Here is a 227,377-nt window from a genome sequence, read left to right as displayed (position 1 = left end):
GCGTGAGGTGCGCGGCGAGCTCGTCGCGCTTCCCCGGCTCGGCGCCGAGGGTGCCCGCGTTGACGAACGTCATCCCTGATCGGCCTTCCGGGCGCCCGCTTCGAGCACGTCTCCGGCGGGGAGCTCCTGGTGTCCGCCGAACTGCAGGCGCATCGCCGAGAGGATCTGGTTCGCGTAGTGGTCCTCGCCGCGCGAGGCGAAACGCTCGAACAGCGACGCGGCGAGCACGGGGGCAGGAACCCCCGTGTCGACGGCGGCCTTCACCGTCCACCGGCCCTCGCCCGAGTCGGACACGCGGCCGGCGAGACCGTCGAGGGTGGGGTTCTGCTCGAGCGCGGCGGCGGTGAGGTCGAGCAGCCACGACGAGATGACCGACCCGCGACGCCACAGCTCGGCGACCTTCGGGGTGTCGATCGTGAACTGGTAGAACTCGGGTTCTTCGAGCGGAGCGATCTCGGCCGAGTGCTCTGCCTCGCGCTTGCCCGCGTCGGCGTTGTGCAGGATGTTGAGTCCTTCGGCGAGCGCGGCCATGATGCCGTACTCGATGCCGTTGTGCACCATCTTCACGAAGTGCCCGGCGCCCGACGGCCCGCAGTGCAGCCACCCCTGTTCCTCGGGCGCGACATCTCCGGTGCGCCCGGGCGTGCGTTCGATCTCGCCGACGCCCGGAGCGATGGTGCGCAGGATCGGCTCGATCGTGGCGACGGCCTCGTCGGGCCCGCCCACCATGAGGCAGTAGCCGCGCTCGAGACCGAAGACGCCGCCGCTCGTTCCCACGTCGACGTACTGGATGCCCCTGTCGGCGAGGGCGGCTGCGCGCCGCACGTCGTCTTTGTAGTTCGAGTTGCCGCCGTCGATGATGATGTCGCCGGGCTCGAGGACCTCGGCGATCTGGTCGACCACCTGACCGGTGAGACCGGCGGGGATCATGAGCCACACGACGCGCGGAGCCTGCAGCTTCGATGCCAGGTCGGCGTACGACGACGCGCCGGTCGCGCCCTCGGCGGCGAGCGCGGTCACCGTGTCGGGGTTCACGTCGTAGACGACGGCGTCGTGACCGTCGTTCATCAGCCGCCGGACGATGTTGCCGCCCATGCGCCCGAGACCCACCATGGCCATCTGCATATCGAACTCCCTCTGCCCGCGGCCGAGACCACGGCGGTCTCGCCCCTACATCGCGAGTCTAGGGACGCACGACGCCGGTGGGGCGGAGCTTGACCGTCAGAGCCGCAGCACCTCGGTGATGCGCAGCACCGCGGTGCCGGCCTCCTCCGACGCCGCGAGGTCGATCTCACCGCGGATGCGCCAATCGTGGTCGCCGGCGGGGTCGTCGATGGTCTGCTCGACCTTCCAGACACCGGATGCTGCAGCATCCGTCTCGTCGATGGTCACCAGCGCCGACGATCTCGCCGCGCCGCCGGTGAGGATCTCGTCGTGCTCTTCGAAGTACCGATCGAGCACGCCGGGCCAGTCGACCTCCGGATCGAGCGTCTCGAGCTCGTCGTCGCGCTGCAGCGCCGCGAGCTGCACGCGACGGAAGAGCTCGTTGCGCACGAGCACGGTGAACGCGCGCCGGTTCGTCAGCACCGACGGCGGAGCGGGCGGGACGACGGGAGCGGCAGGATCGAGATCCTGCGGGTTCGTCATCGCCTCCCACTCGTCGACGAGACTCGAGTCCACCTGCCGCACGAGCTCGCCGAGCCAGGCGATGAGATCGAGGAGATCGGGCGTCTGCGCCTCCGACGGCACCGTCTGCCGGATCGCGCGATACGCGTCGCTGAGGTAGCGCAGCACGAGGCCCTCGCTGCGGGCGAGCTGGTACACCGAGATGAGTTCGCCGAACGACAGCGCTCGTTCGAACATGTCGCGCACCACCGATTTCGGCGAGAGCTCGAAATCGCGGATCCAGGGTTGTCCGGTCGCGAACACCTCGAACGACTGCGCCAGCAGCTCTTCGAGCGGCTTCGGCCACGTCACCTGCTCGAGGGCCTCCATGCGCTCGTCGTACTCGATGCCGTCGCGCTTCATCTGGGCGACGGCCTCGCCGCGGGCGAGGAACTGCTGCTGGGAGAGCACCGGGCGCGGATCGTCGAGGGTCGCCTCGATGATGCTCACCACGTCGAGGGCGTAGTGCCCGGTGCCGACGCCCGGGCCCGAATCCGCGGACGGATCGCCACCGATCTCGGTCGCCGGGTCGAGCAGCTCGATCGCGGCGAGCGCGAACGGCGACAGCGGCTGGTTGAGCGCGAAGTTGGGCTGCAGCTCGACCGTGAGACGAATACTTCCGTCGACCACCTCGACGACGCCCGCGGTACGGAGCGTGCGGAAGATGTCGAGGGCCCGTCGGGCGAGCTCGTAGGTGCGCGCCCTCGGTTCGTGATTGTCGAACACGAGCGAGCGCACGTTCGCGAAGACGTCGCCGCCGCGCGCGATGACGTTGATCAGCATCGCGGCGGTGAGCTGCATCTGGGCGACGAGAGGCTCGGGCTCGGCGGCGACCAGGCGGTCGTAGCTCTGCTCGGTCCAATTGACGAACCCCTGCGGCGCCTTCTTGCGCACGATCTTCTTCTGCTTCTTGAGGTCGTCGCCCGCTTTGATGATCTGCGCGGCGTTCTCGATCTCGTGGTCGGGCGCCATCACCACCACGGTCCCGGCCGTGTCGTAGCCCGCGCGTCCGGCGCGACCGGCGATCTGATGGAACTCGCGGGCGCTCAGCTGACGCATCTTCTGGCCGTCGTACTTCGTCAGCGCGGTGATGAGCACCGTGCGGATCGGCACGTTGATCCCGACCCCGAGCGTGTCGGTGCCGCAGATGACCCGCAGGAGCCCCCGCTGGGCGAGGGTCTCGACGAGCCGGCGGTAGCGCGGCAGCATCCCGGCGTGGTGCACGCCGATCCCCGCGCGCACGAACCGCGACAGCATGCGCCCGAAGGCGGTGTTGAAGCGGAAGCCGCCAATCGCCTCGGCGATCTCGTCGCGCTGCTCGCGCGTGATGATCTTGATGCTCGACAGGGCCTGCGCCCGCTCCATCGCGGCGGCCTGCGAGAAGTGCACGATGTAGACCGGCGCCTGGCGCGTGTCGAGCAGCTCCTGCACCGTCTCGTGCACGGGCGTGCGAGCGTACGAGAAGTGCAGCGGCACGGGGCGCTCGACCCCCGTGACGAGCGCGGTCGGGCGACCGGTGCGCCGAGTGAGGTCGGCGGCGAGGTCGGTCACGTCGCCGAGGGTGGCCGACATCAGCAGAAACTGCGCGCGCGGCAGGAGCAGCAGCGGCACCTGCCACGCCCACCCGCGGTCGGGGTCGCCGTAGTAGTGGAACTCGTCCATCACGACCTGGTCGACGATGGCGTCGGGCCCCTGCCGCAGAGCGAGATTCGCGAGGATCTCGGCGGTGCAGCAGATGATCGGGGCGTCGGGGTTGACCGAGGAGTCACCCGTGACCATGCCGACGTTCTCGGCGCCGAAGATGTCGACGAGGGCGAAGAACTTCTCGCTGACCAGCGCTTTGATCGGCGCCGTGTAGTAGGTGCGACCGCCGGCGGCGAGACACGCGGCGTGGGCGGCGATCGCGACGAGCGACTTGCCGGTGCCTGTCGGCGTCGACAGCACCACGTTCGCGCCCGAGACCAGCTCGATGACCGCCTCGTCCTGCGCGGGGTACAGCGAGAGGCCGCGATCGGTCGCCCACTCGACGAAGCCGGCGTAGGCGGCATCCGAGTCGGCACCGCGCGGCACGCGTTCGAGCAGGGATTCAGGCACGCTCTACCCTTTCACGCGACGCGCTCGGCCGGCATCGGGGCGCCCCGTACGCTCGGAGCATGGTGAGCAGCGGAGGCGCGACGCAGGCCGACGAACTGCGGATGCTGCGCGCGAGGGCTTATGGGCCGCAGGCCGACATCCACGACGATGCCGCCGCGCTGGAGCGGCTGCGCGAGTTGGAGGAGCGGGCGTTCCCCGCCGCTGAGCCCGACGCGGAGGAGGCCGAAACGCCCGAGCCCGAGACTCCCGAGCCGGGAGCGCCGGAATCGGACGGCGCCGAGCTCGCGAGCGTCGAACGGGCGTCGGGGTGGCACCGGTTCGTGCCGACCACGCGACGCGGGTGGGTCGCCGTCGCCGCGGTGTGCGCGGCGGTCGCGGTCGTCGTGACGGCCGCCGTCACCACCGCCGTCGTGCGGACGGTGCAGGCCGATCCACGCACGATCGCCACTCTCCCTGTCGATCCGACGAACGATCTCGCTGACGCGTTCGGCGGGTTCAGCACCTCGACACAGCCCAGCGTGGCGCACACCGACTTCTACGGCCTCACCCCGATCGTGATCCCCGGGTGGGGCGAGACACCCGGGCGCTGCCTGGTGCTCACGCCGACCGCGGGACTCGATGCGGCCGCCAACGGATGGTCGAGCGTGGGAGGGATGAACTGCGAGGCGGGTTCGTTCTCCTCGAGCGTGCAGTTCATCGTGTCGGCTGACTACGGGATACCGGCCGAGTTCAGGGATCGCTTCCCCGACAGGACCGCCTTGCGCTTCGTGCTCGAGGGCTCGTCAGTCGTGGTGATGGACGGCACCCCCGAGTAGACCGCGTCGACTCGAGGGGGCCCGCCGCACACGCCCGTCAGCTCGCGCCGCGGCCGGTCTTCTCCTGCAGACGGTCGATGTGCTCCGACGCCTCGGCCTTGGTGAGGTCGGCCGAGAGCTCCTCGCCGGCCTCCCGCGCGAGGGTATCGAGGTACGACCGCTGCGGGCCGGTCATCGGTTCGTCACCGGTGACCCATTCCTCGGGGTTCTTCTCGGCACTGTCGCCCGTGGGCTCCGACGATCCGAGCGTGTTCGATGTATCAGACATATGTACGACGGTAGGCGGGCCTACCGCCGCTGCCCCGGGGCTTGACAGGGCCGACCCCACGGAGGTCGGCCCGCGGTGTTAGCGTGATCGTGTCGCCGAGAAACCGGAAGGAGGCGCCCGTGTTCGCATCCATCGTCGCCGCCTTCCACCTGCTCGCGACCGTGCTGGGCCTCGTCGCCACCCCCGACCCCGCCGGCATCGGCGTCGCCGTCGCGATCGCCGCGGTCGGTCTGCTCGTGCTCGCGGCCGTCGCCGTCGGCCTGCCCGGGTCCTGCGACGTCACCGCACCGCATCCGCGACGCGCGATAGACATCTCCACCCCGCTCGCACAGAGCGATCCGGATGCTCCGGGCCATCCGCGCCCGAGAGCACCGCAGACCGCGGCCTCGGCCGCGTAGACCGCCGCGCCCGCACGTCCGTCGACGTCGTGGCGCCCCGGCGTCCCTTCGCGGCCGATCGACCCCGCCATCGATCGCTCTCGAAGAACGGACCTCTCCGTGGACCTTTTCGCTTTCCCTCCCCTCGCCGCCCTCCTCGACCTGGCCTACTCCGGGCTCATGGCGCTCGGCGCGGCGCTCGCACCTCTCACCGCCGCATCCGCCGCTCTCGCCGTCGTGCTCGTGACCCTGCTCGTGCGCGCCGCTCTCATCCCCACCGGCATCGCCCAGGCCAAGGCCGAACAGACGCGCGCACGTCTCGCGCCACGCCTGCGCGAGCTGCAGAAGAAGCACAAGAGCGACCGCGAGCGCCTGCAGCGCGAGACCATGCAGCTCTACCGCGACGAGAACACCTCGCCGCTCGCCGGCTGTCTGCCCGTGCTCATCCAGGCGCCCGTCGTCGGCGTGCTGTACACCCTCTTCCTGCACACCACCATCGCCGGCCACCCGAACGCCCTCCTCGACGAGACCCTGCTCGGAGTGCCGCTGGGCTCCACCCTCCTGGGCTCGCTGTCGGGCGGCGACACCGCGGGGGTTGTCGTCTGCGCGGCCGTCGTCGTGGTCATCGCCCTGGTCGGGGAGATCACCCGACGCGCGTTCCGGACCACCCCCGTCGCGGGCGACCTCGCGATGCCCGCCGTGGCCGGCGGCCTGATCGGAGCCCTGCAGTTCGTCACGGCCGTCGTGGCCGCATTCGTGCCGCTGGCGGCGGGGCTCTACCTCGTGGTCACGGTGACGTGGACCCTCGGACAGCGTCTGGTGCTGCGCCGCATCTACCCGGCGCCGCGCCGGTGAGGGCTCTCAGAGAACGCCGTTGCCGATCTCGGAGATCGCCCCGAGCGCCGTGACGATGATCAGACCGTTGAAGAAGAAGCTCAGCACCGAGTGCACGAGCACGCGCCACCTCATGCGTCGATCGAGCACGTCCACGTCGGAGACGGCGAGGCTCACGGCGAGGGTGTACGCGAAATAGGCGAACTCGAGGATGCCGGGCGCCGCCACCGAGGGGAAGCGCAGCGGCGGATCGGTCTCGCGGTAGTACAGCTGCAGGTAGAGCTGCGCGAATCCCCAGTGGAAGAGCACCCACGCCAGGATCATCGCCCAGATGCCGATGGCGTCGAGCGCGACGTCGACCTCGTCGTGGGGCTCGAGGAGGATGTGCTGCACGGTGGCGGTCACGCCGACGAAGCTGACGAGGATCGTCGCGACGAGGGAGATGGCGCGGGGCACGAGGCCGAGTTCGAGCAGCATGGGAGGCTCGTCCGACTCCGCGGACCGGCTCGCGGTGCGCAGCACCAGCAGGATGCCGATCGCGTACGCCGTGCCGACGCCGCACCACGTCAGCAGCAGCGCCAGCGACGTGGTGCGCCCGTCGATGAGGATGTAGGCGAGACCGAGCACGACCAGCACGGCCTGCAGGACCGTGCTGATGACGAAGCCCGCGACCGCGATGCGGCGTCCTCGGCTCGGACGGTGGGCGTTCACGCCGCCGATTCTATGGCTCGCTCACCAGCCGAAGACGTTGAACCACTCCCGACGTCGCGCCTCTTCGCCGCGCGTCGCGGAACCGCGCCAGCTGCGATGGCGGGGCAGCGTGCCGTCGCGCCGCAGCACGACGAACCTCGTGCACACCGGACAGAGTGCGCGACCGCCGGGAAAGCCGTTCGCGAGCTCGGGCGCCACGGCCGCGGCGAGACCTCCGCCCGGGCACATCGGCGGGTCGGCCTCGGGCTCGGTCCACATGAGCCCGGTGCCGCGCCGGTGGTGCAGACCGCGGTGTCCGCGCTCGCGCGTGCAGACCTCGCCGGCGCGGCGGCTGAGACAGAGGTCGCGCGGCGACCCCGCCGTTGCGGACACGGGGCCCTACCGGGCGCGCAGGGCGTCGAGGATGCGGAGGGTCTCGGTCGTGCGGTCCTGATCGGCGGCGGCGGACGCTTCGGTGCTCACCAGCTCGACGAACCGCGACACCTCGCCGTCGAGCGCATGCTGCTCACCCTCGACCGTCACGGTGCGGGTGCCGTCGGCACCGGTGATCGTGAGGCGACGAGGGCTGGCGACGTGGTCGATCTCGACCGACGCGTGCTCGCCCTGGATCTCGCTCGGAAGCGACGAGCGGGTGATCTTCGAGTACGACACATCGACGACCAGGCCGGGATACGCCGCGATGACCGCCCCGGCCCCCTCGACTCCCGTGGCGATCGCGACCGCCTCGCCCACCACCCGATCCGGCGCGCCGAACAGGGTCACCATCGTGTGCAGCCCGTAGACGCCGAGGTCGAGCAGCGCGCCCCCGCCCATGGCGGGATCGAAGATGTTCACGTGCTCACCGGCGAGCACTTTCGCGTAGCGCGACGACAGGGCCTCGAAGCGCAGCGACGCCCGGCGGAGCGTCCCGAGTTCCGGGAGCAGCTCGACCAGGGCGACGAAGCCCGGGTCGTAGTCTGTGCGGAAGGCCTCGATGAGCACGACTCCCGCAGCATCCGCCTCGGCGACGAGCTCCACCCATTCGTCGGCGCTGAGAACGGCCGGCTTCTCCACGAGCACGTGATGCCCGGCCCGCAGGGCCGCCCGCACCTGCGCGGCGTGCACGCTGTTCGGACTGGCGATGTAGACCGCGTCGACGTCGGGCGAGGCGAGCATCTCGTCGAGGTCGGAGTGTGCCGCCGCCGCGCCCCAGCCGTCCGCGATGTCGCGGGCCTTCGCGATATCGCGCGAGAACACCGCCTCGATGCGGATGCCGGGCGTGCGTGCGACGGCCTCGGCGAACAGGGTCGTGATGGGCCCGGAGCCTATCGTCGCGATCCGGATCATTCGGTCTCCTCGCGGGCGGCCGGCCCGAGCCGGTTCACGTGTCGGTGTCGAGCATCTGCCGCAGGATGCGGGCGAGGTGGGCCTGATCGGCCAGGCTCACCTCGCGCAGCTCGATCGCTTCACGACGCACGAGCTCGCCCATCGCCGCGTCGACGCGCGCGGCGCCCTCGTCGGTCAACTGGACGATCACGCTGCGACGGTCGATGTCATTGGGACGGCGCTGGATCAGACCGCGGCCGGACAGCTTGTCGAGACGGTTCGACATGGCGGCGGAGCCGATCATCGTCGCCCCGATCAGCTGCGCGGGACTCAGTTCGTGGGGCGGCTCGGTGCGGCGGAGGGCCGCCAGCACGTCGAACTCCCAGCTCGCCAATCCGGCGCCGTTGAAGGCGCTCGCCCGCAGTCGCGTGAGCCGGTGCGAGACGCGCCGGAGTCTCGACATGACATCGAGGGGGGTGAGGTCGACGTCGGGGAGCCGACGCGACCAGGCGTCGATGAGGAGATCCACCTCGTCGTCGCGGTCCGCGGAAGCCATACGACGACCGTAACGCCTCTCAGCTCTCGAAGACGGCCGTCCGCGCGGGGGTTGCGCAGACCCGGATAACGCTCCCCACCTGTGTCGTCAACCCGGGGGCGCCGCCCCGTGGCGGACGGCACCGTGGAAGGACACGACAGACAGGACCTTCCATGAGCATCCCCTTCGACGAATCCGACTCCCTCGACACGACGACGGGCGACGACGCGGCCCTCGCGGCGACGCAGGACGACACGACCCTCGACGACCCGACCATGAACGACGACGCCGTGCTCGCTGCGGCCTTCGACGGCGACGACGTCGACGACGAGTCGGCGCCCGAGCGGCGCGAGGACATCCCGGCGTCCGACCTCCACCTCACCGACGCCGACCAGCCCGTCACGCAGGGCGACTCGCCCGTGGAGGCAGCTCTCGGCGAGGACGGGCAGGGAGATCTGGCCGCGGAGGACGAGGTCGGAGCGGGCCTCGACGACGACGGACCGACCGACCTGCGAACGTCGGTCTGACATCCCCGGTGATACCTCCCGGGGGTATCATCGATCTGTGCACGGATACGAGGACAATAAGGACGACCTGCTGAAGCGTCTGCGCCGGGCAGAGGGCCAGGTGCGCGGGATCGCGCGTATGGTCGAAGACGATAAGTACTGCATCGACATCCTCACCCAGGTCTCGGCGGCCACCAAGGCGCTCGAGACCGTGGCACTGTCGCTGCTGAGCGATCACCTCGGTCACTGCGTGGCGGAGGCGACGGCTCAGGGCGGTCCGGTCGCACAAGAGAAGATCCGCGAAGCAAACGAGGCGATCGCTCGTCTCGTCCGTTCTTGACACCCTCGTCCCGTTCCGACAGGAGATTCCCGTGACGATCCAGCCGATTTCCCTCACCTCGATCGGCGATGCGGCAACCGTCGCACCGTCCGGCTCGTGCTGCGGCGGGGGGAGCTGCGGCGTCGCGTCGACCCCCGCGTCCGAGGGCGCGGCGACCGACCGGCGCGAGCTGCTCGTCGAGGGGATGACGTGCGATCACTGCGTGCGCGCGGTGTCGGACGAGCTGTCGGCGCTCGACGGCGTCGACGGTGTGGACATCGACCTGGTTGCGGGCGGGTCGTCTCGCGTGCGCATCCGAACCTCGGCGCCCGTCGCCGACGACGCCGTGCGTGCGGCGATTGACGAAGCCGGCTACCGGCTCGTCTGACCTATTCTGCGGCTCGGACCGTCAGCGCCAGCGCTGGACGGCCGCATGGAACGTGAGCTCCTGGCTCACCTCGACCGCGCGATCGTAGCGGGGACCACCGAGGGCGACGAACACGGGCCCGACCACTTCGATGAAACCGACGACGACGCCGTCGCGGGCGATCTCGTACAGCTCGAGGTCGATGCGGTTCCACGGAACCTCAGACGGGGCGTACGCCTCTCCCTGGTCGATATGCCGCGCTTCCATGACCATGGCAGCTCCTTCCGTCCGCTCCCTCCACTGTGGCGCGCGAGGTCGGGCGGCAGGTCGGGCTTGACGAAATCGACTCCGTGTCCTACCCGCCCACAGCACCTACGCGACGGTGCGCGGACGCCCCCGTCGGGGTCGGTCCGCAGACAGCGGAAAGGTGCGATCGACCGGGCTCTGCGCGAGCGCCGCGGCCGCAGCATCCAGCCACTCGATCTCGCCACGCGCATGAGCGCACTCCGCGGCCCGCAGGATGACCGACGAGACGCCCCCGCTCCCCGTGGCTCCCCCGTCATCCGGCGACGACTCGGCCTCGGCGAGGCGCAGCACCGCGGCGGCGCGTTGAGCCGCGATCGCCTTCTCGGCGTCGACGCCGGGCAATGTCGCGACGAGGGCGATCTTGCGCGCGAGCTCGCCGCGCGCGGCCGGCTCGTCCGGCTCCGCCACCCACCGCGCGGCGAGCGCACGCCCGGCGTCGGTGATGCCCCAGTAGACATGCCCGCGCTCATCGGCGCCGCGGTTGCCGACGAAGCCGTCGCGCTCGAGACGCTCGAGCGTCGTGTAGATCTGACCGACGTTCACCGCAGCCCCGGCGCGGCGCGAGTACTCGGCTCTCAGCTGGTAGCCGTAGCACGGCCCCTGATCGAGGATCGCGAGCAGCGCGTGGCGCACCGACATGCGGCCTCCGAACGGGATATCGGGTATGTACGTACCGAGTATACGAAAGCCGGCTCAGCCGCCGATGGCATTCATCCCGCGCGGCGGCTGCAGGAACGACGGGTCGTTGATCGCGTGACCGGGGAGCTTGCCGCGCACGCTGGCGCGCAGGACCGCGTCGATGGCAGCCCCGCGGTCGGGCGCTCCCCCGCGCAGCACGGGAACGAGGTCGTACTCGGCGATGGAGAACAGGCAGTTGCGCACCTGGCCGTCGGCGGTGAGGCGCAGTCGATCGCAGTCGCCGCAGAAGGGCGCGGTCACCGATGCGATCACCCCGACCTCGTGAGGACCGCCGCCGTTGTCGACCCCGCCGAGCACCCACTTCTCGGCCGGTGCTCCGCCGCGCCCCGGAACGGGCGTGAGGTCCCAGCGCGACGAGAGGGTCGCGACGATCTCTTCGCGCGTGACCATCTGCTCGCGGTCCCACGTGTGACCCGCGTCGAGCGGCATCTGCTCGATGAACCGCATCTGCGCGCCGGAGTCCACCGCGAACTGCACGAGGTCGATGATCTCGTCGTCGTTGACCCCGCGCATCGCCACCGCGTTGAGCTTGAGGGGGCGCAGCGGAGATGCCGCAGCCGCCGCGATCCCCTCGAGAACCTCCGGGAGACGGTCGCGTCGTGTGAGTGACGCGAACTTCTCCCGCTGGATGGTGTCGATGCTGATGTTCAGTCGCGCGAGCCCGGCATCGACGAGGTCGTCGAGCACCTCGGGGAGCCGGATGCCGTTCGTCGTCATGGCGATCTCGACCGGCCCTCCCGGACCTTCGATCACGGCGAGGCGTCGCACGATGTCGACGATGTCGCGGCGCAACAGCGGCTCGCCGCCCGTCAGCCGGAAGGTATGCACGCCGGCGGCGGCGGCGACCTCCGCGATCTCGACGATCTCGTCGAGGGTGAGGATGCTGTTGCGGGCCAGCCACTCGTTGCCCTGCTCGGGCATGCAGTACGTGCAGCGCAGCGAGCAGCGGTCGGTGAGCGAGATCCGCAGGTCGCGGTGGACGCGCCCGTGCGTGTCGACGAGGGGCCCGGATGCCGCGTCCGCCGCCTCGACGTCGGAGCGACGCCGCAGCGCCACCGGTACGGCGGTCACGAGCGCGGCTCCTGCGGGGTCATCTTCCGAGGCTACCCGTGGAATCGACACGGGGCTCCGTGCGAACGCCGGGACCAAAGTCCTCCAGCGACCGCCCGACCGCCCGCCACCATCGACGGGGAGGGGTGATCGCTCGACAGCGAGAGACCTCCGCAATCCCCGGAATCACGCGCGATATCCTGTGGTCAGACCACATATGAGTGCTCACTAGGAGGCAACCGTGGAGTGGCTCGACCCCCTGCTTCTCGCTCGCTGGCAGTTCGGCCTGACGACGCTCTACCACTACCTCTTCGTGCCCCTCACGCTCGGCATGGGCCTCGTGGTCGCGATCTTCCAGACGGTCTGGTACCGCACCGGGTCGGTGAAGTGGCTTCACCTGACGCGGTTCTTCGGCAAGATCTTCCTCATCAACTTCGCCATGGGCGTGGTGACCGGCATCGTGCAGGAGTTCCAGTTCGGCATGAACTGGTCGGCGTACTCGCGCTTCGTCGGTGACGTCTTCGGCGCCCCCCTCGCCTTCGAAGGCCTGCTCGCCTTCTTCCTGGAGGCCACCTTCATCGGGTTGTGGATCTTCGGGTGGGACAAGCTTCCGCGTCTCGCGCACCTCGCGAGCATCTGGATGGCGGTACTGGGCGCCACCCTGTCGGCCTACTTCATCCTCGCCGCGAACGCCTTCATGCAGAACCCCGTCGGCTACGAGATGGCGGCAGACGGATCGCGCGCCGAACTCGTGGACTTCGGGGCCTTGCTGACGAACCCCGTCGCCCTGGCCGCATTCCCGCACACGATCACCTCGGCCTGGATGTTCGCCGGCGCCGTCGTCATCGCCGTCTCCGCCTGGCATCTCGCCCGCGGTCGCAACACGGAGATGATGCGTCCCTCGCTGCGATTCGGCATGTGGTTCCTGGTGATCTCGTTCGCCGGGGTCGCCCTCTCCGGCGACCAGCTGAGCCTCGTCATGGTGCAGACCCAGCCGATGAAGATGGCCGCCGCCGAGGCGATGTACAACACCGCCTGCGGGGCCGATGCATCGTTCTCGATCTTCTCGCTCGGCACCCCCGACGGCTCGGCGGAGGTGTGGTCGCTGCGCGTGCCGTGGCTGCTGTCCCTCCTGTCGACGCACTCGTTCGACGGTTGTGTCGAGGGCATCAACGACCTGCAGGCGCAGTACACCGCCCAGTTCGGCCCCGGCGACTACACGCCCGTCATCTGGGTGACCTACTGGGCCTTCCGCTGGATGATGGGCCTGGGCGGCGCGGCCGCGCTCCTCTCCGTCGCCGGCCTGTGGCTGACGCGCTCGACGTCGCGCTTCACGATGAAGCCCTGGATGTGGCGCGTGCTGGTGTGGAGCGCTCCGCTCCCCCTGATCGGCAGCCTCGTCGGATGGATCTTCACCGAGATGGGCCGCCAGCCCTGGATCGTGTTCGGCCTCATGCTGACCGAGGACGGCGTCTCGCCGAGCGTTCCCGGGTGGAACGTGCTCATCTCTCTGGTGGCCTTCACGACCATCTACGCCGTGCTCGCCGTGGTCGAGGTCGGGCTGATCATCAGATACGCCCAGAAGGGACCCGACCCCCTCCCCGACCCGACCGCCCCCCGTAAACCCGACTCCGTCGAGAACACCCCGACGACGGTCTACTAGGAGCTGACATGGACCTCGCATTCCTCTGGTTCTGGATCATCGGATTCTTCTTCATCGGGTACTTCGTGCTCGACGGCTTCGACTTCGGTGTGGGCATGTCGCTTCCTTTCCTGGCGAAGGACGACGTCGGCCGCCGGCAGATCATCAACACCATCGGCCCGGTGTGGGACCTCAACGAGACCTGGCTCATCGTCGCCGGGGCGTGCTTGTTCGCCGCGTTCCCGGAGTGGTACGCGACGCTGTTCAGCGGGTTCTACCTCCCGCTGCTGCTGATCCTGCTGGCCCTCATCGCCCGCGGCGTCTCGTTCGAGTTCCGCCACCAACGCGACGGGCTGCGGTGGAAGCGCAGCTTCGACACGATGATCGTCGTCGGCTCGGCCGTGCCGGCGTTCCTCTGGGGCGTCGCCTTCGCGAACATCGTGCAGGGCGTGCCGATCGACGCCGACAAGGAGTTCACGGGGTCGCTGCTGACGCTCCTCAATCCCTACGGCCTCCTGGGGGGTGCGACGACTCTGCTCCTGTTCTTCGTGCACGGCGTCACGTTCGTGGCATTGAAGACCGACGGGCCGGTGCACGAGAAGGCACGCCGTCTTGCAACTCGGGCCGGGGTGTTGGCCGTCGCGGTGGCAGCCGTCTTCGTGCTCTGGACCGTGACCGCGCACTTCTCGCTGCCGGTGCTCGCCCTCGGCGCGATTGCCGCGATCTGCCTCATCGCGTCGGTGGTGGCGAACGCCCGCGACCGCGAGGGTCGCGCCTTCGCCCTCGGCGCGGTCACGATCATCGCGGCGGTCGCGATGCTCTTCTTCGCGCTGTTCCCGAACGTGATGCCCTCGTCGACCGATCCCGCGTTCACCCTCACGATCGAGAACGCCTCGAGCACCGACTACACGCTCACGATCATGAGCTGGGCCGCACTCATCTTCGTCCCGCTGGTGCTCGCCTACCAGGGGTGGACCTACTGGATCTTCCGCAAGCGGGTGACGCGGGCGCGGATCGAGACGGCCGCAGCATCCGTGCACTGACCCGCGGCCCCGGTCGCTCGGGTGGAAGGATGGACCGGGTGAGCGAGAAGCGGGCGGATCGGGTGCGCGGCCCCGTCGACCCTCGGCTCGTGCGGTACGCGACGGCATCGAAGTCGTTCCTCGGCGTGACGGCGGCGATCGTGCTCGCCCAGACCGGGGTGATCGTCGGTTTCGCGTGGACGCTGACCTCGGCCCTCGTCGGAGCCATCGCCGGTCGACCTCTCGACGAGCTCTGGCCGCTGGTGGGGGCGGCCGCCGCATTCGTCGTGGTGCGCTCCCTGCTGATCGTCGCGTCGGAGCGGGTGTCGGCGATGGGCGCGGCCCGCGCCTCGCTGCAGCTGCGCGACGCCCTCGTCACGGCCGTCGGCGGGCTGGGGCCGAGATGGCTCGGCACGCGCAACGCCGCTTCTCTCGCCGTCGTGGCCGGCCACGGGCTCGAATCGCTCGACGCCTACTTCGGGCGCTACCTGCCGCAGCTGGTCGCCACCGCCATCACGATGCCGATCGTCATCGGCGCGATCCTGCTCGCCGACCCCCTCTCGGCCCTCATCGTCGTGCTGACGATCCCGCTCATCCCCCTCTTCATGGTGCTCATCGGGCTCGCCACCCGCGCCGTCCAGCGGCGTCAGTTCGACACGCTCCAGCGCCTCGCCGCCCGCTTCGCCGACACCGTCAACGGGCTCGGCACGCTCAAGGCCTTCGGACGCCAGCACCGGGCCGCCGACACCATCGAGACGGTCACGCGCCGCTACAAGCGCGAGACGATGTCGGTGCTGCGCGTCTCGTTCGTCTCGGGGTTCGCCCTCGAGTTCCTCGCCTCGATCTCGGTCGCGATCGTCGCGGTGACGATCGGCTTCCGCTTGCTCGCCGGTGAGATGGACCTGCTCGTCGGGCTGTTCGTGCTGCTTCTCGCCCCCGAGGCGTATCTGCCGCTGCGTCAGGTCGGCGTGCAGTTCCACGCGGCCGCCGAGGGCGTGGCCGCGACCGACGAGATCTTCGACGTGCTCGACAGCGCGCAGAAGGAGCGCGCACGGGAAGACGACGCCCGCCCCGGTGCCGGCGGGCGGAGCGTCGCGGTGCGCGGGCTGCGGGTCAGCCGAGGAGAACGGATGCTGCCGCCGGTCGATCTCGTCGCCGCCCCGGGGCGCGTCGTGCTGATCGACGGACCGAGCGGGGCGGGGAAGTCGAGCCTCGTCGCCGCCCTCCTGGGGTTCGCCGACTACGAGGGCACGATCGACATCGACGGGACCGCGGCATCGGACGCGCGGGCGGCGATCGCGTGGGCAGGGCAGCGGCCCGGCCTCGTCGCGGGCTCCGTGGCGCAGAACATCGCCCTCGGCGATCCGGCGCCCGACGCGGCGGTCGTGCGCGCGAGCCTCGCCGATGCCCAGGCGCACGACATCGACCCGGCGCTCGAGCTGGGTTCGCAGGGAGCAGGCCTCTCGGGCGGTCAGGCGCAGCGCATCGCCGTCGCCCGTGCCCTCTACCGGCTGCGTCGCACCGAGGGCGTCGGCGTCCTTGTGCTCGACGAGCCCTCCAGCGCCCTCGACTCCGACACCGAAGCCGCCCTGTGGAGGCGGCTGCGTTCCCTCGCCGACGACGGCACGGCCATCGTGCTGGTCTCGCACCGCACCTCCGCGCGCCGCATCGCCGACGACGTGGTCACCCTCGCCGCTCCCCTTCCCGTAGCATCCGCCTCTCACTTGCCGCGACCCGGGTCATCCACGGCCGCGGAAGGCCCCGAACGTGGCAACTCACCGACGGAGGCGCGCTCGTGAACGGGCGTGTGAGAGCGGTGCTGCGGGCGGCGCAGCCGTCGGCCCGCCGCTTCGCCCCGGGTGTGCTCGCCGGTGTCGGCACCGCCGTCAGCGCCATCGCGCTGCTCGCGGCGAGCGCGTGGCTGATCGCCCGGGCCGCCGAGCAGCCCGCGCTCCTCTACCTCTCGGCCGCCGTCGTCGCGGTGCGGGCGTTCGCCGTGGGGCGCGGTGTCTTCCGCTACCTGGAGCGGCTCGCCGGCCACGACGCCGCGCTCGATCAGCTCGCCACCGTGCGGGCGGGACTGGTGCGCGAGATCGTGCCGCTCGCCCCCGACGGTCTCGGCCGCGCGCGCCGCGGGGTGCTGCTGTCGAACCTGGTCGACGACGTCGACGAGCTGCAGAACCTTCCGCTGCGCGTGGTGCAGCCGCTCGCCGTCGCGGGGCTCGCGGCCCTCGGGAGCGTCGTCTTCCTCGCCTTCGTCTCGTGGAGCGCCGCCCTCGTGGTCGCGCTGAGCCTCGCCACGGCGTTCGCTCTCGCCGTGTGGGTCGGGTGGGCCGCCGGCGGACGCGCCGAGCGCGCGATCTCGCCGCTGCGGTCGGAGGTCTCCGACGCCCTGCTCGACCTGCTGACCTCGATCGACGTGCTCACCGCTTTCGGAGCGGTGGATGCGGCGCACGACCGCGTGCGGCGGGCCGACGAGCGCCTGCGCCGCGCCGTGGTGCGCCGCGGTGTCGCGCAGGGCCTCACCGCCGGCGCGGTGTCGCTGCTGGCCGGCGCCGCCTCGCTGCTCGCGCTCGCGGTCGCCGCCCCCGGTGTGGTCGATGGCACGCTGACCGGCCCGGCGCTGGCGATCGTCGTGCTGCTGCCGATGGCCGTCTTCGAGGTGTTCGGCCCCGTGCCCCTCGCCCTCGCCTCGTGGCGACAGGTGCGCGCGGCAGCCACCCGGATCGCCGAGACCGTGCCCGCCGAGGTTCCCGCCGGGCTCCCCCGCGACGAACCCGTCGCCACCGGCCGGGCTGCGCCTCTCGTCGGCCCCGACGGGAGCGGGCTCGACCTGCGCGGCGTCGGAGCATCGTGGCCGCGTCGCGGCGCCGGCGTCGACGACCCCGGCCGCCTCGACGACGTGACGCTGCGGGTCGGAGCGGGCGAGCGCGTGATGGTGACCGGACCGAGCGGGGCGGGCAAGACCACCCTCGCGCACGTGCTGGTGCGCTTCCTCGACTACACGGGCTCGTACCGGATCGGGGGCGTCGAGGCGCGCGATCTCTCGGGCGACGACCTGCGCCTGACCGTCGGGCTCGTCGAGCAGCAGCCGTTCCTCTTCGACGAGTCGCTGCGGCAGAACCTGCTCTTCGCCCGCGATACCGCGACCGACGCCGAGCTCGAGGCCGTCCTCGAGCGCGTCGGCCTCGCCGACTGGGCGGCCGGCCGCGGGGGGCTCGATGTCGCGGTCGGCGAGCGCGGCTCCCTCGTCTCCGGCGGGCAGGCGCAGCGCATCGCTCTCGCGCGCGCGCTTCTGCACGACTTCCCCGTGCTGGTGCTCGACGAGCCGACCGCGGGGGTCGACCCCGCAGCATCCGACGCCCTGCTCGCCGACCTCCTCACCGCGGTGCCCGACGACCGCGCGGTCGTGCTCGTCTCGCACGTCGATGTGCCCGCCGCGCTCGTGGACCGCACCCTTCGCATCGAGAACGGGCGCATCGTCTCGCACCCCGCGTAGCCTGAGGGCATGCAACCGCTGGTCGAGCCGATCGACGCCCTCGCACCCACTGAACTCATCCGCACGGCCCGTCACGCGGTGCTCGCCGGCATCGGCAACGAGGGCCAGCGCCGCCTCGCCGCCGCCCGGGTGGCGGTGATCGGCGCCGGCGGGCTCGGGTCACCCGTGATCCTCGCTCTGGCCGCGGCGGGCGTCGGCGAGATCGTCGTGATCGACGACGACGTGGTCGACGGCTCGAACCTGCAGCGGCAGGTGCTGCACCGGCTGGGCGATCTCGACCGCCCGAAGGTCGACTCGGCCGTCCGCGCCGCGGCCGACCTCTCGCCGACCACCCGGGTGATCGCCCGCGCCGAGCGACTCGACGCCGACAACGCCGTGCGCCTGCTCGAGGGCGCGCACCTCGTCGTCGACGGGAGCGACACCTTCGGCACGCGCGAGGCGGTCGCCGCCGGAGCCGACGCCCTCGGCATCCCCGTCGTCTGGGGCGCGGTGCAGGAGTTCGCCGGCCAAGCCACCGTGTTCTGGTCGCGGCCGCCGGCCGGCGTCGCGCCGATCTCGCTCCACGACCTCTACCCGGCCGACAGCACGGGCGAGCCGCCCACGTGCGAGCAGGTCGGGGTGCTCGGCTCGCTCTGCCTGCAGATCGGCGGCATCCTCGCCACCGAGGCCGTGAAACTGATCACCGGGGCCGGCGACCCCCTCCTCGGTCGCGTCGTGGTGATCGACGCGCTCCGAGGCCGCCAGAGCGAAGTGCCCCTCCTCGCGCGCGCATCGGCGGTGCCCGCGTGAGCGGCGCACGCCCGGGGCTGCGCAGCGTCGAGGAGCAGCTCGGGCGCATCCTCGCCGCCGTCCGCCCCCTGCCGGTCGAGGTGCTCCCCGTCACCGCGGCGCTCGGACGCACGCTCGCCGACCCCGTGATCGCCGCGGGCGACATCCCCCTGTTCGACAACTCCGCCATGGACGGGTTCGCCGTGCGCTTCGACGACGTCGCGGATGCGGCGCCCGACGCGCCGGTGACGCTGCGGGTGGTCGCCGACCTCCCCGCCGGCACCTCCCTCGACCCCGCCCTCGGGCCCGGCGAGGCGGCGCGGATCATGACGGGATCCCCGGTTCCGGGCGACGCCGACGTCATCGTGCCGTTCGAGGACACCGCGGGAGGCCTCGCCGCGGGACTCGACGACGTGGTGATCGAGCGCGCTCCTCGCGAGACCGGTCTCTTCGTGCGACGCCGCGGCGGCGACCTGCACGCGGGCGACGAGGTCATGGCACCGGGCGTGCGGCTCGGGGCCTTCCAGATCGCGGCCGCCGTCGCCGCCGGCGTCGGTGAGGTGCGGGTCTCTCGCGCTCCTCGCGTGGTCGTCGTGTCGACGGGCAGCGAACTGACCGCACCCGGCGCCGACGGACGACGCGGCAGCATCCCCGACTCGAACGGTCCGCTGCTGGCGGCCCTGCTCGTCGGAGCCGACGCCGAGCTCATCGGGCTCCACCGGGTGGGCGACGACCCGGCCGAGGTGGCGCGCGTGACCCGGGACGCGGAGGCCGAGGGCGCCGACGTCATCGTGTTCACCGGCGGAGTGAGCGCGGGAGCGTACGAGCCCGTGCGCGGAGCCTTCTCGGCGGAGGGTGCGGGCCGGAGCGGGATCGAGTTCGCCGCGGTCGCGATGCAGCCGGGCAAGCCGCAGGCCTTCGGCACCCTCCCGAGCGGCACCCTCGTCTTCGGCCTCCCCGGCAACCCCGTCAGCGTCGCGGTGTCGTTCGAGGTCTTCGTTCGTCCCGCGCTCCTGCACCTGCAGGGACGCGCCGACATCGCCCGCCCCGCGGTGCGGCTGCGGGCGGCGGAGAGCTGGCGCACACCGCCGGCGCGGCGGCAGTATCTCCCCGCCGTCGTCGACCTGGCCGCGGGCACCGTGCGCCCCGCCACCGCGGGGGGCTCGGGGTCGCACCTGGCGGGAGGTCTCGCCCAGGCCCAGGCCTTCGCGATCGTGCCCGCCGAGGTCGCGGAGGTCGCCGAGGGCGATCCGCTCGACGTCATACTGGTGGGATGAGCTTCACCCACCTCGACGCTGCCGGCCACGCCCGCATGGTCGACGTCACCGCGAAGCAGCCGACCGTCCGGTCGGCCACCGCGCGGGGCTTCGTCCGCTGCTCCCCCGAGGTGATCGCCGCGCTCCGCGACGGCACCGCCCCGAAGGGCGACGTCCTCGCCGTGGCCCGCATCGCCGGCGTCCAGGCCGCCAAGGCCACCCCCGCCCTCCTGCCCCTGGCCCACGTCATCGGGGTGCACGCAGCATCCGTCGACCTCGTCGTGACCGACGGGGGCGTCGAGATCGAGGCCACCGTCGGCACCGCCGACCGCACCGGCATCGAGATGGAGGCGCTGACCGCGGTCTCGGTCGCCGCCCTCGCGATCGTCGACATGATCAAGGGCATGGACCGCGCCACCGTGATCGAGAACGTGCGCATCACGGCGAAGGCCGGGGGCCGCTCCGGAGACTGGACGCGCCCCGAATGAGCGTGCGCGTGAGGTATTTCGCCGCGGCCGCCGAGCGTGCCGGCGTCGACGAGGAGAACCGCTCCGAAGCATCCCTCGCCGCCCTGCGCGCGGCGATCGTCGGAGAGCACCCCGACCTCGGCGAGATCCTGCCGCGGTGCGCGGTGCTCGTCGACGGCGTGCGCACCGACACCGACGCGACGCTCGTCGGCGCGACGCTCGTCGACGTGCTGCCGCCGTTCGCCGGCGGCTGAGCCGCCCCCGCCCGCGCCCCCGCACGCGGGCAATCGGCCCACACGCGGGCGATCCCCGCGCCACAGCCCGCACCTCGCGCGATCCCCCGCGTCTCGAGCGGCCGAGCCCGGCGGGCGAGCTAGCCCCCGAGGCCCTTCCACGCCGTGGTGCCGTCGGCCTCCACCTGGCGTTTCCAGACCGGCAGCTCGAGCTTGATGGCCTCGATGACCGCGCGGCACACCTCGAACGCCTCGGCGCGGTGGCCCGAGGCCACCGCGATGACGACGGCCGCGTCTCCCACACCGAGCCGCCCGGTGCGGTGGCTGACCGCGACGATCGCGTCGGTGCCGGCCGCAGCGCGCTCGGCGATGCCGTGCAGGGTCGCCTCGGCGTCGGGGTGCGCGGAGTACTCCAGCGCGACGACCTCGGCCGAGGCGTCGGGGTCGTGATCGCGCACGCGACCGATGAAGGTCGTCACCGCCCCGGCGGTCGCATCGTCGACGGCCGCGAGGTGCGCGTCGAGATCGAGGGGTCGGTCGGAGAGCGCGGCCAGGCGCACGGCGCTCACGAGTGGTCCGATCCGCCGAGCTGGTCGATCACGTGCCCGGCGATCGACGCGATCACCGGGATGCCCGACGCCACGGCGCGGGGCGAGCCCGGAAGGTTCACCACGAGCGCCCCCGATCCGTCGACGACACCGGCGACGCCGCGCGAGAGCATCCCCGCGGGCTTCTCGGTCGTGCTGCGACGACGCAGTTCCTCGGCGATCCCGGGGAGCTCCCGGGTCACGACCCGGCGCGTGCCCTCGGGCGTGAGGTCGCGCGGACCGACACCGGTGCCGCCGGTGGTGACGATCAGCCGCGCTCCCGCGTCGATGGCGGCCCGCAGGCCCGCCTCGACGCTGTCGACGCCGTCGGCGACCACGGTCGCCTCCTCGCACGTGAAGCCCGCCTCACGGAGCGCTTCGACGGCGACCGGTCCGCTCGCATCGGGGCGTTCGCCGGTCGCCGATCTGTCGGACACCGTGATCACGGCGGCAGTGCGTTGCATGCTGCTCACCCTACGACGCGGCGCCCTCGGACCGCTGGCCCGACGCGACGGCGGCCGCGGTGATCCGGGCGGCCATGCCGGGGAAGATCAGCCCGTGGAAGGGCAGCACCCCGAGCCAGTACAGGCGTCCGGCGAGGCCCTTCGGGAAGAACACCGCGCGCTGCTCGTAGCGGGCGCCGGCTCCGTCGGGGCTCACCCGCATCTCGAGCCAGGCCAGGCCCGGCACCTTCATCTCGGCGCGCAGGCGCAGCAGATGCCCCGGCTCGATCGCCTCGACGCGCCAGAAGTCCAGCGCGTCCCCTGCCGTGAGCACCGCCCTGCTGCGGCGGCCGCGCGCGAGCCCGACGCCGCCGACGACCCGATCCATCAGGCCGCGGATCGACCACAGCAGTCTCGAGGAGTACCACCCGTTCGACCCGCCGATTCCCGCGATCACCGACCACACCTGCTCGGGCGATGCCGTCGTCGTCACCGACCGCGCGTCGACGAAGACCATCCGCCCCGCCCACTCGGGATCACTGGGCAGCGGGTCGCTCGGCACGCCCGAGACCTCGGCGTCCTGCCAGCTGGTCTCGATCGTGTCGTCCTGCACACGCCCGAGCGCGAGAGCGACCGCTCGACGGTACGGCGTGAGACCGCCGTCGGGGCGCGGGATCAGCGCGTCGACATCGTGGTCCTTCATCACGCACTCGTTCTGCAGCGACTCCACGAGGGGCCGCGCGGTCGCCCGCGGGATCGGCGTCACGAGGTTCACCCAGTGCGAGGCCAGCCGCGGCGTGAGCACGGGGAGCGCGGCGATCGCGCGTTGATGCAGCCCCGCCTCCACCGCGTAGCCGTTCATCATCTGCCCGTAGCGCAAGACGTCGGGCCCGCCGATGTCGACGGCGCGGTTGACGGCCGCGTCGACGCGCGCGGCGCCCAGGAGGTAATGCAGCACATCGCGTACCGCGATCGGCTGGATGTGGTTGCGCACCCATTTGGGCGCCGGCATGTAGGGCAGCACGTCGGTGAGGTGGCGCACCATCTCGAACGACGCCGACCCCGAGCCGATGACGACACCGGCCTGCAGCACGAGCGTCGGCACGCCGCTGGCGAGGAGGATCTCCCCCACCTCGACGCGCGAGCGCAGGTGCGCCGACAGCGGCGCGTCGTCGGGGTGGAGTCCGCCGAGGTACACGATGCGCGCGACGGATGCTGCGGCCGCCGCATCGGCGACGGTCTGCGCGGCGACGCGGTCGGTGTCTTCGAAGTCCTTCCCGGCCGCCATCGAATGCACGAGGTAGTAGAGGACGTCGACGTCGGCGACTGCTCGCTCCACCGCACCGGCGTCGCCCGCATCGCCCTCGACGACCTCGACCCTCGACCCCCACTCGAACGCGGCCACCCGGGGCGCATGCCGGGCGAGCACGCGCACGGTGTAGCCCGCTTCGAGCAGACGGGGCACGAGGCGCCCGCCCAGGTATCCGGTGGCGCCGATGACGAGCGCGCGCGGCGGCGTCCCGTCGTCGCGCGGTTCGGCTCGCAGTTCGGGTTCGCGCCCGGTGGGCGCGGTCAGCTCGCTCATACCTGGACGCTACGCCGCAGCATCCTCTCCCCCGCAGGGCTTGACCGCACCCCCACCTCCATACCGCATGCCCTCCGACATCGCACATCGCGCTCTCGATTGGAACCGGCGGGGCTATCGCGAAAGGCTGGACCGATGAGCGAGTCAACACCGCCCACACCGTCCACCCCCCGCCTGGAGGTCGACGACGTCATCGTCGTCGACCGCAAGAAGGTACGCACCGCCATCGGCGGCACCGTCGTCGGCAACTTCATGGAATGGTTCGACTTCGGCATCTACGGGTACCTCGCGGTCACCCTGGCCGTCGTCTTCACCTCCGACCTGCCCGAGCCCTGGGGCCTGCTGGTGACCCTCCTCGGGTTCGCCATCTCGTTCCTCGTCCGCCCGTTCGGCGGATTCGTGCTCGGCCCCCTCGGCGACAGGATCGGCCGCCAGAAGGTGCTCTTCCTCACGATGGCGATGATGGCCCTCGCCACGGCCCTGATCGGGATGCTGCCCACGTCGACCCAGATCGGGCTGTGGGCCATCGTGCCGCTGTACCTGCTGAAGATGATCCAGGGCTTCTCGACCGGTGGCGAGTACGCCGGCGCGACGACCTACGTGTCGGAGTTCTCGCCCGACCGCTCCCGCGGCTTCTGGTCGTCGTGGCTCGACGTCGGCTCCTACATCGGCTTCGCCGCCGGCGCGAGCGTGGTGGCGATCACGACCGCGATCGTCTCCTCCGTCAGCGGGCCGGACGGCATGGTCGAATACGGATGGCGAATCCCGTTCCTCCTCGCCATCCCGCTCGGCGCGGTCGCCATCTGGTTCCGCCTGCGGATCCCCGAGACCCCCTCGTTCGAGCTGGCGCAGGAGAAGGGGGCCGACCCCACGATCGCTGAGGACGGGCCCTTCGCCCGCCAGGGCCTCGTCGGTATCGTGCGCCACCACGGGAAGTCGCTGCTGATCGCGATCGCGCTGGTGGCGGCGACGAACTCCGCCGGCTACGCGCTGACGAGCTATATGCCCACGTATCTCGAACGCGAGGTCGGCGTCTCGAACCTGTTCGCGGCGGTCGCCACCGTGCCCGTGCTGATCGTTATGTCGGTGGCGCTGCCCTTCATCGGACGCCTCAGCGACCGGATCGGACGCAAACCCGTCTACGTGCTGGCTGCCGGGTCGGCCCTCGTGCTGATGGTGCCCGCGTTCCTCATCATGCAGATCGGCGAGCTGTGGGCCGTGATGATCGCCCTCGCCCTCGCCGCGATCCCCGTGGCGTTCTTCGTCGCGATCTCGGCCTCGGCGCTTCCCGCGCTGTTCCCGACCGCCTCACGGTTCGGGGCCATGGCCGTGGCCTACAACGTGTCGGTCTCGCTGTTCGGCGGCACGACCCCGCTGTTCAGCCAGGGGCTCATCGAGCTGACGGGCAACACCCTGATGCCGGCGTTCTACATCATGTTCTTCGCCGCACTCGGGCTCGTCGCCCTCCTGTCGATGCGGGAGACCGCCCGCCGGCCGCTCCTCGGATCGGTGCCGACGGTCGAGACCACCGCCGAGGCCCGCGATCTCGTCGCGCACCAGGACGACAACCCGTTGCTCGACACCTCGACGATGCCGCTCGAGGTGCAGCGGCGCTGACGGTGCGGCACCGGTCGGTGTCGCCGACCGGTGCCTACCGCCGGCCGGTGCCGAACAGTCCGCGGATGACGCCCGTGAGCAGGGTGTCGGCCGATCTCGAGCCGAGGATCTGCTCCATCGGGGTCTTCGGGGCGCGGCGCGAAGTGGTGCGGGTCGACCCCGCCGTCCGCCGCAGCAACCGCTCGTACTCCTGCTGCGCCTTCTTGTCGGCGGCCGCGCGGGCCTTGTCGATCGCCGCCTGCTGCTTCGCGTACTCCGCGTCGAGCTTCGCCTTCTCCTTCGCCGCCTCCTCGGCGGCGAAGGCCTCGTGCGCGGCGTTCATGCGCGCGGTGAGGATCTCGCGGGCCGACTCCCGGTCGATCGAGGTGCCGTAGGCCGGGAGAAGCGCGGATGCGGCGACCGCCGCCTCGACGGCGGCTGCCGGTGTCGGCGACATCAGTCCGCGCGGGGCGCGCAGCCGCGTCCACGCGACGGGCGTCGGAGCACCCTTCTCGCCCATCACCGTGACGATCGCCTCGCCGGTCCCGAGCTCCTGCAGCACGCGTTCGAGGTCGTACCCCGACGTCGGGTAGGTGCGGACCGATGACCGCAGCGCTCGGGCATCATCGGGGGTGAAGGCGCGCAACGCGTGCTGCACGCGCGATCCGAGCTGAGCGAGCACGTCGCCCGGCACGTCCTTCGGCGTCTGGGTGACGAAGAACACCCCGACGCCCTTGGAGCGGATGAGCCGCACGGTCTGCGTGATCGCGGCGACGAAGTCCTTGGAGGCGTCGCGGAAGAGCAGGTGCGCCTCGTCGAAGAAGAACACGAGCTTGGGCTTGTCGAGGTCGCCGACCTCGGGCAGCACCTCGAACAGTTCGGCGAGGAGGTACATGAGGAACGTCGAGAACAGCGTCGGCTGATCGGCGACCCCGGGCACCTCGAGCAGGCTGATCACCCCGCGGCCGTCCGGCGCGGTGCGCAGCAGATCGGACACGTCGAACTCGGGCTCACCGAAGAAGACATCGGCGCCGGCGTCGGCGAAGGTGATCAGCTCTCGCAGGATCACGCCCGCCGTCGCTGACGACAGTCCGCCCAGCTCCTTGAGCTCGGCCTTCCCCTCATCGCTCGTGAGGAAGGTCAGCACCGCGCGGAGGTCGGACAGATCGACCAGCGCGAGCCCCTCGCGGTCGGCGTAGTGGAACACCAGGCCGAGGCTCGACTCCTGCGTGGCGTTGAGTCCGAGCACCTTGGCCAGGAGCAGCGGGCCGAAGCCCGAGACGGTCGCGCGGATGGGCACGCCCCGGCTCGCCCCCGATCCGGCCGCCGACCCGCCGAGGGCGAAGTACTCCGTCGGCGAGGCCCCGGCGGTCCAGTCCTGCCCGATCCCGGCGGTGCGGGCGAGCAGCTTCTCGCTCGGCTCACCCGGGGTCGCCACCCCCGACAGGTCGCCCTTGATGTCGGCGGCGAACACCGCGACCCCGTGCGCCGAGAGCTGCTCGGCGAGCAGCTGCAACGTGCGGGTCTTGCCGGTGCCGGTCGCCCCGGCGACGAGACCGTGACGGTTCGTCATGGCCAGCGGGATGCGCACCTGCGCCGACGCGACAGCCTCGCCGTTGACGAGCGCGCCGAGGTCGAGCGCGGGGCCGTCGAACGCGTACGCCTCGGTGAGCGCGGCGACCTCGTCGGTGCTCAGCGGGCCGGATGCGGCGGGACCCGGGGTCGAATCACGGGGGACCGCAGCATCCGGTGCCGCAGCATCCGGTGCCGTCGCCTCCGGTGCCGTCGCCTCGGGTGCGGGTGCCGCCCCCGCGTGCGACGCCTCCGCCGCGGCGAGCGCGGCGCGCGCCTGGGCGGCCTGCAGCCGCGCCTCCGCGAGCTCCGCCTCCGCGCGCAGTCGCGCCAGTTCCGCCTCCGCCGTGGGGTCACTCATGCGGTCAGCGTAGCGCCGTGACCGCCGCCCCCGGGTGGTGCACGCGGACCGGCGCCGACGACCGACCGCTCGGCGGAAGGCTCAGGGGGTCAGCTGCGCGACGCTCCTGGGTCGCACGATGAACCACAGCGACGCGGCGCCGATGAGGGCGCAGCCGAACATCACGACCGCCATCGACGTCGCCGTGATCCCCGCCGAACCCGAGAGCCATCCCACGAGCGGCGAGACGAGGCCGGCGACGCCGAAATTGACGGCTCCGAGCACGGATGCGGCGGTGCCGGCGGCCTTCCCGTGCCGGTCGAGAGCGAGCACCTGCACGCAGGGGAACGTGAACCCGCACGCGCTCATGAAGACGAACAGCGGGATGACCGTGCCCCACAGCCCCAGGCCCAGTTGATCGGCGACGATGATCGCCCCCGAGGCCAGGATGAGCACCGACGTCGAGAAGGCGAGCACCCACTGCGGCCCGAAGCGCGCGGCGAGGCGGGCGGCGATCTGGTTGCCGATGACGAGGCCGACGGAGTTGACCGCGAAGAGCACGCCGTACATCTGCGCGTTGAACCCGTACGTGCCCTGGAAGAGGAACGACGACGCCGACAGGTACGAGAACAGTCCGCTGAAGCTCATGCCGCCGATCACCAGCACGCCGACGAAGACACGGTCGCTGAAGACGCTGCGGTAGCGCTGCATCACGGTGGTCGCGCCGCGGTCCTGACGGCGGGCGGGCGGAAGCGTCTCGAAGATGAGGAACAGGGCGCACGCGAGCATGAGCGCGCCGTACGCGGCGAGCACGATGAACAGACCGCGCCAGGGCATGATCTCGAGAAGGGCCGAGCCGACCAACGGCGCGATCACGGGCGCGACGCCCGTGATGAGCGCGAGGCGCGACAGCACGACCACGAGCCGCTTGCCCCCGAAGAGGTCGCGCACGATGGCCATCGCGACGACGCCGCCGGCGGCTGCCCCCATGCCCATGAGCACGCGGGCGGCTCCGAGAAGCTCGAGGCTGGGGGCGAGCGCGGCCAGCACACTCGCGACGACGTGCAGGCCGGTCACGATGAGCAGCGGGATGCGGCGCCCCACCTTGTCGCTGAGCGGACCGACGATCAACTGGCCCAGCGCGAAGCCGATCATGGTGCCGGCCAGCGTCAGCTGGATGGCGGCCTCCGTCGTCTGGAAGTCCTCCCGCAGGATCGGGAAGGCCGGCAGATACATGTCGATCGTGAAGGGGCCGAGGGCCGTCAGCGCACCCAGAAGCACGATGAAGACGATGCGGCGTCGCGCCGGGATCGCGTCGCCCGGGTGCAGCATGATCGGCGCGGTCGCCGGATTCGACCCGAGGGTGCGGATGGCACCGGTCGTGGCGGGCGAACCCGCCGGTGCGCGGTCGGGAACGACGGGAGTGGAAGCGGTGTCGAGCAAGAAGTCTTCGTTTCAGGACGTCGGCGAATACCCGGGCGCGCCGGGCGAAGGAGGGGGGACGGTTCGACCACCGTGTTCGACCTCGAGGGATCGAATCGATTCGGTCGTGTGATATCGATGATATCGAACCGATCCGGTCTGCGCACCGTGTCATTCATGACCGTTCGAGAGCATTCTCAGTCTCGAACGCATTCTCCCGCATAGGGTGAAACCGTCGGACTTCCTCCGACGGTCCTCGCCCCCGAGCAGAAGCGCCCACACCACGCACATGTCTTCCGAGAATCGCCGCACCAGCGGCAACCCCGCCACGCAGTCTCAGATCAACCAGACGGTCAAGCAGCAGCGCGAGCAGAAGCGCCAGGAGAAGCTGGCCGAGTACCAGCGTCAGCTCGCCAAGCGCCGCCGCAGCAAGCTGCTGTGGTGGGTCGTCGGCGGTACCGCCGGGCTCGCGATCGTGGCCCTCGTCGCCGCGTCGTTCATCTTCGCCCCGCAGCCGGCCCCGACCTACCCGGGCGCCAACGCCTCGGGCACCGAGATCGAGGGCGTCGAGACCTTCGACCTCCCCAACAACCACGTCGAGGGTGCCGTCACCTACGAGCAGACCCCGCCCGCCGGAGGCCCGCACAACGCCGTCTGGCTCAACTGCGGCGTCTACACCGAGCCCCAGGCGAACGAGAACGCCGTCCACGCGATGGAGCACGGCGCCGTCTGGGTGACCTACGACGCCGACGCGGTCAGCGATGAAGAGCTCGCGACCCTGAAGTCGAAGCTCCCGGCGACCTACATGCTCCTCTCTCCCTACGAGGGTCTGGACTCCCCCATCGTGCTGAGCGCCTGGAACCACCAGCTCAAGCTCGACTCGGCCGACGACCCGCGCATCGAGCAGTTCTTCACCGAGTACTGGCGCAGCCAGAACGCCCCCGAGCCCAACGCCGTGTGCTCGGGCGCGATCGACGGCCCCGGCAAGCTCTGACGTGACCGACGAGGCGAGGACTCCCCGCCCCGCGACGCGGTGGGTCCTCGTCGCGGTCGCGGTGCTGGCGATCGTGGCAGTCGCCTTCGCTCTCGGCCGGTTCACCGCGTTCGGGGCGACCGCCGCGCCCGCGCGCCCCTCGACGGTGTCGGCCGAGGCGGGCTTCGCCCGCGACATGCAGGTGCATCACGAGCAGGCGGTGCGCATGGCGATGGAGATCTACCGCAAGACCTCCGACGACGAGTTGCGCATCCTGTCGCACGACATCGCGACCGCGCAGGCGGGTCAGCGCGGCGAGATGTTCGGCTGGCTCGTGGAATGGGGCCTCTCGCAGACGGGCGGCCCCCTGATGTCGTGGATGTCCGACTCGTCGGCCCATCAGCACGACCCCGCCACCGCGACGGAGCAGGAACTCCGCGACGAGATGGGCATGGCCACCGACGCGCAGCTCGCCGAGCTCGAAGCGGCCACCGGCTCCGAGGCGGACTGCCTCTTCCTCGAGTTGATGATCCGCCACCACCAGGGAGCGATCCCGATGGCCCAGGCGGTGGTCGAGCTGGGTCAGGAGCCGCGGGTGCTGACCGTCGCGCAGTCGATCATCACCGGGCAGTCCGCCGAGATCGACGCGATGCGATCGATGCAGACGCGGCTGGGCTGCACCGCCTGACCGCGCCGACGCGATCGACCGGCCCCGGCGCTACAGTGATCGCATGACGACGGATGCGGCGACCCCCGCGCGCACGCGGCGTCCCGTCCTGGTCACGATCGTGCTCGTGCTGGTCTATCTCAGCGGGCTGTCCAACACCGCCCTCGGCCTCCTCGTGCTTCTCGGCCGCTACCAGGTGCCCGACGACGAGGTGCTCGCCGTCTCCCTCCTCGGATCCGGGATCATCCTCTTCGGCCTGCTGACGCTGGCCGTCGCGTCGGCCGTGGGCCGCGGGCGCCGCCTCGCGCGCCTCGCGGTGACCGTCTACCTCGCGGTGCAGTTCGTGCTGCACGTCGTCGCGGTCGCGACGACATCGTGGGATCCAGTGACGCTCGTCCAGATCGTGATCGACGTGTTCATCGTCGCGACGCTGTGGGCGCCGCCGGGAAGTCGTTGGTTCCGCCGCTGAGCTCGGCGAAGGGGTTCTCCCCCAGCGCCCGCACGACGAAGCGGCGGTGGACGGCCCGCACGATCTCGATCCCGCCGATCGTCAGCACGGTGATGCCGGCGACCAGGTACGCCGCATCCTCACCGGGATCGATCAGCTGGAAGAAGCCGGTCGACAGCGGAATCGTGAAGATGCCGAGGAGCGCGACGAACATCGCCCCGATGACGAGCCCCTTCCAACGATCGATGGGGCGCGCGAGCACCGCGAGCACCCAGATGCCGATCACCGCGAGGATGATCGTCGCACCGGTGCGCAGTTGGGGCTGCGCCACCCCCATCCCGGCCGCGATCCGGGCGTAGACGGTCAACGCCACCGCGATGAGCACACCGGAGGGGATCGCGAACGTCAACGAGCGTCGGAGGAAGCCGGGCACGTAGCGCTGCGCGTTCGGCATGAGGGCGAGGAAGAAGGCGGGGATGCCGATCGTCAGACCGTCGGTGATCGACAGCTGACGAGGCAGGAACGGGAACTCCATCACGAGCGCCCCGCAGAGGATCGCCAGCGTCGTGGCGTAGGCGGTCTTCGTCAGGAACAGCATCGATACGCGCTCGATGTTCGCGATCACCTGCCGCCCCTCGGCGACGACGTCGGGGAGGTGGGAGAACTGGCTGTCCAGCAGAACGAGGCGCGCGACCGCCTTCGTCGCTGCGGCTCCCGAGTTCATCGCGATACCGATGTCGGCGGTCTTGATCGCGAGGGCGTCGTTCACACCGTCCCCGGTCATGGCCACCGTGTGCCCGCGGGCCTGGAGGGCCAGAACGATCCGCTTCTTCTGATCGGGGGTCACTCGGCCGAAGACGATGTTCTTCTCCAGCACCTCGCCGAGCGCCGCTTCGTCGTCGGGCAGAGTGCGCGCGTCGACGCCCTCCCCCGCATCGACGCCCAGCTCGCGGGCGATCGCGGCGACCGTGCGCGGGTTGTCACCCGAGATGATCCGGATGCTGACCCCCTGCCGCCGGAAATAGGCCAGCGTCTGGGCGGCATCGGGCCGCACCTCCTCGCGGAAGGTGAGCACCGCGACGGGCTGGACCGCGCCCGGAAGGCGTTCGGCCTCCATGTCGTCGTCCGAGAGTGCAACCGGCGAGTGCGCGAGCACCAGCGTTCTCATCCCCGACGACGACAGCGTCACCGAGAGGGAGCCCAGCGGCGTCGTGGTGTCGGTCGCCGCATCCGGGAACACCATCTCGGGAGCCCCCAGCACCCACGTTCCGCCCCCGGCATCGGCGGCGCCGTCGAGCGTGACCGCGCTCCACTTGCGCGCCGACGAGAACGGGACGGTGCCCCGCACCTCGCGGGGTCGGGGCTCGGGAAAAGGGTCGCGCAGGCATCTCGCCGTCGCGTTCGCGTCGGGTGCGGCGCCGTACCAGGCGAGCGCATCACGCCACCCGACGACCTCGGTCACGGGGTGCGCACCGTCGAAGCGGATCTCGCCCGCCGTGAGGGTGCCCGTCTTGTCGAGGCAGATGATGTCGACGCGCGCGAGGCCCTCCACGGCGGGCAGCTCGTTCACCAGCACCTGACGCGCCGCGAGCTTGGCCGCGCCGACCGCGAAGGCGATCGAGGTCATGAGCACCAGGCCCAGCGGGATCATCGCGGTGAGGGCCGCGATCACGTTGACCACGGCCTGCGTCCACGCGCCGCTCTCCCAGGCCTGCACCCACCCGCCGGCGGCGACCATCTGGGCGTTGAGCACGAGCAGGCCGATCGGTCCGATCCCCCAACCGACCCAGGTCAGCACCCGGTTGATCGAGGTGCGAAGCTCGCTCGAGACCATCGAGAAGCGCTTGGCCTCGGCAGCGAACGAGTTCGCGTACGAGTCCGCTCCGACGCGCACCACTCGTGCCGCGCCCTCCCCCGCCACGACGATCGACCCCGACAGCGCCTCGTCGCCGGCACGCTTGTCGACCGCGTCGGACTCGCCGGTGAGCATCGACTCGTCGATCTGCAGAGCGCGCTCCGACAGCACCACGGCGTCGGCGGGCACCTGGTCGCCGGCACGGAGCACGAGCACGTCGTCGAGCACGATCCCGTCGGGGGCGATCTCGGCGTCCTCGCCGTCGCGACGCACACGGGCCAGCGGGGCGTTCAGCAGGGCGAGGCGATCGAGCGCGGCCTTCGCGCGGAACTCCTGCACGCAGCCGATCACGGCGTTCGCCAGTGCGCTGAGTCCGAACAGGGCGTCCTGCCAGCGGCCCAGCAGCAGCAGCACGAGGAAGCAGCCGCCCACGATCGCGTTGAAGAGTGTCAGCACGTTGGCGCGGACTATGCTGCCCACGCTCCGGCTCGAGTCCGCGCGATACGCGTTGGTCCTGCCCGCCGCCACCCTCTCGGCGACCTGCGCCGTCGTCAGACCGGTCTCGACGTCGACCTCGACCAGCGAGGAGGGGGAGGCGGAAGCATCCATGGGCACACTGTATCCAGGAGTGCTTCCGCCTCGCGCCCCGTGTCAGCCCTTCGTCGCGCCGGCGAGCAGACCCCGGACGAAGAAGCGCTGCAGCGAGAAGAACACGATCAGCGGAACGATGATCGAGATGAACGCACCGGCGGACTGCAGGTACCAGCGATCACCCCACGACCCGGAGAGGGAGTTCAACGTCTGCGTCAGCGGCAGAGACGATGTCGGCGCGAAGATCGTCGCGACGAGCAGGTCGTTCCATACCCAGAGGAACTGGAAGATCGCGAACGAGGCGATGGCCGGCATGGCCAGCGGCAGGATCATCCGGAAGAAGATCTGGCCGTGGCCGGCACCGTCGACACGCGCCGCTTCGATCACTTCGGTCGGGATCTCCGAGATGAAGTTGTGCAGCAGGAAGATCGCGAGCGGGAGGGCGAAGATCGCGTGCGCGATCCAGACCGTCGCGAAGCTGTGGTCGACATCCCGCAGCTCGAAACCCGGGAAGACGGCCGTGCCGCCGATCTCGAGGCCGCGCGAGAAGAGCGACAGCAGCGGCACCAGCGCCATCTGGATGGGCACGATCTGCAGGGCGAAGACGAAGACGAAGAGCAGGTTCTTGCCCTTGAAGTCGATCCACGCGAACGCGTACGCGGCGAGCGCGGCGATCGAGATCGGGATGATCGTGGCGGGGATCGAGATCGCGAGCGAATTGAGGAACGAGTCGCCCAGCGTCAGCGCGGTGCCCCCCGACGTCAGCGCCTCGGAGTAGTTGTCGAGCGTGAACCCGGGGTTCACGAAGACGGTCCACCACCCCGACGTCTGCGAGTCGGCACCGGGTCGGAACGAGGTGACGAACAGACCGAACGTCGGGATCGTCCAGAAGATCGCGATGACGATCGCGATGATCGTCGCGGTCCGCGAGGTGAGCCGCTTGTGCGCCTCCGCCTCGTTGCGACGGGTCTCGCGGGCCGTCTTCCGTGCGGCGCGCGCGCTGTAGGCGGGGGCCTCCTGCACCGTGGCCATTATCGGATCTCCTTCTGCTTGCGCATCTGACGCGCGTTGTAGACGATCAGCGGCAGCACGAACAGGAACAGCACGACGGCGAGCGCCGACGAGTGCCCGAAGCTCTGGAACCGCTGCTGCTGGTTGACCATCTCGAAGCCGAGCACGCTGGAGTTCGCACGCCCACCGGTCATGACCGCGACGATGTCGTACACCTTGAGCGAGGCGATGGTGATGGTGGTCAGCACCACGATGAGCGAGGCGCGGATGCCGGGCACGGTCACGTTGATGAATCGTTGCCACGGGGTCGTGCCGTCGAGCTGCGCGGCCTCGAGCTGCTCGGTCGGCACCGCCTTGATCGCGACCGACAGGATCACCATGGCGAAACCGGTCTGGGTCCAGATGAACACCGCCAGCAGCGCGAAGGTGTTCACCAGCGGCGTCTGATCGAGCCACCCGATGGGCTGACCGCCGAACAGCGTGACGATCGCGTTCAGGATGCCGATCTGCTCGCCCTGCCGGTAGTCGTAGACGAACTTCCAGATGATGCCGGCGCCGACGAACGAGATGGCGAACGGCATGAAGACGAAGAGCTTCAGGATCTTCTCGCCGCGTGCCCGGTCGATGAACGCCGCGTAGGCCAATCCGATCGCCGTCGACAGAGTGGGGGCGAAGATCGCCCAGATGATCGTGTTGATGACCGACCAGAACCCCTCGGGGTTCGTGAAGGTCCAGATGTAGTTCTCCAGCCCCACGAACGTCTCGCCGCTCTTGTCGAAGAACGACTGGTAGATCGTCGAGATGGCGGGGTAGATGAGGCCGAGGAGGAGCAGGATGGCCGCCGGCAGCAGGAAGACCACCAGCTGGAAGAAGTACCCGGCTCCGGCTCGCGAGCGGTAGTCGAAGAAGAACAGCAGCGCGCCGAGCGCGAGCGCGATGCCCACGACGTAGAGAACGGCGTTCTGATAGGGCCGCAGAAGCATGAAGGCGACCACCGGAACGGCGAAGCAGATCACCAGCCGCATCCAGAAGTAGCCGCGACCGGCACGGGGGGCGAACTCGATGATGAGGAGGATCAGCGCGACCACGGCGCCGAAGGCGACGACCGCGATCGGGATCTGGACGAGCGGGTTCAGGTTGCCGATCCAGACGAAGAAGCTGTTCAGCGAGAACCCGATGGTCGTCTTGGGGGCGTCGTCGACCGCCGGGGCGGCGAACAGCGCCACCAGCGCGACGACGAGGACCACGGCGGCGGCGATCACGCCGATGGTGGCGGCGCGGCGGCCCGGCTGCGACGCGACAGCACGCGGCTGTTCCGGCGGAGCCTCCGGTGGCGCGGTGAGCGTATGCGACATTGTCATACCTTTCGCGTAGTGCAGAGAAGAGTACGCGCCACGGGGATCATCGGATCCCCGCGGCGCGCACTCGTTACGAGATCAGTTGTCGTACCCGGCCTGGATGTCGCTCAGGACCTGGTCGGTCGGGCGGCCGTCGATCCAGTTGACCATGCCCTTCCAGAACGATCCGTTGCCGACGGTGGCCGGCATCAGGTCCGACGCGTCGAAGCGGACGACGGTGTCGGGGTCCTGCAGCAGCTCCATGGCTTCGGTGAGGAACTGGCTGGACGCCAGCGACGGGTCGGCGTTCTTGTTGGCCGAGATGACGCCGCCCAGCTTCACACGGGCGTCGGCGAACTCGGGAGTCGACATGAACTCGAGCACCTGCTGCGTGGCCGCGGAGTCGGAGAACGCCGTGACGAACTCACCGCCGGCCTCGACGAAGGTCTCGCCGTCGGCCTCGACACCGGGGAGCAGGAACGCGTAGACGTCACCCTCGGGGCCGATCTCCGGCGTCGCGCCCGCGGCGGTCTTCGCCTCGAGGAAGTTCGCCGAGAGGAACGATGCCTGGTGGGTCATCGCGCAGCGACCGTCGGAGACGGCGGCGGCCACGTCGGCGAACGCCGTGGAGTTGATGCTCTTCACGTCTCCGTAGCCGGCGTTGACGTAGTCGGGGTTCAGCAGGATCTCACCGACCGCGTCGAAGGCGTCCTTGATCTTCGGGTCGGTGAAGGGCACCTCGTTGGCGACCCACTGGTCGTAGACGTCGGCGCCGGACTGACGCAGAACGAGGTCTTCGATCCAGTCGGTGCCGGGCCAGCCGGATGCGGCGTCGGAGGCGAAGCCCGCGCACCAGGGCGCGGCGCCCGTCTTGTCGCGGATGGTCTGGGTGAGGGTGAGGAGCTCGTCGTAGGTCGTGGGGATCTCGACGCCCCACTCGGCGAACTGCTTCGGCGAGTACCAGACGTAGCCCTTGACGTTTCCGAGCATGGGAGCGGCGTAGAACACGTCGTCGACGGTGCCGTAGGTCTTCCAGTCGGGCGACCAGTTCGCGTCGACGTTCGACTCGACGGCTTCGGGGGCCGGCTGGACCTCGCCGGTGTCGACGAGCGCCTTGACGAGACCGGGCTGGGGAACGATCGCGATGTCGGGGGCGGAGCCACCGGTGACCTTCGTGACGATGTTGCCCTCGAAGCTCTTGTCGCCGGTGTAGACGACCTTGATCCCGGTGTCCGCGGTGAACTGCTCGAACGACGCGTTGAGGTCGTCCGCCTCGACACCGGTGATGCCACCGGCGATCTGCACGGTCTGGCCCTCGACGGAGCCCGAGTCGTCCGAGGTGCCACCCTCTGCGCAGCCTGCAAGAGCAAGCCCCGCGATGCCGATGAACGCGATCGGTGCGATCACGCGGCTTCGCTGCGAACTGATCATGTGATTCCTCCTCTTCGAGGGCGCGGGCGCGACTTGCACCTGCGCTCGGGTTCCGTTCGGGAACCGATTCCACACAAACGTAAGCGAGATACTCACCGGACACAACGCCGATTCATTACGAAACGATAACCTCGCGTGAAACCCGCGCCCGCTGCATCCAGCCCCGTGTGGAACCGGTTCTCTTTTTTCCCTCTCTGCACTATGGTTTCTGTGATCCGGACCGGCGACGCCGCCGTCCGTGCGCAGAGATGCCGCGATGCAGGAAGGGCTACCAGTGAGCGGAATCGCCGACGTCGCACGCCTCGCGGGCGTCTCGAAGTCGACGGCGAGCCGCGCCCTCACGGGGGGCGGGTACGTCTCGGACGCGACTCGTCGACGGGTGCAGGATGCCGCGGGATCGCTCGGCTACGTGCCCACCACGAGTGCCGTCAGCCTCGCGACGGGTCGCACGAACACGGTCGCCCTCATCGTGCCGCGCGTCAACCGCTGGTACTTCGGCTCGATCATCGAGGGTGTCGAGCGCACGCTCATCCCGCGCGGCTACGACCTGACGCTGTACGTCGCCGAGCCCGATTCACGCGATCGGGCGAGCCTGTACACGCACTTCCTCGCGCGCAAGAGGTTCGACGGCGTCATCGCCGTCGCCCTCGAGCCCGACGACGCCGACATCGCCCGGCTGCTCTCGTTCGGCAAGCCCACCGTGTGCATCGGCAACGAACTGGCCGAGATCGCCACGCTCGGCATCGACAACACCGCCATCGGCCGCATGATCACCCAGCACCTGCTGGCGCTCGGTCACCGTGCCATCGCGTTCCTCGGCGCGACACCGGAGGACGAGCCCACCGCGCACGACGTGATCGACCGCATCGCCGGATATCGCCAGGCCATGTCGGGCGCGGGGCTGTCGGATCGCACCCGCATCCACGAATCGACGCTCACGATCACCGACGGCTACGCTGCCGCCGCCGCCCTTCTCGCCGATGTCGAGAGCCGGCCCACTGCGATCGTCGCGGCCTGCGACGAGATCGCCATCGGTGCGATCGTCGCCGCCCGCAGGTTGGGGATCGCCGTCCCCTCCCAGCTCAGCGTGGTCGGGGTCGACGGCCATGACTACGCGGAGATGTTCGCGTTGACGACGGTGGAGCAGCGCCCCGCCGCGCAGGGCGAGCAGGCCGTCGACATCCTCCTCGGGATGGTCGACAACGCCGACGCCCCCGCACGATCGACGATCCCGGTGCAGCTCGTCGTGCGGGCCTCGACGGCCGCTCCCCGCTGACGGGGCCCGATCCGGGCACGAACGACGAAGGGCCCCGGATGCTTCGCAGCATCCGGGGCCCTTCGTGGACAGGGTTACTTGAGGGTAACGCTGGCGCCGGCCTCTTCGAGAGCGGCCTTCGCCTTGTCAGCGGCGTCCTTGGTCGCGCCCTCGAGCACGGCCTTGGGGGCACCGTCGACGACGGCCTTGGCCTCGCCGAGGCCGAGCGAGGTGAGCTCGCGGACGACCTTGATGACCTGGATCTTCTTGTCGCCGACCGAGTCGAGGATGACGTCGAAGGAGTCCTTGACCTCTTCCTCTTCGGCGGGGGCGCCACCGGCGGGGGCACCGGCAGCGGCGACGGCGACCGGAGCCGCAGCGGTGACCTCGAAGGTCTCCTCGAACTTCTTGACGAACTCGCTGAGCTCGATGAGCGTGAGCTCCTTGAAGGCGTCGAGCAGCTCGTCAGTGGTGAGCTTTGCCATGATGATTCTCCTTGATCGGGGTTATTCGTACCGCGCCTGACCGTGTCAGGCTGCGGACTCCTGCTTGTCGCGCAGCGCATCGACCGTGCGAACGGCCTTCGACAGCGGTGCGTTGAACAGATATGCGGCGCCGAACAGCGAGGCCTTCATCGCACCGGCGAGCTTCGCCAGCAGGACTTCACGGCTCTCGAGGTCGGCGAGCTTGTTGACCTCATCCGCGGTCAGGGCGGCACCGTCGAAGTACCCGCCCTTGATCACGAGAAGAGGATTAGCCTTGGCGAAGGCGCGCAGCCCCTTCGCGACGGCGACCGGGTCACCGTGCACGAAGGCGATGGCCGACGGACCCTTGAGTTCGTCGTCCAGACCCGTCACGCCCGCGTTGGACGCGGCGATCTTGGTCAGCGTGTTCTTCACCACGGCGTACTCCGCGTCCTGACGGATGTTGTTGCGCAGCTCCTTGAGCTGGGCAACCGTCAGACCGCGGTACTCGGTCAGCAGAACGGCGGTCGAGTCCTCGAAGTGCTTCGTGAGCTCGGCAACCGATGCGTCCTTCTGCGCCATGGCCACTCCTTGTGTGTACGAGACGCGCCGCGGGAGCGGGCGTCGGGCCGCAGCATCCGGTCTTTCCCCAGCAATGAAAAAACGCTCCGGCGCAAGGCACGGAGCGTGGTTCCCGATCGGGAATTCGTTCGTACACCTGCGCAGGTCTGCGTTCACGATCCCTTGCGGGATTCGCGTCAGCTGCTTCGATCGTGCTGCGCTTTCGCGCACCCCGATGACCGGCGGTCTTTGGCTTGTCCCCCACTCTAAGCCCCCGCCCCGCCCCCGCCAAATCCATCAACGCACGACGTGTGCCCGAGAGAGCACGTAAGTGCCGCGCCCACGCCGTGCGCTCGAGCAGAACCCGTGCGCGCGCGCCGCAGCGTCAGCGGGGTGGACGTACGCCGAAGGCCGCGAGACGCTCGCCGAGCGCGCGCGGGCTTCCGATGTGGCGGTCACCCCACCTCACCAGGGGGCGCCGGGTCGTTCCGCGTATCCAGTCCTCGCGCTGCTTCTCGTCGAGCATCACCTGCTCGATGGAGCGACCCGATCGCATGACGCGATCGGTGTACTTCGTGGCGCCGTCGAACTCGCCCCACGTCGCCGCATCCTCGATGCCGATATCGACCCAGTAGAAGCTGCCCCCGGGCGAGGGCACCGGAACCTGCAGTCTGAGCCTGCGGAATCCCAACCTCAGCAACTGCAGCCGACTGACACTCTCCCCCGGCAGCTGCGCGAGCCCGTCGGCGGTCTCGGCCGTCCAGCGCGCCCGTCGGACCCCACGGACCCCTGTCGCATCGTGGAGTCGACGTCTCATCCCCTCCCGCCACTGCCCCGCGGCAGCCTCGTCCACGGTGAAGCCATCGACGCTGACGAGCCGCATTCCCGCGTCGGCTGCAGCGAGTGCCGCTTCCATCGATAGCGTGCGCGAGAGGTCGAAAACCGTTCGCTCGAGAGTCGTGCACGGCACCCCCTCGATGATCGTCACGTCGGATTCGGGCAGCTCGAGCCGGTGACGCATGACGTCGCTTCCGCTCGAGATCGCCGCATCCGTGCGGGATGTCAGGTGGACGCGGGGCGTGGCAGTTCGCCACAGCGGCAGGCCCCACATCACCGCGGCTGCCGTGTGCGACGCCACGACGGCGGCGCTGCGAGCACCCTCCATGACGGCCCAGACGTGGAGGAGATGGCGAGACTCGGACCACAGCCCCCGCCACTCCTCCTCGCGGACGAACCATCCGCGGCGGACGCGCCGCAGCTCTCCTCGCTGCAGTTCCGCCTCGATGGAGCGTCGAGTCGCTCCTTCGAGGAACAGATCCTCACGCGTTCGCAGGAGGCGCCGCGCCTCACCCGGCCCGAGATGTCGCATGCGACCACTTCAGTCCCTCTGCGCGCCCGGGCAGGCCCCGCATCGTCATATGCCGAATCCCCTCCGCACTGACGCCCCTGTGCAGGAGAGGGCGACGAGGCGCGAACGCACGGGTTGTTGCCGAGCGTACGGCCGCGGCGCGGCCGTACCCCGCACTCTCGGCGAGAAGCCGTGATCTCGACGCGCGTCGAGCAGCGCACGGCGAGGAGGCGGGGTTAGGGTCGAACGCATGTCCCCCGAACTGACCGCGCGCAGCCCCGAGCTGGCCGCGCGGATCGTGGCCGACTCGCGCGACCGGGTCGCGTGGGTGCGCGCACGCTCGCGAGGGATCACCGCCACCGACGTCGCCGCGCTGACGAGCGACCGGGTCATCCCCCGGGCAGCCGACGCGAAGCTGCTCGGATCGGGGTTCTCCGGCAACGCCTACACGGCGCACGGCAAGGCGCGCGAGCCCGAGATCGCCGCGTGGGTCGCCGCCACGCACGGGATCCAGCCGTCCTCCGCACTGTTCCACGCGGTCGTCGAGAGGCGACACCTCGCGACGCCCGACGGTGTGACGGTGGATGCTGCGGGGCGGGTCATCCTCGCCGAGATCAAGACGACGAACAAGAAGTGGCGCAGCATCCCGCGCACCTATCTACGACAGGTCTGGTGGCAGCAGCACGTCCTCGGCGCCGAGCGCACGCTCGTCACGTGGGAGGAGCACGACGGGTTCGTGCCCGTCGGAGACGAACCCCAGTGCCAGTGGGTCGATCGCGACGAACGCGAGATCGACAACCTGGTGCGGCTGGCCACGGCTCTGATCGACGAGCTGCACCGCCGCACCATGGCGGCGCGAGCGCCCGTCGCGCGCGCCGAACCCCCGAGGGAGAGATTCCGCGCGCTCGCGTTGGCCGACGGCTGAGCAGTGCACCGCCCGCCACGGGGATAGTTGACGAAAGTCAATCAATCGGAGTAAGGTTGATGAAAGTCAACTATCGCGTCGACGGTGTCGCGACTCTTCTTCCTCGTTCGCAAAGGTTCTCATGGCCACCACTGCTTCCGAGCCCGAGACCGCGCCACGGCGTGTGCTTCCCGCGCTCATCGGACTCCTCCTCGGGATGTTCGTGTCGATGCTCGCATCGACCGTCGTCTCCACGTCGCTGCCCGTCATCGTTCACGACCTCAACGGCGACCAGGCTGCCTTCACCTGGGTCATCACCTCAACCCTGCTGACGACCGCGATCTCGACGCCGATCTGGGGCAAGCTCGCCGACCTGTTCAACCGCAAGCTGCTGATCCAGATCGCCATCGCGATCTTCGTGCTCGCCACCGCGGCGGCCGGCTTCTCGCAGAACACCGAGATGCTCATCGCGTTCCGCGCGGTGCAGGGACTCGGCGCCGGCGGCCTCGCCGCGCTGAGCCAGGTCATCATGGCCGACATCATCAGCCCCCGCGAGCGCGGCCGTTACATGGGCCTGTTCGGTGCCGTCATGGCCGTCGCCACCGTCGGCGGCCCGCTCCTGGGCGGAGTGATCACCGACTCGTTCGGCTGGCGCTTCAACTTCTTCGTCGCCCTCCCCTTCGCGGTCGCGGCGCTGTTCATCCAGCAGCGCACCCTGCACCTCCCGGCCCGACCGAAGCGCGCGGTGAAGATCGACTACTTCGGCATCGTGCTGCTCGCGACGGCCGTCTCGCTGATCCTCATCTGGGTCACCAACGCCGGCAAGAACTACGAGTGGTGGAGCACCGAGACCGTGCTGATGGTCGGCGGAGCGATCGTCTCGGCCGTCCTGTTCGTCATCGTCGAACTGCGCGTGTCGGAGCCCCTCGTGCCCCTCACGCTCTTCCGCAACCGCACGTTCACCCTCGCCACGATCGCCTCGATCGCGACCGGGCTGGCGATGTTCGGCACCGCGGTGTTCCTCAGCCAGTACATGCAGATGGCGCGCGGGGCGACCCCGACCGAGGCCGGCGTCATGACGATCCCGATGATCGCGGGGCTCCTCCTCGCATCCGTGATCGTCGGTTCCCTCATCTCGCGCTACGGCCACTGGAAGCCCTACCTGATCGCCGGAGGCGTGCTGCTGATCGCCGGGTCGTCCCTCCTGTCGACGATCCACTACGACACGAACTTCGTTCTGGTCTCCCTCTACATGGCGCTCCTGGGCGCCGGCGTGGGCATGACGATGCAGAATCTCGTGCTGATTGTGCAGAACACCGCGCGCCCGGAGGTCATGGGTGCCGCCAGCTCCGGCGTCACCTTCTTCCGCAGCCTCGGCGGCACCGTCGGCGTCTCGGTCATGGGAGCGACTCTGGCGACGACCGCCGCCGGCCTCTTCGCCGACCGCGGTGCCGACATCGCGACGGCGATCGCGGGTCTGGGCGCCGACGGCGCCGCGGTGGCCGCGCAGCTGCAGTCCGGAACGATCCCGCAGGTCTCGGCGCTCCCGGAGTCCGTGCGGGTGATCGTGGAGGACATCTACGCGCAGTCGATCGCGAGCTCGTTCCTGATCGCGGTTCCGATCGCCGTGATCAGCCTGATCGCGATCATCTTCCTGCCGAACCACCCGCTGAACCGCATGACCACGAGCGAGCGGATCCACGCCGGAGAAGCCGACCTCGCGACGGTCTCGACCCCCGAGGGCATGTCGGTGCTCGCCGGAACCGGTACGGTCACGACCGTCCCTGAGAGCGACGCCCGCACGACACGCTCCTCCGTCGGCGAGAATGACTGACATGACGATCGCCGATTCCCCCGCCGACGCGACGATCCCGGTCGACGCGCCGACGGGGGACGACCGGTCGGTCGCGGTCGAGGCGCTCGAAGGGTCGTTCGCCGAGCTGATGATGGCCTACCGCCGCCACCTCGCCGCGGCGGCCGACCGGGTGCACCCCGGCATGCTCCCCGGCACCTACAAGGTGTTGTCGTTGATCGGTCGCTCCGAGTCGACCACTCTGTCGGCCCTCACCGAGCACCTCGCCTCCGACAAGGGACTCGTCAGCCGCAGCGTCTCGGAGCTCGAGGGGCTCGGCCTCGTCGCGCGCACGCTCGACCCGGACGATCGACGGTCTCGGCTGATCACGGTCACCCCCGAGGGGGCGGAGCGTCTGGCTGTCGCCCGCGCTCCGCAGCAGGGGCGCCTGTTCACCGTGCTGGAGGACTGGTCGATCGACGACATCCGCCATCTCACCCGCCTCCTGCATTCCCTCGCCTCCGGCGAGACGCCGGAGGCCTGAGCGCCGAGCTTCTTTCTGCGGTGACACCCGCGTAACACCGCGGAGACACTTCCGCGGTTGACTGGTGTCCGTCGCCGGCACCGTCGCCGTCGTCGCCCATCGCACGGAAGGAGCGCCGATGAGATTCCGGCCCCAGCGCCCCGAGTCCCCCTCCGACGTCGCACTCGCCGAGCCGCTCGCGCTGCCGTCGACGATGAGCGCCGCGGTCATCGATCGGACGGGGGATGCTGCGCAGCTGCACCTCGCGACGATCGACACCCCCGCGCCGATCCTGAGCGAGGTGCTCGTGCGGGTCGTCGCCGCCGGCGTCAATCCGATCGACGCCAAGACCCGATCGGGCTCGGGGGTGTCCGGCGCGATCGGCTCGTTCCCGACGGCGCTCGGGTTCGACTTCAGCGGCGTCGTCGTGACATCGCCGTACGAGTCGCACGCGTTCCCGGTAGGCACGGAGGTGTTCGGCATGGCGGGCTTCCCCCGCACCGGAGGCACCTACGCCGAGTACGTGACGGTGCCCTCGCTCTCGCTCGCGCGCAAGCCCGCGTCGCTCTCGCACGTCGAGGCGGCGGGCGTACCGCTGGCGGCACTGACCGCGTGGGGCCTCGTGGTGGAGACCGCTCTCGCGCACGAGGGCCAGCGCATCCTCATCCACGCGGGCAGCGGCGGGGTGGGCCATTTCGCGGTGCAGTTCGCGTCGTACTTCGGAGCGCAGGTGATCGCCACGGGCTCCGCCCGCAATGCCGACTGGCTGCGCGAACTCGGCGCCCGCACCGTCATCGACCACGCCGCCCAGCGGTTCGAGGATCACGTCTCCGACGCCGACGTGGTGATCGATCTCGTCGGCAACGTGATGGACGACACCGGCACCCGCTCGCTCCGGGCACTGCGTCCGGGCGGACTGCTGATCGAGGTGCCGACCGGCGCCTGGCCGGGGTTCCACGAGGCGGCGACCGCCGAAGGCTTCCGCGCCACGAGCTTCAAGGTCGTGCCCGACGGCGGAACTCTCGCGACGATCGCACGCCTGCTCGAGTCGGGAGCCGTGCAGGTGTACGTGGATCGGGTCTTCGGGCTCGACGAGGCGGCCGACGCGCACCGCGAGCTCGAGCGCGGGCACACGCGGGGCAAGCTCGTCCTGCGCGTCAGCGACGACTGAGACGCACCGCCCGGTGCCCGGAGGGGGTCGCGCAACGGGTGCCTCGGTGGAAGGGTGGGTGGCATCGGCGCGCGACGATGCGCGCCCCCTCACGAAGGAGCGACGAAGATGTCGACGAACCGAGCGGTTGCGTACAAGGGTCCTGGTGTCGTGGAAGTCATCGATACCCCCTATCCGGAGTTCGTGCTGAAGGACGGGCCGGGGGTGAATCCCGCGAACGTCGGACGGAAGGTTCCTCACGGGGCGATCCTCCGCACCGTCGCCACCAACATCTGCGGATCCGACCAGCACATGGTGCGCGGTCGCACGACCGCCCCCGAGGGACTCGTGCTCGGCCATGAGATCACCGGCGAGGTCATCGAGGTCGGCCCCGACGTGGAGTTCGTCAAGGTCGGCGACATCGTCTCCGTCCCGTTCAACATCGCCTGCGGGCGATGCCGCAACTGCAAGGAGGGGAAGACGGGCATCTGCCTCAACGTGAACCCCGACCGCCCGGGCAGCGCCTACGGGTACGTCGACATGGGCGGATGGGTCGGCGGCCAGGCCGAGTACGTGCTCGTCCCCTACGCCGACTGGAACCTCCTGGTCTTCCCCGATCGCGATCAGGCGCTCGAGAAGATCCTCGACCTCACCATGCTCTCCGACATCTTCCCGACGGGATTCCACGGCGCCTACACCGCGGGGGTGCGTCCGGGATCCACCGTGTACATCGCCGGCGCCGGGCCCGTCGGCCTCGCCGCCGCCGTCTCCGCCCAACTGCTGGGCGCAGCATCCGTGATCGTCGCCGACCTGAACGAGGAGCGCCTCGCGCAGGCCCGGTCGTTCGGCTGCGAGACGGTCGACGTCTCGAAGGGCGATCCGAAGGATCAGATCGCGCAGATCCTCGGGGTTCCGGAAGTCGACTGCGCGGTCGACGCGGTGGGGTTCGAGGCTCGCGGTCACGGTTCCGACTCGGCGCAGGAGGCACCCGCGACGGTGCTGAACTCGCTGATGGATCTCACGGCGGCGGGCGGCGCGCTCGGCATTCCGGGGCTCTACGTCACGGGCGACCCCGGCGGGGTGGACGAAGCGGCGAAGGTCGGCTCGCTCTCGCTGCGCCTGGGGCTCGGGTGGGCGAAATCGCTGTCGTTCACCACCGGTCAGTGCCCGGTCATGCGCTACAACCGGCAGCTGATGATGGCGATCCTGCACGACAAGGTGCAGATCGCCAAGGCCGTCCACGCCACCCCGATCACTCTCGACGAAGCCCCGCAGGGCTACGCCGACTTCGACAGTGGCACGGCGCGCAAGTACGTGCTCAACCCGAACGGCTACATCACGGCAGCCTGACCGGGTCGCCCAACGGGCGGCGGGCGCTCAGTGAGCGAGTACCCGCCGCCCCTCGGCGACCACCTCGTCGGCGATGGCATCGAGCAGGTCGGACGTGAGGTTCCACTGCTGCCAGTAGAGCGCGACATCGATCGGCGGCCCGCCCAGGGCGACGAGGCCTCCCGTCCGCAGGTGCGCCTCCGACTGGAAGCGCGGCAACAGCCCCCACCCCAGTCCGCGCACGACCGCCTCGGCGAAGTCGCTCGACGCCGGCACCAGGTGTCGTGGGGGCGACGACGGGTCGACGCCGTTCGCCGTCAGCCATCGCGACTGCAGGTCGTCGCGCCGGTCGAAGTCGACCACCGGTGCGGCGGCGAGCGACGCCGCATCCACGCCCCCGGCGAACCACCGGGCCGCGAACGACGCGCCGGCGACCGCTTCGTAGCGGAGCACGCCGAGTGCGCTGACGCGGCAACCGCCGACGGGTGCCGCACGAGAGGTCACGGCCCCCATCACCGTGCCCGATTCGAGAAGACCCGCGGTGAAGTCCTGATCGTCGCGGTGCAGCTCGAACACGATGCGCCGGCGTTCGGCGAGACGGGCGAGCGGCGCCAGGAACCAGGTCGCGAGGGAGTCGGCGTTGACGGCGAGAGGCACGACGGCTGTTGCCCCCTCGCCTCCGTCGCCGATCTCGGCGAGGGCGTCGTGTTCGATGAGCGCGAGCTGACGGGCGAGACGCACCACCGCCTCCCCCGCGTCGGTCGCCCGCACGGGCTTGGAGCGCACCAGCACCACGCGACCGAGGCGGTTCTCGAGCGCACGGATGCGCTGGCTCACGGCCGACGCCGTGATGTGGAGGCGGCGCGCGGCCGCGTCGAGGGTGCCCTCGTCGACGACAACGGCGAGAGTGCGCGCGAGGTCGAGCGGAATCTGCATGAAGCCACGCTAATGGCACGCAAGAATAATGAGCTGTACTTGATACGGAGACGCGCCTACCGTCGGAGCGTGCTCACCTCGCTCTTCGCCGGCATCGGACTCGGCCTCTCTCTCATCGTCGCGATCGGGGCGCAGAACCTCTTCGTGCTGCGTCAGGGGCTCCGGCGCGAGTTCGCCCTCACGGTGGCTCTCGTGTGCGCGGCCTCGGACGCCCTGCTCATCGCCGTCGGCGTATCGGGCATCGGGCTCGTGCTGGCGGCCGTTCCCTGGGTCGTCGACGTCGTGCGCTGGGCGGGCGCCGCGTTCCTCCTCGGCTACGGACTTCTCGCCGCGCGCCGCGCCTGGCGTCCGGGCGGTGCGACGCTGCGGGTCGATGTCGCACCCACGCGAGGGATGTCGGATGCTGCGCCCGCCGCCACGGCGCTGGCGACACGACCGCGGCTCGCCCCCGTGGTGCTGACGTGCCTGGCGCTGACATGGCTGAACCCCCACGTCTACCTCGACACGGTGTTCCTCCTCGGCTCGGTCGCCACCACGCACGGCGATGCCCGCTGGGTCTTCGCCGCGGGCGCCATGATGGCGAGCGTGGCCTGGTTCTTCACGCTGGCGTTCGGCTCGCGCTACCTGAGCCGATGGCTCGCAACCCCTCGCGCATGGCGGATCCTCGACGGGGTGATCGCCGTGGTGATGATCGTGCTGGCCGTCGGTCTGGTGCTTCCGCACTGACAGCGCCCGGGACGTGCGGCACGATGGGCAGATGCGCCGCATCCATGTCGTCGTCCGAGGTCTGGTCCAGGGGGTCGGATACCGCTATTCGACGGGCCGTTTCGCGCGGCGCGCCGAAGTGTCGGGCTGGGTGCGCAACAGAGCCGACGGATCGGTCGAGGCCGAGGTGGAGGGCTCGGACGAGCAGGTCGATGCGGTGCTCGCCTGGATGGCGCACGGGCCGCCCGGCGCCCGCGTCGACGACCTCCAGGTCACCGACATCCCCGCCACCGGCGCGGGCGATTTCGAGATCCGCGACACCGTCTGACGGCACACGCGAAGAGGGCCCCACCGGAGACCGGTGAGACCCTCTTGTACGCGGTGCGTCAGACGATGGCGTTGACGTCCAGCGGGATGCCGGGGCCGAACGTGGTCGACACCGCACCCTTCTGGATGTAGCGGCCCTTCGAGCTCGACGGCTTCAGACGAACGACCTCTTCGAGAGCTGCGGCGATGTTCTCGTCGAGCTGCTCGGCCGAGAACGACGCCTTGCCGACGACGAAGTGCACGTTGGCGTGCTTGTCGACGCGGAACTCGATCTTTCCGCCCTTGATCTCCTCGACGGCCTTGGCCGGGTTGGGGGTCACGGTGCCGGTCTTCGGGTTCGGCATGAGGCCGCGGGGTCCGAGGACCTTTCCGAGGCGACCGACCTGGCCCATGAGCTCGGGGGTCGAGACGGCGGCGTCGAACGACGTGTAGCCGCCGGCGACCTTCTCGATGAGCTCGGCTCCGCCGACCTCGTCGGCGCCGGCTGCGATGGCAGCCTCGGCCGCGGGGCCGGTGGCGAAGACGATGACGCGGGCGGTCTTACCCGTGCCGTGGGGCAGGATGACGGTTCCGCGAACCATCTGGTCGGCCTTGCGGGGGTCGACCGCGAGCTTCAGCGCGACCTCGACGGTCGAGTCGAACTTCGCCGAGCCGGTCTCCTTCGCGAGGGCGACAGCCTCGGTGGGGGTGTAGAACTTGTCCGCCTCGATCTTGGCGGCAGCGGCCTGGAAGGCCTTGGACTTGGTAGCCATATTCGTATTCCCCTCAGCCCTCGACCGTGATGCCCATGGAACGGGCGGTGCCGGCGATGATCTTCGACGCGGCCTCGATGTCGTTCGCATTGAGGTCGGGCTGCTTGGTGGTCGCGATCTCGCGCACCTGCTCCTTGGTGAGCTTGCCCACCTTGGTGGTGTGCGGGGTCGGCGAGCCCTTGGACAGTCCGGCGGCCTTCTTGATGAGCTCGGCGGCCGGGGGCGTCTTCAGGATGAACGTGAAGCTGCGGTCCTCGTAGACGGTGATCTCGACGGGGATGACGTTGCCGCGCTGGGCCTCGGTCGCCGCGTTGTACGCCTTGCAGAACTCCATGATGTTGACGCCGTGCTGACCGAGCGCCGGACCGATCGGCGGCGCGGGGTTGGCGGCGCCGGCCTTGATCTGGAGCTTGATCAGGCCGGTAACCCTCTTCTTGGGTGCCATTTCCTTTTCCTTTCATCGAACGGATGCGGCGAAGCATCCGTTCTCCCGCACGCCCGGCATCTCCGGACAGCGGTTCCCCCGGGACCGTGCGACCAGCGCACCCCTCGGGAAGTCTGTGCTTACTGCTTGGTGACCTGGTCGAACGACAGCTCGACCGGGGTCTCGCGCTCGAAGAGCGACACGAGCACCGTGAGCTTGCCGCTCTCGGGCTTGATCTCGCTGATCGAACCGGGAAGACCCGCGAACGAGCCCTCCTTGATCGTGATCGTCTCGCCGATCTCGAAGTCGACCTCGGTGACGACGCTGCGCGCGAGCGGCTGGCCGCCCTTGGTGGCGCCGGCCTTGGCGGGAGCGACCTCCTTGACCTCGACGAGGCTCTTCAGCATGTTGAAGGCCTCTTCGAAGCGGAGCGGAGTCGGGTTGTGCGCGTTGCCCACGAAGCCCGTGACGCCGGGCGTGTGACGCACGACCGACCAGGTGTCTTCGTTGAGCTCCATGCGCACGAGCACGTAGCCGGGGATCCGGACGCGCGTGACCATCTTGCGCTGACCGTTCTTGATCTCGACGACGTCCTCCATCGGGACCTCGACCTGGTAGATGTCGTCCTCGACCTCGAGCGTCGACTTGCGCTGCTCGATGTTGGCCTTCACCTTGCGCTCGAACCCGGCGTAGGAGTGGATGACGTACCACTTGCCCGGAAGCATCCGCAGATCCATGCGGAACTCTTCGTACGGGTCGGCGTCCTCGTCGCTCTCGGCCGGGGCCTCGGCGGCATCGGCGGGCGAGACGGATGCTTCGACATCGTCGACGACGGACGCCGCAGCATCCACGTCCTGGACGAAGTCCTCGTCGAGCACCGGCGCGTCGGGCTCTCCGTTGACGTCGGGACCGTCGTAGGGGGTGACGTCGTCGGCGGCCTCGGCGGCGCGCTCGGCGACCTCGTCTTCGAGCGACTCGGTGAGCACCTCGGCGGCGGCCTGGGCCTCGGCGGCCTGGTCGATCTCGAGCGCGTCGTTCACGACCGCGTCGGCCTCGGGGTCGTCGACCTCGATCTCGTCGAGGCCGTCGCTCTCGTCGGAGCCGTTCTCGTCCTCGATGTGCAGGGCGACCTGCTCGGCGGGTGCGACGGAGCGCTCCTCGGCGGCGAGCTGGTTGCCCTCCTGGGCTTCGTCGTCCTCGCTGGACTGCTCGGCCGCGGTCGCCCAGTCGGCGTCGTCGGTGAATCGTTCTGACACTTGTGTTCTCTTCCGTTCGTGGTGCGAGCGCTCGACGCGCTCCGCGGGCGCAGAGGCGCCGCTCAGGGGACGGTGCCGCCCGGTACGCCGAACACGACGCTCGTGACCCAGACGAAAAGCACGTCGAGCCCGTAGACCAGCGCCATCATCACGACGACGAATCCGAGCACGACTGCCGTGAACTTCAGCAGCTCCTGACGGGTCGGCGTGACGACCTTGCGGAGCTCTGCGAAGACCTGGCGGATGAAGATGACGATGCGCAGGAAGAAGTTGGGCTTCTTCTCGCGCGGCGCGTCACGCTTGGCGACGACGTCGCCGCCCGCCGGCTCATCCTGGACCATCGAACTCACCTGAGTACCTTCCGTGTGTCAGCGTGCGCTGACGCGCAGGGCGGACAGGAATCGAACCTGCAACCTGCGGTTTTGGAGACCGCTGCTCTGCCAATTGAGCTACCGCCCTAAGGCCTTGCGGCCCGGGATGCCCACAGTCTTCCACCCTGACCTGACCGGGGATTGTCGTCCCGACCCGCGGGCACGGCGAAAGAATGCAGACTTCAACTGCTTCATCCAGTCTATGCCATGCCCCCGGCGGTGGCGAACCGGGCCCGAGATCGTCGAGTTGCCACGATGCGGGGCGACCCCCACGCAGAGGCCCCGGAGTGCGGCAACTCAGTGCTCAGACGCACAGACACGCACGAACGCTTCGGCCCGAGCGCGCAGTGCCGCCCGGTCGCCGCCGCGGAGCGCATCACCCAGGAGCGGGCCTCCGACGCTGACCGCCACGGCCCCGGCGCGAAGCCAGGTCTCCGCCCCGGCGAGGTCGACGCCACCGGAGGGCACCACGTCGATCCCGGGGAAGGGGCCGCGCAGATCCTTGACGTAGTCGGGCGAGACCTGACCCGCGGGGAACACTTTGACCGCCGATGCGCCGGCCGACCACGACGAGAACAGCTCCGTCGGGGTGAGCCCGCCCGGAATGATCGGCACCCCCGCGGCCGTCGCCTGGGCGACCAACGCGGCAGACGTCACGGGCGTGACGAGGTAGCGAGCCCCCGCATCGACGGCGCGGGCGAGTTGATCGGCGGTCACGACGGTGCCGACGCCGAGATCGATCTCGTCGCCGTACCTCGCGACGAGATCGGCGAGCCGCTCGATGGTGCCCGGAGTGGTGAGGGTGAGCTCGACGCTGCGCACCCCCGCCTCGCGGAGGGTCTCGAGGACGCCGTCGTAGTCGTCGGCCGCGGGGGCGCGCACCACGACGACCAGTCGGGTGCTCGTGGTGAGGTCGGGGAGGGCGAGACGCGCCACGGCGTCACTCGTCATGAGGGATCCCATCGATGAGGCGGTGTCCGCGCGATGCGGGGTGTCGAGGGTCACGTCGTTTCGCGCCGCGTCTGTCCACGAAAGACGCTAGCAGGACGCGGTGCGGCGTCACTCCCGTCGGCTCGGGTGCGCCAGGTGCGACGAGTTGCCGCGATCCGTGCTCTTCGCGGGGCGGGAAGCACCGGATCGAGGCAACTCAGGATGCGGCGGCAGCCGGCAGATCGACGGTGAACGCCGTGCGGGACGACGTCGACGCGACGGTCAGGGTGCCACCGGCGCGAGAGACGATCTCGCGCGCGATCGAGAGCCCGAGGCCCGTGCCGCCGGTCTCCCTCGCACGCGAGTCGTCGAGTCGCACGAACGGTTCGAAGATCCGCGCGAGGTCGACGCCGGGGATGGGCTCGCCATCGTTGGCGATCTCGATCCGCACCCCGACGGCGTCGACGTCCACACGGGTCTCGACGAGGGTGCGGGCGTGCCGGACGGCGTTGTCGAGGAGGTTGCCGAAGACGCGGCTCAGCTCGCGCGACCCGATCCGCACCTCTGCGGCGTCGTGCCCGACCAACTCCCCGGTTCGGATCTCGACGCGCGGGGAACGGGCCGGCGCGTGCGCCACCGCATCGCGCAGAACCTCGTGGACGCCGGAGCGCCTGTCGTCGGGGTGCGTCGCGCGACCGGCCGCCGAGAGCTCGAGCAGGTCGCCGGCGAGCTGCTCGAGGCGTCGGGCCTCGAGGTGCACGTGCGCGAGCGTCCGTTCCGCCGGAACGACGCCCGGATGAGCGCGAGCGACCTCGACGGCGGTGATGAGCGAGGTGATCGGGCTGCGGAGCTCGTGCGCGGCATCGGCGACGAAGCGCTCCTGCCGGATCGCGGCGTCGTCGATCCGCTCGAGCATCGCGTTGAGGGTCGTGGCGAGAGCCCGCAGCTCGTCGTCGGTGTCGGGGACCGCGAGTCTCGCCCCGCCCGGCGCCCCCGAGATGGCCTCTGCCGCGCGACGCATCCGATCGACCGGACGAAGGGATCGTTTGGCGGTGAGCGCGGCGGTCGTCGCCATGAGCGCGACGATGACGACGACCCCCGCCCACAGGTAGGGATCGATCGTGGCGACCGCCCGATCCGCGGCCGTCGTGCTCACCAGCACGTAGGCGCGATACGTCGTCGACTCCACGTCGGCGACCGGGCTTCCCGGAATCTCCCCCTGCGCGAATCCGGGGATGCTCGTCGCGCGGAGCGTGCTGCTCACCGCCGTCAGCGTCCGACCCGACAGGGGTCCTCCGGTGATGGTGGCCGACCATACCTCGCCGGCCGCCTGGGTCGCATCCGACGCGGGAGTCGGGAAGACCGGGCCGTCGGTCTCGGCGAGGTCGGGGGAGGCGGCGACGACGACGCCATCGCTGCGGACGAGCTCGTACGGCAACGACCCGAACGCACCCGACAGCAGGACGTTCTGCCGCGTCGCGTCGATGATCTGCGACGCCTGCGCCTCGGCCAGCTGCTGCGTCGCGGCCATCTGGGACGAGTGCAGCGCCGCGCGCACCAGAAGCGCCCCACCGGTCAGCAGCACGGCCGCCAGAACGGCCGCGGCCACGGTGATGCGCACGGCGATGCCGGCGCGGGCGGTGCGCCGCGGCCCGGTCATCCGTGCCACCCGGGGTGTCGTTCGGCCTCCGCCCGGTCATCGATGAGGCGGTACCCGGCTCCGCGGACGGTGACGAGCGAGTGCCGATCGAAGGGAGCGTCGATCTTGCGGCGCAAGACGCTGACGCGGGCCTCGACGAGGTTCACGTCGTCCGCCGCATCCGGCCACGCCTCCCCGAGGAGCGCCTCCTTGGACACGACGGTGCCGGCGGCTCGCGCGAGCACCTCGAGGATGGACCACTCGCGGGCGCCGAGTTCGACCGGCGTGCCCCCTCGACGCACGCGTCGGCGGCTGGCGTCGATGACGAGATCGCCGACGGTGAGCACGCTCTCGGCGAGCGCGGCCGGGCGACGCAGGAGCGAGTGGATGCGGGCGACCAGCACCGGATAGCTGAAGGGCTTGCGCAGGTAGTCGTCCGCGCCGCTCTGCAGCGCCTCCACCTCGTCGTACTCGCCGTTCTTCGCCGTGAGCACGATGACGGGCGTCGTGACCCCCTCCGCGCGCAGCCGGGCGCAGACGGCGTATCCGCTCAGCTGGGGCAGCATCAGGTCGAGCACGATCGCGGAGTAGGCCCCGGTGGCCGCCATCAGGTAGCCCGTGCGACCGTCGTGCACGCTGTCGACGGCGAAGCCCTCCGCGGTGAGCCCGATCGCCAGCACGTCGGCGAAGGCTCGCTCGTCGTCGACGATGAGGATGCGCATGGCCCCAGTGTCACACTCGCGTCGAGCCGGATGCTGACGCCGACGTCAGGGGACGTCAGGTGCGGATCAGCGACCCGCCCCGACGATGGCGCCATGGCTCATCGACTCGTGCTCGATCCTCCGGCCGCCCCTGCGCGCTCCCCCCGCCCGACGAGGCGGGTGGCGGGGCTCGACCGCGCCGCCGCACTGGGGTGGGGCGGCGCGATCGTGCTCGCCGCGGTCTTCGCCACCCTCTCGCTGCAGCGGCACGCGCAGATGAGGACGACCGGATACGACCTCGGCATCTTCGATCAGGGTGTGCGCGCCTACGCCGAGGGGCGCCTCCCCACGTCTCTGTTGAAGGGGATCGACTACCCGCTGCTCGGCGATCACTTCTCCCCCGTCCTCGCTGTGCTCGCGCCCCTCCGCCTCGTGTTCGCAGGCCCGGAGACGCTCCTGGTCGCCCAGGCCGTCCTGCTCGCCGTCGGGGTCGTGCCGCTCGCCACCTGGGCCGCTCGCACGCTCGGCCCGCGGACGGCGGTCGTCGTGGCGTTCTGCTACGGGGCGGCCGGGGGTCTGGCGCACGCGGTCGCGTTCGATTTCCACGAGATCGCGTTCGCCGTTCCGCTCCTGGCCTTCTCCCTCACCGCCCTCGGACGACGGCGCCTGGTGCCCGCGGCGCTCTGGGCGCTTCCCCTCGTGCTGGTGAAGGAAGACCTGGGACTCACCGTGGCGGGGATCGGCGTCCTCGTCGCGCTCTTCGCCGGACGATCCGATCGACGCGGGCGACGCTCGGGTATCGCCACCGCGGTCTTCGGAATCGCCGCCACGGCGATCGAGAGCTTCGCACTGATTCCCCTGTTCAACCCCGGCGGCACCAACGTCTACACCGGCCAGGTCGGACTCGGCACCGCGATGACCCAGCTCACGACGCTGGCGTCGATGGACGAGAAGCTCGCCACAGTGGCGGCGCTGCTGCTCCCGACGGCCTTCCTCGCGCTCCGCTCCCCGATCGTGCTCCTGGTCGTCCCCACCCTCGCCTGGCGGTTCCTGTCCGACAATCCCCAGTACTGGGGCACCTCGTTCCACTACGACGCGGTTCTCGTACCCGTCGTCACGGCCGCCTTCGTCGACGCGCTCCTCCGCCTGCGTCATCGCGGCGGGTGGGGCTGCATCCGCCACCGCGTCGCGCTCGTCGTGAGCGTCGCAGCCACCGCGGCGCTCCTCACGGCCTCCCCGCTCGCGCAGCTGCTGACGCCCGCGCTCTGGCAGCCCGATCCGCACGTGGCCGCCGCGCGCAGCATCCTGCGTCAGATCCCCGACCACGCGACCGTCGCGGCCACCAACTCGCTCGTGCCCCAGCTCACCGGACGAGCGGAGGTCGGCCTTCTCGGAATCGTTCCGATCGAGGCGAGCCTGCCCCGGTTCATCATCGCCGACACGTCGATACCCCGGCAGTTCCCCCTCGACGCCGACGACCTCGTCGACCTCTCCGCCCAGGCTCAGCGCTCCGGCTACCGCCTCGTCGACGCCGCCGACGGAGTGATCCTCCTGCAGCGCGTCGGCTGAGTTGCCGCGATCCGGGCTCTCTCCGGGGCGGGAGGCACCGGAACGCGGCAACTCAGGATGCTGCGGGGCTCAGCCGATGCGGATCAGCTTCTTGTTCACGAACTCGTCCGCGGCCAGCAGGCCCAGCTCACGGGACGTGCCGCTGCGCTTGACGCCGCCGAACGGCAGCTCGGGCGAATCGGCGAGCACGAGGTTGACGTAGACCATGCCGGCGTCGAGACGGTCGGCCACCCGCTCGGCCTGCTCGGCGTCGGTGGTGAACACGTACGACCCGAGCCCGAACGGGGTGTCGTTCGCGAGCTCCACCGCGGCGTCCTCATCGGCGACGCGGTAGACCGCGCCGACGGGGCCGAAGAACTCCTCCCGGTAGGCGTCCATGTCTCGGGTGACCCCGGTGAGCACGGTCGGCGCGAAGAACGCTCCGTCGCGCGTGCCGCCGGTCACCAGCGTGGCCCCCTGCGCGACGGCGCGGTCGACCTGCTCCGCGAGCCGCTCGGCGGCCACCAGCGACGACAGCGGACCGAGCACGGTGTCGTCGGCGTCGGGGTCTCCGACCTTCGCGCCGCTCATCTCGGCGGTGAACTTCTCCAGGAACGCGTCGTAGAGGTCGTCGACGACGATGAAGCGCTTCGCGCCGTTGCACGACTGCCCGGTGTTGTCCAGGCGCGCGCCGACGGCGGCCTCCACCGCGGCGTCGAGGTCGTCGGTGGACAGCAGGATGAAGGGGTCGGATCCGCCGAGCTCGAGCGCGACCTTCTTGAGGTTGCGCCCGGCGACCTCGGCGACGGCGGCTCCGGCGCGCTCCGACCCCGTGACCGAGACGCCGTGCACGCGGGGATCGGCGATGATGTCGGCGGCCTGCTCGTTCGTGATGCGGAGGTCGACGTAGGCGCCGTCGGGGAAGCCCGCGTCGCGGTAGATCGCCTCGATCGCGAGGGCCGACTCGGGGCACTGGGGCGCGTGCTTGAGCAGGATCGTGTTGCCGATCGCCAGGTTCGGCGCCGCGAAACGGGCCACCTGGTAGTACGGGAAGTTCCACGGCATGATGCCCAGCAGGGCCCCCAGCGGGGAACGGCGGATCACCGCGGTGCCCTCGCCGAGGATGTCGATCGGCTGGTCGGCGGTGATCCGATCCATCTGGTCGGCGTAGTACTCGGTGATGTCGGCGGCGAAGCCGACCTCCTCGAGCGCGGCCGCGTGCACCTTGCCCATCTCTCGCACGATGATCGCGGCGAGATCGTCGGCGCGATCGCGGTGCAGCTGAGCGGCGCGGCGCAGCAGCTCCGCCCGCTCGCCGGGTGCGGTGGCGGCCCAGGTCCGGGCCGCAGCATCCGCCCGACGCACCGCGTCGTCGACGGCCGCGTCGTCGAAGGTGTCGTAGGTGGCGAGGGTCTCGCCGGTGGCGGGGTTCACGACGGCGTAGTCGGTCATGGCTTCTCCGATCGGTTGGCTGCGGTCTGGCGCCGGCGACGAGCGCTCGGCGGGGCGTCGAGCGACAGGGTCTCGCCCCGGAAGAAGGCGGGACGACGGATCGCCTGCCACACCATGATGACGATCCCGAGCACGATGATGGTCACGCCGAGCACGAACACCAGCCCGACGCCGAAGACCGACGAGCCGCTGCCGTACTCGGGGTCCATGCTGTCGACCAGCGTCGTCACGAACAGCACCGCCAGGATCACCCCGCCCACGAGCGGGAAGAGGAACGTGAAGAAGACGTTGCGCGCCGAGTCGAACCACTGCTTGCGGAAGTACCAGACGCACGCGAACGCGGTCAGGCCGTAGTAGAAGCAGATCATCATGCCGAGGGTCAGGATCGTGTCGGTCAAGACGCTGACCGAGACGAACCGCATGACGGCATAGAAGACGGATGCGACGATGGCCGCCGCGATCGTGGCGTACCCCGGGGTGAAGAACCGCGGGCTGACCGTGGCGAACTTCGGCGGGAGCGCCCCGTAGTGCCCCATTGCCAGGAGCGTCCGGGCGGGAGAGACGAAGGTCGATTGGAGGGACGCCGCCGAACTCGTCAGCACCGCGAGCGAGACGAGGAAGGCCAGCGGCCCCATGATCGGTCCCGACAGGTGGAAGAACACGTTGTCGCTGATGTCGGAGTTGCCGAGGCCGAGCTCACCCGTGCCGACCCCCGCGAACATGATGAGCGAGATCGCCAGGAGCAGGTAGAGCACCACGATCGTGATGACCGTGATGGTCGCCGCGCGCCCCGGGGTCTTGTCGGGGTCTTTCGTCTCCTCGTTCATGGTGAGGGTGACGTCCCACCCCCAGAAGATGAAGATCGACAGCGAGAGCCCCGCGGCGAACGCGCTGAACGACGACACCGCGAACGGGTTGAACCAGCTCCAGTCGATGGGGGTGGCATCGAACGCGTTTCCCGAGGCCACGTGCACGATCGCGGCGATGGCGAAGACGACGAGCACGAGCACCTGGAAGCCGACGAGCACGTACTGCAGCTTCTGGGTCGTCTGCATGTCTCGGTAGGAGACGTAGGTGGCGCCCAGCACGAACAGCAGACAGACGATGACGTTGACGAGCGGGTCGGCCGCGATCTCGGCGATGCCCGGGTTGTTCGTGATCTGCGCGATGAGGAGGAAGAGGAAGTCGACCGCGATGCCGGCGAGGTTCGACAGCACGATCACGGTCGCCGCGATCAGGCCCCACCCCGCCATCCAGCCGATCCACGGGCCGAAGGCGCGCGAGGCCCAGGTGAACGACGTTCCGGAGTCGGGCATGCGGTTGTTCAGCTCGCGGTAGCCGAAGGCGACGAGCAGCATCGGGATGAAGCCCACGAGGATGATCGCGGGCACCTGCACACCGACCTCCGAGGCCGTCGGACCGAGTGCGGCGGTCAGCGTGTAGGCCGGCGCGATGCACGAGATGCCGATGACGATGGCGCCGATGAGGCCCACCGTCCCGGCCGAGAGCCCCTTGCCGGAGAGGCCGCCGGCCTCCGCGCCGGCGGTGGGGGCGAGCGGGGTGCCTTCTGGAGCGGTCATCGTCGATCTCCTTCGGTGGCGCGGGTACGGGGCACGACCAGGAGCGGCACAGGGAGCTCGTGCAGCATCTTCGCCGCGGTGGATCCGAGGAACAGCCGTCGCGGCTGCGCGAGGCGCGACGAACCCACGACCGCGATCTCGCCCGGGTCCCAGGCCGCGGCGCCGACGGCGTCTTCGATGCTCTCTCCGCGGGCGACGACGGCGTCGGCGGCAAGCCCCTCGGGCAGTGCTTCTCGCGCCCGGCCGAGTACGCCCTCGGCATGCTCGGAACCGGCGACGCGGATGGCGGCGGTGTCGAGGCCGGCGGGCAGATCGATCGTCTCGATCGAGATGAGCCGCAGCGGAACGGATGCCGCCGTCGCGAGCGAGACGCTCTCCTCCAGCAGCACGTCGGCGCCCGGGCGGGTGCCGACGAACGTGGTGACGCGAGTGAGCGCGGTCGCCGGATCGAGCAGCCGCGACCCCTCCGGGGCCAGCGCGACCGGCACGTCGGAGGAGTGCAACAGCTCGCTCGCGACGCTTCCGAGCCGGTGCCGGCCCCGGATCCCCCCGTTGGCCGCCCCCACGACGATGCAACGGGCACCGAGCTCGTCGGCCGCGGCGATGAGGCCCTCGGCGAACGACTCGGCGTACCTCAGGTGCGTGCGGTGGCGCGCCGCATCCGCGATCTTCTCGACCGCCCGCGCCAGCCACTCCTCCGCCTGCTCGCGGAGGTGCCGGACGTACCCCGCGTCGGGCGGCACGATGGCGTTGCGCGACTCGTCGGGGAGCACGAGCACGACCTCCAGCGGCGCGCCCGAGGCGCGGGCGAGGCGGGTGCCGAGGGCGAGGGCGTCTTCCCCGGCGTCGGTGGCGGTGTAGCCGACGACGATCGGCGCGCTCATGCGCCCGGCTCGCTCTCGGCGGCTTCGGAGCGCGAGGCCAGGATCTCGGATGCCGCGTGCCGCCCCATGCGGATCGCCCCGTCGACGTGCTGGTAGCCGGGGCCGGCGATGTCGCTGCACGCGAAATGGATCGCACCGACCGGCTCGCGCAGGTATCGGCCGTAGCGGGCGAGTCCGCCGATGTCGAAGCTCGCGGCGTAGGCCCCGCGGGTCCACTCCTCGGTGCCCCAGTCGCTCTCGTAGTACACGACCGGGCTCTTCGCCTCCTCGCCGTAGTAGTGCGAGAGGGAATCGAGGATGCGCTCCTTGCGCTCCTCGGCCGAGAGGCGGAACAGGTCATCGGCGGTGCGATCCGAGACGAAGCCGACCAGCGTGCCGCGCTCGTCGCCGTGGTTGCTGTTGTCGTACGCCTCGTGCGAGAGCTCGTAGGGGCTGAACGCGGTGCCCGACAGCCCCTTGTCGCGCCAGAACGGTGTCTCGTACACCGCGTGCACCTTGATGACGAACCCCATCGAGATGTGCTGGTGCATCTGGTGCTGCAGCCGGGGAAGCGGCGGCACGAACGAGATGCGCGGGTAGAGCACCGGCGCGAGCGCGAGGATCGCGTGGCGGGCACGTACGGTCATGCCGTCGGCGACGGCGACGACGCCTCCCCCGTTCGGCGAGGCGTCCCACTCGAGGGAGCGGACCGGCTGCCCGAGGAAGACGTCGTCGCCCAGGCGCTCCGCGAGGAGGAGCGGCACCTGCTGCAGCCCGCCCACGACCCGCTTGTCGAGGATGAAGTCGGCGTCGACGAGGTGGGAGTACGACCCGGCCGACGCCGCCATGAGCAGCGACGCCAGCAGCGAGAAGGAGTGCGTCGGCTTGGTCAGCATGGCCGATCCGGTCGCGAACGCGAGGTTGCGCACCGCCTCGTCGTCGTCGGTCTGCGCACGCAGCCAGGCGTCCCACGACACGGTGTCCCACTCCGCCGCCTTCTCGTGCGCCCACGGCCGATCGGGATCGATCTCCGCGACCATCGCGTCGAGGCGCTCGGTGATCTCGGCGATGGTGCGCTCGGTCTCGGCGCTGACCGGGAACATCTCTCCGGTGAAGCGGTGCGCCACACCGTCGGGGCCGACGTAGACGCTCTCGCCCTCGCGGTACCGGCTGAAGGTCTCGAGCCCGAGATCGGCGACGGTCTCGATGAGGGCGTCCTGATCGGGCGAGACCCACTGACCGCCGAGCTCGAGCATCGCGCCGTCGATGACGTCGGTCCACAGCCGCCCGCCGACGCGGTCGCGCGCCTCGAGCACCGCCACCGACAGCCCGGCCTTGCGCAGCTCGTTCGCGGCGGTGAGGCCCGCGGCCCCCGCGCCGACGATGACGACGTCTCTGGTGATCTCGGTCATGGACTGTGCCTTTCTTCGCTGAACGGTGTCGGTCGGGGCGCTGCCCCGGGCATGTCCCGATCCCTGCAAGGATTCGCCGTCTTCCTCACGCAGAGCGGGACATTGGTCCTGCTATGCGGCGGCGAGGGCGGCCGCGACGACGTCGAGGCCCTCGTCGAGCAGATGGTCGGGGATCGACAGGGGCGGGAGGAAGCGGATCACGTTGCCGTACGTGCCGCAGGTGAGCACGATCACGCCCTCGGCGATGCACGCCTTCGCCACCGCGCCGGCGAGCGCCGCATCGGGCCGGCCGGTGGTCGGGTCGACGAACTCCGCGGCGATCATGGCGCCGCGTCCGCGCACGTCGCCGACACGGGGATCGGATGACTGGATGCTGCGCAGGCGCCCGACGAGCACCTCGCCCAGCTCGCGCGCCCGGGCCGAGAGGTCTTCGTCCTCGAACGCCTGGATGGCGGCGAGCGCGGCGGCGCAGGCGATCGGGTTGCCGCCGTAGGTGCCGCCGAGGCCGCCGGCGTGGGCGGCGTCCATCAGCTCGGCACGCCCGGTGACCGCGGCGAGCGGGAGGCCGCCGGCGATGCCCTTCGCGGTGGTGACGAGGTCGGGCACGATGCCGAAGAGGTCGCTGGCGAACATCGCGCCGGTGCGGGCGAAGCCCGACTGCACCTCGTCGGCGATGAAGACGACGCCGTTCGCGCGGCACCAGTCGACCAGTGCGGGGAGGAACCCGTCGGCGGGCACGATGAAGCCGCCCTCGCCCTGGATGGGCTCGATGAGCACGGCGGCGAGGTTGTCGGCGCCGATCTGCTTCTCGATCAGCGAGATGGCCTTGGCCGCCGCATCCGCCCCGCTCAGTCCGTCGCGGAACGGGTACGACATCGGGGCGCGGTACACCTCGGAGGCGAAGGGGCCGAAGCCGCTCTTGTACGGCATGCTCTTCGCCGTCAGCGCCATCGTGAGGTTCGTGCGCCCGTGGTAGGCGTGATCGAAGGCGACGACGGCCTGTCGCCCGGTGGCCTTGCGGGCGATCTTCACCGCGTTCTCGACCGCCTCCGCGCCGGAGTTGAACAGGGCGCTCTTCTTCTCGTGGTCGCCGGGGGTGAGGCGGTTCAGCGCCTCGGCGACGGCGACGTACGACTCGTAGGGCGAGATCATGAAACAGGTGTGGGTGAACTGCGCGACCTGCGCCTGCACGGCAGCGACGACCGCGGGGTGCGCGTTGCCGACCGTGGTGACCGCGATGCCCGACCCCAGATCGATGAGCGAGTTGCCGTCGGCGTCGACGACCACGCCGCCGCCCGCTGCCACGGCGTGGATCGGCACCGTGTGCCCGACCCCGGATGCCACGGCCGCGGCCTTGCGGGCCAGCAGCTCTTGCGAGGCGGGTCCGGGGATGGGGGTGACGAGCCGGCGCTCCTGCGGAAGCGACGGGCCGCCGACGAGGGGGGCGTGATCGGTGAGGCTCATGGTCGGATGCTACGGACCGGGCCGCGCACCGCTGAATCGCCTCCGTGTACATTCGTCAGCGTCGATGTGTACGCACTGTCGAACATGCGCGTCGAGGAGGATCCCGTGGACCGAACGATCGATCGGCCGACGCTGCGCGCCCTGCTGGCGCGGGCCGACCTGCGGCTGACCCTCGCGACGGCACCGGACGACCTCGGGCCGGATGCCCTCGACCGCCCCGTGCAGTGGGTGCACAGCACCGACCTGCTCGATCCGACGCCGTTCCTCTCGGAGGGGCTCGTGCTGTTGACCACGGGCACCCAGTTCGTCGCCGCCCCCGATGACGCCGCTCTGTACGACGGGTACGTCCGGCGCCTGCGCGACCGGGGCGTGGCCGCGCTCGGGTTCGGCACCGAGGTCGTGCGCGACGGCATCCCCCCGCTCCTCCTCGCCGCCTGTCGCCGCGAGGGGATGCCGCTGTTCGAGGTGCCCTACCGCACCCCGTTCATCGCCGTGGCGCGCGCGAACGCCGAGACCATCGCCGCCGGCGACTTCGCCCGGCGCAGCTGGGCGCTCGCGGCTCAGCGCGCGGTGTCGTTGGCCGCCCTCCGTCCCGACGGCCTCTCGGCGACGCTGGCCGAGCTCGCCCGCCAGCTCGACGCCTGGGTCGGGCTCTTCGACCCGGCGGGGGCGCTGCGCCGCGAGCACCCGGCCGACGCCCTCGACGCCGAGACGCGCCGGGCGCTCGCGTCGGAGGTCGGGGCGGTGCTGCGGCGCGGAGCGCGCGCGGGCTCGTCGCTGCAGATCGGCGGCACACCCTTCTCGCTGCAGACCCTCGGCCGCGGAGGGCACCTCCGCGGCGTCATCGCCATCGCCGGCGGAGCGCTCGACGCCGAGGGGCGTGCCGTCGTGACCTCCGTCATCGCCCTCGCCGGTCTCGCGCTCGAGCAGAACGACGGGGTCGCCCGAGCGCGGGCGCTGCTGCGCGGCGGGGTCGTGCACGCGCTGCTCGCCGGCGACGTCGTGCTCGCGCGGCGCTTCGGACGGGAGCTGTGGGGCGGGCTCCCCTCGGCCCCTGTCGTCGTCGGGATCGCCGACGCGTCACCGGCGGCAGCCGACGCCGCCGCCGAGTGGCTCGAAGGACGCGCTGCCGAAGGGCCGGGAACGGTGCTGTTCGGCCGCGGGCCGCACGGGCTCGTCTTCGCCCTGGCCGAGCCGGCCGGGAGCCTCGCCGACGGGCTCGCCGACCGCTTCGGCGCGCGCGTCGGCCTGTCGAGCGCCGTGTCGTATGCGGCCTTCGCGCAGGGGCACGACGAGGCCTGGTCGGCGCTGCGGCGAGGCGGGGCCGGTGTATCGACGTTCGGCGATGTCGCCGCATCCGGCATCCTCGGTGCGCTCGACACCGACGTCGCCCGCCTGGTCGCCGCATCCGCTCTCGCACCCCTGGTCGACCACGACCGCGCGCACGGCACGGAGCTGGTCGCCACCGCCCGCGCGTGGCTCGAGAACGACGCGAGACTGGACGCGACCGCGACCGCCCTGGGCGTGCACCGCCACACGGTGCGTGCGCGCATCGGGCTGGTCGAGCGCACCCTCGGCACCGACCTGACCGCGTTCCCCGCCCGCGCCGAGCTGTGGGCGGCGCTGCAGGTCGCGCAGCGCTGACGCCGGTACCCGTCGAGAGTCCACAACACCCGGATGCTGCGCTCGCGCGCTCCGGGTGTTGTGGGCTTTCAGCGGCCGAACGGGGCGCCGCGGCCGAACGCGCGCTCGACGAAGCGCCGCGCGATGAGGGCGTGCGCCTCGGCGTCGGGATGCAGCGCATCGGGGAGAGGCAGCACCTCCGCGTCGGCCGCGCCGTAGAGATCGAGCCCGTCGAGGTAGTGCAGGTGCGGGTCGTCGGAGCGCGTCTCGACGACCGCGCGCAGCGCATCGCGGATCACCTCGAGCGTCAGACTCCCCCGCGCGACGTCGGCGGGCGAGCCGGTGGCGACGAACCGCACCCGGCCCGTGGTGAAGCTCGTCGGGTCGAACGCACCGGGGCCGGGCGTGGACTCGTGGATGCCGCAGAAGATCGGCGAGACCACGAGAAGGGGCGTGTCGGGGTGTCCGTCGCGGATCGTGTCGAGGAATCCGTGCACGGCCGGCACGAACGTGCGCAGGCGGAATCCATCGAGGTTCACGACGTTGATGCCGAGCTTCACGCTGATCAGATCCGCCGGAGCGTCGCGGATCACCCGCGCGAGGAACGGATCCACCTGAGCGCTGCCGCCCAGCCCGAGGTTGCGCAGCTCGATGCCTCCCGCCGCCCGCGCCGCGGCCACGGGCCAGATCTCGGTCGGCGCGACGGCGTTCGAGCCCTGGCTGATCGAGCTGCCGTGGTGCACCCACCGTCGCCGACGGTCGGTGCGCGGCGTGATCGGCGCGTCGGTGCGCAGTTCGACGAGATCGAGCGCCTCGTTGTGGGGCAGCCAGATCTCGACGACCTTCGATCCCGTTCCGAGTTCGACGACCCGCGTCGTGTGCATCCCGCCCGCGAGCGCGGTCGAGCCGCCGGTCTGCAGGTCGACCTCGACGCTGTCGCCCCCGGCCAGTTCGTCACGCCGCCGCAGCACACCGTCGACGACGACATCGATGCGCCCCCGTGGCCGATCGAAGCCCCGGTAGGCGACCCGCGACGGATGGGTGACGAGCTCGATCACCGTCGCCGCGGTCTCGAAGGTCAGGCACACCCCGGAGGGCTGAGCCTGCATCGAGAGCAGCTGCGGGTCGGGGAACTGCCGCCCCACCCACGCCGGCAGACGGTGCGGGGTGACGCCCCGCGCGACGGTCTCGAGTTCGGCCACCCCGCGGACGAGGTCGGGGGTGAACGGTGTGGAGATCATGAGTCGCTTCTTTCCGGCCACGAATCGAGGGCGCGGTCGAGGGCATCGATGGCCGCCGCCCACGAGGCGTCCTCGGGGTCGGGGCGGTGCACGAACGCTTCCGCACGGGTGAGGGCGAGGAAACCGCTGACGGTCGCCCCGACCAGCCGCGCGGCGTGGACGAGGTCGTCGTCGGGAACGCTGTAACCCCGCACGACGGCGAGGAGGAGACCGGCGACACGCGCCGCCTCGGGCGACCCGGCGACGGCCGGCGAGGCGGGTCGCTGCAACGCCGCCCATGCCCCGGGCCGCGCGATCGCGTAGTCGCGGTGGGCGTCGGCGAGGCCGCGGAGAGCGTCGCGTCCCGAGCGCCCGGCCACCGCCGCTGCCGTGCGCTCTCCCACCTCGCCGAGCGCGAGAACCTGCACTCCGTCGAAAAGCGGGCCGAGCCCCGCGACGTGTTCGTAGAGGCTGGCGGGCTTCACCCCGAGGCGCCGCGCGACCGCCGAGACCGTGACGGCGGCAAGACCGTCGGCGTCGGCGAGTGCGGCGGCATCGGCGATCACCGATGCGGTCGTCAGGTGGGCTCGGGGCATGCACCCGAACCTACACCCTGAAGGCTTTTACCTACAACCTGTAGGTAACGGTCATGAGGGTGTCACGAGCGAGATGAGCATCTCGGATGCTGCGAGGGTGCGGAACGCGGGATCGATCACCCGGCGGCAGCCGTCCAGCTCGACGGTGAACCCCTCGGCCCCGCTGCGCGCTCCGAGCGGCTGCGCGACGACGAACCGCGACGCGACCTCCGGGCAGTGGGCGCTCGCCTCGGCGGCGCCCGAGACCTCGGCGAGCGCGGCCGCCGCATCCGCCGCATCCAGAAGGAGAACGCCCGCGAAGACCCCCTCGTCACCGATCATGCGCACGCCGCCCTCCGTCGTGTCGGAGGCGTAGACGCACACGCGCAGTCCGTCCACGTCCACGTCCGCGGCGACGGGGAGCGCCGGAGGGTCGTGCGGGATCGTCGCGATGCTCTCGCCGGCCGGCGCGGCGCGCGGGGTCTCGAGGTCGGAGGTCAGCACATTCAGCACGGTGACGCTCGCACGCGTCTCGCACCCCGCGGCGACGGCCTCGGGCATCGAGAAGATCGACAGGGGCGTGAAGACCTCGTCGGCGACGACGAGCCGCGCGAGCTGCCCGTCGACGGCGTCGACCTTCGGCTGGCTGCACCCGGTCGACGGGTACGACAGGCGCACGAACCGGCCGGCGGCGTCCTCGGCCCACAGGTCGGGCGCGATGACCATGCTCGCCGCGCAGGCCCCGAACCAGCGCGGGTCGCTCGGCGCACCGAGCTCCGAGAGGAGCGGTGCGAGATCTCCCTCGAAGCGCTCGACGAGGGTGCCCGACCAGACGACGCCGCCGTCCAGCTCGCGCGTCGCGAACGGGCCGCAGCGGTACACCGCGACGAGAGCGAATCCGGCGGGGACGATGCCCGGCGTCGCAGACCCCTCGGCCTCACCCAGGGCGTCGGCGCAGACCATCTCGTCGACGATGCTCGCCTCGTCCCGCGGCTCGGGCGCGATGCCCGGCGCGCCCCCGCATCCGCTCAGCAGCAGCATTCCCGCGACAGCGCACACCGTCGCGATGACCGACCCTCGACGCATCGGCGCACCCCCCTCGTTCCACGCTAAACGTGCCGCGAAGGCCTCCGCGCAACAGAGCGATAACGATGCTCGGGACGATCAGCCGCCGGCCGGAACCCCGAAGACGTGCAGCCCCAGGTCGGCCGACAGGCGTTCGCTGACGACGCGGCCGCGCACGCTGGTGCCCTGCTCGTCGAGCGGCGGGCTCACGACCGCGGCCCCCAGAAGCCCGGGCACCGACAGCACGATGGCCCCCGACACGCTCGATTTCGCGGGCACGCCGACGGCGCGCATCCACCGCCCCGAGCCGTCGTAGACCCCGCACGTGGCCATCACCGACACCACGTCGCGGGCGACGCGCGTCGGCACGACCCTCTCACCCGTGACGGGGTTGACCCCGCCGAGCGCGAGGGTTGCGCCCATGACGGCGAGCGTCTGCGCGTCGACCAGCACCGCGCAGGCCCGGGCGTAGACGGCGACCGCATCGTCGGCTCCCACCTTCAGGGTGCCTTCCGCCCGCATGAGGTGCGCCAGGGCATGATTGCGGTCGCCCAGCAGGTGCTCGGAGCGCGCGACCTCGTCGTCGATCTCGAGATCGCGACCGGCGAAGGCCGACAGGCCCCGAACGATCCGTTCGGTGCGCGCGTCGGGATCGTCGCCGTCGACGAGGGCCGCCGTCAGGAGCGCACCGGCGTTGACCATCGGGTTCGGCGGACGCCCGGTATGACTCTCGAGCTTGATGGCATCGAACGCCTCGCCGGTCGGCTCGATGCCGATGCGGTCGAGCGCCTCGCCGTCGGTGTCGAGCAGCGCGAGCGCGAAGAGGAACGGCTTCACCGCCGACTGCACGCCGAACGCGACATCGGCCTGCGCGCTCGCGCGCACCGTTCCGTCGTCGAGCACGACGGCGATGCCGCACAGGTCGGGGCCGGCGTCGGCGAGCTGCGGGATGCTCTCGTCGACCGCTCCCCCCGTCTCGGGCAGGACGCGCTCGCGGAGCGCCTCGAGGTCGTACGCGCGGGGGTCTGCGGGACTCATCCCCCCAGACTGTCAGGGTCTCGGGATGCTGCGGGCCACCCGCTCGAGCGCCTCGGGCAGACGCTCGAGGATCGAGACGTGTCCGGCGCCGGCCACCTCGCGGAGGTCGGCACCCGGCACCGCGGCCGCGATCGACCGCGCGTGGTGCGGGGGGATGACGCGATCGGCGTCGCCCTGGTAGATCAGCGCCGGGACGGCGATGTCGGAAAGAGCGAACCCCCACGGCCGGGTGAAGGCGAGGTCGTCGTCGATGAGGCCCCACGGCCCGTCCCGCTCGGCCATCCCCGCATCGCGCCCCATGCTCCCCCACGGCCCCTCCAGGGCGGCGAAGTCCGCGGCGACGAACTGGGCCGGGTCGAACTCGTCGGTCTCGGCGAAGTGCGCACGAGCACCTTCGCCTTGCGTCGCCGCACGCAGCGCGCCCGGTGCCCGCATCCCCTCGAACCATCCGTCGTCGGCGACGAACGGAGCGGGCGAGGCGAAGGCCACCACGGCGACGACACGCTCGGGCATCGCCGCGGCGCACGCGAGCGCGTGCGGGCCGCCGCCCGAGGCACCGACGCTGACAACGCGCTCCGCGCCGCGCACGGCGAGCACCCGCGCAACCCCGGTGGCCACGTCGGCGCAGGTGCGGCCGAGAGCGCGCGAAGACCCGCCGTACCCCGGCCGCGCGATCGAGACGACCCCCCACCCGCGGGCGCGGGCCGCATCGAGCACGGGCGGCAGCACCGCGCCGGTCTGCGGCGATCCGTGGTGCCAGAGCAGAACCGCACCTCCGTCACCGGGCACCTCGTGCACGACGAGACCGTCGACGTGCGTCACCGTCGCATCCATCCGCCCAGGGTCGCATCGCGGGCCGAACGCGACAAGGCCGGCTCAGCGAACGACGTACCGGCGAGGCTTCCCCTCGCCGAGGTCGCCCACCCGCTCGACGCGGCGCACGGCGACCGGTTGTCCGAGGAGCGCGTGCAGCGCCCGGTGAATCGCCCGCTCGTCGCCACCGGCGATGGTCGCGGACAGTGTGCCGTCGCACGCCTGCTCGACCGCCCAGCCCCGCGCGCCGTGCGCCTGCAGCTGCTGGGTGAGGTCGACACTCGGCACCGCTCGCCCGTCGGAGGCACGGAAGACGACGTGCGCGCGCCCCTCGAGATCGGCGATCCCCCGTGCACCGCCCGGGAGCGCGACCAGTCGTCCCACGTCGCCGGTGCGATAGCGCACGAGGGGCAGGAGCGCGTTCTCTCCCGCCGTCACCACGATCTCGCCGGTCTCGCCCTCGGCGACCGGTCGATCATCGGGGCCCAGCACCTCGACATGCACCCGCCGGTCGAGCACCCGGAACGGACCGTCGTCGGTGCGCATGGCGATCGGGCGCGTCTCGTGCAGACCGTAGACATCGAACACCGGACAGCCGAACGCCTTCTCGAGCCGAGCGCGCAACGGGGCGGCGAGTGCCATCGCCCCCGAGAAGACGGCCAGCGGCCGCACCGCGGGCAGGAGGTCGGAGGAGAGCAGTTCGTCGAGGCTCGTCGGGTGCCCCGAGATCACCTGCGGGTCGGCGTCGGCGAGGAAGCGCGCGCGTGAGCCCGCGTCGCGCCAGGCGCTCGGGTGCAGGTTGAGCCGCGCCATCGGGCGGTGCGAGAACGAGCTCACCAGCGACAGGTACGTGAACGCCTGGCTCTGGTGCACGAGGTTCACCAGGGCGAACCGCCCGGCGTCGGGCTGCCAATCGACACCGGCACCGCGTACGAGATCGGCGAGCAGATGGAATCCGCGGGCCACCTCCTCGACGTCGTCGGGGATGAGGAGCGCGGCGCCGGTCGACCCGGAACTGGTGCCGTGCAGCATCCGGTCGAGGTCGGCGTCGAGCGGCACGAAGCCCGCGAGGTCATCGACCAGATCGGTGCGCGAGACGGTCGGGAAGTCTTCGAGTCGCTCCAGCCCCGTCATCCCGCGGTACCGGATCAGCCGGCGCGCTGTCGCGAGGTGCTCGTCGAGCCATCCGTCGCGCGGGAGGGGATGCCGCACCCGCTCGACCTGTTCCGCGGTGAGCCGGTCGCCCGTCGCGTGCACCCAGCGGGGGGCATCCGGATGCTGCCGCCACCGCGCGAGCTGCGCACGGCCCTCGTCGTCGAGAGTGGGCCAGCGCTCCTCGTCGCGGAGCACGGCCGCCGCGCCCGGGGCGTACTCGCCGAGGGTCAGCGACTCGCGCGCGTCGGCATCGTCGGTCTCATTCAGAGGAGTACCTCGCCGCCGCTTCCTTCGCACGGGCGTCGGCCAACCGGCGGGCGACCTCAGCCCGGTGCCGGTGCTCTTCGAACGCCTCGGCGAGCGCTCGATCGCGCTGCAACGAGTCTCGCGCGGCCAGGAGGGCTCGAGCGGTCACCGTGTCCTCGCCCGCGGGCAGGAAGCCCGCCCAGAGGAGGAACGTCCGCGCAGCCTCCTCGCGTCGGTCGTCGTCCGAGAGCCAGTCGAGAGGGTCGACGACAGGTGCGAGGCGCAGGGCGAGTGCGTCGACGGCGAGGGCCGAGCGGTCGGGGCGCAGCGGCGTCGAGTAGGCGCCCACGACCGCCTCGCTCGCGATCAGCCACAGGGCGAGAGCGGCCGCGGTACGCACACGCGGCTCGGTGGCGAACGCAAGGCACCCCAGGGCCGGGGGGCCCAGCACGTCGCCGGCGAGGGCCTCGATCGAGACCCCGTCGTCGAGGAACGCGCGGGGCGCGGTGGTGAGACGCGCGGCGACCTCGTCGAGCCCCGGACCGGGCACGGCGTCCGCCCACGCGACGTCGGCCTCTCCCCCGCGCTCGGCCCACATCGTCAGCGCCCGCGAGAGCGTGTCGTCGATCGGGTCAGCCATGCAGCACCTCCGCGAGCCGCGCGCATGCCGCGGGAGCCGCGTTCATGTCGTCGAGGTATACGACGTCGTAGCCGGCGCGAGCGGCGGCCCCCGCGACCTGCCGCCGGGGGTCGAGCAGCACGAGCGTCGCCGTCGTCAGCGCGCGGCGCACCGCGGCCGCGGTATCGGCGTAAGGCTCGTTGCCGACGCCGAACATCGACATCAGGCCGTCGTCCGAGAGCACCACGACGTGGCGGCGTATCGCGGGATCGCAGGCGCGCGCCCCCGCGTAGCGCTCACCATAGAGGTCGAGGGGAAAGGACGTGCCGCCGCGGAACGACGTGGTCAGGTCTCGGACGATCGCGACGTGATCCCGCGTGAACCGGGGGGATCCGGCCACCTGCCCGGTGCCGGAGAAGCTCGACACCCGCACCCGACCGCCGCCGCGCAGCACCGACAGCGCGAGGATCGTGCCGGCGAGCACCGCCGGCGAGCCGCGCCGGGGGTCGGGCATCGACCCCGACGAGTCGATGTAGAGGTCGAGTTCGAGGCCGGTCTCCGCGGGGATCGGGTCGTCGTCGAGCCAGGTTCGCTGCCGGGTGGTGACACCGGGTACGACCTGGGGCGCGACACCGAGGCTCGCCGGCCAGTCGATGTCGGCGAGGTCGTCGCCCACCTCCCACACGGCCAGCGGACCGGGGAGCCCCGCGTCGGGCTTCGCCGGCGCCCGCTGGGTGTACGGCCGCACCCAGGGTGCGGCCTCGGCGCGGTAATAGGCCGCCAGCACCGCGTCCTCGTCGGCGGTCTCGTAGAGCGCGAGCGTCTCCGCGACGCCGAATCCCTGTGCACCGGAGCCGCCCTCCTCGACGGGGGTGCCATCGCGCCCCGGAATGGCTCCCCGCATCCGTCCGTCCGCGAGCACGCGTCCGAGCTCAGCCGCCGTCGGTGCGGACCCGTCCGCCGCGCACGGGCGACCGGCCATCGAGCGGGACGTGCCGACGTCGTCGGACGCGGCGCGCTCGGCCTCCACGAGGTAGGGCGCGGCGAGTATCCCGAAGCGCAGCGCCCCACCCACGGGGTCGGAGGAGAAGGTGCGCACGAGGCCCGCCGCGAGGTCGGCGTCGAGCTCCGGCCGCGAGACGATGACCGCGTCGAGGGCGCGTGCCGCCTGCGCCGCCGCCGCCCGCGCCTCGCGCAGGGCGATCTCGCGCTCGCGGAAGCGCTCGGGGATCTTCGACAACGGCACCTCCTCGGCCGATCGCGCGGGCGCGATCACCGGCGGCGGCGGCGGAACGGCCGGGCAGAGCGCACCGGGCACGAGCTGCCAGACGAGCTCGTAGGTGCGCCGGTACACCCACCACAGCCGGTCGCCGCTGTCGAAGCCGGGTCGTGTGGTGATGCGCATCGCCCGCACGATGCCGGGCTCGCTCGCGGCACGACGGTGCTGCAGCAGAGCGAGGCGCGCGTTGACCAGCAGGTCGTTCCACATGTTGGCGAGGTAGGCGGCGTCGTCGGCCCGCACCTGGCAAGCCCCCGACGCCTGAAGGGCCCGCGCCATCTGATGGCGGATCTTGAGCCCGTCGACGCGAGTGCTCGGCGCGAGCACGTGATGACCGAGCTCGTGCGCGAAGACGCTCTCGATCTCGCCATCGACCCCCACCGACGCGACCATCGCCGGGTCCACCGACACGGCCGGCGGGAAGGAGAACCACGCGAACGAGCCGGCGCGGTCACCCTCGCCGGGCACCAGCCGCACGTCACTCATCCGCACCCCCCAGGTGCGCTTGGCCGCCTCCCATGCCTCCCGAGCCTGCGCGTCGAGGGGCACTGCCGCGGCGGGTCTCACGCGCTCTCCCGCACGTGCACCCACGCGAGATAGCTGTCGGGGCGGGTGACCAGCGACACGCGGGCGGTGCGCACCGCGGCGGAGGGCGTGGGGGTGTCACCGGTGCGCGTCACCCGCGAACCCCATACGTCCGCGTCGACCCGCCACCAGGTTCCCCCGGTACGCACAGCGAATGCCGAGGGTCCGGATGCGGCGACCGCGGCGACCGGCGGCCCGTCCGCGGGTCGCGCGACGATGGGCTGCAGCGTGCGGGGGTCGGTGGGGGGCTCGATCCACGTCCCACCGAGCCCGGCGAAACCACCGACCGCGCAGACGTAGCCGTTCCATCGCGCGCGCTCGGGCCACCAGAACCGATCCTCGGCCTGGCGCGCGAGGAACTCCGGCACCGTCTCGGGGTCGAGACCGAGCGCGCCCCCGGCGACGGCCCGTGTGTCGCGACGGCCCGCGAGCGTGCGGAGGCGAACCAGGGCGTCGTCGCGGAGCGCGAGGGCACCCGCGCGCCACGCGGACAGGGCGATCGCGGCGCGTGCGACCTCGGCATCGCCCGGTCCGGCCGCGAGAGCGGCGGACAGCCGGCGAGCGAACCGGTCGGCGTTCCCGCCGAGGCGGGCGACGTTCGCCGCGACGGTGTCGAGATCGACCCCGTCGACGAGGGGAGCGTCGCCGACACCGGGATCGGACGCATCGTCGGCGAGGTGCCGCGGCCAGCCGATCATCGCGACTCTTCGGCCCAGCGGAGGTAGGCGCTGTAGCGCTGGTGGAGGTACTTCAGAGCCGTCAGGTCGTCGAAGTCACGGCCGTAGAGCTTCCCGGTCGCAGCGATGCGGCGGATGAGCCCCTCGACCTCGGTCAGGCGACGCTGGGCGTCGACGCGCGACACCCCGTCGAGTCCGCGATCGAGCTGGTCGAGTAGGTCGGCGATCGGATCGGCGTCATCGCGACCGAGGGCGTCGTACTGCCTGCACGACACGGCGAAGAGGTCGGCGAGCCAGCTGGCCGTATCGGTGAGCAGCTCGCGCTCCGCTCCGACGTCGAAGCGCGGATGGGTGGTGTGGGGCAGGAGCTTCCCCCGCAGCACGAACGGGAGCACCGCGGCAACGTCGTCGAGCCCGACCTCCCCTCGCCCGCGGAACCACGCCACGGCCTTCGCGTAGACCACGAGGGTCTGCAGCGACCGCACCGACAGGCCGTTGAGGGTCTGCGAGCCGAGGTCGACTGCGAGATCGGCGCCGCTGTTGGCCTCGATCGCCTCGCCCACGCGGCCACCGGCAGTGGTGACGGTGTCTTTCGTCCGGTATTCGAAGCGCCTCCCGCCCTGCTGGACGAACTCGAACTGACCGAGGAAGAACTCCAGCCGTCGGCGTACAGCGGCGGGGATGGGCACCGCGCGGATCGCCGCGCGCATGCGCGTCTGCTCCTCGGGGGCGAAGACGATCTCCTCCGGCACGTGCTCCTCGGGTTTCTCGCCCGCCTCCACGCGCGTGACGAGTTCCGAGAAGAACCGGCTGTTGAACCCCGCCGCCGGCACCGTCACGTCCATCCGATCGCGCAGGGCCTGGATGACGGGGAACGTTCCACCGCCGGCGTCGTCGTTCGCGGTGAAGAACCAGCTCTCCACACCCGAGTCGGGGGCCGTGCGACGCAGCTGGTCATGACTCTCGACGTACCCCTCGGCGACCATCGTGAGCAAGGCCGACTGCGTCTTCGTGGGGATGCGGTTGTACTCGTCGATGATCTTCACCGGCCGCGAGAGCCACTCCCGCCACGCGATGCGGATCTCGGAGAGGCTCTGGGCGTTGACGAGATCGCGAGGCAGCGGGATTCCGACCAGGTCGCTCACCGTCAGCTGCGGTTGGCCCTGCTGAACGCCTCGCCGCACCTCCTCGGAGGTGGACCCCGCGATCACGCCCATGAGAACGGCGACCGTCGTCTTGCCGCGCCCGGGGCCGCCGATCAGCAAGCACTTCCCGCCCACGGCGAAGCTCAGCAGCGGCAGCAGGACGTTGGAGGAGAACGACGCGTCCGTCGGGAGCGTCAGCGCCGCCCCGGCGTCGCCGAGCTCGAACGACACGGGCGAACCGACCGAGAACTCCACGTCGTAGTAGGGCGAGATCACCGCGCGATTGACGATCCAGTAGTAGGCCTGGCGCAGCTTCTCGTCGAGCGCGACGGGGTCGGCCGCATCCGTCGCCACTCGCAGAAGATCGTCGACCGACAGCTGAGCGATACCGTCATCCGCGGTTGGGGCCGTGGGAGCGGCAGAGACCCGGTGCCAACGATCAGACATCGCGCCAGCCTATCCAGCGGTGCGCGCGGCGGCTTCGAGTGCGACCTGCTCCGCCCACGGACGCGCCTCGAGCGGGAGAGCGAACGACGAGCTCTGGGCGACCGCCGTTCGGATCGCCGGGAGCGCCGCGGCGACCCGGGTCGGCACGTCGCCGCGCACCTCGATCCAGGGGACTGCGGATTCCGCGAGTGCGACCCGGAACCGCTCCTGCATCGCGTGGCGGATGTGCTCCCCGTCGCGCATGCCGTCCTGCACGAACGGGATCTCGTCTCCCGTGAGCACGTACAGCACCGGTCGGTGGGACCGCGCTCGCGAGAGGAGGCGAGGAGCCGGCGCACCCACGTAGCGCTCGTGCCACAGGGCGGTCGCCAGCACGTCGGTGTCGCAGACCAGCACGGGCGTCGGCATCGTGCGCAGCGCCCGGCGTTCGAGCTCGATCTGCCGGTCGACGATGAGGTCGAACTCGTCGGAGCGCCACGGGGCGTCCAGGCCCCCCTCGCGCACGACCGAATGCTCGCGCCCGTATTCCGGCACCCACGAGGTGCCGAGCTCTGCGGCGAGGGCCTCGGCCAACGTGGTCGACCCCGTCGACTCGGCCCCGAGCACCACCACACGCGAGCCCAGCCACTGCCGCGCAGCGGGCGAGAGCTCGTGCCAGTGCGCGGCCAGGTCGGCTCGCACGTCGGTGCCCGAGACGGGATTGAAGCCGCGCCCCGGATCGACGCGACGCCAGGCCGCGCCCAGTCGCCGGGCGAGCTCCTCGCCGTAGGGGTCGGAGCTGAACACGGCGTCGACAGGTGCGTCGAGCAGTCCCGCGATCAGTTCGGTGTGGGCCTGCCACGCGGCATCCGAATCGAAGTCGACCGGCGCGTCGTCGAGGGCGGCCACGACGCGCGCGGTCGGGTGCTCCTCCCCCACCCACTCGGCGCGAACGTCGAGCGGGATCGTCTCGACCGAGGAGCCGAGCACCTGCACGGTCACGCGATCGCTCGCACGCAGCGCCGCCCGGATGAGCGCGGAGTGACCGGAGTGGAGCGGATAGAACTTGCCGATCACCAGCGCGTGGGCGAAGCGCTCAGCCACGGGCGACCGCCGCGCTCTCGGGGACCTCGACGGCGCCCCGCTCGATGCGTCGCCACGACAGCAGCCCGTAGACGCAGAGCCCGATGAACACGACGTAGAGCGCCGCGGTGATCGCGAGCCCGGTCGCCAGGAACAGGATGACGGAGGCCACATCGACGCCGATCCAGACATACCAGTTCTCGAGGCGTTTGCGGTTGAGCAGATACTGCGCGACGAGGCTGCCCGACGTGGTGGCGGCATCCGCGAGCGGAAGGGTCGAGTCGGTGAACGTCGACAACAGCCACCACAGCAGTGCAGCCCCCGCGACACCGGCGACGACCACCCACGGCCACGCGCGCCGCGGTGTGCGGGCCACGTAGAGACGGTCCTGCTCGACGCCGCGCGCCCAGTGCAGCCAGCCGTGGATCGCGAAGCCGAGGTACACGAGCTGGAGCCCCGCCAGGGCGTACAGCCCGGTCGCGCCGAAGAGGACGACGAAGACGATGTTGTTGGCGATGCCGATCGGGAAGGTCCACACGTTCCGGCGCGCGGCCAGTGCGACGCACGCGAGGCCGGTCGCGAATCCCAGAATCTCGGTCCAGTAGGCCAGCACCCAGTCGATCACCGGCTAAGCCTAGGCAATGACACAGGGTGCGCCCGCCGGCGGACGAGCGCACCCCGCGCCGTTCACGCGTCCAGCGTGGCGCCGCCGGAGGCGATCAGGTCGCGGTACCAGAAGAAGCTCTGCTTCTGCGTACGGTTGCCGGTTCCCTCACCGCGATCGTCCAGGTCGACGTGGATCAGGCCGTAGCGCTTCTCCATCTGCGACGTGGAAGCGCTGACGATGTCGATCCCGCCCCACGTCGTGTATCCGAGCAGGTCGACGCCGTCTGCCATCGCCTCGCGCACCTGCTCCAGATGACGCCGCAGGTAGTCGACGCGGTAGTCGTCGCCCACCGAGCCGTCGTGCGCGACGCGATCGGTCGCGCCCAGCCCGTTCTCGACGATGAACAGCGGAACCTGATAGCGGGTCCACAGATCGGTCAGGGCGATGCGCAACCCGATGGGATCGAGGTGCCACCCCCACTCCGACGTCTCCAGGTGGGGGTTCTTCACCGTGCTGAACAGGTTGCCGCCGGTGGCGCCGTACTTCTCCGGTTCGACCGCGGAGACCAGCGTCATGTAATAGCTGAACGACAGGAAGTCGACCGTGTTCTCGGCGAGGATCCTCTCGTCGTCGGGCTCCATGACGACGTCGATGCCGTTCTCGCGCCAGAAGCGGCGGACGATGCCGGGGTACGCGCCGCGCACCTGCACGTCCGTGTGGGCGAGGTTCATGTCGTTGTCGTGCTGGGCCTGCTGCACGTCCGCGGGATCGGACGTCGCGGGGTAATGCAGCATCCGCGCCAACATGCAGCCGACGCGGTAGGACGGGTCGATCTCCCTCGCACGCGCCGTGACCAGGGCGCTCGCGACGAACTGGTGGTGCAGCGCCTGGTGGGCGCGACCGGTGCGACCGGGTGATCCGTCGTCGACGACCCCACCCCCCGTGTAGGGCTCGATGATCGTCGTGTTGATCTCGTTGAAGGTCAGCCAGTAGGTGACGAGGCCCCGATAGCGGCGCAACACCGTGTCGGCGTAGCGCTCGAAGAGACCGATGACACGACGGTCGGCCCAACCGCCGTACTCCGTGACCAGGTGCAGCGGCATCTCGTAGTGGGAGAGGGTCACGACGGGCGTGATTCCGCGCTCCTGCAGGCGGCGGAAGAGCCGCTCGTAGAACGCGAGTCCCGCCTCGTTCGGCTCTGCCTCCTCCCCCGTCGGGAAGATCCGGGTCCACGCGATCGACATCCGCAGCGCCCGGATGCCGAGTTCGGCGAACAGCTCCACGTCCTCCTCCCAGCGCTCGTAGAAGTGAGACCCGCGCCGCTTGGGGTAGTCGGCCGTGCCCGCGGTCGTGGCCGCCTGCGCGATCCGCTCCGGGTTCGGGCTCATGAGCGCGTGCAGCTCCACGTAGTCACCGGGGCGGGCGAACGGCACGACGTCGGCCTGCGACAGGCCCTTGCCGTCGACGTCGTACGCGCCCTCCGCCTGGTTGGCGGCGAACGCGACTCCCCAGAGGAAGTCATCCGGGAAAGCGGTGCTCATCGGCCGACCTCCGCGCCGTCGGCGGTGAGGCGGTTCGGATCGAGCGCGAAGATGGGCGCGCCGACGTCGAGGAACCCGGGCGCGGCAGGAGTGACGTCGCCGTCGAACCCACCCGTGACCACGACGATGACCGACGTGTCGTGGGTCTTCCCTACCTCGGCGATATCGACGGTGACGAGCTTCTGACCGGTCGTCACTCGGTCGCCCTGCGCGACGTGCGCGGCGAAGCCTCTGCCCTCGAGCGCGACGGTGTTGATGCCGACGTGGATGAGCACCTCGACTCCGTCGTCGGTGCGGATCCCCAGCGCGTGGTGGGTCGGGAAGAGGGCGACCACCTCGCCCGAGACGGGCGCGACGATGTCACCGGATGCGGGGACGATCGCGACACCCGGACCCATCACGCCGTCGGCGAAGATGCGGTCGGGCACATCGGCGAGCGGGATGAGCCGCCCGGCAGCCGGGGAGACGATGGTGCGGCCCTTCTCGGGGAGCGCGGGCGTGGCCGGTTCGATCGTCGTACCGGCCGCGTTCGCGTAGGCCGACTCGTTGAACCCGAACACGAGCGTCATCACGAGAGAGACCACGAACGCCAGGACGATGGCGACGATAGCCCAGACGAACGTCTCCCCGACGAGCCCGGGGAGGCCGGGGATGCCGCCGTTCCCGGCGAGCACGTAGGCGTTCACACCGAACCCCAGGCTGACCGCACCGCCGACGGCGCCGCCGATCATCGTCGCGTAGAGGGGACGACGCAGCGGCACCACGAGCCCGTACAGCGCGGGCTCGGTGACGCCCATGAGAGCCGTGAACGACGTCGACAAGGCCAGCGAGGTGAGCGTCTTCGACTTCGCCCGGATCGCGACGCCGAGGGCGGCCCCGGCCGTGGCGAAGGTCTGGACGTAGGTCAGCGGAAGGAACTTGTCCACACCGGTCTGCGCGAGGTTCGTCAGGATGAAGGGCACCAGCGCGTAATGCATGCCCGTCATGATGATCAGCGGCAGGAGCGCACCGATGATCGCGCCCGCGATCGGGCCGCCGTTGGACAGCCCCCACGTGATACCGCCGGAGATGCCGTTGCCGACGAAGGTGCCGATCGGACCGAGGAGCAGGAGCGTGATCGGCGTGACGACCACCAGGGTGATCAGCGGCACGACCATGAGGCGGATGATGCGGGGGATGATGCGGTTGAGGCCGCGCTCGACCCACGACATGAGGTAGACCCCGAGGAGCACCGGGATCACCGAGTACGAATAGGTCACCGCCGTCACCGGGGCACCGAGGAAGTCGATCGCCTCGCCCGATCCGAGCGCCGTGATCAGCGCGGGGTAGACCAGCACGCCGGCCATCGCCACCGCGACGTACTGGTTGGCGCCCAGCTTGCGGGCGGCTGTCATCGCCACGAGCACCGGCAGGAAGTAGAAGGCGGCGTCGCCGATCGCGCTCAGCACGAGATAGGTGCCGGAGGTGACGTCGATCCACCCCGCGAAAGCGAGGAGCGCGAGGATCCCCTTGAGCAGACCGGCGCCCGCGATGGCCGGGAGGATCGGCGCGAAGACGCCGCCGATGAAGTCGAAGAACCGTTGCGCGGGGTTGCCGCCCTTCTTCTTCGCACCGGCGGCGGGCTCCGAGCCCAGCCGCGGTTCGCGGGCGACGACCGCATCGAACACCTCCGAGACCCGGTCGCCGATGACGACCTGGTACTGGCCGCCGGTGTCGTTGACGCCGACCACCGTCGGCACGGCCCTGAGAGCGGCTTCGTCCGCCTTCGTGTTGTCCTTGAGGGAGAACCGCAGCCGGGTGATGCAGTGGTACACGGAGTCGACGTTGTCGGCCCCGCCGACGCCGGCGAGGATCGTCTCGGCATCCTTGGTGTATTTCATGTCGAACTTTCTCGATGGGAGGGGCGGCTGACGCGGACGATCCTGGCGCGCCGGGGAGTCGGGTCAGACGAACCGGCTCACGTGCATCGCGATGTAGACCTTCTCGGTCGGAGTCATCGCGTGGGAATGGGTGTCGCCGACGTACGCCTCGATGCGGTCGACGCCGGTGAAGACCTTGGGGAGCTGACGGCGGAGGATCTCGAGCAGTTCGCGGTCGTCGCGATCGATCGCCGTCCCCGAGAGAACGCGCTGCGCGAAGTAGCGGATGTGCGTCGCGAAGCGGGCGTAGGCGGGATCGGACTCGTCGTACGAGATTCCGAAGTGCAACCGGACGATGTCGAGGACGTCCTGCGTGAACCTGGTCAGCCGGGCCGCCGATCCGTCTCCGCCGCCGACCTCCGCGGTGATGAGGTGCAACGCGATGTTGGCCGCTTCCTCCGCGGGCATGACGGTGCCGGTCGCGGACTCGACGAGCGCCAGAGCGTGGAGGGCGACGGCGTACTCCTTCGGGTAGAAGCGCCTCACCTCGCTGTCGAGAGCACTGGCGAGACTCACCTCGCGGTGCACGCGCTCGATCGCGAAGGCCAGATGGTCGGCCAGGGCGGGGTAGATCGAGTCACTGAGCTTCTCGGTCAGATGGGCGCGTGCATGGGCGACGATCTCAGCCGTCGCCGAGAGCACCTCGGCCGGGACGTTCGCCGCGACGCGGGCGAGGTTCGTCCCCTGAGCGCTGTCCTCGAGACGGAAGATCTTCTCGACGGCCGACGCATCGATCGTGTCGCCGGGCTTCGCGTGGAAACCGATCCCTCTGCCCAACACGATGACTTCGCGCATGGCGTCGTCGAGCGCATCGACGACGCTGTTGTTCAGCACACGGCGGATGATCATGGCAATACCTCGAGATGTGGGGAGGAACCGATCATCTGTGACCGGACCCGAGTATTGCCCGCTCAGCGGTAACAAGCCGCGATCATCATAACCCTTTCCCCGCAGCGGCTGCTGCTCGACCGCGGACCGCGCCGGATAAGCTCGGGGCGTGACGACCAGCGCCCCCTCCTCCCGCACACCCGCCCTGTCGAACAAGCTGAGCGCGATCGCCGAGTCGGCGACGCTCAAGGTCGACGCCAAGGCGAAGGCACTGCAGGCCGCAGGCCGCGACGTGATCTCGTACGCCGCGGGCGAGCCCGACTTCCAGACCCCGTCGTTCATCGTGGATGCTGCGGCCGAGGCGCTCTCCGACCCCGCCAACTACCGCTACACCCCCGCGGCGGGGCTCCCCGTGCTCCGCGAGGCGATCGCGGCGAAGACGCTGCGCGACTCGGGCTGGGAGGTCAAGCCCTCCCAGGTGATCGTCACCAACGGCGGCAAGCAGGCCGTCTACCAGGCCTTCCAGACCGTGGTGAACCCGGGCGACGAGGTGCTGCTGCCCGCGCCGTACTGGACGACCTACCCCGAGGCCATCGCGCTCGCCGACGGTGTTCCCGTCGAGGTGTTCGCCGGCGCCGACCAGGACTACAAGGTCACCGTCGAACAGCTCGAGGCAGCTCGCACCGACCGCACGACCGTGCTCGTGTTCGTCTCTCCCTCGAACCCGACCGGTGCCGTCTACACGCCCGAAGAGACCACGGCCATCGGCGAATGGGCGCTCGAGCACGGCCTGTGGGTCATCAGCGACGAGATCTACCAGAACCTCGTCTACGACGGCGCTCGCGCGGTCTCGATCGTCGAGGCGGTCCCCGCCCTCACCGGGCAGACGATCCTCGTCAACGGCGTCGCGAAGACGTACGCGATGACCGGGTGGCGCGTGGGCTGGATGGTCGGCCCCGCCGAAGCGATGAAGCTCGCCGCCAACCTGCAGTCGCACCTGTCGTCGAACGTCAACAACGTCGCCCAGCGCGCCGCCCTCGCCGCTCTCACCGGCCCGCAGGACGAGGCGGAGCAGTTCCGCCTCGCGTTCGACCGTCGTCGCCGACTCATCGTCGAAGAGCTCTCGAAGATCGACGGCGTCACGGTTCCGAACCCCCTCGGCGCCTTCTACGTGTACCCCGACGTCACCGGCCTGCTCGGCCGCGAGTGGGCGGGCAAGACCCCCACGACGACGCTCGAGCTCGCCGACCTCATCCTCGACGAGGCCGAGGTCGCCGTCGTCCCCGGCGAGGCCTTCGGACCCAGCGGCTACCTGCGCCTGTCGTACGCGCTCGGCGACGCCCAGCTGCTCGAGGGCGTCCGACGCCTCCAGCGCCTGTTCGCGTAGCATCCGCCCGCACATCGACGGCGGGAGCGTCCCTCGACGTCACGGCCGCCGAGCCCGTCGATCGGCCCGGAAGCCTCGCTAGAGGTCGACGCCGACGAGCACCGGTTCGGGCTGCAGCAGCAGGCCGAACTCGGCCTGCACGCGCTGCTGGGTGAAGCGCGCGAGCTGGGCGATCTCGCCGGCGCTCGCTCCGCCCCGGTTGGTGACGGCCAGGGTGTGCTTCGTCGAGAGTCCCGCCCGGGATCGCGGCAGAGAGAACCCCTTGCCCAGCCCGGCATGTTCGATCAGCCACGCCGCGCTCACCTTCACCTCGGTCGCGACCGTGACGGGCGGCGGCACCACGCCGTCGAAGGCGGCCAGGGGGATCACCGTCACCGGGTCGACGTACGGTGCGAGCGGCCAGCGCGGGCACTCCGCGGGGAGCGTGCGGGCGAAGGCCTCCGAGACGATCGCGTTCTGGAAGAACGACCCCGCGCTCCACGTGTCGGGGTCGGTGTCGTCGAGCACCATGCCCTTCCGAGCGCGCGTCGTCAGCACGTGGTCGCGGATCCACGAGAGCGAGACGGATGCGTCGGGCTCGAGCCCGAGCGCCGTCCGCAGCTGGTCGCCCGCCACCGGGATCTCCCCCGCGCCGACGACGGCGAGTTCGAGGGTGATCGACAGCACGACCGCCGGACGCTCCGGCACCGAACCGTAGTGGTGCTTGAGCACAGAGGTGCGGAACCCGAGTCCGAGGTCGGCGGCAGCGACGACCGAGACGTCGCCGGTGGCCTCGTCGATCAGCTCGACCTCGACGAGGGTCTGCACGATCTCCTGGCCGTAGGCGCCGACGTTCTGCACGGGCGCGGCACCGGCGGTGCCGGGGATGCCCGACATGGCCTCGATGCCGGCGAGGCCGTGCGCCACGGTGTACGCGACGAGGGCGTCCCAGTCGTGGCCGGCCTGGACGCGCAGCCGCAGCGTTCCGGGGCGCGAACCGGGGAGCGGTTCGATGCCCGTCGTGCGCACCCGCACGACGGTGCCCTCGAACGGCTCGTCTCCGACGAACAGGTTCGACCCGCCCCCGATCACGAGCCACGGTTCGCCCGCCGCCCAGAGTTCGCGCAGCTCCGTGACGAGCTCGTCGGTCGTTCCGGCCTCGAACATGCGAACGGGCGCGGCACCCGTGCGCAGCGTCGTCAGACGGGCGAGTGCGACGGGTTCGATCTCGGGCATGGTCAGGCCCGACGCACCCGCACCTGGGCCTTGCCCAGGACGGTGGTCGAAGCGGCGGTGACCGTGAGATCGATGCGAGCGGTGTCGTCGTCGAGCGCGCCGACCTTCGCCGTGACGTGCACGTCGGCGCCCGCCTCGGCGTCGACCAGCACCGGGCGGGTGAAGCGCACGCCGTACTCGAGGACGCGCGACGGGTCGCCGAGCCAATCCTCGACGGTGCCGATCGCGATCCCCATGGTGAGCATGCCGTGGGCGAGCACGCCCGGGAGCCCGACGGCCACGGCCACGTCGTCTCGATAGTGGATGGGGTTGAAGTCGCCCGAGGCCCCCGCGTACCGCACCAGCGATTCGCGGCTCAGGTGCACCGAGCGCTCGGCGATCACGTCGCCGACGGTGAGATCGGTCATGCCGCGCCCTCCCCCACGAGCAGCACGCTCGTGGCCGTGACGACGTGGGCACCGTCCGCGTCGACGATCTCGGCATCGCTGGTGACCATCGCGTTGCCGCCGAGGGTGCGGATGCCGCCCACGGTCAGGGTCGCCGTCAACTCGTCGCCCGCGATGATCGGACGGCTGTAGCGGAAGCGCTGTTCAGCGTGCACGAGGCGCGAGAGCTCGATGCCCGATTCGGGCTCGGCGAGCAGCTGCTGGAGCGTGATGTCCTGCACGACCATCGCGAACGTCGGGGGCGCGACGACGTCGGCGTAGCCTAGGGCCCGGGCGGCCTCGGGATCGCTGTGCTGAGGGGCCTCGGCGAAGACGGCGCGCGCGAACTCGCGCACCTTCTCTCGCCCGACCAGGTAGGGAGGGGTCGGCGGGAAGACACGGCCGACCAGATCGGGATTCACGGGCACGGCACCATCCTACCGAGCCGCATCCGAACTCCACCGGCCGCGGAACGCGCGCGACGTCAGCGCTGGTGGCGTCCGCGGATCGCCTTCATCGCCATCTGCACGGAGATGAAGACCAGGAACGCCGCGAACAGCACGTTACCCACGAACGGGTCGACCAGCGTCGCGATCCACGCGCCGAGGGCGGTCGTCGTGCACGCCGCGAGGCCGATCATGGCGGCGGCGCGCAGGTCGACGTTCTTGCGGCGGAGGTTGCCGACGGTGCCCGAGATGGCCGTGGGAATCATCATGAGCAGCGACGTGCCCTTGGCGATCAGGTCGCTCGTCCCGAAGAGCAGCATCAGCGCCGGCACGACGATGATGCCGCCTCCGACGCCGAGGAGCCCCGCCAGGATGCCGGTGATCACACCGAGCACGGCGAGCCCCGCTCCGCTGAGCCAGGTGAGCTCCAGCTCGGCATCGCGCGAGGGGATGATGAAGAACAGGCTCGCGATGACGACCACGAGGAACGCCACGAACGCCCACCGCAGCGCCGTCTGCGACACCTTCGGCAGCAGCCAGGTGCCGATCTGCGCGCCGATCACGGCGCCGACCGCGAGGATGATCGCCGGGATCCACGCCACCGAGCCGTGCACGGCGTAGGAGATCACTCCCACCGACGCGGTCGGAACGATGGCGGCGAGCGACGTGCCCGCGGCCAGGCGCTGGTCGAAACGGAGGATCAGCACGAGGAGCGGCACGATGACCGTTCCGCCGCCGACCCCGAACAGCCCCGAGAGGAGGCCCGCGAGCAGGCCCACCCCGATGCACGTGATCACGAACCGGGTGCCGCGCCGCGGCTCAGGGGAAGAGGTCATGCGTCTCGCTTCGATCGCGGCCCCGGGCTGGGCCGCGTCCACCCTACAGCCGTGTTTCGGCGGTCGAGAACGCGAGGCGCCGGGGAAGAATACGACCCCCGGCGGGAAAGCCTCTCCGCCGGGGGTCGTCATCCCCGCGCGGCCAGAAGGTCGGTGACCCGAACACCGACCGATGAGCCGTTGAATCGCGGGGGTGGAGCACTCCCGAAGTTAGCGGTGGAATCCGACCCCTCTGAGGCCATTGACGCCGCGTCGGCGCGACTGCTATGCGCCGTCACGGGGCGGCCGGCCGGGAATACGAGGTCGGGGGCCGTGTTGTCCCGAAGATGACACAGGTAGGAATCATCGGCGCAGGACACATCGGATCGACCCTGGCACGCGGCTTCGTCGAGCGCGGCTACGACGTGAAGATCGCGAACTCCCGGGGCCCCGAGACCCTGGCCGACCTCGTCTCCGATCTCGGCGATCGCGCCACCGCCGGCACGGCGGAGGAAGCGGCCGCGTTCGGCGAGATCGTCGTGGTGACCGTGCCCCTCAAGGCGCTCGACCAGGTGCCGGTCGAGCCGCTCGCGGGCAAGATCGTGCTCGACACGAACAACTACTACTGGGAGCGCGACGGCCGCATCCCCGCGCTCGAGGAGAAGCAGACCACGACCTCGCAGATGCTGCAGGAGCACCTCCCCACCTCGAGAGTCGCCAAGGCGTTCAACCACATCACCAGCGGCACCATCCTCACCGACGGCACCGCCGCGGGCACCCCGGGTCGCAGGGCACTGGCCACCGCGAGCGACCACTCCGAAGCATCCGACCTCGTCGCCTCGATCTACGACGAGTTCGGCTACGACACCGTGAACATCGGCCCGCTCTCCGAGAGCTGGCGCGTCGAACGCGACCAGCCCGCCTACGTCGTCGCGCAGAACCACGACGAGCTCGAGGCGAACCTGGCCCGCGCCACGCGCTGAGCGCACGCCCTCAGCGTTCGACGACGCCGCGCATGAACCTCTCCAGCTCGACGTAGGCGCGCTCGCGCGGCCGGGGCCGCGAGAGGAACACGTCGTGCAGGGCGCCGTCGATACGCGCGATCGTCACGGTCTCGGCGATGCGCGTGGCCCGGCGGGCGATATCGTCGACGACGAGCACCGAATCGACGCCCGTCATGTCGGGCTGCCACGACGCCGCCAGGATCGAGCGCGCCGACAGGAGAACGAGGGCGGGCGCCCCGACGTCGACCCCGAGCGCGACACGACGATGACCCTCGAGGATCGCCGCCAACCACGCCGGATGCGTGGGGAAGCCCTGCGGGGGACGCCACCCCTCCGGGGAGTCCGGGAGCGAGCCCACCTCGCGCTGCGCCCGCGTGTAGAACCCGAGATCGACCACCGGGTGCGAACCGTACGGGTCGAAGCGCGCCCGGGCGTTCACGATCGGGGCGAGCGCCTGCCGGCCCACGGCGCCGACCTGGAACTCGAGCCAGGGACTGTTGAGCACCACCGCGTCCGCGACTCCCGGGTGCCGCGCGGCCCAGAGGGTCAGCACGAGTCCGCCCGTCGAATGGCCCAGCAGCACGAGCCTGCGCCGGCGCGCCGCATCCCGCCCCATCGCCTCGAGCGCCGCACCGATGTCGGCGTCGTAGTCCGCGAGCGAGCGCATATCTCCCGGCACCTGGCCGGGTCGCAGACTGCGTCCGTAGCCGCGCAGGTCGAGGGCGTGGAAGCGTGCGCCGCGCTCGGTCCAGAAGCGGGCCAGCTCGGTCTGGAAGAAGTAGTCCGACCAGCCGTGCACGTAGAGCACGTCGACGTCGCGCAGCACCCCGCCCAGGCGGGCGAACGGGTGCGGGATGCTGCGTACCAGCGTCGCGACGAGCTCGGCGCCGTCGTCGTCGGCCCCGAGCGGCAGCGTCAGCCGCTCGAAGCCCGCCCCGAGGACGTCGGGCGCCCAGGCCTCGCTCATGCGCCCAGCCTAGAGCCGCGATCGGGAGAGCCGACCTCGGTCGAGGAGTGTTCACACGGGAGGCGATGTGCACACGGGAGGAGCCTGAAATGCAGGCTGACCTCCGCATTGCACATCTCCTCCCGTAGGCCCGAGCATCACGGCGCCAGGTGGAGCCCCTGGGCTACGGCCCGCATGAGGCGCGCCTGAACGGCGGGCCAGTCGTCGACGACGGCGGCGTACCCGACGCGGACGACGTGATAGCCGAGCAGTGCGAGTTCGGCGTCATGGGCGATGTCGGCCTCGCGCTGCGCGCCCACGTGGTGCCCGCCGTCGATCTGCAGCACGAGTCGATCGCCGATGAGGAGGTCGACCGGTCGCCCAGCGATCCAGATCTGACGGCGCAGCGGCAGACGCATCCATCTCAGCCGCGGCACGACGAGCGTCTCAAGACCGGAGTCGGCGAACGGATCGGCCTCCTCGCGGATCCGACGCGCCTCCGGACCGAAGCCCAGGCGCGCCAGCGCACGGCTGTCGACGAGCCGCTGCCGGAGGGCGGACTCCCATATCGCGAGGGCGATCTCGTACGGCTGGCACGCGGCGACGATCGCCAGAACGTTCTCGATCTCGTCCGTGAGGCTGTCGGGATGGCGGGGAACGAGCGGTCGCGCCCAGTGGAGCACGGCACCAGCGACGGCGACGTGGCCGGCGTGGGCGGGTGCCGCAAGATGGGGCGCGTCGTCCCCGAGCACCCAGAGCCCGATACGACGCGCTTGCGTGACGCAGGTCAGGACGACGCCGGTCCGAGCCGCCGCCATGAGGTCGGCGTCCGCCTCGGGGACGGCGACCCATCCCTTGCGCACGCGGAGGAGCGCGCCGGATACCACGGCGTCGCCGATCGCCCGACGCCGGATGCCACGGTCGATGAGCCGAGACGTGCGCGCAACGCCCCCCAACCAGCGGACGAGTTCTTCGGGACGCAGCACCCCTCCATGGTGAACGGGTGGACCGCGCCGCCCGCTCCCGCGCGTGGCGCTTGTGCGAATCTTCGCCCACAAGCGCGTTGGGGAGGGACGGAACGAGTCCGACACGTTCAGACGGGAGGGGATGTGCACGCGGGAGGGCTCATGGACGCCGGACGACCTCCCGATCGCACATCTCCTCCCGCATGCACCGCGGTGCTCGGGACTACTCGCCGCGCGAGACCCGCACCATCTCGTCGCGGGGGACGACCTTGATGCGGGCGCGCTCGTGCGGGGCGCCGAGGGCGATCTCGTGCTCGTCGAGTCGGTGCCAGCCGTCGAGGTCGGTCCACCGCACGCCGCGCTCGGCGAGGAGGGCGACGACCGCGTCCTCGGACGGGTCCTCGGGCTGCCACCACTGGCCGGCGTCGTTGACGAGGTGACGAACCGTCTCCATGGCGTCGGACTTCGTGTGGCCGATGAGGCCGACCGGACCGCGCTTGATCCAGCCCGTGGCGTAGACGCCGGGGACGGGCTCGTTCGAGTCGGGGTGCAGCACCTGGCCCTCCCGGTTCGGGATGACGCCGTGGCGCTCGTCGAACGGCACGTCGGGGAGCGGCGAACCGAAGTATCCGACCGCGCGGTACAGCGCCTGGATCGGCACCTCGCGCAGCTCGCCGGTGCCCTCGACGCCACCCTCGGCGTTCGGGCGCGTGCGCTCGTAGACGAACGACGAGACCCGGCCGTCGGCATCCGTCTTCAGCTCGACGGGCTTCGCCCAGAAGTGCAGGTGCAGGCGGCGCGAGGCTTCGCCACCGGCGTTGTTCACGCCCGGGCGCTTGCGCCACGACTGCAGCACGCGGTCGATGACCATGACCTGCTTGTTGCTCGCGATGGCCGCCCTCGACGCCTCGTCGTAGTCGAAGTCCTCGTCGTAGACGACCATGTCGACGTCGCGCAGCTCACCGAGCTCGCGAAGCTCCAGCGGGGTGAACTTCACCTGCGCGGGCCCGCGGCGACCGAACACGTGCACGTCGGTGACGGGCGAGGCCTTCAGCCCCTCGTAGACGTTCTCGGGGATCTCGGTGGGCAGCAGGTCGTCGGCGTGCTTGGCGAGCATGCGCGTGATGTCGAGCGCCACGTTGCCGTTGCCGATGACGGCGACGGATGCGGCGTCCAGCGGCCATTCGCGGGGAACATCCGGGTGTCCGTCGAACCAGCTGACGAAGTCGGCGGCCCCGTACGACCCTTCGGCGTCGATGCCGGGGATCTCCAGGGCGGTGTCGCGGATCGCGCCCGTGGAGAAGATGACGGCGTTGTAGTGCTTCTTCAGATCGTCGAGGGTGATGTCCTCGCCGAAGCGCACGTTGCCGAACAGGCGGATGTCGCCGCTGTCGAGCACCTCGCGCAGGGCCGTGATGATGCCCTTGATGCGCGGGTGGTCGGGGGCGACGCCGTAGCGCACGAGACCGTACGGCGCGGGGAGCTGCTCGAAGAGATCGATCGACACGTCGAACGCGCGCTCGGTCTTCAGGAGGATGTCGGCGGCGTAGATGCCGGCGGGGCCGGCGCCCACGATGGCGAGCCTGAGCTTCGTCATGGGAATCCCTCGTTCTGGGTGCGGGTCGGCGGCCCCGAGGCTGAGGATCCGCCGACGGGGTCAGCTGGAGCGGTCGGCGACGGCCTGCGCGAAGCGCGTCAGCGCCTCCCGCACGGCTCCGTCGGGGACGGGATCGAGCGCGTCGATGGCGTCCTGCGACCACTGGTGGGCCAGACGCAGCGTGTCGCGCGTGGCGTCGTGGTCGCGGAGCTGGGCGAGAGGGCCGTCGAGGAGCGCGGGGTCGGCTCCCTCGGCGATGCGGGAGACGCCGTCGTCGATCGTGCCGCGCAGCGCCCGCGATGCGGCGTCGGTGCGCTCGCCGAGGAGCAGGTACGGCATCGTCGGCACGCCGGCGCGCAGATCGGTGCCGGGCACCTTGCCGGTCTCGTCGGGGTCGGCCGAGAGGTCGATCACGTCGTCGAGCAGCTGGAAGGCGACACCGGCCTTCTCACCGAAGGTGCGCATGGCCACTTCGAGCTCGACGGGACCGTGGGCGAAGATCACGCCGGCCTCGGCGGCGGTGGCGATCAGCGAGCCGGTCTTGTCACCGAGCACGTCGAGGTAGAACGCGACCGGGTCATCACCCTCGCCGGGTCCGACGGTCTCGTGCATCTGACCGAGCACGAGACGCTCGAAGGTGTCGGCCTGCAGGCGGATGGCCCGCTCGCCCTGCCGGGCCATGATCTGGCTCGCGCGGGAGAAGAGAAGGTCGCCGGTGAGGATGGCGATGTTGTTGCCCCACACCGTCTGCGCGCTGGGTACGCCCCGGCGCACGTCCGCGCCGTCCATGACGTCGTCGTGGTAGAGCGAGCCGAGGTGCGTCATCTCGAGCGCGACGGCGGCCTCGACCACGTCGTCGGTGATCCCGTCGCCGAGCTGGGCGGTGAGGATCGTGAGCATGGGGCGGATGCGCTTGCCGCCCGCCTCGTACAGGTAGCGGCTGGTGGCATCGGCGAGAGTGTCGGCCACGCTCAGCTCGTGGGCGAGGCTCGTCTCGACGCGGGCGAGACCCTCTTCGACCGTCGACAGCAGCCGGCGGGAGCGCGCGCCCGCGAAGATGCGGTCGGCGAGCCCCAGCTTGCCCGCGATGAGTCGGGAGCCCGCGGCAGAAGGTCTCGGGGTCACCGTGTCAGCCTACCGTGCGGGGGTGGAGGAGCTTCATGAGGGGTTGGTCCCCCGGTGGAGCGCTACGATGCCCAGCGACAGATTGCGGTAGGCCACGTCGACCCACCCTTCCTCGCGCATCCAGGCCGACAGGGTCGGCTGGTCGGGCCAGTGGCGGATCGACTCGTTGAGGTAGTCGTAGGCCTCGGAGTTGGAGCTGACCACGCGCGCCACCCGGGGGAGCACGCGGCCGTTGTAGAAGCGGTACAGGCTGCCGAACAGCGCCGACGGCGGGGTCGAGAACTCGCAGACGACGATGCGGCCGCCGGGCTTGGTGACCCGTCGCAGCTCGCGCAGCGCCTTCTTGGGCTGGTCGACGTTGCGCAGTCCGAACGACATGGTGACCGTGTCGAACTCGTCGTCGGCGAACGGCAGGTCGGTGGCGTTGGCCTCGACGAATGACAGGTTCGCGAGGTCGGCGTAGCGCCTGGCGCCCTCGGCGATCATGCCGGGAGAGAAGTCGGCGGCGACCACCTCGGCACCGCTGCGCGCGAGCGCCACGCTCGAGGCCCCCGTGCCGGCGGCGAGATCGAGGATGCGCTGTCCTGCCCGCGGCGCCACGGCGCGGGTGGTCGCCACGCGCCAGAAGCGGTCGTTGCCGAGGCTGAGCACTGTGTTCGTGCGGTCGTACTTCGCGGCGACCTGGTCGAACATGCCGCTCACGCGGGCCGGATCCTTCGCGAGATCGGCGCGGTTGGGCTCGGGGGTCATACGGCGAGTCTAGGCCGCACCGTCAGTGGTCAGCCTGCGGTGCCTCGGTGTCGAACGATCCGTGTAACCGCGTCATGCGGCCCAACCACCGGTCGATCGTGGCGTCGTCGAAGGGCGCCTCGCGACGGGTCACGCGCGCCTCCAGCTCGAGCGTGACGGCCTCGAGCCGGTCGACGATGTCGAGGGGATACCCGTATCTCACGCGGTGCTCCTCCCACTCGTCCCGGTCGTCGATCCAGACGCCGCGATCCGCCTGCTCGACCACGTCGAGATCCATGTCGATGCCGGTCGGCACGCCCGCATCCCAGCGCGCGTCCCAGGCGAGATCGATGTACACCCGCGTGCGGTGGGCGGGGGCGTTCGCGGTGAATACCCACTCGCCGCTCGGGGGCAGAAGGGTCACGTTGTCGGTGCTCGCGACCACGTCGCGCCCCGGGCGGTGGCTGCGCCATCCGGCGAACTGCCCGAACCAGTCGCCGAACTCGTCCGATCCCAGGTAGACGCAGTCGTGCACCCAGTGGGTGGAGGCATCCCACTTGCGCCAACGGAAGACGAGACGGGTGCCGGGTGCGGGACGGGTCGTCATGCCCGAAGTCTAGATCGGCGCCCCCACCCCTCAGGCCGCGCGTCGTCTCGACGCCGATCGTTCGCCGCTCCGGCGGCAGAACCCGGTCGTAGGCTGGATGCTGTGACGCCCGACACGCTCCCCCTCCCCCGCCTGCGCGTGGTGACGCGGGAGATCGACCCCGTCGAAGACGTGCTGTCGTACACCCCCTCGTACGCCCCGGCCTTCTGGAGCAGGCGCGACGCCTCGCTCGCGGCGTTCGGGTCGATCCACGAGCTCCGCGCGGCGGAGGGCGTCGACTCCCCCGCGCGCTTCGTCGCCGAGAAGTGGCGCGCCATCGCCGCCGCCGCGGAGATCGACGACCCCGTAGGCCTCCCGGGCACCGGGCTGATCGCGCTGGGCTCCTTCACCTTCGACCCCCGGTCGGCGAAGGCCAGCACGCTCACCGTGCCGTGGATCGTGGTCGGCCGTCGCGGCGGGCGCTCCTGGGTGACCCGCATCAGCCACGCCGACTCGGTGGTCGACGACGAACTGCTCGGGCTCCCCGCCCGCGTGCCGTACGGTCCGCACTGGTCGGCCACGCTCGGCCCCGGCGCGATGGACCCCGATGCCTACCAGGACGCGGTGCGAGCCGCCCTGGGCGCCATCGAACGGCACGAGGTCGACAAGGTCGTGCTCGCCCGCGACCTCGTCGGCACCGCACCCGTCGGCGCCGACCTGCGACGGCTGGTGCGGTCGCTGGCCTCCGGCTACCCCGACTGCTGGATCTTCGCCGTCGACGGCCTCATCGGCGCGAGCCCCGAGACGCTCGTCACCGTGTCGGCCGGCACCGTCACCGCGCGGGTGCTTGCCGGCACCACGGCGCGGGGGGCCGACGTCGACGCCGATGCCGCCGCATCCGTCGCCCTCGCCACGAGCCCGAAGGATCAGGACGAGCACCGGTTCGCCGTGCAGAGCGTGCTCGCCTCGCTCCGGCCGCACACGAGTGCGCTCGCGGCCGCCGAGCAACCCTTCACGCTGCGGCTGCCGAACGTCTGGCATCTCGCGACCGACGTCGAAGGCGTGCTGTCGGATGCGGCGTCGTCGCTCGATCTGCTCGAAGCACTGCATCCGACGGCGGCCGTGGCCGGCACGCCGACGCGCGATGCGGTGGAGCTGATCCGCCGGCTCGAGCCGTTCGACCGCGGCCGTTACGCGGGCGCCGTCGGCTGGGTCGACGCAACGGGCGACGGCGAGTGGGCGATCGCCCTGCGCTGCGCGCAGTTCGACATCGACGCCGTGCCCGCCGGCTCGCGCGACGCCATCGCGCTCACCGCGTACGCCGGTGCGGGGATCGTCGCCGGCAGCGACCCGGAGTCGGAGCTGCTCGAGACGCGGGTGAAGTTCCGTCCGATCGTCGAAGCCCTCGCCTGAGGCGGGAGTCAGGACGCAGCGAGCCGCTCCTTCTCGCGCTCCACGTCGTAGTCGGCCACCGGCCACGTCGGATCGATGTCGGCGAGCGCCGCCAGCAGCAGCCGCTGCACGGCCAGGCGGGCGAACCACTTGCGATCGGCCGGCACCACGAACCAGGGTGCGACGTCGGTCGAGGTGCGCTCGAGCATGACCTGGTACGCGGCCATGTAGTCGTCCCACAGCTCGCGCTCGTCGACGTCGCCGGGGTTGTACTTCCAGTGCTTCTCCGGGCGGTCCAGCCGCGCGGCGAGGCGCTCCTTCTGCTCGTCCTTCGAGATGTGCAGCATGACCTTCACGACCCGGATGCCGCGGTCGACGGCATCCGCCTCGAACTGATCGATGGCTCCGTACCGCCGTTCGATCTCCTCGGCGGTCGCGAGGCTGCGCACGCGTCCGATCAGCACGTCCTCGTAGTGCGACCGGTCGAAGACGCCGATCTTGCCGGGCGCGGGGAGACGCTTCGCGATGCGCCAGAGGAAGTCGTGCTGCAGCTCCTCGGAGGTCGGCTTCTTGAACGACGCCAGCTCGACACCCTGCGGGTCGACGGCGCCGACGACGTGGCGCACGATCCCGCCCTTGCCCGAGGTGTCCATGCCCTGCAGCACGAGCAGCACCGAACCCGGGGCGGTTCCGGCGACGCTTTGCGCGAAGAGGCGCTCCTGCAGATCGTCGAGCGTCGGCACGCCGTCGGCGAGGTCGGCCGCGCCGGTGGCCTTCGACCCGTCGTACCCCGGTGTCTCGCGGGGGTCGAGGTCGGCCAGCCGGAACCCGGCGCCCACGCGCAGGGCCTCGCGGGCGGGAATGGTCCATCCGTGTGCGCTCATCGGATCATTTTCCGCCCGCCGTCCGCGCGACGCCATCCCTTGCCGCTTCGACTCCGCGTCAGTAGCGGATCGCGTCGATCACCTTCACCCGCACCGCCACCAGCGCCGGAAGGAGCCCGGCGAGAGCGCCCACCGCGCTGGCGGCGACGAGTCCGAGCACGGCGGCGTCGACCGGGAAGGGCGGGAAGTCCTCGATCAGCCCCTGACCGATGAGGTCGCGCACCCAGGGGCTCTGCACGATGAGGATCGCCACGGCGACGCCGGCGACACCGGCGACGACCGTCGCCACGACGCTCTCCATCATGACGGCGAAGAACACCCGCCCCGCGGTCGCACCGAAGCTGCGACGGATGCCGATCTCGCGCACCCGTTGCTTGACGGTGACCAGTGCGATGTTGACGAGTCCGAGCGCGCCGAGCAGCAGCACGAGCACGGCGATCCCCGCCACCACGAGCTGCACCACCGCGAACGAGTCGTTGCCGTAGTACGCGGCGTCCTGCCGGTACACGTCGACGTTCGTCCCCTCGCCGAGGTCGGAGGAGACGTCGCGGGTCACCAGATCCGACAGCTCCTCCCAGTTCTCGGGCGGCAACCACATCTCGTACTGCGCGGACGAGCCCGCGTAGGGGTCGACGGGGCCGGCACCCGTACCGGCGACGGCGTCGGCCGCCCGGTAGGCGCCGAGCTGATCGGCGAGCATGTACATGGACGGGTAGGTGTCCCAGGCCGGCGACGGCGTGACCCCGACGATCACCGCAACGGTGCCCTCGAACCCGCCGAGCGAGAGGGTCGGATGCTGCGCGAGGTCGGGACGACCGAGCGTGTTCCAGAAGTACTCGTTGACGACCACCCGAGGCGCCAGCATCGCGGCGGTCTCGGCCGAGAACCACTCCCCCTCCAGCATCCGCACGCGATGCATCTCGCCGTAGGGCTGGTCGACCCCCTGGGTTCCGACCTGTACGACCCCGGCCGGAGAATCGACGGGCAGCTGCGTGCTCGTGTTGCGACTGGCGTACGAGATGCCGTACCGGGCGGTCGCCGTCTCCCAGGCGGCGTCGAGCGTCGCGGTGTCGACCGCCTGGCCGTCGTTGCGGTAGGCGTTGAGCCACACGCTCGCCGGGCGTCCGCTCTGCCTCTCGCTGAGTTCGGTCGTGGCCTGCTGCATGATGCCGCCCAGCGCCACGACGGTCGTCAGCGAGCAGACCGCCACCGCGACCCCCACGAGCGACAGCAGAACGCGGGTGCGATGGATGCGCACCTCCTGCCAGGCCTCGGCGAGCGCGCCGACGAGGCCGGTGAACAGCCGGTTCACGACGTCTGCTCCGCGGCGGCGAGGAGCTGCGACTCGGCGGCGGCCGACGCAGCGGTCGCCCGGGTCAGGACCCCCGCTTCCAGGCGGTAGTGATCGCGCGATCGGGCAGCGATGGCCGGGTCGTGGGTGATCACGACGAGCGCGGCCTCGGTGCGGGCGGCGACGGTGTCGATGAGCTCCATGACCGACTGCCCGGTGTCGAGATCGAGGGCGCCCGTCGGCTCGTCGGCGAGGATCAGGCGCGGCCCGCGCACGAGGGAGCGCGCGATCGCGACCCGCTGCTGCTCTCCGCCCGATAGACGGTCGGGGAGGCTCTCGAGGCGGTGGCCGAGCCCGACCTCGTCGAGCATCTCGGCCGCGAGCGCGCGCCGTCGCCAGAACTGTCTGCCCTCGGCGTAGTAGAGCGGCATCATGACGTTCTCGAGCGCGGTGCGCCCGGGGAGCAGGTTGAACTGCTGGAAGACGAAGCCGATCTCGCGGCCACGCACGCGATCCCGCTCCCGCGAGGAGTAGTCCTTCACCGGGCGCCCCGCGAACTCGACGATGCCGCTGGTGGGCAGGTCGAGCAGACCGAGGATGTTGAGGAGGGTCGACTTGCCCGATCCGGAGCGCCCGACGACCGAGATGCGATCGTTCTCGACGACGGTCAGGTCGACACCGTTGAGGATCGTCAGAGCCGGTTGATCGGGCGGCAGCACCGTGCGGGTGACCGCCTCGAGGTGCAGCAGTGTCACGGGGTGTCCCCGCAGACGGTCGAGCCGTCGGGCATCGTCGTGCACCCGTCGGGCCCGGCGACGAGCGCATCGGCGCCGGGGGCGAATTCGCGCACGACGTCGCCGTCGGCGAGACCGCCCGTGATCTCGACCTGGCGGCCGTCGCTGAGCCCCAGCCCGACCGCGCGCTCCTCGACGGCGCCGTCGACGGCGACCACCCACACCGCTCCGCTCTGGGCCGCTCCTCGCACCGCGGTGGTCGGCACCACGAGAACGCCCTCGGCGCGGCCTCCGGCGATCGTCATCTCGGCAGCGAGGCCGGGGAAGACCGTGACCCCCTCGGGCACCGGGCAGCTCACGGTCGTCGTGGTCGAGGTGCCCGCATCGGCCCCGCCGCCCGTCGCCGTCGAGGCGTCGGCGCTCGCGCCGGCGAGCGGGGTGACGATGCGCAATCCCGTGCAGATGAAGGGCGCCGGCCCCCCGGTGATGGCGACGGATGCTTCGGTCGGTTGATTCAGCAACCGATACTGCTGGGCGGGCTGCAGCGACCCCGTGACCGAGAAGGTGGGCGGGGCGATCTGCCCTGCGGCCTGGCCGATCGACACGGCCTGCCCGGCGATGACGTCGAGCGAACTGAGCGTGCCTCCCGACGGGGCGGTCACCTCGACGTACCGGTAGATCGGCGGCAGGGGGTTGCCCTCGGCGTCGACCGCCTTCGACGGATCGCGCACGATCTCGACCTTGACGTCGAAGATCGCCTGCTCGGCGGTCACGGTGGCCCCAACCTCGGTGTAGATCCTGTTGACGGTGCCCTCCGCCGTCGACTTCACCGCGACGGCGGGATCGGCCGACACGGTCGCATCGAGCACGACGTCGTTCGTGATCGTACCGACCGCGACGGGGATCGTCGGCTCGATGACGGCGCCGGTCGGCAGGGCGGGATCGGCTTCGACCGCCCGATCCGGAAAGAACGCGAGCTTCGCGAGGGCGATCGCGATGACCGCGATCAGCACGATTCGAAGGATGGGGAACACCCATCGCCTGGCAACACCCATGTCGTCCCCCTCGGACCGGTCGCATCGAGCACGCTACCTAACGCGCAGTCGATGCTACCGCGTAATGGAGAGTACTACGCAACACGACATCGACGGAGTGCTCGGGCGCATCATCAGCGCGCGAGCGGAACCTCGATGAGCTGCCGCCCGCCGACCGGCGCGGTGAGCAGCTGGTCGAGCGCGGAGCGGGTCGTGACCCGGTGGTACTCCCACCCGTAGGCGAGGGCGAGCTGCTCGAGACGCACCGACTGCGGCGTGTACAGCACGCGCTCCATCGCCTCGGCGCCCGCGACCCCTGCCACCTCGAGCCCGTCGAAGATCGTGCCGCCGCCATCGTTGCCGACGACGACCTGCAGCCGCGGCTCCGTCTCACCGGTAGGGAGGAGCAGCGCGCCGACGTCGTGAAGCAACGCCAGGTCACCCAGGAGCACGCGCGTGACCCCGGGTCGACCGTCCGTCTGGCTGGCCACCGCGATCCCCATCGCCGTCGCGATCGTGCCGTCGATCCCCGCGAGGCCGCGATTCGAATGCACCGGAACCTTCTTACCGGCGAGCACCGCGTCGGCCACACGAACGAGCCGTGACGAGCCGAACATGACGCGGTCGTGGGGCCAGGTCGCCCGCCACACCGCATCGACGAGACCCTCCCGGTCGAGGGGAGCGCGCAGCGCCGCGACCTCCGAGGCGAGGGCGCCGCGCCGTTCGCTCGGCACGTCGGAGGCGAGGGCGTCGGCGTCGGGGGCGGCCGGTGAGAGATCGACGGCCGCGTCGCGGGACGCGCGCATCCAGAGGCCGAGCCACTCGCGGTCCGCGTCGCCGGCATCGACGCCCACCGCGTCGACCGTGACCGTCGCGCCGTTGAGGTTGAGGGGCTCGCCGGGTCCGCGCAGGGCGACGACCTCGACGTCGGTGCGGGAGAGCAGCTGCGTCACCTCGCGGCTGAGCGTCGGGTGGCCGAACACCACCACCCGCTCGATCGCGCCTCCCAGGTCGGGATCGCGGAGCAGCCCGCGGTACCCGTGCACGAGGTACCGGCCGAACCGGGCACCGCTGACGATCTCGGCGATGAGCGGCCATCCGCCCAGGTGCGCGAGGTCCTCTGCGGCAGCACCCGCATCGGCGCCCGCGACGACGACGGTGCGCAGCCCGCGGGCGAGCACCAGCGGCGCATCGTGCGCCGGCGACGCATCCGCGTCTCCGATGCCGCCGCCGCCCTGGTACATCGCGCCGAAGGTGTCGGGCGTCTCGTCGACGGCATCCGGCAGGGGCTCCGTCGGCGCGGCGATCCACGCGGGAACGGCGCCCCCGAGGGGCTCGCGGTAGGGCAGGTTCAGGTGCACGGGGCCGGCGGGCCGGCCGTCGCCGAGGGCGGCGTCGAGCGCTTCGGCGGCGAGGTCGCGCAGCATCCGCGTGCCCTCGCCGGTGCCGTCGGCGTCGGTCTCGTCGGGCACGGCGACGTCGAGCTCGAGACGCACCGCCTGCGCGAACATGCCGGGCTGCCGTGTGGTCTGGTTGGCCCCGATGCCGCGGAGCTCCGGGGGCCGGTCGGCGGTGAGGAGGAGGAGCGGCACGCCGGAGTGGTGCGCTTCGAGCACCGCCGGGAGGAGGTTCGCCACGGCCGTGCCGGACGTGCAGATCACGGCGGCGGGCATCCCGGTCTCGCGCCCGATGCCCAGCGCGGTGAACCCGGCGACGCGTTCGTCGATCCGCACGTGCAGACGGAGAAGACCCGCTCGTTCGAGGTCGGCGGCCACGAGCGCGAGCGCCTGCGAGCGCGAGCCCGGGCTGAGCACCACGTGCTCCACGCCGCGCGCGATCAAAGCGCCGAGGAGAGCGGCGGCGGCATCCGTCGCGGGCGAGGCCGCCCCGTGCTCGGGTGCGTCCACGTCAGCCGACGGCGCCGCGCTGACCGCGCGAGTCGTCGCCGTCGTCGGTCGGCTTCTCGGCCGGGGGGATGCTGCCGGGCGCGGCCGGCGGTGTCCGGGGGTCGTCGGCCTCGGAGTCGAGCATCGCGAGCTCTTCTTCGAGACGGCGGATGCGTTCGTCCTGGTCGCTGATCGTGCCGATGCTGCCGAGGAACTCGGGATCGTCGTCGGGTGCGCGGTGCTTGCGCGACGAGGAGGCTCGTCCGCGGCCCACCGCGAACCACAGAACGCCGCCGAGGACGGGCACGAGGACGGTGATGACGATCCAGACGCCCTTGCTCACGCCGCGGTGACGCTGCGGAGGCTGGAGGGCGCAGTCGACGATCGTGTACACCCAGAATGCGGTCGCCACGAGCGCCCCGATGAGCAGCACCCTTGTCATGGCTCAATCCTACGTGCGCCGCCTGAACGTCGGCCCTGCGCCGGGGCGGATCTAGAATGGCCCGATGCGCGTCCGCTCCGCTTTCCTCTACACCGTGCTGCGGTTGCTCGCGTTCCTCGTGCCGTTCTCGGTGCTGATGCTGTTCCCGGCCTTCCAGAACGGGCTGTACTGGCTCGCCGCGATCTTCGCGGCGCTGATCGGTCTCAGCCTGTCGTTGCTGTTCCTGCGCCGCCCGCTCGAGTCCGTCTCGGGGGGCCTCGCCGAGCGCCGCGCGGCGCGCACCGAGGCCCGCGGCGCACAGGTCGACGCCGACAGCGAAGACGCCGCCGACGACGCGCGTCGCGACTCCGACGCCTGATGCCGCGATCGCGGACGCCGCCTCAGCCGATGAAGGCCCAGAAGAGGAACGCGCCGTAGGCGACCGACGTGAGCGACGTCAGAGCGAGGGCGGTGACCAGTTCGCGCGGGGCCCGGTAGGTCCAGACGATGAGGATCGCCGGGAGCGCCGCCAGGAGCGCCATGAGGGTCAGCCACGCGCCGGGGTAGAACTGCGCGAGGAACACCGCGATCACGAAGGGCAGCAGCACCAGTGCGGTGAACAGCGCCTGGGTGGCCCGCCTGCCGATGCGGACGCTGAGGGTCTTCTTGCCCGCCACCTTGTCCTGATCGATGTCGCGCAGGTTGTTGGCCAGCAGCACGGCGACGGCGAGGAACCCCGCCGCGACCGCTCCGAACCAGGCTTCCTGAGGGATCGACAGCACCTGCACCCACGTGGTGCCGACGGTGGCGACGAGCCCGAAGAAGACGAAGACGAACAGCTCCCCCAGACCGGCGTAGCCGTAGGGCCGCTTGCCGCCGGTGTAGAACCAGGCGGCGGCGATGCAGGCGGCCCCCACCACGAGCAGCCACCACTGCTGGCTGCGGATCACCAATGCGACACCGGCGAGTCCGGCCAGGGCGAAGAACACCAGCGCCACGATGAGCACGGTGCGCGGCTTCGCGCGGCGCGAGGCCGTGAGGCGGGCGGGGCCGACGCGGAAGTCGTCGGTGCCGCGGATGCCGTCGCTGTAGTCGTTGGCGAAGTTCACGCCGATCTGGAGGAACACCGCCACCGCGAGGCAGGTGAGCGCGATGACCCAGTGGAACTGGTCGTCGACGAGCCGGGCGGCGCCGGTTCCGATGAGCACCGGGGTGATCGCCAGCGGCAGCGTCCGCAGGCGCGCCGCCCCGATCCAGTCGCGGGCCGTCGCCTTCGGGGGCGGCGGCGGTGCGCCCTGCGCCTTGCGCGGATTTCCGCGCGGCTGCTGCCGCTTGGCGGTGCTCGTTCGGGTCTTTCGCGTCTTGCCTGCCACGAGTAGTGATCCTACGGCGACGACGAGGCGGCGGCCGTCTCACCGCGGGCCGGAGGCTCGAACGGCGAGCGGCGGACGCTACGTGACCGAGGCCAGCGCGAGTCGTCGAGCCGCCGCGCGGTCGGGCTTGCCCGAGGGGAGCATCGGGATCTCGTCGACGAAGCACACCCTCGACGGACGTGCGGGGCGGCCGACCTGCGCCTCCACGGCGTCGCGCGCGCGTCGCAGCACGCCCTCCGTGTCGGCATCGCGGGCCGCGACGATCACGGATGCTTCGCCCCACCGCTCGTCGGGGACCGCGACGACGACGGCCGACTCGAGGCCCCGGATGCTGCGCACCGCCCGCTCGACGCGGTCGAGCGAGACGTTCACGCCGCCCGAGACGAGCACGTTGTCGATCCGGCCGTGGATGCTCAGCACGCCGTCGTCGATGCGCCCGGCATCGCCCGTGCGATACCAGCGGGTGCCGTCGGGGTCGCGGAGGAACGCCGCATCCGTCCTCTCGGGGTCGCCGAGATAACCCTCGGCGAGCGTCGGCCCCGACACCTGCACCTCACCGCCCTCGATCCGCAGCGTCACGCCGTCGAGAGCGACGCCGTCGTACACGCAGCCGCCGCTGGTCTCGGTCGAGCCGTAGGTGCGGGCCAGCCGCACGCCCAGGGCCTCCGCCCGCTCGCGCACGGCGGGAGGCAGCGCCTGGCCGCCGACGAGGATGCGCTCGAACGAGCGCACCGCCCCCCGCACGTCGGGATCATCATCGGCCGCGTCGAGCAGTCGCTGCAGCTGCGCCGGCACGAGCGAGGTGTAGGTGGGCACGCGCACTCCCCCGACGCTCGACGCCATCGAGCGGGCCGCGGCGGCGAACGCCTCGGGCGAGAAGCGCCCCGCCAGGATCGCGGGCTCGCGCCCCGACACGAGGGAGCGCACGAGCACCTGCAGGCCCGCCACGTAGCCGGCCGGCAGGGCGAGCAGCCACGCCCCCTCGCCCAGGCGCGCCGCGGTCGCCAGCGCGCTGGCGGTGAGGGCGCTGCGGCTGAGCACCACCGACTTCGGCACGCCCGTCGACCCGGAGGTGGTGACGACGACCGCCGTGCCCGCCGGCACCTCGCCCGGGAGCGCCGCATCCGCCGCCCCGAGCGAGATCGCGGGTCCGGCCCCGAGCACCGCGCCCCGGACGGCCCGCAGAACCTCCCGGGGTTCGTCGCCGTTGATCGCTTCGAGCCGCATGTCTCCTCGTCAGATGCCGCACACGGGGGCTTCGCCTACGCCGGAAGGCCCGGTTCGCGGCACCTCAGTAGTGGTAGGGATAGTCCGACCAGTCGGGGTCGCGCTTCTCGAGGAACGCGTCGCGCCCCTCCACCGCCTCATCGGTGCCGTAGGCCAGACGCGTGGCCTCGCCGGCGAAGACCTGCTGCCCGACCAGGCCGTCGTCGACGGCGTTGAACGCGAACTTCAGCATGCGGATCGCGGTCGGGCTCTTCGTGAGGATCGTGCGAGCCATCGCGATCGCCTCGACCTCGAGCTCGGCGTGCGGTACGACGCGGTTGACCGCACCCATCTCGTACGCACGGTCGGCGGAGTACTCCTCGGCGAGGAAGAACACCTCGCGCGCGAGCTTCTGCCCGATCTGGCGGGCGAAGTAGGCCGAGCCGTACCCGGCGTCGAACGATCCGACGTCGGCATCCGTCTGCTTGAAGCGACCGTGCTCGCGGCTCGCGATCGACAGGTCGCACACCACGTTCAGCGAGTGCCCGCCGCCGGCCGCCCATCCCGGGACGACCGCGATGACGACCTTGGGCATGAAGCGGATCAGCCGCTGCACCTCGAGGATGTGCAGCCGGCCCGCGCGTGCGCCGTCGTCGACCGACGAGTGGTCGTCGGAGTACTTGTAGCCGTCGCGACCGCGGATGCGCTGGTCGCCGCCCGAGCAGAACGCCCAGCCGCCGTCCTTCGCGCTCGGGCCGTTGCCGGTGAGCAGCACCACGCCGATACGGGGGTCCTGTCGCGCGACGTCGAGCGCGTGGTGCAGCTCGTCGACCGTGTGAGGGCGGAAGGCGTTTCGCACCTCCGGCCGGTCGAACGCGATGCGCGCGATGCGCCCGTCGAGGCTCGTGTGCGCGGTGATGTCGGTATAGCGCTCGTCGGCGGCGGTCGGCTGCCACACCGCGGGGTCGAACAGATCGGAGACCATCAGAGCGCGTTCTTGCCGTCGCGCCAGCGCAGCCACCGCGTCACGACGTCGTAGTCGGGCGACCCCGGGGCCCATCCGAGCGTGAACAGCCGTGTGCCCGCATCGAAGAGGGCGTCGGCGTCGCTCTCACCGCGGTTCTTCAGCTCGTTCGAGACGATCAGGCCCGAGAGGTCGCGCCCCTCGGTCTCGGCCCAGTTCTCGATGACCGAGATCTTGTGCGCAAGACCCTCGGCCGGCACGAAGCTGTGCCAGATGTCGGCGTGACGGGCCACGAAGCGCAGCGTCTTCTGCTCGCCCGCTCCGCCGATCATGATCGGGATGCGGCGCGTGGGCGGCGGGTTGAGCTTCCCCCAGCGCGAGACGACGCGGTCGAGATCCTGTCCGAGCGCCGTCAGGCGGGATCCGGCGGTGCCGAACTCGTACCCGTACTCGTCGTAGTCGCGCTCGAACCACCCCGAGCCTGTCCCGAAGATGAACCGGCCGGTGTCGCCGCCACGGGCGCTGATGTGGTCGATCGTTCGGGCCATGTCGGCCTGCAGGTCGGCGTTGCGGTAGCTGTTGCAGTTGACCAGCGCGCCGAACTCGACGCGCTCGGTCTGCTCCGCCCACGCGGCCAGCATCGTCCACGACTCGAAGTGGGGTCCGTCGGGGTCGCCGTGCAGGGGGAAGAAGTGGTCCCAGTTGAACAGGATGTCGACACCGAGGTCTTCCAGCCGCGCGGCCGCCTCGCGGATCTGGGGGTATGTCGCGTGCTGGGGTTCGATCTGCACGCCGAGGCGCACGGGAGTGTCGAGAAGCATGCCGTCAGCCTATTCCCGCGTCATGATGAGGGGATGAGCACACTGCCGTCTCTCGACGAACTCCTCACGACCGCGCGCGTCGTGGCGCTCCCGCTGGCAACACGGTTCCGCGGCATCGACGTCCGCGAGGCGATGCTCATCGATGGCCCGAACGGGTGGAGCGAGTTCTCGCCGTTCACCGAGTACGGCGATGCCGAAGCATCCGTGTGGCTGGCCGGCGCCGTCGACTTCGGCTGGGCGGATGCTGCGCCCGCACGCCGCGGCGAGGTGCGGGTCAACGCGACCGTGCCCGCCGTCGCCGCCGACGCCGTGGCCGGGGTGCTCGCGCGGTTCGACGGCTGCCGGACGGCGAAGGTGAAGGTCGCCGAGCCCGGACAGACGCTCGCCGACGACGTCGCCCGGGTCGCCGCGGTGCGCGAGATCCTCGGCCCCGAGGGGCGCATCCGGGTCGACGCCAACGGTGCGTGGAACGTCGACGAGGCCGAGCACGCGATCCACGCGCTGGCCGAGTTCGACCTCGAGTACGTCGAGCAGCCGTGCGCGAGCATCGACGAGCTCGCCGAGCTGCGCGGGCGCGTGAAGTACATGGGCATCCCCATCGCCGCCGACGAGAGCGTCCGGAAGGCCGACGACCCGTTGCGGGTGGCCAGGGCGGGGGCCGCCGACATCCTGATCGTGAAGGCGCAGCCGCTCGGCGGCGTGCACCGCGCGCTCGAGATCGTCGCGCAGGCGGGACTCCCCGCCGTCGTCTCGAGCGCCCTCGACACCTCTGTCGGACTCTCGATGGGAACCGCTCTGGCCGCCGCCCTCCCCGACCACGACTACGACTGCGGGCTCGGCACCTCGGCCCTGTTCACAAGCGACGTGTGCGATCCCGCGCTCTCGCCCCGCGGCGGTGTGCTGCAGGTCGGGCGGATGTCGCCCTCGGCGGAGCGCCTCGACGCGCTGCGGGTCTCGCCGGAGCGCGACGCCTGGTGGCGCGAGCGGCTCGGCCGCTGCCACGCGATCCTCAGCGCGGGTGATCGATGACGAGGTCGGCGACGATCGCGAGCGCCTCGCCGATGCGCCGGGTGATACCGGCCTGATCCGCGTCGTCCATGACGGCGTCTTCGGCGGCGGCCGACCAGGCCGTCATGAAGAGATCCGACGCGTGGACGGCCGGAAGGCGCAATGAGATGTGCTTCGCGCGAGCGATGTCGGTGATGATCTGCGCGACCTCGGTGCGCAGCTGCGTCTCCTGCGAGCGGTAGGCCGCGGCGACGGTCGAATCGCGCAGCGCCCGGATGCGGATCTCGCCCATGAGCAGCACCGCGGTCCGGTCCGCCCCCGACGCCTCCAGCACCTGCTGCACGAGGGTCAGCGAATCACCGGGTGCGCCCGCGAACCCCTCCGTCTCGAGGTCGGCGACCTTGGCGCGCACGGCGGCGATCTGCTGGGCGGCCGCGCGCGCGCAGAGTTCGAGGAAGAGCTGTTCCTTGCTCTCGAAGTTCGAGTAGAACGCGCCGCGCGTGTAGCCGGCGGCCTCGCAGACCGCCTCGACCGAGGCCGCGTCGAGACCCACCTCAGCGAAGACCTGCGCCGCAGCATCGAGCAGTCGCTGGCGGGTGTTCTCGCGTCGGCGCGGAACGGCACCCTCGGTGTCGGTCATGGTGTTCCTCCGGTTCACACGGATCGCTCAGCCTCGGCCGGCCGATCACGCTCTACGATACATCTGTGTATTGGATACAGTGACGTATCGAACTTCCCGATCGAAACGGAGCATCCGTGTCCACACTGCTGTACTCGCTCGGACGCTGGTCGTACCGGCACGGCGTTCGCGTCCTGCTGGCGTGGATCATCGTCCTGGTGGCCGCCGGTGGCGGCGCGGCGCTGTTCAGCCAGGGCACCGACAACTCGTTCTCGATCCCCGGCACCGAGTCGCAGGAGGGACTGCAGCAGCTCTCGCGCACGTTCCCCCAGGTGAGCGGCACGAGCGCGCAGATCATCGTGGTCGCCGCTCCCGGCGACCGGGTCGACGCAGCGCCGTACTCGGCCGACATCGCCACCACGATCACCGACCTCCGCGCGGTCGAGGGCGTGCTGGCCGTGACCGACCCGTTCGACCAGACCGTCTCGGGCCTGGTCAGCGACGACGGCGACGCCGCCATCATCCGTCTGCAGTTCGACGGTCAGTCCGGCGACGTCTCGCCCGAGGCGAAGGCCTCGCTCACCGACGTGTCGAACGCCCTCGGCGTCGAACTCCCCGAGGGCTCGCAGGTCGCCCTCGGCGGCGACCTCTTCGGCACGTCGATCCCCGGGGTGACGATCACCGAGGCGGTCGGGCTCATCATCGCCCTGCTCGTGCTCATCGTCACGTTCCGCTCGTTCGTCGTCGCCGGCCTGCCCCTCCTCACCGCGGTGATCGGCGTCGGGCTCTCGATGGCGCTCATCTTCGTCGCGACCGCCTTCGCGTCGATCTCGTCGACGACCCCGCTCCTGGCGCTCATGCTGGGCCTCGCGGTCGGCATCGACTACGCGCTGTTCATCGCCGCGCGACATCAGGATCAGGTGCGCGAGGGCGTCGACCCCGAGGAATCCGCCGCCCGCGCCACCGGCACCGCCGGGTCGGCCGTCGTCTTCGCCGGCGTGACGGTGCTCATCGCCCTCATCGGCCTGTCGTTCGCGGGCATCCCGTTCCTCACGACCATGGGCATCGCCGCATCCGTCGCCGTGGCGATCGCCGTGCTCGTCGCCGTCACCCTCACCCCCGCGATGCTCGGCCTCGTCAAGGGCCGGATCATCGGACGCCCGCGCCGACGGAAGAAGGGGGCGGATGCTGCCGCGCACGCCCCGAAGCGGATCAACGCGTGGGTGCGGGTCGTGTCGACGCACCCGATCGCCGCGACCGTCTCGGTGGTCGCCGTGCTCGGCGTGCTCGCGATCCCCGCGTCGAGCCTCGCCCTCGCGCTGCCGAACGCGGGCATGCTGCCCGAGTCGAACCAGGCGAGGCAGAACTACGACCTCGCCGCCGAATACTTCGGACCCGGGGTCAACGGCCCGCTCGTGATGACCGGCACGATCGTCACCTCGAACGACCCCGTCACGCTGATGAACGACATCGCGGGCGAGATCGACGACCTCCCCGGTGTCGAGCGGATCGCCCTGGCCACCCCGAACGAGACGGCCGACACCGGCATCGTGCAGATCGTGCCGTCCACGGCCCCCGACGACCCGGCCACCGCCGACCTCGTGCGCGAGCTTCGCGCCCAGCACGACAGACTGCTCGACGAGTACGGGATCGACCTCAAGGTGACCGGCTACACGGCGGTGGCGATCGACATCTCCGACCGCCTCTCCGGCGCCCTCGTGCCGTTCGCGATCTTCGTCGTCGGCCTGTCGTTCATCCTGCTGATGATCGTCTTCCGCTCGATCGCGGTGCCGCTGACGGCGGCCCTCGGCTACCTCCTCTCGGTGGCGGCCGCCTTCGGCGTGGTCGCGGCCGTGTTCGAGTGGGGGTGGTTCGCCGACCTGCTGCACGTGACCCGCGTCGGGCCGGTGATCAGCTTCATGCCGATCGTGCTGATGGGCGTGCTGTTCGGGCTCGCGATGGACTACCAGGTGTTCCTCGTCACGCGCATGCGGGAGGACTACGTGCACGCCCGCGCCCGAGGCGCCGCGGACGCCGACGCACGGGCGACCGCCATCGAGGCGGTGCGCACGGGCTTCTCGGCCACCGCCCGCGTGGTCACCGCGGCCGCGCTGATCATGTTCGCCGTCTTCGCCGCGTTCGTTCCCGAGGGCGACTCGTCGATCAAACCGATCGCGCTGGGCCTGGCCGTCGGCATCGCCGTCGACGCGTTCCTCGTGCGGATGACCCTCATCCCCGCGCTCATGACCCTTCTCGGCGCCAAGGCGTGGTGGATCCCCCGGTGGCTCGACCGGCTCCTGCCGTCGTTCGACGTCGAGGGCGAGGCCGTCGAACGCGAACGGGCGCTGCGCGACTGGCCCGCACCCGGGTCGACCGCGGTCGTCGCCGCCGACGGCGTCGGGCTGGAGTCGCGCGACGTCGACGTCTTCGCCGGGTTCACCGCCACGGTCGAACCGGGTGGCGCGATCGTGCTGACCTCCTCCGATGTCCGTGCGTCGCGCGCGGCCCTGCTCGCGATCGCGGGTCGCGTGCCGACCACGTCGGGGCGGCTGCGCGTCGCGGGGCACCTGCTCCCCGGCCGGGCCGCGTGGGTGCGCGGGCACGTGGCCGTCGCCCTCCTCGATGACGCGGCCGACCCGCTCGCCGAACTCCGAGGCGTCTTCGCGGGGGGCCCCGGGCTCGTCGCCCTGCAGGGGCTCGACGCCCTCGCCCACGGCGCCCTGCGCGATCAGGCCGCGGCGATGCTCCGCGACGCCGAGGGCACGTGGACGCTCGCGATCTCAGCGGCCGATCCCCACGCCGCCCGCGGGGTGCTCGACGACGCCGGCTGGCGCGACGTGCAGACCGTGCGCGTCGAGAGCCACTCCTCCCGCTCCGCCGAACTTCCCGAGGTGAACGCATGACCACTTCCACGTCTCTTCCGGGGCGGGCGATCGAGCGCGCGAACTCTCGCCGCCCGATCACCTGGCTCACGATCATCGGGGCGCTGCTCCTGCCCGCCGTGATCGGCGGCATCCTCGTGGCTGCGCTGTACAACCCCGCCGAGCGCCTCGATTCGGTGACGGCCGCCATCGTGAACGACGATCAGGCCGTCACGATCGACGGACAGCTCGTGCCGCTCGGGCGCCAGCTCACCGCCGGCCTCGTCGACGGTTCCGACGAGGTGGAGAGCAACTTCGACTGGACGATCACGAACGAGCAGGATGCGGCGGACGGGCTCGCCGACGGCACCTACGCCGCCGTCGTGACGATCCCCTCGAACTTCTCGGCCGCCGCGACGTCGACCGCGCCCGGATCGACCCCCGAGCAGGCGACGATCAGCGTGAGCACGCCGCCCGACAGCCTCGTGGTCGACGACGCCATCTCGGCGCAGGTGACCCAGGCCGCCGCATCCCTCACCGGCACCATGCTGAGCGAGACCTACCTGCAGAACGTCTTCCTCGGATTCACCACCCTCGGCGACCAGCTGGGCACCGCGGCCGACGGCGCGCACCAGCTCGCAGACGGCGCTCAACAGGCCGCCGACGGCGCCGCCCAACTGCCGTCCGGTGCGACCGCGCTGGGCGACGGCGCCGGGCAGCTGGCCTCGGGTGCGACCCAGCTCGCCGGGGGCCTCGACCAGATCGCGGGCGGCATCGGGCAATCCGCCGACGGCGCCGGGCAGCTGGCCGCCGGGCTCGACGCGGCGGCTGCCGGCGTGAACAACCAGCAGCTCGTGGGCGCCGCCGCCTCCGCGAACGGCTACGCGCAGACCACCGCTGCACAGACCGCGCAGCTGGCGGCTACCCTCGGCGCCCTGGCTCAGCAGTGCGCGACGGGCACCCTCGATCCGACCCTGTGCGCGCAGGTCGGCGGGGCAGCCCAGAGCGCGGTGGAGGCGGCGACCAGCGCCGGCTACGCCGCGGGTTACACCGCACCGACGGCCGACGGGATCGCGCAGCTGACGTCGCAGTCGTCGGCCGGGCTGAGCGAGGCGGCCGCGCAGACGCGCACGCTGCAATCGGGCCTCAACCAGCTCGCCGCCGGAACCGCTCAGTCGGCCACCGGTGCACGGGGGCTCTCCACGGGGGCGACGCAGGTGTCGGACGGCGCCGGGGAACTGGCGACCGGGTCTCAGACCCTCGCCGACGGCGTTGCGCAGCTCGCCACCGGCACCGACGACCTCGCCAACGGGTTGACCACCGCCGCGGAGCAGGTTCCGACCTACACCGAGACGCAGGCGAAGGATCTCGCCTCGGTCGTGGCAGATCCGGTGGCCGCGGAGGGCATCGGCTCGAACCTGTTCGGCTCGACCGCGATCCCGCTCCTCGCGAGCGTCGCGCTCTGGTTCGGTGGGCTCGGCACCTTCGTCGCGCTCCGCGCCGTCACCGCGCGCACGATCAGCTCGCGTCGCCCGTCGGCCCTCCTCGCGGGCCGGGCGCTGCTCCCCGCCGCGGTCATCGGCGCCGTGCAGGGTCTGCTCGTCGCGGGCGTCGTGCAGCTGGCCGCCTCGTATGACTGGGGCCAGTGGTCGCTGTTCGCGGTGATGTCGGTGCTCACCGGCATCGCTTTCGCCGCCGTGAACCAGGCGCTCGTCGCGGTGTTCGGCGGGGCCGGGCGCTGGATCGCCGCGCTCATCGGCGTGATCGCCGTCGCGACCGGGATCGTCTCGACCGTCCCGGGGGTGCTGAAGTCGGTCGCGGGCCTCCTGCCCACGGCGCCGGCGTACCAGGGCGCCGTCGACGCGCTCACCTCGAGCGGCAACCTCGGCGCCGCGATCGCGGGCCTGGTGATCTGGGCGGTGCTCGCCTTCATCGCGACGATCCTCGCGGTCGCCCGTCGCCGCTCGGTCTCGACCCGCGCCCTCCTGGCCGTGTCGCCCGCCTAGCGCCGGCTTCGAGAGTCCAAGACACCCGGACGCCGCGCACGCGCGGCCCGGGTGTCTTGGACTCTCGGCGTTCCTCCCCAGGGTGCCCGACGGAGCGAACTGTGCACAGGTCGCCGTGGGCGCCGGGAGCGGGTGCGGGCAGGCGCGCACCCTGGGCGGATGAAACGCGCCGAGCTCCCGCCCTCGTTGCAGGGCGCCTCCTTCCGAACCGACGCGGCGAGGGCCGCGGGCGTGGCGCGCGACCGGCTCGACGCCGCGGATCTGTTCGCGCCGTTCCACGGGGTGCGTGCGCCGGCCGACGCGCTGCCCGACTCCGTCCTCGACCGGTGCCGGCTCCTCCTGCCCCGGCTCGGCGGCCTGCAGTTCTTCAGCCACAGCACCGCCGCCGCGCTCTGGCAGATGCTGCTCCCCCGCTCCGCCGAGATCGGACCCCTTCACGTGGCCGCCTGCCCGCCCGCGCGGGCGCCGCGGACGGCCGGGGTGATCGGCCATCGCACCGACCTCACCGCCGAGATGCTCACTCTCGCCCGGGGCCTGCCGGTGCCCTCCGTCGCCGAGACATGGGCCCAGCTCGGCAGCATCCTCACCCTCGACGATCTCATCGCCGCGGCAGACGGCATCCTGACGGCAGGCTCGGCCACGGCCGAAGATCTCGCGGCAGCCGTCGTGCGGTTGCGACGGAGAGGAGCACGCGACCTCGCCCGGGCCCTGTCGGAGATGCGCGCCGGCTCGGAATCGCGGCCCGAGACGCGAACCCGCCTCGTGCTCTCGCGCGCCGGACTCCCCGAGCCGGAGCTGAATCAAGACCTGCGCTCGGCAGACGGTCGATTCGTCGCACGACTCGACATCGCGTATCGGCGCTACCGCGTGTGCGTCGAATACGACGGACGCCAGCACGCCGAGCACGCGCAATTCGTCCGCGATGCGGACCGCTGGGCGGACATCGAGGCAGAGGGGTGGATCATCGTCCGGGTGCTCGCGCACCACCTCGCCGACCCGCGCTCCCTGGTCGCCCGCGTCGAACGCGCGCTGCGCTCGCGTGGATGGTCACGCGCCACCTGAGAGTCCACAACACCCGGACGACCGACCTCGTGCGTCCGGGTGTCGTGGACTCTCAGAAGGAGAGAGCGCCGCCAGGGTTTACGACAGGCCGGAGTAGACGTGGAGGCCCTTGAAGAAGAGGTTCACGATCGTGAAGTTGAACAGCACCGCGGTGAACCCGATGATCGACAGCCAGGCCGAGCGGGTTCCGCGCCAGCCGCGCGTCGCGCGGGCGTGAATGTATCCGGCGTAGAGCACCCAGATCACGAAGGTCCAGACTTCCTTCGTGTCGAAGCCCCAGTAGCGGCCCCACGCGTCGTTGGCCCAGATCGACCCGGCGATCAGGGTGAAGGTCCAGAAGATGAAGCCGACGATCGCGAAGCGGTAGGCCAGTGATTCCAGAGCGTCGGCGGTGGGGATCGTCCGCAGGAACGGCAGCCCGATCCTCTTCGGCGCCGCGGTGTCGCCGGCTCCCGCGAGGTCGGCGGATGCTGCGACACGGGCCTCTCGGCGGGCCTGCAGCAGCTGGAGTACCGAGAGTCCGAAGGCGAGCGCGAACAACCCCGTGGCGAAGGCGGCGACGAAGACGTGCACGACGAGCCAGACCGACTTCAGCGGGTCGGCGAGCGGCGTCACCTCGACGTAGAGTCCGCCCAGGAGCGTGCCGCCGAGGAGCACCACCGTCATGCCCGTGATGAACGAGCCGAGGAACCGCAGGTCGTACCGGAACAGGGTCACCAGGTAGACCGACACGATGATGAGGGTGCCGGTCAGGGCGAACTCGTACATGTTCGACCACGGCACGCGCTCGGCCTCGAGCCCGCGCAGCACCGTGCCGGCGAAGTGGAAGAGGAACGCCAGCACCGTCAGCGTCGTGCCGATGCGCGCCCAGACGAACCGGGGCTTGGCGGGCAGCTCGGCACCCTGTCGGGAGCCGGAGGCCGAACCCGAGACCGACCCGCCGCCCGCGGCGACGAGTTCGCGCGCCTCCGCGGCATCCTGCGCCTTCACGGCGAGGTCGGAGCGGCGCGCGAGGTCGACGGCGTACGCGATGAACGCGAGCACGTAGATCGCGATCGACGTCCAGACGAGCAGCAGCGAGACCGCGCCGAGCGAGAGCGCGTCTTCGGTTCCGGTCATGTGGTGATTCTACTTCCGGGGGTGTGGCGGCGGGCCTCGAAGGCGAGGGAATGACGGGCCTCGAGAGCGGTGACGGCTTCGGCCAGGGTGGGATCCTCGCCGCGGGCCAGGCCCGCGTACTCGATGCGGACGGCGTCGCCGTCGGGGGTGACCTTGACCCACATCCGGCGTCGGGGGACGAAGAGGGCGGCGAGCAGACCCGCCAGAGCCAGCAGCGCGAAGCCGAGCACCCACGGCGCGGCGATGTCGCGGTGGATCGACAGCGACACGAACCGCTTCACCGACTGGTCGAGGTTCGCCGCGCCCTCCGGGGAGGCGTCCTCGAAGGTGATCGTGCCGAGACCGTTCGGGAGGTCCTGCGTCTCGCCGGGGGCGAGTTCGATCGAGTCGACGCCGGTGTCTCCACCGGTGAGCTGCTGCATGTCGCTCACGTCGAGCGTGTACACCGAGCGCGGGGTTCCCCCGTCGATACCGAGGTCTCCGCTGTAGACGTTCAAGGTCAGCACCGGGTTCGCCAGCGACGGGTAGGCCGACGTGAACGCGCCCGACTCGAGCGGGGCCTGCGTCGGGTAGAAGAAGCCGATGAGTCCGAGCTGCTCGGGGAAGCCGTCGGGCACCTTGACGACGCCGAGCGAGGTCATATTGCTGTCCTGGGGAAGGAACGGCACCGAGTCGGTGTAGATCGCGGTCCCCTCCGCGTCGCGGATCGTGATCGTGGGGGCGTACCCGTTGCCGAGCAGGTACACGCGATCGCCGGCGACATCGAGGGGGTGGTTGACCCGCACCTCGCCCTCCTCCGGCTCCTCGCCCGCGAGACGGGTGGTCATATGCGCCACGAAGTCGCCGGCCTGCCCGGCCCCCTGCTGCCCGAAGGGCACATACGAGATGTCGAACTGGTCGAGCGTCATCGAGTAGGGGACGAGATTGTCGGCGTTGACGAAACGACCGGGGTTGAACGAGGAGTAGTCGAGCAGGGTGTTGGTGAAGGTCGTGCCCTGCACGATGACGCGCTGCCCGGTGTAGGTGAACCCGCCGCCGACCCCGACTGCGATGAGCACGCCGACGAGCGCCGCGTGGAAGACGAGGTTGCCCGTCTCGCGGAGGTAGCCGCGCTCGGCCGATACCGACAGCGCTCCGCGCGCGTCGTAGCGTTCCACGCGGTAGCCGCTCTTGCGCAGCTGCTCCTGCGCCGCCTCGACGGCGGCCGAGGCGACGGATGCTGCGTCCTCGCCGTCGCGCAGCTCGACACGCGTCTCGCGGTAGTCGTCGAGGCGGGCGAGACGCGCGGGGGTGCGCGGCGGCCGGGTGCGCAGCGCCTTCCAGTGGTGCTTGGTGCGCGGCAGCACGCAGCCGACCAGCGAGATGAACAGCAGCAGGTAGATCGCCGAGAACCAGGGAGAGGTGTAGACGTCGAACAGGCTCAGATTGTCGAGGATCGGTGCGAGGTCGGGATTGTCGGCGAAGTACTGCGTGACGCCGTTCGGGTCGGCGCTGCGCTGGGGGACGATCGATCCGGGCACCGCGGCGATCGCGAGGAGGAGCAGCAGCACCAGCGCCGTGCGCATGCTCGTGAGCTGACGCCACCCCCACCGCAGCCACCCGACGACTCCGAGCGACGGCGAGGTGATCGCGTCGCCGTCGGCGTGGTCGGACGGACGCAGCGGATCGGCGGAACCGGATCCGTCGTCGGGCCCGTCCTCGGGAACGGACGAATCAGAGCGGGAGCGGGACACGTCCCATCACCCCCTGCAGCTGCGACATGAGAGAACCCCAGACGCCCGTGACCATGAGCAGGCCGAGCGCGATCAGGAAGAGACCGCCGACGACGTTGACGGCTCGGATGTGCTTCCGCAGGAACGACACCGACCTCGTCGCCCAGCCGAAGCCGAGGGCGAGCAGGAGGAACGGGATGCCGAGGCCCAGCGAGTACGCCAGGCCCAGCAGGGCCGCTCGCCACGGGTCGCCGAGGTTGTACGACACCGCGATGATCGCGGACAGGGTCGGGCCGATGCAGGGCGTCCAGCCGATGCCGAGCGCGATGCCCAGGAGCGGTGCTCCGATGAGCCCCACGCTGCTCTTCGCCTGCATGCGCATGGTGCGCTGGGCGAGCCCGAACAGCCCGATGAAGACGAGCCCCATGAGGATGATGACCACGCCCATGACGCGCGTGATCACGTCGGCGTACTGCAGGAAGAAGCGACCGACCGTTCCGCTGAGCACGGTCATCGTCAGGAAGACGAGGGTGAACCCGGCGATGAACAGAAGCACGCCGCCGACGAGGCGCCCCCTCCCGGGGGATGCGGATGCTGCGCCGCGGCGAGGAGCGACGGTGCCCCCGATGAAGCCGAGATAGCCCGGGACGAGCGGCAGCACGCACGGGGAGAGGAACGAGACGAGGCCCGCGGCCAGGGCGATGGGGACCGCGAGCCAGAGGGCGCCGTCGAAGACGATCGCGCCCGGATTCACGTGGTCTCCGCCAGCGCGTCGCGCACGAGGGTCTCGAGGATGGACGACTCCTGCAGCTCGCCGATGATGCGGGCGGCCACGCGCCCCTGCTTGTCGAGCACGAGGGTCGTGGGGGTCGCGTTGATGGGCGTCTTATCGGCGAAGGAGAGCTTGACCGATCCGGAGTTCACATCGATGACGCTCGGGTAGGACACGTTGTTGTCGCGGGCGAACGACGCGGCCGTCTCGGCCTGGTCGTAGGTGTTCACCCCGAGGAACGACACGTCCTGACCCTCGAACGAGGTGTAGGCGGCCTCCAGCCGCGGCGCCTCGACGATGCAGGGGCCGCAGGCCGCGTACCAGAAGTTGACCACCAGCACGTCGCCGGCGTAGTCGGCACTGGTCACCTCGTCGCCGTGCTCGGTCGTGCCGGTGAAGTCGACCGGCTCGCCGCGCTCGGCGGCGGGGATCTCGTCGACGCGGAAGTCGCCGGCGATGAACCCCTTGTTATCCCCCTCCCGGTACTGCGAGGCGAGGGGGTCGTTGGAGCAGGCTGCGAGTCCCACGACGAGGGCGGCGGCCGCGGCGGCCGCGAGAAGACGGCGCATCACACGGCTCCGACATCGATGGCGCCGGCGGTGTTCGCCGGCTCGGCGTAAGCGACCTCGACCCAGCGCTGTCCGGTCGCGGGTTCGCCCCGGCGCTCGAAGGTGGTCACGCTCGACAGCGCGCACCGGCGATTGCGGGGGTCGTGCTTCATCGGGAGTCCCGCGACGGCGAGGTGCGTGACCCAGATGGGGAGCTGGTGCGAGACCACGACGACGTCACCGCGGTCGGTGCGGTTCCAGGCGTCGTCCATCGCCTCCAGCATCCGTTCGACGACCCGGCCGTAGGGTTCTCCCCAGCTCGGCACGGCGGGGCGGGTGAGGTGCCGCCAGCTCAGCGGATTGGCGAGGGCACGCCGCATCTGTCGACCCTCGAAGACGTTGGTCGGCTCGATGACCCGCTCGTCGATGTAGGGATCGACGCCGAAGGTCTCCTCGAACGGCTCGGCCGACTCCCGGGTGCGCTGGAGGGGCGAGACCACGAGCGCGCCGATCGGCCGCTCGAGCCCGTGGACGTAGTCGGCGGCCTGCCGCGCCATGCGACGCCCGTCGACGCTCAACCCGAAACCGGGGAGACGGCCGTAGAGCACGCGACGCGGATTGTGCACCTCGCCATGACGGACGAGGTGGAGACGGTCGGCAGGCACCCGCCCAGTCTACGGCGGCGGGTTCTGCGAGCCCGCTGAGGGCGGGGCAGATCGCTCGACGCCGAACGGTCTCAGACCCCGTCGAGCTGGCGCTCGCGGCGATCGCGCACGATCGTGCGCACGCGCACCACGAGGAACCAGGCCACGGCCGCGACGGCGACGGCGATGACGACGTACTGGAGGATGTCGGCGTACTGCTCGATGACGTGCCAGTTCTCCCCGAGGAGGAAACCGGCCATCACGAAGATAGTGTTCCAGACCGCGCTGCCGGCCGCCGTGAGCAGGCCGAACTTCCACAGCGGCATGCGCGAGACGCCGGCGGGGATGGAGATGAGACTGCGGAAGATCGGGATCATCCGGCCGAAGAACACCGCCGCCCAGCCGTGCTTCTGGAACCATGCGACCGTGCGGTCGACGTCGTCACCCTTCATCAGCGGCATCCGCTCGGCGATCCGGCGCAGACGCGCGGCTCCGAGCCACGCCCCGATGCCGTAGAGCACGAACGCCCCGACGACCGAGCCGAGCGTCGTCCAGATGAGCGCCTCGGCGAGGGTGAACGACCCCCGGCTGGCGGTGAGACCGGCCATCGGCAGCACGACTTCACTCGGAAGCGGGGGGAAGAGGTTCTCGAGGGCGATCGCCGCACCGGCTCCCGCCGGACCGATGATCTCCATGAGCGAGACGGTCCAGTCGGCGAGGGAGGACAGCCACGAACCGTCGCCGCCGGATTGCGCGGCAGCGGTCACGAGGAGGGTGGTGTCGGTCATCGGGTGCCTTCGCGCTCGGTGATCGGCGGCCCGACCGGGCGCCTCGCCCAGCCTAGGCCGGTCGGATCGGGGAATCCTGGGTGCTGGCCCCCGCGCGCGATCGGGTCACCCCGAAGCATCCGCTCACTGCCGAACGGCGGAGCCGACGATCGCCGCCGCGACGAACCACAGCGCGACCATGAGGGCTGCACCCGCCAGCGGCACCCAGAACGCCAGACGCTGCCTCACCAGCCGTACGACGGCGGCGACGACCGAGAGAAGCAGCACGGCCCATGGCGAGATGACGCCGAACCACAGACCGACGTTCATCGTCTCGACGTCGCACGAGACCGTCGCGCAGGCGTCGGAGGCCCCCGCGAGAAGAAACCCCGCGTACGAGGCGGCGAGCGCGAAGAGAGTGAGCAGCACGAGGAGCACGACGGTGAGTGCGACGTCCCACACGCGGGGCGCCCGCCGCGACGCGCGCTCGGGCGCGAGCGTGCGATACGACGACGGGGGCATGGAGAACGTCACGTGCGACATTGTAGGGACGACGACGGATGCTGCGCGGTGGCCTTCCTGACGAAGTGAGACGTCCGAATGGCGGCCGCGGGGCCGGAGGGCCTAGCGTCTGGAGCGTGTCGATCACCCTTCCCCCTGCGCCGCCCGATGCGCTCGGCGTACGGATGCCGATCTCCGCTCGCCTCTCCTCCGACGCGCCCGCCGGGCCGGCCGTGTGGGGAGGTTCGATGCCCCCGCTCCCCCGGGTTCTCGCCGACGCCGTCGCCGAGACGTGGGGAGCGACGATCAGTGTCGAGGCCGACGGTGCCGATCCGCTCGCGCTCCCCGGATTCGGCGCCGCGTTCGCGCAGGCACGGGCCGACCAGGTCGTGCGGGCGTTCTCGCGCCGCACCAATCTCGTGCTCGCCGGGGCAACGACGGCGGTCGTCGGCGCCGGACCGATCGCCGACGCTCTGGCCGCGGCGCTCACCCGCATCGGCAGCCGGGTCGTCCGCGTCTCGGATGATCCCGTGACGCGGCTGCGCGCGCACCTCGCCGGGATCGCGTTCGCAGACGTCGGCGCGCTGCCCGAGACGACCCGTCACGCGCACTACGTCGTCGCCACCGGGGACGGCCACGACCCGATCGACCCGCACCGCACGGAGGCCGTGCTCATCGATGCCTCGCTCGGCGGCACCGGGCTCGCCCCGGCCGGCGGCCCGGTGCGGCGACCCCACGTGCGTCGCGTCGGGGGTGCGTCGACGGTGGTCGATGCTCCCCCGCCGCTTCCCGACGATCTCAACACCATCGACGCCCTCGCGTGGCGGCTCGCCGATCTCCTCGTCGCGCTCGGCCTTCTCGTCGCCGCCAACGGCGGCGACCTCACTGCCGCCGACGCCCGCCTCGCGCACGAGGTGATCGCGTGAGCGGCCGGATCGCCGATCCCTCCCTGTGGCGCCAGGGACAGGACCGCATCGACTGGGCGCGCGGATTCATGCCGGCCACCGCCGCGCTGGCGGCCGAGCTCACCGCATCCGGAATCGTCTCCGGCGTGCGGATCGCGATCTCCGACGTGCTCGAGCCGAAGACCGCGTCGGTCGCGCTCGTGCTCGCTGAAGCCGGGGCCGAGGTCTCGGTGTCGTGCGTCGGCCGCAACACCGACGACGCGGTCGCCGCCGCACTGGCCCACGCGGGCCTGCCCGTCTACGCGCGGTCGACCGATCGCGCCGCGGACGACCGCGAGAACGTGCTGTCGCTGCTCGATCACCGTCCCGAGGTGATCATCGACGACGGCGCCGGCACCATCCGTCTCGCCCACACCGACCGGCCCGGCATCCTCGACGCGATGATCGGCGCCACCGAGCAGACGACGAGCGGTGTGCGGCCGCTGCGCGAGATGCAGCGCACGGGAGAACTGCGCATCCCGGTGGTCGCGGGCAACGATGCGCGCACGAAGTCGCTCTTCGACAACGCCCACGGCACGGGGCAGGCGGTCGTGCTCGCGGTCGCCGACCTCATCGATGCGTCGCTCGCCGGCGCCTCGGTCGTCGTCGCCGGGTTCGGGCGGGTCGGCAGCGGCGTCGCTCGCCACGCGGCCGCCCTCGGCGCGCGGGTGACCGTCTCGGAGGTCGACCCGGTCGCCGCGCTCCAGGCCGCGTTCGCCGGATTCGCCGTCGAACCCCTCATCGATGCCGCCGCCCACGCCGACGTGCTCATCTCCACCACCGGGGTCGCCGGCACGATCGACGTCGCGCACCTCGCCGCCCTCCCCGACGGGGCCGCCGTCGCGGTCGGGGGCGGCGTCAGCCAGGAGATCGCCCTCGACGACGCCCGCGCCGCCGGTGCCGTCGAGATCTCCCGTGCGCGCAAGGTCTCGCGGCTGCGGCTGCCATCCGGCCGCACGGTGCGGGTGCTCGATGACGGCAACTGCATCAACGTCAGCGCCGCCGAGGGCAACCCGGTTCAGATCATGGACCTGTCGTTCGGGGTGCAGCTCGCCGCGGTCGATCACCTGATCGCCTCGCGGGGCACCCTCCCGCCGGCGGTCCACACACTCCCTCGCGACGTCGACGATCGGGTGGCCCGCCACGCCCTCGCGTCGTTCGGCGGCACGGTCGACGCGCCGTCGGCGAAGCAACTCGCCTTCCTGACATCCTGGCGACCGAGTCTCGACGCCGACTGACGGCGCCCACCCCTCCTCCGAAAGACCCCGATGACCCTGACCCTTCATCGCGCACGCGTCGTCTTCCCGGTCGACGCCCCTCCGATCGTCGACGGCGCCGTCCTGGCCGACGGCGACACGATCACCGCCGTCGGCACCCATGACGCGCTGTCTGCCGTCGTCCGCGATCGCCCCGACGTCGAGCGTCTGGAATGGGACGGCGTGCTCACACCCGGGCTCGTGAACGCCCACACCCACCTGCAGTACACCGATATGGCCGAGGTGGGCCGGGGGCGCTACGACGGGTTCGAGTCGTGGATGAACGCGTTCATGGAGCTCTACCCGTTGCCCCGGGACTGGGCGGCGTCCGCCGCCGAGGGAGCCCGCCTCGCGATCGCATCGGGCACGACCTCCGTCGCCGAGATCGTCACCGACATCGACGCGGCCGCCGTCGTGCACGAGGCCGGCCTTCACGGGGTCACCTATTGGGAAGTGCTCGGCTGGACAGACGCCGACTGGGCCGTCGACGGGCGGACCACCGTCGTCGAGCAGTTGCGCGCTCTGCCGACACCACCCGACGCCGGGCTGTCGCCGCACGCGATCTACTCCCTCGACACGGGCGTGCTCCGCGACCTCGCGGGCCTCGCCGCCGAGCTCGGGGTGCGCCAGCACATCCACGCGGCCGAGTCGGCCTGGGAAGACGCCTACGTCCGTTCGGGCACGGGCGATCTCGCCAACCGGTGGCGCACGCTCGGGCGGGGCGACTTCGCGCTGCTCCGCGACGGCGGCGCCGGCCACGGGGTCATCCCCTACCTCGACTCGGTCGGTGCCCTCACCCCCGCGACGCACCTCGCCCACGTCATCTACGTCGACGCCGACGACCGCCGGATGCTGCGCGAACGCGGCGTCTCGGTGGCCCTCTGCCCCCGGTCGAACGCGGTCATCGGGCTCGCCCCGCCACCGATCGGGCACTACCTGCGCGAGGGGAACCGGATCGCGGTGGGCACCGACTCGCTCTCCTCGTCGCCGAGCCTGAACGTGCTCGACGACGTCGCGGCGCTCTACTCCCTCGCCCGAGAGCAGGGCTATGCCGAGCCCGATCTGCACGAGCGGCTGTTCGCCGCCGCGACCCTCGGGGGCGCGAACGCCCTGGGGCTCGCCGACGCATCCGTCCCGACGGGGAGCATCCGCGCAGGATCGCGCGCCGACCTGGCCGTGTTCCCCGTCGACGCGCGAACGCCCGCCGACGCGCTCGCCGAGCTCGTCGAGCACGGCAGCCCGCGCTCGCTCGCCACGATCATCGCCGGCCGGTGCCACCGGCCGCCCACCACCGACCCAGCAACGGAGACCACCCATGTCGCTCGCTGACCCCCGCCCGCTCCTGTTCGGCCTCTACGAGCAGGCGTGCATCGGCAACGGCTCCGGTGCCGTGAGCCTGTGGACCCACCCGGCCGACGAGCGGCTGACTGCGACCGGTATGCGGTACTGGATCGACCTCGCCCGCCGCGCGGAGGAGGCCGAGTTCGACCTGTTCTTCTTCGGTGATGTGCTCGGCATGTACGACACCTACCGCGGGTCGGAGGCGACGGCCGTCGAGTGGGGCGTGGAGCTGCCCGCCCACGACCCGCTGCTGCACATCCCGGCGCTGGCCGCGGTGACCGAGCGGATCGCGTTCGGCGCCACCGTCTCGACGACCTACGAGCATCCGTTCGCTCACGCGCGGCGCTTCAGCACGCTCGACCATCTCACCGCCGGCCGCATCGCGTGGAACATCGTGTCCTCCTACCTCCCGGGGGCGGCCGCGAACTTCGGCCTCGACGTGCTCGCGCACGATCAGCGCTACGACCGCGCCGACGAGTTCCTCGACGTCGTCTACAAGCTGTGGGAGCACAGCTGGAGCGACGACGCGTTCGTGGGCAGCAAGGAGACGGGCCTGTTCGCGCACCCCGACCGGGTGCGACGGGTCGACCACGTGGGCGAACACTTCCGCGTGGCGGGTCCTCACCTCAGCATCCCCTCCCCGCAGCGCACGCCCGTGCTCATCCAGGCCGGATGGTCACCCCGGGGGCGGGAGTTCGCCGCGCGGCACGCGGAGCTGATCTTCGTCGGCGACTCCGACCCGGTCGCCGTCCGCGAGGGGCTCGCGGGTATCCGTGCCCGTGCCGCCGAGATCGGCCGCGACCCGTCGGAGATCCGCGCCGTGGTCGGGATGAACCTCGTCGTGGCGCCGACGCGCATCGCGGTGCAGGAGAAGCTCGACGGCTTCCAGTCGCACTACTCCTCGGAGGCTCAGCTCGCGGCGTACGCCGGGTGGGGCGGAGTGGACTTCTCGCAGTACGCCGACGACGAGCCGCTGATCAAGCAGTCGACGACGCACACCCAGACGAAGGAGACACGGGCCGACGCGCCGGTGCTGACCGCCGGCGACGTCCGCCGTCGGTTCGGCGCGGTCACGGCGTTCGCCGACGACCGCTTCATCGGCACGCCCGGCGAGGTCGCCGACAACATCGGCCGATTCGTGGACGAGTCGGGCGTCGACGGCTTCCTCCTCCACCAGTTCGTCTCCCCCGGCTCGCTGGAGGACTTCGCCACGCTCCTCGCGCCCGAGCTGCGCTCGCGCGGGCTCTACGGCGGGTTCCCCACCGAGGGGACGCTTCGCTCCCGCCTGCGCAGCGACCGCCGCGATCGCCTCCCGACCGACCACCCCGCCGTATCGGGCGCACGCTGAGCCCCACGGCCAATCGGCGCCCGCGGCGATGCCCTACTCGCCCGCGGGACGTCCGTTCGCCCAGCCCGACGGCGCCGCGCGTCCGGCGGGGTCCAGCGGAGCCCGCGAGGTGCCGTAGGCGAGGGCGTGCACGAAACGGCGCCGGAACTGGGTGGCGTCGAACGAGGTGACGGCGCGGGTCACGGCCCCGTCGGGGGTTCCCCAGACGAGCGGAAGGCCGTCGTTCGTCAGAGCCACGCGCGTGGCGAGCGAGCCTCCGTAGGGGGTGACGTCGACGGGACCCTCGATCCACCCCGTGACGATCTCGGGGCGATGGAGGATCACGGTCGACAGGCCGTCGTGCGCCGAGGAGATCCGCCGCCCCCACTTGTACTGGTAGAAGTCGTTGTAGGCGTCGAGCACGCCGGCCGAGAACTGCGCCCACGGGGTGTCGATCGCGCGCAGCGAGGCGTAGACGTGCTCGTCGAGGATCGCCGTGGCGGTGACGTTGACCCCCACCATCACCACGTTGCCCCGGTTCGCGGCACCGAAGACGATCTCGGCCGCGCGTCGGTCGTTCGCGGTGTTGGCGTCGGTCAGGGTCGCCCCGCCGGGTGCGGGGTAGGGGCCCGCGCCCCCCATGATGACGACGGAGCGGTACTTCAGGAAGAGCTCGGGGTCGCGCTCGAGCGCCTTCGCGATGTTGGTCAGCGGCCCGAGCGGGTGCAGGTCGACTCTGCCCGGGTGCTCGTTCGCGATGCGCACGATGTAGTCCACGGCGGTCTCGTCCTCGACGCGGAGTTCGGCCCGCTCGAACCGGTCGCCGAGCCCGTCGACGCCGTGCACGAAATCGGCGATGCTCGCCTCGCCCTCCAGCGGCGCGTACTCCCCCAGGTGCACGGGAATGTCCTCGCGCTCGGCGAGGCGCAGCACGGTCCGCACGTTCCGGGCGGAGTCCTCCACCGGGGTGTTGCCGTAGATCGTCGTGATGCCGACGATCTCGACGTCGGGCTGTGCGAGCAGGTAGAGAAGCGAGTGGGCGTCGTCGAGACCGGTGTCGGTGTCGACCAGCACCCACTGCTTCTGCGGATCCAGCGGCGGTCGGGTCGATGCCATGGCGGTTCTCCTCTGTCTTCGTTGCACCCCCAGCGTGCCCGCCGGAGCAGCGCGCGAACCGATCGTGTTACTTAGCGTGACGCAGTGTTTCCCCGGGTGTTACACACTCTGGCGGAGAGTAGAGGGATCGCCCGAGACTGCTCTCGAGCAACGCGTCGCTCGTCACCCGAGAAGCCGGCCCCACAGCACCGGTCGAGACAAGGATCCCTCACCATGACCTCCAGCCCGAAGCGCGCTCTGCGCGTCGCCGTTCCCGCGGTCGGCCTCACCGCCGCTCTCGCCCTCAGCGCCTGCGCCGGTGGGGGAACCCCCGACCCCGCGGCCACCGGATTCGAGGGACTCGAGCTGACGGTGTGGAACAACATCGACTTCGACCCGTACCAGAGCCTGCAGAAGGGCTACTTCGAAGCGTGCGCCGACGAGCTCGGCATCACCGTCGACGTCCAGACCCAGTCGGGCGACTACACCACGAGCCTGCTGCAGGCCGCGAGCTCGAAGACGCTCCCCGATGTCGCCCTCCTGAGCACCGACACCCAGGTGCCCCAGCTCGCCTCGCAGGGGGTTCTCGCCGACCTGGGTTCGCTCGGAATCACCACCGACGGCATCGAGGAGAGCATCGCCTCGCTCGGCGAGTACGACGGCGCGCTCTACGCCCTGCCCGTGCAGGCCGAGAGCTACGCGATCTTCTACAACGCCGACGCCTTCGCCGCGGCCGGCATCACCGAGCCCCCGACCACGTTCGACGAGCTCGTCGCGACGGCGAAGGCCCTCACCACCGACACCCAGAAGGGCATCGTGCTCCCCGGGGTCGGCGGCGACGGCTCGACTCCCGTCTACTTCCTGCCGTTCCTCCTGAGCGCGGGCGGCGACCCGGCCGATCCGACGAGCGAGGGCGCGGCCGAGGCCGTCGACCTCTACAAAGCGCTGGTCGATGACGGCAGCCTCTCGACGGAGTACGTGAACTGGGGCTGGGACGCCATCGACCAGTGGACCTCGGGCGCGGCGGCGATCACGGTCTCGGGTCCGTGGAACCTCGTCGACAGCAGCATCCCGTTCGAGTACGGCACCGCGGCGTTCCCGACGCCGGAGCCGGGCGAGAGCTCGCAGGTCGGCGTGCTGGGCTACGCCTACGGTGTGGCCGCGTCGAGCGACCCCAACCGCGAGGCCGCGGCCGCCGCGCTGGTCGAGTGCCGCGCATCGGAGGAGAACCAGATCGAGACCGCGATCCAGGGCGGTTACGTCCCGGCTCTGACGAGCGCCCAGGAGGCCTTCGTCGCCGAGGTGCCCGCGGCCAAGGCCTTCGTCGACGCCCTCCCGGGTGCGTTCAACTCCGCATCGCTGGGCACCGAGTGGAACGCCCTGCAGCAGCAGTACGTCGATGCGCTGCAGAACGCGACCGTCAACGGCGTCAGCGCCGAGGAAGCACTGCAGCAGGCGTCGCAGGGGTGATGACCTCGTCCCTCTCGACGGCCGACCGGCCGGAGGCACCCGCCTCCGGCCGGTCGTGGCTGTCGCTCGCGCGGCGCCGGAACATCGAGCTGTGGGTGTTCCTCGTCCCCGCCATCGCGTTCTTCTGCGTGTTCTTCCTGTTCCCCCTCGGGTACGGCGTGTTCATGAGCACGACCGACTTCACCACCGGCACGTTCATCACGGGTCGTGCACCCTTCGTCGGAGGAGAGAACTTCGCCGAGATCCTCGCGCAGCCGGTGACGGGCCGTGCGATCGCCAACACCCTCGTCGTGACGGTCGCCGCGGTCGCGATCGAGCTCGTGCTCGGGCTCGCCCTCGCACTGCTGTTCACCCGCCGCTTCCCGGGGAGCCGGTGGCTCCCGACCCTGATCCTCATCCCCTGGCTCCTACCGGCCGTGGTCGTCGCCACCATCTGGAAGTCGCTGCTCTCGGGCAACGGAGCCGTCAACGACGTGCTCGGAACGCTGGGGCTCCCCACCGACGCGTGGCTGGCGAACCCGTCGACAGCGCTCTCCGCCGTCATCGTGGTCGCCGTGTGGGCGAGCCTGCCGTACTGGTCGACGATCCTGGGCGCCGCGCTGAAGCAGGTGCCCGCCGAGCATCTCGAAGCCGCTCAGCTCGACGGCGCGGGGGGCTGGCGCCGACTGACCTCGATCATCGTCCCCGCCATCTGGCCGGTGATCTCGGTGTTAGTGATCATGAGCGTCGTCTACACCCTGCTCATCGTCGACCTCGTGCTCGTGCTGACTGCCGGTGGCCCCGCCGACAGCACCGTGACCCTCGGTCTCCTGTCGTACCGCGCGGCCTTCCAGCAGTTCGAGTTCGGCCAGGGCGGCGCCTACGGCATGCTGCTCCTCGGCATCAGCCTCGTCTTCGCGGTCGTCTACTCGCTGCTGGCCATGCGCAGGGAGCGTGCCGAGCGATGACCGCCGCCTCCGCCGCATCCACCCGTCTGGCCCGCCTGCGCAAGAGCGGCTGGCTGTGGACGATCCTGACCGTGGGCATTCTCGCGGTCTATCTCTTCCCGATCTACTGGATGATCTCGGCCTCGCTCCAGCCGTCGGCGAACTCCGTCGACACCGAGTGGTTCCCGTCGGCACCGGGCATCGGCGGCTACGAGACGGCGCTCTCCGAGAGCGGTCTGAGCGGTCTGCGCGTCAGCGTGATCGTCGCTCTCGGCTCGGTGCTGGTGAGCCTCGTCGTCGCGATACCCGCGGCGTACGCGCTGAGTCGCCTGCGCTCCCGCGCCGTGGGTATCGCGCTGATCCTGCTGCTGCTCGCCCAGATGATTCCGAGCATCGTGCTGGCGACGTCGTTCTACGCGATGTTCAACAACTGGGGGCTGCTCAACACCTACGTGGGGCTGATCCTGGCGAACTCGACCGCGGGCATCCCGTTCGCGATCATCGTGATGCGCGCGTTCATGCTGCGCCTCGATCCCGAGGTGCTGGAGGCCGCGACCGTCGACGGACTCGGACCGTTCGGGACGCTGTGGCGCATGGTCATCCCGCTCTCGCGCAACGCGATCATCACCGCCGCCGTCTTCACGTTCCTCTTCAGCTGGGGAGATCTGCTGTTCGGCCTGACCCTCGTCACGCGCAACGACCTGCAGCCGGTGTCGGTGGTCATCTTCGCCCTCTCGAACTCGAACCTGAACACGTGGGCGGCGACGATGGCGGCCTCTCTGATCGCGAGCCTCCCGGCGCTCGTCGTGATCTTCGCCGCGCAGCGCCACGTGAAGGCGGGCCTTGCCGCGGGAGCCGGGCGCTGACCCGCCGGCTGGTGAGAAAGCCCAGGCCCGCGGGCATTGCGTACACCGGCCCGCACGTAGACTGACATCTCGTGAACGAACGCGTCTTGGTCAAGCAGCTCCAGTCCGCCCCCGACGGCCCGGTTTCGGTGTCGGGATGGGTCGAGACGGTGCGCGATCAGAAGAAGGTGCAGTTCGTCATCCTTCGCGATGAGACCGGCGCGGTGCAGCTGGTGAACCCGGCGACGCGCGAGCTCGGCGAAGACGCGGATGCTGCGCGCGAAGCCGCCCTCGCCCTGACCGAGACGATCTCGGCGCTGGCGACCGGCACCTTCCTCACCGTCACGGGCGAGCTCAAGCACGACGAGCGCGTGAAGCTCGGCGGCGTGGAGATCAAGGTCGGCGCCCTCGAGATCGCCGCCGCCGCCAACCCCGAGACGCCGATCGCGGCCGACAGCAGCGCCGACAAGCGCATGGACTGGCGCTTCATCGACCTGCGCCAGCGCCGCAACAACCTCATCTTCCGCGTGCAGACCACGTTCGAGCACGCGCTGCGCACCTATTGGATCGAGCGCGACTACATCGAGGTGCACACGCCGAAGCTCATGGCGAGCCCGTCGGAGTCGAACGCCGAGCTGTTCGCGCTGGAGTACTTCAACGACCAGACGGCCTATCTCGCGCAGAGCCCCCAGTTCTTCAAGCAGATGGCCCAGGTCGCCGGCTTCGGCAAGATCTTCGAGATCGCGCCCGCGTTCCGCGCCGACCCCTCGTTCACCTCGCGCCACGCGACCGAGTTCACCTCGATCGACGCCGAGATCAGCTGGATCGACTCGCACGAAGACGTCGCGCGCATGCAGGAGGAGCTCCTGCAGTTCGCCTTCCAGGCGGTCGCCGACAAGCACGGCGCCGAAGTGAAGGAGCTCTTCGACGTCGAGGTGCAGGTGCCGGCGATCCCGTTCCCGCGCATCCCGCTCGCCGAGGCGCTCGAGATCGTGAAGAGCCGCGGCTACGAGGTGCCCCGCACCGACGGCGACCTCGACCCCGAGGGCGAGCGTCAGATCGCCGCGTACGTGCAGGAGACCTACGGACACCAGTTCGTCTTCATCACCGACTACCACCCCGCGATCCGGGCGTTCTACCACATGCGCGACGAGGAGACCGGGCTCACCAAGAGCTACGACCTCCTGTTCAACGGCGTGGAGATCACCACCGGCGCGCAGCGCGAGCACCGCGTCGACGTGCTCGTCGAGCAGGCGAAGGAGAAGGGGCTCGACCCCGAGCACCTCGACTTCTACCTCGACTTCTTCCGGTTCGGCGCCCCGCCGCACGGCGGGTTCGGCATGGGCCTGGCCCGCGTTCTGATGCTGATGCTCGGCGAGAGCTCGATCCGCGAGGTCACCTACCTGTTCCGGGGACCCACGCGCCTCGCGCCGTGATCTGAGTTGCCGCAAGAAGGGGCCTCGCCGTTCGGCGGGGCCCCTTTTCGCGGCAACTCGACGCGATTCAGCGGGTCGGAGCGGATTCGACCGCCTCGATCAGCGCCGCCTTGTTCATGCGGGAGTAACCGGCGACGCCGAGATCCTTCGCGCGGCCGCGCAGCTCGACCAGGGTCGGAGCCGCGGGCTCCGCGGCCGGAAGCGGCGGCGTGACCAGCACTGCGGCGGGCTCCGTGACCGCGACGGCCGCCTTCGCGGTCTGCACCTCGCGCGCGGCGGCGGCGTGCTTCGCCGTGAGCTTCTCCGCGGTCTTCGTCAGTTCTGCGGCCTTCGCGCGCAGTTTCCGGCTCGACGTCTTCACGGCCTTACGGGCCTTCCGCACCGACTTCTCCGCGCGGGCGAGGGCCTTCTTCGCCTTCGCCTCAGCGGCCTTGCGTCCGGTCTTGCTCGAACGCTTCTTCTCAGCGGACTTCGTCTGCGTCATGGCCGTGCCTCCTGTTCGGACCCGGGTGGGCCCGTGTCCCACCCTAGGAATGTTCGCCGTCGATCGGGTGCACACACCGCGTTTCTCTCGCATCCGCCCTGGTCGCCGATCGTGCGGATGCAGTCAACGGAAATGTGGGGTGACTAGCGTGGGCACCTCGACCCGAGGAGAACAATGATCGATTCCTGGCTGCAGTTCGCCATCGCCATCGTCGTCGCGCTCGTCATCGCCGTCGTCCTCACGTCGCTGGTCACCTTCAGCGTCCGGCTCGCGGCGAAGAAGAAGGACTGGCCGCGCGGCCTCGTGCGCCACGCCCGCAGGCCGTTCCGCGTCGTCGTGCTCGTGATCGCGCTGTGGATCGCCGTGACCCTCGCACTCCCGCTCGATATCGATACCGATTGGGGAGAGCTGATCGACCACGCGTTCACGATCGTGCTCATCGGTGCGACCGCCTGGCTCCTGGGCGGGCTCGTCGCGTTCGCGACCGATGTCACGCTGGGGCGCTACCGCATCGACATCCCCGACAACCGCGTCGCCCGCCGCATCCGCACCCAGACCCTCATCGTGCGCCGCCTCGCGATCGTGCTCATCGCGATCATCGCGATCGCGGCGATGCTGCTCACCTTCCCCGCCGTGCAGGCTTTCGGCGCCAGCATCCTGGCCTCGGCCGGCATCGCGTCGATCGTCGCGGGCCTGGCCGCCCAGTCGGTGCTGGCGAACGTGTTCGCCGGCGTGCAGCTCGTCTTCAGCGACGCGCTGCGGGTCGACGACGTGGTCGTGGTCGAGGGCGAGTGGGGTCGCATCGGCGAGATCACCCTGAGCTACGTGGTCGTCGATCTCTGGGACGACCGGCGCCTGGTGCTTCCGTGCACCTACTTCACCACGAAGCCCTTCGAGAACTGGACGCGCGAGGGCAGCGAGCTGCTCGGCGCGGTCGAGCTCGACGTGGACTGGCGCGTCTCACCGAGCCTCATGCGCACCCACCTCGCCTCGGTGCTCGGCGAGACGAACCTGTGGGACGGTCGGGCATCGGTGCTGCAGGTCACCGATGCGGTCGGCGGACTCGTCCGCATCCGCATCCTGGTGACCGCCGCCGATGCGCCGACCCTGTTCGACCTGCGCTGCTTCGTGCGCGAGGCGATGGTGGGCTGGATACAGAGCGTCGCACCCGACGCCCTCCCCGTACAGCGGGTGATGATGACCGAGCAGGATGCTGCCGCCCCTACCGTCACGCACGAGACCCCCGAGGCGACCGGGCTGTTCACCGGCAGCATCGAAGCGGAGGAGCGCGCGGCTCACTTCACCCAGTCGATCCCGGTGATCGGCGCCGAAGACGGCGCCGCGGAGCGCGCTCAGAAGGGGTAGTCGACGACCGCGCGCTCGGTGACGACCGAACGCACGAAGGCCGCGGCCTCCTGGTGCGCGGGGTGCACCTGGTAGCGCTCGAGCGCATCGGTGTCGGCGAACTCCGACACCAGCGCGACATCCCAGTTCGTCGCGGGGTAGGCGACGTTGCGTCCGACCTCGAGGCTCTGGATGTCGTCGATGACGGGAATGAGCGCGGTGAGGTGCTCGGCGATCTGCTCGGCGTGCAGGGCGCGCGTGTCGGCGTCTTCCGCGGCGAGTTTCCACAGGACGATGTGCCGGATGCTCACGAGGGGGCTCCTTCGGTGTCGGCCGCGAGAAGGGCGGCGCGGAGGCGATCGGCAGACAGCCGCCAGTGCGCGTGCAGCTCGCCGTCGACGAGCACGACGGGAACCTTCTCCCACCAGAGGTCGTACAGGGCGGGATCTTCGAGGATCGACGAGCGCTCGATCACGATGCCGTCGGCCACGCGCGGGGGGAGGTCTCCGACCACGAGGTCGACGATCTCATCTGCGACGTCGCACAGATGGCAATCGGGCTTACCGATCAGTGTGAGGGTCGTCACGTGTCCAGCTTAGGGGGCCGCGACACGGCGTCGCCGCGTCACTTCTCGACGTCGAAGCCCGCCTGGATCCATTCCCCGGTGCCGCCTTCGACGTTCGTCGCATCGTGGCCGCGCGCGGTGAGCGCCTCGACCACGCGGGCCGAGCGTCCGCCGGCCTGGCAGATCACGTCGAACGGGCCGTCGGGCAGCTCGTCGAGGTGGTCGCCGATCGTCGACATGGGCAGGTTGACGGCGCCGGGCACGTGGCCCGCGGCGAACTCGTCGACCTCGCGCACGTCGATCAACGGCGTGCCTTCGCGTTCGCGGAGCTGGTGAACGGTGATGGACTGCACGGCGAACTCCTCGTCTGGGGCGCGACGGATACACGAAGCGCCCGCCACGGAGGGCAGGCGCTCGGTGCGGCGGCCGCTACTTCTTGTTGCGGCGCTGGTGGCGAGTCTTGCGAAGCAGCTTGCGGTGCTTCTTCTTCGCCATGCGCTTGCGGCGCTTCTTGATGACTGAACCCACGGAAAACCTCACTACGTCAGGGGTCTGGGTGCCGGTTGCGGCGCCCGGGTAGAGGCAGATGCGAAAAAATGCCTCGGATCAGTCTAGCCGACGTCGGAGACCGGCCGTTGCAGGGCATCCACGACGGCAGACTCGGGCACTCGGTAGCTGCGTCCGAAACGCACCGCGGGCAGTTCGCCCGCGTGCACGAGACGGTAGACCGTCATCTTCGACACTCGCATCACCTCGGCGACCTCAGCGACGGTGAGGAAACGCACATCCGGCAGTTCTGCCATGGATTCCCCTTCGTCCTGTGGCGCTGCAGACACTCTAGGGCTCCCGTGCGACACGTGTAAACCCGAGAGGCCGGTGTGACGCGTGGGGCCGGCACCGCCGCATCCGCCCGAACGCGCGAGTCAGCGCCCGGGGAGCTTGCGGAAGGCGTTCGCGACGGCGTACTTCGCCTGTGCCGCCGCACGCCCGACCGCCTCGGCCGCGTGCACCGCGGGCTCCGGCAGGGTGGCGGCGACCGGGTCGACCGAGAAGAACGGCACCAGCCAGTCGTCGACCTCGTCGAGCGGGGCGGTGGCGAGGCTGTAGTAGCGGTGCTGCCCCTCTTCGCGCACCGACACCAGCTCGGCATCGCGCAGCACCTTGAGGTGCTTGGAGACGGTGGGCTGGCTCACACCCAGCTCGTGGACGATCTGCGAGACGCTCGTGCCGTTGTCGCCGCGCGTGGAACGGTCGAGCAGCAGCTGGAGGATGTCGCGACGGGTGCCGTCCGCGATCACGTCGAAGATGTCCGCCATGGGTTTAGGTTAGCCGCGCCCCGACCGGGATACCATGATTCCCGGTCGGGATCGAAGGGGGCGACGCATGGCGGCATCGCCGGCGGGGCCCCGCGCCCAGCGCGATCTCGGCCGATCGCTCCGGCGGTGGTTCGACGCGGTGCGCGACCTGACGACGGCATCTCCGGCCCGGTTCGCCGTGTTGGTGTTCGTGACGCTGATCCTGCTGTTCACCGGGCTCTTCTCGCTGCCCGCCGCCGCAGCCGACGGACAACGGACGCCGCTCGCCGACGCGCTGTTCACCGCAGTGTCGACCATCTGCGTCACGGGCTTGTCGACCGTCGACATGTACTCGCACTGGTCTCCGTTCGGGCACGTCATCACCTACATCGGCGTGAACGTGGGAGCGCTGGGCGTGTTGACCCTCGCCTCGATCCTCGGTCTGGTCATCTCCAAACGGCTCGGGCTGCGCGCGAAGCTCATCGCCGCCGGCGACAGCAATCCGCTGCGCGCGCACGGCGGCCCGATCAACGAGGGTCAGACGGTGCGGCTGGGCGAAGTCGGCCAGCTGCTGGCCACCGTCGCCCTCTCCACGCTCGTGATCGAGGCGGGTCTCACCGTCCTGCTGTACCCCTCGCTGATCATGGCGGGGATCGACCCGATCAGCGCCCTCTGGGAGGCGCCGTACTACGCGGCGATGGCCTTCACGAACACCGGGTTCGTGCCGAACGCCAACGGGCTGGTGCCCTTCAGCGACGACTACTTCCTCCTCACCGTGCTCATGGCGGGCGTCTTCCTCGGCTCGATCGGCTTCCCCGTGATCTTCACGCTGTGGCGGCACGCGTGGCACTTCCGCCGGTGGTCGCTGCACGCGAAGCTCACCATCATCACCACCGTGATCCTGTTCTTCGCGGGGGCCGGGGCGATCCTGCTGCTGGAGTTCAACAATCCGCTCACCTTCGGCCGCTCCGACGCGTGGGACACGACCTTCCAGGCGTTCTTCCTCTCCGCCATGACGCGCTCGGGCGGCTTCTCGATCATCGACATCGGCGATCTGCACGGCTCGACCCTCGTCGTCGGATCCATGCTCATGTTCGTCGGCGGAGGATCGGCCTCCACCGCCGGGGGCATCAAGGTCACCACGCTGGCCGTCCTGGCCCTCGCGGTGTTCTCCGAGGCGAAGGGCCGCCAATCGGTCGAGGCGTTCGGCCGCCGCATCCCGAGCGACGTGCAGCGGGTCGCCCTCTCGGTCGTCGCGTGGGGCGCCACGATCGTCGCCCTCTCGACGATCACGATCGGCCAGATCACCCAGGCGCCGATCGAGGAAGTGCTCTTCGATGTGATCTCGGGCTTCGCGACGGTCGGACTGTCGACCGGCCTGACGGCCGAGCTGCCCGATCCGGCGGTGTACGTGCTGGCCGTCACGATGTTCATGGGGCGCATTGGTACAGTGACACTCGCCGCGGCGGTCGCCGCGAGCTCCCGGTCGCAGTTGTACTCACGACCCGTCGAAAGGCCCATCGTTGGTTGATCGCTTCAGGGGCGACGCCCCCGTCCTCGTGATCGGTCTCGGGCGCTTCGGAGCCGCCTGCGCCGGGGAACTCGACCGGCTCGAGCGCGAAGTGCTCGCCATCGACGGCAACCTCGAGCTCGTGCAGAAGTGGTCGGAGCGGGTCACCCACACGGTGCAGGCCGATGCTCGCAACATCGACGCGCTGAAGCAGATCGGCGCGCAGGACTTCCAGGTCGCCGTCGTGGCGGTGGGGTCGCTGATCGAAGCATCCGTGCTCATCACCGCCAACCTCGTCGACCTCAAGGTGCCGCAGATCTGGGCGAAGGCCGTCTCGCAGTCGCACGGCAAGATCCTCGCCCGCGTCGGTGCGAACCACGTCATCTATCCCGAGCGCGAGGCCGGGGAGCGCGTCGCCCACCTCGTCAGCGGCCGGATGCTCGACTTCATCCGCTTCGACGACGACTTCGTGCTCGCCAAGATGTATCCGCCGAAGCTCATCCGCGGCATCGGCCTGAACGAGTCGGGCGTGCGCTCGAAGTACAACGTCACCGTCGTCGGGGTGAAGAGCCCCGGCCGCGCCTTCCGCTACGCCGAGGCGAACACCGTGGTGACGAACCACGACCTCATCATCGTCTCGGGCACGAACTCCGACATCGAACGCTTCGCCGCACTCGACCGCTGAGGTCTACGATCCGGCGGCGAGCTCTCTCGCGCGGGCGAGGGCGGCATCGGTGGCACGACCGAAGAGGTCTGCGAGGCGGCCCTCCTGCAGCACGGCGATCGCCCGCTCGGTGGTGCCCTTCGGGCTCGTCACGCGTCGGCGCAGTTCGGCCGGGTCAACGTCGGATGCTGCCAGCAGCGCCGCGGCGCCGATGAACGTCTGCTCGGCCAGGAGTCGCGCCTGGTCGTCGTCGAAGCCCTTCTCCCGCGCCGCCTTCGTGAGCTCCTCCACGAGCAGGAAGACGTACGCGGGGCCCGAGCCCGAGATCGTCGACAGGGCGTCGATGCGGTCTTCGGGCACTTCGACGACGGCGCCGACCGTCTCGAACAGCGCCCGAACGAGTGCGGCCTGCTCGGGCGTGGTCTCCGCCCCCGCCGCGAGTCCCGTGACCGCCTCCCCCACGAGCGCGGGCGTATTGGGCATCGAGCGGAACACCGCAGCATCCGCTCCCAGGATGTCGGCGAACGTCGCCAGGGTCACCCCGGCGGCGAGGCTCACCACGATCGCGCCCGGACGCACGTGCGGGGCGATCTCGCGCAGCAGGTCGGGGACCATGGCCGGTTTCACACCGATCAGCAGGATGTCGGCGGATGCGGCGGCCACCGCGTTGCCGTCGGGCCGCTCCTCCAGCGCGATGCTCTCGACGCCGGCGAGGTCGGCGAGCTCGGCGGCCTTCGCCGCCGTGCGGTTCGTCGCGAGAAGTCGCGGTGCGATGCCGGAGGCAACGAGCCCTCGCAGGACGGCCCCGCCCATCGACCCCGCTCCCAGGAACGCGACGGGCGGAAGCGAGGGCGAGTCGGGGGTCGTCATGCCGTCATCCTACGGAGGGCCCCGGGGTTCTCTCGGCGGCCCCCGGCGAGCGGTGCGCACTCGGCGGGCGGAGAGCCGCGAGGTCTATCATCGGCCTTCGAGGGTGTATTCCCGCGAGAACGGAGAAGACCGCATGAACCTGTTCGACGGCATCGTCTCTCGATCGATCGAGACGGCCCGCCTTTCGGTGAACATCCTCGAGCGGGAGCACGACGACACCGCGACCCCCGCCGAGCGCACCGTGGTGTTCATCCACGACACCGTCTCGTCGTCGCTGTTCTGGCAGGAGATCATGCAGGACCTCCCCGCCGAGCTGCGCGCCATCGCGGTCGACCTCCGTGGATTCGGCGGCACGGAGCACATGCCGATCGATGCCACACGCGGCGTCCGCGACTTCAGCGACGACCTCTTCGCCACTCTCCGGGCCGTCGGCATCGACACCGCCCACCTCGTCGGCTGGGGCCTCGGAGGCGCTGTCGTGCTGCAGTACGCGCTCGATCACCCCGCCCTCTCCCTCACCCTCGAGGCCCCGGTCTCGCCGTACGGCTTCGGCGGCACCCGGCGCGATGGCTCGCGGCTGACCGACGACGACGCCGGGTGCGGCGGGGCCACCGCGAACCCCGACTTCGTGCAGCGCTTGACGGACGGCGACGCGAGCGACGCCGCGACCACCTCGCCCCGGAGCGTCTTCCGCGCGAGCTACGTCGCATCCGACTACTCCTCGGACCACGAAGACCTCTGGGTGCAGAGCATGCTCTCCACCTCCACCGCCGTGGGCAACTACCCCGGCGAGGGCGTGCCCAGCGGCAACTGGCCGGGCTACGCCGCAGGACCCCTCGGCGTGCTCAACACCGTCGCGCCCCGGTACTTCGACGTGTCGTCGATCGTCGACCTCGCCGACAAGCCCCCCGTGCTGTGGGTGCGCGGCAGCGTCGACGCGGTGATCTCCGACACCTCGTTCTCCGACGTGAACCATCTGGGGGCACTGGGCATCGTCGCCGACTGGCCCGGCGAAGACACCGCTCCCGCGCAGCCGATGGTGTCGCAGACGCGCGACGTGCTGGAGGCGTACGCGGCGGCCGGCGGCTCGGTCGCCCAGATCGTGCTGGAGGGGGTCGGCCACACGCCGCACCTCGAGCGTCCCGCGCAGTTCCGCCAGGCGCTCCTCGCGGGGATCGGCTACATCGGAACCCCCTTCGACCCGGCGCCGCCGACCGAGGCCATCATCATCCGTTCGGCCGACTGATCCGCATCGGGAGCACGAGAACATGAGCGCCTCCGGCGGCAACCGCGCCATCATCGCCGCGTTCGCGGCGAACCTCGGGATCGCGCTCGCGAAGTTCACCGCGTGGATCTTCTCCGGTTCGGCGTCGATGCTCGCCGAGGGCATCCACTCCGTCGCCGACTCGGGCAATCAGCTGCTCCTGCTCCTGGGCGGCAAGCGCGCGCGCCGTGCGGCCGACCGGGAGCATCCGTTCGGGCACGGTCGCGAAAGGTACGTCTACGCGTTCGTCGTGGCGATCATCCTGTTCTCGGTCGGCGGGCTCTTCTCGATCTACGAGGGCGTCGAGAAGCTCACGAATCCGCACGAGCTCGAGAACGTCTGGATCCCGATCGTGGTGCTGCTCATCGCCATCGGTCTGGAGTCGTTCTCGCTGCGCACCGCGGTCAGGGAGAGCAACCACTCCCGCGAGAAGGGCCAGTCGTGGGTGTCGTTCGTGCGCCGCGCGAAGGCCCCCGAGCTCCCGGTCGTGCTGCTCGAGGACGTCGCCGCGCTCATCGGCCTCGTCTTCGCGATGCTCGGCGTCGGGCTGACCGTGATCACCGGCAACTCCATCTTCGACGCCATCGGCACCCTGATGATCGGCACGCTGCTGATCGTCGTCGCCATCGTGCTCGGCATCGAGACGAAGAGCCTCCTGGTCGGGGAGGGCGCGACCGAGGGCGACTACGACCGCATCGTCGCGGCGATCACCGACGGCCCCGAGGTCTCCCGCCTCATCCACATCAAGACGCTCTACCTCGGCCCCGACGAGCTGCTCGTCGCCGCCAAGATCGCCTTCGCCGACGACCGGGGCCTCCCGGAGGTCGCGGCCGGCATCGACGCGGTGGAGAGCCGCATCCGCAGCGCCGTGCCCGTCGCCCGCGTGATCTACCTCGAGCCCGATCTCGACCGCACACCGGCGGCGCGGCTGACAGACTGAGGCGATGGAGTACTGCCTCTTCACCGAGCCCCAGGAGGGCTTCGACTACGACGACCAGCTCGCCTTCGCGCTCGCGGCCGAGCGCCTCGGTTTCGACGCCTATTTCCGCTCCGACCACTACCTGCGGATGGCCCCCGGCGACCCCGGCCCCGGCGGCACCGACGCGTGGACGACGCTGGCCGGACTCGCTCGCGAGACGAACACCATCCGCCTCGGAACGCTCGTCTCCTCGGCCACCCACCGCATCCCGGGCGTGCTCGCGGTGCAGGTCGCCCAGGTCGACCGCATGTCGGGCGGACGCGTCGAGTTCGGCCTCGGCACGGGTTGGTTCGAGCGCGAGCACCGCGCCTACGGCATCCCCTTCCCCGCGAAGCGGTTCGGCATCCTCGAGGAGCAGCTGGAGATCATCACGGGTCTGTGGCAGACCCCCGTCGGCGAGCGCTACGACTTCGTCGGGCGGCACTACACGGTCGAGGACTCCCCCGCCCTGCCCAAGCCGGTGCAGTCGCGCGTCCCCGTGATCGTCGGCGGCGGCGGCCCGAGCCGCACCCCGGCGATCGCCGCCCGCTTCGCCACCGAGTTCAACATCGGATTCGTCGCGGAGGACGTCGTCGCCGAGAAGTTCGCCGGCGTCCGCGCCGCGTGCGGGAGCGTCGGCCGCGACCCCGAGACGCTGAAGCTCTCCGTCGCCATGCCGACTCTTGCGGGGGCGACCGAGGCCGACCTCGAGCGTCGCGCTGCGAACCTGGGGCGCCCGCTCGAGGCGTTCCGCGACGCGCCCGGCGGCATCGTCGGCGGCCGCGACGAGATCGTCGCGAAGGTCGAGCGTCTGCGCGCCCTCGGCGCGGAGCGGGTCTACCTGCAGCTGCTCGACATCCGCGACCTGGAGCAGGTGGAGTTCCTCGGCTCCGAGGTGCTCCCCCACCTGCCGCGCTGACGCACGGCGCGACGACCGGGGCGAGGTCAGTCGCGGCGGGCGGCGAAGAACCCCCGCAGCAGAGCGGATGCTTCGTCGCCGAGCACGCCCGCGACGACCTCTGCCCGCGACGGCAGCCGCCGATCGCGCACCACGTCGTAGACCGAACCCGCCGCACCCGCCTTGTCGTCCCAGGCCCCGAAGACCAGCCGCGACACGTGGGCCTGCAGCATCGCACCGGCGCACATCACGCACGGCTCGAGGGTGACGGTGAGCGTGCAGCCGGCGAGGTTCCACGAGCCCAGCGATGCGGCGGCACGCCGCATCGCGACCACCTCGGCGTGCGCGGTGGGGTCTTGATCGACCTCGCGGAGGTTGCGTCCCTCGCCGATGACGATTCCCGCAGCATCCGTCACCACCGCCCCGACCGGAACGTCTCCGCCGGCCCCCGCGGCCTCTGCCAGCACGAGAGCGCGGCGCATCGCGGCGAGGTCGGCGGGCGCGGGGTTCATGCGGACTCCGTGATCGGGGCGCGGGGCGGGTAGATTCACCCTATGCGTGTGCACGTCGCGGACCACCCCCTCATCACCCACAAGATCACGGTGCTGCGCGACAAGCGCACCCCGTCGCCGGTCTTCCGTCAGCTGACGGAAGAACTCGTCACCCTGCTCGCCTACGAGGCGACCCGCGGTGTGCGCGTCGAGCCCTACGAGATCCAGACGCCGGTCACCACGACCACGGGCGTGCGCATCGGCGAGCCCAGGCCGCTCGTCGTGCCGATCCTCCGCGCCGGGCTCGGCATGCTCGAGGGAATGGTGAAGCTGCTGCCGACGGCAGAGGTCGGCTTCCTCGGCATGGTACGCAACGAAGAGACCCTCGAACCGTCCACGTACGCCGAGCGGCTCCCCGACGATCTCAGCGACCGCCAGTGCTTCGTGCTCGACCCGATGCTCGCCACCGGTGGCTCGCTGGGCGCGGCAATCGAGTTCCTCTTCGCGCGCGGCGCGCAGGACGTCACCGCGATCTGCCTGCTCGGCGCTCCCGAGGGGGTCGCCGCGATCGAGAAGCAGATCGCCGGCCGCGACGTGACCCTCGTGCTGGGCGCCCTCGACGAGCGACTGAACGAGAAGGGCTACATCGTGCCCGGTCTCGGCGACGCGGGCGACCGCCTCTACGGCACGGTCTGACCCGGGCGCATCCGCTCGGCTCCCCCGGCCGGGCTCGTCACGCCGGCACGGCCCGCACCAGGCGGGCGAAGGCGCTGAGCCGCGCGACGCCCTCCGGCGTACGAGGCAGGTCGTCGAGCACGCCCGGCGAGTAGACGAGATAGGCCGCCTGCATCGCCCGGGAGAGCCCGACGTTCAACCGGTTGCGCAGCAGCAGGAACTCCAGTCCGCGCGGCGCCTCACGCCCCGAGGACGCCGCGAGCGACACGATCGCGACCACTGCCTCCTGCCCCTGGAACCGGTCGACCGTGCCGACACGCACCTCTCCGAAGCCGGCCGCGGCGAGGGCCTCCTCCACGAGCACCTGCTGCGCGTTGTAGGGGGTGACGACGATGACGTCGGCGGCGGCCAGCGGTCGGGGCTCGCACGTCGCCGGCTCCCCCGCGTCGTCGATCTCGCTCGAGGTCCACGCGCGACCGACAAGACCCGAGACGATCTCGACGACCGCCTGCGCCTCTTCGGGTGAGCGGGTGGCGTTGCCGGCGTGGTGCACCGGTACGACGTGGAGCCCGGGCTCCACCCCGTCGAGCGAGCGCAGCGCGGTGAGCGGGTGCGCGGCGAGCCGGCCCTCGTACGACAGACGCGAGACGGGGTCGGCCACCGCGGGATGCATGCGCCACGTGCGCGAGAGGAAGTACCCCACCTCGGGCGGCACGACCTCGGCGCCGTCCATGACCCACCCGAGCGCCGACGTGTCGACGGGCTCGGGGTGCGCACCCTGACTGACCTGCGGCAGTTGCTGCGGGTCGCCGAGCAGCAGAAGCCGCGGGGAGGCGAGCGAGACGGCGATCGTCGAGGCGAGCGAGAACTGCCCGGCCTCGTCGATCACGAGCAGGTCGAGGCTTCCGCGAGGGATGCGGCCTTCGTGGCTGAAGTCCCACGCCGTGCCCCCGACGACGAAGCCCGCCGCGGCGTTCTCCGCGGCGAAGGCGGCCACGCCGTTCTTGGGGATGGGCGTGAAGCTCAGCCCGCCCGCGTTCGGATCTTTCGGCGCCTTGCCCACCTGCTGCGGCGCAACGCCGGCTGCGACGATGCGATCGAGCATGTTCTCGACCACGGCGTGCGACTGCGCGACGACGCCCACCTTGTAGCCGTGCTCGCGCACGAGCCGTGCGATCGCGTGCGATCCGACGTAGGTCTTGCCCGTTCCGGGAGGGCCCTGCACGGCGAGGTAGCTGCGGTCGAGATCGAGGATGCTGCGCACGATCGCGTCGACGTCGCCGCCCTGCTGCGGCGCGAGCGCGCCCGACCGGGTGCGCGGGGGTCGTCGGCGCAGGATGTCGGTCGCGGGGTCGGCCGGGAGCGTCGGCGCGGCCTCGATCACGGCGTCGGCCCACGCGTTGATCGCCGACTGCTGATTGCCCGCGCGCGGCGGCGAGTCGGGAGCGAGCGCCAGCGGAAGGCGCTCCCACGTGTTGCCGTCGACGGCGGTTTCTTCGATGATCGCACCGTCGTCGAGCACGTCGACCACCCGCACGCTCCGGGCGCCGTGGATCCAGCGGGGGCGCTCCTCCATCGGGAACGGCGCCGGGAGCTCGTACACGGCGAAGGGAGACCCGCCCGCGCTGAGCCGGGTGCCCGGGGCGAGCTCGCCGCGCACCTCGACGACCCGGCGTTCATTGCCACGACCGGACTCGGGGAAGTGCCAGTCGTCGATCACGCGCGACCGGGCGGTGTCGACGATGACCACGTCGCGGTCGTCGTTCCACAGCGACAGCGGTTCGCGCAGCCTCAGGAAGTGCGCGGCCCAGAAGGTCTTCGCCTCGCGCGGGTAGTAGTCGATGGCCGCTGCGGCGAGGCGGAGAGCCTGGCCGTCGACCTCGTCGGCATCCAGCGACAGCCGCTGCAGAGCCGTGGCCCGCGGCGACGGCTCGTAGCCGACCTCCTCGGGCTCGGGGTTGCCGGCCGGACGCAGCCCCGCCTCGCGCGCCCGGTCGACGAGCCAGTCGCGCAGGCGCCGGGTCGAGACGCAGTCGTAGCGGTTGTAGTCGGCGAGGTCGGCGAGCACCGCCTCGGATGCGGCCGCGTCGCCGTCGGCGGCCAGCGCCCGAGCCTCGACATAGCGCACGATCGAGTCGTCGCCGCGCTGCACGTCGCTCGTGCGCACCTCGTCGCCCATGTAGAGGGGCTCGAGCTTCTTGATCGAGTACGACCGCGAACCCACCCGCAGAGCCCGCCGCACGACCGGGTAGAGGTCGACGAACACGCCGTCGCGCAGCAACCGGTCGACGTCGCCCTCGCGCACGCCGTACCGCGCGGCCATGGCGAGCAGGTGGGTGGGCTCGTAGGGGGCGTAGTGGTAGATGTGCATGTCGGGGTGCTGCCGACGGCGCAGCGCGACGATGTCGAGGAAGCGTTCGAGCGCCTGCTTCTCGTCGGCGAAGCTGTGGGCCCAGATCGAGGAGTACGTGTCGCCGAGGTCGACCCACCCGAAGAGGTAGTCGATGCCCCACTGTGTCTTATCACCCCATATCGCGTCGCCCTCCGTGTAGAGGGGATCACCCTCGAAGTCGAAGAACATGTCGCCGCGGTCGGGCCGCGGGAGCGTGGCGAGAGCCGGCGGGAGCACCACCTCGTAGAGCGGCACGGGATGCGGGTCGGCGTCGGTCGAAGACTCGGCCGACGGCACGCCGGCCGGGCTGACGAGTTGCAGCCGGGCCTGGGTGCGCAGCATCGCGAACACCTCCGGGTTCATCCCGGCAGGAACCTCGGATGCGGCGGCCAGAGCGTCGATCGTGACCATGCCCGCCGCGCGCAGGCGCTCGCGCTGCAGCGGCCGCATTCCCGCGACGAGCAGCAGGTCGCGGGAGGCGATGACCTCCTGCTCGCAGGTGGCGCATCGGCCGCACGCGACGACCTCGAGCGCGCCGCGCCCGTCGCCCCACGCGATCGGAGCACCGGCGGAGCCGCTGGACAGATCGCGATCGGCGATCAGCGCCCTCAGCCGCGCCCGACGCAGGTCGAACACGGGGAGGATGTCGTCGACCCGGTGCACGCTCGTGGTCGCGTCGCCGAGCAGCAGTTCGACCGTGTCGGCCCGAGCGACACCGAGCCGGTCGAGCTGGTCGACGTATGCGGCGAGCTGCATGAGGGCGGTCACCCGAGCACGGCGGGCGAGCTTCGTGTCCTGCACGATCCAGCGCGGTGCCACCGCCGCCTCGTCGCGCACGAGGAAGTCGGCGAACCCCACGAACTCCCCGGTCGCGAACGCCGCCTGGTAGATGACCGCGGCGTCGGAGGCCAGAGCGGCGTTCGTCGCGGCGACCGCCTCGGCCATGCCCTCGGCGTCCGACGAGCGGGTCTCGGCGATCTCGACCACGCGGTCGCCGTAGCGCGCCCGGTAGTCGTCGAGAACGCGCAGCTCGTGCGCCGTGCCCAGTCGGCCCGCCCGCTCGAGGGTCGCGTCGACGGGGTCTTCCACCGCGGGCACCCGCCCGAGTTTCGCGTCGATCGCGCGCAGCCACGCGAATTCGCACTCGGCGGCCGCCTTGAGGTCACTGGCGCTCCAGACCAGACGGCCCTCGTTCTCGATGTATCGCATGTCGCCCTTCCGCTGTCGAGGCTAGCCGGGGGCACCGACAGGACCGCACCAGCGGCCCGCCCGTCCGCGATCGCGCCGCACCTGAGAGACTGGGGCCATGAGCACCGCTCTCCCCTTCTCGAGCGCCTACCGCCACGGGTTCGCGCGCGTCGCCGCGTGCACGGTCCCCATCTCGATCGCCGACCCGGCGACGAACGTCGAGACCGTGCTGACGGCGGCGCGCGAGGCACACTCCGACGCCGTCTCCGTCGCCGTCTTCCCCGAGCTGTGCCTCACCGGGTACGCAATCGACGACCTCGTCCTGCAAGACGCCGTGCTCGACGCCGTCGAGGCCGCGATCGCCCGCCTGGTCGCCGCATCCGTCGACCTCCTCCCCGTGCTCGTCGTCGGAGCGCCCCTGCGCCACGGCAGCCGCCTGTACAACTGCGCCGTGGTGATCCACCGCGGCGCTCTCCTGGGTGTCGCGCCGAAGTCGTACCTGCCGACGTACCGCGAGTTCTACGAACGACGCTGGTACGCGCCCGGCGACGACCGCGCCGGCGACACCCTTCGCGTCGCCGGATTCGACGCACCCTTCGGCCCCGACCTGCTCTTCGAAGCCTCCGACATCCCCGGGCTCGTGATCCACGCCGAGGTCTGCGAGGACATGTGGGTTCCGGTGCCGCCGTCATCGACCGCGGCCCTCGCCGGTGCGACCGTGCTGCTGAACCTCTCGGGCAGTCCCATCACGATCGCGCGGGCCGAGGATCGCAAGATCCTGGCCCAGTCGCAATCGCTGCGCTGCCTCGCCGCGTACGCGTATGCCGCCGCCGGCATGGGAGAGTCGTCGAACGACCTGTCGTGGGACGGTCAGACGATGGTCTACGAGGGCGGGCAGCTGCTCGTCGAGACCGAGCGCTTCCCCGACGGGCCCCGTTCGAGCGTCGCGGACGTCGACCTCGACCGCCTCCGCCAGGATCGCGCGCGCCAGGGCACGTTCGACGACAACCGTCGCACCCGCTCCGGCGCCTTCCGCACGGTGCGGTTCGAGCTCAGCCCGCCGGCGACCGACGTCGGGCTCAAACGCGCCCTCGATCGCTTCCCGTTCGTGCCCGACGACCCCGCGCGCCTTGCGCAGGACTGCTACGAGGCGTTCAACATCCAGGTGTCGGGCCTCGAGCAGCGTCTGCGGGCGATCGGTCAACCCAAGCCGGTGATCGGCGTCAGCGGCGGTCTCGATTCCACGCACGCGTTGCTCGTGATCGCCCGGGCCATGGATCGGATGGGCCGCCCGCGCAGCGACATCCTCGCCTACACGCTCCCCGGCTTCGCGACCAGCGAGGGCACGAAGGCCAACGCCATCGCCCTGGCCGAGGCCGTCGGCGCGTCGATCGAGACGATCGACATCCGGCCCGCCGCATCCGAGATGCTCGCCCGCATCGGCCACCCGTTCGCCGACGGCCAGCCCGTGCACGACGTCACGTTCGAGAACGTGCAGGCGGGTCTGCGCACCGACTACCTCTTCCGCCTCGCGAACCAGCGCGGGGGCATCGTGGTCGGCACCTCCGACCTGTCCGAACTCGCCCTGGGCTGGGCGACCTACGGCGTCGGCGACCAGATGAGCCACTACGCGGTGAACCCCGGCATCCCCAAGACGCTCATCCAGCACGTGATCCGCTGGGTCGTCTCCTCCGGGGAGATGGATGCATCGACCGCGGGGGTGCTGCAGGCCGTCCTCGACACCGAGATCAGCCCCGAGCTCGTGCCGGCCGGCCAGGACGGCCGCATGCAGTCGACCGAAGACCGCATCGGACCCTACAACCTCCACGACTTCACGCTGTTCCACGTGCTGCGCTACGGCCTGCGCCCATCGAAGATCGCCTTCCTCGCGGAGCGCGCATGGTCGGATCCCGACGCCGGCGCCTGGCCCCCGGGATTCCCGGTCGACGATCGGCCCGCGTACGACCTGGCGACCGTCGCCCGCTGGCTCGAGGTGTTCCTGCAGCGCTACTTCGGATTCGCGCAGTTCAAGCGTTCGGCGATCCCCAACGGGCCGAAGGTCTCACCCGCCGGTTCGCTGTCGCCCCGCGGCGACTGGCGTGCGCCGTCGGACGGCAACGCGCGCGTCTGGCTCGACGAGCTGCACGCCGCTCTCCCCGACCACTTCGGCTGAGCTCCACCGACGTCCCCGATCGCGGCGGACGCGGTACCGTTCGTTCATGCCGCCGCTCGAGAACCTCCTGGCCTTCCTCGTCGCATCGGTCGTGATCATCGTGATCCCGGGCCCCAGCGTGCTCTTCGTGGTCGGACGATCGATCGCGCTCGGTCGCCGGGCCGGCGTGCTCAGCGTCGTGGGAAACGCCCTCGGCACCGTGCCGGCGGTGCTCGCGGTGGCGTTCGGGGTCGGCGCGATCGTCGCATCCTCGGTCGTCGCGTTCACGGTCATCAAGATCGTGGGGGCCATCTACCTCGTGTGGCTCGGCGTCCAGGCGATCCGTCACCGGAACGCGCACGTGCAGGGGGCGACCGGCGGGCCACGATCGGCGTCGACTCTGCTGCGACAGGGCTTCATCGTCGGCCTCACGAACCCCAAGACGATCGCCTTCTTCGTCGCCGTTCTGCCGCAGTTCGTCGATCCCACCGCACCGGCCGTCTGGGCGCAGCTGCTCGTTCTCGGGCTCACGTTCCAGGTGCTCGCTCTGGCGTGCGACAGCGTCTGGGCCCTCGCCGCCGGCACCGCCCGCGCGTGGTTCGCGCGGTCGCCGCGCCGCATCGCCACCCTGTCGGGAACCGGCGGGGTGATGATGATCGGGCTCGGCGGCACTCTCGCCCTCGCGGGCGCGAAGAGCTGACCTCGAGCCCTCGCGGGCGCTACCAGCCGTGCGAGCCGGGGATGCCCTTGAACGGACCCGCGATCGCCGCCGTCACCCAGCCGCCGTAGAACCCGCCGGGCTGGGGCACGACGACCTCCCCGTCGACGATGCACCGGTCCATGGGGGCGGCGTACACCGCGACGCGGTCGTCGAGATCCTCGTACCCGGGCATCGGCCTCGGGTAGTTCCACGCGGCGTGATCGGCGCGCTCGCCCCCGCCGTGCACGTCGAAGTAGCGCGCGGCGCCCTTGAACTCGCAGAACGAGGCCCCGTCGGTCGGCACGAGAGCCTCGTCGAACGCCGCGATCGGCAGGTAGTAGACGGGGGGATGGCTGGTCTCGAGCACGCGTACGACGTCGTCGGTGTCGACGATGCGTTCCCCGCCGAAGTCGATCTGCACCCGCACGTCGATGTGCTCGAGCCGGGGCGGGCGAGGATAGTCCCAGACCGATTCCTGGCCGGGGCGGATGTCATCCGGACGCGGGGTTCTCATCCCCGAAGCCTGGCGAAACGCCGCCCCGGCAGCAACCCCTAGCGGGCAAAAAAGGGGGATCGCGGGAGCGACCCGGTAGCCTGCAAGCGTGGAAGACGAACAACGACTCGGCCGTGGCAGGTACCTCGCGTACCAGATCATCGGCATCGTCGTCGGGCTCGCGCTGGTCGCCTTCGGCGTCGTCGCCTTCTTCGCCGGCGGTGGCCCGTTCGTCGCCGCCATCGCTGCGATCGGCGGCACCCTCGCCGTCATCGTCTCCATCGTCGACATGGTGAGGTCGTAATACCGGATGCTGCCCCTGAACTCCGACAACGACCCGAAGAAGCCGTCGCCGACCCGCATCGGCATCTGGATCGCCGTGGCGGGCGTCGGCGCCTACTTCCTCATCTCGGGGATCATCGGCATCGTCAACGGCGGCTGAGAGAATGGGCGGGTGAAGCTTCTCGTTGCCGCCCACCCGTCCGAACTCGTCGCCTTCGAGCCTGAGCTGCCCGGTTTCGACCGGCTGCTCACGGGGGTCGGGAAGATCCCGGCCGCGTACGCCCTCACGCGCGCCCTCGCCACCGGCACCTACGACGAGATCGTCGTCGTCGGCACCGCCGGCGCGATCGACCCCGACCTCGAGTCGGGCGTGCACGAGATCGGCGGGGCCCTCCAGCACGACGTGAAGGGGCTCGACGGCGTCGTCGGGCACCACGTCTGGCTGCCCGAGCGGGTCGACCTGGCCGCGGACGGCATCGTGATCGCCACCGGCGACCACTTCATCGACGACGCCGACGCGGTCGTCGCGATCCGATCCCTCGGCGCACGCATGGTCGACATGGAGTCCTACGCCCTCGTCTGGGTCGCCCAGCAGTTCGACGTGCCGATCCGCATCCTGCGCGCGGTCAGCGACCGGGCGCAGGACGGCGCGACCGAGGAGTGGGACGATGCCGCGCTGGTCTGCAGCGAGTGGCTGCGTGCCAGCATCCGCGAGCTCTACGGGGTCTGAGGCTCGCCGCGGTGACGTCGGCCGGCGAGGTCGACGACGCCGACGATCAGCGAGAGCGCCAGGAAGATCGCGACCGAGATCATGCCGTAGAGGTAGGCGTCGTGGTAGACGTCGAGCGTCGTGCGCGTGCCCTGCTCGGCGTAGACCGTCGAGTAGAACAGCGCGAGAGCGACGGCCGTGCCGATGGCCGTTCCGATGCGCTGACTGAGCTGACCGACGGAACCGGCGAGCCCGCCCTGCGTGACGGGGATGTCGGCGAGCATGAGCGTCTGATTCGGAGAGATGACCAGGCCTCCCGCGAATCCGCCGACGGCCAGGACCGATCCCATCCCGAGAAGCGCCCATTCCGGCGGGAGGAAGATCGCGGCGGAGACCATGCCCACGATGCTCACGAGCAGCCCCGCCACGCCCCAGACCACGAGAGGTCGCCCGAGCCGGGTGACGAGGTTGCCGCCGATCCACGACGAGATGGCCGAGGCGATGGCGAAACCGATCGTCACCATCCCGGCGAAGACCGGCTCGAGGTCGAGCCCGCTCTGCAGGAACAGCGTCGTGAGGATGAACGTCGCCGGGAGCGCGGCGAAATAGGTCGTCGAGATGAGCACTCCGTTGCGGTACGAGGCGTGGGCGAAGACCTCGAACGGAATGAGCGGCACGCGCCCCCGTGCGGAATAGCGTCGCTCCCAGGCGATGAAGGCCGCGACGAACACGGCCCCGCCGACGATGAGCCACCACCGCGCGGGGTTGTCGTCGGGTGAGCCGGTGGTGAGCAGGAACGGCAGCATGAGGCCGGCGACCGACAGCCCGAAGAGCAGCACGCCGACGGGGTCGAGCTGCACCTTGCGGTGGGACTTCGTGCGCGTGCTCGGCAGGAAGAAGGCCGCGAGCACGATCACGATGAGCGTGAGGGGCACGTTGATCCAGAAGATCAGCCGCCACCCGTCGGTGTCGCCGCCGAGGGCGATCATCAGACCGCCGAGGGTCGGACCGAACGCGGTCGCGATGCCGATGGTGGCCCCGAAGAGTCCGAACGCGCGGCCGCGCTCCTTGCCCTGGAACAGCTGCTGGATGAGACCGAGCACCTGCGGCATCTGGATTCCCGCGGCGACGCCCTGCGCCAGGCGCGAGACGAGCAGGATGGGCCCCGTGGGCGCGAGCGCGCAGGCGAGGCTGGTGACCAGGAAGAGCGAGAGGCCGATGAGGAAGAGTGCGCGGCGGGATCGCTGGTCGCCGAGACGCCCGGCGGGCACGAGCACGAGACCGAAGGTGAGGATGTAGCCCGACACGATGAGCTGCAGCTCCGTCGGGCCCGCGCCCAGCGCCGACTCGATCGAGGGAAGAGCGACGTTGACCTTGCTGAGATCGAGGATCGTCAGGGCGGCGACCGACACCGCGATCCAGTAGGCCCGCCACCGGTGGCTCGGGCTCAGCTGAATGTCCTGGGTGGGAGGGTGTGCGCCCTTCCGGTTCTGGGTGGAGGGCGCGTCAGACATCACCCTTCAGAGTAGCCACGGATCGCACGCACGCGGCCCTCTTGCTCACCCCGTGGAAATCAGACCTCGCGATCGCGGGCGAAGAGCGCCCGCAGTGCGAAGTACACGACAGCGGCGACCACCGCGACGATGAGCAGTTTGAAGACGAACGCGAGCACCGAGAACAGGACGTTCACGAGAAACCACGCGATGACGATCGCGACGATGACTCCGAGGATGGACCAGATCGTCGACTTGTTCATACCCTCAGCCTACCCGTGCGCCTCAGACGACGACGGTGGACTGCTGCCGGATCACACTCAGTCCCTGCGGCGTCGCCTCGACGAGCAGCTGAGCGGGAACCTGCTCCTTCATCGATGCGACGTGACTGATCACCCCGACAGTGCGTCCGCCCTGGCGCAGCTCGTCGAGCGTGCGCATGGCGAGGTCGAGGGTGTCGTCGTCGAGCGACCCGAAGCCCTCGTCGATGAAGAGGGTGTCGAGGCGCAGACCGCCGGCGCGCGCCGTGACGATCTCGGCGAGGCCCAGGGCGAGCGCGAGCGACGCGAGGAACGACTCTCCCCCCGAGAGCGACTGGGGCGGACGCGCCTGGCCGGTGAAGGCGTCCATGATCTCGAGGCCGAGACCGGATGCTGCGCCGCGGGCCGCGAGAGCGTCGGAATGCTGCAGGCGGTATCTCCCCGACGACATCTCGGCGAGGCGGAGGTTGGCCGCGCCGACGATCTCTTCCAGCTCGGCGGCCAGCACGAACGTCTCGAGCGTCATACGGTGCGTGTTGGGCGCGCGCCCGGCGACCGTGTTCGCCAGCCGGGCGATCACCGCGTGCCGGTCGGCGAGGGCGGCGATGCCCTCGGCGGCGGCATCGGCGCGCTGGGTGAGATCGCGGAGGCGTTCGGCGACCCCCGTCGCAGCCGTCGACGCCGAGATCGCAGACGTGAAGGCGTGCCGCGCTTCGGCGACGGCCCTCGCCGGCCCGTCGAGGTCGACGAGTTCGTCGGGGGCGTCGACGAGGGCGAGTTCGAGTTCGAGCAGGCGCTCCTTCGCCGCGCGGGCGGCGCTCTCATGCTCGCGCACGGCTTCGTCGAGCCGCGCCCGCACGGCGGGGTCGCGAAGCGCGGCCTCGACGGCGGAGGCATCGTCGAACGTGGACGCGACGAGACGGGCGTCGCGGTCGGCGCGAGCATCGGCCAGCACCTGCGTACGCAGCGCGAGCTCTGCTCCGGCCTCGGCGAGGGCGCGCACCGCGTCGCGTCGACCGATCGCGTCGGCCCGGCGCTCGGCAACCGTGGCGAACTCGCCGCGGGCGGCCTCGACGATCGTTTCGGCGGCCGCCGCGCGCTGCTCGTCGAGGGCGACCCGCTGGCGCACCTCGGCCAGCGCCTCGGTCAGTCGCGCGTGCTCGAGCGCGGCCGCCTCGGCGAGCGCCGTGAGCTCCGCGTGCTCGGCGGTCAGCGCCTCCTCCTCCGCGACGTCGGCCTCGGCGCGGGCGAGGGCGGCCGTCGCCGATTCGACAGCCGCGTCGAGCGTGGCGACGTCGTCCCCCCCTGCCCGAGCCGCGACGAGGGCATGCGCGTCGCGGGCCGCGCGCCACGCGACGGCGGCGACACGGTCGGCGTCGATGGCGGCGTCTTTCTCGGCCTCGGCGGCGGCGATCTCCTCGTCGCCGACGGGGTCGTCCGACCCGGGCGCGGGGTGCGGGTGGTCGAGGGCGCCGCAGACGGCGCACGGCTCGCCGTCGACGAGGGTGGCGGCGAGATCGCCCGCCGCGCCGTCGAGCCGGCGCTGGAGCAGCGCCGTCAGGCGTGCGGCCGTCGTCGTCACGGCCGTCGCGCGCTCGAGCGCCTCCCGCTCGGCCGCGCGGACCGTCTCCTCGAGCGCGACGGCCTCGTGTGCGGCGGCACGCCTGCGCTCGGTGTCGCCGAGGATCGCCCGCGCCGATTCGGCACCCCGGGAGGCACCCGCCACGACGGCGAGGCGCTCGGACAGCTGCGTCAGGAGAGCGGGGATGGGGCGGCGGCGGTCGTCGAGCTCGGCCATCTCGCGCAGCATCGCCTGTTCGCTGTCACGCGCCTCGCGGAGGGACGCATCGAGCGCGGCCCGCTCCCCCTCGGCCGCGAGGGCGGCGTCACTCGCCGCGATGGTCGCGGCCAAGTCGTCTTCGCGATCGCGGAGGGAGGCGTTCGTCAGCGACGCCTCGCCCAGCGCCGAGCACCGCGCGAGCGCGTCGCGTTCGGCGTCGGCGGCCCGCCGCGCCGACACCTCGGCACGCTCCACGCTCTCGATCGGCGAGCGGAGGGCTTCGGCCGCGTTCGCGAGCGCCAGCTCGGCGCGCTGCTCGGCCACCCGGGCGGCACGGGCGTCGAGGGCGTCGAGGGCGGCACGTGCGGTGAGGCGCTGCTCCTGCGCCGCCCGCAACGCCGCCGCGGCCCGTTCGCGCTCGGTCGCGGCCGCGAGCTCGGCGTCAGCGGCGTCGCGCGCGCGGGCGAGCGTATCGACGCGATACTCGGCGCGCTCGACAGCACGCACGAGCGCCGCGACCCGGTCGGCGAGGGGCCGGGCCGAGGCGTCGCTCTCGGGCGGCGTGGCAGCATCCGTCGGCTCTGCGTCGCCCGTCGCACCGTGCCCCGCGCCGTCGAGCTCGGACTCTCGCGCGAGGAGCTCGCCCTCGTCGATCAGCACGCGGGCGGTGTCGCCTTCGGCGGCCACGGCGCGCTCCGCCTCTTTTCGACGGCTCTCGAGGTCGCGTTCGTAGTCTTCGTAGGTGCGCGTGGCGAACAGGGTGCGCAGGAGCGCCTGCCGCTCGTCGTTTCGCGCGAGGAGGAACCGCGCGAAGCGGTTCTGCGCGAGCAGGATGACCTGCAGGAACTGCTGCTGCGTGAGTCCGAGGATCTCGTCGAGCCGCGCGGCGACGTCGCGGGGCCGGGCGGCGACGCCGGTCCACGATCCTGCGGAGAACTGCTCGAGCAGCGCCTGCGGCGCCTGCGTCGTGAATCCGCCGCCGTTCTTCTTCGGGCGTTCGTACTCCGGCGAGCGGGTGACCCGCCATCGGCTGCCCTCGGCGGTGAACTCGAGCGCCACCTCGGTCGGGTCTTCGGGGCCGCAGTGATCGCTGCGCAGTCTCTTCTCGCCCGACTCGTATCGCGGCACGCTGCCGTAGAGCGCGAAGCACACCCCGTCGAGAACGCTCGACTTGCCGGCACCGGTGCGACCGGCGATCAGGAAGATGCCGTCGTCGGCGAAGGCGTCGAAGTCGACGCTCTGCCGCGCGAGGAACGGACCGAAACCGGCCAGCTCGAGCCGGTGGAGCTTCACGCCGTCGCCTCGGTCAGGGTGCGGGCATCGACGACCTCTCTCATGAGGGCCACCTCGTCGGCGGAGGCGCCCTCGCCGGCGCGCACGTGGGCGAGGAAGGCGTCGACCAGTTCGACGTCGTCACGCGCCGCCCGGACGCGCCCGGCGTAGTCGCGCCCGTCGTCGGCGACCGCGCCGACGGGCGCGTGCATCACCGTCGCGCAATGGGTGAACCGCTGCTGCAGGCGCCGCATCGGGTCGAGCTGCGGCGTGGGGTCGGTGTACTGCGCGCACACCCACGACTGCTCGTGCTCGGCGAACCGGGGGTCGCCGAGCAGCTCGTCGAGCGTGCCGCGCAGCGTCACGAGAGGGCGGGGCACGGGCAGACCGACCCACGCGACGGATGCCAGGCCCGCAGCATCCAGGTCGACGAGCCACGCCCCGCGGGGCTTGTCGCCCTCGCCGAAGCTGTAGTGCAGGGGCGCTCCGGCGTAGCGCACACGGTCGGAGAGGGTCTGGCGGCCGTGGATGTGTCCGAGTGCGACGTAGTCGGGGCCGTCGAAGACCGACACGGGTACGACGTCGAGACCGCCCTGGCGGATCTCGCGCTCGACCCCCGGCGTGGCCTCGACGCCCGCGGTGAAGCAGTGGGAGATGACGACCGACCGGCCGCCGCGCTCGGCGAGGTCGTCGCGCACGATACCCATGACGTGACCGAGGGTCTGGGCCTGGCTGCGCAGCTCGACGCCCTCCCACCGGTGGCGCACGATCGCCGGTTCGAGGTAGGGGATGCCGTAGAAGTGCACGGGGCCGTCGGCGTCGTCGATGGAGACGGGGGCGCCGATGGCGGCAGGATCGGTGAGCACGCTGATGCCCGACCGGAGGAGCGCGGATTGGAAACCGAGGCGGGCGGCGGAGTCGTGGTTGCCGCTCGTGACGATCACTCGGGCCCCCGCGTCGGAGAGCTTCACGAGGGTGTCGCTGAGAAGCGAGTAGCAGGCTGCCGCCGGTGCCGCGGAATCGAACACGTCGCCGGCGAGCACCACGACGTCGACACGGTGCTCGCTCACCTGCTCGACCAGCGCGTCGAGCACGCCGCGCAACGCGTCGAGCGTGCTGTGGCCGTGGAACGACCGACCGATGTGCCAATCGGACGTGTGCAGGATGCGCATACCGACACGGTACGTGCCGCCTCCGACACGTGCGTTCAGACTCCCCGCGCAGCACCCGCGCGGCGCCGGGATGCGGCCCCTACTCCGTCGAAACCGCGCGGTATCGCCGAGCCCGCACGACGTCGTCGGCAGAGACGTGCGGGTTCGGCGAGAACGTGCGGTCTCGACGGGGTGAGCTGCGCGGAACCGCGTCAGCCCCGGGCGACCTCGGCGACCAGGGCGGCGATGCGGTCGTCGGCGACGTCGACGCCGGTCTCGCGGAAGCGCTGGCGCAGCACCTCGGCGATGCGACGCTCGCCCTTGCCGCCGACGTCCTGGCGGGTCTGGGCGACGATGCCGATGATCTTGTCCTCGTCGGTCGTGTCGTGCATGTCCTGCACGGGCTCGTTCTGCGTACCCGGCTCGGTGACGGGGGCCGGCTCGTCCGAGACCGCTCCGCCGTAGGAGTCGGCCGCGGAGGCACCCGCCCCGGGAACCTGGTCGGCGTTCGCGGCGACTCCCTCGTTGCGGTCTGTGTCGTGGTTCTCGGACATGTCAGCTCTCCTCGTCAGCGGCGAGATCGGGGTCGGCGCCTTGGCTGGCGTCGGGGGACTCGATGGGGTCGGACGGCTCGTCGCCGCCCTGCGGGGACAACCCCGACTCCGAGAGCCCGGGCGAGCCCGCAGCATCCCGGTTCTGCTCCGCCGTCTCACCGTCGGCGACATCGCCGCTCTCGTAGCCGCCGGGCGGGTTCGCGTTGATGACGCCCTCGGGCAGGTTCTGATCGCTCATCATCGCTCCTCTCGTTTGTTCCACCCTGGCCGCAGGGCGACCGGACGCGAGGGGGCTTGACGCCCCGCGTGCGACGGGTCAGTCGTCGGCGGCCCTGCCGGCGGCCCGGTCACGGGCGACCGCCCCGGCGACCACCTGCCCTCCGCTGGTGAGGAGAGCGCGGCGCCACGGCAGCACTCCGTCGATCTCGATCTGGATCGACATCGACAGCACGGTGCGGATGAGCACGATGAGGCCCAGGATGAGGGCGTCCTCGACCGACGGCTTCGACGTGATGGTGCGGATGAGGTCGGCCGCCACGAGCACCTCTAGACCGAGGAGGATCGCCCCGCCGAGGGTCGTGCGCAGCACCGTGAAGGCCCGCGACCCGCCCTCGCCGCGGCGGAGGGAACGGATGCCGAGAACCACCGCGACCACGAAGCCCGCCGTCATGGCGAGCGCGCCGATCGACTCGAATCCGACCGCGACGGCGGTGAAGGCGTCCTCCATGTGCACGTCGCCAGTGTAGGGCGACGGCCCGTCTACACTCCGGCGCGGGTCTCGAGGATGCCGGCGCGCTCGGGGTGGGCGCCGAACCAGTCGCTCACGTACCAGCACACCGGGCTCACCCGACGCGAGCCGTCGCGCTCGAGCTCGGCGACCGCACGCTCGACGAGCTCGCCGGCGTAGCCGTGCCCGCGGAACGTGGGGATCGTGTAGGCGCGGGTCATCGCGACCGTGCGCCCGTCGTCGCGGTAATCGAGCACCGAGACAAGATCGTCGCCGTTGTGCAGTGTGTACCGCGAGGCGTCCTTCTCGTCGGTGAATCGCAGATCAGCCATCACTCCAGGCTACGCCCGACCGGCACGAGCGGATGCTGCGGCGCCGACCTACTCAGGAAGAGTTCCCGTCCGGGCGAGCTGCCCGTACCAGGCGCCGCTGTCTTTGACGGTGCGCTCGAGGGTGTCGAAGTCGACCCTCACGATGCCGAACCGCTTGGCGTACCCGTAGCCCCACTCGAAGTTGTCGAGCAGTGACCACACGAAGTACCCGCGCAGGTCGACGCCCTGCTGCATCGCCCGGTGTGCGGCCGTGAAGTGACGCCTCAGATAGTCGAGACGGTCGGTGTCGGGTACGGAGCCGTCGTCGGCGACCGAGTCGTCGAACGCGGCACCGTTCTCGGTCACCATGAGCGCCTGGTCGGGGAACTGCTCGCGCAGCGACAGCAGCAGCTCCTCGAGCCCCTCGGGGGCGATGTTCCACCCCATCGCCGTGTAGGGGCCGGGTTGCTCGAGGAATTCGAGCACCCCGTCGCTCCCGGGCCACGCGGTGCCGCCGGCGACGACCTTGTGCCCGTCGTTCATCTGACGCGGCGAGACGCCGTCCCACAGCTGCGCCGTCACGGTCGAGTAGTAGTTGACCCCGAGCACGTCGATCGGCTGGTGGATCGCCTCAAGGTCGCCGTCCTGCACGAACGACCAGTCGGTGACGGATGCGGTGTCCTGCAGCAGGTCGGCGGGGTACTCGCCGCGCAGCATCGGCCCCGTGAACGCGCGGTTCGCGAGCGCCTCGACGCGGCGCACCGCCTCCGCGGCCTGCGGACCGCGGCCGCGAGCGACGTGGAAATTGAGGGTCACGGAGTAGTCGGGGTCGCCGGTCGAGGTGGCGCCTAGCGCCTGCACCGCCCGCCCGTGGGCGAGATTCAGGTGGTGCACCGCGGCGAGCGCGGCGGCAGGTTCGGCGCGCCCGGGGGCGTGCCCGCCCTGGCCGTAGCCGAGGTAGGCCGAGCACCACGGCTCGTTCAGGGTCGTCCAGGTGTGGATGCGATCGCCCAGCGCCGCGCCCATGATCTCGGCGTACCGCTCGAAGGCGTCGGCCGTCGCTCGCACCGGCCAGCCGCCGGCGTCCTCGAGGGGCTGCGGCAGATCCCAGTGGTAGAGCGTCGCGACGGGACGGATGCCGCGTTCGAGCAGTTCGTCGACCAGGCGCGAATAGAAGTCGATGCCCGCCTGATTCACGGCGCCCGTGCCTTCGGGCACGATCCGCGGCCAGGCGATCGAGAACCGGTAGGCGTCGAGCCCGAGATCCTTCATCAGGTCGAGGTCGGATTCCCACCGGTGGTAGTGATCGCACGCCACGTCGCCGGTGTCGCCGTTCCACACCCGCCCGGGCGTCCTGCTGAACGTGTCCCAGATCGAGGGAAGGCGCCCGTCCTCCTGGGCTGCGCCCTCCACCTGGTACGACGCGGTCGCCGATCCGAACGTGAACTCCTCGGGGAAGACGAGCCCGCTGTCGCGGTAGTCGGCGTTGCCCGCGCTCATCGCGTCACGTCCCCACGGTCGGCGCGGAACGTCTCGCTTCTCCCGTCGGGAGTGGTCACCATCACTTCTGCCTCACCCTCACCGCCGGGACGCACGCGCAGCGGGATGCTGTCGACGTCGCGCGTCCGACGACGCCATCCTCCCCCATGCACGACGTCGCCTGCAGGAAGGACGCCCGCTCCCCGCCGGAAGGGAGAGCGCTCGACCGGAGGCCGATCCTCGACTTGACCTGCCGCGCCTCGATGGAGATAATCGCCAGCATGACTCTCAACGCACGCACTCTGTCCGCCGTGGAGGCGAACGGAACCGTCGGCATGATGGCCGACCGCGTTGCGATGTGCTGTCGAATGTGTCGCTGACTCGGTGACCCCCGCCCGGACGCCGCTCGACATCTGAACCTCGAGCGCTCGTCCCCGAGACATCGGTCTCGCGTCGATCACGCGTATCCGACCGTCTTGCCACCGGCCCGCACGGCCGTCCCGCACACATTCCGAACCCGCGAGGCTCAGCCCGGGTTCCCACGCAAGGACCTCCACCTCTCATGTCGAACACCGCTCTCCTCGAACGTCCGGCCACTCAGACCCGTCACCTCCGCGCGGTGACCGGCGACGAAGCATCCGCCGCCGTCGCTCCCGCCCCGCGTGCCGCCCTCCCCGCCGGAACGACTCCGCGCGGCTTCGCCCTCTACGTCGGCATCGACGAGGCGACCGCCGCGAGCTCCGGCGTCAGCCTCGGCGTGCTCGTCGACGCCCTGCGCCGCACCCTCACCGAGCTCGCCCCCGCCGCCGAGACGTATGCGACCGTCGCCCTCGCCCCCGTGGGCGCCGGCGGCCGCGACGTCGACGTCGTGCGCCTGGCGCTGCACGAGCCGTCGGCGATCGCCCGCACGAAAGACGACCCCGCCGACGAGGACCGCGCACCCGGCGGCGTCGTGGTCGACATCTCGCGCAAGCGCGTGCTCATCGACGGCGAGTCGGCGGCGTTCACGTTCAAGGAGTTCGAGCTCTTGCAGTACCTGGTGCTGCGCGAGGGGCGCACCATCGAGCGCACCGAGCTGGTCTCGTCGCTCTGGGAGGGCTCGACCGACGACGAGGCCCCCGGCGAGCGCACGATCGACGTGCACGTGCGGCGCCTCCGGGCGAAGCTCGGCGCCTACGAAGACATCGTCCGCACCGTCCGCGGCGTCGGCTACCGCTTCGACCGTCACGCCGACGTCGCGATCCGCTACGGTCACGGCACTCCGTCGCCTGACCGCTTCTGACCAACGCTTCTCTCCGGCGGATGCTGCGGCGCAGGCTTCGCGCGCGACTCGCGTCGTCGAACGGGGCTTCGGGGTGACCACGATCGTGGCGGCGTCGGCCGCCGGCCGTGATGTCGCCGACCAGACGTAGGGTGTCGGCATGAGGTCGACCGGGGTGCGTGCGCGGTCGACCGCACGCGACGACCGACCGATGCACCCGCGACCCCGCGAGACCGAGTACCGCCCGTCGCAGCCGCTCGATCTCGCCCGGGCCGTGCTGCCCCAGCGCCACGGCGCCGGCGACCCGACGATGACGACCGCGGGCCCGGTCATCTGGCGCACGAGTCGCACGCCCGACGGCCCCGCCACCCTCGCCCTGCGGGGCGCACCCGGCGGTGTCGTGCGCGCCGCCGCCTGGGGACCCGGCGCCGACTGGGCCCTCGACCAGCTTCCCGCGCTCTGCGGGGCGCACGATGAGGCGTCCGGATTCGATCCCGGTCCGCACCCGCTGATCGCCGAGACTCATCGCCGCAATCCCGATCTGCGCATCGGCCGCACCGATCTCGTCTTCGACGCCCTCGTCAGCGCGATCGTCGAGCAGAAGGTGACCGGCCTGCAGGCCTTCGCGGCGTGGCGTCGGATCGTCACCTGGTACGGCGAGCGCGCGCCAGGACCGACACCGAAGCCCATGTTCGTGCCCCCGACGGTCGAGGGCTGGCGCCATGTGCCGTCGTGGGCCTGGCACCGCGCAGGCCTCGAACCTCCGCAGGCGCGCACGATCGTCGAGGCCGCCCGCCGCGGCGACGCGATCGCGCGCGCCGCAGCATCCGCCTTCGATGCCGACGACCGCGAGCGCGTGCTCACGAGTCTGCGCGGGGTCGGACCATGGACCTCGGCCGAGACACGCATCCGGGCATTCGGCGACCCCGATGCGGTCAGCGTCGGCGACTACCACCTCGCCCATCACGTCGGATACGCCCTCACCGGCTCACGGGTCGATGACGACGGGATGCTGGAGCTGCTCGCCCCGTGGGCGGGTCACCGTCAGCGCGTGATCCGACTCATCTACGCGAGCGGGGCGATCGAACCGCGACGCGGTCCGAGACTGCACCCCGAAGACCACCGCGACCGGTGATCCGCTCGACGCCGGACGCACCGGCCCGCCGACGGTGAGACCGCGAGCGCGTGCCGCAGCCGGCGAGACGGATGCGACCCTTCGCCCTAAGCTGGGCGCATGAGCGAACCCCGCACCGGATGGCCCCGCGGCCGTACGAACTGGCTTCTCGGAACGGTGCTGGTGCTCGCGCTCGGCGTGCTGTTCGGCCTCGTCTTCGGAAATGTGTGGCTCGGCCTGGTGCTCGCGGCCGTCGTCTCCATCGGCTGGCTCATCGCCTACGAATCGTGGCGAGGCCGCAACTCCGGCGTCAACGACGAGAGCAACGGCATCGAGCTGTAGCGAACGCTAGCCCCGACGCATCGGAAGGTGCGGGATGCCGTCCTCCGAGAACGGCTCGCCCGCGACCGCGAAGCCGAAGCGGGCGTACCACCCCTCGAGTTGCGCCTGCGCGTCGAGCACGATCGGCAGGTGCGGCGCCCGCTCCTCGCATCGCGCGACGGCGCGACGCATGAGTTCGGCCGCGACGCCCCTCCCCCGCGCCGACGCCGCCGTCGCGACCCGGCCGATGCGCATCGCGTCGGGCTCGGAGAGCACCCGCAGCGTCGAGACGACGTCGCCGTCCGCCTCGGCCCACATCATCTCCGCACCGGGCTCGATGTCGCGCCCGTCGATCTCGGGATAGGCCGCCTCCTGCTCGACGACGAAGACGCCGACTCGCAGCCACAGCACGCGGTAGAGGGTCAGCGGGTCCATCTCGGCGACGGGTGCGAGAACGTAGTCGACGGTCACGCTCCGACGCTACCCTGCGACGCGCCGCGTTCGTCGCGACGCCCGCCCGTCGGACGCGCTCGCGTGCGTACCGCGATTGCGGCGCACGCGATCACCGCCAGCCCGCCGATCACAGTGAGCGCCGTGATGTGCTCGTGGAGGATGAGCGCCGCCCACGCCAGGGTGAGCACGGGTTGCACGAGCTGCACCTGGCTGACCTGCGCCATCGGACCTATCGCGAGCCCGCGGTACCAGGCGAAGAACCCGAGGAACATGCTCACCACCGACAGGTAGGCGAACGACAGCCATGCCTCCGGCGGCGCGGACACGGGCGCGGCGGCCCACGCCGATCCCGCCGTGAGCGCGATCATCAGCGGCGAGGCGAGCACCAGTGCCCACGACACGGTCTGCCACGATCCGAGCTCACGCGCCAGCATCCCTCCCTCGGCGTATCCGATCGCCGCGGCGACCACCGCCGCGAGCAGCAGCAGGTCGGATACCTGCAGAGGAGCGAACGCCCCTCCGTTGACCGCGGCGAACGCGATCGCGGCGACCGCGCCCAGCCCCGCCGCGATCCAGAACGATCGCGAGGGGCGCTCGCGTCCGCGCACGACCGCGGCGACGGCCGTGGCTGCCGGCAGCACGGCGATGACGACCGCGCCATGGCTGGCCGACGCCGACGTCAGAGCGAGGGAGGTCAGCATCGGGAACCCGACGACCACGCCCGCGGCGACCACGGCGAGCCGGGCCGCTTGCCGGGCCGAGGGCCGACGCTGCCGCGTGACGACCAGCGCGATGGCGGCGAGGACGGCGGCGACCACCGCTCGCCCCGCACCGACGAAGACGGGCGGCAGCGTCTCGACGGCGATGTGCGTGAGCGGCACCGTGAACGAGAAGGCGGTCACGCCCAGCATCCCCCACCCGAGGCCCCGGGCGAGGGTCGCGGACGGCGCGGGGCGTGGGGACGACATCGTCCGAGTGTGCCGGATGCGAGCGCAGCCGACCGCGTCGACGGAGGTAGCCACTCGCGCGCCCGTGGCCTGGGCTCCGAGACCCGGGGCGGTTAGGCCACCTCAGCCCTGCCGCCCCTTGAAACGGGGGTTGAGCTTATTGATCACGAAGATCCGCCCCCGGCGACGCACCACCTGCGCACCCGGCTGCTTCTTGAGCGATTTCAGTGATGCACGTACTTTCATGGCGGCTCCCTTATTGATAACTCTTCTCATTAACAAGCTAGAGTGAGTGCTCTCCGCACGTCAAGAAAACGAGAGAAGGTCGCCGGTGCTGCCCGATCCCCTGATCATCGTCGGCGTCTGCGCGCCCGAGCGGCGGCGATACGCCGATCGACTGTCCGCCGCGACCGGGCGGCCCGTCGTCACCGTCGGCAGCCGCGACAGCACCGTGATCGCCTCTCCGCTCCTCGGACCCGCCCCCTTCATCGCCGAGATGGCGACCGAGGCCGATCTCCTGCACAGCCCCCTCGCCGACCGCATGCCTCCGCCACCCATCATCTGCGTCGTCGACGCGACGCATATGGTCGACGACCTCACGAGCGGCGTCCCCCTGATCGAGCACCCGCTGCCCGGGACCGACGACGGCGATCACGGGGCGCGAGCGAGACGCGCGGCGACACTCGTGGAGGCGGCTTCGATCGTGTGCCTCGTGGGGTGGGAGGAGCTCGAGACGGCGACCCTGTCGATGCTGATGGCCTTGGCATCGCACCTGAACCCGCATGCCCGCGTGCGACTGTCGCGCAGTCCCGAGGAGGATGTGCGATCCCTGGAGGCGTCGCCACCGCCGCCCTCGTCGCTGCCCGAACGGGCGGGATGGGTATGCTCCCTGAACCACGAGCACGACCCCTGGATGACCGACATCCGGGTGGCCACCGTGCGGTACGAGAGACTGAGGCCTTTCCACCCCGGCCGGCTCTCGCGGACCTTCGACGAGATGGACGCCGGACGATTCGGCATGATCCTGCGGTCGGGGGGCTTCTGCCGCATCGCGACCCGGCCGCACACTCTCGCGCGGTGGGACCACGTCGGATCCGCCATGTGGCTCGATCCGCTGACGACGAGCATGCACGACGCCTCGACCGGCCAGGACATCGCGTTCACCGGCCTCGACCTGCACGCAACCCTTCTCTTCGCCGCTCTCGACGAAGCCTCCGTGACCGACCGCGAGCTGACGTCGGGGCCGGCGGGATGGCGCCGATTCACCGATCCGCTCCCTCCGTGGCCCAGAGACGACTCGAACGATGTCGAGAGCGATACCCGGTAGGGCGTCGCGCGCGTGGTGGGATGGACGGGTGAATGAGCCCTCGACCGCCCTGTCCGTCTCCATCGTCGGCACACCCGACCTGCCGGGCGAGGCCCTCAAGGCGCTCTACCGCACCACGGGCCGCTCGACCGTCGAGCTGCGCCGCTCGATCGCGGCGGAGGAGCCGGTCTTCGTCGCCGAGCTGTTCGGACCCGACCACATCGACGTCGTGCCGCGCCTGGAGAAGACGATCGCGCTGCTCGAGCAGTTCGGGCTCGCCATCGAGATCCACGAGCTGACCGACGGTCACCCCGAGGCCATCTCGCTGACGACGATGCGCGAGATCATCGACGGCCCGACGGGCGACTGAGGGCGGTCAGCTCGCGATCCCCGCCGCGAGCATCGCGACGACCCGCGGGGCCCGCTCATCGTCGCGCGAAGCGAGCCACCACGCAGCCAGTCCGTTCGCGGCGACCTGGATGGCCGCGACGACGTCGCCCGCATCAACCTCGAGCACGCCGCCGCGCCCCTTCCACTGGGCGACGCGATCGGCGATCTCCTGCCGGTCGGCCTCCGCCTCCGCGCGGGTGGCGTCGACGAGATCGGGAGAGAGTCGAGCCGTGGCGGTGAGGGCGGCCAGGCACTCGAACCGACGCGGGTCGGCTCGCACCTCGCCTGTACCGCCGCCACGGCTTCGAGGAGGTGACGCTCATAGAGGGGATTCCCGGCGCCCGTCCCGCAGCGATGCTTCGCCGGCCCGTCGCCGCATGAGCCCGTCCGCCGCGCTCCGTCGATCCGCGATCGAGATCAGAGGAGTGCGACGTTCCATTCGTCGAGCCGGCGGCGCAGGACGTCCGCGGTGACGTCGACGCGTCCGATCCCGTCGTAGTTCGGGGCCCACGTCTCCACGACGGGCTCGGCGTACGCCCCGACCCGGAGGTCCCACGCGTGGATGTCGGCGACCAGCATCCCCGTCTCGTCTTCGTACGCGCGGAGGAACACGTCCGCGGCATCGGGAGCACCGAGCAGGACCAGGTCTTGGCGGCACCAGGCGACATCGACGCCGCGCGGCCCCCACCGCGCGTCCGACCAATCCACGACGCCGGTGAGGCGATCGTCGCGCCACAGGGCGTTTCCGCACCAGAAGTCGTTGTGCACCATCACACGCCCGGCCGGGCCGAGATCGGGCTCCTCGATGCGCGCGCGTCTCGCGATCGCGCTATCGCCCGGCGGAAGGGGCTTGGGCGCGGCCGGCAGCCCCACCCCGTCGAGGGCGTGCACCCGCGCCAGCACGGTGGCCATCTCGCGGGCGATCATCTCCGGGTCGAGGGCAGGGGCCGGCGGACCGCCGTCGACGAGGGTCGTCACGATGACCGACCCCGCCGCGTCGACCTGGTGGGCGACGAGCTCGGGCACGAGATCTCCGAGCGGACGCACCCGTTCGAGCACCCGCACCTCGCGGTGCACCGCGTCGTCGCCCTCCGGAAATCGGCGCGAGACGAGCAGTCGGCCGGATGCAGCGACCAGGGCCGTCTCGGCGTGAGTTCCTCCGGGCAGCATCCGCACCAGCTCGACCGGTTCACCGAGCACCTCGGCGGTCTGGACGGCGAGCGGGAGGAAGGAGCGCGACACCCTTCGACGGTACCCGGCTCGGCGAAGGCCCCCGCGTCGGCCTCTCGAGGCCCCGCCCGCATCGATCTCTGCCAGGCTGAGGTCACGGGAGGGGCGCATGTTCACCATCACCGAGCACGTCGACATCCGCCGCGAGCGCGGCGAGGTCTTCGCCTTCCTCACCGACCCCGCGAATCGGGCGCGGTGGGACGTGTCGGTCATCTCCGAGGAGCTCCTGACACCCCCACCCGTGACGGTGGGGAGCGCTATCCGCACGCAGATGAACGTGATGGGTCGGCCCGTCAGCTTCGACTGGCGCGTGACGACGTTCCAGCCGCCGCGGGCCATGGCCGCGACCAGCACCTCGGGCACGATGCCGACCTCGCTTCGATTCAGCTTCGCCGAGCACGAGGACGGGTGCCGCGTGACGGCGACGATCGAGGCCAGCCCGGCGGGGATGCTGCGGCTGGTCGAGCCCATCGTCGCGCAGACCGCATCATCGACGCTCGCCGCAGGCCTGGCCCGCGCCCGAGAGCTGCTGGAGTCGGGCAGCTCCTGACGTGTCACGCGTTGCAGAGCGCGGTGCTCGCGAAATGCGGGCAATCCGCGCGCACGCGGGCTTTCGGCGTGGGAATGCCCGCGGGTCGGCCGGAATCCCGCGTCTCGTGACACCCATCCGCCAGCTCGGACTCCCCGAGCAACCCGGCGCGCCCCGCCGTACGCAGGAAGCTGCGCGGCAGCGGGTCAGGCTTCGATCGGGCCTTCTCCGGCACCGCGAGCGGAGAGGCGCGGTGCCGCTGCGCGCGCGCCCCAGATCGCGCAGAAGAACGCCGCGATCGGCACGAAGAACGCCACCATCGGCGCGAGCATCGTGCCGAGGAACGAGGCGTACCCGAGACCGAGCAGTGCGGCGGTGACGATCCGCGCCACCGCGGGGCCGCGCAGGCGGGCGGCGAGCCACCACGCGAGGGCCGCCCCTCCGAGCGCGGCCGACACGGCGAGCGCCGGCGCCATCGCGCTCCACGAGGGGGCGTGCACATAGGCCGCGGCGATCGCGCAGAGCGAGGCTGCGAGGAGCGCCGGCGGGCCCCAAATCACCGCACTGGTGCCGCGACGCGCGGAGCCGACCACGACGAACGCGCCCAGCAGGGGGATTCCGGCCAGGACCGACACGGTGATTCCGTGAGCCATCGCCTCGGTGCCATCGGTCGCGCCGGGCGACCACGACGCGCCGGTCACCGCGTAGGCGATGCCGAGAAGGCCCCCCGCGAGGCCGATGATCGCAAGACCCCGCGCGAGTCGAAGGGTTCTGACGGGCACCGGGGCTGTTGCTGAGCTCACAGGGGCGGCATCCCGTCGGGGGCGCAGCAGAGCGAGAGACAGGACAGCGACCCCCGCCACCGCGATCGTGGAGACCGTCGGCGAGAGGAGCGACACACCCACGACCGGGGCAGCGATTGCGCCGCAGACCGCGGCGACGACGAGAGCGAACCCCACCGGCACCCCGCTGCGCGCGAGCACCGCGCCCAAGAACGCAGCGATCGCCGCCGCCCCGGTGAGCCAGGCCGCGATGAAGATCGCCGCGAACGCAGCGGCGAGGCCGGTCGGGGCCTCTCCCTCGTCCGCGAGGTCGAACGCGAGCCCCCACGCCTGGGAGGCGACGAAGGCCAGCGAGAGGGCGGCGAAAGAGAGGACGACCGCGACGATCGCCCGCGGAGGCGAGACGATCCCGCGCTGACGCGCGATCGCAATTAACCCGAATGCTGCGAGGACGGGGATGGCGCACACGGTCAGGAGGGGCGGAAGCCAGGACAGACCCGACTTCGCAACGGGCTCCGTGCCCCACACCGCGAGGCCGCCGGCGACCGCCGCGAGGAGGAGGCCGACCAGGGAGGCGCCGAGCGCCGCACGAACGTCCATGCGCGTTCCGAGACCGTGGACGATCACCGACCACCGTTCGCGCACCGACGGCCCGATGCCCCCACGCCCGTCGGCGACATCCAGCAGCGTTCCGAGAACGACATCTTCGTTCTCCGTCCGCCAGGCCTTCGGGTACCAGCGCAGCAGGCGCCGATAGCGCTCCTGCGTCGACGGGGTCATGCCCGCGCCGCCATCGAGGTGCCCAGCACGGGAGCGCGCGTCGCCATGCTCGCCCGCGCCGCTCTTGCCGCGCTCTCCATCCGCGTGACTTCCGCGTCGAGTCGCGAAGAGCCGATCGGCGAGATGCGGAAGTATCGCCGGGTGCGCCCGTTGACGACCTCCTCGCCGTCGACGACGATCAGACCCTCGCGTTCCATGCGCTCCAGCGCGGCGTACAGCGACGTAACCCGCAGGGAGACGTCGCCGCCCGATGCCTCCTGGGTCGCACGGAGAATGTCGTAGCCGTGGCGCCGCTGAGTCGCCAACGAGGCGAGGATCCAGAAGACCGGCGGGGTCAGGTGCGCGCTCATGCCAGCGACCATACTCCACGGGAAAGAGTATTACTACCCGAGCCGTCTCAGGGAGCGAGGCGGCTCAGACAAGCGAGGCGAAGCGCTCGGTGCGCTCCACGGGCCCGATCACAATGAGGGTGTCGCCCGCAGACACGAGCGACGAAGCACCGGCGGCATGCCACTGGCCGTCAGACGTCTTGATCTTGACGACGGTGATGCCATGGCGCCGGCGCACCGCGGACTGCTCGAGGGTCTGCCCGACCATCTCCTGCGGGGCGATCGTCTTGGCGACGACGAGATCGTCGTCGAACTCGACGTAGTCGAGCATCGAGCCGCGCACCAGGTGCGCCACGCGACGCCCCATGTCGGCCTCGGGGAAGATGACGTGCTCGATGCCCAGCTGCTCCAGAATGAGGCCGTGCTGCTCACTGATGGCCTTCGCCCAGATGGAGCGGACCCCCATGCGCTTGAGGAGCGAGGCCGTGAGGATGCTCGCCTCGATATCGGAGCCGATACCGACCACGACCCGATCGAAGTCGGCGACACCGAGCTGATCGAGCGCCACCTGCCGCGTGGAGTCGGCGCGGACGACGTGGGTCAGCACGCCGTTGAGCGACTGGACGATGTCTTCGTCGGCGTCGATGCCCAGCACCTCGGTGCCGGAGCGTGCCAGTTCGGTCGCCAGGGCACCGCCGAAGCGTCCGAGGCCGATCACGACCACGGAGGACGCCGAGCCGGGGCGCCCGCGACGTCGCGTGAAGAGGTGGGTCGACTTATCCAATGATCGGACGCTCCTTCGGGAGTTCGTACTGACGCTTCTGAACGGACAGTGCCAAGGCCGAGCCCAGCAGAACAGGCCCGAGCCTGCCGATGAACATCAGCACGATGAGTATGAGCTGCGCGGCAGGTGGAAGACTCGCGGTGATCCCGGTCGACAGACCCACCGTCGCGAAGGCCGAGATGACCTCGAACACGACGCGATCGAATCCGTAGGGGGTCATCAGCATGATCGCGAGGGTCGACGCGACCACGAGGGCGAGTGACAGGAGCGCGACGGTCAACGCCTCGCGGTGGGTGGAGCGCGGGAGGCGCTTGCCGAACATGTTGACGGCGGTATCGCCGCGCAGTTCGGCGATCACGATGAAGAACAGCACCGCGAACGTGGTGATCTTCAGCCCTCCCGCCGTTCCCGCCGGCCCCCCGCCGATGAACATGAGGATGTCGGTGACGAACCAGCTCTCGTCGCGCATCTGCGAGACGTCGATCGAATTGAATCCGGCGGTTCGGGGCATGACGGATGCTGTGAACCCGGCGAGCACGCGGCCTGCCGGATCCAGAGCGCCGAGAGTGGCGGGATTCGCCCATTCCAGCGCCGTCAGAGCGATGGCTCCCGCCACCAGGAGCACGAGCGTGCCGATGACGACGGTGATGGTGTTCAGCGTCCACTTGCGCGGCATGACCAGCCGCTTTCGCAGCTCCATGATGACCGGGAAGCCGAGCCCGCCCAGGATGACCGCGGCGCAGATCGGCAGGCAGATCCACGGATCCGCTACGAACCCCATGAGGTTGTCGCTGAAGAGTGCGAACCCGGCGTTGTTGAACGACGACACGGCGTGGAAGACGCCCAGCCAGACCGCCCGCCCCGGCTCCTCGCCGTAGCCGCCCCAGAACCGCAGCGTCAGCACGAGCGCGACGGCGACCTCGACGGTGAGGGTGATGAGCGCAACACCGCTGAGCACGCGGCGAACGTCACCGACAGCGACGGTATGCGTCTCGCTGACGGCGGTGAGCCGCGTTCGCAGCCCGAGCCGCCGCGCGACAAGGAGCCCCAGAAGGGTCGCGAGCGACATCACCCCGAAGCCGCCGATCTGGATGAGGGCGAGGATCACGACCTGTCCGAACGGCGACCAGAAGAGCGGCGTATCCACGACGATGTGCCCGGTGACGCAGAGCGCACTGGTCGCGGTGAAGAGCGCCTCGATGAAGGTCGCCCCACGCCCCTGCACCGAGATCGGCAACAGAAGAAGCGCGGTGCCCACGGCGAGAACCGCGCCGAACGCGATGGTGATCGCCTGACCGGGTCGGATCCGGGACAGCGCCGTGGAGAATCGAGTGACCGCCATCCGCGCTACCGCGACCCCTTCGGACATTGCCATCCACGCACAGCCAACGATCTCACGGCTTTGCGTCTGCGTTCGGCGCGTCGGTCTCCAGACGCGCGCACGCGAACCGACGTCACGAGCGTCGTGAAAAATAATCACAGAAACATAACGGCAGGCCTTCCCTTCCGTTACCTCGCCGTTATAGAGTTCAGGAACGGTAGTTGTTTTGCTGTGGCAGCTACCGAACATGTGATTGCAGGACACTCTTGGTGCAAGGGACAAGGGCCGGTCGGAAGCCTCTCCGACCGGCCCTTACTTGTTCCCCCGACGCGTCTTCGTCTCCTCCCCAGGCCGGCCGTGCGCCGCGTTTTCCACCGGGGTGATTGTGCCTCTGATCTGGGCCTGACGATGTCGGAGGCCCCCGTCAGAATGTATGCATGACACACCGACGAACCGAGATCGGCGAGGCCCTCGATGCGCTCCGCATCGCGGTGGCGCCGATGCTCGAGGGTCGCGGAATCCGTGGTGCCGACGACGACCGCCTGCTCGACATGGCCGCCGACGCCGAGTCCCTCGGACGACTCATCGATGCGCTGCGGCTCGATATCGCGGGAGAGATCGGCCACCGCTCACGACCCGAACGCGGTGACGAGATCCTCGCCCGGGTGCGCGGATGCCGCTCGGCGTCCGAATTGATCGAGCGGGTGACGCTCGTGTCGAGCGCAACGGCACGCCGCCGCCTGAAGGCCGCGTCGCCCCTGCGCCTCCGGATATCGCTGACGGGCGAGAGTCTGCCTGCGACTCTCGATCATGTACGCGCCGCTGTGCTCTCGGGCGAGATCGGCACCGATGCCGCCGACGCGATCGCCGACGCGCTCATCCCCCTTCGCGATCGCGGTGTCGACGCAGACGAGATCGATGCCGCCGAGCAGGCCCTCGTCGACGCGGCGACGGGCACGTCCGCATCTCCGGCGGTCTCCGCCGACGAGGTCACGATCATGGCGAAGGTCTGGGCGCTCCACCTCGACCCCGACGGCGCCCTGCCCGACCGCGATCGCGCAGAACGTCGTCGGTCCCTCTCGATCGGCCGCGAGCGCGACGGGATCGTTCCGATGCGCGGCGACCTCCTACCCGAGGTCGCCGCGCAGCTCCAGCGGATGATCGACGCCTACCTCAACCCGCGCGTGACGGCCGGCCCGACCTTCGTCCCCGACGACGCGGCGTTCGACGGCGGCGACCCGTTGATCGACCCGCGCACGCAGGCCCAGCGGCGCCACGACGCTCTGTCAGGGGTGCTGCACGTCGCCGCGGGAGCGAAAGACGCGCCGCTCCTGGGTGGCGCCGCCCCGACTCTCGTCGTGACCGCGTCGGAAGAGCAGCTCGCCCGCCCCGACGGTGTCGCCTTCATCGCGGGTGCGCACGACACCGGCGCCGTGCCCATCTCCGTCGCCCGCCACGTCGGGTGCGCCGGAGCGGTGCAACGCCTTGTGATCGCGACCGACGGGCGCATCGTCGAGCTCGGCTCGCCGCAGCGCATCTTCCCCGCTCACACGCGGCGCGCCATCGCAGTGCGAGACGGCGAGTGCATCATTCCCGGATGCCACGTTCCCGCCGCGTGGTGCGAGGTGCATCATGTGAGACCCGCCGCGCAGGGCGGCCCGACCCATACCGACAACGGCGTCCTGCTGTGTTGGCACCATCACCGGACGATCGACACCGCCGGGTGGGAGATCCGGATGGTGCACGGCGTGCCATGGATCAGGGCCCCGCGTTGGATCGACCCCGCCCAACGATGGCGCACGACCGCGGGCTCGCCGCACCGACGACTATCCGCCCTGTCGAGGGCAGCCCCGGGCGCCTGACCTGACGGCAGCAGAGCAGCGGATGCTGCGAGCCGTGGTGAGCCCGCAGCATCCGCCGCCCGATTCCTCGACGTCGTCTAGTTCACCCGACGACGACGCAGCAGGAGGAGGAGAGCCCCGGCGAGCGCGAGCCCGAACGCCCCGAATACCCACGGAGCGAGATCGGCCGCGTCGGAGCCCGTGGTCGCCAGATCGCGGTCACCGCCGTCCGCCGTGCCTGCCGCAGGACCCGAGCCGCTCGAACCACCCGCGTCACCCGATCCGGAACCTCCCGAACCCGGCTCACCCGTCCCGGGCTGACCGGTACCGGGCCCACCCGTTCCCGGCTGACCCGTTCCCGGCTCACCCGTACCCGGCTCACCCGTACCGGGCCCACCCGTTCCCGGCTCACCCGTACCCGGCTCCTCCGGCTCGGGCTCCACGGCGGCGTCGACCACCGTGAACGTCGACACCGGCGAGTAGTCGACCGCACCGTACGGATCGGTCGTGCGCACGTACCAGCCGTGCTCGCCGAGCTGCGTCACCGACCACGTCGCCTCCACCGTGGTGCCGCTCGCGACGTTCTCGAACGAGGCGATCTGCGTCGGGGAGAGCACCTCGGCGGTGAACGAGTCGGTGCCCAGGGTGCGTACGCCTGGCACGATACCGAGCTGGTCGTACGTCAGCTCGAACTGCTGGTGCACGTACGGGTCGCTCGGATCGATGACCGGGTCGAGCAGGCCCGCGTCGTCGGAGTTGTAGTCATCGAGCGACGGCGAGTAGGTGCGCACCATCATCTTCTCGCCCTCGTTGTCGAAGTGCAGCAGGCGGAGGTACCCGAGGCCGCCCTCGGGCAGACCCTGATAGTCGAACAGCATCGAGTACACGGTGCGGTCGTTGACCCCGTCGCCGTCGTCGTCGAACGAGTCCTCACGGGTGAGGGCGTCGTGGTAGTGGCCCGAGAACACCATCTTGACGTTCGGGTTGGTGGCCACGACCTCGTCGAGGATGCGCTGCGGGATGTCGCCGAGACCGCCCGTGGTGAGGATGAACTCGTGCTGCGCGAGGATCGCGACCCGATCGGGGTACCGCGCGAGCACCTCGTTCATCCAGTCGATCTCTTCATCGCCGGGCCCCCATCCCTGGTAGACCATGATGAAGTCGATGCCGCCGGCCGAGATCAGGTCGTAGTGTCCGCGGTTGTCCTGGTAGCTCTCGCCGTACCAGGGGTTGCCCGCGAACCGGGCCGCGCCGAACCACTTCGCGTATTCGCTGTAGTCGGCCAGTTCCGATCCGACGTCGTGGTTGCCGGCGAGGACGCCGTACGGCAGACCCGCCTCATCCAGACGCGCGTACTGCGGGTCGGCGTTGTCCTTCCACTGGTACTCCTGGTCCCAGTCGTCGACGATGTCGCCGGTGTGGAACAGGTACTGCAGGTTGAGCTCGTCGCGCTGGTCGAGCAGGTACGAGTGGATCGCCTCCTGGTGCTTCAACGGGTTACCGGCCACGGTGTTCTCGTTGTAGTACTGGGTGTCCGACTCCCACGCGAGGGTGAAGTCGTAGTCCGACCGCGCCACGTCGTCGGGGTTGTTCGGCGTGATCACCGAGTCGCGAGTGCTCAGGTCCTTGCCGGCGAATCCCTCCGAGTGCTGCACCAGCATCCGCACCGTGCCGTCGCGCAGATGGTCGGCCGCCGTGACGATCCCCGACAGCTCGAACTGCTCGCCGTCCGCCGTCGCGACGTGGCGGTCGACCTCGTCCCAGCCCGAGCCGTCGCCGCGGAGCGCGTAGAGGAAGACGGTCGCGTCGGCGTTCGCGCGCCCCTGCCACGTGGTGCGCACCTGCGAGCCCGCGACGTCGTCGCCCACCGAGACGTCGAACAGCTGGTACGGGAACTCGGTCGACGATGAGACGTCGGTTCCGACTCCGTCCAGCGGCGCGAGCGCCCGCAGTTCATCGGCCGACAACACCCCGACCGCCTCACGGCGAGTGTCGCGCGCATCGTTGACGGTGCCCGACTGCGCGGTCACCTCGGCGTCGGAAAGATCGAACCGCTCGCCCTCGAGGAACTGCACGTCGAGCACGTCGCCCATAGGGTCATCCACCGTGGCGCGCAGCGTCACGTCGCCGGCCTTCACCTCGGCGCCATCGGTCGGCGCGACGACCTCGGAGGACGGCTGCTCCTCATAGGTGCGGAAAGTCGCCGACCAGGTCGTGGAGTTGCCGAGGGCGTCGGCCGCCGTGACCTCCATGACGTGGTCGCCGGGGCTCAGGGTCACCGACGAGGTGGTGAAGGGCAGCTCGATCGCCTCACCGTCGAGGGTGACGGTGCTCGAGGCGACGCCGGCTCCGGCATCGGTGATGGATGCGTCGAGGACGAACTCGCCCCGGTACTCGTCGTCGACCGCGGAGGTGACGACCGGTGCCGTGTTGTCGACCGCCACGCGGCGAGTGGCGGTGTCGTCGCCGTCGGACGCGACGATCTCGACCGGCCCGTCCACCGCAGACGCGGTGTTCCATGCGGTCGACACCGCCGAGAAGGCATCCGCGGGCAGGGTGAACCGCGCGTCGAAGTAGTCGAGCTTTCCGGTAGGCCCGCCCGAACCGTTGACGCTGTCACCCATGCCGAGCACCTTCGACGGGTCGTCGTAGCCGCTCGGGGTCAGGGTGCGCCCGTCAGGGAGGATGAGCCGGAGGCCGCGGATGTCGAAATCGTCGTTGTTCTCGCCGAGGTCGATCTCCGGCGCCTTCTTGGTGCCGGCCCACACGCTGACGACGAGCTCATCACCCTGACGCACGTGCTCCAACGGCACGGCGGTGGTGAGGGTCTCCCAGTCGTTGATCGTGTGATCGAAGATGCGCAGCACATCGCGATCGTCGCCCTCGCCGACGAGCACGCCGTTCTTGAAATAGAAGTTGACCCCCGACACCTCGAAGGCGAAGACGGGCGCGCGCTCCAGGCTCGGCTCGGTCGCGACCTGCTCGCCGCCGATCGACAGCTGCACGGTGGAGGGGTAGCTCTCACCGGCGGCGATCACCTCGGTGACCCCCGAGACGAACTGGTCGTCGTCGAGGTTGAGGCGCACGGGCGAGGTGTCGACCCCGTCGACGGCCACGCGGGTCGTCTCGAGCGTCGTCTGGTTGGTGCCGTCGCTCACCAGCACGGAGTACTCGTACCAGGCCTTGCCGGTCAGGTCGACGGCGGGGACGACGGAGGTGTAGACGCCCTCGCCGTTGTCGCGCAGGTTGATGGTGCGCGAACCGGGGTCGACGTCGTTCGCGAGCGTCAGGGTCGCCGTGCGGGCGTCGACGTCGTCGGCGATCTCGAAGGTCATCGCGAAGTCGGCCGCGGGGTCGATGGAGTCGGCGGTGCGGTCGACGATCGTCGGCGCCACGGTGTCGGCGGCGACGATCTGCAGACCGGCCGGCACCTGATCGGCCTGCACCGTGCCGGGAGTGGCGGGAGCGACGTCGAGCAGGCGGGCCTGCGCGGCATCTTCCTCCCCCGCGATGTAGCGGATCCCCTGATCCGGCTGCACATCCTTGGTCGGCAGGTTCATGTTGTACAGCGCGCGGCTGACGGTGTGACCGGTGTTGGTCGCCACCTCGATGCCGCGGGCGCTGCCGTTGGCCATGCCCGCGCTGGTGATCTCGACCAGGTTCTCGCCCATCGTGAGCGACGTGCCGAACGCTGCGTTGAAGTCCGCCGCGCCGAGCGCCGCGTTTCCGCCGTTCTTGATCCAGAAGACCAGGGTCTGTCCGGGGGCGATCTCGACGTCGCCGGGGACGGCCGGCCACAGCACCGACGTACCGTTGTCGGGGTAGAGGTAGGTGATCGAGTAGTCCGAGAAGTCGATCGCGGAATCGCTCGCGTTGTAGACCTCGATGAACTCGTACGCGTCGGACCCGGCGAGGTTGATGCGGGAGTCGGGCAGCACTTCGGTCACCTGCAGTGCCGCGGTCGTCACCCCGGCGTCGGGCTGCGGGTCGAACCCGGGCGTCGAGTCGAACGGTTCGTCGACCGGCGGCGTCGTCTCGGTGGGGTCCGGAGTCGGGGTGGGTTCCTCGGCGGGCACGACGAGAGCGGCCGGGTCGACGACGCCGGGGCTGGGAGCCGCCTTCGACGCGAACAGGTCGAGCGCCTTGGATGCGCGTGTCGTGGGCAGGGCGAAGTGCGCCGTCAGGTCGACCCCGACGGAGCCGGCGGGGTAGAACGACCGGCTGACGAGCTGTCCGTCGCGGATGATCCGGATGCCGCGGTCTCCGCCATTGGCCATACCGGGCTGCCCCGACACCCGCACCACGCGGGTCTCGGCGGGCACGCTCCACTGCGCGCGGAACTGCTCCTCGGTCTTGGCGAACGAGTCGACGTTGCCGGACGTGTAGCTGAGCCAGTAGACGATCGTCTCTCCCGCACTCACGACGGTGTCACCGCCGACGACCAGTTCGACACCGCCGTCCACGGCGTCCGACTGGTCGGAGCCGTATCGGAAGGAGTACCCCGCGTTCAGATCGATGTCTGCTGCGGTGGTGTTGTGCACCTCGAAGAACTCGTAGTCGTCGAACGAGACGTTGTCGGGTGCGATCTCGGTGACGACGAGCGGCCACGGGCTCTCCTCGCCCGGCTCGGGCTCGGGTTCGGGCTCGGGCTCGGGCGTCGGGCGCACGAGCGCTCCGGGGTCGACCACACCGGGCGAGCGAGGTGCCGAGGTGCTCAGCGCCTCGAGCCCGAGGTCGGCCGCGTCCTGGGGCAGCCGGAAGTGCGTTGCGAGGTCGCCGCCGAACCCGCCGGCGGGATTGTGCGACCACGAGATGAGCGTGTCGCCCTGAACGACGCGGATGCCGCGGTCGCCCGCGTTCGCGATGCCGGCCTGCCCCGTGACCCGTACCACCTGGGTGTCGGCGGGCACGGAGTGGTACGCACGGAACTCCTCGATCGAGCGCGCGAAGGAGTCGACCGATGTGCTCGTGTAGCTCAGCCACAGCACGGCGGTCTCGCCGCCGTCCAGAACGAGCGGCTCTGCGACGGTGAGCGGCACATCGCGGTCTCGCGCGTCGGAGTCGACGTAGGAGTAGGCGAACGCGATGCCGGATGCGGCGAGATCGATCGCGGTGTCCGCGGTGTTGCGCACCTCGATGTACTCGTAGGTGTCGACACCGACGTTGTCGCCGACGATCTCGGTCACGATGATCGACGGCGCGGGAGCCGGGGCCGCTGTCGCCGACGGGGCCAGCGCGAGAACGGATACCAGCGCGGCGACGATGCCTACTGCGGGGAGGGATCGGGAAAAGGGCACGAAGACCAGGCCTTCCAGGGGGAGGAGTGCAAACGCGACCGAACGTACGGGCGCATCAAGGCTCGACCGTGAACCACGGAGGGGGAGAAGATGGCCGGGAGGTGACGAGACGCGTCACCTCGGTGTGATACGCGCGACGGCATATCACGCCGCATCCGACCGCCCCGCCATCGCCCCCCGCCGGCGTCCGACCCGTAATCTGGAAGGCATGACAGATCGCCGCCTCGCTGTGGAGGCCTGGGAGAGCCTGTTCCGAGCCCAGCACGAGGTGTTCGACGAACTGCGCGGCGATTTCGACGACAGCGACATGTCGCAGGCGGAGTACGACGTGCTGCTCACGGTCACCCGCGGCGACGACATGACAGCGCGGCTCCGCGACGTGACCGCCAACATGCTCATCAGCCAGCCCAGCGTCTCGCGGCTGGTCGACCGCATGGTCGCGAACGGGCTGCTGTCGAAGTGCCCCGACCCCGACGACGGGCGCGGCACCCTGGTTCGTGCCACCGAGGCCGGTGTCTCGTCGTTCCGACGTGTCGCCTCGATCCACGGCGCATCCATCGCCCGGCGCATGTCGCTCCTCTCGAACGAAGAACTCGCCCAGCTGCGCGACCTCGCCTCGAAGCTGCGCGCCCCGCGACCCCGCCCCTGACCGGCCCGCTTCCGATCTGCGCCGACGAGTAGCCTGAGAGGGCACACCGTCGACGATGTCGGAGCCGCCCGCGCTGCTACGACTCGAGTCCGAGGATCGGAGGTTCCATGTCCATCACGCACCCTCTCCGCACCGAGAAGGTCATCATCGGCGAACCCGAGGTCGTCGAGGACGCCTCCACGGTCGGATCCGGCGCCGTCGAAGACAGCGCCGAGTGGCTCTCGCTGAAGGCCGCGGCGATCGCGCTGCAGCAGCTGCAGGCCGAGGACGGCTCGATCCCGGATGCGTCGCACCACCCGGCGGCGAGCGCCCACGTCGCGACGATCACGACGGCGATCGAGAAGCTCGCACCGCGGTTCCCCACCGACGCGGCCTACCTGACGGCATCCGTCGCCGATTTCGGCACGTGGCGTGCCGGAGGGTTCGGGATACCCGACTTCCTCGATTCGCTGGTCGCCTTCCAGCCGCAGCTGCACCGGGTCGACGGTGCGCGCCACCTCGTCGTCTTCCCCATGTACACGCAGAACGGCTCGCCACGCCGCCTCGTGGAGGCGGTGCTCGTCGAAACGATTTGGCCGGACTTCATCGCGCGCCTCGAGACGGAGTACACCAACCGCCTCTTCGTCTCGTTGCGCCTGGTCGACTTCACCCCCGGGTACGACACGAACTCCGCCGTGCTGTTCCCCGAGACCGTGTCGATGCGCGAGGTACCACCGTTCACGTGGGGCGCGATCTTCCAAGACCGCGAGGCCGCCAGATACCGCCGTGTGGTGCGCGCCGCCGCCGAGATCACGAAGCTCGACCTGCCCGATGACGCCGCACGGATGCTGGAGGACCCCGCGCTGACCGAGCAGACGTTCGTGATGTGGGACCTCATCCACGACCGCACGCACATGCGCGGCGACCTGCCGTTCGACCCGTTCATGATCAAGCAGCGGATGCCGTACTTCCTGTACTCGCTCGAGGAGTTGCGGTGCGATCTCACCGCGTTCCGCGAATGCGTGGCGATCCAACGGCGGCTGCAGGACCGTGTCGACGCCCTCGCCGTCGGCGAACCGGCGCTTCCGTTGGACGCGGCGGAGCAGTCGATGCTCGAGCACGCCGCCCTCGTGCAGTACGCCGTGATCTTCGACCGGATCTTCCGGTTCGCGATCACGGGCACCCGCGTGCGCAACTACGACGGCGTCGGCGGACAGCTGCTGTTCGCCTGGTTGCACCAGCGCGGCGTGCTCCACTGGACCGACACGTCGCTCGCGTTCGACTGGAACGAGGTGCCGGCCGCCGTCGTCGCCCTCGGCGATGCGATCGACGAGCTGTACTGGCGCTCGATCGACCGCCCGAAGACGACGCACTGGCTCGCGGCCTACGAGCTCGTACGGGGCACGCTCGAGCCGCACCCCGCGTCGGCGTGGGCGCGCGGACTCCCCGCCGACGTGCTGGCGGGCCCCCCGAAAGGGTTCACCGACGCCGTGCGCGACGACGAGTTCCCGCTGTCGATGTTCTACGAGGCGCTGGAGAAGAAGATGCGCCCGGTGATCGAGTCGACCGCCGGGATCCGCGCCGACGACGCCTGACGGGCGGGCGTCCGCGGCATCCTCGTCTTCGCGGATGACGGATGCTGCGGACGCTCAGCCGCGCCGCGTGAGCACGGCGTCCCAGAGGGCGTCGGCGACTTCGCGCTTGGTGCCGCGTGCCCGCGCGACCACCTCGCCGGCACCATCGATCACGACCACGTCGTTGTCGGCGGTGCCGAATCCCGTCGCGCCGGCGACGTCGTTCGCGACGAGCAGGTCGACGCCCTTGCGCGCCGCCTTGCGGCGGGCGCGCGCGAGGAGGTCATCGTCGTCGGCGGCGGTCTCGGCGGCGAACCCGACGATCGTCTGTGCCACGCGACGGCGCTCGGCGAGCCCGGCCAGCACGTCCGGCGTGCGCACGAGCTCGAGGGTCAGGCCCGGGCCCGCGGCGTCTTCCTTGCTGAGCTTGCGGTCGGGCACGTGCGCGGCGCGATAGTCGGCGACGGCGGCGACCATCACGACCGCGTCGGCGGTGACGGCCTCGCGCTCCATCGCCACGTCGAGCTCGGCGGCGGTGCCGACCCGTTCGATGCGGATGCGGGGGTGCAGAGCCGCCTCGGCGAGCGCCCCGTCGTCGACGTGGGCGGCGACGAGCACCACCCGTGCGCCGCGGTCGGCCGCGGCGAGGGCGACGGCCGCCCCCTGGCGGCCGCTCGATCGGTTCCCGAGGAATCGGACCGGATCGATCGGCTCGCGCGTGCCGCCCGTGGAGACGGCGACGGCGAGGCCGTCGAGATCGGCGCGAGGCGCGAGGAGCGCGAGGGCCGCGCCGGCGATCGCATCGGGCTCCGACATGCGCCCGGGGCCGGAGTCTCCCCCGGTCAGCGGTCCGCTCTCCGGGCCGACCACGTGCACCCCACGAGCGCGGAGCGTGTCGACGTTGGCCCGGGTCGCGGGATGGTTCCACATCTCCGTGTGCATGGCCGGGGCCACCAGCACCGGGGCGGAGGTTGCCAGGAGCGTCGTGCCCAGGAGGTCTTTCGCGAGGCCCGCGGCCATGCCGGCCAGGGTGTTCGCGGTGGCCGGGGCGACGATCACGAGGTCGGCCGAGCGGCCGAGCGCGACGTGACGCACCTCGGCGACGTCGTCGTGCACACTGGTGGTGACGGGGTGGCGGCTGATCGCCTCCCACGTGGTGAGCCCGACGAAACGCAGGGCGTCGTCCGTGGGGACGACGTGCACGTCATGACCGCTGGTGACGAGCAGACGCACGAGGTGCACGCTCTTGTACGCGGCGATACCGCCGGTGACCCCCACGACGATGAACACCCGCCCATCCTTCCACGCCCGCCCCGACGAGGAGCCAGACATGACGCCGGAGCCCCCGTGTGCACGGTGATCGTGCGCGTGCCCGCGCACACCGACGAGCCCGTGCGGATGCTCGCGATCCGCGATGAGGACCCCCGACGGGCGTGGGATCCGCTCGGCCCGTGGTGGCCCGATTCGCACCCCGGGGTCGTCGGCGTGCGCGACGCGCGGGCCGGGGGTGCCTGGCTCGCCGCCGACTCCGCCCGCTCGCGCGTGTCGGTGATCCTGAATCGCCACGAGGTCGAGGGCGCCACCGGTTCGCGGGGCGCCGTCGTGCTCGACGCCGTCGCCGGGCGGCCCCCCGTCGCCGTCCCGCCCACGCACGGGTTCAACCTGGTCGACATCGACGCGAGCGGAGCGCGGGTGACGTCGTGGGACGGCGATGCGGTGCGCTCCGTCCGGCTCGACCCGGGCGTGCACATGATCGCCCACGACGAGGTCGACGACGCACAGACCCCGCGGATCGCGGAGTGGCTGACCGCGTTCGACGCCGCGCCCAGCGACGCCGCCGACGGCCCCTGGTACGCCGAGTGGCTCGCGGTGCTCGAGCGGAGCGCGGCGCTGCCCCCGACCGATGACCGCGCGATCGTGCGCGACAACCGCCCGCACGGGATCCCGACGCTGTCGCTGCTCATGTGCGCCGCAACGATCGACGGGAGCGGCGTCGACATCGTCTACGGCGAGCTCGACGCACCGGGCGCGTGGAATCGCCCCACCCTGCACCACGCGTCCGACTGACGCGTCCGCACCCGTCGGGGGTGCAGCCGCAGGGGGGTGAAGCCGCAGTGCCGCACTGGGAGACTGGGGCGATGGACAACGACGTCGCTCCCCCCGCCGCATCCGCTCCCGGAGTCGCCGGTCGAACGATCCTGCTCGCCGGCGGAACGAGCGCGGCCGGCAGGGCGGCGGCCGTCGCGCTGACCCGCGCCGACGCGCGCGTGGTCGTGGCGGGCCGCGATCCGGAGAAACTCGCGACCGTGGTCGCCGAGGCCCCCGGAGCCCTCACGATCGCCGTCGACCTCACCGACGAAGACGCCGTCGCCGACCTCGCCCGCACCGTGCACGACGAGATCGGCGTCGTCGACGGCGTGCTGCATCTCGTGGGCGGATGGCGCGGCGGCGGCGGACTCGCCGGGCAGAGCGACAGCGACTTCCGCGTTCTCGAGCGCTCGCTGACCGCGCTCCGATTCGTCTCCCGCGCCTTCGACGCCGACCTCCGGGGCTCCTCGGCCGGTCGCCTGGCGATCGTCTCGTCGACCGCGGTGGCCCGACCCCTCGCCGGCGGCGCGAACTACGCCGCTGTGAAGGCCGCGAGCGAGGCATGGACCCGCGCCGTCGGGCAGGGGTTCGCGAAGGCGGCCCGTGATGATGCGCGCGCGCTGAGCGCGGCCGCGGTGATCTTCCGGGCCAAGAGCCTGGACGGACTCGAAGGAGCGCTCGCCGACGCCTTCATCGCCCTGTGGTCGGACGACGCCGAAGACTGGAACGACGTCGTCGTCGAGCTCGAAGACGGCGGCTGATCAGCGCTTCTCGGGCCGCGGCGTAGCCGGAGCGGTCTCAGCCGTCGCCGTCTTCGGAGTCGGCGCGTTCGGGGTCGTCTCGGCCGCGGCGTCACCCTCGACCGGTTCCGGAGCCTGCTGATACTGCACCGACAGGATGCGGTACGACCGGGTGAGGAAGGCCAGCACCCCGAGCACGACCATCACGAGACCCGCGCCGACGAAGACGAGCGCGATCCCTCGCGCCTCGCCGTCCCCGAGCAGCCAGCCCCACGTGGCGCGCCCGCTGTCGTCGTTCATGTACGGGATGATCAGGAACTCCGCGAGAGGGGCGATGAGGAACGCCGTGACGGGAGCGGCGGCCGACTCGAAGGCCGCCGCGAATCCGAACACGCGGCCCTGCTGCCGGAACGGCACCACCCGCTGGATCACCGTCTGCTCCGCCGCCTCGACGGCCGGGACGAGGGCCATGTACACGAAGATGCCCACGGCGTAGAGCCACCACCACTCGCGGATGGTGAACACCATCCCGAGCACGCCCATGCCGATGACGACCAGCAGCATCGTGCGAATCGGGTTCTTGCCGAGCCCGAACCTGGCGATGAACAGCCCGCCGGCGATGAAGCCGGTCGCCGAGACGCCGAGCACCGCGCCCCACACCTCGACGCTGAACATCTCGAGGCCGTAGGGATCCATCAGCGCCATGTAGACGCCGCCGATCAGGTTGTTGAACGTCGAGAAGATGATGAGCGCGAACAACCCCGACGCGGCCATCACGGCCGAGACGCTGCCGCGCAGGTCGATCCCCGACCGCTTCTGGCCGTCGAGCGAGGGCTTGTCCTCGGGGATGCGCAGAGTCAGGAGGTGCACGAGCGCGACGAGCGTCATCGCCACGGCGATCGCCAGCGTCCACCCCATGCCGAGGAGCCCGATCGACAGACCGCTGAACACGCTCGTGACCACGAAGGCGATGCCCTGCACCGTGCCCACGAGCCCGTTGGCGTTGGCGTGACGTTCGACGGGCATGAGCAGCGTGACCGTGGTCGACAGCGCGATGTTGCGCATGTTCTCGATGACCGCGCCGAACAGGATGATGCCCGAGAAGAGCCAGAACCACGGACCGGTGAGATCGAGCAGCGAGCTCTCGGGGAAGAGGAGGTAGAGCGTGCCCCCGACCACGAACGCCACCAGGGTCACGACGCTGGAGAACACCATCACGCGGTGCTTGCGGTTGCGGTCGACGATCGACCCGAAGAGCATCGCGAACACGGCGAGCAGCAGCATGTAGGCGCCGCCGATGATGCCGGTCGCCAGCACCGACTCGGTCTCGATGTAGACCCAGAACGTCAGCGCGAACCAGAGGTAGCTCGTGGTGACGTTCGCCACGGCGGTGTTGACGAGGATCTGCGCGAAGGTGCGCGGCCCGCTCGCCGGCGGCAGCACCGACGTCGGCGCCGTGAGCGGCGCTCCGGGGTCGTCGGGACGGGCGGACATGAGGGAAGGGTATCGACCGGATCCGACATCGGCGAGCGTCCATGCGAGCGCATCCGTCGGGGCAGCGCGCCTAGGCTGGGTTGCCGTGACCACCATCCACGATCCGGCCGTGCGCGGCTTCGCCTCCGACAACTACTCCGGAGTGCACCCCGAGGTACTGGCGGCGATCGCCGCAGCCAACGACGGCCACCAGGTCGCCTACGGCGAGGACGTCTACACGAGACGCCTGCAGGAGGTGTTCGTCGGCCACCTCGGCGAGGGCGTCGAGGCGTTCCCGGTGTTCAACGGCACGGGCGCCAACGTCGTGGGCCTCCAGTCCATGCTCCCCCGCTGGGGCGCCGTGGTCACCGCGTCGACCGCCCACATCAACGTCGACGAGGGCGGCGCGCCCGAGCGGGTCGCCGGGATCAAGCTCCTCACCGTCCCGACCGACGACGGCAAGCTCACCCCCGAGCTGATCGACCGGGAGGCGTGGGGATGGGGCGACGAGCACCGCGCGCAGCCCCTGGTCGTCTCGATCACCCAGACGACCGAGCTGGGCACGCTCTACACTCCCGACGAGATCCGCGCGATCGCCGACCACATCCACCCGCTCGGGATGCGCCTGCACCTCGACGGCGCGCGCATCGCCAACGCCGCCGCCGCGCTCGACGTGCCGCTGCGCGCCTTCACCCGCGACGCCGGCGTCGACGTGCTGAGCTTCGGGGGCACGAAGAACGGCGCCATGATCGGCGAGGCCGTGGTCGTGCTCGACCCCGCAGCATCCGAGGGCCTCCCCTTCCTGCGCAAACTCAACATGCAGCTCTCGAGCAAGATGCGCTTCGTCTCGGCGCAGCTCATCGCGCTGCTCGACGGCGACCTCTGGCTGCAGAACGCCCGACACTCGAACGCGATGGCGCAGCGCCTGCGCGCCGGTGTCGAGGCCGGCATCGCCGACGGATCCATCACCGGGGTGTCCTTCACACAGCCCACGCAGGCCAACGGCGTGTTCGCCGTGCTCCCCGAGGGCGTCGCCGACCGCCTGCGCGAGCGATTCCGCTTCTACGACTGGGACGAGAAGCGTCGCGAGGTGCGCTGGATGTGCAGCTTCGACACGACCGAGCACGACGTCGATGCGTTCGTCGCCGCGGTGGCCGAGCTCACCTGAGGGTCAGCGCAGGGCACCCACGCTCGCCAGGGCCAGGCGGATCAGCGTTCCACGCCCGCCCTCCATCTCGTCGGCGAGGGCATCGGATGCCGCTTCCTCCGGCGAGAGCCAGGTGACCTCGAGGGCGTCCTGACGCGGCTCGCACGTGCCGGTCACGGGCACGACGAATGCGAGCGAGACGGCGTGCTGCCGATCGTCGTGGAAGGGGCTGAGCCCCGGCATCGGGAAGTACTCGGCGACCGTGAAGGGCGTCGGCGAGGGCGGCAGCAGGGGGAAGGCCATCGGTCCGAGGTCGTTCTCGAGGTGGCGGAAGAGCGCGTCGCGCACGGTCTCGCCGTAGCGGATGCGGCCCGACACGAGCGTGCGGGTCATCTCGCCGATCGGGGTCGCGCGCAGGAGGATGCCGACCTGCACGACCGTACCCATGCCGTCGGTGCGCACGGGGAGGGCTTCGACGTAGATCATCGGCAGCCGTCGGCGCGCCTCGGTGAGCTCGATGTCGCTCAACCACCCGGGGTTTCCGTTGCTCTGCGTCGACGGCGTCCCGAACGTCGACCCCAGCGGATCGCGGGGGCTCTCGTCGCCGCTGTCGTCGGGTTCGGGGTCGGGGGTGCGCACGGGCATGCTCCTTGTATATCAACACCGGCGCGCATCCGCCGAGGGCGCGCTCCGTCGTCGAAGCGGATGTCGGTGCGTCCTGCGACACTGGAGCCATGAGCGAGATCGCGCCTCTCGACCCGTCCGTCGTGCTCTGGTCCGCCGAACCGGCCGAGCGCTCCGACCGCCCGCTGCTGGTCGTGCTGCACGGCTACGGCGCCGACGAGGCCGACCTGTTCGCCCTCGCCGCGCACCTGCCGCCCGAGTTCGTGGTCGCCGCGGTGCGCGCCCCACTCACCCCGCCTTTTCCCGCGCCCGGGTTCTCGTGGTACCCGATCGAGGGGCTGAACGGTCGCGACTCCGCAGACGTGACCGCCGCGGCCGAGCGGCTGATCGAGTGGGTCGACGCGTCGACGGACGCCGCGATCGTGGGGCTCCTCGGCTTCTCGCAGGGCGGTGCGGTGTCACTGCAGGCGCTGCGGGTCGCGCCCGACCGGTTCGCCTTCGCCGTCAACCTCTCCGGCTACGCCTCACCGGGCGAGCTGGCCGGTGACGCCGCCCTCGCCGAGCGGCGACCGCCCGTCTTCTGGGGGCGGGGCACGCGCGACGACGTCATACCGGGTGCTCTCGTCGATCACACGATCGACTGGCTCCCCCGGCACTCCGACCTCAGCGGCCGGGTCTACCCGGGACTCACCCACGGCGTCTCCGGCCCCGAGCTCGACGACGTGCACGGGTTCCTCGTCAGAAGGCTGGCGGATGCCGCGGGTCCGGGCGCGGGTGCGGAGCCGATGTCGCACCCCGACGAAGGGGGTGCGCCGCAGCATCCGCTCGGCTGACGTCGGGAGACGGGGTCAGTCGCCGCCGCCTCCCCCGGGCGTCGGAGCCGTCAAGCCCGAGCCGATGTCGGAGGGGCGGGAGAAGATGGACGGATGAGCGACGTGCTCGAGCGTTTCAGCCCCGCGACGCAAGACTGGTTCCGGGGTGCTTTCCCCGCGCCCACGAGCGCCCAGACCGGCGCGTGGGAGGCCATCTCCGCGGGACGGAGCGCGCTCGTGGTCGCCCCGACCGGATCGGGAAAGACGCTGTCGGCCTTCCTCTGGGCGATCGACCGGGTGTTCCGCGACCGCGTCGCGGCCGACCGGCGCGAGAAGAAGACCGATGCCGCGGCCACGTCGAACGGCCGACGCCGCGGCGCGTCGACCGCGCGCGATGCGAAGACGCCCGCCGAACCCCGCACCCGTGTGCTCTACATCTCGCCGCTGAAGGCGCTGGGCGTCGACGTCGAGCGCAACCTCCGCTCCCCGCTCGTGGGCATCGGGCAGTCCGCCCGACGGCTGGGCCTCGAGGCCCCGGCCGTCACCGTCGGGGTGCGCTCGGGCGACACGACGTCGAGCGATCGCCGCAAGCTCGTCTCCGATCCGCCCGACATCCTCATCACGACCCCCGAGTCGCTGTACCTGATGCTCACCAGCCAGGCGGGCGACACCCTCCGCGGGGTGCACACGGTCATCATCGACGAGGTGCACGCCGTCGCGGCCACCAAGCGCGGCGCCCACCTCGCCGTGAGCCTCGAACGCCTCGACGCGCTGCGGCGCACCTACGACCCCGACGTCGCGCCCGCCCAGCGCATCGGGCTCTCGGCCACCGTGCGCCCGATCGACGAGGTGGCCCGCTTCCTCGGCGGCGCCGCGCCCGTCGACATCGTCGCGCCGCGCGCCACCAAGGCCTTCGACCTGTCGGTCGTCGTCCCCGTCGACGACATGATGAACCCGCCGCCGCCCCCCGGCTCCGACGCGCCCGCGCCGGGCGGGGAGGACTGGTTCGCCGAGGGGTCGCCGAGCGAGAACACCGAGGTCACCGGGTCGGTGTGGCCCCACGTCGAAGAGGCGATCGTCGACCGCATCCTGAAGCACCGCTCGACCATCGTGTTCTCCAACTCCCGCCGTCTCGCCGAGCGGCTGACGGGTCGGCTCAACGAGATCTACGCCGAAAGACTGGGCCTCGACCTGCCCGACCCCGCGGTGCCCGCCGCCACCATGGCGCAGGCCGGTTCGTCGGCCGGCGCCGATCCCGTGCTCGCCAAGGCGCACCACGGTTCGGTGTCGAAAGAGCAGCGCGCCCAGGTCGAAGACGAGCTGAAGTCGGGGGTGCTGCGCTGCGTCGTCGCGACCAGCAGCCTCGAGCTGGGCATCGACATGGGCGCGGTCGATCTCGTGATCCAGGTCGAGGCGCCGCCGAGCGCGGCCTCGGGGCTGCAGCGCATCGGACGCGCGGGGCACCAGGTCGGCGAGGTCAGTCGCGCCGCCCTCTTCCCGAAGCACCGCAGCGACGTGCTCCACACCGCGGTCGTGACGGAACGCATGCTGGCGGGCCAGATCGAGGCGATCTCGGTGCCGCAGAATCCGCTCGACATCCTTGCGCAGCAGACCGTCGCCGCGTGCGCGCTGGGCGCGATCGACGTCGAGGAGTGGTTCGAGACCGTCAAACGCAGCGCGCCGTTCCGTTCGCTCCCCCGCTCGGCGTACGAGGCGACCCTCGACCTGCTCGCCGGCCGCTACCCGTCCGACGAGTTCGCCGAGCTGCGTCCGCGCGTCGTCTGGGACCGCGACGCGGGCACCCTCACCGGGCGCCCCGGGGCGCAGCGCATCGCGGTGACCAGCGGCGGCACGATCCCCGACCGCGGTCTGTTCGGCGTGTTCATCGCGGGCGAGTCGCAGAATGCCCGCGTCGGCGAGCTCGACGAGGAGATGGTCTACGAGTCGCGTGTGAACGACGTGTTCACCCTGGGCACCACCAGCTGGCGCATCGTCGAGATCACGCACGATCGCGTCAACGTGCTGCCCGCTTTCGGCCAGCCCGGGAAGCTCCCGTTCTGGCACGGCGACGGCATCGGCCGCCCCGCCGAGCTCGGCGAGGCCCTCGGCACCTTCTCGCGGGAGGTCTCGGCCGCCGAGCATGCGAAGGCCGAGGCGCGGCTGCGCGAATCGGGTCTCGACGACAACGCGATCACCAACCTCCTCGCCTACATCGCCGAACAGCGCGAGGCGACCGGCACACTGCCGACCGACAAGACGCTCACGGTCGAGCGCAGCCGAGACGAGGTCGGCGACTGGCGCGTGATCCTGCACTCCCCGTACGGCATGCAGGTGCACTCACCCTGGGCGCTGGCGGTCAACGCCCGCATCCGTGAGCGGCTCGGCGTCGAAGGATCCGCCGTGGCGAGCGACGACGGCATCATCGCGCGCATCCCCGACGCGACGGCCGAGCCGCCGGGCGCCGAGCTCTTCGTCTTCGACGCAGCCGAGCTCGAGCAGATCGTCACCGACGAGGTCGGGGGCTCGGCGTTGTTCGCCTCCCGCTTCCGCGAGTGCGCGGCGCGCGCGCTGCTGCTCCCCCGCATCAACCCCAACCGTCGCTCGCCGCTGTGGCAGCAGCGTCAGCGCTCGGCGCAGCTTCTCGAGGTCGCCCGTCGGCATCCGACGTTCCCGATCATCCTCGAGACCCTCCGCGAGGTGCTGCAAGACGTCTACGACCTCCCGGCGCTGCTGCGCATCTCGCGCAGCATCGCCGACCGGCGCATACGGCTGGTCGAGATCACCACCTCGCAGCCGTCGCCCTACGCCCGCGACCTGCTCTTCGGCTACGTCGGCGCGTTCATGTACGAGGGCGACTCCCCTCTCGCCGAGCGCCGAGCCGCCGCGCTCTCGGTCGACCCGGCGCTGCTGAGCGAACTGCTGGGCCGCGTCGAGATGCGCGAGCTCCTCGATCCCGACGTCATCGCGCAGTTCGAACGCGAGGCGCAGCGGCTCGACCCCGAGCGCCGCGCCCGCGGGGTCGAGGGGGTCGCCGACCTCATCCGCATCCTCGGACCGCTGGGCGCCGACGAGGTGGCCCTGCGGCTCGCGTCCGCCGACGCGCCGGCGACGACCGACGACGACACCTCGGCGCCTCCCGCCACGGCGGCCGAAGCATCCGCCCACCTCGACGCTCTCGTCGACGAGCGCCGCGCGATCCGCGTGACGATCGCCGGGGAGGCGAGGGTGGCCGCGATCGAAGACGCCGCGCGCCTGCGCGATGCCCTCGGTGCGGCGCTCCCGGTCGGACTCCCGAACGCCTTCCTCGAGCCGATGCCCGACCCTCTCGGCGACCTCGTCGCCCGCCACGCGCGCACCCACGGTCCGTTCACCGCCGACGCCGTCGCCCGCCGGCTGGGCGTCGGCATCGCGGTCGCCCGGCACACGCTCCAACGCCTCGAGTCGCAGGGGCGCGTGTCGAGCGGCTTCTTCCTGCCCTCGTCCGAGTCCGGCGGCGGGGACGGGCGCGGCGACGAGACCGAGTGGTGCGACACCGAAGTGTTGCGACGACTCCGGATGCGCTCGCTCGCGGCGATCCGCGGAAGCGTCGAGCCGGTGCCGTCGTCGGCATACGCACGGTTCCTCCCCGTCTGGCAGCACCTGCAGCGCCCGCTCGAAGGGATCGACGGGGTGGCGGCGGTCGTCGAACAGCTCGCGGGCGTGCCGATCCCGGCCAGCGCGTGGGAGTCGCTCATCCTGCCGTCGCGGGTGCGCGACTACACCCCCGCCATGCTCGACGAGCTGACGGCGACCGGCGAAGTCGTCTGGTCGGGCACGGGCACGCTGCCCGGGCGCGACGGGTGGGTCGCACTGCACCCCGCTGATGCCGCCGCCCTCACCCTCGCCGAGCCCGAGGAGGACGTCGCCGCCGATTCGCTCGAGGCACGGGTGATCGAGGCCCTCACCGGCGGTGGCGCCTATTTTGCCGCCCAGTTGCGGCAGGCGGCGGGCGCCGACAACGAGCAGTTGATCGTCGATGCGCTGTGGTCGCTGACGTGGGCGGGGCGCGTCACGAACGACACCTTCGCTCCGATCCGCACCCTCGTGGGTGGCGGCGGGCAGGCCCATCGGGTGGCACGGAAGGCCCCGCGCGCGCGGATGTACCGCGGCGCATCCATCCCGCGTCCGTCGGCACCGCCGCGTCCTCCCGCACTGGGCGGTCGGTGGTCTCTGCTGCCCGGCCGCGAGGCCGACCCCGCCGTGCGGGCGACGGCCACGGGCAGCCTGCTGCTCGACCGCTACGGCGTCGTCACCCGTGGCGCGGTGCAGGCGGAGGGCGTGCCGGGCGGGTTCGCGCAGGTCTACCGCGTGCTCGCGGGCTTCGAGGAGGCCGGGCACTGCCGTCGCGGGTACGTCATCGAGAAGCTCGGCGCCGCGCAGTTCGCCGCCTCCGCGACGGTCGACCGGCTGCGCGAGTTCGCCGCCCTCCCCGACCCCGCGCCGCTGCGCGCGGTCACCCTCGCCGCGACCGACCCCGCCAACCCCTACGGGGCCGCCCTCGCGTGGCCCGCTCTCGACGGGATCAGCCACCGACCCGGCCGGAAGGCCGGCGGCATCGTCGTGCTCGTCGACGGCGCGCTCGTGCTGTACCTCGAGCGCGGCGGGCGCACGGCCCTCGCCTTCACCGACGACGAGGCCGTGCTGCAGGCCGCGACCCGCGACCTGGCGGGCACGGCGAAGGCACGGCGGCTCGACACCCTCACGGTCGAGCAGGTCAACGGCGCCTTCGTCTACGGGACGGCCGTTGGGCGGGCACTGCGCGACGCCGGCTTCGTCGAGTCGCCGCGGGGCCTCACGCTCCGCCGCGTGACCGCCGGCGACGCGCTGCGAGAGGCGACGCGTGCCTGAGGGCGACACCGTGCACCGGGCGGCTTCGAAGCTCGCCGAGGCGCTCACGGGCACGGTCGTGACCCGGTTCGACATCCGCGTGCCGGGCAGCGCCACAGCCGATCTTCGCGGCGAGACCGTGCACAGCGTCATCCCCCGCGGCAAGCACCTGCTCGAACGCATCGGCGGCTACACCCTTCATTCGCACCTCAAGATGGAGGGCCGGTGGGACGTCTACCCGGTAGGCGGACGTTGGCGGCGCCCGGCGTACACGGCTCGCGCGATCGTCGGCAACGCCCGTTGGGAGACGGTCGGCTTCGACCTGGCGATGGTCGAGGTGCTGCGCACCGACGACGAGCACCGCATCGTCGGGCACCTCGGCCCCGATCCCCTGGCCGACGATTGGGACGCCGTCGAGGCGGTGCGGCGCGTCAGCGCCGACTCGCGCGCGGCCCACGTCGCCCTTCTCGACCAGCGCAACGTCGCCGGCTTCGGCAATGTCTACGCCAACGAGATGCTGTTCGTGCGCGGCATCGCGCCCACGACACCCGCCACCGAGATCGACGTCGCCGCCCTCATCGATCTGGGCGCGCGGATGATCCGCGCCAACCTGCCGCGCCCCGAGCGCACCTTCACCGGCGATACCCGGCCCGGACGCCGGTTCTGGGTGTACGGCCGCGACGGGAAGGCATGCCGTCGCTGCGGCACGCTGGTGCGGGGCGGGTCTCTGGGCGCGAACGCCACGAGCGAGCGCAACGTGTTCTGGTGCCCGAGGTGCCAGGCGGGATGAGGCGGGTCAGTGCCCGATGTACCGACCGGGCCGGTGGTTCATCGCGAGCACCAGGTTCAGCACCACCGCGCCGCCGGCGCTGAGCAGCACGACCTCCCAGGGGAGCAGCGCGAACGACACCGCGATGATCGCCACGTCGAACACCATCTGCGTCCATCCGGCGCGGAACCCGGTCTTGTCCTGCACGATGAGCGCGATGATGTTGATCCCGCCGAGGCTGGCGCGATGGCGGAACAGGATCAGCAGGCCCACGCCGGCGAAGAGGTTCCCGGCGAGCACCCCGAAGACCGGCTCGACCCGATCGATGGGGAGCATCGCCGCATCCAGCACGGTGAAACCCGAGACCAGGGCGATCGAGACCACGGTGCGGATCGTGAAGCTCAGCCCCTTCTTCCACAGCGCCAGCGCGGCGAAGGGCAGATTGACCAGCGCATAGACGAGCCAGAACGGCAACGGCGACGCGTAGGTCACGAGCAGGGCGAGGCCCGCCGTTCCGCCGGTGACCGCATCGCTCGAGGCGAGGAGGTACAGGCCGAAGGCCGCCGTGAATGTGCCGGTGAGGAGCCCGAGGACGTCTTCGGGGATGCTGTGGGCCGTCGCGCGATCGTCGAAGACGAGCGTCGGGGTGGTCGAGGGCGGATCGGCATCGGGCGCGTCGTCGGGGGTGGTGTCGGCAGCGTTCATCACGGTCTCCGGGTAGGAGCCTCCATCGTCTCATCTCGACGTCGAGACATCCGGCGCGGTAGCGGCTCCGAAGAGAACATGCGGGGGAATGAATATCGAGAAGGTGCCGTTGCAGTCATTGTCGGCACCGACGGTGCCGCCGGAGGGGATCGTGGGCAAAAACTACATCGACATCGAGAACGACCGTGGTGAGACGCTGCGCTACCGCAAGCACACCAACGGCCGAGGACTCATCGCGAACGGCGCCAAGGTGCACCCGACCGCGGTGGTCGAAGCTGGCGCGTACGTCGAACCGGGCGTGCAGATCGCCGCGGGCGCCGAAGTCGGGCGCGGCGCGTGGATCGAGAGCGACGCGGTGATCGGGCCGGAGGCTCGCATCGCCCCGCACGCACACATCGGTTCGGGCGCGGCCATCGGCGCCAAGGCGAAGATCGGCGTGCGTGCGCACGTCGGCACGAACGCGCGCGTCGCGGTGGGCTCCCTCATCCGCGACGACGAGAACATCGCCGACGGCGACGCCGTGGCCACCGACCCGCGCGGGCTGCACCTCGCCGCCTGACGGCGAGGCCGACCGGCTCAGGCGAGCAGGAAGAAGACGAACCCGATCAGAGGCAGCGTGCCCTGAGTCAGAGCGGGCGCGAGGTACTTCCGCCCCGACGTCACCAGCACGAGGGACGCGGCGACCATCGAGCCGAGGCTGAACAGCGCCAGCGTGCGTCCGGCCACGTCTGCCACGGTGCCCGAACCGTCTACCCAGAACAGCACGATGCCGATCATCGCGCCGATGGCCAGGAACAGGTTGTAGAACCCCTGGTTGTAGGCCATCGGTCTCGTGGTGTCGGCGTCCTGCTGGTTCGCGACGCCGAAACGCTGCCACACGCGAGGGCGCTGCCACTGCACGCTCTCGAGGACGAAGATGTAGACGTGCAGGAGCGCTGCGAGCGCTGCGAACACGGTTGCGACGATGGCGAGCATGATCGAACCATAGCGCCCGGCTACGCTGTCGTCATGGCAGGCAACGGTGGGTCGCGCCGCCGTCCGGCTCCCCGGAGGGCAGCGTCCGGGGTGAAGAAGGCCGCCGGCGCGAGGAAGACCGTCGCGCCGAAGAAGAAACCGCCCGTCCCCGTGACGCAGGAGCCCCCGCGCACCTTCACCCTCGGGCTCGTCCCCGGAACGACGCCGGGCAAGTGGATCTCGGCGTGGCGGGAACGGATGCCGCGGGTCGAGCTCGCCCTCCTCCCCCTCGCGGTGGCCGACCAGCACGACGCCCTCCGCGAGCGCCGCGTCGACGCCGCGCTCGTGCGCCTCCCTCTCGATGACGACGACCTCCACATCGTGAGGCTCTACGACGAGGTTCCGGTCGTGATCGTGTCGGCCGACTCGCACCTCACGGCGGCGGACGAACTCGAACTGGCCGACCTCGCCGGGGAGATCGTCATCGTGCCCGGGGACGACGTTCTCTCCGCCTCGGTGCCCGGGGCGGTCGCGCCCGCCTTCGCTCCCCCGGCCGCGACCGCGGAGGCCGTGGAAACGATCGCCGCGGGCATCGGTGTCGTGCTCGTGCCGATGTCGTTGGCGCGCCTGCACGCACGCAAAGACGTCGCCGCCCGGCCCGTGCGCGACGCACCTGTCTCGACCGTCGCCCTCGCGTGGCCCCGCGAGGCGACCACCGCCGACGTCGATGCGTTCGTCGGCATCGTCCGCGGACGCACGGCGAATTCCTCACGGTGAGCGTTCTTTTCGCCGCATGACAAGCCCGGTCATCGACCCGCAGCATCCGCTCTAGACTTCCCGGGTGCCCGCCCCGCTGCTCTACGTCTCGGCCCGGCCGCAGCGTGATGCGGCCGACGCCGAGTACGCGTCGTTCCTCTCGGGCATGCGGCTGGGCCCCGAGGCCCTCGCGCGCCACGACCTCGTGCGCGAGGCGCTGCCGGCCGACGCCTTCGAGCGGTTCAGCGGGTTCGTCGTCGGCGGAAGCCCGTTCAACGTCACCGACCCCGCGTCAGCGAAGTCCGAGGCTCAGCTGCGGCTCGAATCCGACCTGGAGAAGATCGCCGCGGCGGCCGCCGAGTCGCGTACGGCGGCGCTGTTCACCTGCTACGGCATCGGCATCGTCACGCGTCTGCTCGGAGGCTCGGTGACCCGCGAACACCCGGAGCCCACCGGCGCCACCGAGATCGAACTGACCGCCGACGGCCGCACCGACGCACTGCTGGGCGACCTGGCTCTGCGCTTCGCCGCCCTCACCGCGCACAAGGAAGGAGCCGCCGACGTGCCCCCGGGCGCCGTGCTCCTGGCGACGAACGACGGGTGCCCCGTGCAGGCCTATCGCGTCGGCGAGCGCCTCTACGCGACGCAGTTCCACCCCGAGTCGACCCCCCGCGCGTTCACCGAGCGGATGGCGGTCTACCGCGACGGCGGCTACTTCCCCGCGAAGGACTACGACGTCATCGCGGCGCGCGTGCTGCGGGCATCGGTCACCGAACCGCCGCGCCTGCTCGAAGCATTCGCCGACCGTTTCGCCGCCTGAGGCGGCTCAGTCGGTCGTCGGGCGGATCAGACGCAGACCGGCGACGACGAGCGGCACGATCACCACGATCGCCGCGACGATCATGGCGGTCACCCCGATGACGGTGCTGGCCGGCTCACCCGCCAGGCGGCCGATGCCCAGCCAGAACACTCCCCAGCCGATCGCGAGGGTCGGCGTCACACGCCACGTGCTCGCACGGGCGATACCGAGCCCGATGGCCCCGACGACGATCAGCACGACGACGCCGAGAACATCGGCGGCCGTCGCCCACGACTCCGGCCCCGTCTGGCTGAGCAGCGCCGCCGTGTTCGCGACGGTCGCCACCGTCACCCACCCGAGGTGCAGGCCGGTGACTCCGTCGAGGAGGATGGCGTCGATCACGCCGTCGCCACGGCTGCGAGTGAGCACCGCCCGCCGGAAAGTGACGGCCAACGCCACCAGCAGCGCGACGATCGCGACGACCGTCAGGGGCAGCGTGGCGTACTGGGCGACGACGAGCCAGACGCCGTTCAGCACCGCCGTGACGGCCACGAGCCAGCCCAGGGCGCGCTGGCGGTCGTTCGTCCGCTGGCCGGGCAGCGCCTGCCAGATCGCGTAGGCGATCAGACCGATGTAGATGACCGACCAGATCGAGAACGCGCTCGACGCCGGAGCCAGGTACGACGCATCCGAATCGAGCGCACCGCCCTGCAGGTCCTGCACGGCGGTGCCGCCGAACAGGCCGACACCGACCATCGCGGCGATGAGCATGAACGTGATGGCGGAGATCACCGCGATCTGTCGCACGAGGTCGGCGGACTGACGGATCGTCACGGTGCTCATGGAAGAACACTAGATAATCTAGCGACTTCTCGGCAACAGGTTGACAGCCCGCCGACCTCGTCTCAGCGCCGGCTGGCGAGCACGCGCGCCGATTCTCGCTCCGCGGCGGCGTTGCTCACGCCCGCCCGAGAACCGGCGAGCTTGGCGGCGATGTGGTCTCCCACGGTGACGGGGTCGTACAGGTCGGGATGCTGCGCATCGATGCATGACGGAAGCGTCTCGATCAGAGCGTCCACGTCGCCGTCGTGGAAGAACGCCACCGACCGGCGTCGCTCGATCGTGCCGTCGATCACGGGCGGCTTCACCCGATGCAGCGTCGACATCCAGCGCTCGTTCGTCCAGCGCGCCGTGACGTCGCCCAGGTTGATGAGAAGGGCGCCGTCCGCCGGCGCCACGTCGTTCCAGGATCCGTCCGATCCGAGCACCTGCAGTCCGCGTACGCGATCCGCCCACAGGATCGTGACGATCCCGTAGTCGGTGTGCTCCCCCATCCCGACGAGGTCGCCGTCCAGGGTCACGTCGGTGCCGGGCGGCAGCGCGTAGTTGTTCATCCGCATCACGTCGAGGGAATGGCCGGTGCGGGCGGCGAAGAAGTCGGCGGGCAGGTCCAGCGCGTCGGCGAAGATGCGCGTCATGACGCGCGCGACGCGAGCGGCTTCGTCGAAGTACGTCGAGACCCCGGCTTCGAACCCGTCGACGTCGGGCCAGACGTTGTCGGCGTAGTCGGGCTGCGGGAGATCGGGCGAGCCGGGGTAGCTCTCCTGCGTGGCTCCGACGTTGAAGGCCTCGAAGAAGTCGTTCATGCGGTTGGCCGACTCGACCCCCAGCGAGAGGCTGAGCGATTCGGACTTCGGCGGGCTGTAACCGCGGTTGATCTGCGGCGGGGTGCGGTACCGCTTCTTCTCGTCGAGGTCCAGCGCGAAGAACGCGTCGACAGCCCCGGTCAACCCCTCGATCACCGCCTCGGGGATGCCGTGGCCGGTGATCTGGATGAAGCCGACCGTGCGGCACGCGTCGTCGATACGGCGCGCCACCTCGGCTCGGGCCTCGGGGGGACCGTCGCCGACGTACGGCGCGATGTCGACGAGTGGAACGTGGAAGGTCATGGCAACTCCTCTGTCGGAGGCCGCCGATCGGCGGCCGGGTCAGGCAGCCGCTTCACGCTTTCCGCACCCGGACGGGTGCTCTGCTTTCATGAGCGTCGCGCTCACCGTACCCGATGCGCGTTTCCTCCGCGTTACGTCTCAGAGCGCGGGACCGACGATCACCGCCGTCTCGGCCGGGAGCGTGACGCGCCCCGCGTCGAGCGAGACCCCCGCATCGGTGGCGAGCAGCACGACGACGTCGGAGTCGACATCGAAGACCGCGGGCTCGGCCGACAGGTTGGCGAGCACGGCGACGGCCCCCGACCACAGGCCGTACACCCGACCGCCCGGCGCCTCGGTCGCTCCGGCCGCACGGTCGGCGAACGTCGGATCGGTGAGCTCCGGGAGCTCCCGCCGCAGGTGCGCGAGGTCGCGGTAGAGCTGGAGCAGACGGGCGTGATCGCCCTCCGACGCTTCGCTCCAGTCGAGCTTCGACCGCTCGAAGGTCGCGGGGTCCTGCGGGTCGGGCACGGCCTCCGGGTCCCACCCCATCTTCGCGAACTCCTCGATGCGCCCCTTGGCCGTCGCTTCACCGAGCTCGGGCTCGGGGTGCGAGGTGAAGAACTGCCACGGCGTGGTGGCGCCCCACTCCTCGCCCATGAACAGCATCGGCGTACCGGGAGCGGTGAGCGTCAGCACCGCGGTGACCGCGAGTCGCCCGTACGACAGGGTCTGCGAGAGCCGGTCGCCGGCCGCGCGGTTGCCGATCTGGTCGTGGTCCTGGGCGAACGTCACCAGACGCCACGTCGGCACGGCGTCGGGGATGGGGAAGCCATGGTCCTCCCCGCGGAACGACGAGAACGTGCCGTTGTGGAAGAAGCCCTCGGTCGTGACCTTGCCGAACGCGCCGAGCTCGGCGAAGTCCTCGTAGTAGCCGACCGTCTCGCCGCTGACGGCGACGTGCACGGCGTGGTGCCAATCATCGGACCACTGCGCCGTGAGGCCGTAGCCGCCCGCTTCGCGCGGAAGGATCAGCGTCGGGTCGTTGAGGTCCGACTCTGCGATGAGGGTCAGCGGACGCTGAAGGTGGGCCGAGAGGGCGTCGGATGCTTCGGCGAGCTCCTGCAGGATGTGCACGGGTCGCTCGTCGTGGAGGGCGTGCACGGCGTCGAGGCGCAGGCCGTCGACGTGGTAGTCCCGCAGCCACATCAGCGCGTTGTCGACGATGTAGTCGCGGACGGCGTCCTCGTCGAGGTTCACCGAGTCGCCCCACGTGTTGCGGCTGCCCTCGCGGAGGTACGGACCGTATTCGGGAAGGTAGTTCCCGCTCGGACCTAGGTGGTTGTAGACGACGTCCTGGATCACGGCGAGACCCGCGGCGTGCGCCGCGTCGACGAACCGCTGGTAGGCGGCAGGCCCGCCGTAGGCCTCGTGCACCGTGTACCAGAGCACACCGTCGTAGCCCCAGTTCCAGACGCCGTTGAAGCCGTTCACCGGCAGCAGCTCGACGTGGGTGACGCCGAGGTCGACGAGGTGGTCGAGCTTCCCCACCGCAGCATCCAGCGTCCCCTCCGGGGTGAAGGTCCCGAGGTGGAGCTCGTAGATCACGCCGCCCGCGAGCGGACGGCCGGTCCATGCGGAGTCCTGCCACTCGTGCGCCGACGGGTCGAAGAAGGCGGATGCGTCGTGCACCCCGCGCGGCTGACGACGCGATCGGGGGTCGGGCCGCAGGTCGTCGGACGCGTCGAGCACGAACCCGTACTCCTCGCCGTCGGCGAGCGCGATGTCGGCGCTCCACCAGCCGCCGTCACGGATGGCGAGGTCGAGGTCGGACTCCTGGCCGGGCCGGCGCAGTCGGACGCGTCGCGCCTTCGGCGCCCAGACGTCGATCGTCATGATTCTTCCTCCGAGACGAGCAGGGCAACGGGGTAGGTCGCGAGGAGGTCGGCGACGAGGATCTCCGATCCCTCGTACCGTCGACCGGTGAACACGTCGACCGACGTGCCGGGGCGGCGCAGCAGCACCGTGTCGCCCCATCCGCCGCGCTCCTCGAGGCCGACCGGCAGGCGCGTGGCGATGGCGAGCGCCCCGCCGCGGTCGAAGGCGATCGCGTGCGCGGCGGCCTCGCCGACCACCGTGACCGGCACGTACCCCGAGAACAGCTCGGGGCGATCGCGCCGTGTGCGCAGGGCCCGCGAGGTGACGAGCACCTTGGCATCCCCCGTCGCGTCGACCGGGGGCAGGTCACCGCGCGCGAAGCCGGCGTCGACGGCCGCGAGCGTGGCCCGTCGCACGTCGAAGTCGATCGGGCGGCGGTTGTCGGGGTCGACGAGCGACTGCTCCCACGACTCCGACCCCTGGTACACGTCGGGGACGCCGGGGCCGGCGAGCTGCAGCAGCTTCTGCGACAGCGAGTTCGTCCATCCGAATGCCTCGATCTCGGCGACGAAGGCCGCCACGCGCGGTGCGGCTGCGCCGGTGGCGGCGTCGACGAGCGCGTGCATGCGCTTCTCGAACGCCTCGTTCGGCTCCCACCACCCGGTGGCGTCGGCGGCTTCGCGCGCGGCCTTCTCGGCGTAGGCGTGGAGGCGCTCGGCGAAGTCCTCGGGGAGCGGGGCGGAGGCCGTCGGCCACGCGCCGACGATCGCCTGCCAGAGGAGGGTGTCGAACGGCCCGTGGCCGGTCGAGGCGATCCCGCGGAACTCCTCGAGCGCCGCTTCCCACCGATCGGGCATCTCGGCGAGCACGGTGAGGCGAGCGCGCACATCCTCGCCGCGCTTCGTGTCGTGCGTCGACAGCGCGGTCATGGCGCGAGGCCACGACGCCTGCCGCGCCGCCTGCGCGATGTGGAACTCGGCGACGGGGAGGGCGAACTCCGACGGATCCCCGCCGACCTCGGTGAGGGCACCGAGCCGGTTGTAGCGGTAGAACGCGGTGTCTTCCACGCCCTTGGCCATGACGGGCCCGGTGGTCTGCTGGAACCGTCGCGACACCTCGTGCGCGGGATCGGCGAGCACCGGTACGAGCGCGGCGATCGCGTCGAAGAGCTCGGGACGACGGTCGGATGCCTCCACCGCCGCACGGTCGAGCTCCTCCCGACCCGCGGGGAGGTAGGAGCGATAGACCGGGAAGCAGACGAGCAGTTCGGCGAGCGCGTCGTGCAGCACCTCGTCGGTGAAGTCCGAGGCGACATCGGGCGCGGCCGGGCGGAGGCCGCGGACGAGCCGGCGGATCTCGGCGATCTGTATCGTCTCGGTGATCATCCGCTTGGTGTCGTGGATGAGGTCGTGCCAGTCCTGGGCGGGGAGCGTTCCGGTCTCGGTGCGCAGCCGCACGTCGAGGGCGTCGAGGGGCGCCTGGCCGTCGGGGTCGACGAGCACACGGCCGAACTCGGCCAGCGCGTCGTACCCGGTCGTGCCATCGGTCTCCCACCACGACGGGAGCAACTCGCCGTGCTCGAGGATCTTCTCGATCAGCACGTAGGAGCCGCGGCCCGTGGACCGCAGTGCCGCGCCGAGCTGCTCGAGGTAGCCACCCGGATCGAGCAGTCCGTCGGGGTGATCGACCCGCAGACCGTCCGCGAGTCCTTCGGAGATCCAGCGCAGGATCTCGGCGTGGGTGTCGGCGAACACCTCGGGGATCTCGACCCTCACACCGGCGAGGGTGGTCACGGCGAAGAAGCGGCGGTAGTTCAGCTCGGCGGCTTCGTCTTTCCAGAAGCGCAGCTCGTAGTGCTGACGGTCGTGCACGGTGCGTGCGTCGACGTCGCCGGAGGCACGCTCGACGTCGGTCACCGAACCCGGGGCCAGCGGGAACACGTGGTCGAAGTAGCGGAGCACTCCGTCGGGTGCATCGGGGGCGGGTTCGAGGTCGACGCTCAGTTCGCCCGCCGCGGTGACCTCGTCGAGCGAGGAGCCGAGGACGGGCACACGTACGCGCCCGTCGCCGAAGTCCCAGTCGATGTCGAACACGTCGGCGCGATCGGAGGCGCGGCCCTGCCGCAGCACGTCCCACCACCACGGGTTCTCGCGCGGTTCGGCGACGCCCATATGGTTCGGCACGATGTCGATGAGGATGCCGAGGTCGTCGGCGCGAGCCGCGGCGGCGAAGCGGTCGAGCCCCTCAGCGCCGCCGCGGTCGGGATCGATCCGGGTGACGTCCACGACGTCGTAGCCGTGGTCGGAGCCCGGCGTCGCCGTCAGGATCGGCGACAGGTACGCCCACGACACCCCCAGATCGCGGAGGTAGCCGGTGACGGCGGCCGCAGCATCCAGGTCGAAACCCTTCCGGATCTGCAGGCGGTAGGTCGACAGCGGATGCGCGACCACCGGTCAGAGCTCCGTCTTCGGCGCTTTGCCGGGCAGGTCGTCGGGGCCCGAGCTCGCGGCGTTGGCCGTGAGCGACGCCGCGACCGAGTGATCGACCTCGGGGTCGGGCAGATCGTGCTCGCACAGCACCATGATCGACTTCGCGGCGACCGGCAGGATCGACCCGGGCTCGATGGGATCGGTGTTGGCCCGTTCACCCGCGGTGTCGACCATCACGTCCCACTCGGGGCTGTACTTCACGTCGGGCACCTGGAAGTCGACGGACTCGTCGCCGGCGTTGAAGAGCACCATGAAGTGCCGGTCGGTGATCTGCTCGCCGCGACGGTCGCGCTCGCGGATGCCGCGGCCGTTGAGGAAGACCCCGATCGCCCGCCCGAAGCCGGAATCCCAGTCGTCGGGCTCCATGACCGAGCCGTCGGGGCGCAGCCACACCACGTCGGGCACGGGCGCTCCCTCCTCCATCTTCACCGGGCGGCCGTTGAAGAAGCGGCTACGACGGAAGATCGGGTGCTCCTTGCGCAACCGCGCGAGAGCGGCGGTGAACTCGATGAGCGGGTGATCGGCGGTGGACCAGTCGACCCACGTGATCTCGTTGTCCTGCGCGTAGCCGTTGTTGTTACCGCCCTGGGTGCGGCCGAGCTCGTCGCCGTGCAGCAGCATCGGCACACCCTGGGAGAGCATGAGCGTGGCGATGAAGTTGCGCTGCTGGCGGGCGCGCATGGTCAGGACATCGGGATCTTCGGTCGGGCCTTCGACGCCGAGGTTGTTCGAGCGGTTGTGGGATTCGCCGTCGTTGTTGTCCTCGCCGTTGGCCTCGTTGTGCTTCTCGTTGTACGACACGAGGTCGCGGATCGTGAAGCCGTCGTGCGCCGTGACGAAGTTGATGGACGCGACCGGCCGTCGGCCGGAGTGCTCGTACAGGTCGGCCGACCCGGTCAGGCGCGACGCGAACTCACCGAGCGCCTGGGGCTCGCCGCGCCAGAAGTCGCGCACCGTGTCGCGGTACTTGCCGTTCCACTCCGTCCACTGCGGCGGGAAATTGCCCACCTGGTAGCCGCCAGGACCGATGTCCCAGGGCTCGGCGATGAGCTTGACCTGCGAAACTACCGGGTCCTGCTGCACGAGCTCGAAGAACGCCGACAGCCTGTCGACCTCGTAGAACTCGCGAGCGAGGGTGGAGGCGAGGTCGAAGCGGAACCCGTCGACGTGCATGTCGAGCACCCAGTAGCGCAGGGAGTCCATGATCAGCTGCAGCGTGTGGGGGTTGCCCACGTTCATGCTGTTGCCGGTACCGGTGTAGTCGGTGTAGTACCGCTTGTCGTCGTCTTCGAGACGGTAGTAGGCCTCGTTGTCGATGCCGCGCATCGACAGCATCGGGCCCATGTGGTTGCCCTCGGCGGTGTGGTTGTAGACCACGTCGAGGATGACCTCGATGTTCGCCTCGTGGAGGGCGCGCACCATGCCCTTGAACTCCTGCACCTGCTGTCCGTGGTGGCCCGCGGATGCGTAGCTGTTCTGCGGTGCGAAGAACGCGATCGTGTTGTAGCCCCAGTAGTTCGACAGCCCCTTCTCCTGAAGGGTCGAGTCGTTGACGAACTGGTGCACCGGCATGAGTTCGATGGCCGTGACACCGAGCTTGGTGAGGTGGTCGATCACGGCGGGGTGCGCGATGCCGCTGTAGGTGCCGCGGAGCTCTTCGGGCACGAGGTCGTAGAGCTGGGTGAGGCCCTTCACGTGCGCCTCGTAGATGAACGACTCGGCGTACGGCGTCTTCGGCTGGCGGTCGCCCGACCAGTCGAAGAACGGGTTGATGACGACGCCCTTCATCATGTCGGCGGCCGAATCCTCGTCGTTGCGCGAGTCGGGGTCGCCGAAGTTGTACGAGAAGACCGACTGGCCCCAGCGGATGTCGCCGTCGACGGCCTTCGCGTAGGGGTCGAGCAGCAGCTTGTTCGGGTTGAACCGCTGGCCGTTCGCGGGGTCGTACGGGCCGTGCACACGGTATCCGTAGTGCTGCCCGGGCTGCACGTTCGGCAGGTAGGCATGCCAGACGTACGCGTCCACGTCTACGAGCTCGATGCGGGTCTCATGCCCCCGCTCGCCGAAGAGGCAGAGCTCTACGCGTTCCGCCCCTTCGCTGAACAGGGCGAAGTTCGTCCCGTTGCCGTCAAAGGTCGCTCCAAGGGGATAACTGGATCCCGGCCATACCTGCTGCACGTGGCTAAAGATAGCCGAGGGACCGGAACGACTCCGTCCGGGGGGAGGCCGTTGACGGGACGGGGGTCGTCGAGTAGGCCTCAGGCGCGCTCGGGCGGATGCTGCAGCAGCTCGATGCGTTCGTCGAGGTAGCGATCCAGTGGCAGGAGGCCGCCGGTCGCGCTCCAGCGCACCATGGGCTGCCCGTCGACGAGGGCGACGGGTGAGCTCGCAGCGTCCAGGGCATCGACATCGATGGGGTGCCAGTCGACGTGCACGGTGCTCCCCTCGCCGAAACCACCGCGGAAGGCCGCAGCGGCGAGCGCGGCGCGCTCGCGTTGCGACTCGGCCGTGTAGCCGCGCCGGGCCTCCTCGCGGGCCCGCACGATCCGACCGGTCGCGGCGAGCTGCTCGTCGGCGAGGAGCAGCACGCCCAGGTGCCACGCCTCCCCCACCGGCACGATGCGCGGGGCACGGGCGATGCCGAGGATCGGCCGGGGAGCACGCAGTTCACCGAGCGCCTCCTTCGGCGCACCGTCGAGACGGCGGCGAGCGGCGTGCAGGATGTCGGCGATCACCGCAGGCCCTCCTCGTCGGCGCGGCGGGTGCGCGTGGCAGGACGGGCATCGAGCACGACGGGGTCGAAGGCGGGCTTCGTCACGACCGATCGGTCTCCGCGCATCGCCATGCCGAGGAAGGGGTAGAGCAGCACCGACAGCATCGCGGCTCCGACGAGCGCCGCGGCCGTGCCCGAATCCAGGGTCCCGTCGGCCACGCCGATGCCGGTGACGGCGACCACGATGGGAAGGGCCGTGGCCCCCAGCATCCCGAGCGCGAGACGGTCACGGCGGGAGGAACCGGCGGGCGCGACGAAGGAGGCCGGGACGCCCCTGACGACGAGGAGGGCGACGAGGAACACCGGGACCAGGACGATCGTGCGCGGCGAGGACACCATCGCCTGCAGGTCGAAGGTGATGCCGGTGTAGAGGAAGAAGACCGGAACGAGGAATCCGAAGGCCACGGCCTCCACCTTGCTGTCCACCGCCTCGCGCAACGGCGGACGGGCGTTGCGCATGACGAGCTTCCACAGCACGCCGGCGACGAAGGCGCCGAGCAGCATGTCGAGCTGCAGCGCGATGCTCAGTGCGACCAGCGCGCCGACGGTGAGGAAGACGATCCGCACCGCCATCTGACCCGATGTGTGGAGGGTCGCATTCACGAGGCGGTGGATGCGTCCGTGCTCGAACCGCGCGGCGACGAAGACCGCCCCCGCCGCGACGACGACGAACACGCCCAGGACGATCGACGCGGTGCCGAAGTCGCGGGTGCCGAGGAAGAGCGAGATGGCCACGAGCGGACCGAACTCGCCCACGGCCCCCACCGCGGTGACCGCGCGCCCCCAGGGGGTGCCCAGCTCCCCGGCGTCGCGGAGGATCGGCATGAGCGCGCCGAGCGCGGTCGACGCCAGCGCGATCCCGATGAAGACGGCGGGTTCACCGGGCGCGACGAGCCACCCGATCCCCACGCCCGCCGCAAGGCTCAGCACCCATCCCGCACCGGCCCGCGCCCCCGACCGTCCGCGGAGGGCGGCGAAGTCGATCTCGTTCCCGGCCATGAAGAAGAGCATGGCGAGGCCGAACGAGGCGAAGATGCCCACGATGTCGGACGGCGCGATCCACCCGAGCACACTCGGGCCGACGATGATGCCGAGGGCCAGTTCGAACACGACGATGGGCACGCGCACCCATCGACCGAGACCCCGGGCGGCGAGCGGGGCGAGCACCGCGAGCAGCGGGAGGAGGAAGAATCCCGCGTCGAGGAGCGCCATGGGCACACCTTAGCGAGGGCGCGAGCGCCGGACACGTGTTCAGTCCGCGTCGGGAACGGCCGCCGCGGCCCGCTCGGCCTCCTTCGCGGCCTTTCTCGACCGCTCCACGAGCCGGTCGTGCTCTTCGTCGATGCGGGCGACCTCCTCGTCGGCCGCCTGCGCGTCGGCCGTCATCCGCGCCAGTTCGCCGCGCAGGTCCTCCACGCGCTCGTGGAGGCGGTCGGCCCGCTCCCGCCGCTTCGCCCGGCGCTCCTGCGCCCGCGCGAGCTCGCGGTCGGCGTCGGCGGCGGCGCGCTGCGCCTCTCGCGCGGCGGCCTCCGCGGCCTTGCGACGCCGACGCTCGGCGAGGTCGTCGCGCGAGCGCGCCGGAGCCGCCGGCGCGAGACCCGGCACCGATCCTGCGACGAGGTCGTCGGGCGGCGACGCCCCGCCGAACCCGTTCGCCTCCAGGGTGCGCACGAGCCGCCCCGTCAGCACGGCGGCGGCAGCAGCAGCATCCACCACCGCCGCGTTCACCGTCTTCTCCACGTCGTCGCGCGCGGCCGGGCTGAGCGTCGTCCCGGCGTCACCGGCGAGCTCGGCCGCGCGCCGGGCGAGCCCCGCCACGAGAGCGCGCCGCTGCGTGCCGAGGCGGGCGAGTTCCGCGGCATCGAGGTCGTCCTGCGCCTCGCGCAGCGCCTGCGAGAGCTCGACGGCCTGCCCCAGCTGGCCGTCGCGGACGAGGAGGTTCACCGCCCACGCGGCGACCGTGGGCTTGCGCAGGGCCTTGATCTGCGCCGCCAGCGGGCCGGTGGCAGCTGCGGCGCGCGCGTTGCGCGCGGAGGTGAACTCGCCGGGCGTGACGGCGTAGAGGTCGTCGGCGACCGTATCGACGTCGCCGGGCGCGGCGGTGCTCACCATGCCCCCATTGTGCGCCACCCGGCCCCGGCCGGCCCGGGTCAGATCGAGACGACCCCGGGTGCGCCGCCGCGGATCTCACGATGCAGCCGCTCCATGCGCTGGTCGAGCTCGGCGGCCGTGTCGGCAGCATCCTTGAGTCCGGCGAGCAGTTCGTCGGGCACGAGGCGGTCGTACTTGTAATAGATCTTGTGCTCGAGGCTCGCCCAGAAATCCATGGCGATCGTGCGGAACTGCACCTCCACCGGAACGTCGACGCGGCCCGTCGACAGGAAGACCGGCACCGTGACGATCGCGTGCAGGCTCTTGTACCCGTTGGGCTTGGGCTCGGCGATGTAGTCCTTGACGCTGATGACCGTGATGTCGTCCTGCTGCGTGAGCAGATCGAACAACCGGTAGGCGTCGGTGGTGAAGCTGCACGTGATGCGCACGCCGGCGATGTCGGTGATCGATGAGCGGATGCTGTCGAAATCGGCGTCGACGCCCTTGCGCCGCACCTTCTCCGCGAGGCTGTCGGGCGACTTCACGCGGCCCGAGACGTGTTCGATCGGGTTGTAGTCGTGCACCTCCTCGAACTCCTCGCGGAGGATCGAGATCTTCGTCTCGATCTCCTGCAGTCCGAAGCGGTACTCCATGAGGAAGCGCTGGAACTCGTCGCGCATCGCGCGCAGCGCCGTGGCCGAGACGGTGATCTGCTGCTCGTCGCGCTCGGGCATGGTCTCCACGCTATCGATGACGGTTACGAGGGGGCTGTGAGGTGAGTCCGCCGCCGAGGGTGCCCGTTTCCGCCCTTCGTGCCCGAAAACGGCGGCACCCTCGGCGGAAACGGGCACTCTCGGCGCGCAGGTCAGTGGTGAACGGGGTGGCGGCGCTCCAGCGCCGACCCCTCGACGTCGACGTTCGGGGTGATCCTGTCGAGCCAGCGCGGCAACCACCACGCCGAGCGGCCCAGCAGGTGCATGACCGCGGGCATCAGCAACATCCGCACGATGAACGCGTCGAACAGCACGCCGAGCGAGAGTCCGAGACCCATCGATTTGATGATCACCGATTCGCTCGTGATGAACCCGCCGAAGACCGCGATCATGATCAGCGCCGCGGCGATGACCACCGTGCGACCGGCCCGGAAGCCCTGCGCGACGGCGAGACGTGCGGGAGCTCCGTGCATGTACGCCTCGCGCATGCCGGTGGCGAGGAACAGCTGGTAGTCCATCGCCAGACCGAAGAGGATGCCGACGAGGATCACCGGCAGGAAGCTCAGGATCGGCCCGGGGTTGTGCACGCCGAGCAGGTCGGCGAACCAGCCCCATTGGAACACCGCGGTCACCGCGCCGTAGGTGGCGAACAGCGACAGCACGAACCCGGCGGTGGCGATGAGCGGAACGAGGATCGAGCGGAACACCATGATCATGATGAGGAACGACAGCCCGACCACCACGACGAGGTAGATCGGCAGCACGTCGGCGAGCCCCTCCGAGATGTCGATGTTGATCGCCGCCTGACCGGCGACCCCGAGCGCGATGTCACCGTCGACGGGCGGGAGCTGCCGGAGGTCGCGCACGAGCGTCTCGGTCGAGACGCTGTTCGGGCCCTCGGCGGGGACGACCTGGAACGCGCCGATGCGGTTGTCGTCCGAGACGGCCACCGGGGCGACCGCGACGACGGCGTCCTGATCGGCGAGCGTGCGGGCGACGTCCAGCTGCGCGTCGAGCACCTGGTCGGCGTCGAGTCCGTCGGGGAAGGTCGCGACCACGAGCAGCGGTCCGTTCACGCCCTCGCCGAAGGCGTCCTGCGTGAGCGTGTAGGCGCGGTACGCGGTGGAGTCCTCGGCCTCGGAGCCGCCGTCGGGCAGACCCAGGCGCATCGACAGCGCGGGGATCGCGACGACGAGGAGCACCACCACGGCGACGACGGAGGTCACGACCGCCCGCAGGGTCGACATCGGACGCACGCGGGTGCGGGGGGCCTCGGGCTCTCCGGCGGCGGATGCTGCGGCCGCGGCCTCGGCGCGGGTGCGGGCGCGGCGGGCGAGCACGCGGGTGCCGGCGAGCCCCAGCAGCGCCGGGGTGAGGGAAACCGCGATCAGCACCGCCACCGCGACGCTGATCGCCCCGGCTGTGCCCATCAGACCGAGGAACGGGATGCCGGTGATGTTGAGCGCGAGGAGCGCCACGATCACCGTGGTGCCGGCGAAGACCACGGCGTTGCCCGCGGTGCCGTTGGCGAGCCCGATCGACTCGCGCACATCGGCGCCCTGCAGGAGCTGCTTGCGGTGGCGGTAGAGGATGAAGAGCGAGTAGTCGATGCCGACCGCGAGCCCGAGCATCACCCCGAGGATCGGGGTGACCGAGGCCATCTGCACGACGCCCGAGAACGACAGTGTCGCCATCGCGCCGATACCGACCCCCACGATCGCGGTGACGAGGGGGAACGCGGCGGCGAGGAGCGATCCGAGCACGATGACCAGCACGATCGCGGCGATCGCGACGCCCACGACCTCGCCGACGCCGAGGATCTCCGGCACGCCCTGTGAGATGTCGGTGGAGAAGGCGACCTCGACCCCGTCGACGGGTGCGGACGCGAAGTGGTCGACCACAGCATCCTTCGACTCCTGGGAGAGCTCGAGCCGGGGCTCGGTGAACGAGACGTTCACGAGAGCCGTGGCGCCGTCGGCCGACAGCACGCCGATCCCGTCGGCGAGCGAGAGCAGCTCCGCGCCGCGCTGGAGCTCGGCCTCGTTCGCGTCGATCGCGGCGAGCCCGTCAGTCAGCTGCTGCTGCTGGGCGTCGAGCTGCGCACGCTGCGCGTCGAGCTGCGCCTGCTGCGCGTCGATCTGGGCCGTGGGGAACCCGGCCGCTTCGGCCTGCGCCCTCGCCGCGTCGAGCTGGGCCTGGCCCGCCTCGAGCTGGGCGCGGCCGGCGTCGAGCTGGGTCTGACCGTTCTGGGCCTGCGCGCGGGCGTCGTCGATCTGGGCCTGCCCATCGGTGACCTGGGCGGCCTGATCGGCGAGCTGCTGCGCGGCGGCGAACGGGTCGATGACGTCGGCGACGTCGGGGAGGTCGGTGGCCGACTCGGCGAGGGAGGTGATGTCGGCGCGCTGCGCGTCGGTGAACGGCGATCCGTCGGTGGTGTGGAAGACGACCTGGCCCGAGGCGCCGCTGAAGTCGGGCAGGTCTTCCTGCAGCTGGGCGATGACGTCGCCCGAGGCGGTGCCCGGGATGTCGAAGCTGGAGCTGAGCCCCTTGAAGCCGACGGCGAAGCCGGCGCCGGCGATCCCGAGGATCACCAACCACGCGATGATCACCGTCCACGCGCGGCGCGCGGCGAAGGTTCCCAGGCGGTGAAGCAGCTCGGCCATTGTCGTCCTCTGATCCGCGGGCAGACCCCACGGAGGAGGCGCCTCGACTCCGATAAGCGTGGCTAAGATAACACGGACCGTCTCGTCTTCAGTGAGAGTAGCCCGTATGCCCCTCCCCCGCAGCGGACCCGTGCGCAGCGAAGCCGCGCGCCTGTCGATCCTCGAGGCGACCGCCGCCCTCATCGCCGAGCGCGGCTACGACCACCTCACGATGGAGGGCATCGCCGCTCGCGCGGGTGTCGGCAAGCAGACGATCTACCGCTGGTGGCCCTCAAAGGGCGCCGTGACGGCGGAGTGCCTCCTCGAGGGGATGCTCGTTCCCGGGCGATTCCAGCTGCCGCACACCGGTGACGTCCGACGCGACCTCGCGAGCTGGCTGGGAGAGATCTTCGGCTATCTCGGCAGCGAGCAGGGCGAGAGCATCCTGCGCTCGCTGATCGGCGCCGCCGCCGAGAACGCCGACGTGGGTCGACGCCTTCGCGACGCGCTCTTCCGCGCCGACTCGCTCTCGGCGCGCCTCACGGCGGCGATCGGCACGACCTCGAACCTGCCGCCCGACGCCCCCGTCGAAGAGCTCGCCGAGGCGCTCATCGGTGCGGTACTGCTGCGCGCCCTGAGCCGCGAGCCGGTCGCCCCCGGCGACGCCGAGCGCCTCCTCGACGCGGTGCTCGGACGCTGAGCCTCAGCGCGCCGTCGCCGAGAGTGCCCGTTCCTGCCATCGGCGCCCAAAAAAGCGGGCACGTTCGGCCGAAACGGGCACCGTCGGCGGCGAAGGAGCGTCAGCGCGACTCGGCGGCGCGCAGCGCGGCGATCTCGTCGTAGCGGGAACGGATGCTGCGACGCGTGTCGTGCGGAGGTTCGCGGTCGATCGCCACCGGCCAACCCGGGCGTGCTCCCGTGAGCGCCCACGCCGCCTGACGCGCGGCCCCGAGCGCCACATACTCCCCCGGCGACGGCACCGCGACGGGCGCGTCGAAGACCTGCCCGGCGATGACGGCGACGCCCTCGTTGCGCGCCGCACCCCCCACGAGCAGCACGCGTCGCGCCTCCACACCGAGCGAGCGGATCGCGTCGAGCCCGGTCGCCAGGCCCGCAAGCATGCCCTCGATCGCCGCGCGCGCGAGATCGGATCGCGTGGTGTTCGCCAGAGACAGCCCCGAGATCGATGCCCGCGCCCCCGGCAGGTTCGGCGTGCGCTCGCCCTCGAACCACGGGACGAGCACCATTCCGCCCGCACCGGGCTCGGCCTGCAGGGCGAGGGCGCCCAGCTGCTCGTGCGTGACGCCGAGCAGGCGCGACGTGGCGTCGAGCACGCGGGCAGCGTTCAGCGTGGCGACCAGCGGCAGATAGCCCCCGGCGGCGTCGGCGAACCCGGCGACGGTCCCCGACGCATCCGTCACGGCGTCCTCGGTGACGGCGAACACCGTGCCCGACGTGCCGAGCGAGACGACCACGTCGCCGGGCTTCGCGTCGAGCCCGAGGGCAGCTCCGGCGTTGTCGCCGGCGCCCGCGGCGACGACGGCGCCCTCGGCGGTGGTCCCCGCGCTCTCCTGCGGGTCGAGCACGCGCGGCAGCACCGCGTCGTGGCCGAGCGCCCGCACGAGCAGATCGCGGTCGTAGCCGGCGGCTCCCCAGTAGGCCGTGCCCGACGCATCCGACCTGTCGGTCGTCAGCGCCTCGAGGTCGGGCCGCTCGGGACCGTAGCCCCGCAGGCGCCAGGTCAGCCAGTCGTGCGGCAGCGCGACGGCGGCCACGCGGGCGGCCGCCTCGGGCTCGGCGTCGCGCAGCCAGCGGAGCTTCGTCGCGGTGAACGAGGCCACCGGCACCACCCCGGTGCGGCGCGCGTACTCGTCGGCGCCCACCTCCGCGACGAGGTCGGCGGCCGCCCGGCCCGAACGCGTGTCGTTCCACAGCAGCGCGGGCCGGATCACCCGACCGTCGGCATCGAGCACGACCATGCCGTGCTGCTGTCCTGCGATCGACACCGCAGCGACGTCGGCGAAGCCGCCCGCGTCGGCGATGGCCGACTGCAGGGCCGTCCACCACGCCTCGGGATCGACCTCGGTGCCCTCGGGATGCGACGCCCGCCCCTCCCGCACGATGAGCCCCGTCGCAGCATCCACCACGACGACCTTGCACGATTGCGTCGACGAATCGACTCCTGCCACGAGCGTCATCGCGCTCTCCTTCTTATCTCGACTGAAAGCCCAAGACACCCGGGCGGCGCGATGGTCGCGCCCGGGTGTCTTGGACTCTCGATGGGTGGCGGATGCGGCGTCAGCCGCGGGCGCCGAGCAGGTGCTCGGTTGCGAGCTGCTGCAGGCGCACGAAGCCGAAGCCGTGTCCGCCGAGGTACGCATCGGCGTCGAAGTCCTCGTACGCCGAGCGGTCGGCGAGGAAGTCGTCGTAGGTCTCGCCCTCGTTGAGGGTGGGCTGCGACAGCTCGGCGACCTTCGCGGCGGCGAGCGCCTCCTGCACCTCGGGGTCGGCGCGGAAGGCCGCGGCGCGCTCCTTCAGCAGCAGGTAGGTGTGCATGTTGGCCTTGGCCGAATCCCACACGCCCGTCTCGTCCTCGGTGCGGCTCGGCTTGTAGTCGAAGTGGCGCGGGCCGTCGTACGCGGGAACGCCGCCCGGGCCGCCGTTCTCGAGCAGGTCGACCAGAGCGAACGCGTTGTGCAGGTCGCCGTGACCGAAGACCAGGTCCTGGTCGTACTTGATGCCGCGCTGTCCGTTGAGGTCGATGTGGAAGAGCTTGCCGTGGTACAGCGCCTGAGCGATGCCGGCGGAGAAGTTCAGCCCGGCCATCTGCTCGTGGCCGACCTCGGGGTTGACGCCGACGAGCTCGGGGCGCTCGAGCGAGTCGATGAAGGCGATCGCGTGGCCGAGGGTCGGCAGCAGGATGTCGCCGCGGGGCTCGTTGGGCTTGGGCTCGATGGCGAACCGGATGTCGTAGCCCTTGTCGGTGACGTAGTCGCCCAGCAGGTTCACGGCCTCGCGGTAGCGCTCGAGGGCGGCACGGATGTCCTTGGCCGAGTCGTACTCGGCGCCCTCGCGGCCGCCCCACATGACGAACGTCTTCGCGCCGAGCTCGGCGCCGAGGTCGAGCTGGCGGAAGACCTTGCGCAGGGCGTAGCGACGCACGTCGCGGTCGTTGGAGGTGAAGCCGCCGTCCTTGAAGACGGGGGCGCTGAAGAGGTTCGTCGTGACCATCGGGACGATCAGGCCGGTGTCGGAGAGCGCGCCCTTGAGGCGGTCGATCTGCGTCTGGCGCTCGGCGTCGGTCGACCCGAACGCGAACAGGTCGTCGTCGTGGAACGTGAGGCCGTAGGCGCCCAGTTCGGCGAGCTTCTCCACGGCGTGCACCACGTCGAGGGCGGGGCGGGTGGGACCGCCGAAGGGGTCGGTTCCGTTGTAGCCGACGGTCCAGAGACCGAAGGAGAACTTGTCAGCGCGGGTGGGGGTGGTCATGGGGGCTCCTGCTCGACCTCGAACAAATATGTTGGCCTTAACAACCTAATCCATCCGACCGACCGCGTCCAGTGCCGTCGCGGCGGCCGTCCTCTGGCACAGTAGAGACGTGAGCGAAGCGGCAGCGAGGGGCGACGGCGTCCGGCGGGCCAATCTGTCCCGCATCCTCCGCCTCGTGCACGTCGACGGGCCGCGGTCGCGCGCCGCGCTCACCGAGGCGACCGGATTGAACCGCTCCACGATCGCCGCGCTCGTCGGCGAGCTCGTCGATGCGGGCCTCGTCGAAGAGCTCGCCCCCGACTCGCTCGGCCGTGTCGGGCGCCCCTCCCCCGTCGTGGCCCCCGACGGCCGCGTAGTCGCCATCGCTGTTCACCCCGAGGTCGACGCGACCACGATCGCCGCCGTCGGCCTCGACCGCCGCGTGGTCGCGCGCGACCGCATCGAGACCGCGGGGCCTCCCACGCCCGAGGAGACCGCCGCCCTCGTCGCGACGCACCTCGACGGATGGCGCGCCGGCGCTCTGCGCGACAGCCGCATCGAGGGCATCGGGCTCGCCGTGCCGGGGCTCGTGCGCTCCGCCGACGGACTCGTGCGGCTCGCCCCGCACCTCGGATGGGCCGACGCGCCGCTGCGCGACCTCGTCGCCGACGCCACGGGCCTGCACGCCGCGGTCGGCAACGACGCCAGCCTCGGGGCACTGGCCGAGCACCTCTTCGGCGCCGCTCGAGGCGCCGACGACGTCATCTACCTCAACGGCGGGGCGAGCGGCATCGGCGGCGGCTTGATCGTTCACGGGGTGCCCGTCGGCGGCGCCGACGGCTACGCGGGCGAGTTCGGCCAGAACCGTCCCGCGGCCGGCGCCGACCGCCGCGCGACCGAGGGTGTGCTCGAAGACGAGGTCAGCCGTTCGCGGCTGCTCGCGGCGGTGGGCTTGGAGAACTCCGACGAGCCGACCCTGGCGGCGGCCCTCGCCTCGGCGACGGAGCCCGGCGTGGCCGAGGAGGTCGCACGGCAGCGCCGCATCCTCGTCACCGCCCTCGCCAACGCCGTCAACGTCGTGAACCCGGCCGTGGTGGTGCTCGGCGGGTTCCTCGCGACGATCGCCGCCGACGCGATCCCCGCCCTCGTCGAGGGCGTGCGGGCGCAGTCGATGCCCGGCGTGGCCGACGCCCTCGAGCTGCGGCTCGCGGTGCTCGCCGAGGACCGACTGCTCATCGGCGCCGCCGAGATCGCCTTCGCCGAACTCCTGCGCGCCCCCTCGCCCGCCTGAATCCGCTCAGACTGACACCGACACACGATCGACGCGGGCGATCACGAGCCGCGCGTCGGCGGGCGTGACCTCGTGCACGTCGCCGACGATGTCCAGCCGGGCCGTGGTCTCCTTCTCGCTGCAGGAGGGACCCACCCACAGCTCGACGTCACCGGGCTCGACGATGCGGCGCATCGACGCATCGCTGAAGGCCAGACGCGTCGTGGGAACCTCGAACACGACCCGCACCTCCTCTCCCGGGGCGAGCTCCACGCGCCGATAGCCGATGAGCTGCGCCACGGGGCGGGTGACGCTCGCGAACAGATCGCGCGCGTAGAGCTGCACCAGCTCGGTGCCCGTGACGGCCCCGGTGTTGCGGACCGTCACCGCGGCCGAGAACGACGCCCCGGCACGCACCTGGTCGTCGACGCTGAGATCGCGTCGCTCGAACGTGGTGTAGCCGAGGCCGTGACCGAACGGCAGCGTCGGGGAGCTGGCGGCGCTGGTGATCTCCGAGTCTCCGCCCAGGATCGGATGCAGGTAGCTGAACGGCTGCGCCCCGGCTGAGCGCGGCAGCGACACCGGCAGATGCCCCGACGGGTTCACACGTCCCGAGAGAACAGCGGCGATGGCCTCGCCGCCGGCCTCACCGGGGAAGAACGCCTGCAGCACGGCGGCGGGGCGGCGGTCGCCGCTGAACGCCCAGTCGATGGCATAGGGACGACCGGTGAGCAGCACCGCGACCACCGGCGTCCCGGTGGCGACGAGCATCTCGACCAGCTCTCGCTGCTGCCCCGGCAGATCGAGGCTCTCGCGATCGTTGCCCTCACCGACTGTTCCGCGGCCGAAGAGACCGGCCCGGTCGCCGACGACGACGATCGCGATGTCGGCCTCGCGCGCGATCCTCTCGGCCTCGGCGAAGCCCGTTCGGTCGGTGCCCTCGACATCGCATCCGGCCGCCGCGACGATCTCCGCGCCGGCGAACTCGAGCCGCAGGGCGTCGAGCACGGTCGGGATCTCGATGCCGAGAGGGGTGCCGGGGTGGTGGGCGAGCACATGGTTGACGAACGAGTAGCAGCCCATCAGGGGCTCGGATGCTGCCGCGTTCGGGCCGATGACGGCGACCCGCCGCGGCCCGGTCACGGGCAGCGTCCCGTCGTTGGCGAGCAGCACGACCGACTCCTCCGCGAGGCGTCGGGCGATGTCGCGGAGCTCCGGGGTGTCGAGGTCGACCGAGGTCGGAGGATCGGCGAACGTCTCGTCGAGCAGGCCCAGCTGCTCCTTCTGCGTGAGCACTCGGATCACCGCCCGGTCGACCAGCGCCTCGTCGATGCGCCCCGAGCGCACGCCCTCTGCGAGGGGCGCGAGGAACGCATCACCGGTGGGGAGCTCCACGTCGATGCCGGCCCGCAGAGCGAGTTCGGCCGCCGCCCCCAGGTCGGCGGCGACCGCGTGCATCGAGTGCAGGAAAGCCACCGAGAAGTAGTCCGAGACGACGACGCCGTCGAAGCCCCACTGCTCGCGAAGGATCCCCTCGAGGTAGCGCGGGGTGGCTCCGACGGGCTCGCCGTCGATCTCGGCGTAGGAGTTCATGACCGAGCGCGCCCCACCGTCGCGGATCGCCATCTCGAACGGCGGGAGGAAGACGTCGGCGATCTCCCGAGGACCGGCGTGCACCGGGGCGTGGTTGCGCCCCGCCTGCGATGCCGAGTACCCCACGAAGTGCTTGAGCGTGGCGTGCACACCGGTGCTCTGGAGGCCCCGCACGTAGGCGGACCCCACCGTTCCGACGAGGTACGGGTCTTCGCCGATGCATTCGTCCACCCGCCCCCACCGGGGATCGCGCACGACGTCGAGCACCGGCGCGAGGCCCTGATGGATCCCCAGCTCCTGCATCGATTCACCGATCGCGCGGCCCATCTCCTCGACGAGATCGGGGTCGAACGCCGCGCCCCACGCGAGCGGCGTCGGGAAGGTCGCGGCCTTCCACGCCGCCAACCCCGTCAGGCACTCCTCGTGCACGAGCGCGGGGATGCCCAGGCGCGTCTCGGTCTTGAGTCGCCTCTGCTCGCCCCACAGCCACGCGGCGCGCTCGACCGGGTCGACCGGCCGCGTGCCGTAGACGCGGGTGAGGTGTCCCAGGCCGTGCACGGTGGCGTCGGCGTACGTCGTGGCCGTGGCCATCTCGCCCGCCATCGGCGCGACGACCTCGTCGCCCTGGTCGACCCAGAATCCCACCAGCTGGGCGAGCTTCTCGTCGAGTGTCATCTGCGCCCACAGCGCGCGTATGCGCGGCGAAGGGCCGGGAGTCGTCGGATCTATCACTGCGAGCCCTCTCAGCCCTTGACCGCGCCGGTCAGTCCGCCGACGATGCGGCGCTCGAACAGGCTGAAGAACACCAGCGCCGGGATCATCGACAGCGACGTGAAGGCGAGCACTCGCGCGGTGTCGACGGAGTACTGCGACGAGAACGCCTGTACCCCCAACGGCAGTGTGAATGTCGCCTCGTTGTTCAAGATGAACAGCGGCAGCAGATAGCTGTTCCAGCTGCCGATGAACGCGAGGATGCCGGTGGTGATGACCCCGGGCATCGACAACGGGATGACCATCCGCCAGAAGAATCCGATGCGGCTCGCTCCATCGATGAAGGCGGCCTCCTCGATCTCGTCGGGAATGGCGCGGAGGAAGGGCACGAGGATGATGATCGTCGTCGGCAGCGCGAACGCGATCTGCGGCAGGATCACCCCGGGCAGCGAGTTCATCAGTCCGAGGTTGCGCACCACGATGTACAGCGGTGTGATCGCCACCGTGATCGGGAACATCAGACCGGCGGCGAAGAGCGCGTAGAGCACTCCGCGCCCGCGGAACCGGTAGCGCGCGAGCACGTAGCTCGCCATGAGGCCGAGGATGACCGCGCCGGCCGTCGTCGTGAGGGCGGCGATGGCGGAGTTGAGCACCTGCCGCCAGAAGACCCCGCCCTGCAGCACGCTGAGATAGTTCTCCACGAGCCACGGCCCGGGGAATCCCGCCGGGTCGGTGGTGATCTGCGAGTTCGAGCGGAATCCGCCGAGCACGATGTAGGCGACGGGCGCCAGGAGCAACGCGATCACCACGAGCGCGAGGAAGTAGACGAACGGGTTCCCCCAGGGGAGCTTCGGGCGGTCGCGGGTCTTCCGCGCGCCGGTGCGCGTCGTCACGACGGCTGTCGCAGTGCTCATCGGCGTTTCCCTCCGGTCAGTGCGCCCTGCGTGTCGCGCCGCAGCACGAAGCGCTGATAGATCAGCGCGACGACGAGCGAGATCACGAAGATGACGACGGCGACGGCGTTGCCGTAGCCGTAGTTGCCGGCGTTGCGTCCCTCGGAGACCATGTAGGTCGCCATCGTGGACGTACCCGCCGTGGAGGCCACGTACTGGCCCCAGATGATGTAGACGAGATCGAACAGCTGCAGTGAGCCGATGATCGACAGGAACGCCCAGATGCGCAGCGTCGGCCCGAGCAGCGGCAGCGTGATGCGCCACTGGATCTGCCAGTACGACGCGCCGTCGATCGCGGCCGCCTCGGACAGTTCCTCGGGGATGCCCTGGAGGCCGGCGAGGAAGAGGATGACGGCGAAGCCGACGTACTTCCACGTGATGATGACCATCAGTGTCCAGATGGCGATCGACGGATTCGCGAGCCAGTCCTGCTCGAGGCTGCTGAGCCCGAGGTTCTCCAGCAGACCGTTCAGTGCGCCCTGCTGCTGGAGCATGAGGCTCCACCCGACCCCGACCACCACTTCGGCGATGACGTAGGGGACGAAGATGAGCACGCGGATGATCGACTGTCCGCGCATCCGACGGTTCAGAAGCAGCGCGAGCACGAGAGCCACCGGCCCCTGCAGCACCAGCGAGGCGACGACGATGAACGCGTTGTGGCCGAGGGCTTCGTGGAAGTTCGTGTCCTGAAGGATGATCAGGTAGTTGTCGAAGCCGACGAAGTCGGTCGGCGCCCCGTAGCCCTTCCAGTTGAAGAAGCCGTAATAGGCGGCGGCGACGACGGGGAAGATGACGAAGCCGAGGAAGACGAGGAGCGCGGGCCCGACGAGGAGCGCGATCTCGATGCGCCCCCTCCAGCCGATGCCCTTCGGGCGCCGGCCGACCGGCGGGAGCGACGGTGTGCCGTCGCCCCCGCCGTGCCCCGCGACCTCGACCGGAGCCTGCGTCTCCGAGGTCGATGTCTCGCGGACGTGCATTCGGTGGGTCCTAGCCCTTCGCAGCGGCGGCGTTCACCGCGTCGACGAGATCCTGCGGGCCGCTCTGTCCGGCGAGAAGGTCGACGACCGCGACGTTGAGCGCGTTGCCGACGTTCTGGCCGTAGACGGTGTCGAGCCACTGCGAGACGAACGGCGCCTCGTTGTAGGCCTCGATGATCTGCTGCAGGTACGACTCGGTGACCGACTCCTGTGCGACCGTGTTCACCGGCGGGGCGGCGAAGGCCTTGTAGTACTCCACCTGCACGTCAGCCGTGGCGAGGTAGTTCAGGAAGTCGACGCAGGCGTCGGGGGCGTCGACCGAGCAGGAATATCCGTCGATGCCGCCGAGGATCGCACCGGGCTCGCCGTCTCCTCCGGAGACCGCCGGGAACGGGAACCAGGCGAGATCGGCCAGCGGTGCCTGATCGGGCGTCAGCGAGCTGATGACCCCGGGGTTCCAGGCACCCATGAGCTCCATGGCGGCCTGGTGGTTGGCCAGCAGACCCGCCGACGACCCGGCGCCCTGCTGGGCGGCCGTCGAGAGGAAGCCCTGGTTGTACGGCTCGGTGGCGGCGAAGTCCTCGAGGTTCTCGGCGGCTTCGAGCCAGCACGGGTCGTCGAAGTTCTTCTCGGCGTCCGCCTGGGCCATGGCGTCGGCGCTGCACGCGCGGAGAGCGAAGAAGTAGTACCAGTGGGCGGCCGGCCAGGCGTCCTTGCCGCCGAGGGCGATCGGGGCGACCCCGGTGGCCTTGAGCGCTTCGACATCCGACTCGAGGTCGGCGATGGTCTCGGGAGTGCCCTCGATCCCCGCGGCATCGAACAGGTCCTGGCTGTAGAAGATGCCGCCGGGGAGGACGGCCACCGGCATCGAGTAGACCTTGTCGTCGATGATGCTCGCGGAATCGAACGTCGTCTGGGGGATCTCGCCGGTGGCGGTGTCCGAGAGCAGCCCGGTGAGGTCCTTGATCTGACCTGCCTCGACCATGGCCGCCATCTTCCCGCCGCCGCGCTGGAGGAACAGGTCGGGCGCATCGCCCGAGTTGAGAGCCGTCTGCAGCTTGCCGTCGAGCTCCTCGTTCTGCAGCGCCTGGATCTCGATCGTCACGCCGGGGTTGGCCGCTTCGAAATCGGCGACCGTCTTCTTCCAGAACTCCTGGCCGGGACCGGTCGAGGAGTTGTGCCAGAGGGTCATCGAGACGCTTCCGTCGGCGGACTCCGAGCCGCCTCCGGAGCATCCGGCGAGCGCGAGCGCTCCGGTGAGGGCGACGGCGACGCCTGCCCCGATTCTGCTGAGCTTCATGTGATCCACCTGTTCTCTTCGTTGAGTGCGTGCTCTGTCATCGAGCCGCCGGGTCCTATCCGGGCCGGTGATGCGGTGCGAGGGCCTGCGGACGCGTCCAGTGTCACCCGGCATGGTGTGACCGTCAAACGTTTTCGAAATCATTTTCAAAGGTCCTAGGATCAGGTCTCATGGCAAGACGAGCGACGATCCACGACGTGGCCGCGGCGGCGGGCGTCTCGGTCGCGACGGTATCGAAGGCCGTGAACGGCCGGTACGGGGTGGCCGAGGAGACCGCCGCGCGCGTGCTCCAGGCGGTGTCCGACCTCGGATACGAGTCGAGCCTCGTCGCCAGCAGCATGAGATCGAGGCGCACCGGGGTGATCGGGGTGCTCGTCGCCGACTTCGAACCCTTCAGCGCCGAGATCCTCAAGGGCGTGGGCTGGGGCCTGCGCGAGACGCACTACGACCTCCTCGCCTACAGCGGCTCCCGACAGCACTCCGACCAGGGGTGGGAGCGCCGTTCGCTCAGCCGCCTCAGTGGCACGCTGATCGACGGCGTCATCATGGTCACCCCCACCGTGCTCGAGGTGAACACCGAGGTGCCGATCGTCGCGGTCGACCCGCACACCGGTCACGCCGATCTCCCGACGGTCGAATCCGACAGCTTCGCCGGCGCTCATCAGGCGACCAGCTATCTCGCGGAGCTCGGCCACACGCGCATCGGATTCCTCGCCGGCCGCCCCGACCTGCGCTCGTCCATCCTGCGCGAAGCGGGGTACCGTCGAGCACTCTCCGACGCCGGCCTCCCCCACGATCCGCGCCTCACGCGGGTCGGCAGCTACCTCGCCGACGCGGTGGCCGTCGAGGCCCGCATCCTTCTGGAGACCGACCGGCCCCCGACCGCCGTCTTCGCGGCCAACGACGTATCGGCGCTCGGGCTCATCCGCGTGGCGGAGCAGCTCGGCATCCGCGTTCCCGACGACCTGTCGGTGATCGGGTTCGACGACATCCCCGATGCGTCGCAGTCGGCCATCCCTCTCACGACCGTCCGCCAGCCGATGCAGCGGCTCGGTGCGACGGCTGCCGCGATGCTGGTCGCGCTGATGTCGGGGCAGACCCCTGAGCAGACGCACGTCGAGCTGCCGACGCGTCTGGTTCCGCGCGCGACGACAGCGCCTCCGCGCGGCGCCGTCGCTGCGCGGACGATCGTCTGATCGACGGGTTCAGCGGGGTACGCGCACGCGACGGGGAACGAGCTCGCCGTCGATGACGTCGATGGCCATCAGGCCCGCGAAGACATCCGCGGGGTCGGTCGAGTCATTGGGGTGTCCGTCGTTATCGGACGCCGTGGGGCCAGGGTGCGTGGTCACAGCCGGGTTCTCCCTTCCGGTCATCACCCCACAATGACACCCCGCCCCGCGCGAGGCCGGTCCCCTTGACAAGCTGGGAGGCGATACGCATCCGTTCGCACGGCCCGTTAGGGTGAGCCGTATGGGCACCATCTACTACGGCGGGTCGGCGACTCCCATCCAGATCGAAGATCGCGCGCTTGCGCATCTGAAGGTCGTGATCGCCACCAAGCTCCGCCGTGGCGAGAGCTTCACCCTCTCCTGGCGTCATCCCGATGATCAGCCGCGCGGCCGCAGCACCCTGTGGCTGCACCCGTCCATCCCCCTGCGCTTCGTCTTCGACGACCCCGAACCCGCGCTCCTGAGCCGGGAGTGGGTGGAGGAGCTCGCCAACTCCGCCAGCTCCTCCGGCGGGATCATGCTCGTCTCCGAGCTCTTCGACGTCACCGCAGAGACCGCTCCAGAGCCCACAGCGAGCTGAGGTCGACCGCGGCGTCAGCCCTCTTCGACGAAGGCGTCTTCCGAGGGCTCCGGCACGATCGCGAGTCCGTTGGGCCCACTGGCGACGAGCATCAGCTCCTCGACCCAGGCCCGGTTGATGCGCGGGCTGCGGCTGCCGAAGAAGTGGAACTGGATCGGCACCGAGGGGTGCATCCAGAAGCTCCGCCTGCCGCTGCCGTCGCCCACCTCGATGTCGAACATGAACGACTCCGAGCGACGCAGCTTGTTCATCACCACGATGCGGAGGTGCGCCAGCGTGCGGTCATCGATGTCGACCGAGTTCGCCATCGTGTCGTAGATGAATCTGCCCATGTGGCGAGCCTACCCGTCGTCGACGCCGACCCCCTTGCCATCCCGACGCACCGCTCGCAAGGCCCCCGTGCAGGAGAAGACGACACGGTAGCTTTGCCGGGTGGGAACGATCTACTACGGAGACTCCTCGGCACCGATCGAGATCGAGGACCGCGCTCTCGCGCACCTCAAGGTTGTCATCGCGACCAAGTTGCGCAGGGGCGAGAGCTTCACCCTCTCGTGGACGCACACCGACGATGCCGAGCCGGGGCGCAGCACCGTCTGGCTGCATCCGTCGATCCCTCTGCGCTTCGTCTTCGACGACCCCGAGCCCGCGCTGCTGAGCCGGACGTGGATCGAGGAACTGGCCGCATCGGCGAACTCCTCCGGCGGCCTCATGCTCGTGGCCGAACCCACCGACGGCAACAGCCGCTCCTCCTGAGCAGAGCCGTCAGCGCTCGTCGAGCATCTCGCGCACGCCGCCCTCGAGCGCTGCCGGCACGACGAGCGGCCGACCGGCCGTGAACGCCTCCCACTCGCGCATGAGAATCGTCTCGATCCTCGTGACCGACACGCTCGGGTAGTCCACGCACAGACGTGAGACGACCGTCGCGAACGGCACGACCTCCACACCCTCGATGACGACGTGCCCGTCGTCGACCGAGGGAGCCGGCGTCGCCGCATCCGCTCTCCGGGTCTCCATGTGACCCATGGTTCCACGGCGCAAGCCGACAATCGAATGTTATTTCGATGCCTAGTCAAGCGAGCTTCTTGCTCGCCTCTCGACCTCAGGGCAGAAGGTCGGATGCCTCGTCATCGGCCGGGTGCGCGTCCACCCGGTCGACGGCGTCCTGCAGACGGGAGAGGCACGACACCACGGCGGCGCTCTCCTCCGGCGTCATGTCGATGACGGCGGCCATCATGCGCTCGTGCATGTCGCCGAGCGTCGCGCGCACCTCTTCGTCGGAGCGGGCGGTGGCCACGACGCGGACGCTGCGGCGGTCGGTGGGGTGAGGCACCCGGACGACGTGGTTCGACCGCTCGAGGCGGTCGACGATGGCGGTGGTCGAGGCGGTCGAGACGCCGAGGTAGCGGGTCAGCTCGCTCGGGGAGACCTGTCGGCCCTCGCGTGCGGCCTTCAGGAGGTACCGGAGGACGAGCAGTTCGTTCTCGCCCATCGACATCGAGTCGCGGGTGCGACGACGCATCGCGACCTCGGCGGCGCGGTACAGGCGGAAGGCCTGGAGCACCTCGACGGCGCGCTGGCGCTGCTCCGCTTCTGTCGCGCCGTACCAGTAGCGCGAGTCGGTCTGTCGATGTTCCACGTCAAAATCCTATGCCAGCGCTCGACGGGAGGACCGGCGGACGCCTACCGCTTCAGGCCTCGCCGAGCAGCCGCGTACGCACCTCGCGCCGCAGCACCTTGCCGATGAGCGAGCGCGGCAGATCCTCGACGACGAAGACACGCTTGGGTACCTTGTAGGCCGCCAGGCGAGTGCGGCAGAAGTCACGCAGGGTGGTGACGTCGATCGTCGCGCCGGGTCGCAGCACGACCGCCGCGGCGACGATCTCTCCGCCGTCACGTCGCGGGAGGGCGACGACGGCGGCGTCGGCGACGTCGGGGTGCTGTTGCAGCGTCTCCTCGACCTCGGTCGGCGACACGTTGAAGCCTCCCGTGATGATGAGCTCCTTGAGGCGGTCGACGATCGTGACGAAACCGTCGGGCGCGACGGTGACGATGTCGCCGGAGCGCACCCACCCGCCCTCGAGGAGAGAGTCGGCCGACTCCCCCGGACGACGCCAGTAGCCCTGGAACACCTGGGGCCCCCGGATGAGCAGCTCGCCCGGCTCGCCGGGCTCCACGTCGACCGACGGATCCTCGGGGTCCACCACCCGGATCTCGGTGCTCGGGAACGGAACCCCGACCGTCCCCGGGCGTCGCGAGGGGCCGATGGGGTTGCCGAGGGCGACGGGCGAGGTCTCGGTCATGCCGTACCCCTCGACGAGCAGACCGCCGGTGGCCTCCTCCCACCTCTCGACGGTCGCGACCGGCAGGCTCATCGCCCCCGAGATGGCGAACCTCACCGATGTCAGGTCGATCGACCCCTGGGCGGACGCACGGGAGAGCTGATCGTAGATCGGCGGCACGGCGGGCAAGAAGGTCGGCGGGCTCTTCTTCGCCGCATCCGATACCAACGACACGTCGAAGGTGGGGAAAAGGACCACGCGTGCCCCGATGCTCATCGCGAACGTGAGGCAGAGGGTCATGCCGTAGGCGTGGAACAGCGGCAGCACGCCGTAGAACGTCTCCTCGCCCTCTCGCAGGCCCGGCACCCACGCCCGCCCCTGCATGGCGTTCGCCCGCAGGTTGCCGTGGGTGAGGATCGCCCCCTTCGGCGATCCCGTCGTGCCGCTGGTGTACTGCAGCAGCGCGATGTCGTCGACGGACGGGCGCGGTGTGCGCCGCGGAAGGCGACGGCCCTCGACGAGCGAGGCCCACGAGACGGGATGCTTCGCCCGCGGCTTCGCCGTGAGCTTCGCCCGCGCCGCGCGGGCCTTCGCCACCGGGAGGCGCAGCGCCACACGCTTGGACCACGGGAAGGCCTCGGTCATGTCGACCGCGACGATCTGCTCCGGCCGGACGTCCTGGGGGAAGTCGTCGACGACGTCGTAGACCTTGTCCCAGACGATGGCGAATCTCGCCTCGTGGTCCTCGAACTGGTGACGCAGCTCCCGCGGGGTGTAGAGCGGATTGTGCTCGACGACGATCGCGCCCAGGCGCAGCACCGCGTAGAACGCGACGACGTGCTGGGGGCAGTTCGGGAGGATGAGAGCGACCCGATCGCCCGCGACGACACCCAGGCGACACAGCCCCTCGGCGGCCCGTTCGATCTGGTCGCCCAGATCGCGGTACGAGGTGACGGCGCCGAAGAACTCCAGGGCCGGAGCCTTGCCGTGCGTCTTCACGCTCGCCTCGATCATGTCGGGGAGCGTTTCGACGACCTCGTCGATCTCAGAGGGAACCCCCGGCGCATAGGCGGCGAGCCAGACCTTCGACTCGTGCGGATTGGACGTAGCCACGGGCGGGCCTCCCTGGGGTAGCTGCGGAATTCCAGGGTAGGCGGCCAGGGTGCACGTCGCATTCGCTTGCGCTTCGCGGTCGCACGTGCAGGGTCCCCGCGCACACGACAGGGGGTTGCGGTCGGCGCAGGCCTGCCTAGCGTGGAGGGATGACGGACATACGGAAGCGTCGGCAGCGGCCGGCCGTCTCCCTCCTCCCGCTCGCGGTGCTCCTCGCCGCCTGCACGGCGGGCGGCTCGACCGACCCGGATTCCGCCACCACCCCTCCCCCGGTGGCGCCGCCCTCATCGCCCCGGGCGTCTCCTGAACCCACCTCGCTCGTCATCCCCGGGGTCTCCGAGGGCGAGGTGGCCCGCGCCGAGTTCGTGACGGGTGCGGACGGGATCCCCAGCGCGAGCTCGATCGCGGAGGACACGGTGACCGACGGTGGCATCTACACCGTGGAAGGAGCGTGCACCGGCACCCGCGCCGCCTACAAGGTCGAGACGGCCGTCGCCGGCGACGATCGCCGGAACCTGACGTCGTCGTCGATCCGGTGCGACGAGCCGTACCGCAGCACGTTCACCGTCACGGGCTATGACGGGGTCGTGCAGCTGAGCTTCACCGACACCGACCTCATGGAGACGGGATGGGTGCGGGTCCTCCCCGCAGGCACCCCCTGACATCGCTCACGCGGGGCCGACGTCAGGAGAAGGAGAGCTCGCCACGCACGATCGAGTCGCCCGAGTGGTCGGGGTCCCCGTCCACGGGCTCCTGCGAGACATCGACCACCGGGAAGCGAGCGAGGTCCACACCGGCGGGCACGGTCAGGGTGCCCGCGTCGTCGTCGAGCACACCGAGGCTGACCAGCTCTGACGCGTCGGCGGCGATGAGCCATACCTCCCGGTAGGTGTCGGGCGCCGCATCCGCGGAGACCTCGACGCGCACGAACCGTGAGCCGTCCGGATTCTCCTCCACGACCGCGGAGCCCCGTGCGCCGGGATGATCGGGGAACGCGGCGAGGGATGCCTGCGCGACCTCCGTGGGCGTCGTGGAACTGGTCCACGCCCAGGTTCCCAGACCCGCGCCGGCGACGAGGAGCGCGGCGGCAGCGAGCCCCCAGCTGCGACCGGGGCGCCGACGCTTGGCAGAGTGCCTGCTCGCAGCGGCTCGGGGCGGCGCCGGGGCGGGCGTGGTAGGCGCCGCGTCGGGGACGGGCGCAGCCGGCACAGCGGATCTCCCGAGCGCGAGCTCGGCGGCGATGCGCTCCCAGACGACCTCCCTCGGACGCTCGAGATCGCCGGCGTCGAGGGTCGCCCTCCCGGCGAGCGCCGCACGGCGGAGACCGGCGAGGTTGTCGGCGCACTCGTCGCACGCGTCGAGATGCCGATCGGTCTCCGATGTCGCAACAGGCTCGCCGAGCGCGATGAGCGCGAGCAGCTCAGGATCGATGTGCTCCATGTGTCACCTCCAGTCGAGTGCGCATGCGTTCCAGGCTGCGGCGGATATGACTCTTGACGGTACCCAGCGGCATCCCGATGCGGCGGGAGATCTCGTCGTGGGTCAGGTCGTCGAAGAACGCCAGCCTCATCACTCTCCGAGCATCGGGTTCCAGGCGATCGATCTCCTGTGCCACAAGTAGTGTGTCTCCGAGATCGACCGGCGCCGACGCCCTCAGGTCGTCCGGGCTCGTCACGCGCTGCAGCTCCTCCTGCAGCGCACGGATGCGGCGTCGGGCCTCGTGCATGTCGGCGATTCGGCGCTTGGCTATCGCGATGATCCAGGTCGACAGCCGCGCCCGCGCCGGGTCGTACGTCGTTCTCGACGTCCACGCCGAGACGAACGTCTTCTGCGTGACGTCTTCGGCATCGGTGCGGTCGCCCAGCGAGCGGATCGCGAGGGTATAGACCACGGGCGACCATCGCCGATAGGCGTGGGCCAGAGCGATCTCGTCGCCCGCGACGAACGCCTCCTCCGTCGAGAGCTCGCCGTCGGGGTCTGCCACGGGGTCCCGGCCTCCCTGTCTGGTCATCGCGCAGCCACCGGCGCCGCGATGACCACGACGTTGTCGTCGTAATGGCCCGTCCGGCTGTCGAACTCCCCGCCGCACGTGATCAGTACGAGATCGTTCGTGGCCTGCCGCGCGAAGAGCTCTTCGGTCGGCAGGACGTCTTTCGGATAGTAGGTCACCGATTCGACCGCGTACAGAGCGCTCCGGCCATCCTGTCCGACGACCTCGATCTGCGTGTCCGGCGCGAGGTCGCGCAGCGCCGCGAACGGGCCGATCGGATAGTCCGGCGCGTCGATGTGCGCCGAGATCACGGTGTTGCCGTCCGGGCTCCACGGGTCTGAGCCGAACCGGTACCACCCGGCGATCGCCGGGTCGACGGGCAGCTCCATGAACCCGCCGGTCTCGACACCGACGGGGACCACCTCCACGTCGACCCGCGCGTCCGCGATGCTCACCCGCACCGGGGGCACTGCAGCACGGGGAGCGCGCAGTGAGCTGTCGACGCGGGGGACGTCGACGACCGGGGCTGAGGGAGTCGCGGACGGGATCGACGCGGAGGCAGTGGGTGCGCCCGCCCCGAGGGGGGTCGGGGCGGGCGCACAGGCGGAGAGCACGAGAACCAATGCGAGGGGAGCTGTGCGTCGCAGGTTCATGGGAAGGGCTCTCCGGTCTCAGTGGCAGGTCAGACGGTGTGCTTCGCACCGCGCGAGCGTCGGACGACGGCGGTGGCGGCTACCGCTACGGCACCCGCGATCGCTGCGAATCCGATCGCCCACAGACCCTGCGTGGCAGCGTCCCGCTGTGCCGCGTACCCGGCGGTACCCGAGATGACGGCGCCCGGCACGGTGTGACCGACGGTCACGGTCTGCGTGGCAAGGGCGAGGTTGCCGTCCGCCGCGCTGCCCCAGGCGTAGACCACCGTCAGCACGCCGTCCTGGATGGCGACGTCTGCCGGGCCGATCACGGGGTCGGTGGTGCCGGCGAGGGCGACCGCCGCCGAGACGGTTCCGACGGGGAGGTCGAGGGTCGCCTCCTTCGGGTTCACGAGGCCTTCCACGACAGGCGACCCACCGGCGAGGATGTCCACCGAGGGGGCTGCGGCGACGTGGCGCACCGTGAGGCGCCCTTCGCCCGCCGCCGTCGTCTGGGTGTCATTGACGAACGGGGTGACCGTGGGCGCACCTGCCTCCGTGAGGTGAGCGACGGCGGTGTAGCTCGTGTTGGCGGCCAGGTCGACGGTGGCCTCGAGGATCGGGGCGCTGGCGTCCGCAGCATCCGGTGCCGTGATGGCGATGTCGTACGATCCCGCGGCGAGGTCGAGCGGACCTGCGAGGGTGCCGGGCTGGAAGTCGTCGAGGGTCAACGCACCGTTGACGTACACGTCTACGGGTGTGTCGGGGATGGCGTGGAGTACGGAGAGATCGGCCGTCGTGGCCGAGATGGCCTGAGCGGGGGCTGCGAAGCCCGCCGCGAGGGCGAGACCGGCGATCGCGCCGGCTGCGAGTGTCTTGCGCACGTTTCCTCCTTCATCGAAGCGGGCCGAACACCCGCACCCAGTACTTCCGGCCGAGCGGCCTCGGCGGATGCAGGAAGGAGAAGATTTCTCGAGTTATCTCCGCGGCGCGGAGGCGCCGGTTTGCCAGGCGCACGGCGGGCGCGGATGCTGGGAGCGTGACACTTCCTTCTCCGGCGACCGGCGACGTATCCCGTGAGGCCGACGCAACAATCCTCGACAACCCGGCATGGCACGCGCTCACGGGTCCGCACGCTCATTTCGCCCTGGGCAACGACCTCGTGCGGAAGTACCCCGACGACGTCGCGCCCTTCCTGGCGGTGCGAACGTGGGATGACCCGGCGGTGTGGGACGCGCTGATAGATCTCGTCGGTCCGGGCGGGGAGGTCGGGTTCTCCGGGGCCGACCCCGTCCTCCCGCCGGGATGGGACGTGATGTGGCGCGGAGAAGGGGTGCAGCTGATCGAGACGCCGGCGCTGAAGGCCCGACCCGATGAGGAGGCCGTCGAACTCGGGGCCGCCGACGTCGCCGAGATGTTGGCCATCGTGGAGCGGAACCAGCCCGGACCTTTCCGCCCTCGAACGCATGAACTCGGCCGCTACGTCGGCATTCGACGGGAGGGGCACCTCGTGGCGATGGCCGGAGAGCGGCTGCACCCCACCGGGTGGACCGAGATCAGCGCGGTGTCGACAGACCCGGAGTTCCGTCGGCGCGGCCTCGCATCGCGTCTCGTCCTCGATGTCGCCTTCCACATCCGCGAGCGTGGCGATCGCGCGATGATGCATGCCGCGGCGACGAACGTGAATGCCATCGCGACGTACGAGCGTCTGGGCTTTGCGCTGCGTCGCACGACGACGTTCGCGGGCGTGCGCACTCCCGTCGATGCATCGGTGGCGCGCACGTAGCGCGCCTTAACGCAGAAAGGCCCCGCCGATGGCGGGGCCTTTCTCGCAGACTGCTAAGCAGCCCGCACATGGAAATGGCCACCCAACGTTGGGTGGCCATTTCACTGAAAAGAAGTCCGGCGGTGTCCTACTCTCCCACAGGGTCCCCCCTGCAGTACCATCGGCGC

221 protein-coding genes and 1 tRNA gene (1 of these 222 cut by a window edge) are annotated in these 227,377 nt (G+C 70.9%); 81 read left to right on the top strand and 141 right to left on the bottom strand.

Annotation, left to right across the window (positions count from 1 at the left end; genetic code table 11):
- From DEU34_RS09655 to DEU34_RS09645, 3 genes are all read right to left on the bottom strand, one after another.
- Positions 1-73, bottom strand: the 5' end (the start) of a protein-coding gene (locus tag DEU34_RS09655; RefSeq protein WP_116647847.1) for a putative quinol monooxygenase. Its footprint begins 230 nt before the window's first position; the window shows 73 of its 303 coding nt (coding positions 1-73); the start codon lies at positions 71-73; the stop codon falls past the left edge of the window.
- The gene (gene gnd, locus DEU34_RS09650; RefSeq protein WP_259460102.1) at positions 70-1,119 is read right to left on the bottom strand and encodes a phosphogluconate dehydrogenase (NAD(+)-dependent, decarboxylating); all 1,050 of its coding nucleotides are present in this window, start codon (positions 1,117-1,119) and stop codon (positions 70-72) included. Before gnd ends, DEU34_RS09655 begins: the two co-directional genes overlap by 4 nt.
- 102 nt (positions 1,120-1,221) lie before the next feature.
- The gene (locus tag DEU34_RS09645) at positions 1,222-3,759 is read right to left on the bottom strand and encodes an RNA helicase (protein WP_121149979.1); all 2,538 of its coding nucleotides are present in this window, start codon (positions 3,757-3,759) and stop codon (positions 1,222-1,224) included.
- Between the two features lie 59 nt (positions 3,760-3,818).
- Between DEU34_RS09645 and DEU34_RS09640 the strand changes: the two genes are divergently transcribed.
- Positions 3,819-4,574: a hypothetical protein gene (locus tag DEU34_RS09640; protein WP_121149978.1), complete on the top strand. Its 756-nt coding sequence runs from the start codon at positions 3,819-3,821 to the stop codon at positions 4,572-4,574.
- A 37-nt stretch (positions 4,575-4,611) separates the two neighbouring features.
- On the opposite strand, the gene DEU34_RS09635 is transcribed toward DEU34_RS09640, so the two are convergent.
- A complete protein-coding gene (locus DEU34_RS09635) occupies positions 4,612-4,842 on the bottom strand; it encodes a DUF3072 domain-containing protein (RefSeq protein ID WP_121149977.1) in 231 nt (76 codons plus the stop codon).
- 119 nt (positions 4,843-4,961) lie between these two features.
- On the opposite strand from DEU34_RS09635, the gene DEU34_RS09630 reads away from it, so the two are divergent.
- Both DEU34_RS09630 and DEU34_RS09625 read left to right on the top strand, forming a co-directional pair.
- Positions 4,962-5,240, top strand: coding sequence for a DUF6412 domain-containing protein (locus DEU34_RS09630; RefSeq protein WP_121149976.1), 279 nt, complete (start codon positions 4,962-4,964; stop codon positions 5,238-5,240).
- Between the two features lie 99 nt (positions 5,241-5,339).
- Positions 5,340-6,074, top strand: coding sequence for a membrane protein insertase YidC (locus DEU34_RS09625; RefSeq protein ID WP_121149975.1), 735 nt, complete (start codon positions 5,340-5,342; stop codon positions 6,072-6,074).
- Positions 6,075-6,080: 6 nt separating this feature from the next.
- Here the strand turns inward: DEU34_RS09625 and DEU34_RS09620 are convergent, their stop codons facing one another.
- The 4 genes from DEU34_RS09620 to DEU34_RS09605 are packed head-to-tail and all read right to left on the bottom strand — an operon-like array spanning position 6,081 to position 8,625.
- Positions 6,081-6,764, bottom strand: coding sequence for a DUF1345 domain-containing protein (locus tag DEU34_RS09620; RefSeq protein WP_183042424.1), 684 nt, complete (start codon positions 6,762-6,764; stop codon positions 6,081-6,083).
- Between the two features lie 21 nt (positions 6,765-6,785).
- Positions 6,786-7,136: a hypothetical protein gene (locus DEU34_RS09615; RefSeq protein WP_121149973.1), complete on the bottom strand. Its 351-nt coding sequence runs from the start codon at positions 7,134-7,136 to the stop codon at positions 6,786-6,788.
- 6 nt (positions 7,137-7,142) lie between these two features.
- On the bottom strand, positions 7,143-8,090 hold the full coding sequence (locus tag DEU34_RS09610) for a Gfo/Idh/MocA family protein (protein ID WP_121149972.1): 948 nt from the start codon (positions 8,088-8,090) through the stop codon (positions 7,143-7,145).
- A 34-nt stretch (positions 8,091-8,124) separates the two neighbouring features.
- Positions 8,125-8,625 (bottom strand): MarR family winged helix-turn-helix transcriptional regulator, encoded by a 501-nt coding sequence (locus tag DEU34_RS09605; RefSeq protein ID WP_116647838.1) that lies wholly within the window; start codon positions 8,623-8,625, stop codon positions 8,125-8,127.
- 152 nt (positions 8,626-8,777) lie between these two features.
- Between DEU34_RS09605 and DEU34_RS09600 the strand changes: the two genes are divergently transcribed.
- Genes DEU34_RS09600 through DEU34_RS16455 form a run of 3 tightly spaced genes read left to right on the top strand, consistent with a single transcriptional unit; the run spans position 8,778 to position 9,817 of the window.
- Positions 8,778-9,131, top strand: coding sequence for a hypothetical protein (locus DEU34_RS09600; RefSeq protein ID WP_121149971.1), 354 nt, complete (start codon positions 8,778-8,780; stop codon positions 9,129-9,131).
- Positions 9,132-9,168: 37 nt separating this feature from the next.
- The gene (locus DEU34_RS09595) at positions 9,169-9,450 is read left to right on the top strand and encodes a metal-sensitive transcriptional regulator (RefSeq protein ID WP_121149970.1); all 282 of its coding nucleotides are present in this window, start codon (positions 9,169-9,171) and stop codon (positions 9,448-9,450) included.
- Between the two features lie 31 nt (positions 9,451-9,481).
- Positions 9,482-9,817, top strand: coding sequence for a heavy-metal-associated domain-containing protein (locus DEU34_RS16455; protein ID WP_259460101.1), 336 nt, complete (start codon positions 9,482-9,484; stop codon positions 9,815-9,817).
- A gap of 21 nt (positions 9,818-9,838) precedes the next feature.
- Here DEU34_RS16455 and DEU34_RS09585 read toward each other — a convergent pair whose 3' ends face one another.
- The 3 genes from DEU34_RS09585 to moaA form a co-directional block, all read right to left on the bottom strand.
- Positions 9,839-10,069 (bottom strand): hypothetical protein, encoded by a 231-nt coding sequence (locus DEU34_RS09585; protein ID WP_121149969.1) that lies wholly within the window; start codon positions 10,067-10,069, stop codon positions 9,839-9,841.
- 99 nt (positions 10,070-10,168) lie between these two features.
- The gene (locus tag DEU34_RS09580; protein ID WP_121149968.1) at positions 10,169-10,741 is read right to left on the bottom strand and encodes a PadR family transcriptional regulator; all 573 of its coding nucleotides are present in this window, start codon (positions 10,739-10,741) and stop codon (positions 10,169-10,171) included.
- Between the two features lie 54 nt (positions 10,742-10,795).
- Entirely contained in the window at positions 10,796-11,872 is a 1,077-nt protein-coding gene (gene moaA, locus DEU34_RS09575) for a GTP 3',8-cyclase MoaA (RefSeq protein ID WP_121149967.1), read from the bottom strand.
- A gap of 220 nt (positions 11,873-12,092) precedes the next feature.
- On the opposite strand from moaA, the gene DEU34_RS09570 reads away from it, so the two are divergent.
- The 8 genes from DEU34_RS09570 to DEU34_RS09535 are packed head-to-tail and all read left to right on the top strand — an operon-like array spanning position 12,093 to position 20,759.
- Positions 12,093-13,514, top strand: coding sequence for a cytochrome ubiquinol oxidase subunit I (locus DEU34_RS09570; protein ID WP_121149966.1), 1,422 nt, complete (start codon positions 12,093-12,095; stop codon positions 13,512-13,514).
- An 8-nt stretch (positions 13,515-13,522) separates the two neighbouring features.
- Positions 13,523-14,536 (top strand): cytochrome d ubiquinol oxidase subunit II, encoded by a 1,014-nt coding sequence (gene cydB, locus DEU34_RS09565; RefSeq protein WP_121149965.1) that lies wholly within the window; start codon positions 13,523-13,525, stop codon positions 14,534-14,536.
- A 38-nt stretch (positions 14,537-14,574) separates the two neighbouring features.
- Positions 14,575-16,314: a thiol reductant ABC exporter subunit CydD gene (gene cydD / locus DEU34_RS09560; RefSeq protein WP_396652118.1), complete on the top strand. Its 1,740-nt coding sequence runs from the start codon at positions 14,575-14,577 to the stop codon at positions 16,312-16,314.
- Positions 16,311-18,014, top strand: a complete 1,704-nt coding sequence (gene cydC, locus DEU34_RS09555) for a thiol reductant ABC exporter subunit CydC (protein ID WP_121149963.1) — start codon at positions 16,311-16,313, stop codon at positions 18,012-18,014. Before cydD ends, cydC begins: the two co-directional genes overlap by 4 nt.
- Before the next feature lie 9 nt (positions 18,015-18,023).
- Positions 18,024-18,803 (top strand): ThiF family adenylyltransferase, encoded by a 780-nt coding sequence (locus DEU34_RS09550; RefSeq protein WP_121149962.1) that lies wholly within the window; start codon positions 18,024-18,026, stop codon positions 18,801-18,803.
- Positions 18,800-20,059, top strand: coding sequence for a gephyrin-like molybdotransferase Glp (glp, locus tag DEU34_RS09545; protein WP_121149961.1), 1,260 nt, complete (start codon positions 18,800-18,802; stop codon positions 20,057-20,059). The genes DEU34_RS09550 and glp overlap by 4 nt, the downstream gene beginning before the upstream one ends.
- A complete protein-coding gene (gene moaC / locus DEU34_RS09540; protein ID WP_121149960.1) occupies positions 20,056-20,526 on the top strand; it encodes a cyclic pyranopterin monophosphate synthase MoaC in 471 nt (156 codons plus the stop codon). Before glp ends, moaC begins: the two co-directional genes overlap by 4 nt.
- Positions 20,523-20,759 (top strand): MoaD/ThiS family protein, encoded by a 237-nt coding sequence (locus DEU34_RS09535; RefSeq protein ID WP_121149959.1) that lies wholly within the window; start codon positions 20,523-20,525, stop codon positions 20,757-20,759. Before moaC ends, DEU34_RS09535 begins: the two co-directional genes overlap by 4 nt.
- Before the next feature lie 119 nt (positions 20,760-20,878).
- Here DEU34_RS09535 and DEU34_RS09530 read toward each other — a convergent pair whose 3' ends face one another.
- Genes DEU34_RS09530 through DEU34_RS09520 form a run of 3 tightly spaced genes read right to left on the bottom strand, consistent with a single transcriptional unit; the run spans position 20,879 to position 23,353 of the window.
- Positions 20,879-21,307, bottom strand: a complete 429-nt coding sequence (locus DEU34_RS09530; protein WP_121149958.1) for a molybdenum cofactor biosynthesis protein MoaE — start codon at positions 21,305-21,307, stop codon at positions 20,879-20,881.
- Positions 21,304-21,789 carry a molybdenum cofactor biosynthesis protein B gene (locus tag DEU34_RS09525; RefSeq protein WP_121150575.1) on the bottom strand — a complete coding sequence of 162 codons (486 nt, stop codon included), beginning with the start codon at positions 21,787-21,789 and terminating at the stop codon, positions 21,304-21,306. Before DEU34_RS09525 ends, DEU34_RS09530 begins: the two co-directional genes overlap by 4 nt.
- Positions 21,790-21,799: 10 nt before the next feature.
- A complete protein-coding gene (locus DEU34_RS09520; RefSeq protein ID WP_121149957.1) occupies positions 21,800-23,353 on the bottom strand; it encodes an SDR family oxidoreductase in 1,554 nt (517 codons plus the stop codon).
- A 135-nt stretch (positions 23,354-23,488) separates the two neighbouring features.
- Here DEU34_RS09520 and DEU34_RS09515 point away from each other — a divergent pair, with 135 nt between their 5' ends.
- Positions 23,489-24,970, top strand: a complete 1,482-nt coding sequence (locus DEU34_RS09515; protein ID WP_121149956.1) for an MFS transporter — start codon at positions 23,489-23,491, stop codon at positions 24,968-24,970.
- A gap of 34 nt (positions 24,971-25,004) precedes the next feature.
- Here DEU34_RS09515 and DEU34_RS09510 read toward each other — a convergent pair whose 3' ends face one another.
- Both DEU34_RS09510 and DEU34_RS09505 read right to left on the bottom strand, forming a co-directional pair.
- The gene (locus DEU34_RS09510) at positions 25,005-26,882 is read right to left on the bottom strand and encodes a helicase HerA-like domain-containing protein (RefSeq protein ID WP_121149955.1); all 1,878 of its coding nucleotides are present in this window, start codon (positions 26,880-26,882) and stop codon (positions 25,005-25,007) included.
- 81 nt (positions 26,883-26,963) lie between these two features.
- The gene (locus DEU34_RS09505) at positions 26,964-28,304 is read right to left on the bottom strand and encodes a multidrug effflux MFS transporter (RefSeq protein WP_396652117.1); all 1,341 of its coding nucleotides are present in this window, start codon (positions 28,302-28,304) and stop codon (positions 26,964-26,966) included.
- A gap of 268 nt (positions 28,305-28,572) precedes the next feature.
- Here DEU34_RS09505 and DEU34_RS09500 point away from each other — a divergent pair, with 268 nt between their 5' ends.
- Genes DEU34_RS09500 through DEU34_RS09490 form a run of 3 tightly spaced genes read left to right on the top strand, consistent with a single transcriptional unit; the run spans position 28,573 to position 30,392 of the window.
- Positions 28,573-29,277 carry a DUF3105 domain-containing protein gene (locus DEU34_RS09500; protein WP_121149954.1) on the top strand — a complete coding sequence of 235 codons (705 nt, stop codon included), beginning with the start codon at positions 28,573-28,575 and terminating at the stop codon, positions 29,275-29,277.
- A 1-nt stretch (position 29,278) separates the two neighbouring features.
- Positions 29,279-29,944 carry a DUF305 domain-containing protein gene (locus DEU34_RS09495; RefSeq protein ID WP_121149953.1) on the top strand — a complete coding sequence of 222 codons (666 nt, stop codon included), beginning with the start codon at positions 29,279-29,281 and terminating at the stop codon, positions 29,942-29,944.
- Positions 29,945-29,987: 43 nt separating this feature from the next.
- Positions 29,988-30,392, top strand: a complete 405-nt coding sequence (locus DEU34_RS09490; RefSeq protein WP_121149952.1) for a hypothetical protein — start codon at positions 29,988-29,990, stop codon at positions 30,390-30,392.
- On the opposite strand, the gene DEU34_RS09485 is transcribed toward DEU34_RS09490, so the two are convergent.
- From DEU34_RS09485 to DEU34_RS09470, 4 genes are all read right to left on the bottom strand, one after another.
- Entirely contained in the window at positions 30,340-32,835 is a 2,496-nt protein-coding gene (locus DEU34_RS09485; RefSeq protein ID WP_183042423.1) for an HAD-IC family P-type ATPase, read from the bottom strand. The two genes, DEU34_RS09490 and DEU34_RS09485, sit on opposite strands and share 53 nt — an antisense overlap.
- A gap of 42 nt (positions 32,836-32,877) precedes the next feature.
- On the bottom strand, positions 32,878-33,849 hold the full coding sequence (locus tag DEU34_RS09480; protein WP_116647817.1) for a carbohydrate ABC transporter permease: 972 nt from the start codon (positions 33,847-33,849) through the stop codon (positions 32,878-32,880).
- Entirely contained in the window at positions 33,849-35,183 is a 1,335-nt protein-coding gene (locus DEU34_RS09475; RefSeq protein WP_121149950.1) for a carbohydrate ABC transporter permease, read from the bottom strand. Before DEU34_RS09475 ends, DEU34_RS09480 begins: the two co-directional genes overlap by 1 nt.
- 81 nt (positions 35,184-35,264) lie before the next feature.
- Complete coding sequence (locus DEU34_RS09470) at positions 35,265-36,596, bottom strand: ABC transporter substrate-binding protein (RefSeq protein WP_121149949.1); 1,332 nt, start codon at positions 36,594-36,596, stop codon at positions 35,265-35,267.
- Positions 36,597-36,870: 274 nt separating this feature from the next.
- Here DEU34_RS09470 and DEU34_RS09465 point away from each other — a divergent pair, with 274 nt between their 5' ends.
- Positions 36,871-37,872, top strand: coding sequence for a LacI family DNA-binding transcriptional regulator (locus tag DEU34_RS09465; protein WP_121149948.1), 1,002 nt, complete (start codon positions 36,871-36,873; stop codon positions 37,870-37,872).
- A 74-nt stretch (positions 37,873-37,946) separates the two neighbouring features.
- Here the strand turns inward: DEU34_RS09465 and rplL are convergent, their stop codons facing one another.
- From rplL to DEU34_RS09450, 3 genes are all read right to left on the bottom strand, one after another.
- A complete protein-coding gene (rplL, locus tag DEU34_RS09460) occupies positions 37,947-38,336 on the bottom strand; it encodes a 50S ribosomal protein L7/L12 (protein WP_116647813.1) in 390 nt (129 codons plus the stop codon).
- Between the two features lie 45 nt (positions 38,337-38,381).
- The gene (rplJ, locus tag DEU34_RS09455; RefSeq protein ID WP_116647812.1) at positions 38,382-38,897 is read right to left on the bottom strand and encodes a 50S ribosomal protein L10; all 516 of its coding nucleotides are present in this window, start codon (positions 38,895-38,897) and stop codon (positions 38,382-38,384) included.
- A gap of 364 nt (positions 38,898-39,261) precedes the next feature.
- A complete protein-coding gene (locus DEU34_RS09450; protein WP_121149947.1) occupies positions 39,262-40,245 on the bottom strand; it encodes a hypothetical protein in 984 nt (327 codons plus the stop codon).
- Positions 40,246-40,474: 229 nt separating this feature from the next.
- Here DEU34_RS09450 and DEU34_RS09445 point away from each other — a divergent pair, with 229 nt between their 5' ends.
- The 5 genes from DEU34_RS09445 (at position 40,475) to fdhA (ending at position 45,943) form a co-directional block, all read left to right on the top strand.
- The gene (locus DEU34_RS09445) at positions 40,475-41,149 is read left to right on the top strand and encodes a YqaJ viral recombinase family protein (RefSeq protein WP_121149946.1); all 675 of its coding nucleotides are present in this window, start codon (positions 40,475-40,477) and stop codon (positions 41,147-41,149) included.
- A 121-nt stretch (positions 41,150-41,270) separates the two neighbouring features.
- Positions 41,271-42,962, top strand: a complete 1,692-nt coding sequence (locus tag DEU34_RS09440; protein ID WP_121149945.1) for an MDR family MFS transporter — start codon at positions 41,271-41,273, stop codon at positions 42,960-42,962.
- 1 nt (position 42,963) lies between these two features.
- The gene (locus DEU34_RS09435; RefSeq protein ID WP_121149944.1) at positions 42,964-43,464 is read left to right on the top strand and encodes a MarR family winged helix-turn-helix transcriptional regulator; all 501 of its coding nucleotides are present in this window, start codon (positions 42,964-42,966) and stop codon (positions 43,462-43,464) included.
- Between the two features lie 118 nt (positions 43,465-43,582).
- Complete coding sequence (locus DEU34_RS09430; protein WP_121150571.1) at positions 43,583-44,614, top strand: NADP-dependent oxidoreductase; 1,032 nt, start codon at positions 43,583-43,585, stop codon at positions 44,612-44,614.
- A 108-nt stretch (positions 44,615-44,722) separates the two neighbouring features.
- Positions 44,723-45,943, top strand: a complete 1,221-nt coding sequence (fdhA, locus tag DEU34_RS09425; protein WP_121149943.1) for a formaldehyde dehydrogenase, glutathione-independent — start codon at positions 44,723-44,725, stop codon at positions 45,941-45,943.
- 27 nt (positions 45,944-45,970) lie between these two features.
- Here the strand turns inward: fdhA and DEU34_RS09420 are convergent, their stop codons facing one another.
- Positions 45,971-46,858, bottom strand: a complete 888-nt coding sequence (locus DEU34_RS09420; RefSeq protein ID WP_121149942.1) for a LysR family transcriptional regulator ArgP — start codon at positions 46,856-46,858, stop codon at positions 45,971-45,973.
- Positions 46,859-46,927: 69 nt separating this feature from the next.
- Here DEU34_RS09420 and DEU34_RS09415 point away from each other — a divergent pair, with 69 nt between their 5' ends.
- Positions 46,928-47,584, top strand: coding sequence for a LysE/ArgO family amino acid transporter (locus DEU34_RS09415; protein ID WP_259460100.1), 657 nt, complete (start codon positions 46,928-46,930; stop codon positions 47,582-47,584).
- A 31-nt stretch (positions 47,585-47,615) separates the two neighbouring features.
- Entirely contained in the window at positions 47,616-47,891 is a 276-nt protein-coding gene (locus DEU34_RS09410) for an acylphosphatase (protein ID WP_121149940.1), read from the top strand.
- A 58-nt stretch (positions 47,892-47,949) separates the two neighbouring features.
- Here the strand turns inward: DEU34_RS09410 and rplA are convergent, their stop codons facing one another.
- The 8 genes from rplA to DEU34_RS09370 all read right to left on the bottom strand — a co-directional run bounded on the left by rplA (position 47,950) and on the right by DEU34_RS09370 (position 53,984).
- On the bottom strand, positions 47,950-48,642 hold the full coding sequence (gene rplA, locus DEU34_RS09405) for a 50S ribosomal protein L1 (RefSeq protein WP_121149939.1): 693 nt from the start codon (positions 48,640-48,642) through the stop codon (positions 47,950-47,952).
- A 13-nt stretch (positions 48,643-48,655) separates the two neighbouring features.
- Entirely contained in the window at positions 48,656-49,087 is a 432-nt protein-coding gene (gene rplK, locus DEU34_RS09400; RefSeq protein ID WP_116647803.1) for a 50S ribosomal protein L11, read from the bottom strand.
- 119 nt (positions 49,088-49,206) lie between these two features.
- Positions 49,207-50,322 (bottom strand): transcription termination/antitermination protein NusG, encoded by a 1,116-nt coding sequence (gene nusG / locus DEU34_RS09395; protein ID WP_121149938.1) that lies wholly within the window; start codon positions 50,320-50,322, stop codon positions 49,207-49,209.
- Between the two features lie 62 nt (positions 50,323-50,384).
- Complete coding sequence (gene secE, locus DEU34_RS09390) at positions 50,385-50,663, bottom strand: preprotein translocase subunit SecE (RefSeq protein ID WP_116647801.1); 279 nt, start codon at positions 50,661-50,663, stop codon at positions 50,385-50,387.
- 45 nt (positions 50,664-50,708) lie between these two features.
- Positions 50,709-50,781: transfer RNA gene (locus tag DEU34_RS09385), tRNA-Trp, on the bottom strand.
- Positions 50,782-50,990: 209 nt separating this feature from the next.
- Positions 50,991-51,644 carry a bifunctional 4-hydroxy-2-oxoglutarate aldolase/2-dehydro-3-deoxy-phosphogluconate aldolase gene (locus DEU34_RS09380; protein ID WP_121150569.1) on the bottom strand — a complete coding sequence of 218 codons (654 nt, stop codon included), beginning with the start codon at positions 51,642-51,644 and terminating at the stop codon, positions 50,991-50,993.
- 196 nt (positions 51,645-51,840) lie between these two features.
- Positions 51,841-53,283 (bottom strand): cell wall metabolism sensor histidine kinase WalK, encoded by a 1,443-nt coding sequence (locus tag DEU34_RS09375; RefSeq protein WP_121149937.1) that lies wholly within the window; start codon positions 53,281-53,283, stop codon positions 51,841-51,843.
- Positions 53,280-53,984, bottom strand: coding sequence for a response regulator transcription factor (locus DEU34_RS09370; protein ID WP_121149936.1), 705 nt, complete (start codon positions 53,982-53,984; stop codon positions 53,280-53,282). The genes DEU34_RS09375 and DEU34_RS09370 overlap by 4 nt, the downstream gene beginning before the upstream one ends.
- 93 nt (positions 53,985-54,077) lie before the next feature.
- Here DEU34_RS09370 and DEU34_RS09365 point away from each other — a divergent pair, with 93 nt between their 5' ends.
- Positions 54,078-55,532 (top strand): DUF2079 domain-containing protein, encoded by a 1,455-nt coding sequence (locus DEU34_RS09365; RefSeq protein WP_121149935.1) that lies wholly within the window; start codon positions 54,078-54,080, stop codon positions 55,530-55,532.
- A gap of 69 nt (positions 55,533-55,601) precedes the next feature.
- Here DEU34_RS09365 and DEU34_RS09360 read toward each other — a convergent pair whose 3' ends face one another.
- Genes DEU34_RS09360 through gabT form a run of 5 tightly spaced genes read right to left on the bottom strand, consistent with a single transcriptional unit; the run spans position 55,602 to position 62,282 of the window.
- Entirely contained in the window at positions 55,602-56,963 is a 1,362-nt protein-coding gene (locus DEU34_RS09360) for an NAD-dependent succinate-semialdehyde dehydrogenase (protein ID WP_121149934.1), read from the bottom strand.
- Positions 56,960-58,543 carry an APC family permease gene (locus DEU34_RS09355; protein ID WP_121149933.1) on the bottom strand — a complete coding sequence of 528 codons (1,584 nt, stop codon included), beginning with the start codon at positions 58,541-58,543 and terminating at the stop codon, positions 56,960-56,962. The genes DEU34_RS09360 and DEU34_RS09355 overlap by 4 nt, the downstream gene beginning before the upstream one ends.
- Positions 58,540-59,427 carry a universal stress protein gene (locus DEU34_RS09350; RefSeq protein ID WP_121149932.1) on the bottom strand — a complete coding sequence of 296 codons (888 nt, stop codon included), beginning with the start codon at positions 59,425-59,427 and terminating at the stop codon, positions 58,540-58,542. The genes DEU34_RS09355 and DEU34_RS09350 overlap by 4 nt, the downstream gene beginning before the upstream one ends.
- Complete coding sequence (locus DEU34_RS09345) at positions 59,424-60,887, bottom strand: flavin monoamine oxidase family protein (RefSeq protein WP_259460099.1); 1,464 nt, start codon at positions 60,885-60,887, stop codon at positions 59,424-59,426. The genes DEU34_RS09350 and DEU34_RS09345 overlap by 4 nt, the downstream gene beginning before the upstream one ends.
- A gap of 42 nt (positions 60,888-60,929) precedes the next feature.
- On the bottom strand, positions 60,930-62,282 hold the full coding sequence (gabT, locus tag DEU34_RS09340) for a 4-aminobutyrate--2-oxoglutarate transaminase (protein ID WP_121149930.1): 1,353 nt from the start codon (positions 62,280-62,282) through the stop codon (positions 60,930-60,932).
- Between the two features lie 105 nt (positions 62,283-62,387).
- Here gabT and DEU34_RS09335 point away from each other — a divergent pair, with 105 nt between their 5' ends.
- Positions 62,388-63,926 (top strand): PucR family transcriptional regulator, encoded by a 1,539-nt coding sequence (locus DEU34_RS09335; RefSeq protein WP_259460098.1) that lies wholly within the window; start codon positions 62,388-62,390, stop codon positions 63,924-63,926.
- Between the two features lie 68 nt (positions 63,927-63,994).
- Here DEU34_RS09335 and DEU34_RS09330 read toward each other — a convergent pair whose 3' ends face one another.
- From DEU34_RS09330 to DEU34_RS09260, 15 genes are all read right to left on the bottom strand, one after another.
- Positions 63,995-65,146, bottom strand: a complete 1,152-nt coding sequence (locus DEU34_RS09330) for a GDSL-type esterase/lipase family protein (RefSeq protein ID WP_121149929.1) — start codon at positions 65,144-65,146, stop codon at positions 63,995-63,997.
- On the bottom strand, positions 65,143-65,721 hold the full coding sequence (locus DEU34_RS09325) for a TetR-like C-terminal domain-containing protein (RefSeq protein WP_121149928.1): 579 nt from the start codon (positions 65,719-65,721) through the stop codon (positions 65,143-65,145). The genes DEU34_RS09330 and DEU34_RS09325 overlap by 4 nt, the downstream gene beginning before the upstream one ends.
- 51 nt (positions 65,722-65,772) lie before the next feature.
- Entirely contained in the window at positions 65,773-66,786 is a 1,014-nt protein-coding gene (locus DEU34_RS09320) for a hypothetical protein (protein ID WP_121149927.1), read from the bottom strand.
- 78 nt (positions 66,787-66,864) lie between these two features.
- On the bottom strand, positions 66,865-67,803 hold the full coding sequence (gene glsA / locus DEU34_RS09315) for a glutaminase A (RefSeq protein ID WP_121149926.1): 939 nt from the start codon (positions 67,801-67,803) through the stop codon (positions 66,865-66,867).
- Between the two features lie 12 nt (positions 67,804-67,815).
- Positions 67,816-68,637, bottom strand: coding sequence for an alpha/beta fold hydrolase (locus tag DEU34_RS09310; protein WP_121149925.1), 822 nt, complete (start codon positions 68,635-68,637; stop codon positions 67,816-67,818).
- A 42-nt stretch (positions 68,638-68,679) separates the two neighbouring features.
- Positions 68,680-70,068: an AMP-binding protein gene (locus DEU34_RS09305; RefSeq protein ID WP_259460097.1), complete on the bottom strand. Its 1,389-nt coding sequence runs from the start codon at positions 70,066-70,068 to the stop codon at positions 68,680-68,682.
- Complete coding sequence (locus DEU34_RS09300; protein WP_121149924.1) at positions 70,031-70,657, bottom strand: phosphohydrolase; 627 nt, start codon at positions 70,655-70,657, stop codon at positions 70,031-70,033. The genes DEU34_RS09305 and DEU34_RS09300 overlap by 38 nt, the downstream gene beginning before the upstream one ends.
- Positions 70,650-72,482 (bottom strand): VWA domain-containing protein, encoded by a 1,833-nt coding sequence (locus DEU34_RS09295; protein ID WP_121150563.1) that lies wholly within the window; start codon positions 72,480-72,482, stop codon positions 70,650-70,652. The genes DEU34_RS09300 and DEU34_RS09295 overlap by 8 nt, the downstream gene beginning before the upstream one ends.
- Entirely contained in the window at positions 72,479-73,198 is a 720-nt protein-coding gene (locus DEU34_RS09290) for a potassium transporter Kef (protein WP_121149923.1), read from the bottom strand. The genes DEU34_RS09295 and DEU34_RS09290 overlap by 4 nt, the downstream gene beginning before the upstream one ends.
- Entirely contained in the window at positions 73,195-74,769 is a 1,575-nt protein-coding gene (locus tag DEU34_RS09285; protein ID WP_121149922.1) for a MoxR family ATPase, read from the bottom strand. Before DEU34_RS09285 ends, DEU34_RS09290 begins: the two co-directional genes overlap by 4 nt.
- 9 nt (positions 74,770-74,778) lie before the next feature.
- Positions 74,779-75,852, bottom strand: a complete 1,074-nt coding sequence (locus tag DEU34_RS09280; RefSeq protein ID WP_121149921.1) for an AAA family ATPase — start codon at positions 75,850-75,852, stop codon at positions 74,779-74,781.
- Positions 75,845-76,456 (bottom strand): nicotinamide riboside transporter PnuC, encoded by a 612-nt coding sequence (gene pnuC / locus DEU34_RS09275; RefSeq protein WP_121149920.1) that lies wholly within the window; start codon positions 76,454-76,456, stop codon positions 75,845-75,847. The genes DEU34_RS09280 and pnuC overlap by 8 nt, the downstream gene beginning before the upstream one ends.
- Positions 76,457-76,518: 62 nt before the next feature.
- The gene (locus DEU34_RS09270) at positions 76,519-77,979 is read right to left on the bottom strand and encodes a glycoside hydrolase family 1 protein (RefSeq protein WP_121149919.1); all 1,461 of its coding nucleotides are present in this window, start codon (positions 77,977-77,979) and stop codon (positions 76,519-76,521) included.
- A complete protein-coding gene (locus DEU34_RS09265; RefSeq protein ID WP_121149918.1) occupies positions 77,976-79,859 on the bottom strand; it encodes a beta-glucoside-specific PTS transporter subunit IIABC in 1,884 nt (627 codons plus the stop codon). The genes DEU34_RS09270 and DEU34_RS09265 overlap by 4 nt, the downstream gene beginning before the upstream one ends.
- 63 nt (positions 79,860-79,922) lie before the next feature.
- Positions 79,923-80,747, bottom strand: a complete 825-nt coding sequence (locus tag DEU34_RS09260; RefSeq protein WP_121149917.1) for a PRD domain-containing protein — start codon at positions 80,745-80,747, stop codon at positions 79,923-79,925.
- A gap of 148 nt (positions 80,748-80,895) precedes the next feature.
- Here DEU34_RS09260 and DEU34_RS09255 point away from each other — a divergent pair, with 148 nt between their 5' ends.
- Positions 80,896-82,113: a pyridoxal phosphate-dependent aminotransferase gene (locus tag DEU34_RS09255; protein WP_121149916.1), complete on the top strand. Its 1,218-nt coding sequence runs from the start codon at positions 80,896-80,898 to the stop codon at positions 82,111-82,113.
- 78 nt (positions 82,114-82,191) lie between these two features.
- Here the strand turns inward: DEU34_RS09255 and DEU34_RS09250 are convergent, their stop codons facing one another.
- Genes DEU34_RS09250 through DEU34_RS09235 form a run of 4 tightly spaced genes read right to left on the bottom strand, consistent with a single transcriptional unit; the run spans position 82,192 to position 85,035 of the window.
- Positions 82,192-83,328, bottom strand: coding sequence for a UDP-N-acetylmuramate dehydrogenase (locus DEU34_RS09250; RefSeq protein ID WP_121149915.1), 1,137 nt, complete (start codon positions 83,326-83,328; stop codon positions 82,192-82,194).
- A gap of 2 nt (positions 83,329-83,330) precedes the next feature.
- Complete coding sequence (locus tag DEU34_RS09245; protein ID WP_121149914.1) at positions 83,331-83,735, bottom strand: MaoC/PaaZ C-terminal domain-containing protein; 405 nt, start codon at positions 83,733-83,735, stop codon at positions 83,331-83,333.
- Positions 83,732-84,181, bottom strand: coding sequence for a MaoC family dehydratase N-terminal domain-containing protein (locus DEU34_RS09240; RefSeq protein WP_121149913.1), 450 nt, complete (start codon positions 84,179-84,181; stop codon positions 83,732-83,734). The genes DEU34_RS09245 and DEU34_RS09240 overlap by 4 nt, the downstream gene beginning before the upstream one ends.
- A 56-nt stretch (positions 84,182-84,237) precedes the next feature.
- Positions 84,238-85,035 carry a sulfite exporter TauE/SafE family protein gene (locus DEU34_RS09235; RefSeq protein WP_121149912.1) on the bottom strand — a complete coding sequence of 266 codons (798 nt, stop codon included), beginning with the start codon at positions 85,033-85,035 and terminating at the stop codon, positions 84,238-84,240.
- Between the two features lie 326 nt (positions 85,036-85,361).
- On the opposite strand from DEU34_RS09235, the gene DEU34_RS09230 reads away from it, so the two are divergent.
- Positions 85,362-85,997: an NADPH-dependent F420 reductase gene (locus DEU34_RS09230; protein ID WP_121149911.1), complete on the top strand. Its 636-nt coding sequence runs from the start codon at positions 85,362-85,364 to the stop codon at positions 85,995-85,997.
- Between the two features lie 10 nt (positions 85,998-86,007).
- On the opposite strand, the gene DEU34_RS09225 is transcribed toward DEU34_RS09230, so the two are convergent.
- The 6 genes from DEU34_RS09225 to DEU34_RS09200 all read right to left on the bottom strand — a co-directional run bounded on the left by DEU34_RS09225 (position 86,008) and on the right by DEU34_RS09200 (position 91,987).
- The gene (locus DEU34_RS09225) at positions 86,008-86,985 is read right to left on the bottom strand and encodes an alpha/beta hydrolase (RefSeq protein ID WP_121149910.1); all 978 of its coding nucleotides are present in this window, start codon (positions 86,983-86,985) and stop codon (positions 86,008-86,010) included.
- Positions 86,986-87,122: 137 nt separating this feature from the next.
- Positions 87,123-87,950 (bottom strand): endonuclease domain-containing protein, encoded by an 828-nt coding sequence (locus tag DEU34_RS09220; RefSeq protein ID WP_121149909.1) that lies wholly within the window; start codon positions 87,948-87,950, stop codon positions 87,123-87,125.
- Between the two features lie 202 nt (positions 87,951-88,152).
- Positions 88,153-89,526: an FAD-dependent oxidoreductase gene (locus DEU34_RS09215; RefSeq protein WP_121149908.1), complete on the bottom strand. Its 1,374-nt coding sequence runs from the start codon at positions 89,524-89,526 to the stop codon at positions 88,153-88,155.
- Positions 89,527-89,586: 60 nt separating this feature from the next.
- On the bottom strand, positions 89,587-90,651 hold the full coding sequence (locus DEU34_RS09210) for a polyprenyl synthetase family protein (RefSeq protein ID WP_121149907.1): 1,065 nt from the start codon (positions 90,649-90,651) through the stop codon (positions 89,587-89,589).
- Positions 90,652-90,684: 33 nt separating this feature from the next.
- Positions 90,685-91,401: a class I SAM-dependent methyltransferase gene (locus DEU34_RS09205; RefSeq protein ID WP_121149906.1), complete on the bottom strand. Its 717-nt coding sequence runs from the start codon at positions 91,399-91,401 to the stop codon at positions 90,685-90,687.
- A 22-nt stretch (positions 91,402-91,423) separates the two neighbouring features.
- Positions 91,424-91,987 (bottom strand): DUF402 domain-containing protein, encoded by a 564-nt coding sequence (locus DEU34_RS09200; protein ID WP_121149905.1) that lies wholly within the window; start codon positions 91,985-91,987, stop codon positions 91,424-91,426.
- Between the two features lie 102 nt (positions 91,988-92,089).
- On the opposite strand from DEU34_RS09200, the gene DEU34_RS09195 reads away from it, so the two are divergent.
- The gene (locus DEU34_RS09195; protein ID WP_121149904.1) at positions 92,090-93,379 is read left to right on the top strand and encodes an isochorismate synthase MenF; all 1,290 of its coding nucleotides are present in this window, start codon (positions 92,090-92,092) and stop codon (positions 93,377-93,379) included.
- 8 nt (positions 93,380-93,387) lie between these two features.
- Here DEU34_RS09195 and DEU34_RS09190 read toward each other — a convergent pair whose 3' ends face one another.
- The 6 genes from DEU34_RS09190 to DEU34_RS09165 all read right to left on the bottom strand — a co-directional run bounded on the left by DEU34_RS09190 (position 93,388) and on the right by DEU34_RS09165 (position 99,629).
- Complete coding sequence (locus DEU34_RS09190; protein ID WP_121149903.1) at positions 93,388-94,242, bottom strand: PPK2 family polyphosphate kinase; 855 nt, start codon at positions 94,240-94,242, stop codon at positions 93,388-93,390.
- 58 nt (positions 94,243-94,300) lie between these two features.
- Entirely contained in the window at positions 94,301-95,554 is a 1,254-nt protein-coding gene (locus DEU34_RS09185; RefSeq protein ID WP_121149902.1) for an ABC transporter permease, read from the bottom strand.
- A complete protein-coding gene (locus tag DEU34_RS09180; RefSeq protein ID WP_121150561.1) occupies positions 95,551-96,288 on the bottom strand; it encodes an ABC transporter ATP-binding protein in 738 nt (245 codons plus the stop codon). Before DEU34_RS09180 ends, DEU34_RS09185 begins: the two co-directional genes overlap by 4 nt.
- Positions 96,285-97,322, bottom strand: a complete 1,038-nt coding sequence (locus DEU34_RS09175; protein ID WP_147424034.1) for a hypothetical protein — start codon at positions 97,320-97,322, stop codon at positions 96,285-96,287. The genes DEU34_RS09180 and DEU34_RS09175 overlap by 4 nt, the downstream gene beginning before the upstream one ends.
- Positions 97,323-97,435: 113 nt before the next feature.
- Positions 97,436-99,208, bottom strand: a complete 1,773-nt coding sequence (menD, locus tag DEU34_RS09170) for a 2-succinyl-5-enolpyruvyl-6-hydroxy-3-cyclohexene-1-carboxylic-acid synthase (protein ID WP_121149900.1) — start codon at positions 99,206-99,208, stop codon at positions 97,436-97,438.
- Position 99,209: 1 nt separating this feature from the next.
- Positions 99,210-99,629: a PLD nuclease N-terminal domain-containing protein gene (locus DEU34_RS09165; protein WP_121149899.1), complete on the bottom strand. Its 420-nt coding sequence runs from the start codon at positions 99,627-99,629 to the stop codon at positions 99,210-99,212.
- A 64-nt stretch (positions 99,630-99,693) separates the two neighbouring features.
- Between DEU34_RS09165 and DEU34_RS09160 the strand changes: the two genes are divergently transcribed.
- Positions 99,694-99,987 carry a DUF4229 domain-containing protein gene (locus DEU34_RS09160; RefSeq protein WP_121149898.1) on the top strand — a complete coding sequence of 98 codons (294 nt, stop codon included), beginning with the start codon at positions 99,694-99,696 and terminating at the stop codon, positions 99,985-99,987.
- Between the two features lie 22 nt (positions 99,988-100,009).
- Here the strand turns inward: DEU34_RS09160 and DEU34_RS09155 are convergent, their stop codons facing one another.
- The 4 genes from DEU34_RS09155 to DEU34_RS09140 form a co-directional block, all read right to left on the bottom strand.
- Positions 100,010-100,981, bottom strand: coding sequence for a 1,4-dihydroxy-2-naphthoate polyprenyltransferase (locus DEU34_RS09155; protein ID WP_121149897.1), 972 nt, complete (start codon positions 100,979-100,981; stop codon positions 100,010-100,012).
- Positions 100,982-101,059: 78 nt separating this feature from the next.
- Positions 101,060-102,208, bottom strand: a complete 1,149-nt coding sequence (locus tag DEU34_RS09150; protein WP_121149896.1) for an AMP-binding protein — start codon at positions 102,206-102,208, stop codon at positions 101,060-101,062.
- A gap of 64 nt (positions 102,209-102,272) precedes the next feature.
- Positions 102,273-103,172, bottom strand: coding sequence for a 1,4-dihydroxy-2-naphthoyl-CoA synthase (locus DEU34_RS09145; protein ID WP_121149895.1), 900 nt, complete (start codon positions 103,170-103,172; stop codon positions 102,273-102,275).
- Complete coding sequence (locus DEU34_RS09140; RefSeq protein ID WP_121149894.1) at positions 103,172-103,972, bottom strand: LLM class F420-dependent oxidoreductase; 801 nt, start codon at positions 103,970-103,972, stop codon at positions 103,172-103,174. The genes DEU34_RS09145 and DEU34_RS09140 overlap by 1 nt, the downstream gene beginning before the upstream one ends.
- Positions 103,973-104,005: 33 nt before the next feature.
- Between DEU34_RS09140 and DEU34_RS09135 the strand changes: the two genes are divergently transcribed.
- Positions 104,006-105,001: an o-succinylbenzoate synthase gene (locus DEU34_RS09135; protein WP_121149893.1), complete on the top strand. Its 996-nt coding sequence runs from the start codon at positions 104,006-104,008 to the stop codon at positions 104,999-105,001.
- Here DEU34_RS09135 and DEU34_RS09130 read toward each other — a convergent pair.
- Entirely contained in the window at positions 104,982-105,620 is a 639-nt protein-coding gene (locus DEU34_RS09130; RefSeq protein WP_121149892.1) for a TetR/AcrR family transcriptional regulator, read from the bottom strand. The two genes, DEU34_RS09135 and DEU34_RS09130, sit on opposite strands and share 20 nt — an antisense overlap.
- Before the next feature lie 116 nt (positions 105,621-105,736).
- Between DEU34_RS09130 and DEU34_RS09125 the strand changes: the two genes are divergently transcribed.
- The 3 genes from DEU34_RS09125 (at position 105,737) to DEU34_RS09115 (ending at position 111,528) form a co-directional block, all read left to right on the top strand.
- Positions 105,737-108,502: an efflux RND transporter permease subunit gene (locus DEU34_RS09125; RefSeq protein WP_121149891.1), complete on the top strand. Its 2,766-nt coding sequence runs from the start codon at positions 105,737-105,739 to the stop codon at positions 108,500-108,502.
- Positions 108,499-110,466, top strand: a complete 1,968-nt coding sequence (locus DEU34_RS09120) for a YhgE/Pip family protein (protein ID WP_121149890.1) — start codon at positions 108,499-108,501, stop codon at positions 110,464-110,466. Before DEU34_RS09125 ends, DEU34_RS09120 begins: the two co-directional genes overlap by 4 nt.
- 159 nt (positions 110,467-110,625) lie before the next feature.
- Positions 110,626-111,528 carry an endonuclease domain-containing protein gene (locus tag DEU34_RS09115; RefSeq protein ID WP_121149889.1) on the top strand — a complete coding sequence of 301 codons (903 nt, stop codon included), beginning with the start codon at positions 110,626-110,628 and terminating at the stop codon, positions 111,526-111,528.
- Positions 111,529-111,606: 78 nt separating this feature from the next.
- Here the strand turns inward: DEU34_RS09115 and ccsB are convergent, their stop codons facing one another.
- From ccsB to DEU34_RS09080, 7 genes are all read right to left on the bottom strand, one after another.
- Positions 111,607-112,647, bottom strand: coding sequence for a c-type cytochrome biogenesis protein CcsB (gene ccsB, locus DEU34_RS09110; protein ID WP_121149888.1), 1,041 nt, complete (start codon positions 112,645-112,647; stop codon positions 111,607-111,609).
- The gene (locus DEU34_RS09105) at positions 112,644-114,380 is read right to left on the bottom strand and encodes a cytochrome c biogenesis protein ResB (RefSeq protein WP_121149887.1); all 1,737 of its coding nucleotides are present in this window, start codon (positions 114,378-114,380) and stop codon (positions 112,644-112,646) included. Before DEU34_RS09105 ends, ccsB begins: the two co-directional genes overlap by 4 nt.
- Complete coding sequence (locus DEU34_RS09100; RefSeq protein ID WP_121149886.1) at positions 114,361-115,113, bottom strand: cytochrome c biogenesis CcdA family protein; 753 nt, start codon at positions 115,111-115,113, stop codon at positions 114,361-114,363. The genes DEU34_RS09105 and DEU34_RS09100 overlap by 20 nt, the downstream gene beginning before the upstream one ends.
- On the bottom strand, positions 115,110-115,700 hold the full coding sequence (locus DEU34_RS09095; protein WP_121149885.1) for a TlpA disulfide reductase family protein: 591 nt from the start codon (positions 115,698-115,700) through the stop codon (positions 115,110-115,112). Before DEU34_RS09095 ends, DEU34_RS09100 begins: the two co-directional genes overlap by 4 nt.
- The gene (locus DEU34_RS09090) at positions 115,700-116,344 is read right to left on the bottom strand and encodes a histidine phosphatase family protein (RefSeq protein WP_121149884.1); all 645 of its coding nucleotides are present in this window, start codon (positions 116,342-116,344) and stop codon (positions 115,700-115,702) included. Before DEU34_RS09090 ends, DEU34_RS09095 begins: the two co-directional genes overlap by 1 nt.
- A gap of 71 nt (positions 116,345-116,415) precedes the next feature.
- The gene (locus tag DEU34_RS09085; protein WP_121149883.1) at positions 116,416-117,111 is read right to left on the bottom strand and encodes a DedA family protein; all 696 of its coding nucleotides are present in this window, start codon (positions 117,109-117,111) and stop codon (positions 116,416-116,418) included.
- A gap of 123 nt (positions 117,112-117,234) precedes the next feature.
- Complete coding sequence (locus tag DEU34_RS09080) at positions 117,235-117,624, bottom strand: DUF6264 family protein (protein WP_147424033.1); 390 nt, start codon at positions 117,622-117,624, stop codon at positions 117,235-117,237.
- 104 nt (positions 117,625-117,728) lie between these two features.
- On the opposite strand from DEU34_RS09080, the gene DEU34_RS09075 reads away from it, so the two are divergent.
- From DEU34_RS09075 to DEU34_RS09060, 4 genes are read left to right on the top strand one after another with little or no spacing between them, the layout of a single operon-like run.
- Positions 117,729-118,517, top strand: a complete 789-nt coding sequence (locus tag DEU34_RS09075; protein WP_183042422.1) for a hypothetical protein — start codon at positions 117,729-117,731, stop codon at positions 118,515-118,517.
- Entirely contained in the window at positions 118,514-119,773 is a 1,260-nt protein-coding gene (locus tag DEU34_RS09070) for an adenosylhomocysteinase (protein WP_183042421.1), read from the top strand. The genes DEU34_RS09075 and DEU34_RS09070 overlap by 4 nt, the downstream gene beginning before the upstream one ends.
- A gap of 30 nt (positions 119,774-119,803) precedes the next feature.
- Positions 119,804-121,120, top strand: coding sequence for an amidohydrolase family protein (locus DEU34_RS09065; protein ID WP_121149879.1), 1,317 nt, complete (start codon positions 119,804-119,806; stop codon positions 121,118-121,120).
- Positions 121,107-122,480: an NtaA/DmoA family FMN-dependent monooxygenase gene (locus DEU34_RS09060; RefSeq protein WP_121149878.1), complete on the top strand. Its 1,374-nt coding sequence runs from the start codon at positions 121,107-121,109 to the stop codon at positions 122,478-122,480. The genes DEU34_RS09065 and DEU34_RS09060 overlap by 14 nt, the downstream gene beginning before the upstream one ends.
- A 33-nt stretch (positions 122,481-122,513) precedes the next feature.
- Here the strand turns inward: DEU34_RS09060 and DEU34_RS09055 are convergent, their stop codons facing one another.
- Positions 122,514-123,575 (bottom strand): nucleoside hydrolase, encoded by a 1,062-nt coding sequence (locus DEU34_RS09055; protein ID WP_121149877.1) that lies wholly within the window; start codon positions 123,573-123,575, stop codon positions 122,514-122,516.
- Positions 123,576-123,788: 213 nt separating this feature from the next.
- Between DEU34_RS09055 and DEU34_RS09050 the strand changes: the two genes are divergently transcribed.
- The 4 genes from DEU34_RS09050 (at position 123,789) to aspS (ending at position 128,231) form a co-directional block, all read left to right on the top strand.
- Positions 123,789-125,024 (top strand): extracellular solute-binding protein, encoded by a 1,236-nt coding sequence (locus DEU34_RS09050; protein ID WP_121149876.1) that lies wholly within the window; start codon positions 123,789-123,791, stop codon positions 125,022-125,024.
- Positions 125,024-125,971 (top strand): carbohydrate ABC transporter permease, encoded by a 948-nt coding sequence (locus DEU34_RS09045; RefSeq protein ID WP_121149875.1) that lies wholly within the window; start codon positions 125,024-125,026, stop codon positions 125,969-125,971. The genes DEU34_RS09050 and DEU34_RS09045 overlap by 1 nt, the downstream gene beginning before the upstream one ends.
- A complete protein-coding gene (locus DEU34_RS09040) occupies positions 125,968-126,816 on the top strand; it encodes a carbohydrate ABC transporter permease (RefSeq protein WP_121149874.1) in 849 nt (282 codons plus the stop codon). The genes DEU34_RS09045 and DEU34_RS09040 overlap by 4 nt, the downstream gene beginning before the upstream one ends.
- A 71-nt stretch (positions 126,817-126,887) precedes the next feature.
- The gene (gene aspS, locus DEU34_RS09035; protein WP_116647748.1) at positions 126,888-128,231 is read left to right on the top strand and encodes an aspartate--tRNA(Asn) ligase; all 1,344 of its coding nucleotides are present in this window, start codon (positions 126,888-126,890) and stop codon (positions 128,229-128,231) included.
- Positions 128,232-128,298: 67 nt separating this feature from the next.
- Here the strand turns inward: aspS and DEU34_RS09030 are convergent, their stop codons facing one another.
- Positions 128,299-128,715 (bottom strand): Rho termination factor N-terminal domain-containing protein, encoded by a 417-nt coding sequence (locus tag DEU34_RS09030; RefSeq protein WP_183042420.1) that lies wholly within the window; start codon positions 128,713-128,715, stop codon positions 128,299-128,301.
- Positions 128,716-128,889: 174 nt separating this feature from the next.
- Between DEU34_RS09030 and DEU34_RS09025 the strand changes: the two genes are divergently transcribed.
- Positions 128,890-130,080, top strand: coding sequence for a mechanosensitive ion channel family protein (locus DEU34_RS09025; protein ID WP_121149872.1), 1,191 nt, complete (start codon positions 128,890-128,892; stop codon positions 130,078-130,080).
- On the opposite strand, the gene DEU34_RS09020 is transcribed toward DEU34_RS09025, so the two are convergent.
- The 6 genes from DEU34_RS09020 to DEU34_RS08995 form a co-directional block, all read right to left on the bottom strand.
- The gene (locus tag DEU34_RS09020) at positions 130,068-130,370 is read right to left on the bottom strand and encodes a Dabb family protein (RefSeq protein ID WP_116647744.1); all 303 of its coding nucleotides are present in this window, start codon (positions 130,368-130,370) and stop codon (positions 130,068-130,070) included. The two genes, DEU34_RS09025 and DEU34_RS09020, sit on opposite strands and share 13 nt — an antisense overlap.
- Positions 130,367-130,645, bottom strand: a complete 279-nt coding sequence (locus DEU34_RS09015; RefSeq protein WP_116647743.1) for a glutaredoxin family protein — start codon at positions 130,643-130,645, stop codon at positions 130,367-130,369. The genes DEU34_RS09020 and DEU34_RS09015 overlap by 4 nt, the downstream gene beginning before the upstream one ends.
- A gap of 38 nt (positions 130,646-130,683) precedes the next feature.
- The gene (locus DEU34_RS09010; protein ID WP_116647742.1) at positions 130,684-130,977 is read right to left on the bottom strand and encodes a rhodanese-like domain-containing protein; all 294 of its coding nucleotides are present in this window, start codon (positions 130,975-130,977) and stop codon (positions 130,684-130,686) included.
- Between the two features lie 76 nt (positions 130,978-131,053).
- Complete coding sequence (locus DEU34_RS09005) at positions 131,054-131,152, bottom strand: 30S ribosomal protein bS22 (protein WP_003792170.1); 99 nt, start codon at positions 131,150-131,152, stop codon at positions 131,054-131,056.
- An 83-nt stretch (positions 131,153-131,235) separates the two neighbouring features.
- Entirely contained in the window at positions 131,236-131,427 is a 192-nt protein-coding gene (locus DEU34_RS09000) for a helix-turn-helix domain-containing protein (protein ID WP_116647741.1), read from the bottom strand.
- Positions 131,428-131,547: 120 nt separating this feature from the next.
- Positions 131,548-131,940, bottom strand: coding sequence for a helix-turn-helix transcriptional regulator (locus DEU34_RS08995; protein WP_116647740.1), 393 nt, complete (start codon positions 131,938-131,940; stop codon positions 131,548-131,550).
- A 67-nt stretch (positions 131,941-132,007) separates the two neighbouring features.
- Between DEU34_RS08995 and DEU34_RS08990 the strand changes: the two genes are divergently transcribed.
- The gene (locus DEU34_RS08990) at positions 132,008-133,450 is read left to right on the top strand and encodes a TrkH family potassium uptake protein (RefSeq protein WP_121149871.1); all 1,443 of its coding nucleotides are present in this window, start codon (positions 132,008-132,010) and stop codon (positions 133,448-133,450) included.
- Complete coding sequence (locus tag DEU34_RS08985; RefSeq protein WP_116647738.1) at positions 133,443-134,114, top strand: TrkA family potassium uptake protein; 672 nt, start codon at positions 133,443-133,445, stop codon at positions 134,112-134,114. Before DEU34_RS08990 ends, DEU34_RS08985 begins: the two co-directional genes overlap by 8 nt.
- A 3-nt stretch (positions 134,115-134,117) precedes the next feature.
- Here the strand turns inward: DEU34_RS08985 and proC are convergent, their stop codons facing one another.
- Positions 134,118-134,963 carry a pyrroline-5-carboxylate reductase gene (gene proC, locus DEU34_RS08980; protein WP_121149870.1) on the bottom strand — a complete coding sequence of 282 codons (846 nt, stop codon included), beginning with the start codon at positions 134,961-134,963 and terminating at the stop codon, positions 134,118-134,120.
- A 133-nt stretch (positions 134,964-135,096) separates the two neighbouring features.
- Between proC and DEU34_RS08975 the strand changes: the two genes are divergently transcribed.
- Genes DEU34_RS08975 through DEU34_RS08965 form a run of 3 tightly spaced genes read left to right on the top strand, consistent with a single transcriptional unit; the run spans position 135,097 to position 138,104 of the window.
- Positions 135,097-136,209: an alpha/beta fold hydrolase gene (locus DEU34_RS08975; RefSeq protein ID WP_121150559.1), complete on the top strand. Its 1,113-nt coding sequence runs from the start codon at positions 135,097-135,099 to the stop codon at positions 136,207-136,209.
- A 22-nt stretch (positions 136,210-136,231) separates the two neighbouring features.
- Complete coding sequence (locus DEU34_RS08970; RefSeq protein ID WP_121149869.1) at positions 136,232-137,167, top strand: cation diffusion facilitator family transporter; 936 nt, start codon at positions 136,232-136,234, stop codon at positions 137,165-137,167.
- Positions 137,168-137,171: 4 nt separating this feature from the next.
- Positions 137,172-138,104: an LLM class F420-dependent oxidoreductase gene (locus DEU34_RS08965; RefSeq protein ID WP_121149868.1), complete on the top strand. Its 933-nt coding sequence runs from the start codon at positions 137,172-137,174 to the stop codon at positions 138,102-138,104.
- 26 nt (positions 138,105-138,130) lie between these two features.
- Here DEU34_RS08965 and tadA read toward each other — a convergent pair whose 3' ends face one another.
- Positions 138,131-138,595 carry a tRNA adenosine(34) deaminase TadA gene (gene tadA / locus DEU34_RS08960; protein WP_259460096.1) on the bottom strand — a complete coding sequence of 155 codons (465 nt, stop codon included), beginning with the start codon at positions 138,593-138,595 and terminating at the stop codon, positions 138,131-138,133.
- Positions 138,596-138,637: 42 nt separating this feature from the next.
- Here tadA and upp point away from each other — a divergent pair, with 42 nt between their 5' ends.
- On the top strand, positions 138,638-139,270 hold the full coding sequence (gene upp, locus DEU34_RS08955; RefSeq protein WP_121149867.1) for a uracil phosphoribosyltransferase: 633 nt from the start codon (positions 138,638-138,640) through the stop codon (positions 139,268-139,270).
- Between the two features lie 37 nt (positions 139,271-139,307).
- Here upp and DEU34_RS08950 read toward each other — a convergent pair whose 3' ends face one another.
- On the bottom strand, positions 139,308-142,850 hold the full coding sequence (locus DEU34_RS08950) for a bifunctional RecB family nuclease/DEAD/DEAH box helicase (RefSeq protein ID WP_121149866.1): 3,543 nt from the start codon (positions 142,848-142,850) through the stop codon (positions 139,308-139,310).
- Positions 142,851-142,947: 97 nt separating this feature from the next.
- Here DEU34_RS08950 and DEU34_RS08945 point away from each other — a divergent pair, with 97 nt between their 5' ends.
- Together DEU34_RS08945 and DEU34_RS08940 are read left to right on the top strand one after the other, a co-directional pair.
- Positions 142,948-145,002 (top strand): NAD(+) synthase, encoded by a 2,055-nt coding sequence (locus DEU34_RS08945; RefSeq protein WP_121149865.1) that lies wholly within the window; start codon positions 142,948-142,950, stop codon positions 145,000-145,002.
- A 46-nt stretch (positions 145,003-145,048) separates the two neighbouring features.
- Positions 145,049-145,681: a LysE family translocator gene (locus DEU34_RS08940; protein WP_121149864.1), complete on the top strand. Its 633-nt coding sequence runs from the start codon at positions 145,049-145,051 to the stop codon at positions 145,679-145,681.
- A gap of 19 nt (positions 145,682-145,700) precedes the next feature.
- Here DEU34_RS08940 and DEU34_RS08935 read toward each other — a convergent pair whose 3' ends face one another.
- A complete protein-coding gene (locus DEU34_RS08935) occupies positions 145,701-146,195 on the bottom strand; it encodes a DUF427 domain-containing protein (RefSeq protein WP_121149863.1) in 495 nt (164 codons plus the stop codon).
- 88 nt (positions 146,196-146,283) lie between these two features.
- Here DEU34_RS08935 and DEU34_RS08930 point away from each other — a divergent pair, with 88 nt between their 5' ends.
- The 3 genes from DEU34_RS08930 to DEU34_RS08925 are packed head-to-tail and all read left to right on the top strand — an operon-like array spanning position 146,284 to position 147,186.
- A complete protein-coding gene (locus DEU34_RS08930) occupies positions 146,284-146,478 on the top strand; it encodes a hypothetical protein (protein ID WP_121149862.1) in 195 nt (64 codons plus the stop codon).
- 6 nt (positions 146,479-146,484) lie between these two features.
- The gene (locus DEU34_RS16450) at positions 146,485-146,616 is read left to right on the top strand and encodes a hypothetical protein (protein WP_259460095.1); all 132 of its coding nucleotides are present in this window, start codon (positions 146,485-146,487) and stop codon (positions 146,614-146,616) included.
- A 12-nt stretch (positions 146,617-146,628) separates the two neighbouring features.
- Entirely contained in the window at positions 146,629-147,186 is a 558-nt protein-coding gene (locus DEU34_RS08925) for a nucleoside phosphorylase (protein WP_121149861.1), read from the top strand.
- On the opposite strand, the gene DEU34_RS08920 is transcribed toward DEU34_RS08925, so the two are convergent.
- The 9 genes from DEU34_RS08920 to DEU34_RS08880 form a co-directional block, all read right to left on the bottom strand.
- Complete coding sequence (locus DEU34_RS08920) at positions 147,174-148,679, bottom strand: MFS transporter (protein WP_121149860.1); 1,506 nt, start codon at positions 148,677-148,679, stop codon at positions 147,174-147,176. The genes DEU34_RS08925 and DEU34_RS08920 overlap by 13 nt on opposite strands.
- A 59-nt stretch (positions 148,680-148,738) precedes the next feature.
- On the bottom strand, positions 148,739-148,921 hold the full coding sequence (locus DEU34_RS08915; RefSeq protein ID WP_121149859.1) for a hypothetical protein: 183 nt from the start codon (positions 148,919-148,921) through the stop codon (positions 148,739-148,741).
- A 22-nt stretch (positions 148,922-148,943) separates the two neighbouring features.
- Complete coding sequence (locus tag DEU34_RS08910) at positions 148,944-151,991, bottom strand: AAA family ATPase (protein WP_121149858.1); 3,048 nt, start codon at positions 151,989-151,991, stop codon at positions 148,944-148,946.
- On the bottom strand, positions 151,988-153,142 hold the full coding sequence (locus DEU34_RS08905) for an exonuclease SbcCD subunit D (RefSeq protein WP_121149857.1): 1,155 nt from the start codon (positions 153,140-153,142) through the stop codon (positions 151,988-151,990). Before DEU34_RS08905 ends, DEU34_RS08910 begins: the two co-directional genes overlap by 4 nt.
- Positions 153,143-153,333: 191 nt before the next feature.
- The gene (locus DEU34_RS08900; RefSeq protein ID WP_121149856.1) at positions 153,334-153,675 is read right to left on the bottom strand and encodes a hypothetical protein; all 342 of its coding nucleotides are present in this window, start codon (positions 153,673-153,675) and stop codon (positions 153,334-153,336) included.
- Position 153,676: 1 nt separating this feature from the next.
- Positions 153,677-153,913: a hypothetical protein gene (locus DEU34_RS08895; RefSeq protein WP_240606891.1), complete on the bottom strand. Its 237-nt coding sequence runs from the start codon at positions 153,911-153,913 to the stop codon at positions 153,677-153,679.
- Between the two features lie 78 nt (positions 153,914-153,991).
- Positions 153,992-154,402: a DUF1622 domain-containing protein gene (locus tag DEU34_RS08890; RefSeq protein ID WP_116647718.1), complete on the bottom strand. Its 411-nt coding sequence runs from the start codon at positions 154,400-154,402 to the stop codon at positions 153,992-153,994.
- A gap of 32 nt (positions 154,403-154,434) precedes the next feature.
- Positions 154,435-154,734, bottom strand: a complete 300-nt coding sequence (locus tag DEU34_RS08885; RefSeq protein ID WP_121149855.1) for a GNAT family N-acetyltransferase — start codon at positions 154,732-154,734, stop codon at positions 154,435-154,437.
- A gap of 48 nt (positions 154,735-154,782) precedes the next feature.
- On the bottom strand, positions 154,783-156,213 hold the full coding sequence (locus DEU34_RS08880; protein ID WP_121149854.1) for a GH1 family beta-glucosidase: 1,431 nt from the start codon (positions 156,211-156,213) through the stop codon (positions 154,783-154,785).
- Positions 156,214-156,754: 541 nt separating this feature from the next.
- On the opposite strand from DEU34_RS08880, the gene DEU34_RS08870 reads away from it, so the two are divergent.
- From DEU34_RS08870 to DEU34_RS08860, 3 genes are all read left to right on the top strand, one after another.
- Positions 156,755-157,474 carry a winged helix-turn-helix domain-containing protein gene (locus DEU34_RS08870; protein WP_121149852.1) on the top strand — a complete coding sequence of 240 codons (720 nt, stop codon included), beginning with the start codon at positions 156,755-156,757 and terminating at the stop codon, positions 157,472-157,474.
- Between the two features lie 139 nt (positions 157,475-157,613).
- A complete protein-coding gene (locus DEU34_RS08865; protein ID WP_183042419.1) occupies positions 157,614-158,588 on the top strand; it encodes a DNA-3-methyladenine glycosylase in 975 nt (324 codons plus the stop codon).
- Between the two features lie 99 nt (positions 158,589-158,687).
- Positions 158,688-158,909, top strand: a complete 222-nt coding sequence (locus DEU34_RS08860) for a hypothetical protein (protein ID WP_121149851.1) — start codon at positions 158,688-158,690, stop codon at positions 158,907-158,909.
- 6 nt (positions 158,910-158,915) lie between these two features.
- Here the strand turns inward: DEU34_RS08860 and DEU34_RS08855 are convergent, their stop codons facing one another.
- The 3 genes from DEU34_RS08855 to ykgO all read right to left on the bottom strand — a co-directional run bounded on the left by DEU34_RS08855 (position 158,916) and on the right by ykgO (position 160,534).
- Positions 158,916-159,359, bottom strand: a complete 444-nt coding sequence (locus DEU34_RS08855; protein ID WP_259460094.1) for a GNAT family N-acetyltransferase — start codon at positions 159,357-159,359, stop codon at positions 158,916-158,918.
- The gene (locus DEU34_RS08850; RefSeq protein ID WP_121149850.1) at positions 159,356-160,309 is read right to left on the bottom strand and encodes a DMT family transporter; all 954 of its coding nucleotides are present in this window, start codon (positions 160,307-160,309) and stop codon (positions 159,356-159,358) included. The genes DEU34_RS08855 and DEU34_RS08850 overlap by 4 nt, the downstream gene beginning before the upstream one ends.
- A 102-nt stretch (positions 160,310-160,411) precedes the next feature.
- Positions 160,412-160,534 carry a type B 50S ribosomal protein L36 gene (gene ykgO, locus DEU34_RS08845; RefSeq protein WP_121149849.1) on the bottom strand — a complete coding sequence of 41 codons (123 nt, stop codon included), beginning with the start codon at positions 160,532-160,534 and terminating at the stop codon, positions 160,412-160,414.
- Positions 160,535-160,619: 85 nt separating this feature from the next.
- On the opposite strand from ykgO, the gene DEU34_RS08840 reads away from it, so the two are divergent.
- The gene (locus DEU34_RS08840; RefSeq protein WP_121149848.1) at positions 160,620-161,615 is read left to right on the top strand and encodes a GTP-binding protein; all 996 of its coding nucleotides are present in this window, start codon (positions 160,620-160,622) and stop codon (positions 161,613-161,615) included.
- 28 nt (positions 161,616-161,643) lie between these two features.
- Positions 161,644-161,964, top strand: a complete 321-nt coding sequence (locus DEU34_RS08835; RefSeq protein WP_121149847.1) for a hypothetical protein — start codon at positions 161,644-161,646, stop codon at positions 161,962-161,964.
- Positions 161,965-161,970: 6 nt separating this feature from the next.
- Here DEU34_RS08835 and DEU34_RS08830 read toward each other — a convergent pair whose 3' ends face one another.
- Both DEU34_RS08830 and DEU34_RS08820 read right to left on the bottom strand, forming a co-directional pair.
- Complete coding sequence (locus tag DEU34_RS08830; protein ID WP_121149846.1) at positions 161,971-162,264, bottom strand: hypothetical protein; 294 nt, start codon at positions 162,262-162,264, stop codon at positions 161,971-161,973.
- Positions 162,265-162,401: 137 nt separating this feature from the next.
- Entirely contained in the window at positions 162,402-163,226 is an 825-nt protein-coding gene (locus tag DEU34_RS08820; protein ID WP_259460093.1) for a phosphotransferase family protein, read from the bottom strand.
- Between the two features lie 97 nt (positions 163,227-163,323).
- Between DEU34_RS08820 and DEU34_RS08815 the strand changes: the two genes are divergently transcribed.
- Entirely contained in the window at positions 163,324-163,764 is a 441-nt protein-coding gene (locus DEU34_RS08815) for an SRPBCC family protein (protein WP_121149845.1), read from the top strand.
- A 185-nt stretch (positions 163,765-163,949) separates the two neighbouring features.
- Here the strand turns inward: DEU34_RS08815 and DEU34_RS16260 are convergent, their stop codons facing one another.
- From DEU34_RS16260 to DEU34_RS08790, 4 genes are all read right to left on the bottom strand, one after another.
- Positions 163,950-165,305, bottom strand: a complete 1,356-nt coding sequence (locus DEU34_RS16260) for a hypothetical protein (protein WP_183042418.1) — start codon at positions 165,303-165,305, stop codon at positions 163,950-163,952.
- Positions 165,302-165,655, bottom strand: a complete 354-nt coding sequence (locus DEU34_RS08800; protein WP_121150549.1) for a PadR family transcriptional regulator — start codon at positions 165,653-165,655, stop codon at positions 165,302-165,304. Before DEU34_RS08800 ends, DEU34_RS16260 begins: the two co-directional genes overlap by 4 nt.
- Before the next feature lie 64 nt (positions 165,656-165,719).
- Complete coding sequence (locus DEU34_RS08795; RefSeq protein ID WP_220659940.1) at positions 165,720-166,418, bottom strand: TrkA family potassium uptake protein; 699 nt, start codon at positions 166,416-166,418, stop codon at positions 165,720-165,722.
- Positions 166,411-167,793 carry a potassium transporter TrkG gene (locus DEU34_RS08790; protein ID WP_310793507.1) on the bottom strand — a complete coding sequence of 461 codons (1,383 nt, stop codon included), beginning with the start codon at positions 167,791-167,793 and terminating at the stop codon, positions 166,411-166,413. Before DEU34_RS08790 ends, DEU34_RS08795 begins: the two co-directional genes overlap by 8 nt.
- 383 nt (positions 167,794-168,176) lie before the next feature.
- On the opposite strand from DEU34_RS08790, the gene DEU34_RS08785 reads away from it, so the two are divergent.
- Positions 168,177-169,601 carry an HNH endonuclease signature motif containing protein gene (locus tag DEU34_RS08785; RefSeq protein WP_121149841.1) on the top strand — a complete coding sequence of 475 codons (1,425 nt, stop codon included), beginning with the start codon at positions 168,177-168,179 and terminating at the stop codon, positions 169,599-169,601.
- A 77-nt stretch (positions 169,602-169,678) separates the two neighbouring features.
- Here DEU34_RS08785 and DEU34_RS16255 read toward each other — a convergent pair whose 3' ends face one another.
- A complete protein-coding gene (locus DEU34_RS16255) occupies positions 169,679-174,877 on the bottom strand; it encodes a lamin tail domain-containing protein (RefSeq protein WP_183042417.1) in 5,199 nt (1,732 codons plus the stop codon).
- A 208-nt stretch (positions 174,878-175,085) separates the two neighbouring features.
- Between DEU34_RS16255 and DEU34_RS08770 the strand changes: the two genes are divergently transcribed.
- Positions 175,086-175,526, top strand: coding sequence for a MarR family winged helix-turn-helix transcriptional regulator (locus DEU34_RS08770; protein WP_121149840.1), 441 nt, complete (start codon positions 175,086-175,088; stop codon positions 175,524-175,526).
- Positions 175,527-175,633: 107 nt separating this feature from the next.
- Positions 175,634-177,100 (top strand): DUF6421 family protein, encoded by a 1,467-nt coding sequence (locus DEU34_RS08765; RefSeq protein WP_121149839.1) that lies wholly within the window; start codon positions 175,634-175,636, stop codon positions 177,098-177,100.
- 54 nt (positions 177,101-177,154) lie between these two features.
- Here the strand turns inward: DEU34_RS08765 and coaBC are convergent, their stop codons facing one another.
- On the bottom strand, positions 177,155-178,369 hold the full coding sequence (gene coaBC / locus DEU34_RS08760; RefSeq protein WP_121150545.1) for a bifunctional phosphopantothenoylcysteine decarboxylase/phosphopantothenate--cysteine ligase CoaBC: 1,215 nt from the start codon (positions 178,367-178,369) through the stop codon (positions 177,155-177,157).
- Positions 178,370-178,426: 57 nt separating this feature from the next.
- Between coaBC and DEU34_RS08755 the strand changes: the two genes are divergently transcribed.
- Both DEU34_RS08755 and DEU34_RS08750 read left to right on the top strand, forming a co-directional pair.
- A complete protein-coding gene (locus DEU34_RS08755) occupies positions 178,427-179,146 on the top strand; it encodes an NRDE family protein (RefSeq protein ID WP_183042416.1) in 720 nt (239 codons plus the stop codon).
- Positions 179,147-179,217: 71 nt separating this feature from the next.
- Entirely contained in the window at positions 179,218-179,928 is a 711-nt protein-coding gene (locus DEU34_RS08750; protein ID WP_121149837.1) for an SDR family NAD(P)-dependent oxidoreductase, read from the top strand.
- Here DEU34_RS08750 and DEU34_RS08745 read toward each other — a convergent pair whose 3' ends face one another.
- On the bottom strand, positions 179,929-181,401 hold the full coding sequence (locus tag DEU34_RS08745) for an MFS transporter (protein WP_121149836.1): 1,473 nt from the start codon (positions 181,399-181,401) through the stop codon (positions 179,929-179,931). It lies immediately after the preceding gene.
- Between the two features lie 85 nt (positions 181,402-181,486).
- Here DEU34_RS08745 and DEU34_RS08740 point away from each other — a divergent pair, with 85 nt between their 5' ends.
- Positions 181,487-182,548: a low specificity L-threonine aldolase gene (locus tag DEU34_RS08740; RefSeq protein WP_259460092.1), complete on the top strand. Its 1,062-nt coding sequence runs from the start codon at positions 181,487-181,489 to the stop codon at positions 182,546-182,548.
- A 3-nt stretch (positions 182,549-182,551) separates the two neighbouring features.
- Here the strand turns inward: DEU34_RS08740 and DEU34_RS08735 are convergent, their stop codons facing one another.
- On the bottom strand, positions 182,552-183,172 hold the full coding sequence (locus DEU34_RS08735; RefSeq protein WP_116647693.1) for an NUDIX hydrolase family protein: 621 nt from the start codon (positions 183,170-183,172) through the stop codon (positions 182,552-182,554).
- 89 nt (positions 183,173-183,261) lie between these two features.
- Between DEU34_RS08735 and DEU34_RS08730 the strand changes: the two genes are divergently transcribed.
- The 3 genes from DEU34_RS08730 (at position 183,262) to DEU34_RS08720 (ending at position 189,619) form a co-directional block, all read left to right on the top strand.
- Positions 183,262-183,984: an alpha/beta hydrolase gene (locus DEU34_RS08730; RefSeq protein ID WP_121149834.1), complete on the top strand. Its 723-nt coding sequence runs from the start codon at positions 183,262-183,264 to the stop codon at positions 183,982-183,984.
- A 93-nt stretch (positions 183,985-184,077) separates the two neighbouring features.
- A complete protein-coding gene (locus tag DEU34_RS08725; protein WP_121149833.1) occupies positions 184,078-188,850 on the top strand; it encodes an ATP-dependent helicase in 4,773 nt (1,590 codons plus the stop codon).
- Positions 188,843-189,619 (top strand): DNA-formamidopyrimidine glycosylase family protein, encoded by a 777-nt coding sequence (locus DEU34_RS08720; protein WP_121149832.1) that lies wholly within the window; start codon positions 188,843-188,845, stop codon positions 189,617-189,619. Before DEU34_RS08725 ends, DEU34_RS08720 begins: the two co-directional genes overlap by 8 nt.
- Before the next feature lie 6 nt (positions 189,620-189,625).
- Here the strand turns inward: DEU34_RS08720 and DEU34_RS08715 are convergent, their stop codons facing one another.
- Positions 189,626-190,303, bottom strand: a complete 678-nt coding sequence (locus DEU34_RS08715; RefSeq protein ID WP_116647689.1) for a YitT family protein — start codon at positions 190,301-190,303, stop codon at positions 189,626-189,628.
- Between the two features lie 151 nt (positions 190,304-190,454).
- Between DEU34_RS08715 and DEU34_RS08710 the strand changes: the two genes are divergently transcribed.
- Positions 190,455-190,862 carry a transferase gene (locus DEU34_RS08710; protein WP_116647934.1) on the top strand — a complete coding sequence of 136 codons (408 nt, stop codon included), beginning with the start codon at positions 190,455-190,457 and terminating at the stop codon, positions 190,860-190,862.
- 17 nt (positions 190,863-190,879) lie between these two features.
- Here DEU34_RS08710 and DEU34_RS08705 read toward each other — a convergent pair whose 3' ends face one another.
- The gene (locus DEU34_RS08705) at positions 190,880-191,278 is read right to left on the bottom strand and encodes a DUF1304 domain-containing protein (RefSeq protein ID WP_121149831.1); all 399 of its coding nucleotides are present in this window, start codon (positions 191,276-191,278) and stop codon (positions 190,880-190,882) included.
- A 33-nt stretch (positions 191,279-191,311) separates the two neighbouring features.
- On the opposite strand from DEU34_RS08705, the gene DEU34_RS08700 reads away from it, so the two are divergent.
- Both DEU34_RS08700 and DEU34_RS08695 read left to right on the top strand, forming a co-directional pair.
- Positions 191,312-192,034, top strand: a complete 723-nt coding sequence (locus DEU34_RS08700) for a LysR family substrate-binding domain-containing protein (RefSeq protein ID WP_121149830.1) — start codon at positions 191,312-191,314, stop codon at positions 192,032-192,034.
- Positions 192,035-192,098: 64 nt separating this feature from the next.
- Positions 192,099-192,833 carry a glutamine amidotransferase-related protein gene (locus DEU34_RS08695; RefSeq protein ID WP_259460091.1) on the top strand — a complete coding sequence of 245 codons (735 nt, stop codon included), beginning with the start codon at positions 192,099-192,101 and terminating at the stop codon, positions 192,831-192,833.
- Positions 192,834-192,839: 6 nt separating this feature from the next.
- On the opposite strand, the gene DEU34_RS08690 is transcribed toward DEU34_RS08695, so the two are convergent.
- The 10 genes from DEU34_RS08690 to DEU34_RS08645 all read right to left on the bottom strand — a co-directional run bounded on the left by DEU34_RS08690 (position 192,840) and on the right by DEU34_RS08645 (position 207,347).
- Complete coding sequence (locus tag DEU34_RS08690; protein ID WP_121149829.1) at positions 192,840-193,655, bottom strand: tryptophan-rich sensory protein; 816 nt, start codon at positions 193,653-193,655, stop codon at positions 192,840-192,842.
- Positions 193,656-193,717: 62 nt separating this feature from the next.
- Positions 193,718-194,761: an isopenicillin N synthase family oxygenase gene (locus tag DEU34_RS08685; RefSeq protein WP_121149828.1), complete on the bottom strand. Its 1,044-nt coding sequence runs from the start codon at positions 194,759-194,761 to the stop codon at positions 193,718-193,720.
- 138 nt (positions 194,762-194,899) lie between these two features.
- Positions 194,900-196,636 (bottom strand): malto-oligosyltrehalose trehalohydrolase, encoded by a 1,737-nt coding sequence (gene treZ / locus DEU34_RS08680; RefSeq protein WP_121149827.1) that lies wholly within the window; start codon positions 196,634-196,636, stop codon positions 194,900-194,902.
- Entirely contained in the window at positions 196,633-199,068 is a 2,436-nt protein-coding gene (gene treY, locus DEU34_RS08675) for a malto-oligosyltrehalose synthase (protein ID WP_121149826.1), read from the bottom strand. Before treY ends, treZ begins: the two co-directional genes overlap by 4 nt.
- Before the next feature lie 3 nt (positions 199,069-199,071).
- Positions 199,072-201,285, bottom strand: a complete 2,214-nt coding sequence (gene glgX / locus DEU34_RS08670; protein WP_183042415.1) for a glycogen debranching protein GlgX — start codon at positions 201,283-201,285, stop codon at positions 199,072-199,074.
- An 80-nt stretch (positions 201,286-201,365) separates the two neighbouring features.
- A complete protein-coding gene (locus DEU34_RS08665; protein ID WP_121149825.1) occupies positions 201,366-201,842 on the bottom strand; it encodes a glutaminase in 477 nt (158 codons plus the stop codon).
- Positions 201,839-203,092 (bottom strand): cation:proton antiporter, encoded by a 1,254-nt coding sequence (locus tag DEU34_RS08660; RefSeq protein ID WP_121149824.1) that lies wholly within the window; start codon positions 203,090-203,092, stop codon positions 201,839-201,841. Before DEU34_RS08660 ends, DEU34_RS08665 begins: the two co-directional genes overlap by 4 nt.
- 39 nt (positions 203,093-203,131) lie before the next feature.
- A complete protein-coding gene (locus DEU34_RS08655; protein ID WP_121149823.1) occupies positions 203,132-203,992 on the bottom strand; it encodes a transposase in 861 nt (286 codons plus the stop codon).
- 38 nt (positions 203,993-204,030) lie between these two features.
- Positions 204,031-204,705: a GTP pyrophosphokinase family protein gene (locus DEU34_RS08650; RefSeq protein ID WP_121150540.1), complete on the bottom strand. Its 675-nt coding sequence runs from the start codon at positions 204,703-204,705 to the stop codon at positions 204,031-204,033.
- A 131-nt stretch (positions 204,706-204,836) separates the two neighbouring features.
- Positions 204,837-207,347: an MMPL family transporter gene (locus tag DEU34_RS08645; protein ID WP_121149822.1), complete on the bottom strand. Its 2,511-nt coding sequence runs from the start codon at positions 207,345-207,347 to the stop codon at positions 204,837-204,839.
- Between the two features lie 106 nt (positions 207,348-207,453).
- On the opposite strand from DEU34_RS08645, the gene DEU34_RS08640 reads away from it, so the two are divergent.
- Entirely contained in the window at positions 207,454-208,026 is a 573-nt protein-coding gene (locus DEU34_RS08640) for a TetR/AcrR family transcriptional regulator (RefSeq protein ID WP_121149821.1), read from the top strand.
- 100 nt (positions 208,027-208,126) lie between these two features.
- Here the strand turns inward: DEU34_RS08640 and xylB are convergent, their stop codons facing one another.
- Together xylB and xylA are read right to left on the bottom strand one after the other, a co-directional pair.
- Positions 208,127-209,524, bottom strand: a complete 1,398-nt coding sequence (xylB, locus tag DEU34_RS08635; RefSeq protein WP_121149820.1) for a xylulokinase — start codon at positions 209,522-209,524, stop codon at positions 208,127-208,129.
- A 100-nt stretch (positions 209,525-209,624) separates the two neighbouring features.
- A complete protein-coding gene (xylA, locus tag DEU34_RS08630; protein WP_116647676.1) occupies positions 209,625-210,815 on the bottom strand; it encodes a xylose isomerase in 1,191 nt (396 codons plus the stop codon).
- A 109-nt stretch (positions 210,816-210,924) separates the two neighbouring features.
- On the opposite strand from xylA, the gene DEU34_RS08625 reads away from it, so the two are divergent.
- Positions 210,925-212,085, top strand: a complete 1,161-nt coding sequence (locus DEU34_RS08625; protein WP_121149819.1) for an ROK family transcriptional regulator — start codon at positions 210,925-210,927, stop codon at positions 212,083-212,085.
- A 6-nt stretch (positions 212,086-212,091) separates the two neighbouring features.
- On the opposite strand, the gene DEU34_RS08620 is transcribed toward DEU34_RS08625, so the two are convergent.
- From DEU34_RS08620 to DEU34_RS08605, 4 genes are all read right to left on the bottom strand, one after another.
- Positions 212,092-214,332: a beta-glucosidase gene (locus DEU34_RS08620; protein ID WP_121149818.1), complete on the bottom strand. Its 2,241-nt coding sequence runs from the start codon at positions 214,330-214,332 to the stop codon at positions 212,092-212,094.
- Positions 214,333-214,400: 68 nt separating this feature from the next.
- Positions 214,401-215,282, bottom strand: a complete 882-nt coding sequence (locus tag DEU34_RS08615; RefSeq protein ID WP_121149817.1) for a carbohydrate ABC transporter permease — start codon at positions 215,280-215,282, stop codon at positions 214,401-214,403.
- Complete coding sequence (locus DEU34_RS08610) at positions 215,279-216,298, bottom strand: carbohydrate ABC transporter permease (RefSeq protein ID WP_121149816.1); 1,020 nt, start codon at positions 216,296-216,298, stop codon at positions 215,279-215,281. Before DEU34_RS08610 ends, DEU34_RS08615 begins: the two co-directional genes overlap by 4 nt.
- Positions 216,299-216,308: 10 nt before the next feature.
- Complete coding sequence (locus DEU34_RS08605) at positions 216,309-217,598, bottom strand: ABC transporter substrate-binding protein (protein WP_121150538.1); 1,290 nt, start codon at positions 217,596-217,598, stop codon at positions 216,309-216,311.
- Positions 217,599-217,768: 170 nt separating this feature from the next.
- Here DEU34_RS08605 and DEU34_RS08600 point away from each other — a divergent pair, with 170 nt between their 5' ends.
- Complete coding sequence (locus tag DEU34_RS08600; RefSeq protein ID WP_121149815.1) at positions 217,769-218,794, top strand: LacI family DNA-binding transcriptional regulator; 1,026 nt, start codon at positions 217,769-217,771, stop codon at positions 218,792-218,794.
- A 9-nt stretch (positions 218,795-218,803) separates the two neighbouring features.
- Here the strand turns inward: DEU34_RS08600 and DEU34_RS16250 are convergent, their stop codons facing one another.
- Positions 218,804-218,950 (bottom strand): hypothetical protein, encoded by a 147-nt coding sequence (locus tag DEU34_RS16250; protein ID WP_183042414.1) that lies wholly within the window; start codon positions 218,948-218,950, stop codon positions 218,804-218,806.
- A gap of 121 nt (positions 218,951-219,071) precedes the next feature.
- On the opposite strand from DEU34_RS16250, the gene DEU34_RS08595 reads away from it, so the two are divergent.
- On the top strand, positions 219,072-219,410 hold the full coding sequence (locus tag DEU34_RS08595; RefSeq protein WP_121149814.1) for a hypothetical protein: 339 nt from the start codon (positions 219,072-219,074) through the stop codon (positions 219,408-219,410).
- 14 nt (positions 219,411-219,424) lie between these two features.
- Here DEU34_RS08595 and DEU34_RS08590 read toward each other — a convergent pair whose 3' ends face one another.
- Positions 219,425-219,742, bottom strand: coding sequence for an ATP-dependent DNA ligase (locus DEU34_RS08590; RefSeq protein ID WP_116647669.1), 318 nt, complete (start codon positions 219,740-219,742; stop codon positions 219,425-219,427).
- 100 nt (positions 219,743-219,842) lie between these two features.
- On the opposite strand from DEU34_RS08590, the gene DEU34_RS08585 reads away from it, so the two are divergent.
- Positions 219,843-220,163, top strand: coding sequence for a hypothetical protein (locus tag DEU34_RS08585; protein WP_121149813.1), 321 nt, complete (start codon positions 219,843-219,845; stop codon positions 220,161-220,163).
- A 9-nt stretch (positions 220,164-220,172) separates the two neighbouring features.
- Here DEU34_RS08585 and DEU34_RS08580 read toward each other — a convergent pair whose 3' ends face one another.
- The 3 genes from DEU34_RS08580 to DEU34_RS08570 form a co-directional block, all read right to left on the bottom strand.
- The gene (locus DEU34_RS08580) at positions 220,173-220,424 is read right to left on the bottom strand and encodes a hypothetical protein (RefSeq protein ID WP_121149812.1); all 252 of its coding nucleotides are present in this window, start codon (positions 220,422-220,424) and stop codon (positions 220,173-220,175) included.
- 85 nt (positions 220,425-220,509) lie between these two features.
- Positions 220,510-221,046: a MarR family winged helix-turn-helix transcriptional regulator gene (locus DEU34_RS08575; protein ID WP_121149811.1), complete on the bottom strand. Its 537-nt coding sequence runs from the start codon at positions 221,044-221,046 to the stop codon at positions 220,510-220,512.
- 52 nt (positions 221,047-221,098) lie between these two features.
- Positions 221,099-222,802, bottom strand: a complete 1,704-nt coding sequence (locus tag DEU34_RS08570) for a long-chain-fatty-acid--CoA ligase (protein WP_183042413.1) — start codon at positions 222,800-222,802, stop codon at positions 221,099-221,101.
- A gap of 149 nt (positions 222,803-222,951) precedes the next feature.
- Between DEU34_RS08570 and DEU34_RS08565 the strand changes: the two genes are divergently transcribed.
- Positions 222,952-223,464 (top strand): hypothetical protein, encoded by a 513-nt coding sequence (locus DEU34_RS08565; protein WP_183042412.1) that lies wholly within the window; start codon positions 222,952-222,954, stop codon positions 223,462-223,464.
- A gap of 22 nt (positions 223,465-223,486) precedes the next feature.
- On the opposite strand, the gene DEU34_RS08560 is transcribed toward DEU34_RS08565, so the two are convergent.
- The 4 genes from DEU34_RS08560 to DEU34_RS08545 all read right to left on the bottom strand — a co-directional run bounded on the left by DEU34_RS08560 (position 223,487) and on the right by DEU34_RS08545 (position 226,308).
- Positions 223,487-224,242 (bottom strand): anti-sigma factor, encoded by a 756-nt coding sequence (locus DEU34_RS08560; RefSeq protein WP_121149808.1) that lies wholly within the window; start codon positions 224,240-224,242, stop codon positions 223,487-223,489.
- Entirely contained in the window at positions 224,223-224,786 is a 564-nt protein-coding gene (locus tag DEU34_RS08555) for an RNA polymerase sigma factor (RefSeq protein ID WP_259460090.1), read from the bottom strand. Before DEU34_RS08555 ends, DEU34_RS08560 begins: the two co-directional genes overlap by 20 nt.
- A 23-nt stretch (positions 224,787-224,809) precedes the next feature.
- Positions 224,810-225,247, bottom strand: coding sequence for a class F sortase (locus DEU34_RS08550; protein WP_259460089.1), 438 nt, complete (start codon positions 225,245-225,247; stop codon positions 224,810-224,812).
- Positions 225,248-225,474: 227 nt separating this feature from the next.
- Positions 225,475-226,308 (bottom strand): DUF4397 domain-containing protein, encoded by an 834-nt coding sequence (locus tag DEU34_RS08545; RefSeq protein WP_121149805.1) that lies wholly within the window; start codon positions 226,306-226,308, stop codon positions 225,475-225,477.
- 155 nt (positions 226,309-226,463) lie between these two features.
- Here DEU34_RS08545 and DEU34_RS08540 point away from each other — a divergent pair, with 155 nt between their 5' ends.
- Positions 226,464-227,210 carry a GNAT family N-acetyltransferase gene (locus DEU34_RS08540; protein ID WP_121149804.1) on the top strand — a complete coding sequence of 249 codons (747 nt, stop codon included), beginning with the start codon at positions 226,464-226,466 and terminating at the stop codon, positions 227,208-227,210.
- Positions 227,211-227,377 lie beyond the last annotated feature (167 nt).

This window comes from Microbacterium sp. AG1240, assembly GCF_003635115.1.
Taxonomy (GTDB): Bacteria; Actinomycetota; Actinomycetes; order Actinomycetales; family Microbacteriaceae; genus Microbacterium.
Note: the sequence above shows the minus strand (reverse complement) of the source record. Positions and strands in the feature narration are given on the sequence as shown.

Coding starts and splice junctions, on each gene's coding strand:
- gnd (WP_259460102.1), bottom strand. CDS start 1,119: ATGGCCATGGTGGGTCTCGGGCGCATGGGCGGCAACATCGTCCGGCGG.
- DEU34_RS09640 (WP_121149978.1), top strand. CDS start 3,819: ATGGTGAGCAGCGGAGGCGCGACGCAGGCCGACGAACTGCGGATGCTG.
- DEU34_RS09635 (WP_121149977.1), bottom strand. CDS start 4,842: ATGTCTGATACATCGAACACGCTCGGATCGTCGGAGCCCACGGGCGAC.
- DEU34_RS09610 (WP_121149972.1), bottom strand. CDS start 8,090: ATGATCCGGATCGCGACGATAGGCTCCGGGCCCATCACGACCCTGTTC.
- DEU34_RS09605 (WP_116647838.1), bottom strand. CDS start 8,625: ATGGCTTCCGCGGACCGCGACGACGAGGTGGATCTCCTCATCGACGCC.
- DEU34_RS09600 (WP_121149971.1), top strand. CDS start 8,778: ATGAGCATCCCCTTCGACGAATCCGACTCCCTCGACACGACGACGGGC.
- DEU34_RS09585 (WP_121149969.1), bottom strand. CDS start 10,069: ATGGTCATGGAAGCGCGGCATATCGACCAGGGAGAGGCGTACGCCCCG.
- DEU34_RS09580 (WP_121149968.1), bottom strand. CDS start 10,741: ATGTCGGTGCGCCACGCGCTGCTCGCGATCCTCGATCAGGGGCCGTGC.
- cydB (WP_121149965.1), top strand. CDS start 13,523: ATGGACCTCGCATTCCTCTGGTTCTGGATCATCGGATTCTTCTTCATC.
- DEU34_RS09550 (WP_121149962.1), top strand. CDS start 18,024: ATGCAACCGCTGGTCGAGCCGATCGACGCCCTCGCACCCACTGAACTC.
- moaC (WP_121149960.1), top strand. CDS start 20,056: ATGAGCTTCACCCACCTCGACGCTGCCGGCCACGCCCGCATGGTCGAC.
- DEU34_RS09535 (WP_121149959.1), top strand. CDS start 20,523: ATGAGCGTGCGCGTGAGGTATTTCGCCGCGGCCGCCGAGCGTGCCGGC.
- DEU34_RS09525 (WP_121150575.1), bottom strand. CDS start 21,789: ATGCAACGCACTGCCGCCGTGATCACGGTGTCCGACAGATCGGCGACC.
- DEU34_RS09520 (WP_121149957.1), bottom strand. CDS start 23,353: ATGAGCGAGCTGACCGCGCCCACCGGGCGCGAACCCGAACTGCGAGCC.
- DEU34_RS09515 (WP_121149956.1), top strand. CDS start 23,489: ATGAGCGAGTCAACACCGCCCACACCGTCCACCCCCCGCCTGGAGGTC.
- DEU34_RS09510 (WP_121149955.1), bottom strand. CDS start 26,882: ATGAGTGACCCCACGGCGGAGGCGGAACTGGCGCGACTGCGCGCGGAG.
- DEU34_RS09500 (WP_121149954.1), top strand. CDS start 28,573: ATGTCTTCCGAGAATCGCCGCACCAGCGGCAACCCCGCCACGCAGTCT.
- DEU34_RS09490 (WP_121149952.1), top strand. CDS start 29,988: ATGACGACGGATGCGGCGACCCCCGCGCGCACGCGGCGTCCCGTCCTG.
- DEU34_RS09485 (WP_183042423.1), bottom strand. CDS start 32,835: ATGGATGCTTCCGCCTCCCCCTCCTCGCTGGTCGAGGTCGACGTCGAG.
- DEU34_RS09480 (WP_116647817.1), bottom strand. CDS start 33,849: ATGGCCACGGTGCAGGAGGCCCCCGCCTACAGCGCGCGCGCCGCACGG.
- DEU34_RS09475 (WP_121149950.1), bottom strand. CDS start 35,183: ATGTCGCATACGCTCACCGCGCCACCGGAGGCTCCGCCGGAACAGCCG.
- DEU34_RS09470 (WP_121149949.1), bottom strand. CDS start 36,596: ATGATCAGTTCGCAGCGAAGCCGCGTGATCGCACCGATCGCGTTCATC.
- rplL (WP_116647813.1), bottom strand. CDS start 38,336: ATGGCAAAGCTCACCACTGACGAGCTGCTCGACGCCTTCAAGGAGCTC.
- rplJ (WP_116647812.1), bottom strand. CDS start 38,897: ATGGCGCAGAAGGACGCATCGGTTGCCGAGCTCACGAAGCACTTCGAG.
- DEU34_RS09450 (WP_121149947.1), bottom strand. CDS start 40,245: ATGCGACATCTCGGGCCGGGTGAGGCGCGGCGCCTCCTGCGAACGCGT.
- DEU34_RS09445 (WP_121149946.1), top strand. CDS start 40,475: ATGTCCCCCGAACTGACCGCGCGCAGCCCCGAGCTGGCCGCGCGGATC.
- DEU34_RS09440 (WP_121149945.1), top strand. CDS start 41,271: ATGGCCACCACTGCTTCCGAGCCCGAGACCGCGCCACGGCGTGTGCTT.
- DEU34_RS09435 (WP_121149944.1), top strand. CDS start 42,964: ATGACGATCGCCGATTCCCCCGCCGACGCGACGATCCCGGTCGACGCG.
- DEU34_RS09430 (WP_121150571.1), top strand. CDS start 43,583: ATGAGATTCCGGCCCCAGCGCCCCGAGTCCCCCTCCGACGTCGCACTC.
- fdhA (WP_121149943.1), top strand. CDS start 44,723: ATGTCGACGAACCGAGCGGTTGCGTACAAGGGTCCTGGTGTCGTGGAA.
- DEU34_RS09420 (WP_121149942.1), bottom strand. CDS start 46,858: ATGCAGATTCCGCTCGACCTCGCGCGCACTCTCGCCGTTGTCGTCGAC.
- DEU34_RS09410 (WP_121149940.1), top strand. CDS start 47,616: ATGCGCCGCATCCATGTCGTCGTCCGAGGTCTGGTCCAGGGGGTCGGA.
- rplA (WP_121149939.1), bottom strand. CDS start 48,642: ATGGCTACCAAGTCCAAGGCCTTCCAGGCCGCTGCCGCCAAGATCGAG.
- rplK (WP_116647803.1), bottom strand. CDS start 49,087: ATGGCACCCAAGAAGAGGGTTACCGGCCTGATCAAGCTCCAGATCAAG.
- secE (WP_116647801.1), bottom strand. CDS start 50,663: ATGGTCCAGGATGAGCCGGCGGGCGGCGACGTCGTCGCCAAGCGTGAC.
- DEU34_RS09380 (WP_121150569.1), bottom strand. CDS start 51,644: ATGACGAGTGACGCCGTGGCGCGTCTCGCCCTCCCCGACCTCACCACG.
- DEU34_RS09375 (WP_121149937.1), bottom strand. CDS start 53,283: ATGACCGGGCCGCGGCGCACCGCCCGCGCCGGCATCGCCGTGCGCATC.
- DEU34_RS09370 (WP_121149936.1), bottom strand. CDS start 53,984: ATGCGCATCCTCATCGTCGACGACGAGCGAGCCTTCGCCGACGTGCTG.
- DEU34_RS09365 (WP_121149935.1), top strand. CDS start 54,078: ATGGCTCATCGACTCGTGCTCGATCCTCCGGCCGCCCCTGCGCGCTCC.
- DEU34_RS09360 (WP_121149934.1), bottom strand. CDS start 56,963: ATGACCGACTACGCCGTCGTGAACCCCGCCACCGGCGAGACCCTCGCC.
- DEU34_RS09355 (WP_121149933.1), bottom strand. CDS start 58,543: ATGACCGCTCCAGAAGGCACCCCGCTCGCCCCCACCGCCGGCGCGGAG.
- DEU34_RS09350 (WP_121149932.1), bottom strand. CDS start 59,427: ATGAGCGCGCCGATCGTCGTCGGCTACACCGCCACCGACGCCGGGGAA.
- gabT (WP_121149930.1), bottom strand. CDS start 62,282: ATGAGCCTCACCGATCACGCCCCCCTCGTCGGCGGCCCGTCGCTTCCG.
- DEU34_RS09330 (WP_121149929.1), bottom strand. CDS start 65,146: ATGATCTCCACACCGTTCACCCCCGACCTCGTCCGCGGGGTGGCCGAA.
- DEU34_RS09325 (WP_121149928.1), bottom strand. CDS start 65,721: ATGCCCCGAGCCCACCTGACGACCGCATCGGTGATCGCCGATGCCGCC.
- DEU34_RS09320 (WP_121149927.1), bottom strand. CDS start 66,786: ATGCGTCGAGGGTCGGTCATCGCGACGGTGTGCGCTGTCGCGGGAATG.
- glsA (WP_121149926.1), bottom strand. CDS start 67,803: ATGAGTCCCGCAGACCCCCGCGCGTACGACCTCGAGGCGCTCCGCGAG.
- DEU34_RS09310 (WP_121149925.1), bottom strand. CDS start 68,637: ATGGATGCGACGGTGACGCACGTCGACGGTCTCGTCGTGCACGAGGTG.
- DEU34_RS09300 (WP_121149924.1), bottom strand. CDS start 70,657: ATGGCTGACCCGATCGACGACACGCTCTCGCGGGCGCTGACGATGTGG.
- DEU34_RS09290 (WP_121149923.1), bottom strand. CDS start 73,198: ATGATCGGCTGGCCGCGGCACCTCGCCGACGATGCGTCCGATCCCGGT.
- DEU34_RS09285 (WP_121149922.1), bottom strand. CDS start 74,769: ATGTCTGATCGTTGGCACCGGGTCTCTGCCGCTCCCACGGCCCCAACC.
- DEU34_RS09270 (WP_121149919.1), bottom strand. CDS start 77,979: ATGAGCACCGCTTTCCCGGATGACTTCCTCTGGGGAGTCGCGTTCGCC.
- DEU34_RS09265 (WP_121149918.1), bottom strand. CDS start 79,859: ATGAAATACACCAAGGATGCCGAGACGATCCTCGCCGGCGTCGGCGGG.
- DEU34_RS09260 (WP_121149917.1), bottom strand. CDS start 80,747: ATGATCATCCGCCGTGTGCTGAACAACAGCGTCGTCGATGCGCTCGAC.
- DEU34_RS09250 (WP_121149915.1), bottom strand. CDS start 83,328: ATGCCCGAGATCGAACCCGTCGCACTCGCCCGTCTGACGACGCTGCGC.
- DEU34_RS09245 (WP_121149914.1), bottom strand. CDS start 83,735: ATGACCGATCTCACCGTCGGCGACGTGATCGCCGAGCGCTCGGTGCAC.
- DEU34_RS09235 (WP_121149912.1), bottom strand. CDS start 85,035: ATGACCTCTTCCCCTGAGCCGCGGCGCGGCACCCGGTTCGTGATCACG.
- DEU34_RS09230 (WP_121149911.1), top strand. CDS start 85,362: ATGACACAGGTAGGAATCATCGGCGCAGGACACATCGGATCGACCCTG.
- DEU34_RS09225 (WP_121149910.1), bottom strand. CDS start 86,985: ATGAGCGAGGCCTGGGCGCCCGACGTCCTCGGGGCGGGCTTCGAGCGG.
- DEU34_RS09215 (WP_121149908.1), bottom strand. CDS start 89,526: ATGACGAAGCTCAGGCTCGCCATCGTGGGCGCCGGCCCCGCCGGCATC.
- DEU34_RS09205 (WP_121149906.1), bottom strand. CDS start 91,401: ATGACCCCCGAGCCCAACCGCGCCGATCTCGCGAAGGATCCGGCCCGC.
- DEU34_RS09200 (WP_121149905.1), bottom strand. CDS start 91,987: ATGACGACCCGTCCCGCACCCGGCACCCGTCTCGTCTTCCGTTGGCGC.
- DEU34_RS09190 (WP_121149903.1), bottom strand. CDS start 94,242: ATGAGCGCACACGGATGGACCATTCCCGCCCGCGAGGCCCTGCGCGTG.
- DEU34_RS09175 (WP_147424034.1), bottom strand. CDS start 97,322: ATGGGTGTTGCCAGGCGATGGGTGTTCCCCATCCTTCGAATCGTGCTG.
- DEU34_RS09165 (WP_121149899.1), bottom strand. CDS start 99,629: ATGACAAGGGTGCTGCTCATCGGGGCGCTCGTGGCGACCGCATTCTGG.
- DEU34_RS09160 (WP_121149898.1), top strand. CDS start 99,694: ATGCGCGTCCGCTCCGCTTTCCTCTACACCGTGCTGCGGTTGCTCGCG.
- DEU34_RS09150 (WP_121149896.1), bottom strand. CDS start 102,208: ATGCGGCTCGAAGCGATCAACGGCGACGAACCCCGGGAGGTTCTGCGG.
- DEU34_RS09145 (WP_121149895.1), bottom strand. CDS start 103,172: ATGGTCTCCGATCTGTTCGACCCCGCGGTGTGGCAGCCGACCGCCGCC.
- DEU34_RS09140 (WP_121149894.1), bottom strand. CDS start 103,972: ATGCTTCTCGACACTCCCGTGCGCCTCGGCGTGCAGATCGAACCCCAG.
- DEU34_RS09135 (WP_121149893.1), top strand. CDS start 104,006: ATGAGCACACTGCCGTCTCTCGACGAACTCCTCACGACCGCGCGCGTC.
- DEU34_RS09130 (WP_121149892.1), bottom strand. CDS start 105,620: ATGACCGACACCGAGGGTGCCGTTCCGCGCCGACGCGAGAACACCCGC.
- DEU34_RS09120 (WP_121149890.1), top strand. CDS start 108,499: ATGACCACTTCCACGTCTCTTCCGGGGCGGGCGATCGAGCGCGCGAAC.
- DEU34_RS09115 (WP_121149889.1), top strand. CDS start 110,626: ATGAAACGCGCCGAGCTCCCGCCCTCGTTGCAGGGCGCCTCCTTCCGA.
- ccsB (WP_121149888.1), bottom strand. CDS start 112,647: ATGACCGGAACCGAAGACGCGCTCTCGCTCGGCGCGGTCTCGCTGCTG.
- DEU34_RS09095 (WP_121149885.1), bottom strand. CDS start 115,700: ATGCGCCGTCTTCTCGCGGCCGCCGCGGCCGCCGCCCTCGTCGTGGGA.
- DEU34_RS09085 (WP_121149883.1), bottom strand. CDS start 117,111: ATGACCGACACCACCCTCCTCGTGACCGCTGCCGCGCAATCCGGCGGC.
- DEU34_RS09065 (WP_121149879.1), top strand. CDS start 119,804: ATGACCCTGACCCTTCATCGCGCACGCGTCGTCTTCCCGGTCGACGCC.
- DEU34_RS09060 (WP_121149878.1), top strand. CDS start 121,107: ATGTCGCTCGCTGACCCCCGCCCGCTCCTGTTCGGCCTCTACGAGCAG.
- DEU34_RS09055 (WP_121149877.1), bottom strand. CDS start 123,575: ATGGCATCGACCCGACCGCCGCTGGATCCGCAGAAGCAGTGGGTGCTG.
- DEU34_RS09050 (WP_121149876.1), top strand. CDS start 123,789: ATGACCTCCAGCCCGAAGCGCGCTCTGCGCGTCGCCGTTCCCGCGGTC.
- DEU34_RS09045 (WP_121149875.1), top strand. CDS start 125,024: ATGACCTCGTCCCTCTCGACGGCCGACCGGCCGGAGGCACCCGCCTCC.
- DEU34_RS09040 (WP_121149874.1), top strand. CDS start 125,968: ATGACCGCCGCCTCCGCCGCATCCACCCGTCTGGCCCGCCTGCGCAAG.
- DEU34_RS09030 (WP_183042420.1), bottom strand. CDS start 128,715: ATGACGCAGACGAAGTCCGCTGAGAAGAAGCGTTCGAGCAAGACCGGA.
- DEU34_RS09025 (WP_121149872.1), top strand. CDS start 128,890: ATGATCGATTCCTGGCTGCAGTTCGCCATCGCCATCGTCGTCGCGCTC.
- DEU34_RS09000 (WP_116647741.1), bottom strand. CDS start 131,427: ATGGCAGAACTGCCGGATGTGCGTTTCCTCACCGTCGCTGAGGTCGCC.
- DEU34_RS08995 (WP_116647740.1), bottom strand. CDS start 131,940: ATGGCGGACATCTTCGACGTGATCGCGGACGGCACCCGTCGCGACATC.
- DEU34_RS08990 (WP_121149871.1), top strand. CDS start 132,008: ATGGCGGCATCGCCGGCGGGGCCCCGCGCCCAGCGCGATCTCGGCCGA.
- proC (WP_121149870.1), bottom strand. CDS start 134,963: ATGACGACCCCCGACTCGCCCTCGCTTCCGCCCGTCGCGTTCCTGGGA.
- DEU34_RS08975 (WP_121150559.1), top strand. CDS start 135,097: ATGAACCTGTTCGACGGCATCGTCTCTCGATCGATCGAGACGGCCCGC.
- DEU34_RS08970 (WP_121149869.1), top strand. CDS start 136,232: ATGAGCGCCTCCGGCGGCAACCGCGCCATCATCGCCGCGTTCGCGGCG.
- DEU34_RS08965 (WP_121149868.1), top strand. CDS start 137,172: ATGGAGTACTGCCTCTTCACCGAGCCCCAGGAGGGCTTCGACTACGAC.
- tadA (WP_259460096.1), bottom strand. CDS start 138,595: ATGAACCCCGCGCCCGCCGACCTCGCCGCGATGCGCCGCGCTCTCGTG.
- upp (WP_121149867.1), top strand. CDS start 138,638: ATGCGTGTGCACGTCGCGGACCACCCCCTCATCACCCACAAGATCACG.
- DEU34_RS08950 (WP_121149866.1), bottom strand. CDS start 142,850: ATGCGATACATCGAGAACGAGGGCCGTCTGGTCTGGAGCGCCAGTGAC.
- DEU34_RS08945 (WP_121149865.1), top strand. CDS start 142,948: ATGAGCACCGCTCTCCCCTTCTCGAGCGCCTACCGCCACGGGTTCGCG.
- DEU34_RS08940 (WP_121149864.1), top strand. CDS start 145,049: ATGCCGCCGCTCGAGAACCTCCTGGCCTTCCTCGTCGCATCGGTCGTG.
- DEU34_RS08935 (WP_121149863.1), bottom strand. CDS start 146,195: ATGAGAACCCCGCGTCCGGATGACATCCGCCCCGGCCAGGAATCGGTC.
- DEU34_RS16450 (WP_259460095.1), top strand. CDS start 146,485: ATGCTGCCCCTGAACTCCGACAACGACCCGAAGAAGCCGTCGCCGACC.
- DEU34_RS08920 (WP_121149860.1), bottom strand. CDS start 148,679: ATGTCTGACGCGCCCTCCACCCAGAACCGGAAGGGCGCACACCCTCCC.
- DEU34_RS08915 (WP_121149859.1), bottom strand. CDS start 148,921: ATGAACAAGTCGACGATCTGGTCCATCCTCGGAGTCATCGTCGCGATC.
- DEU34_RS08905 (WP_121149857.1), bottom strand. CDS start 153,142: ATGCGCATCCTGCACACGTCCGATTGGCACATCGGTCGGTCGTTCCAC.
- DEU34_RS08900 (WP_121149856.1), bottom strand. CDS start 153,675: ATGTCCGAGAACCACGACACAGACCGCAACGAGGGAGTCGCCGCGAAC.
- DEU34_RS08895 (WP_240606891.1), bottom strand. CDS start 153,913: ATGAGCGATCAGAACCTGCCCGAGGGCGTCATCAACGCGAACCCGCCC.
- DEU34_RS08890 (WP_116647718.1), bottom strand. CDS start 154,402: ATGGAGGACGCCTTCACCGCCGTCGCGGTCGGATTCGAGTCGATCGGC.
- DEU34_RS08885 (WP_121149855.1), bottom strand. CDS start 154,734: ATGGCTGATCTGCGATTCACCGACGAGAAGGACGCCTCGCGGTACACA.
- DEU34_RS08880 (WP_121149854.1), bottom strand. CDS start 156,213: ATGAGCGCGGGCAACGCCGACTACCGCGACAGCGGGCTCGTCTTCCCC.
- DEU34_RS08870 (WP_121149852.1), top strand. CDS start 156,755: ATGTCGAACACCGCTCTCCTCGAACGTCCGGCCACTCAGACCCGTCAC.
- DEU34_RS08865 (WP_183042419.1), top strand. CDS start 157,614: ATGAGGTCGACCGGGGTGCGTGCGCGGTCGACCGCACGCGACGACCGA.
- DEU34_RS08860 (WP_121149851.1), top strand. CDS start 158,688: ATGAGCGAACCCCGCACCGGATGGCCCCGCGGCCGTACGAACTGGCTT.
- DEU34_RS08850 (WP_121149850.1), bottom strand. CDS start 160,309: ATGTCGTCCCCACGCCCCGCGCCGTCCGCGACCCTCGCCCGGGGCCTC.
- ykgO (WP_121149849.1), bottom strand. CDS start 160,534: ATGAAAGTACGTGCATCACTGAAATCGCTCAAGAAGCAGCCGGGTGCG.
- DEU34_RS08815 (WP_121149845.1), top strand. CDS start 163,324: ATGTTCACCATCACCGAGCACGTCGACATCCGCCGCGAGCGCGGCGAG.
- DEU34_RS16260 (WP_183042418.1), bottom strand. CDS start 165,305: ATGACCCCGTCGACGCAGGAGCGCTATCGGCGCCTGCTGCGCTGGTAC.
- DEU34_RS08800 (WP_121150549.1), bottom strand. CDS start 165,655: ATGAGCGCGCACCTGACCCCGCCGGTCTTCTGGATCCTCGCCTCGTTG.
- DEU34_RS08790 (WP_310793507.1), bottom strand. CDS start 167,793: ATGGCAATGTCCGAAGGGGTCGCGGTAGCGCGGATGGCGGTCACTCGA.
- DEU34_RS08785 (WP_121149841.1), top strand. CDS start 168,177: ATGACACACCGACGAACCGAGATCGGCGAGGCCCTCGATGCGCTCCGC.
- DEU34_RS08770 (WP_121149840.1), top strand. CDS start 175,086: ATGACAGATCGCCGCCTCGCTGTGGAGGCCTGGGAGAGCCTGTTCCGA.
- DEU34_RS08765 (WP_121149839.1), top strand. CDS start 175,634: ATGTCCATCACGCACCCTCTCCGCACCGAGAAGGTCATCATCGGCGAA.
- DEU34_RS08750 (WP_121149837.1), top strand. CDS start 179,218: ATGGACAACGACGTCGCTCCCCCCGCCGCATCCGCTCCCGGAGTCGCC.
- DEU34_RS08745 (WP_121149836.1), bottom strand. CDS start 181,401: ATGTCCGCCCGTCCCGACGACCCCGGAGCGCCGCTCACGGCGCCGACG.
- DEU34_RS08735 (WP_116647693.1), bottom strand. CDS start 183,172: ATGCCCGTGCGCACCCCCGACCCCGAACCCGACGACAGCGGCGACGAG.
- DEU34_RS08730 (WP_121149834.1), top strand. CDS start 183,262: ATGAGCGAGATCGCGCCTCTCGACCCGTCCGTCGTGCTCTGGTCCGCC.
- DEU34_RS08725 (WP_121149833.1), top strand. CDS start 184,078: ATGAGCGACGTGCTCGAGCGTTTCAGCCCCGCGACGCAAGACTGGTTC.
- DEU34_RS08715 (WP_116647689.1), bottom strand. CDS start 190,303: ATGAACGCTGCCGACACCACCCCCGACGACGCGCCCGATGCCGATCCG.
- DEU34_RS08705 (WP_121149831.1), bottom strand. CDS start 191,278: ATGCTCGCCATCGTCGCAACCGTGTTCGCAGCGCTCGCAGCGCTCCTG.
- DEU34_RS08700 (WP_121149830.1), top strand. CDS start 191,312: ATGGCAGGCAACGGTGGGTCGCGCCGCCGTCCGGCTCCCCGGAGGGCA.
- DEU34_RS08690 (WP_121149829.1), bottom strand. CDS start 193,655: ATGAGCACCGTGACGATCCGTCAGTCCGCCGACCTCGTGCGACAGATC.
- DEU34_RS08685 (WP_121149828.1), bottom strand. CDS start 194,761: ATGACCTTCCACGTTCCACTCGTCGACATCGCGCCGTACGTCGGCGAC.
- treZ (WP_121149827.1), bottom strand. CDS start 196,636: ATGACGATCGACGTCTGGGCGCCGAAGGCGCGACGCGTCCGACTGCGC.
- DEU34_RS08660 (WP_121149824.1), bottom strand. CDS start 203,092: ATGGCGCTCCTCGACGCGGGATTCTTCCTCCTCCCGCTGCTCGCGGTG.
- DEU34_RS08655 (WP_121149823.1), bottom strand. CDS start 203,992: ATGGTGAGCACCGCCGCGCCCGGCGACGTCGATACGGTCGCCGACGAC.
- DEU34_RS08650 (WP_121150540.1), bottom strand. CDS start 204,705: ATGCCCGAGCGCGACGAGCAGCAGATCACCGTCTCGGCCACGGCGCTG.
- DEU34_RS08645 (WP_121149822.1), bottom strand. CDS start 207,347: ATGGCCGAGCTGCTTCACCGCCTGGGAACCTTCGCCGCGCGCCGCGCG.
- DEU34_RS08640 (WP_121149821.1), top strand. CDS start 207,454: ATGCCCCTCCCCCGCAGCGGACCCGTGCGCAGCGAAGCCGCGCGCCTG.
- xylB (WP_121149820.1), bottom strand. CDS start 209,524: ATGACGCTCGTGGCAGGAGTCGATTCGTCGACGCAATCGTGCAAGGTC.
- xylA (WP_116647676.1), bottom strand. CDS start 210,815: ATGACCACCCCCACCCGCGCTGACAAGTTCTCCTTCGGTCTCTGGACC.
- DEU34_RS08620 (WP_121149818.1), bottom strand. CDS start 214,332: ATGACACTCGACGAGAAGCTCGCCCAGCTGGTGGGATTCTGGGTCGAC.
- DEU34_RS08615 (WP_121149817.1), bottom strand. CDS start 215,282: ATGAGCACTGCGACAGCCGTCGTGACGACGCGCACCGGCGCGCGGAAG.
- DEU34_RS08610 (WP_121149816.1), bottom strand. CDS start 216,298: ATGCACGTCCGCGAGACATCGACCTCGGAGACGCAGGCTCCGGTCGAG.
- DEU34_RS08605 (WP_121150538.1), bottom strand. CDS start 217,598: ATGAAGCTCAGCAGAATCGGGGCAGGCGTCGCCGTCGCCCTCACCGGA.
- DEU34_RS08600 (WP_121149815.1), top strand. CDS start 217,769: ATGGCAAGACGAGCGACGATCCACGACGTGGCCGCGGCGGCGGGCGTC.
- DEU34_RS08595 (WP_121149814.1), top strand. CDS start 219,072: ATGGGCACCATCTACTACGGCGGGTCGGCGACTCCCATCCAGATCGAA.
- DEU34_RS08590 (WP_116647669.1), bottom strand. CDS start 219,742: ATGGGCAGATTCATCTACGACACGATGGCGAACTCGGTCGACATCGAT.
- DEU34_RS08580 (WP_121149812.1), bottom strand. CDS start 220,424: ATGGAGACCCGGAGAGCGGATGCGGCGACGCCGGCTCCCTCGGTCGAC.
- DEU34_RS08565 (WP_183042412.1), top strand. CDS start 222,952: ATGACGGACATACGGAAGCGTCGGCAGCGGCCGGCCGTCTCCCTCCTC.
- DEU34_RS08560 (WP_121149808.1), bottom strand. CDS start 224,242: ATGGAGCACATCGATCCTGAGCTGCTCGCGCTCATCGCGCTCGGCGAG.